The 202922-nt window shown below is 71.6% G+C and carries 183 protein-coding genes, 1 tRNA gene and 6 pseudogenes; 98 read left to right on the forward strand and 92 right to left on the reverse strand.

Annotated elements, in window-relative coordinates; translation table 11 throughout:
• The first annotated feature begins 60 nt into the window (after positions 1-60).
• The 8 genes from MQP27_RS27500 to MQP27_RS27540 all read left to right on the forward strand — a co-directional run bounded on the left by MQP27_RS27500 (position 61) and on the right by MQP27_RS27540 (position 9765).
• On the forward strand, positions 61-3768 hold the full coding sequence (locus tag MQP27_RS27500) for an nSTAND1 domain-containing NTPase (RefSeq protein ID WP_242768593.1): 3708 nt from the start codon (positions 61-63) through the stop codon (positions 3766-3768).
• Between the two features lie 51 nt (positions 3769-3819).
• A complete protein-coding gene (locus MQP27_RS27505) occupies positions 3820-4668 on the forward strand; it encodes a helix-turn-helix domain-containing protein (protein WP_242768594.1) in 849 nt (282 codons plus the stop codon).
• Positions 4628-4825, forward strand: a complete 198-nt coding sequence (locus MQP27_RS27510) for a DUF397 domain-containing protein (RefSeq protein ID WP_242768595.1) — start codon at positions 4628-4630, stop codon at positions 4823-4825. Before MQP27_RS27505 ends, MQP27_RS27510 begins: the two co-directional genes overlap by 41 nt.
• A gap of 434 nt (positions 4826-5259) precedes the next feature.
• Positions 5260-6603 (forward strand): helix-turn-helix domain-containing protein, encoded by a 1344-nt coding sequence (locus MQP27_RS27520; RefSeq protein WP_242768596.1) that lies wholly within the window; start codon positions 5260-5262, stop codon positions 6601-6603.
• A gap of 132 nt (positions 6604-6735) precedes the next feature.
• On the forward strand, positions 6736-7740 hold the full coding sequence (locus MQP27_RS27525; protein ID WP_242768597.1) for a permease: 1005 nt from the start codon (positions 6736-6738) through the stop codon (positions 7738-7740).
• Positions 7737-8471 carry a TIGR03943 family putative permease subunit gene (locus tag MQP27_RS27530; RefSeq protein ID WP_242768778.1) on the forward strand — a complete coding sequence of 245 codons (735 nt, stop codon included), beginning with the start codon at positions 7737-7739 and terminating at the stop codon, positions 8469-8471. Before MQP27_RS27525 ends, MQP27_RS27530 begins: the two co-directional genes overlap by 4 nt.
• A 137-nt stretch (positions 8472-8608) precedes the next feature.
• Positions 8609-9427 (forward strand): GAF and ANTAR domain-containing protein, encoded by an 819-nt coding sequence (locus tag MQP27_RS27535; protein WP_242768598.1) that lies wholly within the window; start codon positions 8609-8611, stop codon positions 9425-9427.
• Positions 9428-9474: 47 nt separating this feature from the next.
• Complete coding sequence (locus MQP27_RS27540; RefSeq protein WP_242768599.1) at positions 9475-9765, forward strand: ribosomal protein L7/L12; 291 nt, start codon at positions 9475-9477, stop codon at positions 9763-9765.
• A 17-nt stretch (positions 9766-9782) separates the two neighbouring features.
• On the opposite strand, the gene MQP27_RS27545 is transcribed toward MQP27_RS27540, so the two are convergent.
• Positions 9783-10571, reverse strand: coding sequence for a hypothetical protein (locus tag MQP27_RS27545; RefSeq protein WP_242768600.1), 789 nt, complete (start codon positions 10569-10571; stop codon positions 9783-9785).
• 308 nt (positions 10572-10879) lie between these two features.
• On the opposite strand from MQP27_RS27545, the gene thrS reads away from it, so the two are divergent.
• From thrS to MQP27_RS27565, 4 genes are all read left to right on the forward strand, one after another.
• Positions 10880-12163 carry a threonine--tRNA ligase gene (gene thrS, locus MQP27_RS27550; RefSeq protein WP_242768601.1) on the forward strand — a complete coding sequence of 428 codons (1284 nt, stop codon included), beginning with the start codon at positions 10880-10882 and terminating at the stop codon, positions 12161-12163.
• Positions 12164-12549: 386 nt separating this feature from the next.
• The gene (locus MQP27_RS27555) at positions 12550-13521 is read left to right on the forward strand and encodes a nucleoside hydrolase (RefSeq protein WP_242768602.1); all 972 of its coding nucleotides are present in this window, start codon (positions 12550-12552) and stop codon (positions 13519-13521) included.
• 111 nt (positions 13522-13632) lie between these two features.
• Positions 13633-14631: an ArsR/SmtB family transcription factor gene (locus MQP27_RS27560; protein WP_242768603.1), complete on the forward strand. Its 999-nt coding sequence runs from the start codon at positions 13633-13635 to the stop codon at positions 14629-14631.
• A 91-nt stretch (positions 14632-14722) separates the two neighbouring features.
• Entirely contained in the window at positions 14723-15103 is a 381-nt protein-coding gene (locus MQP27_RS27565; protein ID WP_242768604.1) for a hypothetical protein, read from the forward strand.
• A 70-nt stretch (positions 15104-15173) separates the two neighbouring features.
• Here MQP27_RS27565 and MQP27_RS27570 read toward each other — a convergent pair whose 3' ends face one another.
• Together MQP27_RS27570 and MQP27_RS27575 are read right to left on the reverse strand one after the other, a co-directional pair.
• Positions 15174-16094 (reverse strand): LAETG motif-containing sortase-dependent surface protein, encoded by a 921-nt coding sequence (locus tag MQP27_RS27570; RefSeq protein WP_242768605.1) that lies wholly within the window; start codon positions 16092-16094, stop codon positions 15174-15176.
• A 276-nt stretch (positions 16095-16370) separates the two neighbouring features.
• Entirely contained in the window at positions 16371-17105 is a 735-nt protein-coding gene (locus MQP27_RS27575) for a DUF4142 domain-containing protein (RefSeq protein ID WP_242768779.1), read from the reverse strand.
• Positions 17106-17395: 290 nt separating this feature from the next.
• Here MQP27_RS27575 and MQP27_RS27580 point away from each other — a divergent pair, with 290 nt between their 5' ends.
• A complete protein-coding gene (locus MQP27_RS27580) occupies positions 17396-18082 on the forward strand; it encodes a DUF6445 family protein (protein ID WP_242768606.1) in 687 nt (228 codons plus the stop codon).
• A 40-nt stretch (positions 18083-18122) separates the two neighbouring features.
• On the opposite strand, the gene MQP27_RS27585 is transcribed toward MQP27_RS27580, so the two are convergent.
• On the reverse strand, positions 18123-18491 hold the full coding sequence (locus MQP27_RS27585) for a DUF6479 family protein (RefSeq protein WP_242768607.1): 369 nt from the start codon (positions 18489-18491) through the stop codon (positions 18123-18125).
• A gap of 169 nt (positions 18492-18660) precedes the next feature.
• On the opposite strand from MQP27_RS27585, the gene MQP27_RS51435 reads away from it, so the two are divergent.
• The gene (locus tag MQP27_RS51435; protein ID WP_242768608.1) at positions 18661-18897 is read left to right on the forward strand and encodes a GrpB family protein; all 237 of its coding nucleotides are present in this window, start codon (positions 18661-18663) and stop codon (positions 18895-18897) included.
• A 4-nt stretch (positions 18898-18901) separates the two neighbouring features.
• Here the strand turns inward: MQP27_RS51435 and MQP27_RS27595 are convergent, their stop codons facing one another.
• The gene (locus tag MQP27_RS27595) at positions 18902-19300 is read right to left on the reverse strand and encodes a luciferase domain-containing protein (RefSeq protein WP_242768609.1); all 399 of its coding nucleotides are present in this window, start codon (positions 19298-19300) and stop codon (positions 18902-18904) included.
• A 377-nt stretch (positions 19301-19677) separates the two neighbouring features.
• Between MQP27_RS27595 and pstC the strand changes: the two genes are divergently transcribed.
• The 8 genes from pstC to pstB all read left to right on the forward strand — a co-directional run bounded on the left by pstC (position 19678) and on the right by pstB (position 30478).
• The gene (gene pstC, locus MQP27_RS27600) at positions 19678-20652 is read left to right on the forward strand and encodes a phosphate ABC transporter permease subunit PstC (RefSeq protein ID WP_242768610.1); all 975 of its coding nucleotides are present in this window, start codon (positions 19678-19680) and stop codon (positions 20650-20652) included.
• A 1-nt stretch (position 20653) separates the two neighbouring features.
• Complete coding sequence (locus MQP27_RS27605; RefSeq protein ID WP_242768611.1) at positions 20654-20914, forward strand: hypothetical protein; 261 nt, start codon at positions 20654-20656, stop codon at positions 20912-20914.
• Position 20915: 1 nt separating this feature from the next.
• Complete coding sequence (gene pstA / locus MQP27_RS27610) at positions 20916-22193, forward strand: phosphate ABC transporter permease PstA (RefSeq protein ID WP_242768612.1); 1278 nt, start codon at positions 20916-20918, stop codon at positions 22191-22193.
• Complete coding sequence (pstS, locus tag MQP27_RS27615; protein ID WP_242768613.1) at positions 22193-23851, forward strand: phosphate ABC transporter substrate-binding protein PstS; 1659 nt, start codon at positions 22193-22195, stop codon at positions 23849-23851. Before pstA ends, pstS begins: the two co-directional genes overlap by 1 nt.
• Positions 23848-26478 (forward strand): hypothetical protein, encoded by a 2631-nt coding sequence (locus MQP27_RS27620; protein ID WP_242768614.1) that lies wholly within the window; start codon positions 23848-23850, stop codon positions 26476-26478. Before pstS ends, MQP27_RS27620 begins: the two co-directional genes overlap by 4 nt.
• Positions 26479-26591: 113 nt before the next feature.
• Positions 26592-28589 (forward strand): Ig-like domain repeat protein, encoded by a 1998-nt coding sequence (locus tag MQP27_RS27625; RefSeq protein WP_242768615.1) that lies wholly within the window; start codon positions 26592-26594, stop codon positions 28587-28589.
• Between the two features lie 81 nt (positions 28590-28670).
• Complete coding sequence (locus MQP27_RS27630; protein WP_242768616.1) at positions 28671-29561, forward strand: sortase; 891 nt, start codon at positions 28671-28673, stop codon at positions 29559-29561.
• Positions 29562-29674: 113 nt separating this feature from the next.
• Positions 29675-30478 carry a phosphate ABC transporter ATP-binding protein PstB gene (gene pstB, locus MQP27_RS27635; protein WP_242768780.1) on the forward strand — a complete coding sequence of 268 codons (804 nt, stop codon included), beginning with the start codon at positions 29675-29677 and terminating at the stop codon, positions 30476-30478.
• Positions 30479-30487: 9 nt separating this feature from the next.
• Here the strand turns inward: pstB and MQP27_RS27640 are convergent.
• The 5 genes and pseudogenes from MQP27_RS27640 to MQP27_RS27660 form a co-directional block, all read right to left on the reverse strand.
• A pseudogene (locus MQP27_RS27640) lies at positions 30488-31262 on the reverse strand (serine/threonine-protein kinase).
• 372 nt (positions 31263-31634) lie between these two features.
• Positions 31635-32813, reverse strand: a pseudogene (locus MQP27_RS27645) (helix-turn-helix domain-containing protein); the annotation flags it as partial.
• Between the two features lie 135 nt (positions 32814-32948).
• Complete coding sequence (locus tag MQP27_RS27650) at positions 32949-34217, reverse strand: MFS transporter (RefSeq protein WP_308289998.1); 1269 nt, start codon at positions 34215-34217, stop codon at positions 32949-32951.
• Positions 34218-34536: 319 nt separating this feature from the next.
• Entirely contained in the window at positions 34537-35745 is a 1209-nt protein-coding gene (locus MQP27_RS27655) for a cytochrome P450 family protein (protein WP_242768781.1), read from the reverse strand.
• Positions 35746-35836: 91 nt separating this feature from the next.
• Positions 35837-36724 carry a patatin-like phospholipase family protein gene (locus MQP27_RS27660; RefSeq protein ID WP_308289999.1) on the reverse strand — a complete coding sequence of 296 codons (888 nt, stop codon included), beginning with the start codon at positions 36722-36724 and terminating at the stop codon, positions 35837-35839.
• 114 nt (positions 36725-36838) lie between these two features.
• Here MQP27_RS27660 and MQP27_RS27665 point away from each other — a divergent pair, with 114 nt between their 5' ends.
• Both MQP27_RS27665 and MQP27_RS27670 read left to right on the forward strand, forming a co-directional pair.
• Positions 36839-37516, forward strand: a complete 678-nt coding sequence (locus MQP27_RS27665; protein ID WP_242768618.1) for a TetR/AcrR family transcriptional regulator — start codon at positions 36839-36841, stop codon at positions 37514-37516.
• Between the two features lie 73 nt (positions 37517-37589).
• On the forward strand, positions 37590-38270 hold the full coding sequence (locus MQP27_RS27670) for a DUF4328 domain-containing protein (RefSeq protein WP_242768619.1): 681 nt from the start codon (positions 37590-37592) through the stop codon (positions 38268-38270).
• A 9-nt stretch (positions 38271-38279) separates the two neighbouring features.
• Here the strand turns inward: MQP27_RS27670 and MQP27_RS27675 are convergent, their stop codons facing one another.
• The gene (locus MQP27_RS27675; RefSeq protein WP_242768620.1) at positions 38280-39185 is read right to left on the reverse strand and encodes an SCO2400 family protein; all 906 of its coding nucleotides are present in this window, start codon (positions 39183-39185) and stop codon (positions 38280-38282) included.
• Positions 39186-39329: 144 nt separating this feature from the next.
• Positions 39330-40412 carry a chitinase gene (locus MQP27_RS27680; RefSeq protein WP_308290000.1) on the reverse strand — a complete coding sequence of 361 codons (1083 nt, stop codon included), beginning with the start codon at positions 40410-40412 and terminating at the stop codon, positions 39330-39332.
• Positions 40413-40657: 245 nt separating this feature from the next.
• Here MQP27_RS27680 and MQP27_RS27685 point away from each other — a divergent pair, with 245 nt between their 5' ends.
• Entirely contained in the window at positions 40658-41794 is a 1137-nt protein-coding gene (locus MQP27_RS27685; protein ID WP_372511326.1) for a sugar ABC transporter substrate-binding protein, read from the forward strand.
• A 3-nt stretch (positions 41795-41797) separates the two neighbouring features.
• Here the strand turns inward: MQP27_RS27685 and MQP27_RS27690 are convergent, their stop codons facing one another.
• Both MQP27_RS27690 and MQP27_RS27695 read right to left on the reverse strand, forming a co-directional pair.
• Positions 41798-42589 (reverse strand): SAM-dependent methyltransferase, encoded by a 792-nt coding sequence (locus tag MQP27_RS27690; RefSeq protein ID WP_242768621.1) that lies wholly within the window; start codon positions 42587-42589, stop codon positions 41798-41800.
• An 81-nt stretch (positions 42590-42670) separates the two neighbouring features.
• A complete protein-coding gene (locus MQP27_RS27695; protein WP_242768622.1) occupies positions 42671-43990 on the reverse strand; it encodes a hypothetical protein in 1320 nt (439 codons plus the stop codon).
• 114 nt (positions 43991-44104) lie between these two features.
• Here MQP27_RS27695 and MQP27_RS27700 point away from each other — a divergent pair, with 114 nt between their 5' ends.
• Complete coding sequence (locus MQP27_RS27700; protein ID WP_242768623.1) at positions 44105-45346, forward strand: molybdopterin-dependent oxidoreductase; 1242 nt, start codon at positions 44105-44107, stop codon at positions 45344-45346.
• Between the two features lie 319 nt (positions 45347-45665).
• Here the strand turns inward: MQP27_RS27700 and MQP27_RS27705 are convergent, their stop codons facing one another.
• The 3 genes from MQP27_RS27705 to MQP27_RS27715 all read right to left on the reverse strand — a co-directional run bounded on the left by MQP27_RS27705 (position 45666) and on the right by MQP27_RS27715 (position 48051).
• Positions 45666-46355 carry a class I SAM-dependent methyltransferase gene (locus tag MQP27_RS27705; protein ID WP_278196655.1) on the reverse strand — a complete coding sequence of 230 codons (690 nt, stop codon included), beginning with the start codon at positions 46353-46355 and terminating at the stop codon, positions 45666-45668.
• A 302-nt stretch (positions 46356-46657) separates the two neighbouring features.
• Positions 46658-47266: a TIGR04282 family arsenosugar biosynthesis glycosyltransferase gene (locus MQP27_RS27710; protein ID WP_242768785.1), complete on the reverse strand. Its 609-nt coding sequence runs from the start codon at positions 47264-47266 to the stop codon at positions 46658-46660.
• 98 nt (positions 47267-47364) lie between these two features.
• On the reverse strand, positions 47365-48051 hold the full coding sequence (locus tag MQP27_RS27715) for a glycosyltransferase family 2 protein (RefSeq protein WP_242768624.1): 687 nt from the start codon (positions 48049-48051) through the stop codon (positions 47365-47367).
• A 195-nt stretch (positions 48052-48246) separates the two neighbouring features.
• On the opposite strand from MQP27_RS27715, the gene MQP27_RS27720 reads away from it, so the two are divergent.
• The 3 genes from MQP27_RS27720 to MQP27_RS27730 all read left to right on the forward strand — a co-directional run bounded on the left by MQP27_RS27720 (position 48247) and on the right by MQP27_RS27730 (position 50789).
• A complete protein-coding gene (locus tag MQP27_RS27720; protein WP_242768625.1) occupies positions 48247-48969 on the forward strand; it encodes a response regulator transcription factor in 723 nt (240 codons plus the stop codon).
• Positions 48970-48971: 2 nt separating this feature from the next.
• The gene (locus MQP27_RS27725; protein ID WP_242768626.1) at positions 48972-50102 is read left to right on the forward strand and encodes a sensor histidine kinase; all 1131 of its coding nucleotides are present in this window, start codon (positions 48972-48974) and stop codon (positions 50100-50102) included.
• A 138-nt stretch (positions 50103-50240) separates the two neighbouring features.
• Positions 50241-50789, forward strand: a complete 549-nt coding sequence (locus tag MQP27_RS27730; protein ID WP_242768627.1) for a GNAT family N-acetyltransferase — start codon at positions 50241-50243, stop codon at positions 50787-50789.
• A gap of 262 nt (positions 50790-51051) precedes the next feature.
• Here the strand turns inward: MQP27_RS27730 and MQP27_RS27735 are convergent, their stop codons facing one another.
• From MQP27_RS27735 to MQP27_RS27755, 5 genes are all read right to left on the reverse strand, one after another.
• Positions 51052-52056, reverse strand: a complete 1005-nt coding sequence (locus tag MQP27_RS27735) for an NAD-dependent epimerase/dehydratase family protein (protein ID WP_242768628.1) — start codon at positions 52054-52056, stop codon at positions 51052-51054.
• Positions 52057-52141: 85 nt separating this feature from the next.
• A complete protein-coding gene (locus MQP27_RS27740) occupies positions 52142-52987 on the reverse strand; it encodes a helix-turn-helix domain-containing protein (RefSeq protein WP_242768629.1) in 846 nt (281 codons plus the stop codon).
• 10 nt (positions 52988-52997) lie between these two features.
• A complete protein-coding gene (locus MQP27_RS27745) occupies positions 52998-54029 on the reverse strand; it encodes an SDR family oxidoreductase (protein WP_242768630.1) in 1032 nt (343 codons plus the stop codon).
• 69 nt (positions 54030-54098) lie between these two features.
• Complete coding sequence (locus MQP27_RS27750) at positions 54099-54488, reverse strand: hypothetical protein (protein WP_242768631.1); 390 nt, start codon at positions 54486-54488, stop codon at positions 54099-54101.
• A gap of 46 nt (positions 54489-54534) precedes the next feature.
• Positions 54535-55413 (reverse strand): alpha/beta hydrolase, encoded by an 879-nt coding sequence (locus tag MQP27_RS27755; RefSeq protein WP_242768632.1) that lies wholly within the window; start codon positions 55411-55413, stop codon positions 54535-54537.
• Between the two features lie 108 nt (positions 55414-55521).
• On the opposite strand from MQP27_RS27755, the gene MQP27_RS27760 reads away from it, so the two are divergent.
• The 3 genes from MQP27_RS27760 to MQP27_RS27770 all read left to right on the forward strand — a co-directional run bounded on the left by MQP27_RS27760 (position 55522) and on the right by MQP27_RS27770 (position 59865).
• Positions 55522-57486, forward strand: coding sequence for an AfsR/SARP family transcriptional regulator (locus MQP27_RS27760; protein ID WP_242768633.1), 1965 nt, complete (start codon positions 55522-55524; stop codon positions 57484-57486).
• 133 nt (positions 57487-57619) lie between these two features.
• Complete coding sequence (gene sigJ / locus MQP27_RS27765; RefSeq protein ID WP_242768634.1) at positions 57620-58567, forward strand: RNA polymerase sigma factor SigJ; 948 nt, start codon at positions 57620-57622, stop codon at positions 58565-58567.
• 101 nt (positions 58568-58668) lie between these two features.
• Positions 58669-59865 carry an NAD(P)/FAD-dependent oxidoreductase gene (locus tag MQP27_RS27770; protein WP_242768635.1) on the forward strand — a complete coding sequence of 399 codons (1197 nt, stop codon included), beginning with the start codon at positions 58669-58671 and terminating at the stop codon, positions 59863-59865.
• A 57-nt stretch (positions 59866-59922) separates the two neighbouring features.
• Here the strand turns inward: MQP27_RS27770 and MQP27_RS27775 are convergent, their stop codons facing one another.
• Positions 59923-61275 (reverse strand): S53 family peptidase, encoded by a 1353-nt coding sequence (locus MQP27_RS27775; protein WP_242768636.1) that lies wholly within the window; start codon positions 61273-61275, stop codon positions 59923-59925.
• Positions 61276-61468: 193 nt separating this feature from the next.
• Here MQP27_RS27775 and MQP27_RS27780 point away from each other — a divergent pair, with 193 nt between their 5' ends.
• Both MQP27_RS27780 and MQP27_RS27785 read left to right on the forward strand, forming a co-directional pair.
• The gene (locus MQP27_RS27780) at positions 61469-62119 is read left to right on the forward strand and encodes a hypothetical protein (protein ID WP_242768637.1); all 651 of its coding nucleotides are present in this window, start codon (positions 61469-61471) and stop codon (positions 62117-62119) included.
• Positions 62120-62152: 33 nt separating this feature from the next.
• A complete protein-coding gene (locus MQP27_RS27785) occupies positions 62153-62761 on the forward strand; it encodes a hypothetical protein (protein WP_242768638.1) in 609 nt (202 codons plus the stop codon).
• A 7-nt stretch (positions 62762-62768) separates the two neighbouring features.
• On the opposite strand, the gene MQP27_RS27790 is transcribed toward MQP27_RS27785, so the two are convergent.
• The 3 genes from MQP27_RS27790 to MQP27_RS27800 form a co-directional block, all read right to left on the reverse strand.
• The gene (locus MQP27_RS27790) at positions 62769-64055 is read right to left on the reverse strand and encodes a helix-turn-helix domain-containing protein (RefSeq protein ID WP_242768639.1); all 1287 of its coding nucleotides are present in this window, start codon (positions 64053-64055) and stop codon (positions 62769-62771) included.
• A 97-nt stretch (positions 64056-64152) separates the two neighbouring features.
• On the reverse strand, positions 64153-64923 hold the full coding sequence (locus tag MQP27_RS27795) for a polysaccharide deacetylase family protein (protein ID WP_242768640.1): 771 nt from the start codon (positions 64921-64923) through the stop codon (positions 64153-64155).
• A gap of 173 nt (positions 64924-65096) precedes the next feature.
• The gene (locus MQP27_RS27800) at positions 65097-66392 is read right to left on the reverse strand and encodes an MFS transporter (protein WP_242768786.1); all 1296 of its coding nucleotides are present in this window, start codon (positions 66390-66392) and stop codon (positions 65097-65099) included.
• A gap of 212 nt (positions 66393-66604) precedes the next feature.
• On the opposite strand from MQP27_RS27800, the gene MQP27_RS27805 reads away from it, so the two are divergent.
• The 6 genes from MQP27_RS27805 to MQP27_RS27830 all read left to right on the forward strand — a co-directional run bounded on the left by MQP27_RS27805 (position 66605) and on the right by MQP27_RS27830 (position 77723).
• On the forward strand, positions 66605-67270 hold the full coding sequence (locus MQP27_RS27805) for a response regulator transcription factor (protein WP_242768641.1): 666 nt from the start codon (positions 66605-66607) through the stop codon (positions 67268-67270).
• Between the two features lie 9 nt (positions 67271-67279).
• Positions 67280-68686, forward strand: coding sequence for a sensor histidine kinase (locus MQP27_RS27810; protein ID WP_242768642.1), 1407 nt, complete (start codon positions 67280-67282; stop codon positions 68684-68686).
• A complete protein-coding gene (locus MQP27_RS27815) occupies positions 68683-69699 on the forward strand; it encodes a TAXI family TRAP transporter solute-binding subunit (protein WP_242768643.1) in 1017 nt (338 codons plus the stop codon). Before MQP27_RS27810 ends, MQP27_RS27815 begins: the two co-directional genes overlap by 4 nt.
• A gap of 659 nt (positions 69700-70358) precedes the next feature.
• A complete protein-coding gene (locus tag MQP27_RS27820) occupies positions 70359-70856 on the forward strand; it encodes a hypothetical protein (protein WP_242768787.1) in 498 nt (165 codons plus the stop codon).
• Positions 70857-70946: 90 nt separating this feature from the next.
• Entirely contained in the window at positions 70947-72959 is a 2013-nt protein-coding gene (locus MQP27_RS27825; protein WP_242768644.1) for an SPFH domain-containing protein, read from the forward strand.
• Positions 72960-73040: 81 nt separating this feature from the next.
• Positions 73041-77723, forward strand: a complete 4683-nt coding sequence (locus tag MQP27_RS27830; protein ID WP_242768645.1) for a DNA repair ATPase — start codon at positions 73041-73043, stop codon at positions 77721-77723.
• Here the strand turns inward: MQP27_RS27830 and MQP27_RS27835 are convergent.
• Positions 77699-78745 (reverse strand): PucR family transcriptional regulator, encoded by a 1047-nt coding sequence (locus MQP27_RS27835; protein WP_242768646.1) that lies wholly within the window; start codon positions 78743-78745, stop codon positions 77699-77701. The genes MQP27_RS27830 and MQP27_RS27835 overlap by 25 nt on opposite strands.
• 134 nt (positions 78746-78879) lie before the next feature.
• Positions 78880-81009, reverse strand: coding sequence for a serine/threonine-protein kinase (locus MQP27_RS27840; RefSeq protein ID WP_242768647.1), 2130 nt, complete (start codon positions 81007-81009; stop codon positions 78880-78882).
• Between the two features lie 153 nt (positions 81010-81162).
• On the opposite strand from MQP27_RS27840, the gene MQP27_RS27845 reads away from it, so the two are divergent.
• Together MQP27_RS27845 and MQP27_RS27850 are read left to right on the forward strand one after the other, a co-directional pair.
• Positions 81163-81801, forward strand: coding sequence for an RNA polymerase sigma factor (locus tag MQP27_RS27845; RefSeq protein WP_242768648.1), 639 nt, complete (start codon positions 81163-81165; stop codon positions 81799-81801).
• Entirely contained in the window at positions 81798-82697 is a 900-nt protein-coding gene (locus MQP27_RS27850; RefSeq protein ID WP_242768649.1) for a CU044_5270 family protein, read from the forward strand. Before MQP27_RS27845 ends, MQP27_RS27850 begins: the two co-directional genes overlap by 4 nt.
• A gap of 23 nt (positions 82698-82720) precedes the next feature.
• On the opposite strand, the gene MQP27_RS27855 is transcribed toward MQP27_RS27850, so the two are convergent.
• Positions 82721-83380, reverse strand: coding sequence for a response regulator transcription factor (locus MQP27_RS27855; RefSeq protein WP_242768650.1), 660 nt, complete (start codon positions 83378-83380; stop codon positions 82721-82723).
• 1 nt (position 83381) lies between these two features.
• Positions 83382-84671, reverse strand: coding sequence for a sensor histidine kinase (locus MQP27_RS27860; protein WP_242768651.1), 1290 nt, complete (start codon positions 84669-84671; stop codon positions 83382-83384).
• Between the two features lie 172 nt (positions 84672-84843).
• Here MQP27_RS27860 and MQP27_RS27865 point away from each other — a divergent pair, with 172 nt between their 5' ends.
• The 5 genes from MQP27_RS27865 (at position 84844) to MQP27_RS51055 (ending at position 89386) form a co-directional block, all read left to right on the forward strand.
• On the forward strand, positions 84844-85044 hold the full coding sequence (locus MQP27_RS27865; RefSeq protein ID WP_242768652.1) for a hypothetical protein: 201 nt from the start codon (positions 84844-84846) through the stop codon (positions 85042-85044).
• Complete coding sequence (locus MQP27_RS27870) at positions 85041-85760, forward strand: ABC transporter ATP-binding protein (RefSeq protein WP_242768653.1); 720 nt, start codon at positions 85041-85043, stop codon at positions 85758-85760. Before MQP27_RS27865 ends, MQP27_RS27870 begins: the two co-directional genes overlap by 4 nt.
• Before the next feature lie 3 nt (positions 85761-85763).
• Entirely contained in the window at positions 85764-88289 is a 2526-nt protein-coding gene (locus MQP27_RS27875; RefSeq protein ID WP_242768654.1) for an FtsX-like permease family protein, read from the forward strand.
• 189 nt (positions 88290-88478) lie between these two features.
• Positions 88479-89234, forward strand: coding sequence for a DUF4232 domain-containing protein (locus MQP27_RS27880; RefSeq protein ID WP_242768655.1), 756 nt, complete (start codon positions 88479-88481; stop codon positions 89232-89234).
• Between the two features lie 17 nt (positions 89235-89251).
• Positions 89252-89386 carry a hypothetical protein gene (locus MQP27_RS51055; RefSeq protein ID WP_278196580.1) on the forward strand — a complete coding sequence of 45 codons (135 nt, stop codon included), beginning with the start codon at positions 89252-89254 and terminating at the stop codon, positions 89384-89386.
• A gap of 14 nt (positions 89387-89400) precedes the next feature.
• Here MQP27_RS51055 and MQP27_RS27885 read toward each other — a convergent pair whose 3' ends face one another.
• The 6 genes from MQP27_RS27885 to eno form a co-directional block, all read right to left on the reverse strand.
• On the reverse strand, positions 89401-89751 hold the full coding sequence (locus tag MQP27_RS27885; protein WP_242768656.1) for an STAS domain-containing protein: 351 nt from the start codon (positions 89749-89751) through the stop codon (positions 89401-89403).
• Positions 89752-89755: 4 nt separating this feature from the next.
• Positions 89756-90079 (reverse strand): SCO5918 family protein, encoded by a 324-nt coding sequence (locus MQP27_RS27890; RefSeq protein WP_242768657.1) that lies wholly within the window; start codon positions 90077-90079, stop codon positions 89756-89758.
• Between the two features lie 93 nt (positions 90080-90172).
• On the reverse strand, positions 90173-91675 hold the full coding sequence (locus MQP27_RS27895; protein WP_242768658.1) for a DEAD/DEAH box helicase: 1503 nt from the start codon (positions 91673-91675) through the stop codon (positions 90173-90175).
• Between the two features lie 186 nt (positions 91676-91861).
• A complete protein-coding gene (locus tag MQP27_RS27900; protein ID WP_161148376.1) occupies positions 91862-92065 on the reverse strand; it encodes a cold-shock protein in 204 nt (67 codons plus the stop codon).
• Between the two features lie 187 nt (positions 92066-92252).
• Entirely contained in the window at positions 92253-92597 is a 345-nt protein-coding gene (locus MQP27_RS27905) for a hypothetical protein (protein ID WP_242768659.1), read from the reverse strand.
• A 72-nt stretch (positions 92598-92669) separates the two neighbouring features.
• Positions 92670-93953, reverse strand: a complete 1284-nt coding sequence (eno, locus tag MQP27_RS27910) for a phosphopyruvate hydratase (RefSeq protein ID WP_242768660.1) — start codon at positions 93951-93953, stop codon at positions 92670-92672.
• 69 nt (positions 93954-94022) lie between these two features.
• On the opposite strand from eno, the gene MQP27_RS27915 reads away from it, so the two are divergent.
• A complete protein-coding gene (locus MQP27_RS27915; protein WP_242768661.1) occupies positions 94023-94889 on the forward strand; it encodes a winged helix-turn-helix transcriptional regulator in 867 nt (288 codons plus the stop codon).
• 10 nt (positions 94890-94899) lie between these two features.
• On the opposite strand, the gene MQP27_RS27920 is transcribed toward MQP27_RS27915, so the two are convergent.
• From MQP27_RS27920 to MQP27_RS27940, 5 genes are all read right to left on the reverse strand, one after another.
• A complete protein-coding gene (locus MQP27_RS27920) occupies positions 94900-95559 on the reverse strand; it encodes an MSMEG_1061 family FMN-dependent PPOX-type flavoprotein (RefSeq protein WP_242768662.1) in 660 nt (219 codons plus the stop codon).
• Positions 95560-95578: 19 nt separating this feature from the next.
• Entirely contained in the window at positions 95579-96976 is a 1398-nt protein-coding gene (locus tag MQP27_RS27925; protein ID WP_242768663.1) for a HupE/UreJ family protein, read from the reverse strand.
• Complete coding sequence (locus tag MQP27_RS27930; RefSeq protein ID WP_242768664.1) at positions 96976-98076, reverse strand: DUF3500 domain-containing protein; 1101 nt, start codon at positions 98074-98076, stop codon at positions 96976-96978. The genes MQP27_RS27925 and MQP27_RS27930 overlap by 1 nt, the downstream gene beginning before the upstream one ends.
• Positions 98077-98203: 127 nt before the next feature.
• Complete coding sequence (locus MQP27_RS27935) at positions 98204-98791, reverse strand: TetR/AcrR family transcriptional regulator (protein ID WP_242768665.1); 588 nt, start codon at positions 98789-98791, stop codon at positions 98204-98206.
• A 56-nt stretch (positions 98792-98847) separates the two neighbouring features.
• Positions 98848-100347: an MFS transporter gene (locus MQP27_RS27940; protein ID WP_242768666.1), complete on the reverse strand. Its 1500-nt coding sequence runs from the start codon at positions 100345-100347 to the stop codon at positions 98848-98850.
• Between the two features lie 177 nt (positions 100348-100524).
• Here MQP27_RS27940 and MQP27_RS27945 point away from each other — a divergent pair, with 177 nt between their 5' ends.
• Positions 100525-101403, forward strand: coding sequence for an alpha/beta fold hydrolase (locus tag MQP27_RS27945; protein WP_242768667.1), 879 nt, complete (start codon positions 100525-100527; stop codon positions 101401-101403).
• A 198-nt stretch (positions 101404-101601) separates the two neighbouring features.
• Positions 101602-102324: a DUF4232 domain-containing protein gene (locus MQP27_RS27950; RefSeq protein WP_242768668.1), complete on the forward strand. Its 723-nt coding sequence runs from the start codon at positions 101602-101604 to the stop codon at positions 102322-102324.
• 13 nt (positions 102325-102337) lie between these two features.
• Here the strand turns inward: MQP27_RS27950 and MQP27_RS27955 are convergent, their stop codons facing one another.
• A complete protein-coding gene (locus MQP27_RS27955) occupies positions 102338-103951 on the reverse strand; it encodes a glycoside hydrolase family 27 protein (protein WP_242768669.1) in 1614 nt (537 codons plus the stop codon).
• A 250-nt stretch (positions 103952-104201) separates the two neighbouring features.
• On the opposite strand from MQP27_RS27955, the gene MQP27_RS27960 reads away from it, so the two are divergent.
• The 5 genes from MQP27_RS27960 (at position 104202) to MQP27_RS27980 (ending at position 111595) form a co-directional block, all read left to right on the forward strand.
• Positions 104202-104879, forward strand: a complete 678-nt coding sequence (locus MQP27_RS27960; protein WP_242768670.1) for an RNA polymerase sigma factor — start codon at positions 104202-104204, stop codon at positions 104877-104879.
• Positions 104876-105976: a CU044_5270 family protein gene (locus MQP27_RS27965; RefSeq protein WP_242768671.1), complete on the forward strand. Its 1101-nt coding sequence runs from the start codon at positions 104876-104878 to the stop codon at positions 105974-105976. Before MQP27_RS27960 ends, MQP27_RS27965 begins: the two co-directional genes overlap by 4 nt.
• 151 nt (positions 105977-106127) lie before the next feature.
• Positions 106128-107045 (forward strand): ABC transporter ATP-binding protein, encoded by a 918-nt coding sequence (locus MQP27_RS27970; protein ID WP_242768788.1) that lies wholly within the window; start codon positions 106128-106130, stop codon positions 107043-107045.
• Positions 107042-108031 carry an ABC-2 membrane transporter-related protein gene (locus MQP27_RS27975; protein ID WP_242768672.1) on the forward strand — a complete coding sequence of 330 codons (990 nt, stop codon included), beginning with the start codon at positions 107042-107044 and terminating at the stop codon, positions 108029-108031. The genes MQP27_RS27970 and MQP27_RS27975 overlap by 4 nt, the downstream gene beginning before the upstream one ends.
• Before the next feature lie 177 nt (positions 108032-108208).
• Positions 108209-111595 carry a S8 family peptidase gene (locus tag MQP27_RS27980; RefSeq protein WP_242768673.1) on the forward strand — a complete coding sequence of 1129 codons (3387 nt, stop codon included), beginning with the start codon at positions 108209-108211 and terminating at the stop codon, positions 111593-111595.
• A gap of 72 nt (positions 111596-111667) precedes the next feature.
• Here MQP27_RS27980 and MQP27_RS27985 read toward each other — a convergent pair whose 3' ends face one another.
• From MQP27_RS27985 to MQP27_RS27995, 3 genes are all read right to left on the reverse strand, one after another.
• Positions 111668-112240 (reverse strand): ester cyclase, encoded by a 573-nt coding sequence (locus tag MQP27_RS27985; RefSeq protein ID WP_242768674.1) that lies wholly within the window; start codon positions 112238-112240, stop codon positions 111668-111670.
• 30 nt (positions 112241-112270) lie between these two features.
• Complete coding sequence (locus MQP27_RS27990) at positions 112271-113755, reverse strand: alpha/beta fold hydrolase (RefSeq protein ID WP_242768675.1); 1485 nt, start codon at positions 113753-113755, stop codon at positions 112271-112273.
• Positions 113756-113846: 91 nt separating this feature from the next.
• Entirely contained in the window at positions 113847-114878 is a 1032-nt protein-coding gene (locus tag MQP27_RS27995) for a medium chain dehydrogenase/reductase family protein (RefSeq protein WP_242768676.1), read from the reverse strand.
• Positions 114879-114994: 116 nt separating this feature from the next.
• Between MQP27_RS27995 and MQP27_RS28000 the strand changes: the two genes are divergently transcribed.
• The 3 genes from MQP27_RS28000 (at position 114995) to MQP27_RS28010 (ending at position 117167) form a co-directional block, all read left to right on the forward strand.
• Positions 114995-115702, forward strand: coding sequence for a TetR/AcrR family transcriptional regulator (locus MQP27_RS28000; protein ID WP_242768677.1), 708 nt, complete (start codon positions 114995-114997; stop codon positions 115700-115702).
• An 836-nt stretch (positions 115703-116538) separates the two neighbouring features.
• Positions 116539-116760 carry a type II toxin-antitoxin system VapB family antitoxin gene (locus tag MQP27_RS28005; protein ID WP_242768678.1) on the forward strand — a complete coding sequence of 74 codons (222 nt, stop codon included), beginning with the start codon at positions 116539-116541 and terminating at the stop codon, positions 116758-116760.
• Positions 116757-117167: a PIN domain-containing protein gene (locus MQP27_RS28010; RefSeq protein ID WP_242768679.1), complete on the forward strand. Its 411-nt coding sequence runs from the start codon at positions 116757-116759 to the stop codon at positions 117165-117167. Before MQP27_RS28005 ends, MQP27_RS28010 begins: the two co-directional genes overlap by 4 nt.
• A 429-nt stretch (positions 117168-117596) precedes the next feature.
• Here MQP27_RS28010 and MQP27_RS28015 read toward each other — a convergent pair whose 3' ends face one another.
• Positions 117597-119117 carry a TerD family protein gene (locus MQP27_RS28015; RefSeq protein WP_242768680.1) on the reverse strand — a complete coding sequence of 507 codons (1521 nt, stop codon included), beginning with the start codon at positions 119115-119117 and terminating at the stop codon, positions 117597-117599.
• Between the two features lie 458 nt (positions 119118-119575).
• Here MQP27_RS28015 and MQP27_RS28020 point away from each other — a divergent pair, with 458 nt between their 5' ends.
• Both MQP27_RS28020 and MQP27_RS28025 read left to right on the forward strand, forming a co-directional pair.
• A complete protein-coding gene (locus tag MQP27_RS28020) occupies positions 119576-119842 on the forward strand; it encodes a ribbon-helix-helix domain-containing protein (RefSeq protein WP_242768681.1) in 267 nt (88 codons plus the stop codon).
• Positions 119839-120282 carry a PIN domain-containing protein gene (locus MQP27_RS28025; protein WP_242768682.1) on the forward strand — a complete coding sequence of 148 codons (444 nt, stop codon included), beginning with the start codon at positions 119839-119841 and terminating at the stop codon, positions 120280-120282. The genes MQP27_RS28020 and MQP27_RS28025 overlap by 4 nt, the downstream gene beginning before the upstream one ends.
• 122 nt (positions 120283-120404) lie before the next feature.
• Here MQP27_RS28025 and MQP27_RS51730 read toward each other — a convergent pair.
• Positions 120405-120482: pseudogene (locus MQP27_RS51730) on the reverse strand (PIN domain nuclease); the annotation flags it as partial.
• 50 nt (positions 120483-120532) lie between these two features.
• Complete coding sequence (locus MQP27_RS28030; RefSeq protein WP_242768789.1) at positions 120533-120649, reverse strand: type II toxin-antitoxin system VapB family antitoxin; 117 nt, start codon at positions 120647-120649, stop codon at positions 120533-120535.
• A gap of 126 nt (positions 120650-120775) precedes the next feature.
• On the opposite strand from MQP27_RS28030, the gene MQP27_RS28035 reads away from it, so the two are divergent.
• Positions 120776-123847, forward strand: a complete 3072-nt coding sequence (locus tag MQP27_RS28035) for an FG-GAP-like repeat-containing protein (protein WP_242768683.1) — start codon at positions 120776-120778, stop codon at positions 123845-123847.
• A 129-nt stretch (positions 123848-123976) separates the two neighbouring features.
• On the opposite strand, the gene MQP27_RS28040 is transcribed toward MQP27_RS28035, so the two are convergent.
• Together MQP27_RS28040 and MQP27_RS28045 are read right to left on the reverse strand one after the other, a co-directional pair.
• The gene (locus tag MQP27_RS28040; protein ID WP_242768684.1) at positions 123977-124717 is read right to left on the reverse strand and encodes an alpha/beta fold hydrolase; all 741 of its coding nucleotides are present in this window, start codon (positions 124715-124717) and stop codon (positions 123977-123979) included.
• Positions 124714-125409 carry a GntR family transcriptional regulator gene (locus MQP27_RS28045; RefSeq protein ID WP_242768685.1) on the reverse strand — a complete coding sequence of 232 codons (696 nt, stop codon included), beginning with the start codon at positions 125407-125409 and terminating at the stop codon, positions 124714-124716. The genes MQP27_RS28040 and MQP27_RS28045 overlap by 4 nt, the downstream gene beginning before the upstream one ends.
• A 363-nt stretch (positions 125410-125772) precedes the next feature.
• On the opposite strand from MQP27_RS28045, the gene MQP27_RS28050 reads away from it, so the two are divergent.
• The 4 genes from MQP27_RS28050 (at position 125773) to MQP27_RS28065 (ending at position 129923) form a co-directional block, all read left to right on the forward strand.
• Positions 125773-127221, forward strand: a complete 1449-nt coding sequence (locus MQP27_RS28050; protein WP_242768686.1) for an MFS transporter — start codon at positions 125773-125775, stop codon at positions 127219-127221.
• 70 nt (positions 127222-127291) lie between these two features.
• Positions 127292-128197: an ABC transporter substrate-binding protein gene (locus MQP27_RS28055; RefSeq protein ID WP_242768687.1), complete on the forward strand. Its 906-nt coding sequence runs from the start codon at positions 127292-127294 to the stop codon at positions 128195-128197.
• Complete coding sequence (locus MQP27_RS28060) at positions 128194-129189, forward strand: ornithine cyclodeaminase family protein (RefSeq protein ID WP_242768688.1); 996 nt, start codon at positions 128194-128196, stop codon at positions 129187-129189. Before MQP27_RS28055 ends, MQP27_RS28060 begins: the two co-directional genes overlap by 4 nt.
• Positions 129186-129923 (forward strand): aspartate/glutamate racemase family protein, encoded by a 738-nt coding sequence (locus tag MQP27_RS28065; protein WP_308290002.1) that lies wholly within the window; start codon positions 129186-129188, stop codon positions 129921-129923. Before MQP27_RS28060 ends, MQP27_RS28065 begins: the two co-directional genes overlap by 4 nt.
• Before the next feature lie 703 nt (positions 129924-130626).
• On the opposite strand, the gene MQP27_RS28070 is transcribed toward MQP27_RS28065, so the two are convergent.
• Positions 130627-131862 (reverse strand): metal-dependent hydrolase family protein, encoded by a 1236-nt coding sequence (locus tag MQP27_RS28070; protein WP_242768689.1) that lies wholly within the window; start codon positions 131860-131862, stop codon positions 130627-130629.
• The gene (locus tag MQP27_RS51060) at positions 131859-131993 is read right to left on the reverse strand and encodes a hypothetical protein (protein WP_278196581.1); all 135 of its coding nucleotides are present in this window, start codon (positions 131991-131993) and stop codon (positions 131859-131861) included. Before MQP27_RS51060 ends, MQP27_RS28070 begins: the two co-directional genes overlap by 4 nt.
• A 110-nt stretch (positions 131994-132103) precedes the next feature.
• Here MQP27_RS51060 and MQP27_RS28075 point away from each other — a divergent pair, with 110 nt between their 5' ends.
• A complete protein-coding gene (locus MQP27_RS28075) occupies positions 132104-132406 on the forward strand; it encodes a putative quinol monooxygenase (protein ID WP_242768690.1) in 303 nt (100 codons plus the stop codon).
• A gap of 31 nt (positions 132407-132437) precedes the next feature.
• Entirely contained in the window at positions 132438-133268 is an 831-nt protein-coding gene (locus MQP27_RS51440; protein WP_242768691.1) for a MurR/RpiR family transcriptional regulator, read from the forward strand.
• Positions 133269-133298: 30 nt separating this feature from the next.
• On the opposite strand, the gene MQP27_RS28085 is transcribed toward MQP27_RS51440, so the two are convergent.
• Entirely contained in the window at positions 133299-134339 is a 1041-nt protein-coding gene (locus MQP27_RS28085; RefSeq protein WP_242768692.1) for an Lrp/AsnC family transcriptional regulator, read from the reverse strand.
• 215 nt (positions 134340-134554) lie between these two features.
• On the opposite strand from MQP27_RS28085, the gene MQP27_RS28090 reads away from it, so the two are divergent.
• Both MQP27_RS28090 and MQP27_RS28095 read left to right on the forward strand, forming a co-directional pair.
• A complete protein-coding gene (locus tag MQP27_RS28090; protein WP_242768693.1) occupies positions 134555-135625 on the forward strand; it encodes a YhgE/Pip domain-containing protein in 1071 nt (356 codons plus the stop codon).
• A gap of 205 nt (positions 135626-135830) precedes the next feature.
• Positions 135831-136529 (forward strand): annotated as a pseudogene (locus MQP27_RS28095) (hypothetical protein); the annotation flags it as partial.
• Positions 136530-136599: 70 nt separating this feature from the next.
• On the opposite strand, the gene MQP27_RS28100 reads toward MQP27_RS28095, so the two are convergent.
• Entirely contained in the window at positions 136600-137235 is a 636-nt protein-coding gene (locus MQP27_RS28100) for a TetR/AcrR family transcriptional regulator (RefSeq protein ID WP_242768694.1), read from the reverse strand.
• 236 nt (positions 137236-137471) lie between these two features.
• Between MQP27_RS28100 and MQP27_RS28105 the strand changes: the two genes are divergently transcribed.
• Both MQP27_RS28105 and MQP27_RS28110 read left to right on the forward strand, forming a co-directional pair.
• Positions 137472-138125 carry a nuclear transport factor 2 family protein gene (locus MQP27_RS28105; RefSeq protein WP_242768695.1) on the forward strand — a complete coding sequence of 218 codons (654 nt, stop codon included), beginning with the start codon at positions 137472-137474 and terminating at the stop codon, positions 138123-138125.
• A 41-nt stretch (positions 138126-138166) separates the two neighbouring features.
• A complete protein-coding gene (locus tag MQP27_RS28110) occupies positions 138167-138520 on the forward strand; it encodes a hypothetical protein (protein ID WP_372511330.1) in 354 nt (117 codons plus the stop codon).
• An 88-nt stretch (positions 138521-138608) separates the two neighbouring features.
• On the opposite strand, the gene MQP27_RS28115 is transcribed toward MQP27_RS28110, so the two are convergent.
• Positions 138609-138679 (reverse strand) — tRNA-Gly (locus MQP27_RS28115).
• Between the two features lie 263 nt (positions 138680-138942).
• On the opposite strand from MQP27_RS28115, the gene MQP27_RS28120 reads away from it, so the two are divergent.
• The 3 genes from MQP27_RS28120 (at position 138943) to MQP27_RS28130 (ending at position 140295) form a co-directional block, all read left to right on the forward strand.
• Entirely contained in the window at positions 138943-139110 is a 168-nt protein-coding gene (locus MQP27_RS28120; RefSeq protein WP_242768696.1) for a hypothetical protein, read from the forward strand.
• Between the two features lie 94 nt (positions 139111-139204).
• Complete coding sequence (gene dcd / locus MQP27_RS28125) at positions 139205-139780, forward strand: dCTP deaminase (protein ID WP_242768697.1); 576 nt, start codon at positions 139205-139207, stop codon at positions 139778-139780.
• 5 nt (positions 139781-139785) lie between these two features.
• Positions 139786-140295, forward strand: a complete 510-nt coding sequence (locus tag MQP27_RS28130; RefSeq protein WP_242768698.1) for a phosphoribosyltransferase — start codon at positions 139786-139788, stop codon at positions 140293-140295.
• Positions 140296-140341: 46 nt separating this feature from the next.
• On the opposite strand, the gene MQP27_RS28135 is transcribed toward MQP27_RS28130, so the two are convergent.
• From MQP27_RS28135 to MQP27_RS28160, 6 genes and pseudogenes are all read right to left on the reverse strand, one after another.
• Positions 140342-141319, reverse strand: a complete 978-nt coding sequence (locus MQP27_RS28135; protein WP_242768699.1) for a Yip1 family protein — start codon at positions 141317-141319, stop codon at positions 140342-140344.
• A gap of 76 nt (positions 141320-141395) precedes the next feature.
• A complete protein-coding gene (locus MQP27_RS28140) occupies positions 141396-142829 on the reverse strand; it encodes an FG-GAP-like repeat-containing protein (RefSeq protein ID WP_242768700.1) in 1434 nt (477 codons plus the stop codon).
• 84 nt (positions 142830-142913) lie between these two features.
• Positions 142914-144254 (reverse strand): VCBS repeat-containing protein, encoded by a 1341-nt coding sequence (locus MQP27_RS28145; RefSeq protein WP_242768701.1) that lies wholly within the window; start codon positions 144252-144254, stop codon positions 142914-142916.
• An 89-nt stretch (positions 144255-144343) separates the two neighbouring features.
• Positions 144344-145804 (reverse strand): FG-GAP-like repeat-containing protein, encoded by a 1461-nt coding sequence (locus MQP27_RS28150; RefSeq protein ID WP_242768702.1) that lies wholly within the window; start codon positions 145802-145804, stop codon positions 144344-144346.
• A gap of 40 nt (positions 145805-145844) precedes the next feature.
• A complete protein-coding gene (locus MQP27_RS28155) occupies positions 145845-147254 on the reverse strand; it encodes an FG-GAP and VCBS repeat-containing protein (RefSeq protein ID WP_242768703.1) in 1410 nt (469 codons plus the stop codon).
• A 128-nt stretch (positions 147255-147382) separates the two neighbouring features.
• Positions 147383-148675: pseudogene (locus MQP27_RS28160) on the reverse strand (FG-GAP repeat domain-containing protein).
• Between the two features lie 111 nt (positions 148676-148786).
• On the opposite strand from MQP27_RS28160, the gene MQP27_RS28165 reads away from it, so the two are divergent.
• On the forward strand, positions 148787-149212 hold the full coding sequence (locus MQP27_RS28165; RefSeq protein ID WP_242768704.1) for a VOC family protein: 426 nt from the start codon (positions 148787-148789) through the stop codon (positions 149210-149212).
• Positions 149213-149246: 34 nt separating this feature from the next.
• On the opposite strand, the gene MQP27_RS28170 is transcribed toward MQP27_RS28165, so the two are convergent.
• The 16 genes from MQP27_RS28170 to MQP27_RS28245 form a co-directional block, all read right to left on the reverse strand.
• On the reverse strand, positions 149247-149501 hold the full coding sequence (locus MQP27_RS28170) for a hypothetical protein (protein ID WP_242768705.1): 255 nt from the start codon (positions 149499-149501) through the stop codon (positions 149247-149249).
• Positions 149502-149591: 90 nt separating this feature from the next.
• Positions 149592-150443 (reverse strand): peptidoglycan-binding protein, encoded by an 852-nt coding sequence (locus tag MQP27_RS28175; protein ID WP_242768706.1) that lies wholly within the window; start codon positions 150441-150443, stop codon positions 149592-149594.
• Complete coding sequence (locus tag MQP27_RS28180) at positions 150440-150634, reverse strand: hypothetical protein (RefSeq protein WP_242768707.1); 195 nt, start codon at positions 150632-150634, stop codon at positions 150440-150442. Before MQP27_RS28180 ends, MQP27_RS28175 begins: the two co-directional genes overlap by 4 nt.
• Complete coding sequence (locus tag MQP27_RS28185) at positions 150627-153029, reverse strand: hypothetical protein (protein ID WP_242768708.1); 2403 nt, start codon at positions 153027-153029, stop codon at positions 150627-150629. The genes MQP27_RS28180 and MQP27_RS28185 overlap by 8 nt, the downstream gene beginning before the upstream one ends.
• Positions 153016-153849, reverse strand: a complete 834-nt coding sequence (locus MQP27_RS28190) for a hypothetical protein (RefSeq protein ID WP_242768709.1) — start codon at positions 153847-153849, stop codon at positions 153016-153018. Before MQP27_RS28190 ends, MQP27_RS28185 begins: the two co-directional genes overlap by 14 nt.
• Positions 153850-153945: 96 nt before the next feature.
• Positions 153946-155004: a hypothetical protein gene (locus tag MQP27_RS28195; protein ID WP_242768710.1), complete on the reverse strand. Its 1059-nt coding sequence runs from the start codon at positions 155002-155004 to the stop codon at positions 153946-153948.
• 78 nt (positions 155005-155082) lie between these two features.
• A complete protein-coding gene (locus MQP27_RS28200; protein ID WP_242768711.1) occupies positions 155083-155670 on the reverse strand; it encodes an efflux RND transporter periplasmic adaptor subunit in 588 nt (195 codons plus the stop codon).
• A 113-nt stretch (positions 155671-155783) separates the two neighbouring features.
• Positions 155784-156212 (reverse strand): DUF3592 domain-containing protein, encoded by a 429-nt coding sequence (locus tag MQP27_RS28205; protein ID WP_242768712.1) that lies wholly within the window; start codon positions 156210-156212, stop codon positions 155784-155786.
• Between the two features lie 94 nt (positions 156213-156306).
• On the reverse strand, positions 156307-156636 hold the full coding sequence (locus MQP27_RS28210; protein WP_242768713.1) for a hypothetical protein: 330 nt from the start codon (positions 156634-156636) through the stop codon (positions 156307-156309).
• A 109-nt stretch (positions 156637-156745) separates the two neighbouring features.
• The gene (locus tag MQP27_RS28215) at positions 156746-157396 is read right to left on the reverse strand and encodes a hypothetical protein (protein ID WP_242768714.1); all 651 of its coding nucleotides are present in this window, start codon (positions 157394-157396) and stop codon (positions 156746-156748) included.
• Between the two features lie 70 nt (positions 157397-157466).
• The gene (locus MQP27_RS28220) at positions 157467-157796 is read right to left on the reverse strand and encodes a DUF5361 domain-containing protein (protein ID WP_242768715.1); all 330 of its coding nucleotides are present in this window, start codon (positions 157794-157796) and stop codon (positions 157467-157469) included.
• Between the two features lie 65 nt (positions 157797-157861).
• The gene (locus tag MQP27_RS28225; RefSeq protein ID WP_242768716.1) at positions 157862-158152 is read right to left on the reverse strand and encodes a hypothetical protein; all 291 of its coding nucleotides are present in this window, start codon (positions 158150-158152) and stop codon (positions 157862-157864) included.
• Positions 158153-158261: 109 nt separating this feature from the next.
• Entirely contained in the window at positions 158262-158837 is a 576-nt protein-coding gene (locus tag MQP27_RS28230) for a phage tail tube protein (RefSeq protein WP_242768717.1), read from the reverse strand.
• Positions 158838-158971: 134 nt separating this feature from the next.
• Complete coding sequence (locus MQP27_RS28235) at positions 158972-159379, reverse strand: phage tail termination protein (protein ID WP_242768718.1); 408 nt, start codon at positions 159377-159379, stop codon at positions 158972-158974.
• A gap of 135 nt (positions 159380-159514) precedes the next feature.
• Complete coding sequence (locus MQP27_RS28240; RefSeq protein ID WP_242768719.1) at positions 159515-159712, reverse strand: MerR family transcriptional regulator; 198 nt, start codon at positions 159710-159712, stop codon at positions 159515-159517.
• A complete protein-coding gene (locus tag MQP27_RS28245; RefSeq protein WP_242768720.1) occupies positions 159709-160299 on the reverse strand; it encodes a hypothetical protein in 591 nt (196 codons plus the stop codon). The genes MQP27_RS28240 and MQP27_RS28245 overlap by 4 nt, the downstream gene beginning before the upstream one ends.
• Positions 160300-160542: 243 nt before the next feature.
• Between MQP27_RS28245 and MQP27_RS28250 the strand changes: the two genes are divergently transcribed.
• Positions 160543-161004 carry a helix-turn-helix domain-containing protein gene (locus MQP27_RS28250; RefSeq protein WP_242768721.1) on the forward strand — a complete coding sequence of 154 codons (462 nt, stop codon included), beginning with the start codon at positions 160543-160545 and terminating at the stop codon, positions 161002-161004.
• Between the two features lie 68 nt (positions 161005-161072).
• On the forward strand, positions 161073-161399 hold the full coding sequence (locus MQP27_RS28255; protein ID WP_242768722.1) for an antibiotic biosynthesis monooxygenase family protein: 327 nt from the start codon (positions 161073-161075) through the stop codon (positions 161397-161399).
• Positions 161400-161480: 81 nt separating this feature from the next.
• Here MQP27_RS28255 and MQP27_RS28260 read toward each other — a convergent pair whose 3' ends face one another.
• Positions 161481-163763 carry a (Fe-S)-binding protein gene (locus MQP27_RS28260; protein WP_242768723.1) on the reverse strand — a complete coding sequence of 761 codons (2283 nt, stop codon included), beginning with the start codon at positions 163761-163763 and terminating at the stop codon, positions 161481-161483.
• 192 nt (positions 163764-163955) lie between these two features.
• Between MQP27_RS28260 and MQP27_RS28265 the strand changes: the two genes are divergently transcribed.
• The 5 genes from MQP27_RS28265 to MQP27_RS28285 all read left to right on the forward strand — a co-directional run bounded on the left by MQP27_RS28265 (position 163956) and on the right by MQP27_RS28285 (position 169248).
• Positions 163956-164975 (forward strand): MraY family glycosyltransferase, encoded by a 1020-nt coding sequence (locus tag MQP27_RS28265; protein ID WP_242768724.1) that lies wholly within the window; start codon positions 163956-163958, stop codon positions 164973-164975.
• Positions 164976-165069: 94 nt separating this feature from the next.
• A complete protein-coding gene (gene dnaK / locus MQP27_RS28270; RefSeq protein WP_242768725.1) occupies positions 165070-166914 on the forward strand; it encodes a molecular chaperone DnaK in 1845 nt (614 codons plus the stop codon).
• Complete coding sequence (gene grpE, locus MQP27_RS28275; RefSeq protein WP_242768726.1) at positions 166911-167576, forward strand: nucleotide exchange factor GrpE; 666 nt, start codon at positions 166911-166913, stop codon at positions 167574-167576. Before dnaK ends, grpE begins: the two co-directional genes overlap by 4 nt.
• A gap of 36 nt (positions 167577-167612) precedes the next feature.
• Positions 167613-168788 (forward strand): molecular chaperone DnaJ, encoded by a 1176-nt coding sequence (gene dnaJ / locus MQP27_RS28280; protein ID WP_242768727.1) that lies wholly within the window; start codon positions 167613-167615, stop codon positions 168786-168788.
• Between the two features lie 7 nt (positions 168789-168795).
• The gene (locus MQP27_RS28285) at positions 168796-169248 is read left to right on the forward strand and encodes a heat shock protein transcriptional repressor HspR (RefSeq protein WP_242768728.1); all 453 of its coding nucleotides are present in this window, start codon (positions 168796-168798) and stop codon (positions 169246-169248) included.
• Positions 169249-169327: 79 nt separating this feature from the next.
• Here the strand turns inward: MQP27_RS28285 and MQP27_RS28290 are convergent, their stop codons facing one another.
• Positions 169328-171043 (reverse strand): PA14 domain-containing protein, encoded by a 1716-nt coding sequence (locus MQP27_RS28290; RefSeq protein WP_242768729.1) that lies wholly within the window; start codon positions 171041-171043, stop codon positions 169328-169330.
• 308 nt (positions 171044-171351) lie between these two features.
• On the opposite strand from MQP27_RS28290, the gene MQP27_RS28295 reads away from it, so the two are divergent.
• Entirely contained in the window at positions 171352-172464 is a 1113-nt protein-coding gene (locus MQP27_RS28295) for a sugar ABC transporter substrate-binding protein (protein WP_242768730.1), read from the forward strand.
• Between the two features lie 13 nt (positions 172465-172477).
• On the opposite strand, the gene MQP27_RS28300 is transcribed toward MQP27_RS28295, so the two are convergent.
• The 5 genes from MQP27_RS28300 to MQP27_RS28320 form a co-directional block, all read right to left on the reverse strand.
• The gene (locus tag MQP27_RS28300; RefSeq protein WP_242768731.1) at positions 172478-174541 is read right to left on the reverse strand and encodes a caspase, EACC1-associated type; all 2064 of its coding nucleotides are present in this window, start codon (positions 174539-174541) and stop codon (positions 172478-172480) included.
• Positions 174542-174543: 2 nt separating this feature from the next.
• A complete protein-coding gene (locus MQP27_RS28305; protein ID WP_372511331.1) occupies positions 174544-174936 on the reverse strand; it encodes an effector-associated constant component EACC1 in 393 nt (130 codons plus the stop codon).
• 86 nt (positions 174937-175022) lie between these two features.
• Positions 175023-175865 (reverse strand): transglutaminase family protein, encoded by an 843-nt coding sequence (locus MQP27_RS28310; RefSeq protein WP_242768732.1) that lies wholly within the window; start codon positions 175863-175865, stop codon positions 175023-175025.
• A 2-nt stretch (positions 175866-175867) separates the two neighbouring features.
• Positions 175868-176800 (reverse strand): alpha-E domain-containing protein, encoded by a 933-nt coding sequence (locus MQP27_RS28315; protein ID WP_242768733.1) that lies wholly within the window; start codon positions 176798-176800, stop codon positions 175868-175870.
• Positions 176797-178341: a circularly permuted type 2 ATP-grasp protein gene (locus MQP27_RS28320; RefSeq protein ID WP_242768734.1), complete on the reverse strand. Its 1545-nt coding sequence runs from the start codon at positions 178339-178341 to the stop codon at positions 176797-176799. The genes MQP27_RS28315 and MQP27_RS28320 overlap by 4 nt, the downstream gene beginning before the upstream one ends.
• A 385-nt stretch (positions 178342-178726) precedes the next feature.
• On the opposite strand from MQP27_RS28320, the gene MQP27_RS28325 reads away from it, so the two are divergent.
• Positions 178727-179767, forward strand: a complete 1041-nt coding sequence (locus MQP27_RS28325) for a helix-turn-helix transcriptional regulator (RefSeq protein WP_242768735.1) — start codon at positions 178727-178729, stop codon at positions 179765-179767.
• On the opposite strand, the gene MQP27_RS28330 is transcribed toward MQP27_RS28325, so the two are convergent.
• From MQP27_RS28330 to MQP27_RS28340, 3 genes are read right to left on the reverse strand one after another with little or no spacing between them, the layout of a single operon-like run.
• On the reverse strand, positions 179730-180719 hold the full coding sequence (locus MQP27_RS28330) for a helix-turn-helix transcriptional regulator (protein ID WP_242768736.1): 990 nt from the start codon (positions 180717-180719) through the stop codon (positions 179730-179732). The two genes, MQP27_RS28325 and MQP27_RS28330, sit on opposite strands and share 38 nt — an antisense overlap.
• A gap of 19 nt (positions 180720-180738) precedes the next feature.
• Positions 180739-181722 (reverse strand): helix-turn-helix transcriptional regulator, encoded by a 984-nt coding sequence (locus tag MQP27_RS28335; RefSeq protein ID WP_242768737.1) that lies wholly within the window; start codon positions 181720-181722, stop codon positions 180739-180741.
• A 19-nt stretch (positions 181723-181741) separates the two neighbouring features.
• Positions 181742-182749, reverse strand: coding sequence for a helix-turn-helix domain-containing protein (locus MQP27_RS28340; protein WP_242768738.1), 1008 nt, complete (start codon positions 182747-182749; stop codon positions 181742-181744).
• 335 nt (positions 182750-183084) lie between these two features.
• On the opposite strand from MQP27_RS28340, the gene MQP27_RS28350 reads away from it, so the two are divergent.
• Positions 183085-183381, forward strand: a complete 297-nt coding sequence (locus MQP27_RS28350) for a Rieske (2Fe-2S) protein (protein ID WP_242768793.1) — start codon at positions 183085-183087, stop codon at positions 183379-183381.
• A gap of 148 nt (positions 183382-183529) precedes the next feature.
• Here the strand turns inward: MQP27_RS28350 and MQP27_RS28355 are convergent, their stop codons facing one another.
• Positions 183530-183943, reverse strand: coding sequence for a pyridoxamine 5'-phosphate oxidase family protein (locus tag MQP27_RS28355; protein ID WP_242768739.1), 414 nt, complete (start codon positions 183941-183943; stop codon positions 183530-183532).
• Positions 183944-184091: 148 nt separating this feature from the next.
• Here MQP27_RS28355 and clpB point away from each other — a divergent pair, with 148 nt between their 5' ends.
• Together clpB and MQP27_RS28365 are read left to right on the forward strand one after the other, a co-directional pair.
• The gene (gene clpB, locus MQP27_RS28360; protein ID WP_242768740.1) at positions 184092-186689 is read left to right on the forward strand and encodes an ATP-dependent chaperone ClpB; all 2598 of its coding nucleotides are present in this window, start codon (positions 184092-184094) and stop codon (positions 186687-186689) included.
• A gap of 92 nt (positions 186690-186781) precedes the next feature.
• A complete protein-coding gene (locus MQP27_RS28365; RefSeq protein WP_242768741.1) occupies positions 186782-187312 on the forward strand; it encodes a type III secretion system chaperone family protein in 531 nt (176 codons plus the stop codon).
• Positions 187313-187325: 13 nt separating this feature from the next.
• Here MQP27_RS28365 and MQP27_RS28370 read toward each other — a convergent pair whose 3' ends face one another.
• The 3 genes from MQP27_RS28370 to MQP27_RS28380 all read right to left on the reverse strand — a co-directional run bounded on the left by MQP27_RS28370 (position 187326) and on the right by MQP27_RS28380 (position 190939).
• Positions 187326-188519: a putative hexosyltransferase gene (locus MQP27_RS28370; RefSeq protein WP_372511332.1), complete on the reverse strand. Its 1194-nt coding sequence runs from the start codon at positions 188517-188519 to the stop codon at positions 187326-187328.
• Between the two features lie 118 nt (positions 188520-188637).
• The gene (locus tag MQP27_RS28375; RefSeq protein WP_242768742.1) at positions 188638-189825 is read right to left on the reverse strand and encodes a pyridoxal phosphate-dependent aminotransferase; all 1188 of its coding nucleotides are present in this window, start codon (positions 189823-189825) and stop codon (positions 188638-188640) included.
• 391 nt (positions 189826-190216) lie between these two features.
• On the reverse strand, positions 190217-190939 hold the full coding sequence (locus tag MQP27_RS28380) for a hypothetical protein (protein ID WP_242768743.1): 723 nt from the start codon (positions 190937-190939) through the stop codon (positions 190217-190219).
• A 234-nt stretch (positions 190940-191173) separates the two neighbouring features.
• Between MQP27_RS28380 and MQP27_RS28385 the strand changes: the two are divergent.
• The 4 genes and pseudogenes from MQP27_RS28385 to MQP27_RS28400 all read left to right on the forward strand — a co-directional run.
• A pseudogene (locus MQP27_RS28385) lies at positions 191174-191359 on the forward strand (tyrosine-type recombinase/integrase); the annotation flags it as partial.
• A 206-nt stretch (positions 191360-191565) separates the two neighbouring features.
• Positions 191566-191877, forward strand: a complete 312-nt coding sequence (locus MQP27_RS28390) for a hypothetical protein (RefSeq protein ID WP_242768744.1) — start codon at positions 191566-191568, stop codon at positions 191875-191877.
• A gap of 377 nt (positions 191878-192254) precedes the next feature.
• On the forward strand, positions 192255-192803 hold the full coding sequence (locus MQP27_RS28395) for a DUF2617 family protein (protein ID WP_242768745.1): 549 nt from the start codon (positions 192255-192257) through the stop codon (positions 192801-192803).
• Between the two features lie 114 nt (positions 192804-192917).
• Positions 192918-194561, forward strand: coding sequence for a polyamine aminopropyltransferase (locus MQP27_RS28400; RefSeq protein WP_242768746.1), 1644 nt, complete (start codon positions 192918-192920; stop codon positions 194559-194561).
• Between the two features lie 73 nt (positions 194562-194634).
• Here MQP27_RS28400 and MQP27_RS28405 read toward each other — a convergent pair whose 3' ends face one another.
• Complete coding sequence (locus MQP27_RS28405; protein ID WP_242768747.1) at positions 194635-195207, reverse strand: peptidoglycan-binding domain-containing protein; 573 nt, start codon at positions 195205-195207, stop codon at positions 194635-194637.
• Between the two features lie 212 nt (positions 195208-195419).
• Here MQP27_RS28405 and MQP27_RS28410 point away from each other — a divergent pair, with 212 nt between their 5' ends.
• The 7 genes from MQP27_RS28410 to MQP27_RS28440 all read left to right on the forward strand — a co-directional run bounded on the left by MQP27_RS28410 (position 195420) and on the right by MQP27_RS28440 (position 202700).
• On the forward strand, positions 195420-196577 hold the full coding sequence (locus MQP27_RS28410; protein ID WP_242768748.1) for a sensor histidine kinase: 1158 nt from the start codon (positions 195420-195422) through the stop codon (positions 196575-196577).
• Entirely contained in the window at positions 196574-197278 is a 705-nt protein-coding gene (locus MQP27_RS28415) for a response regulator transcription factor (protein ID WP_242768749.1), read from the forward strand. The genes MQP27_RS28410 and MQP27_RS28415 overlap by 4 nt, the downstream gene beginning before the upstream one ends.
• Positions 197279-197437: 159 nt before the next feature.
• Positions 197438-198610: an SRPBCC domain-containing protein gene (locus MQP27_RS28420; RefSeq protein WP_242768750.1), complete on the forward strand. Its 1173-nt coding sequence runs from the start codon at positions 197438-197440 to the stop codon at positions 198608-198610.
• 54 nt (positions 198611-198664) lie between these two features.
• A complete protein-coding gene (locus tag MQP27_RS28425) occupies positions 198665-199453 on the forward strand; it encodes an aldose epimerase family protein (RefSeq protein ID WP_242768751.1) in 789 nt (262 codons plus the stop codon).
• 10 nt (positions 199454-199463) lie between these two features.
• The gene (gene pyrE, locus MQP27_RS28430; RefSeq protein ID WP_242768752.1) at positions 199464-200018 is read left to right on the forward strand and encodes an orotate phosphoribosyltransferase; all 555 of its coding nucleotides are present in this window, start codon (positions 199464-199466) and stop codon (positions 200016-200018) included.
• 129 nt (positions 200019-200147) lie between these two features.
• Entirely contained in the window at positions 200148-201170 is a 1023-nt protein-coding gene (gene fbaA / locus MQP27_RS28435) for a class II fructose-bisphosphate aldolase (RefSeq protein ID WP_242768753.1), read from the forward strand.
• A 63-nt stretch (positions 201171-201233) separates the two neighbouring features.
• Entirely contained in the window at positions 201234-202700 is a 1467-nt protein-coding gene (locus tag MQP27_RS28440) for an MFS transporter (protein ID WP_242768754.1), read from the forward strand.
• Positions 202701-202922 lie beyond the last annotated feature (222 nt).

The raw sequence follows: 202922 nt of genomic DNA on the forward strand, positions 1-202922 counted from the left end.
TGGCGTCAGACGCATACGAACGTCGTGAAAGCCACCACTGGGACGGAGGTGGGCGTGCCCGTGGGCCGACCCGAAAGACCTGTTGACCCCGAGGCCGGACCCGTCCAGCGCCTCGCCCATCAGCTGCGCGAGCTGCGCAGGGACGCCGGCGCGCCCTCGTACCGCACGATGGCGAAGACCGCCGGCTTCTCCGCGACCACGCTCTCCCAGGCCGCCGCCGGTGAGCGCTTGCCGTCCCTCGACGTGGTCCGCGGGTACGCGCGCGCGTGCGGCGCGGATCCCGAGGAGTGGGTGCCGCGCTGGAAGGAGGCGGAGGCCGAGGCGAGCGGCGCGGCCCGGCCCGACGAGGACACACCCGCGCCCTACCGGGGCCTCGCCCGCTTCGAGCCCGCCGACCGTGAGCTGTTCTTCGGCCGCGACGAACTGGTCGCCCAGTTGCGGGACCTGGTCTGCGACCACCGATTCGCGGTGCTGTTCGGCGCCTCCGGCAGCGGCAAGTCCTCCCTGCTGCGGGCCGGTCTCATCCCCGGCCTCCAGCACGAGATCGCCGCCCGGGGCCGCCCGGCGGTGCTGCGGGTGCTCACCCCGGGCGACCGGCCCGCGAGCACGTACGGGCATCTGCTCGCGCCTGCCGAGGGCGAGCCGGAGGCCTGGGTGGTGGTCGACCAGTTCGAGGAGGCCTTCACGCTGTGCCGGGACCGCGCCGAGCGGGCCCGCTTCATCGACCTGCTGCTCGCCGCCCGCGCCCCGGACAGCAGGCTGCGCGTGCTCATCGCCGTACGCGCCGACTTCTACGCCCGCTGCGGCGAGCACCGGGGCCTCGCCGACGCCCTGCGCGGCGCGGGCCTGCTGGTCGGTCCGATGAACGCCGACGAACTGCGCGAGGCGGTGATCAGACCCGCGCAGGCCGTCGGCCACCTGGTCGAGCGCGAGCTGACCGCGACGATCGTCGAGGAGGTCCTCGACCAGCCCGGCGCGCTGCCGATGCTCTCGCACGCCCTGCTGGAGACCTGGCGCCGGCGCAAGGGCCGGATGCTGACACTGGCCGCGTACGAGGCGGCGGGCGGGGTGCGCGGCGCGATCGCGGCCACGGCGGAGGAGGTGTACGGGCAGCTGACCGAGGCCCGGCGGCGGGCCGCCCGGCAGCTGCTGCTGCGCATGGTCCAGCCCGGCCGCGGCACTCCCGACACCCGCCGCCCCCTCACCCGCGCCGAACTGGCGGAGTGGGCCGACCCCGACGTACCGCCCGCCGTGGAGCGGCTGGCCGCGGCCCGGCTGCTGACCGTCGACGAGGAGGGCGTCCACCTCGCCCACGAGGCCCTGATCAGCTGCTGGCCCCGGCTGCACGGCTGGATCGAGCAGGACCGCGAACGGCTGCGCCACCACCGCGCGCTGACCGAGGCCGCCCGCACCTGGCTGGAGCACGACCGCGACCCCGGCGCCCTGTACCGGGGCACCCGCCTGGCCCGCGCCGAGGAGCTCTTCCCCGACCACACCACCGACACCGCGCTCACCGCGACCGAGCGGTCCTTCCTCACCGCCGCCGTCGAGGTCCGCGAGGCCGAGCGCCGGGCCGCCGCCCGCGCCGCCCGCCGCCACCGTGTCCTCACCGCCTCCCTCTCCGCCGTCCTCGCCGTCGCCCTGCTCACCGGCTTCGCCGTCTGGCGCGAGTACGACGACAACCAGACCCAGCGCACCCAGAACGCGGCCCGCCGGGTCGCCGACGTCGCCGACGCCCTCCGTACGACCGACCCGCGCACCGCGCTCCTGCTCGGCGCCGCCGCCTGGCGCGTCGCCCAGCTCCCGGAAACCCGCCGCGCCCTGCTCGGCTCCCTCGCCCAGTCCGAGACGGACACCTACACCGACCCCGTTCCCGGCGACGAGGCCCGGCGCCGGCTCGCCGACACCGGTCGCGTCCTGCTCGGCGCCGACGGCCGCGACTGGCGCACCTGGAACGTCACCACCCACCGCCCGATCGCCTCCGGCAAGGTGCCCCGGGGCACGGTCACCGACGCCGGCCCGGACGCGCGCGTGCTCGCCGTGACCCAGGGCGACGGCATACGGCTGTGGAACACCGCCACCGGCCACTGGACCGGCGGGAACGCCCCGCTGCACGACGTCGGCGACCTCCGCTTCAGCGGCGACGGCCGCGCCGTCCTCGCCACCGAGGGCGCCGACGTGCGGCTGCGCTCGGTCGCCGACGGCCGGGTGCTGTTCGACACGAAGGCTCCGGGCGCGGGCATCATCGAGGTGAGCCGGGACGGAAGGCTCGCGGCCCTCTGCCCCTCCGGCGGGACCCCACAACTGTGGGACACGTCCGCCGACCGCGCCCTGCCCGGCGCCTGGCAGCGCGACCGCGTCTGCGACGGGGACACCGCGTTCCTCGCGCTAGGCGCCCGCCGCCTGGCCGCCGCCACCGGCACCGGAGTCCGCGTCTGGGACACCACCACGGGCCACAAGCTCGCCGACCTCTACGACCCCGGCGTCCTCTACGCCTCCGTCAGCCCGGACGGCGCCTTCATCGCGACCGCCGACCGCTCCGAAGTCCGGGTCTGGCGGCTCGCCTCCTCCGGCGCCCCCGTCTTCCGGCACGAACTCAACAACCAGAACCTGTACGGCGGTCTCGTCTGGGACCGCGACGGCCGCACCCTGCGCTACCTGGAGGGCGGCACGGTCCACACCCTCGACCTCGGGCCGGCCGTGACCCGCTCCTGGCGCGCGACCCCGCTCGCCGAGGTACGCCTCAGCCCCGACGGCCGCACCTACGCCACCGCCGAACGCACCGGCGACCACTACACCTTCCGCCTCCGCTCCACCGCCGACGGCCGCGTCCTGCACACCTTCCCCCCGCTCCCGGTCCCCGTCTCCGCCGACCCGACCCTGCCCGTCGTCCCCGCGGACACCCTGCCGCTCGCCGTGTTCAGCTCGGACGGCACGCGTTTCGCGTACGGCGTCTCGGCGCCCGGCCGGGAGGTGCGGGAGCAGCCGGTCGCGCTCTGGGACCTGCGGCACCGGCGCGCCCTGCCGCCGCTGGACCTGCCGGGCGGCGCGCTGATCGACGTGGGCCTGGGCAGGGACGGCCGCAGCCTGTACGCGGTCCGCTCGGCCTACGTCGGTTCGTTGAGCGACGAGGTGTGGGACGTGACCCGCCGCCACCGAACGGCTGTGCTGACCGGCGTATCCGGCACCCACTTCGCCGTCAGCCCCGACGCCGGGCTGCTGGTCGGCGAGGGCCGGGTCGCACGGCTGCCCTCGGGGCGAGCAGCCGGTCACGATCTGGTCCAGGGCGACCAGATCGGCGCGCTGGGCTTCACGGCCGACGGCTCCCTGCTGGCGGCGGGCGACCAGACGGGCCGGGTCGCGCTGTGGGACGGAGCCCTGAAACACCGCGAGGGCATCCTGCGCAACACCTTCCCGAGCCCGCTCGGCACGACCCCCGAGGGCGTGACGGCCCTCGCCTTCAGCCCCGACGGCCGCACCCTCGCCGTCGGCGGCAACGCGGGCAGCCTCCAGCTCTGGGACGTCGCCACCCAACAGCCCCTCGGCAGCCCCCTGACCACCCCGGGCGAACAGCTCGACTCCCTCGCCTTCGGCACGGACGGCAAGACGCTGTACGCGTCCGGCGTGAACGTCCCGCTCCAGCGGTACGACGTCGATCCGGCGCGGGCGGTGGAGAAGGTGTGCGCGCGGGCGGGCGGCTCGGGGCTGACGCGGGCGCAGTGGCGGACGTATGTGCCGGAGGCGGGGTATCGGAGGGTGTGCGGCTGACTTCCATGATTCACGCCACCTGAGCGGAGTCGCTCGGTTACTCTCGGCTACATGGCCAACATTCGCGAACTCGACCCGAGCGCCTCCCCGTTGGACTACTTCGGATACGAACTGCGCAGGAAACGCGAGGAAGCGGGGCTGAGACTGAACGACCTCGGTTCCGCCATCTTCTGCACGGGGTCCCTGATCGGCCAGATCGAGACGGCGAAGAAGGTGCCGACCCGGGAGTTCGCCGAGCGGGTCGACGCGGCGCTGATGACGGACGGCGGCTTCTCGCGGCTGGTGGGGCTGGTGTTGAGGAGCCAGTTGCCGAGCTGGTTCCAGCCGTACGCGGAGTTGGAGGCGAAGGCGACGTACATCTCCACGTACCAGGCGCAGGTCGTGTACGGGCTGCTTCAGACGGAGGCGTATGCACGCGCCCTGCTGGCAACCGGCGTCACGGACAAGCTCGATGAGATGGTCGCCGCGCGGATGGAGCGCCAGCGCATCCTGGCGCGTGAACAACCGCCGCTGACCTGGATCGTCCTCGACGAGGCGGCCATCCGTCGGCCCATCGGGGGCCACGAGGTCATGCGGGAGCAACTCGCCCACCTGGCGGGCTTCCTCGATCACAAGTGGGTACGCATCCAGGTGCTCCCGTTCGCCGTCGGTCAACACGCCAGCCTGGCAGGCTCGTTCAACACCCTGCGCTTCGACGACCACCCGGATCTGGTGTACACCGAGGACCTGATCTCGGGGCACATGACTGCCAACCCGGACACCGTCCGGGAAGCTGCCCTTCGTTACGCTCACTTGCAGGCCTCCGCCCTCTCCGTGGAGGATTCGGCGGCACTGATCACCCGCGTGATGGAGGAGCACTATGGGCATACACCTGGACCTGACGAACGCGCGGTGGCGTAAGTCCTCCTACAGCGGCAACACCGGCGGTGATTGCGTCGAGGTCGCCCACCTCGAACCCGGCATCGCCGTCCGCGACTCCAAGAACCCCGCCCACGGCACCCTCGCCCTCTCGCCGGAGGCGTTCGCGGTGTTCGTCGGCTACGTCTCGGCCCGGTAGCGCGTCACGCCGGGCGATGGGGCCTGGGAGGCCTGGGCGATCGAGGTCAGCGGTGTGCCCGGCACGGGGCATGTCGAGCCGGACATGGTGATTGCCCCGAAGGGCTCTTTCGACGATCAGGAGGAGTGGCACGACCCGACAGGTGTCCTGCTCGTCGCCGAGGTCACCCTCAGCCCCCGTGGCCGGCCTGCTGCACCTGGCCGGGCGGTGGTGTCGCGTCCGCTGCCCTTGCCGGGCCGGCGTTCGCGGCCAGAACCAGGGCCGCCACTGCGATGATGGCTGCGCCGAGACCTCGGGCGTAACGCTCGGAGATGTGTCGGAGCACGGCAACCTCTCAACAGCGTTTCAACAGAGATGTATTAAGCGCACTTAAGACGCCGCTTAACCTAGAGGTCCGTGAGGGGCAACGGCAAGAGGGCCAGGGGGAGTTGGCGATGTCGGACCGTGATGATCCGGTGACGATCGGGAGAAGGGTCCAGCAGCTGCGCGGGGAACGCGGGTTGACCCAGCGGCAGCTGGCCGAGCCCGCCTACACGCCCGCCTACATCTCCACCCTCGAGGCCGGCCGGGTCCGCCCCTCCGAAGAGGCCCTGCGGCACATCGCCGAGCGGCTCGGGGTCGAGTACGAGGAGCTGGTCACCGGACGTCCGGCCCGCCTCGCCACCGACCTGCGGCTCGGGCTGACCGGCGCGCAGCGCACGCTCGCCGCCGGGGAGGCCGAACGCGCCGCCGAGCAGTACGCCGCACTGCTCGCCGAGGCCGAGCTGCACGAACTCGCCGACGTCGAGGCCGCCGCGCTGCTCGGGCTCGGCGAGTGCGCCATCGACACCGGTGAACTGGGCGCCGCCCGCACGTACTTCGAGCGCTCCGAGCAGACCCTCGCCGACGCCCCGCTGCCCGCCCGCGTCCCGGCCCTGCGCGGCCGTGCCGTCTCCCACTACCTCGCCGGTGAACTCCGTTACGCCGTCTACCTGTTGGAGTCCGCCCTCGATGAGCTCAATCGTGGGGGGCTGCACGACCCGGACGCCCTGCTGCTCCTGTACGCCAGCATCATCGGGCCCTACATGGACATGGGCGCGCACGCCCGCGCCGCCCAGGCCGCCGAGTTCGCCCTCGCCCTCGCGCCGCAGTCCGCCGACCCCGCCCTGGTCGCCCGTATGCACCGCTCGGTCGCCCGCACGCTGCTCGCCGAGGGCCGGATCGCCGAGGCCGACGCCTCCCTCGCCAAGGCCGCCGAGCTGTACCGGTCGCTGCAACTGCGCACCGAGCTCGCCAACTGCCACTGGATGCGCGGGTACGTGTGCGCGCAGAACGGCGAACTGGAGCGCGCCGAGGACGAGTTGAGGCTGGCGCTGAAGATGCTCGCCGAGGGGCGCGCGGCACTGTACGGCAGCCAGGCCGCGGTCGAGCTCGCCGACGTGCTGCACCGGCGCGGCAAGTCCGGGGAGGCTGCGGAGCTGCTCCGCGACACGCTCAGCGACCTCAGCCCGGAACGCGGCGCCCTGCACTCCGCCGCCGCCCACCGCCTCCTGGGCATCATCGCCGAGGACGCCCGCGACACGGAGACGGCCGAGGAGCACTACGTCCGCGCGCTGAGCCTCCTGGAACGCGCGGGCGCGGCAGGTGACCTGGCCGACCTGTGCCGCCTCCTGGGCGACCTGCTGCGCCGCACGGGCAGGGTGGAGGCCGCACTGGACGCCTACCGGACCGGCCTCGGCCACCGGACAGCCCCGGGCACCACCACCCTGGGCCCGGCCCCGGCCCAGCCACCGCTGTGAGGTCCCGGGCGCGGGGGTGCCCCAGGGGGTGAGCCTGTTCGCACAGGCTCCTCTGTGGTCATTCCCGGGCCCCGCACAGCCGCCGCCGGTTAGCCTTCGCCGGTACGTGGACAGGACGACCGGGACGGGCTCGTGGAAGATCGACGGACGGTGGCCGACGGGCTGCGGCTCCTGGTGCGTGCGCTCGTCTACTCCGTTCTCGGCGGCTCCGCGCTGATCGCCATCGCGACCGTCGTCTCCGTCCTCGGGCCGATGCTCGCGCTCGACCTCTACACCCCGCCGGTCGCCGCCTGGTGGACCGTGTTCACCGCGATCGCCGTGCAGGGGGTTCCCTTCCTGCTGCTGGGTACGGTCGTGTCCGCGGCCATCGGCGCCTTCGTACCGGAACGCGTCTTCAGCCGCCTCCTCCCCCGCAACCCCGCCCTCGCCGTCCCCGTCGCCGGCGCCGCCGGTGTCGTGCTCCCCGGCTGCGAGTGCGCCTCCGTGCCCGTCGCCGGGAGCCTGATGCGGCGCGGGGTCGCCCCGGCCGCCGCCCTCGCCTTCCTCCTCTCCGCGCCCGCCGTCAACCCGGTCGTGCTGGTGGCCACGTCCATCGCCTTCCCCGGCCGGCCCAGCATGGTCCTCGGCCGACTCGTCGCCTCCCTCGCGACCGCCGTCGTGATGGGCTGGCTGTGGGCGAGGTTCGGCCGGGACGACTGGCTGCGGCCCCCGCGGCGGCACGCCCCGGCCACCGCCTCCGGCCTGCGCGCCTTCGGCGCCGGGCTCCAGCACGACTTCCTGCACGCCGGCGGCTTCCTGGTGCTCGGCGCCGCCGCCGCGGCCACCTTCAACCTCGTCGTCCCCCGCTCCGTCCTGGACGTCTTCACCGGCTCCGCCTGGCTGTCGGTCCTGCTCCTGGCCGTCCTCGCGGTCGTCCTGTGCGTGTGCAGCGAGGCGGACGCCTTCGTCGCGGCCTCCCTCAGCGGCTTCCCGCCCACCGCCCGGCTGGCGTTCATGGTGGTGGGCCCGATGGTCGACCTGAAGCTGATCGCCCTCCAGACCGGCACCTTCGGCCGCGCCTTCGCCGTACGCTTCTCGACCGCGACGTGGGCGGTGGCCGTCACGAGCAGCGTGCTCGTCGGGTGGTGGCTGTGGTGAGGCGATACGGCTCCGCCCTGCTCCTCGTCCTCGTCGGCGCGGCCGTCCTGCGCATCTCGCTCCTCAGCGACCTGTACCTGCGATACGTGCAGGCGGGGCTGCGGCCGTATCTCGTCGTGTCCGGGGTGGTGCTGGTCGGACTCGGGGTGCTGGCAGCCGTCGTACGGAGGGATCGGGAGTCGTACGACGACGAGCACGCGGAGGGTCATGAGCACGCGCACCCCCACCACGGCCCCCGCGTCGCCTGGCTGCTCGCCCTCCCCGCGCTCGCCCTGCTGCTCTTCCCGCCGCCCGCCCTCGGTTCCTACAGCGCCGGGCGCGAGGCGGCGGAGGTGGCCGCGCAGGGGGTCGGGAGTTTTCCCGCGCTGCCGGCCGGGGATCCGGTGGAACTGACGCTCGCGCAGTTCAGCTCGCGGGCGATGTACGACAGCGGGCGGTCGCTGAAGGGCCGTACCGTCCGGATGACGGGGTTCGTCACGCACGGCGACGACGGGACCTGGTACCTCACCCGGCTGCTCGTCTCCTGCTGTGCCGCCGACGCCACCACCAGCAAGGTCGAGATCCGGGGCGCCGAGTCCCGGGACGCTCCGCCCGTCGACACCTGGGTGACCGTCACCGGCACCTGGCATCCGAAGGGGAAGCTCGGCACCGACGCGGCCTGGCCGCCCGTGCTCGATGCCGCCACCGTGCGGACGGTCCGGCAGCCGGCCGATCCCTACGAGCAGCGATAGGCCCGTCACCAGGCGTTTCGGCCCCTCTGGGAGGGGTAGTCGGGCAGCGCTCCCGAGCGGGCCGTATCGAGGCCCGACCCCTGCCTCGGAGAGTCCGTCCCGGGAGTCCACGGAGGTGTACCAGCGCGAAGGAGGCGGTGGCCGTGCGGCCCCACGACGAGCGCCACGGCTTCCCCGGCGACGAGCCCCGCTCCGGCGGCGACGGAACCGGCCCGAGCGGTGACGAGACCCGTGGTTCGCGCCCCGCGCCCGGCGTGGACCGGATACGCGCCGCCGAGGTCGTCGCCGAGGAGATGCGGGGCGCGCGGCCCGAGGAGATCCCGGCGCGGCTGTGCCGGCTGGCGGCGCGGCTGGTGCCGGTCAGCGGCGCGAGCGTGTCGCTGCGCAGCGACGGGACCGCCGTGCGGATCAGCGCGAGCGGCGAGGCCGCCGTGCATCTCGCGGAGGTCCAGTCGACCCTCGGCGACGGGCCCTGTCAGGCCGCCTGCGCGGCCGGTGAGCCCGTGCTCGCGAACGACCTGACGGCGGGCCGGGACGCGGGACGCTGGCCGGTCTTCGCACAGCAGGCCACGGCCGCTGGTGTACTGGCGGCGTACTCGGTGCCGCTCGGTCCCGGAGGGGACTGCTTCGGCACCTTCGACCTCTACCGCGACACCCCCGGCGAGCTCACTGAGGAAGAGCTGCGTGTTGTACTGCTGGTGGCCGGTGTCATGACGGTGGCTCTGATGGACATCCCCTGGGACGAGTACGGCGACGGAGAGGGCGAACGCTGGCTGGAGGGCCTGGCCGCGGATCACGAGGTCAACCAGGCGACCGGCGTGGTCATGGCGCAGCTGGGCGTCGACGCGGACGTGGCGCTGACCCGGCTGCGGGCGCGCGCGTTCGCCCGCGACCGGACGGTGGTGGAGCTGGCCCGGGATGTGGTCGCACGGCGTGAGAGGTTCGACCGGGACTGACGTACCGGCCTGGGGCCGGCCCTGGGACAGCCCCTAGGATTCCGGTCATGGACACGCTCGGTTACACCCTGGCCGCCGTCGCGCTGCTCATCGGGGTCGGCAGCATCGAGAACCGGATCTCCCGCGCGGACCAGCGGGTCGCGCGGGTCGAGCGCAAACTCGACCGGATCCTCGACCACTTGGGGCTGCGCGAGGACGAGCCGTGGAGCGCGGAGGTGGCGGACCTGGTGCGTGCCGGGAAGAAGATCGAGGCGATCAAGGTGTACCGGGAGGCCACCGGGGTGGGGCTCAAGGAGGCCAAGGACGCGGTGGAGGAACTCGGTCAGAGCCGCGGGTAGGCTCGGGCGACCCTGCCTCAGACCTGCACCCGCGCCTGCTTCCTGACCTCCGCCAGCCGCTGGACGCCCAGTTGCAGTGCCCCGTTCGTCGCGTCGGCCGACACGTCCCCCAGGCCGCCGTGGGTGAGGGCGATCGTGTCGTCGCCGATCCGGACCGCGGCCACGTCCAGCGTGAGCACCGTCTGCTCGCCGTCCGCGTTCTCGCCGCTCAGCACGGCCCGCAGGCCCTGGCGGGCGTCCCCGGCGTTCGGCAGCGCGGCCTCCGTGACGTGGACGTTCTGTACGGCGCCGTGCTCGGTGACCGCCGTGAACGTACCGCAGGTCCTCGGCAGCGTCTTCATCCACGCCAGCGTCCGGTCCACGTCCGCGACCGGGAGGTCGAGCACCTGGTAGCGCAGCTGCGCCTGGTCCATCGCGTCGTCGAGGCCGGTCACCGCGCGGGTGCCGGCGTCGCCGCCGAACAGGTCGTCGGCGTACAGGGCGTCCAGCAGCCGCTTGCAGTCCGGCGCCTCGGTGGTGGCCTTGAGCAGCCCGTCCCGCCAGGTCGCGGCGCCCTGGGTCGGCGCCCACGGCTCACCCAGGTCGGTCGCGGTGACCAGCGCGGCCTGGGCCTGCGCCTGGGTGAGCGAGCGGGGTGAGACCGCGGTGCTCGCCGAGGGCCTGGCGGTGGGGGAGACGGTCGGCAGCGGGGCGTGGGCCTGCGGCATGGTCGACAGACAGCCGCTCGTGCCGAGCAGTACGCCGGAGGTGAGGACGGTGAGGACGGACGCGGTGAGGAGACGGCGGGCGGCGGGGGTGCGGGGCATCGGGGCCTCCTCGGCGCGTACAAGATCGGCGGTGACTGACTCCACGGGACCACCAAGCACCGGGTCCCACCAGCGCGCCGGTCCGTCCGGGGTACGGGGGGCCCGCCTCGGAAAACCGCTCGCGCCGCCGTCGCGCGCCGGGCTACCGTCCTCGTATGCAGCGCGACCGGTCGTTCCCGACGACGACGCCGGAGAGAGTCCCGGCGCGCTGAGTCCTGTACTGGATGTCCTAAGCCCCGGGGCGAGTGCCCCGGGGCTTCTTCGTGGTCGCTCGCCCCTCCCGCCCTTTCGACGCGAGGAGAACCGCCATGCACGACCACCGACGTCTCGGCCGTGAACTGGAACTGTTCGACACCGATCCGCTGATGGGCGCGGGGCTGCCGTACTGGCTGCCCGACGGCGCGATCGTGCGGCACACCCTGGAGGAGTACGTCCGGGAGCTCGAGCGCGCCGCCGGATACCGGCACGTGTACTCGCCCGTGCTCGGCAAGCGCGAGCTGTACGAGATCTCCGGGCACTGGTCCCACTACGGCGACGACATGTTCCCGCCGATGGAGCTGGGCTCGGAGGAGGTCGTCCTGCGGCCCAGTCTGTGCCCGCATCACGCGCTGATCTACCGGTCCCGGTCGCACAGCTACCGCGAACTGCCGCTCCGCATCGCCGAGTTGGGCGGGATGTACCGCGCCGAGCTGTCCGGGGTGCTGGGCGGGCTGACCCGGGTGCGGTCCATCCAGCTCAACGACGCGCACATCTTCTGCACCCTGGACCAGGCCGTCGACGAGGCCCGCGACGCCCTCGCGCTCATCGCCCGCGCCTACGCCGACCTCGGCATCCGTGCGCACCGGTACCGGCTCTCGCTGCCCGGTGAGGGCGGCAAGTACGTCGCCGATCCGGGGCTGTGGCAGCGGGCGACCGGGTTGCTGAAGGAGGTGCTGGCCGAGGCGGGGGTGGAGTACGAGGAGGCGGCGGGGGAGGCGGCGTTCTACGGGCCGAAGATCGATGTGCAGATCGTGGACCCGGCCGGGCGTGAGGCCACCCTGTCCACCGTGCAGATCGACTTCCACCAGCCCGAGCGGTTCGACCTGCACTACATCGGCGCGGACGGGGCGAAGCACCGGCCGGTGATGGTGCACCGCAGCATCATCGGCAGCGTCGAGCGGGTGGTCGCGCATCTCGTCGAGGTGCACGGCGGCGCGTTTCCGGCCTGGCTCGCGCCGGTGCAGCTGGTGGTGCTGCCGGTGGCGGAGGAACAGCGGGAGCGGGCGGAGGAGTTGGTACGGCGGGCGGTGGCGCGAGGCGTACGGGCGGAACTCGCCGGTCCGGAGGAGGGCACCCTCGGGTCGCGGATCCGGGCGGCGCGGCTGGTGCCGTACCAGGCGGTGATCGGGGAGCGGGAGGCCGACGGGGGGCGGGCGGCGCTGCGGCTGCGGGGCGGGCGGCGGGTGGGGGTCGTCGGCGGGGAGGAGCTGCTGGAGGGGGTGCTGGAGGGGGTGCGCCGGGGCGTGCGTCGTGGGTCGGGGTCGGGGCGGTACGGCGAACCCGCCGCCGACGGTGTCACCGTCCGTTGGGAAGCGGGCGAGCCCGAGTCGTGACGTACGCGGCGGGTTGCGCCGCACCGCCCCGACCCACTCCCGTGCGTGTGCGCCTGCCGGCCGGTGGGGGCGGGGGGCCGGGGGGGCGGTCGGGTCGGGGTCGGGTGTTTGCGGCCGCGGGTCGCTGTAGAGCCCGGCCCCGGTACCGCGCGTGCGCGCGGGTGGGTTGGTGGGGGCCGCGCGGGTCGGGTCGGGTCCGGTCCGGTTGTCTTGCGGCTGCGGATCGCTGTGCCGCTCGGGCCCGCTCCCGTGCGTGCGCGTCGGGCGGGGTCCGTTGTTCTGGGGCTGGCCGGCGGAGGTGTTGGCTGTGATCTGGGGGCGGGTGTGGTCGTAGGGTCGGTGGCGTCCGGCCGCGTGGGGTGGTTCGGGGATGGGAGGGTGTTGGGATGTCCGGTTTGCCTGTTCCGGTGATCATCGACTGTGACACGGGGGTCGACGACGCGCTTGCGCTGTTGCTCGCCGTGCGGCATCCCGGGCTGGATCTGCGTGCCGTCACCTGTGTTGCCGGGAACACCGACGTCGACGGGGTCGTGCGCAACACGCTGACCGTGCTGGAGGTGGCCGGGGCCGGGGACGTTCCCGTCGGGCGGGGTGCCGAGCGGCCGTTGATCGAGCGGGCCCGGTCGGCTCGGCATGTGCACGGCGAGGACGGTATGGGGGATATCGGGGGATTGCCCGTGCCCAGGCGGGCTGCCGCCGATGTCGATGCCATTGCCTTGCTGCGGCGCGAGATTCTTGCCTCTCCGCGGCCCGTCACGCTCATTCCGACCGCGCCGCTCACCAACATCGCGCTGCTCCTTCGTACCCACCCCGAAGTCGTCCGCAACATCGAGCGGATCGTCTTCATGGGCGGCGCGGTCGCCACCGGGAACGCCACGCCCGTCGCCGAGTTCAACGTCTGGCACGACCCGGAGGCCGCCGCGGTGCTGCTCACCGCCGGAGTGCCGATCACCATGTACGGCCTGGATGTCTTTCAGCGGGTCGTCGTCCCCGGTGCGGACATAAGGCGCCTGCGCGCGAGTACGGACCCGGGCACCCGGCTCGCCGGTGAGCTCCTCGCGCACCGGCCCTCCGCTCCCGACCCCGACGGCGACGACCCCTCCGGCGGACTCGGCGACGCGGGCGCGGTCTGCGCGGTGATCGACCCGGAGGGGATCGGCACTCGGCTGCTGCCCGTCGAGGTCTCACTGGCGCCCGGGCCGACCCGCGGGCAGACCATCGTCGACCGGCGTGCGCGACCGGGCGAGGCCGAGATCCACGAAGGGGGCCGGCAACAGGCCATGGTGCACGTGGCGTTGGACGTCGACGTCGAGCGGTACGTGAAGCTGTACCTGGAGACCGTCGAGCGAACTGACTGAATTTCCCGAAAGGTGAAGTGCGGTGTCCGAATGCCGCCTTGTCCGGGTCCGTGTGGCTGGGCAACGCTCGTGGGGCACCGTCCGACACTCCACCGCTCGGAGAACCCCCCCATGCTGCGCGTGCACTTCACGGCGGAGGACATCGCGCGCGTGCGCGTGGCCGCCGTACCCGATCCGCTCTGGGAGATCGCCAACAGCTTCCAGTTGTTGGCCTCTTCCGACGACTCCCCCGTGTTCGGGCAGTGGCGCCGTCTCGTACGGCCGCTGCTCGGGCCGGCCGACGCCCTGCTCACCACGCTGCTGCCGCCCCGCGGCTACTCGCCCGACTTCCTCACCCCCGACCGGCACGGCACCCTCGACCTGGCGAGCGCGGTCGACACCGTGCTGGCCACGCCCCGCACCCGGCTGCGCGCCGACCTGACCCGGCTCGCGGGCTCCCCGCACCGCCGCCGGACCCTGCGGGACCTCCGGCCGCTCGCCGACGGCGACCCCGACGCGCTACGGCGGCTCGGTGCCGCCCTGCACGGATACCACCGGCGTGCCCTGGCGCCGTTCTGGCCGCGGATCCGGGCCCAGGTGGACGCCGACCGGCAGGACCGGGCCCGGGCGGCGCTCGCGGGTGGCGTCGACGGGCTGCTCGCGGGGTTCTCGCCCGCGCTGCGCTGGAGCCCGCCGGTGCTGGAGGCCGACTATCCCGTCGGGCGCGAGGTGCATCTGCGCGGGCGGGGGCTGGTCCTGCAGCCCTCGTTCTTCTGCGTGCGAAGACCCGTCATGCTCGCCGACCCGGCCGCAGACCGGGCGCCGGTCCTCGTGCATCCCATCGAGCACACCCTCGGCTGGGCCGGCGGGCCCGGCGACGGGCGGTCCGGGGCGGAGCTGGGGGCGCTGCTCGGGCGTACCCGGGCGGCGATCCTGGAGGACGTCGTGACCGGCCGCACCACCGGTGAACTGGCCGAGCGGGCCGGCATATCGGGGGCGGCGGCCAGTCAGCACACGGCGGTGCTGCGGCGGGCGGGGCTGCTGCTGAGCGTGCGGCGCAAGCGGTACGTCCTGCACACCATCACCCCCGCGGGCCTCGCCCTCCTCACCGGCGCACGAACCTCCGTTTAAGGCACGGCTTCAACTCGTGGCGCTCCCCTCGCCCGGACAGCAAGGCTGGGTCACGACCAAGTCGCCTTTCGACACAGGGGGTTGAACCAGAATGCGCGACAAGTTAAGGATCGCGAAGGCGGTGGGCGCGATCGTCTTCACCATCGGCGGTGTCCTCGGCGCCGCGTCGACGGCCCAGGCGGCCGGCCAGAGCGCCCAGTCCTACGCGGGCTGCGACGACGGCTATGTGTGCCTCTACGTGGGGGCGAGCTGGAACAACAACAGCCCGGAGCACACGTACTACACCTACGGCGTGCACAAGCTGTACGACGAGTACGGGACGCACCGCTGGTTCAACAACCAGACCGGCAGTGCCACGACGCGGCTGTGCGTCAACAGCGACGGCACGAACTGCACCGGCAAGCTCCTGCCGTACAACTACACGGACATCGACCTGACGCCGTACAACTCGATCAGGCTCGACCCGTCCTGACTGCCGGGAGGCGGACCGACGAGCGCCCCGGAGCGGGGGTCTCCGGGGCGCTCGTCCTCAGGGGGGTGGTTCAGGAGCGGGACGTGCGGCGGCGTCGCGTCGTCACGACGATGGCCGCGCCGGCCGCGAGCAGGGCGGCCGCGCCGCCCGCGATGATGCCGCTGTCGCTGCCGCCACCCGTCTCCGCGAGGTCACCGCCGCCGCCGTTCGGGGACGGCGAGGAGACCGGGGTCGCGGTCGACTCGGAGGCGGACGGGGTGGGGGACCCGGTCGACGGCGTCTCGGTGGTCGGCGGGGTCGTCTCCCCGGCCGGGGCCGACGGCGGCGTGGAGGCGGGCGGGGTGGAGGCCGGCGGGGTGGTCGGGGGCTGCGACTCGGTGGTCGTGCAGTCCTTCGTGCCGCCGTTCCAGGAAGCGATCAGCTTGTCCTTGATGACCGCGTGGTCGGGACCGGCGGGAAGGTCGCCGTGCTCGAAGCCGTCGTTCGCGTCGAGCTTGCCGTCGAACTTCGTGGCGCCCCGGTAGAGGTCGATCTGCGCGAAGCAGCCGGCGTCCGGCACGGCGATGTCGAGGGTGTCGGTCTTGCCGGGCTTCACGGTCACCGTGTCGAAGTCGTGGAAGACCTGCTGGCCGGAGGTGGCGAAGGTGGCGCCGTGGGCCAGGTAGGAGGCGAGCGAGGCGGTGCACGTGGTGGCGTCACCGGCGGTGCGGACCGTGACGTGGACCTTGCCGTCGTCCGTCGGCTTGAGGTTCAGGTCGTCGACCTTGACCGAGGGGTAGAAGTTCTTGCCGTCGAGGGAGAATTCGCAGCGGTCGGTCTCGGTCTTCGAACCGGCGCCCGTCCCGGGCTTGTAACTGCCACCGGACTCCCAGCCGTCGCCGCCCGGGCAGTCACCGGCCCAGGCGACGGAGGCGGTGGCGGCGCAGATCGCGAGCGACGCGGCGCCCGTTCCCAGCAGGCGTCGCACGATGACACGGCTCGCTATGGACATGCGGATCCCCATCTCGGCATGCAGGACCCGGGCACGGCGGCGCAGGGCAGCATGCGGCGGCCGGCCGTACCGGGATGATGGTCTGAGTAACACCGGTCCCACTGGTCACATGGGTCTCAGGTGCGATCACATCGTGGATCCCGCGGTCGAACGCTGTCAACCTGCGGTAACGCAGCGGTAGTTCAATGCTCCATCACAATTTCGCCACAGCAGGAACAGACGGCTCCGCATCCGGTCGCCGCCCGTCTCCCGCTGCTCGTTCCGCCTGCCGCCCGTTCACCCCACCGTCGGGCTCGGGCTCGCGCCCGTACCGGCCGAGGACTCGCCCGGCAGGACCGGCGGCTGGGTGGTGCTGTCCACCGGCGGCGTGAGCACGATCTGCGGCTGGCCGGCGACCGGGGGCGGCGGGGTGAGATCCTTGGCGGGCAGCTTCGGCGGGGTCGTCTCCTGGAAGAGGACCTGGTCGAAGTTGACCAGCCCGGTGTTCTCCATGACGGTGATGTGGTCCAGCACCGTTGCGTTGGCCTGGTCGGCCAGCGCCCGCACCACGGTGTTCTTGGTCGTCGAGCGGATCTTCGCGATCGTGTTGAAGATCGAACCGTGCGTCACCCGCAGGATGTTGGCGAAGTCCGTGTCGAACTGCTTGCCGGAGTCCGCGGAGAGGGTGTTGACGAAGCCGACCTGCTGGGGGCTGGCCACGTTGGGGATCGTGATGTTCAGCATCGTGCTGATCTTGCGGCAGCTGGCGTCCAGTGCGGCGTGCCCGTCGATCAGGTGCTTGCTGGCGGTGATGACCGCCTTGCTCTGCCCCTTCTTCAGGCCCAGCTGGCCGACGGGGTACTCCCACAGGCCCGCCGCGCGCACCTTGACCACGAAGTCGCGGTCCGCCTCGGTGAGCGGCCCCCACTGGGTCTGCGCGATGACTCTCGACCCCGAACTGGACACGGTGTTGACGCCGAGCATCGCGGGATAGGCGAGAGCCGCGAGAGTGATACTGAGGGCTCCGCCCACGAAGAGCGTTCCCGTCGCGTTCCGCGAAAAGCGCACCGTGCCTCCTGCCCGGTCGGGGATACCGCCCCTGGTCGTGCGGCGGTTGGTCGGACGAAGGGGAGTACGGATCACAACGGGCCACTGAACCTTTTGATTTGGTAAAGAACGGCGGATGTGAGGCACGCCATTCCGTCCCCGGGCGTCAGGAGGGGTTGTCGGCGGTGCTGCTGATGGTGCTCATGACAAGAGTTGACGGAATGTTGACCAGTTGACGGGTGAGCCGGGAGGAAACCCCGACCTAGATTCGGGCCATGCCCCCACAGCCCCAGCCCAGGGTCCCCGCGGCCCTTCCCGTCCTGCCCTACCGCAAGCCCACCAAGGGCCGCGACTACTGGGTGTTCGACGACGTCCTGCCGGACGTGGACGCCGTGCGGGAACGCTGTCTGGCCAAGGACGACTGGGTACGGGGCTACCCGTACACCTCGGAGACCTGGCCGGGCCTGCGCACCATGCCGGGCCTGGAGCCGGCCGAACTCGCCGTCGTGGAACGGCTGGTGAGGAAGGCGACCGGCGCGAAGGAGCTCTGGGTGCAGCAGGCGCCCGGCGGTGGCACCCTCAACCACAACTGCGTCCAGGTCGTCGGCGAGGGCGAGAGCGAGCCGCGCCCGCACACCGACTCGCGGGCACTGTGCCGGTACGCGGCCGTGCTCTACCTCAACCCCGGCGTCGGCAAGGACTGCGGCACCGCCTTCTACCGCCAGTCCCTGCCCGGCGGCCGGCTCGGCGGCAACGTGGTGCAGGCCCCGCACAACAACCTCGTCGAGGCCCTCGGCACCCGGTTCGTGCCCGGGGACCACTTCGAGGAGGACGTGCGCGTCCCGCACAAGTACAACCGCCTGCTCCTCTACAACGCCAACCTCGTGCACAGCGCGACCGCGTACACCGGCAGGACGCTGGAGGAGAAGCGGATGACCGCGGTCTTCTTCTGGATGGCCTGATTCCGGATGGCCTGACGTCAATGTGGATGGCCTGACGTCGCTACGAGTGTCCGAGTCCGCCGCTGCCGAAGCTGCCGCTGCTGCCCGGCAGCCAGCGCCTGCGGTGCTGGTCCCTTCCCGTCCTGCTGCCCGAGTGGTGGAGGTCGTAGGGCATGAGACGCTGCCCGTCCTGCGCCCGCGGGACCTCGTCCGGCTCCCGCATCTCGCGCGTCTCCCACACCGGACCGTCGGCGGGGAGATGGGGCTGCTCGTCCGGATTCGGCCGCGGCAGCTCGCGGTCGCGGACCCTCATGCCGAACTGCACGGCCCAGATCAGTGCACCGGCGATGATCAGGCCACCGACAAAGGCGGCGATCACGTTGAGTACCTCGCTCGACGTGGCCGCTACTACAAACGTCGCCGTACTCATGACTCGATTATCGACCCAAACGGGAAGAATGGGGAGATCGAGACCGTGCGGATGGCCGACTACGACGACCCGGACTGGCCCCGCCGGGCCGCCGAGACGGTCACCGCGCTGCGATCCGCGACCCCCGGGCTCTACGTCGGCCCGGAGCACATCGGCTCCACGGCACGTGGTGACGTACGACAGCCGGCCCACCAGGAATCAGCGGATTCTCCGCGACTACCTGCGCGCCCACCCCGAGGAGGCCGCCCGCTACGGGCAGGCCAAGCGGGCCCTGGCCGCGGCCGGGAGACCGGCCCGGGACTACGCGCGGACCAAGACGGCCATCGTCCAGGAACTCACCGACCGCGCCCGCGCCGCCCGCGCCCGCGCCGACCGCGGGCTGCCGTCGGAGCCGGTGTGGGCGTAGGGCTTCAGACGTCCGCGTCCCGCGGCAGCACCGTCACCCGGTGGAAGTTGCACAGCCTCGTCGACAGGTCCTGGGCCAGGGGGCGGGCCTGGTGGGCGGCGTGTGCCTTGAGGGCCACGCTGACCAGGCTGAGCAGGAGGTCGACGTCGGTGTCGCAGTCCAGGTGCACGGTGACCCAACGGGAGCCCGGGACCATACGGATCGCGGTCGACTCCGCGAAGTCGTAGTGCAGCCGCTGGATCGCGTGCGCGGTGAGGTGGAGGTCCACGTCCCGGTCGGAATGGAAGTGGACGATCTCGTCCCGGGCGTACCTGAGCGCACGGCCCGTGCCGCAACTGGTCGGACACGGCGTGAGATCGGGCCATGCCTCCAGTGCCGTCATGGCTTTCTGGGCCGGTGTCATGAACCCATAGTGCGGTGCTCACCACGCAGCCACCAGAGATTGGAGGATTCGTAACCCGTAGGAGACGGATCCGGACGTGCCGGGGACGCCTCCTGTGCGGACACCTCCACAGACGTCCCACTGAAATGACATGGACCGTTCATTCGTTGGCCATAGATCACGCCACGCAGCGACAGGAACCGGCCATTGACTCTCTCCGCGCGGCACCACCAGGGCACGCGTAGGGGGCGAATCGTTTCCTTTGGGGGGCGCACGTGCTGTCCGCTCAGAAGGATTCCGGCAGACCGGAATCCGACGGATCGGAGTCCGGTAGACCGGGGTTCGGCAGATCGGAGTCCGGCAGACCGGGGTCCGGTGGACCGGAGTCCGATCCGACCGTGCCGCACAGGCCGCAGTCGGCCTGCGGGCTCGGCGACCGGCTCTTCCGGCACCAGTTGACCGCGACCGGCGTCGTCGTGCTCGCCATCATGGCGGCCGTCGGGCTGTTCCTGCTGCTGCGTGCCGCGCAGGCGCTGCGCGCGGTGGGCGTCGTCAAGTTCCTCACCACGGCCGAATGGCAGCCGGACGTCCACAAGTTCGGCATCGCGGCCGTCCTCACCGGCACCCTGCTGGTGGCCGCCGTCGCGGTCGTCGTCTCCGTCCCGCTGGCGGTCGGCACGGCGCTGTTCATCTCGGACGTCGCCCCGCGCAAGCTGCGCCGCACCCTGGTCACGATGGTCGACCTGATGGCGGCCGTCCCCTCGGTGGTGTACGGCCTGTGGGGGCTCTTCTTCTTCCAGCAGCACGTCATCGGCCTGTCCCGCTGGCTGTCCGACTGGCTCGGCTGGATCCCCGTCTTCAAGGTGGACGGCACCCAGCCGGGCGAGCCGCTCGCCTCGGACAGCGTCTACACGGCGTCCACCTTCGTGGCCGGCCTGGTCGTCGCGCTGATGGTCGCGCCGATCCAGTGCTCGGTGATGCGCGAGGTGTTCGCACAGGCACCGGCCGGTGAGCGGGAGGGCGCGTACGCGCTCGGCGCGACCCGCTGGGGCATGATCCGCTCGGTCGTCCTGCCGTACGGCATGGGCGGGATCATCGGCGGCACGATGCTGGGGCTCGGCCGGGCGATGGGCGAGACGATCGCCGTCTACATGATCATCTCGCCGGTCTTCGTGATCCAGCCCCACATCCTGCAGACCGGCTCGAACTCGGTCTCCTCGCTCATCGCCCTGCACTACGGCGACGCGTCCACCTTCGGCATGTCGGCGCTGATGGCGGCGGGCCTGGCGCTGTTCCTGCTCACCCTGGCGGTCAACTTCACCGCCTCCTCCATCGTGGCCCGTTCCCGGTCCGGCGCGCAGAGCGAGGCATGAGATGACCGTCGTAGAAGAGACTCCTCCGGCGGAGGCCGCCGCGGTCGAGGCGGTACCCCTCGCCCCCGAGGTCCCCGACGTCCCGCGCCGCATCGGCGGGCTCACCCGCTCCGGTGTGCTGTCCCTCTTCGACGCCTCCACCTTCGGCATGTCGGCGCTGATGGCGGCGGGCCTGGCGCTGTTCCTGCTCACCCTGGCGGTCAACTTCACCGCCTCCTCCATCGTGGCCCGTTCCCGGTCCGGCGCGCAGAGCGAGGCATGAGATGACCGTCGTAGACGAGACTCCTCCGGCGGAGGCCGCCGCGGTCGAGGCGGTACCCCTCGCCCCCGAGGTCCCCGACGTCCCGCGCCGCATCGGCGGACTCACCCGCTCCGGTGTGCTGTCCCTCTTCGGCGCGGCAGCCTCCGGCCTGTGCACGGCGGTGCTGCTGTTCGGTGAACTCGCGCCATTCTCGGGCTCGTTGGGCTTCTTCGTCACCGCCTATGCCGCCTTCCTGCTCGTCTACGCCGTGCTGACCGGCCTGGAGGAGGACGGGCAGGCGGTACGGGACCGGGTGATGACGGTCGTGCTGTGGACGGCGGCGGGGCTGCTGTTCACCGCGCTCGCCCTGGTCGTCGGCTTCACCGCCTGGCGCGGCCGCGAGGCCCTGCCGCACGGCAACTTCTTCACCCAGGACATGCAGGCGGCGGGCCCCCTGGACCCGCTGACCAACGGCGGCATCGCGCACGCCATGCTCGGCACGCTCATCATGATCACCATCGCGCTGACGATCACGGTTCCGCTGGGCCTGGCCTGCGCGGTGTACCTGAACCAGATCCCGGGCCGCTTCTCCCGCTTCGTCCGCACGATCGTCGAGGCGATGACGGCGCTGCCCTCCATCGTCGCGGGCCTGATGGTGTACGCGGTCTGGATCCTCGGGCTCGGCATGCAGAAGTCGGGCCTGGCGGCCGGGTTCGCGATCAGCGTGATGATGCTCCCGATCGTGATCCGCGCGGCGGACGTCGTCCTGCGCCTGGTGCCGGGCAACCTCACCGAGGCGGCGGAGGCGCTGGGCGCGCCGCGCTGGCGGACGGTCTGGCACGTCGTCCTCCCGACGGCCCGCTCGGGCCTGGCGACGGCGGTCATCCTCGGCACGGCGCGAGGCATCGGCGAGACGTCCCCGGTCCTCCTGACGGCAGGCTTCACGGCGGCCCTGAACGCCAACCCGACGAACGGCCCGATGATCTCCCTCCCGCTCGCGGTCTTCAACTTCGTCCGCTCACCGGAGCCGACGATGATCGCGCGGGGTTTTGGGGCGGCGGCGGTGTTGATGGCCCTGGTGTTGGTGCTCTTCGCGATAGCGCGCGTCATCGGGGGACGCGGGCCGGGCCACCAGAGCAAACGGCAAGCACGCAGGGCGGCGAGGGCATCCCGACAGGACCTCGAAAGGTTCGACGAGCTCAACGCCGCAAGGGGCGCGGGGAACTGCGCGACCAGCCACGAAGCACCCGCACCCGACGACGAACCCGCATCCGCGCCCACACACGGAGACAGCCACTGATGTCCAGCCTTGTCACCAACGCCCTCAAGCGGCTGGGCATCCTGGCCGCACTCATAGGCATCCTCGCCGTCCCCACCACCGCAACCCCCGCCCAGGCCGACAGCTACACCCCCATCGCCGGCGCAGGCTCCACCTGGGCCGAGAACGCCGTCGACGAATGGCGCCGCGCCGTCAACCAGTACGGCATGCGCATCAGCTACGCCGGCACCGGTTCCTCCGACGGCCGCCGCCAATTCCTCAGCGGCACCGTCGACTTCGCCGTCTCCGACATCCCCTTCCAGACGCACCCCACCGACGGCAGCGCGGCCGAACGCCCGGCCGCCGGAAGCTACGCCTACATGCCGATCGTCGCCGGCGGCACCGTCTTCATGTACCACCTGACGGTCAACGGCAAGCGCGTCACCAACCTCCGCCTCTCCGGAGACGTCGTCACCAAGATCTTCACCGGCGTCATCAAGACCTGGGACGACGCGGCGATCAAGGCCGACAACCCCGGCATCCAGCTCCCGCACCGCACGATCGTCCCGGTCGTCCGCTCCGACGGCTCCGGCTCCACCGCCCAGTTCACGATGTGGATGGCCAACCAGCACAAGGCGCTGTGGAACGCCTACTGCGCCAAGGTCGGCCGCTCGGGCGCGTGCGGGCAGACGTCGTACTACCCGACCGTCTCGGGCATGATCGCCCAGTCCGGCGACCTCGGCGTCGCGGGTTACGTCGCCCAGAACTACGGCGAGGGCGCGATCGGTTACGTCAACTACTCCTACGCCCTCAACGCGCACTATCCGGTCGCCAAGGTCCTCAACCACGCGGGCTACTACACCGAGCCCACCCCGCAGAACGTGGCGGTCTCGCTCCTCAAGGCGAAGATCAACACCAACAAGAGCTCGGCGGACTACCTCACCCAGCAGCTCGACGGCGTCTACAACGACAGCGACCGGCGCAACTACCCGCTGTCCAGCTACTCGTACATGATCCTGCCGCTGAAGGAACAGGGCACCTTCACCAAGGCCAAGGGCAAGACGCTCGGCGCGTTCTCGTACTACTTCATGTGCCAGGGCCAGCAGCAGGCGCCCGACCTCGGCTACTCGCCGCTGCCGATCAACCTGGTGCAGGCCGGCTTCGACCAGATCCGCCGGATCCCGGGCGTGAAGACGCAGAACATCAACATCAAGGGCTGCAACAACCCGACCTTCACCGCCAGCGGCCGCAACCGGCTGGCGGAGACCGCGCCGTACCCGAAGGCCTGCGACAAGAAGGGCGCCGCGCCCTGCGCGACGGGCAGCGGCGGCGCCAAGTCCGGGAGCAGCGGCGGTAGTTCGGGCGGCAGCGGTACGGCGGGCGGGTCCTCCGGCGGTACCGCCGCGGGCGGCACGAGCGGCGGCAACACCGCGGCGGGCGGCGCGTCCGGTGGCTCCGGTCAGCCGTCCGTCGACCCGGACACCGGCCAGACCCTCTCCCCGGACGGCAGCGGCACCGCGGCCACGGCCGCGGGCGGCACCGTCGCGCTCGCCCAGCCGGTCGCGGTGGCCGGGCGCAGCGGCTGGACCAGCACCCAGACGCTGATGGTGCTGGCCGCCTTCCTGGTCCTCGGGCTGATCCTGCTGCCCTCGATCGTCTCGCGCCTCATCGGCCGTGCCTCGGAGCGGAGTTCGCGATGACCGGAGCCAGATTCGCCTTCGCCGGACGGGAGTTCGCGATGAATCGGGTACGACGTCTGCTGGTGCGGGCCGTCGCCGGAGCCACCGTCGGCGCGCTCGCCGGGTTCGCGGTGGCCCAGTCCGCGCCGCCCGCCACGGCGGCGAGCGGATCGGCCGTCACCGTCTCCGGGCGGGGCGAGTTCAAGGACATGAGGTTCACGGTCTCCCAGACCAGCCATCTCACCAGCCAGGCCGTCACGGTCTCCTGGACCGGCGGCGCCTCGACCAGCTTCGCGGGCACGCAGTTCAACACCGACTTCGTGCAGATCATGCAGTGCTGGGGCGACGACGACGGCACGGTCCCGTCCAACCCCGGCCCGCCGCGCACCCAGTGCCAGTACGGGGCCTCGCCCACGACCGACCGCTCCAGCTGGCCCGGCAACGACTACGACGACACCCGCAAGGTCTTCTACAGCGCCGACCCCACCAACTACGGCCAGGACAACCGCTACGGCGCCGCGAACCCCAACGCGCCCGGCGAGGTCCCCTTCAAGTCGGTCGACGGCACGACGATCACCACCAACACCCAGAACAACCAGTTCTTCAACCGCAACACCACCAACGAGGTCGACTTCGCCCGCACCGGCGCCGACGGCACCGGCAGCGAGTTCTTCGAGGTGCAGACCGCGAACGAGGCCCCGCACCTCGGCTGCGGCGCCCCGGTGAAGACCAACGGCGTGACCAAGCCGCGCAGTTGCTGGCTGGTGATCGTCCCGCAGGGCCACCTCGACCTCGACGGCAAGCCGTACACCGACACCAGCCAGGTCAACGCGGGCTCCCCGGTCTCCTCCACCAACTGGGCCAACCGGGTCGCCATCCCGCTGCACTTCAACTCCGTCGGCACCAACTGCGCGCTCGGCGCGAAGGAACGCCCCACCACCGGCAGCGAGCTGGCCGCCGACGCCATGACCAGCTGGCAGGCGGCCCTGTGCCCCACCGGCAAGGTGTACAGCTACACCGAGATGGGCGAGCCCGACGCCCGCGCCCGGCTGAGCAACGACGGCTCCTCCGGACTCACCTTCACCACCCGGGCACTGGGCGCCGACGCCAGCTCGGCCGCGCCCTCGGACACCACGACGTACGCGCCCGTGGCCCTGTCCGGAGCGGTCATCGGCTTCACCATCGAGCGCAGACCGAAGGCGGACGCGCCCGCCTCCATCGAGAAGCTCGCCGGCACGAAGGTCATGTCGGTCAAGCTGACCCCGCGCCTGGTCGCCAAGCTGCTCACCGAGTCGTACCGCAACTCCCCCTGGGGAGCGGTGATCAGCGGCGCCGCCGCCAAGGGCTACGGCTGGGCGAGGAACAACCCGGCGGGCCTGGCGAGCGATCCCGAATTCATCGCCCTGAACCCGGAGTTCGCGTACCTCTCGGTCTCGGAGACGCCGGCCACCGACACCGACCTGATGACCTCGCTCGGCCACACCGACAGCGCCCGAGCGCTGTGGCAGTGGATCACCTCGGACAAGGAGGCCCGGCAGTTCCTCGCCGGTGTCCCCGACGACGACGGCATGCGGGTCAACCCGTACTACAGCACCAACGCCGACCTGAACCCGACCGGCGCCGCGTTCGACCCGTCGAGCCTCGACGAGTACCCGAAGAGCGACCCCTGGTGCACGATCCCGCCCGGCAGCGGCGCCACGCTCAAGCAGTGCATGACCGACTTCCACCCGTACGTCGAGGACATGCACGCCGGTGCCCTGCACACCCGGCGCGCCGACACCCTGTGGAAGTCGAGCTGGGACGCGCTCGCGAGCCCGCCGGCCTTCAAGAGCCCCGGCCCGCAGAACGTCGGCTCCCGCTTCGTCATCACCGTCACGGACGCGGCCTCGGCGGCGCGCTACGGCCTCCAGACCGCCCAACTCCGCAACGCCGCCGGCAAGTTCGTCGCCCCGACCGCCGCGTCCCTGACCGCCGCCGCGAACAGCGCCACCGGCAAGGGCGCCGCCGAGATCACCCCGGCGGGCGCCAAGGCCAAGGGCGCCTACCCGCTGGCCCAGCTGGTCTACGCGGCCGTCCGCCCGGCCAAGCTCAAGACGGACGCCCGCAAGGACTACGCGGCGCTGTTGAAGTACGCGGCCGACTCCGGGCAGGTCAGCGGCGCCGACCCGGGCCGCTTGCCTGCCGGGTACGCCCCGCTCTCCGCCAAGCAGCGGGCGCGTACGGCCGCGGCTGCGACGGCGCTGCTCCACTACAAGGGGAGCTCGTCGAGCGGGAGTTCGGATTCGTCCGGTGGTTCGAACGGTGGCGACTCGGGCTCGGGCGGCGACGGCGGTACGGGCGGTACGGCGGCCGGCGGCGGTACGGGTGCCGGGGCCGGCGGCGGTGCCGGTGCCTCGCCGAGTGCGTCGGCCTCGTATGACGGGGGGAAGGCCCTGCAGACCACCGCCGCTGGCACCACGCCGGCCGACCCGGCGAATCCGCTGCGCTATGCCGTTCCGGTCGGTGCGGCGCTCGGGGCGGTTGCCGGGGCGGGGGCGCCCTTCGCGGGCGGACGACGTCTGCGGCTGCCACCGATGAGTTCCGTACGGACGGCACTACGTCGTCTGCCGGTCCGTCGTGGCTTGTCGCGCAGTTCCCCGCGCCCCTAGAGGGCGCTCCGCGCCCTCCCCAAAGACGGCCGCCCGCCCCGAAAGGCAGTCGGGGCGGACGGCCCGTACCACCCTGCCAGATTCACCCCTTCGCACAGTCACGGAGACTCTCCATGCGCACTACGCGCTACACGGCGACGCTGGTCGCCGCCGCCGTGGTGGCCGGCGGCCTGGCTCTGTCGAGCCCGGCGTACGCCGACCCCACCCCCGCCGGGACCTTCCGCCAGCTCGTCGGCGTGGGCTCCGACACCACCCAGGACGTGCTCAACGCGCTGGCCGGCGACACCGTCAACAGCATCAGCTACTCCGCCAGCGCCGTGAAGTCGGCGTCCGGTGCCGGTGTCGCCTCGTACGACGCGATCGAGCCCGGCACCGGCTCGACCACATCGAAGATCACCACCCGTACCGGCGGCCCCTCCTTCGCCCGCCCGAACGGCTCCGGCAACGGCCGTATCGCGCTGACCAAGTCGCTGACCGGCGAGGCCTACCCGGACTCCGCCGGTGTCGCCATCAAGGGCCAGGTCGACTTCGCCCGCTCCTCCGGCGGCCCGTCCGCCTCCGGCTCTGCGCTCACCTACATCCCGATGGCGCGCGACGCCGTCGGTGTCGCGGTGCGCGGCTCGGCGCTGGACACGCTGACCGTCAAGCAGCTGCACGACATCTACAACGGCAGCCTGACCACGGTGAACGGCCAGACCGTGCACCCGCGGATCCCGCAGTCCGGCTCGGGCACCCGCAAGTTCTTCCTCAACGCGATCGGCCTGCAGGACACCGAGCTCGCCGCGAGCGTCACGGTCGTCCAGGAGAACCAGGGCAACACCGCGCTCACCGAGGACGGCGCCCTCGTCCCGTTCTCGGTCGGCAGCTGGATCGCCCAGAACAACGGCGTCTCGCCCGACTACACCACGACCGCGGCCGCCGCCGGCGGTCACCTGGCCGCCGTCCAGCTGCCCGGCGACACCGGCGCCACCAGCCCGGTGACCACGGTCAACGGCAAGCTCTCGCCGGTCAACGCGTACTACGAGAACTCCACCTTCGGCCGCGACGTCTACAACGTCGTCCCGACCCGCGCGGTGGACCCGACGAGCATCTTCTTCGACAAGGACCTGTACGACGTCTTCGTCACGAGCGGCAGCCACACCGCCGCCCTGGCCTCCGACTCCGCCGAGAGCGTCATCGCCTCCTTCGGCTTCGTCAACGAGTCCTACAACGGCTCGGTCAACCTGGCCAAGCACGCCAAGCAGGGCGGCCTGGAGGGCACCGGCATCTCCACCGCCGTGCCGGCCGCGCCCGCCCTCAAGACCACCCTCGGCGACCAGAGCGTGAAGCTGAGCTGGACCGCCCCGGACGCCACCGCGCTGCCGGTGACCGACTACCGCGTCACGCTGTACGGCTCGGACGGCGCCGTCGTCGCCACCAAGGACGTGCCGGCCACCACGACCTCGGCGAGCTTCACGGGCCTGGCCATCGGCAACTACTCCGCCACGGTCACCGCCGACAACCTCAGCGGCACGGGTGCGGCGGCCAACTGGTCCGGCGCGGTCAAGTACAAGAGCACCACGACCGCGTCCGTCGCCACGACCGCGTACGGCAAGACCCCGAAGGTCGCCGTCACCGTCGCCGGCAGCCACGGCGTGAAGCCGACCGGCAAGGTCACGGTGAAGGAGGGCTCCACGGTCCTCGGCACCGGCACCCTGGACGCGAGCACCGGCAAGGTCACGGTCTCCCTGTCGAACCACCTCAAGGTGGCCACGCACACGCTGACGGTCTCCTACCCCGGCACCAGCAAGCTGCTGTCGTCCTCGGCGACCGCGACCCTCAAGGTCACCAAGGCGACCGCGTCCGTGAGCACCACGGCGCCCGCGACGGTCAGCCACACCGCCAAGGCCAAGGTCACCGTCAAGGTCACCGCGACCGGCACCACCCCCGGCGGCACGGTGAAGATCTACGAGGGCACCAAGGTCATCGCCACCGGCACGCTCAGCGGCGGCAAGGTCACCATCACCCTGCCGAAGCTGGCCAAGGGCAAGCACACCCTGCACGCCACGTACGCGGGCTCGTCGACGGTGAACGCCAAGACCGGCGCGAACTTCGTCATCAAGTCCACCTGATCCATCTCCCTCCGGGCTGCCGGGGAGGGCCCCTCCTCCCCGGCAGCCCCCTGCAAGCTCTCGCGAAGGAGGCGGGCCGCCGTGACGGTCGCCGTAACACTCACGCTGCCGCGCGTGCCGGGCGTCACCGTGGTCCGCCATCTCGCCCGGGGCGGCCTGCTGAGCCTGGCCGCCCTGCTGCTCGGCATCACCGCCCAGCTGCTGGTCGTCAGCGGCGTCCAGGAACACTCCGCGCAGCACGCCGCGTTCGACGAGCTGCGCGGCCGACTCGCCCTGGGAACCGCCCCGGTGGCACAGACCGACCAGGACGGGAAGCTGCTCGCGCCGGGCACCCCGGTCGCGATCGTCGACATCCCCAGGCTGGGGATGAGCCAGGTCGTGCTGGAGGGCACGGACTCCTCGGTGCTGACCGACGGGCCCGGTCACCGCCGGGACACCCCGATGCCGGGCCAGGCCGGCACCAGCGTGCTGATGGGCCGCGCCGCGGCCTACGGCGGGCCCTTCGGCAAGCTCGGCTCGCTCGCCGAGGGCGACAGGTTCACCGTGATCACCGGGCAGGGCAAGGCGACGTACCAGGTCATCGATGTCCGCCGGGCCGGCGACCAGGCGCCCGCGCCGATCGCCGCCGGCAAGGGACGGCTGGTCCTGGTGACCGCCACCGGCCCCCGTTTCATGCCGGCCGGCGTGCTGCGCGTCGACGCCGACCTGGTCTCCGCGCCCTTCCAGACCCCGGCGGCGGTCATCCGCTCCGGCACGCTCCCCGGCTCCGAGGAGCCCCTCGCCCGCCCGTCCGGGGTGCCCTGGCCGCTGGTGATGTGGCTCCAGGCGCTGCTGCTGGCCGCGGTGGCCGCGGTGTGGGCCTGGCACCGCTGGGGCCGCCACCAGACGTGGATCGTCTTCGCGCCGGTCGTCCTGGTGCTCGGCCTCCAGGTCGCCACGCGCATGACCGAACTCCTCCCCAACCTGCTGTGACCGCATCCCCCGAGGTGACCGACGTGACCGAACTGACCGACGCGAGCGGCCCCTTGGCCGACGCGAGCACCCTGCCGGCCGACGCGGCCGACGCCCTGACCGACACCGTCGTCCTGCCGCCGGCCGGCGCCGGTGCCGCCGCGCCCGCGACGCTCGAGGCGAGGGCGGTCTCGGCGTGGTTCGGCAGCCACCAGGTGCTCAGCCAGGTGTCGCTGACCATGCCCGCGGGCCGGGTGACCGCGCTGATCGGACCGTCCGGCTGCGGCAAGTCGACGTTCCTGCGCACGCTCAACCGCATGCACGAGCTGGTGCCGTCCGCCCAGTTCGGCGGCGAGGTGCTGTTCGAGGGCGAGGACATCTACGACCCGTCGTGGCGGCTGACGGACGCGCGCCGCCGTATCGGCATGGTCTTCCAGAAGCCCAACCCGTTCCCCGCGATGTCGATCTACGACAACGTGGTGGCGGGCCTGCGGCTGACCGGCACGCGGGCCGGCCGCCGGGAGAAGGACGAGCTGGTCGAGGAGTCGCTGTCCCGGGCCGGCCTGTGGAAGGAGGTCCGCGACCGCCTGCGCAAGCCGGGCGGCGCACTCTCCGGCGGCCAGCAGCAACGCCTCTGCATAGCAAGGGCGTTGGCGGTACGCCCCCGAGTCCTCCTCATGGACGAACCGTGCTCGGCCCTGGACCCCACGTCCACGCGCCGCGTGGAGGAGACTATCCACGAGCTGGCCGGCCAGGTCACGGTCGTCATCGTCACCCACAACATGCAGCAGGCCGCCCGCGTCTCCCAACAGTGCGCGTTCTTCCTCGCCGAACAGGGCACCCCCGGCGGAATCGTCGAGGCGGGCCCCACGAACACCATCTTCGACACCCCGAACGACCAACGCACGGCGGACTATGTGGCGGGGCGGTTCGGCTGACGGGGGGTCTCAGAGGCAGTGCAGCACCTTGCCCACCTCGAAGATGGTGGGCCGGTCGGCGGGGGCGTGGCTGAGCATCGCGTCGATCAACTCGCCCAGCTCACCAGGTGCCTTGACCGGTCGACGTCTGCCGTCGGCCACTGCTTCTCTCTGGACGGAGCGTGGAGCGTCGTCCGGGTACTCGACGGCCCGCCGGCCGGTGGCCGCTGCGCCCGATCTCCGGCGCTTCGTAGTGGACGAGGCAGCCGCGGAACGGAAAGTCGCACCCCTCAGGCATGTGTCAGCCCCGGGCGAGGGCAAGGGCTAGGTCGATGAGACGCGTCCGTTCCGGCCCGATGATGAAGTGGGCGGGTTGTACGTCATCGTGCGCCCAGCCCTTGGCGTGCAGTTCGGCCAACGCCTCGACGCACCCCAGAGCCACGCCGATGTCCGGTTCGATCGACGATCCCGGCCGACGACACGGCTCCCACAACCGGTACAGGTCCGGCCCTTCGTGCCACGGCTGGAAGTTCCAGGTTCCGTGTTCCCATTCGCCGTACGCGAGATCGGTCAGGCCGAGGCGCAGCAGCACGGCTCCTTCGCGCGCGGGTGCGAGGGCGGTCCAGGGCTGGGCGGCCCATTCGGCCGTTGCTTCGATCGGGTAGCCGACTTTTACGGCGTAGTGGCCGCGATGGCTCTCCACCTGCCAGACCATGGAGCCGCGGCGGTTGAGGACCAGGCGCTGGGACGTGGGCATGAGCGCGTCGAGCACCACGATCGGCAGTTCAGGGGGTGACCCGGGCAACGTCTGTTCTCCTTCCGGGCGAACGCGGCCGACGACGAGTCGAGGCCGGCCGCGTCGCTGCTGTCGTGTGTCAGTCCTGGTAGTCCTGACCGTACGGACGGCCGCAGTCCGAGTCGCACTGGGCGAGGTTCGTGCCGTCCACGATCCACAGGTCGTCGAAGACCATGAACCCGGCGGCCTTCATGGCTCGGGCCGCGGTGATGACCCTGAGCGGGTCCGCTACTCCGTGGCGAGCCCTCTGTGTTCGGTCCAGGCTCGACATGACTCGACCATGGCCTTGAGCCAGCCCTCATCGGGCTTTCGGTCCGCAGCGGCCAGGTACATCCGCAGGTTGGCGGAGGCGAAGGCATCGATCGCCTCCGGAGCCGCCTTGCGGCGCAGCTTCTCACGCGTGCTCGCCCGCTCGGCGTACACGATGCTGCGCAGGGTTGACCGGGCGATGGGGTGGTTCCTGACGAGCTGGGGGGCGATGACTTCGGCCTTCTCCAGTTCCTTCAGCGCCTTGTCGCAATTCCCGTCCCACAGCCAGGCGCGTGCCAAGTCCATGTGGTGGTGCCCCTGACGGGAGTTGGGAAGGGCCGCGACCAGTTCCTTGCCCGTGCGCCGGTTTATCGACAGGGCTTCGCGTTGCTCGTGCATCTCCAGGGCGACGCTGATCGCGTGGATCTGCACGTTGCCCGGCGAGAACGTCAGGCTGTGACGGTCGGAGACCGGAGGGCCGACGGACTCGGCCATCCGCTTGGCCGCGCTCCGCGCGTGCTTGATCCGATCCTTCGCTTCGGCCTTGCGACCGCCCCGTACGGCCGAGACAGCCGCGCGCAGTTGCAGTGACCCCCACGCCCGAACGGCCAGCGGCTCACCCCGCTCGTAATCCTGCTGCACGCTGCGGATCGCCTTGTCCGACAGGGCAATGGAGTCGTCCCAGTCCGCGGTGGCCCACATGTCCCAGACGCGCATCCAGTCGGCGACGGCGGGCATCACGGGGTCGCCGGACAGCTGTGCGGACCATGCGGCCCGTTCGCAGGCCATGGCGATCAGCTCGGGGTGTCCAAGGGCGTGTGCGGCGTGTGTGGGCGAACTTGCAGCACACCGCGTAGATCGCGAACGCCTCTTCCCGCTCGTGTCCCGTGGCGACTTCGGCCAGGGCGCGCGCTTCGCGGAACAGGTCGGGGAGAATCTGCATGATCGCCGCGTTCGCGGCAGCGTCTCGGAGGCGGTGTAGACGCGTGGTTTCCTGCCACAGCTGACCGGCCTGCCGGGGAGTCCCGTCGAAGACGGGAGCGAGGTCGTAACGGCGCAGCTCACGCATGATTGCTGCGGCGGAGACCTGCCACTGATTCTCGGCCGGGGAGCTGTTGTACGGCCGTCCGATCAGGTCGTCGGATGTACGTGTAGTTCCGAGGCGAGCAGGTTGAGCAGGCCGACGCGGTCCAGCTCGATGTGTCCGCGTTCCATTTTGGACACCCAGCCCTGTGTCTTGCCCAGGGCGGCGGCGAGGTCGGCTTGTGTCATGCCGAGGCGGAGTCGTGCGCGGCGTGCGCGACGGCCGATCTCTTTGGCGGGGCTTCTACCCTTGACTGTACAGAGGCCGCGTGCCGCGTGTGGAGTGCTGCAGACAGAGAAGCACGCGGCGACTGTGTGTCACAGGCTGACTTTGCCTTATGGCGGGGCTACGAGGCGACCACCTCAGATCGTGCGGCTCCGGCCAGCTCCGCCTGCTACCAGCGCGGACTCCGGCAGGCGCGGGGCCAGGACCAGCATGCCGGGAACCGTCACAAGGGCGAGCGCCGCGAGAATGGCCCATGGAGCGGCGCTCGACACGGCGAAGAGCAGCGAGAACAGCAGCGGGGCGACGACCGTGGCGATGGCGAAGGAGTACTGGAACACCGCCAAGTAACGTCCACGGAGGTCAGCAGGCGCGGCATCGGCCGACAGCGCGTTCGACACAGGCGAATGCACGAGCTGAGCCGCCGAGTAGCACAGCACGGCCACGACGAGGCACGGGACCCACAGAACGCGGGGCATCCAAAGCGGTCCAGCTGTGAGGCACGCCCACGAAGCCCAGAGAACTCCAGCCAGGCACAGCGACGTGTGCCGTGGTAGCGGCCGGATCAGGCGGACGACCGAGGTCTGAAGCACAGCCTGGACGACCGTGTTCATCGCCAGCAGCGGACCGACCGCCCAGGTCACAGAGGGCAACTGACGGTCAACGAACGGCGGGAAGGCGACACTCAGCATGACGTTACACAGTGCGAACGCCGTGTTCAGCGCCATGAGCGCCAAGTAAGGGCGGTCGGCCCACAGCGCGCGGTAACCGCGGTTGCCGCGGTCCTCCTTGCTCGGCTCTCCGCGGGATGCCTGAGCAGGCTGAGTCGTGCTCCGCGGCACTCCCCAACTCAGCAGCAGGCCGGCCGCCAGCAGCAGGCAGGCACACGCGCCGATCGTCCCTCGATACATCAGGCCCGACTTCACCGACAGGGTGACGCCCGCGACGATGGCACCGACTCCGTAACCTGCCGCACGCAGCGAGCCGATGATGCCGAACCACCGCTCACGGGAGTGCCCAACCGGATCACGGTCGGACAGATTGCTGACGAGGGTGAAGGCGGAGGACCAGAAGGCCCGCTGCCCTAGTGACGCTACGGTCGCTGCCAGAAGGACCGTGACGCCGTTGCGGGACGCGAGGTACTCCAGCAAGCCGGCCGCCTGGAGCAGCTGTGCCACCAGCACGATCGGTTTCGGCCCATGCCGGTCGACGAGGCCACCGATCCATAGTGGCAAGGGAAGCGACAGCAGGCCGGCCACGCTCAGCAGGGTCCCTACCTGCACCAGCGACGCGCCCGAACTTTCCGACAGATAGAGCAAGGACAACGGGACGAAGAGCCCGTTCACCACCGAGTCGATCACGAGCACAAGGAACACCGCGATTCCGGCCGTGTCCCGTCCAGCCCTCACCGGATGCGGGACGGGCGCGCTCTCCCACCGTCCCAGCCACCGCGACGTCCGCCTCTCCGACCGCGTCAACAATCCCCCTGACTACTTGTGTGGGACGACCGCAGGTGCTGGTCGGCACTGGCCACGCGTTGCTGCAGAGTCTCGTCGAGACTGTCGACCTCTCGCCAGGCCGCGTCGATGATCTCTTCGGCCTGGAGCTGTTGAACGTCGGTTGTAGTGCGGAAGGCAAATCGGAAATCGATGTGCGTGTGGTCCGGCTCACCCTTTGCGTGGTTGGCGGGGATGGGGTGAACGTCGATATGAACCGGCAGCTCACAACTCAGGTATCAGGGCTGAGCTCGTCCAACTTGTCGAAGGTGACCGGCAGTTCGGTCAGTCCTCGTAGCAGGGTGCTCGTCCGCCAGGTCAGCTGGGTCGGATCGGTGGCGAGAGTCATCTGGAGGTGCTGCTGTATGAGCAGGCTTAGCGCGATGGTTGCCTCCGTTCGGGCCAGGGGAGCGCCCAGGCAGTGGTGGAGGCCGTGGCCGAAGGCCAGGTGGGGCTGAGGGCGGCGCGTCACGTCGAAGCGGTCGGGGTCGGGGAAGTGGAGAGGGTCGCGGGAGGCCGCGGCCAGGGAGACCTGGACCGCGTCGCCGGCCGAGATGTGGGTGCCGACCAGGTCCAGGGGTTCGGCGGCGAAGCGGAACGCCGTTGCATGGACGGGGGTGTTGTGACGCAGGGATTCCTCCACCGCTGCAGGGACAAGGTCCGGGTCCCCTTGCAGGAGTACGAGTTGGTCCGGGTGGGCCAGGAGGGCGTGCACGGTCGCCGAGATGAGGTTGACCGTGCTCTCGTGGCCCGCGACCAGGAGCAGGAAGGCCATGCCGAGAAGTTCCTCGGCGGTGAGGCCGTGTGCCTTCTCCGAGGCCAGGTCGCTCAGCAAGGTGCCGTCCGGGGCGGCGGACTTCCGAGTCGTCAGGGCGGTGAGGTACTGGGCAAGGGCGGCAGACGCGGCAGCCGCACTCTCCGGCGTGGTGGGCATGACCAGTTCGTTCGACCAGGCATGGAACGCGGCGCGGTCCGCCACGGGGACGCCCAGGAGGTCGCAGATCACGGTGACGGGAAGAGGGAGGGCGTAGGCGGTCACCAGGTCGGCGGTTCCGAGGTGGGGCAGGGCGGCGAGCAGTTCTGTCGCCGTCGCCTCGATTCTCGGCCGTAGTGCGGCGACACGGCCGGGTGTGAAGTGCCGGGCCACCAGGCCGCGCAGGCGGGTGTGCAGGGGCGGGTCGCTCTGCAGCATGTTGCGGCCCGGGGCGTGGCCGCCGTCGGAACGCCAGGTCGAGGAGTGCCGGATGTCGTTCCGCAGCCGTGGATCGGTGAGCGCGGTGCGGGCCGCGTCCCGGGTCAGCACCAGCCAGCACTCCCCGCTACCGGGGACGAGGACACGGTGTACGGGGCCCTTGGCGCGCAAGGTCGCGTAGACGGGGTACGGGTCGGCCGCCAAGTCGTGCCCGGCGGGAGCCAGTTCCTGAAGGGTGGGCGCCGGCATGAGGTGCCTTTCGTGAATGGCGCTGGTCATGGCAGTGGCTGTCAGGGGGTGGAGGCGGAGAGGGTGTTGCGCCGCTTGGCGGCGGCCGGCCCTACGTCTGCCACACCTCGGCCACCGATTCCGCCAGCGCCGTCGCTTGGGCGTAGCCCGCGCGGGCGGCCCGTGGGACGCGGGAGTTCGCGGTCATGTTGCGGCCCATCGCGCGGCGGGCCGTGCGGTCGGGGGTCAGGAGGGATACGGCGGTTCCGTCGGCCGTGAGGACGGCAGCCTCGTGCGCCGCGCTCGGGTGTGGGCCGACCGCGGCCGGGATGGGGGCGACGGCCAGCACCCGGCCGTATCCGCGGGCCAGTCGGAGGTTGGCGGGGGACCGGCTGCCACCGTCGATCCAGTGGCGTCCCGCCAGTTCCACCGGCGGCCAGACCAGCGGGACGGCACAGCTCGCGGCGACGGCTTCGACCAACCCCACCTTCGCGTCCTTCTCCGCCACCTCCACCCTTCCGTCCGCGTCGAACGCCCCCACCTCTCCCGTACGGGCATCCACCGCTGCGATCCGCAGTGCCCGCTGCGGCCACTCCGTCGCCCCGCGCAGCAACTGCCGTATTGCGTCGAGCATTTCGGTCGCCGGTGCGGCGGTACGTGTGGTCAGGGCGGTGTGGCCCAGGCGTCGTATCGAGCGTTCGGGGTTCCGGGAGCCCAGGGCGGCCCAGAGGAAGCGGAGAGTCTGGAGGGCGGTGACGTCCAGGGTGATGCCGTCAGCGCCGGACAGCTGGCGCTCGTACAGCTCGCTCGGCGGCTGACCGCAGGCCAGCCGGGCGCCGAAGATTGCACCCGCGGAGGTGCCGATCGTCACGTCCGCGTGGTCGAGGTCGATGCCCGCGTCCGCGAGCCCGGCGAGCACGCCGGTCATCCATGCGCCGCCGACCGGGCCTCCGCCGCCGAGTACCAGCGCGGTCCCGTCCGTCGTCCTGCTCTCGCTCACGCCACAGCCTTCCGAGAGGAAGAAATGGGGAGTGCTCCCCATTTTGGTTCCCGACGATAACATCTGTACTGGGGAGTGGTCCCCGCTTTGGTCGGTGAGTGGCTCGGAGGTGTGATGGCGGGCGTGGATGCGGACAAGGACGAGGTCCCGCTTCGGCGGGACGCACGGCGCAACCGGGATCTCCTGGTCGGCGCCGCCCACGAGGTGTTCACCGAGCAGGGGCTGGAGGCGCCGCTCGACGTCATCGCTCGCCGCGCCGGTGTCGGCAACGCCACGCTGTACCGGCACTTCCCGACGCGCGCAGCGCTCGTCGACGCCGTCTTCCGCGACCAACTCGGCGAGACCATCGCCGCGGGGGAGCTGGCGCGGACCGCCCCCGACGCCTGGACCGGCCTGAACGCCTATCTCCGGGGCGTCTTCAGTGCGCTCGCCGCCGACCGCGGTACCAACGACCTCATGACCACCCGTATCCAGGGCGTCGAGGCACTGGACTCCGTGCACGCGCACAACCGGCGGACGATGGAGATCCTGCTGGAACGCGGGCAGGAGGAGGGCAAGGTCCGGGACGACGTCACCACGGAGGACGTTCTGTTCGCGCTGGCCGCACTAGGGCGTGCGGTGCCCGCTCTGACCGCGGCGACCACGTCGGACGCCTGGCTGCGGCCCCTCGCCCTTTTCCTCGACAGCCTGCGCCCCGCACCGGCTCCGCTCCCGGGCTCTCCCCTCGGTGCCGGCCAGCTGGCCGACGTGCTGCGGGAACTGGGTCCGCACCGGTCATCAAACGACGCGTGAAAAGGCCGTGAAAGGGGGTGGCGTGTGCATGTCGGTCTGGCGGGTTGCGCCCCTGGTCGGCGAGGATGCCCCGGTGAACGCGCACATAACACCCCCTGCCGCAGCTCCCCTCCCCGCTCCCGCCCTCCGCCCGGTCCGCAGTGCAGCCCTGTTCACCACCGGCGCCCTCGGGCTGGCCGGGGCCGCATGGGTGTTGCGGGCCGTCTGGGAGGTGCGGCTCTCCGTCGCGGGGGAGCCTGCCTCCGGGCCGCCTGATCAGGGTGGCGGGACCCATCGGGCGCTGAACTCTCTGGAGGACTCGTACCACTTCGTGAACACGGCCGGTGGCTTCGCCGCCCTGCTCTGCGCGGGTGCCTTCATCGGCTGGATGTGGCGGATCCGGGACAACGGGCGGGCGCTGTCCGGGGTCCGGCCGCGCTACTCGGGGATCTGGGTCTACCTCGGGTGGATCGTGCCCGTCGTCAATCTGTGGTTCCCGCGGGGGATCATCGCCGACGCCTACCTGGCCAGTACGCCTGGCGCGCCCGGTGCGCGGGTGCCGCGGTCGCTGAACGTGTGGTGGGGGCTGTGGCTGGTCACGATGGTCGGTGGAGTCGGGTTGATCTACACCGACTCCACCGACGAGATCATCGGGCGTGCCTACGACGACGTCTGGCAGCTGCTGACGGCGGACGCGGCCGTCGTGGGTGCCGCGGTGGCCGGCATCTTCATGGTGCGTGCCGTCACCGCCGTACAGGAGAAGGCGGCCGGTTGAGCCGGGGCGTCAGCTCACGCAGATCAGGTTGAGCACGCACAGGCCCGACGGGGACGTCGAGTCGGAGCTCGTGCCGGACGAACCGGTGGAGTCGGACGCGGACGTGCCCGAGGTGGAGGTCGACGTCGATGTCGAGCTGCCCGAGCCCGAGCCCGAGTTCGAGTTCGAGTTCGAAGTTGTGCTCGTGCTCGTGCTCGTACCCGTGCTGTCCGTCTGCGTTGACGACGGCGTCGAGGTCGATGTCGACGTCGATGTGGAGGTCGTGGCCGTGGACGACGTGTTCCGCTGGGCGGACGTCGTCGTCGGGGTCGACGCCTTGTAGGGCTGCGTCTTCGCCGACTCGGTGTGGGTTGCGCTCCCGGGGGCCGAACGGTGCTGGCCCGTGCCGGAGTTGGACGCCTCCGTCGTGTCGGGCTTGCGGTGCTTGCCGGTGCCCGGGGCGACCGACTCGCTCGTCCCGGTCGCCGGGAGTTCGTCCGTGCCCATGCTGGAGAGGTCCGTGGCCGTCGTCGCCTCGGCACGGTGGCCGCCTCCGCCGCGGTCCATCGACGCGACGGTCAGGCCGCCGCCGACCAGGGCGACGGCGGTCGCCACGACGGCGCGCCGCTGGTTCTTCTTCCACCGGGCCCGCTGCCGACGCCGGGCCGCGCGGCCGGTGGTCACGGGAGCGGGACCCCTGCCCTCGCCCTCGCCCTCGCCCTCGACGGCGCCGTCGGCGTCGCCCACGTGGTCGCCCTCGTAGGAGTAGTCGTAGGCGCCGGGGTTCGACGTCACCGCCGGCACCGGCCACGACGCCGTGGTGGCGGGGGCGGGAGCGCGTCCGGTCATCGGTGCGATGTCCGGGGCGTAGGCACCGCAACCGGGGCACACCAGGGCGCCGTTGAGGTGCCGGCGGCACGAGGAGCAGTAGTCCATCCGCTGTCTTCCTGACGGTTAGCTGACGGTTCGCACGTGAGAATCGAACGGGCGCCAACGCTAGCGGTGGCTTGGCAAGACTGTGTGAGGTCTGTGTGGGCCTCCTGCGTGGATTCTCTTCACACGGCGTGGCCCTGATCACAGTTACCGGGATGTCCAGGTTCGTGCCGTGAACCGCGCGAAGGTGTGGCTGAAGTACCACGTGTCCTGGGCGATCCCGGAGCAGTTGTTGGCCCCGGCGGTACCCACGCAGTTGCCGTTGTCGCGCTGGAGGGCCCAGAAGGAGAGGGTGTTGATGCCCCTGGCCTCGGCCCAGCGCTCGACCTTCACGGCGTCGGCGGTCGTGAACGTCTCCTCGGGGCCGAAGTCGTCGATGCCGGGCATCTCGGTGACGCCGATCATGCGCCACAGCTGCGCCGGGCTCTTCTTCGGGTGGAGGGCGGCGAGTTGGGCGTACAGGCCGTCGGCCGCGGTCTTGGTGTCGGCGGCCATGTCGTGCGTGGCGCCGTCCCAGTAGTCGAAGGTCATGATGTTGACGACGTCCACGCGCGCGTGGTTGTCGACGGCGTTCTGGAGGATGGCCACTCCGCTCGCGACGAGCCCCGTGGTGGTCGTGGGGAGCGTGTACGAGAACTGCACGTGCCGCCCGGTGTGTTCGGCCCAGCGCTGCACCTGCGCGACGGCCTTGTTGCGGCGGTCGATCGCGGCCGTGTTGCCGCTGGAGTCGGCCTCGATGTCGAGGTCGATACGGGAGATGCCGTACGTCGTCACCAGGCTCTCGTAGACCTTGGCGATGGCGTCGACGTCCGTGCAGCTGTCGGCGAGTTCGGTGCCGGTGGTGTCCGCGCCGTAGCCGCCGAAGGACGGGATGACGTCGCCGCCGCGGGCCTGGATGGCGGCGATGTCCGCGCCGAAGGAGGACTTGGCGATCGGGAGCGTGGTGTCGCCGTTCCAGTAGGCCGTGCAGGAACCGGGCTTGTCCGTCTGAAGGAAGGCCATCGTCAGGTACTTGTTGCCGGAGGCCGCGGCCAGTCGGTCCGGGCTTTCGCCGGTCCAGGTCTCGAAGTACGGGGCGGAGACATGGGCGGGGAGGGGGCGGGCCTGGTGGGCGGCCGTGTCCTGCGCGGCGAGGGCGCCACCGCCGCCGAGGGCGACGAGCCCCGCGGACAGGCCGGTGACGGTGACACAGGACAGCAGTGCGCGAAACAGCGGGCGAGGTCGTCTCATTGACGCTCCCAGGGAGGCGGAAGGGAGGGGGGTGGGGACGAACAGCGCCCATCTTTGGACTAGACCATTCAACTGTCAAGGTTCTTTACAGTTCTCTGACCGATCGGGGGCGGGCCCCGGATGGGGAGATTCCGTAGGAAAGCCAAGGGACGACAACCGAATGTCTTGACGTGGTCTCCACGAGCCCGTTGGCTTCCAACTCTCTTGGTGGCCCCGCTGTTTCCACGCCTGGAAGGCACCCGCACGTGATCGTTCGAACTCCCCGCAGATCCACCGCAGTTCGCGTCTCCCTCCCCCTCTTCGCCGGCGCCTCGGTGCTGCTGCTCACGGCCTGCGGCGTGGTGGACGGCGTCACGGGGAGCAGCGGGGCGTCGGCGCCGAACCACCGCAACGACATCAAGGTGGGGCTGCTCCTGCCGGACAAGGACACGGCGCGCTTCGAGCGGTTCGACTACCCCCTGATCAAGGCCCGGGTCGCCTCCCTCACCAGCGGCAAGGGCAAGGTCGTCTACGCCAACGCGGAGGCCAGCGCGGCCACCCAGAGCAAGCAGTTCGGGCAGCTGATCGACGACAAGGTGGACGTGATCCTCGTCGACGCGGTGGACGCCAAGGCCATCGCGCCGGACGTGAAGAAGGCCAAGGACGCCGGGATTCCGGTCATCGCCTACGACCGGCTCGCGCAGGGACCGATCGACGCGTACATCTCGCACGACAACGAACTCGTCGGCGAGGTGCAGGGCCGCGCCATCGTCGACGCGCTCGGCACCAAGGCCGCCACCAGCAAGATCGTCATGATGAACGGCTCGCCCGCCGACCCCAACACCGCCCTCTTCAAGGACGGCGCGCTCAGCGAGCTCAAGGGGCGGGTGATCATCGCCAAGTCCTACGACACCCAGGAGTGGCTGCCGTCGGTCGCCAAGGCCAACATGCAGAAGGCGATCCAGTCGATCGGGCTGGACAACATCGCCGCGGTGTACTCCGCCAACGACGGCATGGCGGGGGCCGTCATCGACGCCCTGGAGCAGGCCGGCGCGACCAAGCTGCCGCCGGTGACCGGGCAGGACGCCAACCTCGACGCGGTGCAGCGGATCGTGGCCGGCGAGCAGACCATGACGGTCTACAAGTCCTTCCTGCTGGAGGCGACCAACGCGGCGGACATGGCCGTGTACAAGGTGCAGGGCCGCGACATCGCCTTCGACGCGCTGACCCAGGACTCGGTCGACAGCCCCACGAAGAAGGACATCCCGGCGATGCTGGTGCCGGTGGTGGCGCTGACGAAGGAGAACATCAAGGACACCGTGGTCAAGGACGGGGTCTACAAGGTGAAGGACATCTGCACGGCGAAGTACGCCGCGGACTGCGCCGCGATCGGGCTGAAGTAACCCTCAGCCGTCCTTGCGCGCGACCCCGCCGTAGATCCCGATCGGCGGGGCATCCGGTGCCGGCGGCTGCTCCGGCCGCCAGTCCGTCACCTTCACCACCCCTGGCTCCACGAGGGTGAAGTCGCCGAAGAATCCGGTGACTTCGGCGTGGGTGCGCAGGTTCATCGTGGCCGTCGCCCGGTTGTAGACCTTCGCGGCGTCCGTGCGGCCGTCCTCGTGGACGTCTCCCGTGGCGTGGGAGAGGACCAGGTACGAGCCGGGCGGCAACGCGTCCCGCAGGGTGGTGACGATGCCGTACGGGTCGTCGGCCTCGGACAGGAAGTGCACCACCGCCACCAGCAGCAGCGCCACCGGCTCGGCGAAGTCGATCACCTCGCGTATGTCGGGGTGGTCAAGCACCGCCCGCGGGTCGCGCAGGTCGGCCAGGACCACGGAGGTCGCCGCGTCCGTGTCGTCCAGCAGGGCCATGGAGTGGGTGCTGACGATCGGGTCGTTGTCGACGTACGCGATCCGGGTGTCCGGGGCGATGGCGCGGGCCACCTGGTGGACGTTGGGCTCGGTCGGCAGGCCCGTGCCGATGTCGAGGATCTGCCGCACCCCGCCCTCCCCGACCACGTGCCGCACCGCGCGCTGCAGGAAGCGCCGGTTGGCGCGGACGCCGTCCCGCACCTCGGGGGCCACCGCGATGAACTGCTCGGCGGCCTCCCGGTCGACCTCGTAGTTGTCCTTGCCGCCGAGGAAGTAGTCGTACATCCGCGCCGGATGGGGCTTGCTCGTGTCGATCGGAAGGGTCATGGGCACTTTCTAACACGTCCGGACGGGGGCGAGACGTCCGTCAACTAAGCGACTTTGAAAGCCCGTTGGGCCTGGTCGCGGTCACCAACCCGTGTGCAGGAGATGGTTGAGCAGCAGTGCCAGGACCGCCTGGGCCGCCAGCCACATCCGCGGGCGGGTCAGGAAGGCGCACGACGGCAGCAGCCACATCGCGAACGGCAGCCAGATCCGCTCCGTCTCCGCCTTGCTCATGCCGGACAGGTCGGCGGCCAGGAGGGCGAGCAGGGCGGCGGTGACGAGGACGGCGAGGCGGGTGCCGTCGTCCCGGCGGACGAGGGTCACGGCGGTGCGGCGCAGGCCCGCCGCCGTCGCGAGGCCCGTGATCAGGACCGTGCAGGCGAGGTTGGCCCACACCCAGTAGCCGTACGGGCGGATCCCGCCCGCGCCCTGGTCGTAGCGGGTGACCAGCAGCCGGTAGGCCTCCCACCAGTCGAACCCGGCGAGCGTGAACGCCGTCGGCACGACGGCGAGACCCGCGACCAGCGGCACGAGGAGCAGGGGGCGCTCGCGGACCCGGCCCCGCCCCAGCAGCAGGACCGCCGCGCCGATGAGGGCGAAGAGCGTGAGGCCGTACGAGAGATAGCAGGTCAGGCCGAACAGCAGGCCCGAGCCCGCCGCCCACCACAGCGAGCGGCCGGTGACGGCCAGTGCGAGCAGGGCCACCGCCCAGGCGGCGACCGCCGCGAAGTAGGCGTCCGCGGACGTGCCCAGCCACACGGCGGCCGGGGTCAGCACCAGGAACGGCGCCGCCCGCCGCGCGAGCCCCTCCCCGGCGAAGGCCCGCACGGCGACCAGCACCGCCACGCCCGCCGTCGCGCCCACGACGATGCACCACATCCCGGCCCAGCCGCCGCCGCGCAGCCCGGCCCGGTCGAGCAGGACGAAGGTGAGGGTCGCCGCCGGGGGGTGGCCGGCGACATGGGCGGGCCAGTGGTCGGGGGAGCCGAGCAGGATGTGGTGGGTGAAGTCGCGCAGGGTGCCGGGGATGTCGTGGAAACGGTCGATGACCTGGAGGTATTCGTAACGGGTGGCGAGCCGGTTCGCGATGCCGAGGTGCCAGCCGTCGACCAGCGCGAGGGAGACGATCCAGGCGGTCGCCGTCGCCCAGACCGTCGCCAGCAGCGCCCGCCAGGGCAGCCGGGCGGCCAGGACCGGGCCGTACGCCACCACGGCCGCCGCCACCAGCAGCGCGGCGGGGGTGCCGGGGCCGAGGTGCGGGCCCCAGGTGGCGAACAGGGGCGGCCACGCGACGAAGAGGGTGTGCTCGGTGTCCTGGATGTGGCGGCCGACCAGGGCGGCGGTGGCGACGAGGAGTACGGCGGCGAGGACGGCGTACAGATCGCGGAGCAGGGCGCGGTTCACATGCGGCACGCTAGGCCGGACGGCGGGCGCCGGAGCCGTGCCGGGGCCGGACGTCAGCGTTTCGTCATGGGTCGCGCACCCTCTCTTGGGGTGATCCCGACCTACCGTCGGCCCATGGACGCCCCACACCTCCCCACCTCGCCGGGCTTCTGGCGCAGCCCGCTGCGCGGCCCCCGCTTCACCTCGGTCCTCGGCCTGGTCCTGCTGGTCGGGATCACCGTGCTGTTCGTGACCGGACTGCTCTCGTACGCCGCCTACAACCCGGGCCTGTCGCCGGTGAACGACAAGACCCCGGACAAGGGCATCCTCGGCTTCTACCTCTTCGCCTGGCCGACCCACCCGCACTGGCTGTACCGGCTCACCCAGGGCGTCCACGTCACGCTGGGCATCACCCTGATCCCCGTCCTGCTGGCCAAGCTGTGGTCGGTGATCCCGAGGCTGTTCGCCCTGCCGCCGGCCCGCTCGCTCGCCCACGCGCTGGAGCGGATCTCCTTGCTGCTGCTGGTCGGGGGCGGCCTGTTCGAGTTCGTGACGGGCGTCCTCAACGTCCAGCTGGACTACGTCTTCCCGGGCTCCTTCTACCCCCTGCACTTCTACGGCGCGTGGGTGTTCTTCGCCGCGTTCCTGGCGCACGCGGTGCTGAAGACACCGGCGGCGGTACGGAACGTGCGGCGCATGCGGGGCAGTGAACCGGCCGCCGTCGAGGGCGAGTTGGTGTCGCCGCGCCCGGCGCCCCCGACCGTCTCCCGGCGCGGGGCCCTGTGGTTCGTAGGCGGTGGCTCGGCGCTCCTGTTCACCACCACCGTCGGGCAGGACTTCGACGGACTGCGCCGCACGGCCCTGCTCGCCCCGCACGGCGGCGCCGTCCCCGTGAGCGGCCCGAACGGCTTCCAGATCAACAAGACCGCCGCGTACGCCGGTATCGACCCGGCAGAGACGAGCGCGGAGGCCTGGCGCCTGGTGGTGACGGGCCGCACCGGCACGGTCCGCCTCAGCCGCGCCCAGCTCGCCGAACTCCCCCTGCACAGCTCGGCGTTGCCCATCGCCTGCGTGGAGGGCTGGTCGACGTCCGACCAGTGGTGGCGGGGCGTACGGCTGCGCGACCTGGCGGCCCTCGTCGGCCACGAAGGGGATCCGCCGGACCTGTTCGTCGAGTCCCTCCAACGGCACGGCGCCTTCCGCCGCGCGGCCCTGCGCGCCAACCAGGTCGCCGACCCGCGCTCCCTGCTCGCCCTCTACGTCAACGGCGAGGACCTGTCCCCCGACCACGGCCACCCGGCCCGCGTCATCGTCCCGGCCGCACCCGGAGTGCTGAACACCAAGTGGGTGGCCCGCCTGACCTTCGGAGACCTGTGATGCGACGACGGTTCCGGATCCCGTTCGGCAGCCCGTTCCAACTCCTGCTGCTGGCCTGCTCGTTCGCCCTCGCCGCCTACGCCGGCGTGCGGCTCCTCGCCGACGACTGGTTCGGCGTGGCGCTGTGGCTGGTGGGCGCGGCCCTGCTGCACGACCTGGTCTTCCTGCCGCTGTACGCGGTGGCGGACCGGGCGGTGGTACGAGGGCTGGAGGCGGGCCGGCGCCGCGCATGGGCGATGTACGTGCGCGTGCCGGCCGCCCTCTCCGGCCTGCTCCTGCTGGTGTGGTTCCCGCTGATCAGCGGCACGGTCGACCGGCGCTACCGGTCGGCGACGGCACTCTCGCCGGACGGCTTCCTGGCCCGCTGGCTGCTGATCACGGCCGTACTCTTCGCGGCTTCGGCGCTGTTGCTGGCGCTGCGGGTGCGCAGGGCGACGAAGCGGCGGCCGTCGGCCGTCCACTGACCGGCCCGCGCCCACCCACGGGCGTGCCGCAGCAGGGCCGGGGTGCCGAGGCGGGCCCAGGGGAAGGGGGCGCCGGTCGCCTCGAAGGCGTCGGTGAGGTGGACGTGGGCGCGCTCGTCGATGTCCACGGGGGCGGTCTCGGCGATCAACAGGCCGCCGGGGGTGAGGAGTTGCCGTACCCGCTCCAGCAGCTCGCGGGGATCGCCGCCGATGCCGATGTTCCCGTCCATGAGCAGCACGGTGTCCCAGCGTCCCTCGCCGGGCAGCGCCTCGAACACGGAGCGCCGCAGCGCCTGCCCGCCGAGCCGCACGGTGTGCTCGACGGCGGCCTCGCTCACGTCGATCCCGAGGACGGTACGGCCCCGGGCGGCGAGCTCGGCGACCAGCCGCCCCGGCCCGCACCCGACGTCCAGCACGACACCCTCGCACCGGTCCAGCACGTCCCGGTCGACCCGATCGGCCCGCGCACACCACCGCTCCACGTCCAACGGCAGCAGCCACCCGTCGGCCCGCCGCAGAAAGAGGGGGCCGCGCCCGGAACGCAGGGCACTGGAGTAGGGGTCGGCGGTGGCCCAGGCGGGGGTGGGGGCTGGGGCTGGGGTGGGCGTGGGACGGGGCGAGGTGAGAGCCGGGCCCCGATCGGCGACGGGGCGGGAGGGGGAGACGGTGAGGAGGGGGGCGTGCGGGGATTGCGGGATGCTGCCGGGGGGTTGGGCGATGGTTCCGCCGGTTGGTGTGGTGATGGTTCCGCTGGTCGGTGTGGCGGCGTTCCCGCTCGGCGGGTGTGCTTGGTGCCGAGGCTGCGCTGTGGCTGTCGCGTCGACCGGTGTGCGGGTCGGCTGGATCCTCATCGCCGTGCCGCCGCCTCGTACCGCGCCAGCCGCCGCGCGAACCGGCCCTGCGGGGCCGACGCGGCCACCGCGTGGGCGTCGGCCGCGGTGTCCACGTCCCGGAGGCGGGGCAGGTCCCGTACCCGCAGGCCCGCGTCGACCAGCCGCCGCCGCTGCACGGCCCCTGTCACCGGCGTCGACATCGGCACGCCTCGGAGCAGCGCGGGGTCGGGGTCGGCGAGGCCCAGGGCCCAGAAGCCGCCGTCCTCCGCCGGGCCGAAGTACGCGTCGCAGTCCGCGAAGTCGACGGTGAGCAGGCCGGGCGTGACCTGCGGGGTGTCCATGCCGATCAGCAGCGCGGGCCCGGCACAGTGCGCGAAGGCGTCCGCGAGCCGTTCGTCGAGGCCGCCCGGACACTGCCGTACGACCTCGAAACCGGGCGGCAGCCAGGGGCCGGGAGTGCCGTCGAGCACGAGGACGCGACGGGTGGCGGGCGTCGCCGCGACGGCCGCCAGGCTGTCGGCGAGGGCGGCCTCGGCGAGCGAGGCCGCCTCCGCCGGGCTGAAGGGCGGGGTCAGCCGGGTCTTCACCCGGCCGGGGAGGGGCTCCTTCGCGATGACGAGCAGCGTGGCCGGCGCGCAGCCTCTCCGCGCTCCCGGTGCGTCGGCCGTGCGGTCCGTCCGGGCAGGTGGGTTCGACCCGCTGTCCGCTCCTCGGCGCGTGGTCACCGTACGCCCCTCCCGTCCGCCAGCACCCGGCTCATGTCCCGTACCGCCTGCCAGGTCCCGAGCCAGGTGCCCGTCACCTTCGATGTGCCGGTGCGGGGGAGGTACGGGACGTCGTGCTCGGTGATCCGCCAGCCCGCGTCGGCCGCGCGCACCACCATCTGCAGGGGATAGCCGCTGCGCCGGTCCGTGAGGCCGAGCGCGAGCAGGGGTTCGCGGCGGGCGGCGCGCAGGGGGCCGAGGTCGTGCAGGCGCAGCCCGGTGCGGCGGCGCAGCAGGCGGGCGAGCGCGAGGTTGCCCGCCCGGGCGTGCGCGGGCCACGCGCTCCGGGTGCGCGGGCGCCTGCGGCCGAGGACCAAGTCGGCTTCCCCGGAACGGACTTCACGTACGAACGGCACCAGGAGCGCCGGGTCGAGCGAGGCGTCGCAGTCGCAGAAGCAGACGATCTCGGCGGTGGCCGCGAGCAGCCCGGCGTGGCAGGCCGCGCCGAAGCCACGCCGGGGCTCCTCGACGACGGTCGCGCCGAGCGAGCGGGCGAGTTGCGCCGAGCCGTCGGCCGAACCGTTGTCGACGACCAGGGCCCGCCAGCCGGCCGGGATCCTGGCCAGGACCCAGGGCAGGGCCGCGGCCTCGTTGAGACAGGGGAGGACGACATCAACGTCCGCGTCGGTGGTCACGGCTTTCACCCTACGAACGCGAATCGGTCATAACGGACTTCTGCTCCTTACGAAACGCGGACGTCGGCCACCCGGGGACTCTCGCTTCCGTTCCCTGCGAAACGCGGACGTAGGGCCACTTCCGTTTCTTACGAATCGCGGACGTCGGACCGCCCGAGGCGCTTGTGCGCGGCGTCGGGGTCCACCCGGTGCGAGGCTGGGGGTATGCAGCAGTCGTACGAGCCCGAGCGGCCGGCACCCGCGCGGGTCCTGGTCGTGGATGACGACCCCACGGTCGCGGAGGTCGTCGCCGGTTACCTGGACCGCGCCGGATACGCCGTCGACCGGGCCGCCGACGGCCCCGCCGCCCTCACCCGCGCCGCCGCCCACCGCCCCGACCTGGTGGTCCTCGACCTGATGCTGCCCGGCATGGACGGCCTGGAGGTCTGCCGCCGGATGCGGGAGAGCGGCCCGGTGCCGGTCATCATGCTCACCGCCCGCGGCGACGAGGACGACCGCATCCTCGGCCTGGAGGTCGGCGCCGACGACTACGTGACCAAGCCCTTCAGCCCGCGCGAGCTGGTCCTGCGGGTGGAGTCGGTGCTGCGCCGGTCCCGCCCGACCACCGCCAGGCCCGCCTCCGCGCCCCTCGCCGCGGCGGGGCTGAGCGTCGACCCCGCGGCCCGCCGCGCCACCAAGAACGGCGCCGAACTCGCCCTCACCCTGCGGGAGTTCGACCTCCTCGCCTTCTTCCTGCGGCACCCGGGACGGGCGTACGGCCGCGAGGACCTGATGCGCGAGGTGTGGGGCTGGGACTTCGGCGACCTGTCCACGGTGACCGTGCACGTCCGCCGGCTGCGCGGCAAGGTCGAGGACGACCCGGCCCGACCGCGCCTGATCCAGACCGTGTGGGGCGTCGGCTACCGCTTCGAACCGGGAGGGGAGTGAGGATGAGGGACACCCTGCTCATCGCCCTCTTCGCGTTCCTCGGCGCGGCGGCGGCCGGGCTGCTCGGCGCCGGCACGCTGTGGGTGCTGCGCCGCCGCTCGCTCACCACCTCGCTGACCGTGGTGGCCGCGGTCGCGGTGACCGCGATGCTCGCGGGCACCCTCGCGGTGGCGCAGGCGATGTTCCTGTCCGGCCACGACCTGAGCGTGGTGACGACGGTCGTGGCGATGGCGGCGGTGGTCTCCCTGGCCACCGCCCTGCTGCTGGGCCGCTGGGTGGTCGCCCGCAGCCGCGAACTCGCCCGTGCCGCCCGCTCGTTCGGCGACGGCGGCGCCTTCACCGCCCCCGACGGGCCGACCACCGCCGAACTGGACGCGCTCAGCCGCGAGTTGGCGGCGACCAGTGCCAAGCTCGCCGAATCCCGGGACCGGGAGCGGGCGTTGGAGACCTCCCGCCGTGAGCTGGTCGCGTGGATCTCGCACGACCTGCGCACCCCGCTGGCCGGTCTGCGGGCCATGTCGGAGGCCCTGGAGGACGGGGTGGCGACCGACCCCGACCGCTATCTCCGCCAGATCCGTACCGAGGTCGAACGCCTCAACGCCATGGTCGGCGACCTCTTCGAGCTCTCCCGCATCCACGCCGGCACCCTCACGCTCACCCTCTCCCGCATGTCCCTCTACGACCTGATCGGCGACGCGCTGGCGGGAGCGGACGCCCTCGCCCGCGAGCACGGCGTACGGCTGGTCGGCGGCGAGGTGGAGCCGCTGCCGGTGGAGGTCGACGGCAAGGAGATGAGCCGGGTCCTCGGCAACCTCCTGGTCAACGCCATTCGCCGCACCCCGGCCGACGGCACGGTCGCGGTCGCCGCGGAGCGCTCCGCGGACGGTGTCGTGGTGTCGGTGACGGACGGCTGCGGCGGCATCCCCGACGAGGACCTCCCGCGCGTCTTCGACACGGGCTGGCGGGGCACGGACGCGCGTACACCGCCGGCCGGGGCGGGGCTGGGGCTGGCGATCGTACGGGGGATCGTGGAGGCGCACCGGGGGCGGGCGAGCGTACGGAACATCCCGGGCGGCTGCCGCTTCGAGGTGACGCTGCCGACGGCGGGCGCGACGGGTGCCACGGGCGCTTGAGGGCGCTCCTCGGCATGCATGCATGCCCGTGACCGAGCTCACGAACACGCCCTGGTCAGCGCACGGGACGTACGTCGGCCCGCCGGCCGGCTGTCAATTCGTTTGCCGTGGGCCGATCCGGTCGGATAGGAATCCCGCATGCTGAAGGGCGAGAAGGTCGGGCTCAGGGCCCGGCACGAGGACGACATACCGGTCCTGCGGGCCGAGCTCTACGACGACGTGGTCAACTCCTCGCGCGCCGAGGGCGGACCCTGGCGGCCGATCACGCCCGGCTCGAAGGACCCGCGGCTCGTGGTGGACGACACGAAGGAGGGGTCCGTCCAGTTCTCCGTGGTCGAGCTGGAGGGCGGCACGCTGATCGGCACCGCGACGCTCTGGGGCATCGACACCCACAACCGCTGCGCCCACATCGGACTGGGCCTGCTACGGACCGCCCGCGGCAAGGGTTACGGCACCGACGTGGTCGCGACCCTGTGCCACTACGGGTTCGTCGTACGCAGCCTCCACCGCCTGCAGATCGAAACACTGGCCGACAACCACGCGATGCTCCGCTCCGCCGAACACAACGGCTTCACCCGCGAGGGCGTCCTCCGCTCCTCGGCATGGGTGATGGGAGAGTTCCTCGACGAGGTACTCCTGGGGCTCCTGGCCGAGGAGTGGAAGCAGGGGGCGAAGAGCCAGGTGTGATCGGTCGGCACGTCGGCGACGCACGTGTCGGCTGCTGGGAAGGGTGGGGACGGGCGGCGGACGGGAAGCGTGAGGGACGGGCGGCCGACGGACGGACGCGGGTGGCCGAGGGCTGGTCGCGGTCAGCTGCACGGGCGCACACTCAGCTCGCTCCCCCAGCACGACTCCGCCCCGCTCCCGCCCAGCACGGCCCCGCCCCGCTCCCGCCCGACTCGGCCTCCGCTCACCTCAGCCCCGCCCCCTCACCCCCGCTCACCCCACCTCAGCCCCCACCCGGCTCCCCCGCCGCGAACTCCCGCATCCCCTCCTCGAAGGTCACCTCCGGCTTCCAGCCCAGCTCCGCCCGCAGCCGGGACGAGTCCGCTGTGATGTGGCGGACGTCGCCCAGGCGGTACTGGCCGGTGGTCACCGGGGCGGGGCCGCCGTACGCCGATGCCAGGGTTCGGGCCATCTCCCCGACCGTGTGCACCTCGCCGCTGCCGGTGTTGTAGACGGCCAGCGTGCCCGCCGTCGGGCCGGAGGCCTCCAGCGCGGTCGCGTTCGCCGTCGCCACGTCGCGTACGTGCACGAAGTCCCGTCGCTGCCGGCCGTCCTCGAAGACCCGCGGCGCCTCGCCCCGGGCGAGGGCCGAGAGGAAGAAGGAGGCCACCCCGGCGTAGGGGGTGTCGCGCGGCATCCGCGGCCCGTACACGTTGTGGTAGCGCAGCGACACCGCCGCCCCGCCCGTCGACCGGGCCCACGCCGCGGCCAGATGCTCCTGGGTCAGCTTGGTCGTGGCGTACACGTTCCGCGGATCCACGGCCGCCTCCTCACTCACCAGCCTCGGCGCCAACTCCCGCCCGCACAAAGGGCATCCGGGCTCGAACCGCCCCGCCTCCAGGTCGGCGACCTCCCGCGGCCCCGGCCGCACCACCCCGTCGCGCGGACACTCGTACCGCCCCTCGCCGTACACCACCATCGACCCGGCCAGCACCAGACGCCGTACCCCCGCCGCGGCCATCCCCGCCAGCAGCACCGCCGTCCCGAGGTCGTTGCGCGACACGTACTCCGCCGCGTCGGCGACCCCGTCGCCGAGCCCGACCATCGCCGCCTGATGGCATACGGCGTCCACGCCGACGAGCGCCCGGGCGACGGCCTCGGGGTTGCGCACGTCCGCGCCGGGATCCGCCCGGACGTCGTACACCACCGCCTCGTGCCCGCGCGCCCGCAGCGCGTCGACGACATGGGACCCGATGAACCCGGCACCGCCGGTGACCAGCACACGCATACCGCCACGCTAGGTCCGCGAGCGCGCCGGGCACGGTGACCCGCCGGGTACGTCATGACTCCGTAAGGCCCGGCGTCGCAGGGCGTCAGAGGCTGCTGAGGAGGGCCAGGCGCTCGGCGCTGGTGGAGTCCTGGTCGGCGTAGTAGACGACGATCAGCTGGCGGGCCTGCGGGCGGACCATCTTCTCGTAGCGCAGGTCCAGTTCGCCGACGAGCGGGTGGTTCAGCCGGGTGAGGCCGGTGTCGCGGCGGCGCACCTCGCGGCGGGCCCACAGCGTGCTGAACCGCTCGCTGGCGACGGTGAGTTCACCGATGGTCTCCAGCAGCTCCGGGTCCGCGTCGCCGAGGTCGATCATGGCGCGCAGACCGGAGACGGTCTTGGCGGTGAGGTCGTCCCACCGCGGGTAGAGGCCGCGCATCTCGGGTTCGAGGAAGGCGGCCCGCAGTGGGTTGTGGCCGATGGCGAAGAAGGGGCACAGGAGCACGGCCAGCCGGTTCGCGGCGACGACCCGTCCGCCGGGGCCCTGGGCGTACGCGGGGGTCTGCGGCCAGCTGTCCAGCAGTGGCTGGAGATCGCCCTGGTTCGTACGGGCGCGGCCGCGCGGTCTGCGGGCGGGCGGGGCGGGGTGCGCGAGGCGGTGCAGATAGGCGACGGCGTCCTCGTCGAGCTGGAGGGCGGCGGCCAGGGCGGCGAGGATCTGGTCGGAGGGGTTGAGGTTGCGGCCCTGTTCCAGCCGCAGGTAGTACTCCGGGCTGATGCCGGCGAGCTGGGCGACCTCCTCGCGCCGCAGCCCCGGGACCCGGCGCCGCTCGCCGGCGGGCAGCCCGGCCTGCCGCGGGGTGATCAGCCCGCGCCGGGCCCGCAGGAACCCGCCCAGGGTGTCGGCCGTTTCGTGCCCTGGGTTCATGTGCGCCTTGTTCTCGTGCGCCATGTCCTCGACGCTAACCGCTCAGCAGGCCGAGGCGGACCAGGCTCTCCGCGGTCGCCACCACGGCGTCCTCGTTGGAACGCGGGGACCAGTCGAGCTCCTTGCGGGCCTTGGCGTTGGAGGCGCGGCGCACCACGCCCAGCTGGGGAACCGTCTCCCGCAGCGCGGGCCGGACCGTGGCGGCCAGCAGGCGCAGCAGCCAGGCCGGGGCGGTGCCGGTGGGCGCCTCGGCGGCGACCTCGCCGAGCCGCTCGCGCAGGGCGAGGGCGATGTCGTGGAAGGAGAGCGGCTCGCCCGCGAGCGCCAGGTACCGCTGTCCGGCCGCCCCGGGCGCCGTCATGGCCCGGAGATGCAGGTCGGCCGCGTCCCGCACGTCCACCGTGTTGGTCCAGATCGGCGGCGCGGACCGCATCCCGCCGGTGAGCATCGCGTGGACGACACGGATCGACGCGGAGTAGTCCGGTCCCAGGACCGGCCCGAAGATGCCCACGGGGTTGACCACCGTCAGCTCCATCCCGCCGCCCTCGCCCTCGACGAAGTCCCAGGCGGCCCGCTCGGCGACCGCCTTGGACTTGACGTACGCGGACACCCCCGGCCCGTCGGTCCGCGTCCAGTCGTCCTCGGTGAAGGTCCGATCGGTGGGGCCGTGGCCGTAGCCCACCGCGGCGAAGGAGGAGGTGAGTACGGTACGGCGGACACCCGCGTCCCGGGCCGCCCGCAGGACTCGCAGGGTCCCGTCACGGGCCGGGACGATCACCTCGTCCTCGTGCTTCGGCCCGGCTCCGGGGAACGGCGAGGCGATGTGCAGGAGGTGGTCGGCTCCCGCCACCGCCCTGTCCCAGCCTCGGTCGGCGGTCAGATCCGCCTCCACGTAGGAGACGGTGTCGGTGCGCGGGGCGCCGGCCACGCCGAGCATCCGCTCGACGTCGGACCGCCGGGCCAGGGAGCGCACCGTGGTGGTGACGGTGTGCCCGGCGGCGAGGAGTTGCGCGATGGTGTGGGAAGCCAGGAACCCGGTTCCGCCGGTGACGAGTACATGTGCCATGCCTCGATGGTCGGCGGCCGGTTCGTGGTGTTCCAGATCCCGCGGACACCAGTACTCCGAGGGACAGTCTCAGCAGGGCTTACCGCCCTGTCGCCCTTCCGGTCTCACCGCGTCGAAGAGCGGCCAACCGTCCACTTCCGCAAGCCCTGTTGACGGAAACAGCCCGCGGGCCAGGGCCTCGTCGAGCAACGCCCTTGCGCTGCCGGGCTCGTGGAGGTTCAGGTACTCCCGGTCCGACAGGCGTACCGCCGCGCCCTCGTCGAAGTAGCCGTCGGCGATGGCGCGGCCGGGTGCCGGCCGGAACACCAGGCGCAGCCGGGCCCGGTGGTCGGGAGTCCAGAGCGTCAGCGTGCTGCCGCACCCGGGGTAGCCGCGGACGCGATCGTGCCGGTGGCCGAAGCACCAGCCGTACACCGCCTCGCCCACCACCATGCGACGGACCCTGCGCCTGCTCCCCATGCCGGCACTCTAGGGCGCGCGCCGCGCCTGGCGCCCGCCCGGGCGGTCACCGTTTCATCAGGTTCAGGATCAGCGTGGTGATGTCCTCCGGTGCCTCCTCCGCCATGAAGTGGCCCGCCCGGGTGGTGAAGTGCTGGAGGTCGGGGGCCCACGGCCGCCAGATCGCCTCGGCGTCGAAGCCCAACTGGCCGCCCCAGTCCTGCTGGACGACCGTCACCGGCATGCTGAGCCGGTTGCCCGCGTCGAGGTCGGCCTGGTCGTGGGCGATGTCGACGGTCGCGGTGGCGCGGTAGTCGGCGACGATCGACGGGACGGCTTCCCGGCATGCGCGAAGGTACTCGGCGCGCACGTCCGCCGGGATCGCCTCGGGGCTCGTGGACCAGGCGTCGAGGAAGTGCCCGAAGAACGCGTCGGCGCTGCCGGCGATCATCCGCTCGGGCAGGCCGGGCGGCTGGGCCATCAGATACAGGTGGAAGGCGACCGCGGCGCCGGCCCCGTGCAGGACGTTCCAGGTGTCCAGGGTGGGCACGATGTCCAGGATCCCCAGATGGCTGATCCGGTCCGGGTGGTCCAGGCCGGCCCGGAAGGCGACGTGCGCGCCGCGGTCGTGGCCGACCAGCGCGAACCGGTCGAAGCCGAGGGCGTCGGCCAGGCCGACGATGTCCGCGGCCATCGTCCGCTTCGAGTACGTGTCCTCGGTGAGCGCTTCCGGCTTGCCGCTGGCGCCGTAGCCGCGCAGGTCGGGGCAGACCACGGTGTGCCGCTCGGCCAGGGCGGGGGCCACCTGCCGCCACATCAGGTGGGTCTCGGGAAACCCGTGGAGCAGCACGACGGCCGGTCCGGATCCGCCGACCGCCGTGTTCAGCTCGATGCCGTCGGCCACACCGACCGACCTGGTCCGGAACCCCGGGATGGTGATGCTCATCGCTGTCGTCGTCTCCTTCTGCGTGCGGTGCGGGAACAGGAGGAGGATCGGAGATCCGGGTCAGCAGCGGATCAGCGGCCGCGGCCCGGAGCCGATGACAATGAGGGCATGGAGATCCTCGTCAAGGTGCTCGGGCCGGTCGAGGTCACGGATGCCGAAGGCCGCCCTGTCGCGGTCGGCAGCCGGCGCCGCCGCGAGCTTCTGGGGCGGCTGGTCGCGGCCGGCGGCCGGGCCGTCCCGCTTCCGGTGCTGATCGACGATCTCTGGGACGACCCCCCGCCCACCGCCGCCGGGACGGTCCGCACCTTCGTCGGCGAGCTTCGCCGCGCCCTCGAACCGGACCGTCTGCCGCGCACCCGGTCCCATGCCATCGAGACGGTCGGTACGGGCTACGCGCTGCGGATTCCCCGCACGCACATCGACGCCCACCGGTTCGAGGACACCCTCCGGACCGTGCGCGACCGGCCCAGTGGCGAGATCGCGGGTGCGCTGACCGAGGCGCTCTCCTGGTGGCGGGGCGAGCCGTACGCGGACCTCGACGCGGCGCCCTGGCTGACCCCCGAGCGCGCCCGCCTCGCCGAACTCCACCTCCAGGCAGCCGAGTTGCGCGCCGGTGCGGTGCTCGATCTCGGGCAGGGCGCGCCCCTGGTCCCGGAGCTGGAGGCGTTCGCGGCCGCGCACCCGTGGCGGGAGCATGTCTGGGTCCTGCTCTCCCACGCCCTCTACCAGGCCGGCCGCCAGGTCGACGCGCTGGCGGCGCTGCGGGCCGCGCGGGCCGGGCTGCTGGACCGGTTCGGACTGGAATCGGCGGACGGGCTCGACCGTCTCGAACGCGACATCCTCCGGCACGCCCCGCACCTGACGCCCGCGCCCCGGGAGGAGGCCCGGCTGCGCCTGCTCACGCGCACGGAGGCGACGGGGACGTACACCCGGCTGCGTTCGTCGAGCATCCTGGCCGGGACGGCCGCGGTCACCGGCGGCAGCAACCTCGTACTCGCCCAGGAGCAACGCGTCGCGGCCGTCACGGAAGCGGAACGGACCGGCGATCCGGGCCTGACGGCCCGCGTGATCGCGGCGTACGACGTCCCCACCGTCTGGACGCGCGCCGACGACCCCGAGCGCTCCGCGGCCCTGGTCGCGGCCACCCGGCGCACCCTGCGCCGACTGGGGCCGGACGCTCCGCCCGCGCTCCGCGCACGCCTGCTCGCCACCGTCGGGCTGGAGCACCGCGGAACCCGTGACCGCTGGGCGGCGGAGGCGGCGGCCGAGGCCGAGCGGCTCGCCCGGGAGCTGCACGACCCCAACGTGCTGGTCCTCGCGCTCAACGCCCGCTTCGTCCAGTCCTTCCAGCACCCCGGGCGCACCGGCGAACGCGATGTGATCGCCGGCGAGCTCATCGATCTCTCCACGCGGCACGATCTGCCGATGTTCGAGATCCTCGGCCATCTGATCAAGATCCAGGTCCACGCGGCCCGTGGCGCCGGCGAGGCCGCGCAACGCCACGTGGTGGCGGCCGAGCAGCTCGCCACCGTCCACGAGACTCCGCTGGTCCACGTCCTCACCGCCGCCTTCCGTGCCCTGCGGCTGGCGGAAGCGTCGCAGGACCCCGCCGAGGCCGCCCGCGCCTATCGCGGCGTGGCCGTCGAACTCGCGGGCGCCGGCATGCCCGGAGTGGAAGCCGGTTTCCTCCCGCTCGCGCTCCTCTCCCTGCGCCTCCGCCACCGGCGTCCCGCACCGACCAACCCCGGCCTCGACTGGGGCCCGTGCCGTCCCTGGGTCCGGCCCCTCCTCGACCTCGCCCGCGGCGATCCGGCGGCGGCCCGCCGAGCGGCCGCGGACCTGCCCACGCCCGCCGCCGACCACCTGTACGACGCGCTCTGGGCCGTCACCGCGCACACGGCGCTCCAGCTCCGCAACGAATCACTGGCCGCACGGGCGCACCGCGCGCTGTCCCCGCTGCGCGGCGAGATCGCGGGCGGCACCACCGGGATGATCACCTTCGGCGCCGTCGACGACATCCTGGCCGACCTCGATCGGTACCTCGACGGGCGACCCCTCGGGCAGCGCCGCTAAGGGGCGCGAGGCTGTATCGATATGCGGCTCCGCCGCGTGGGCGCGACCAGCCACGACGGCGCTACAGCCGACCCACGACCTGTCGCCGCACATCCAGCGGAGCGCATACGCGATGCCCGTTAGGATCGTCGGCATGGCTCTGACCATGAGCGACGTGGACCGGTTCGAGGCATCCAGGCCCCGTCTGGAGGCCATCGCCTATCGCCTGCTCGGTTCCGCGAGTGAGGCGGAGGACGCCGTGCAGGAGACCTTCCTGCGCTGGCAGGCCGCCGACGTCGGGCGGATCGAGGTGCCCGAGGCCTGGCTGACCAAGGCCCTCACCAACCTCTGCCTCAACCAGCTCACCTCGGCCCGCGCCCGGCGCGAGACCTACGTCGGCCATTGGCTCCCCGAGCCGCTGCTCGCGGGCGACCCGATGCTCGGCCCCGCCGACACCGCCGAGCAGCGCGAATCGGTGTCGTACGCCGTCATGGCCCTGCTGGAGCGGCTGACGCCCAACGAGCGGGCGGTGTACGTGCTGCGGGAGGCCTTCGCCTACTCGCACCGGGAGATCGCCGAGATCCTCGACCTCACCGAGGCCGCCAGCCAGCAGATCTTCCACCGGGCGGGCAGGCGCGTCGCGGAGGGCAAGGCGCGCACCGAGGTCGACGAGGCCACCGCGCGGCGGGTGATCGAGGAGTTCCTCGCCGCCGCGACCAGCGGCCGGACCGAGCCGCTGGTGCGGCTGCTCACCGAGGACGTCGTCGTGGTCGGCGACGGCGGCGGGAAGGTCCCGGCCCGCGCCAGGGCGGTCGAGGGCTCCCTCGCGGTCGCGAAGTTCCTGCGGGGGCTGTTCAAGCCGGGCAAGGCCAAGCAGGACCTCACCGGCGGCTCGGTCGAGCTGCACCTCGCGGACGCCAACGGCGGCCCCGCCCTGCTGGCGGTCGTCGACGGCCGGGTCTTCGGCGTCATGTGCCTGGAGATCACGGCCGAGGGCATCGCCTCGTTCCACAACCAGGTCAACCCCGACAAGCTCGAACGGGCGACCAGGCAGTGGACGGCGGCGGGTGACCATGGAGAACCCCTGGTCACGCTGTTCTGATGGCTGTGTGACCTGGTTCACATCGCGTTTCTGTCAGGAAACGGCGGGCTGCCCGGTTCAAGGGGCGACCCGCTGAAGAGCCCGATGACAGGAGCACGGACATGCAGCACCGCATCGTCGTCCTCGGCGCCGGATACGCCGGCGCCATCGCCGCAGGCCGTCTCGCCCGCCGGCTGCGCCGCGAGGACGTCGCCATCACCCTGGTCAACGCCGAGCCCGACTTCGTCGAGCGCGTCCGGATGCATCAGCTCGCCACCGGCCAGCAGCTCAGGCCCCGGCCCTTCGCCGAGATGTTCGCGGGGACGGGCGTGGAGTTCCGGCTCGCGAGGGTCACCGCCGTGGACGCCGACCGCCGGAACGTCACGGTCGTCGACGCGGACGGCACCGAGGACGTGCTGGAGTACGACACCCTCGTCTACGCCCTCGGCAGCGGCTGGCACGGCCAGGGCGTCCCCGGCGCCGCCGAGCACGCGCACCAGATCGCGAGCCGCCCCGGAGCGCTCCGGCTGCGTGAGCGGCTGGCCGGGCTGACGGCCGGGCAGGCCGTGGTCGTGGTCGGCGGCGGCCTCACCGGCCTGGAGGCCGCGACCGAGATCGCCGAGGCCCGCCCGGACCTCGACGTCGCCCTCGCCGCGCGCGGCGGACTCGGCGACTGGCTCTCCCCCAAGGGCCGCCGCCACCTGCGGAAGGTCTTCGCGAGGCTCGGGATCACCGTGCACGAGAACGCCGACGTCACGGCCGTGGAAGACGATCGTGTCGTCACCGCCGACGGAACCGCCATCCCCTCCGCGGCCACCGTGTGGACCACCGGCTTCGCCGTCCACCCGATCGCACAGGCCACCACCCTGGAGGTCACCGGCACCGGGCGGATCGTGGTCGACGGCACCATGCGCTCGGTCTCGCACCCCGACGTGTACGCCATCGGTGACGCGGCCATGGCGATGGGCCCCGGCGACAAGCCGCTGCGGATGTCCTGCGCCTCGGGCACCCCGATGGCCTGGCAGGCCGCCGATTCCATCGCGGCCCGGCTGACCGGCGGAAAGCTTCCGAACGCGCCCCTGCGCTACTTCAACCAGTGCATCTCGCTGGGCCGCGGGGAAGGCCTCATCCAGTACGTCACCGCCGACGACCGCGCGGTCAGCGCGGCGCTGACCGGCCGCTTCGCCGCCCGCTACAAGGAACTGGTCTGCAAGGGCGCGGCCTGGAGCGTCGCCAACCCGACCCTCGGGGTGCCGACCCGGCGCCGGGCCGTACGGCGGCAGGCGCCGGCGGAGTCCGCGGTCGAGGCGGCGGCCTGACACGCGAACGGGCGCCCTCGGGACGAGGGCGCCCGCTCCGGATCAGCTGTGCTGCCGTCAGCCGCGCGGCTGCTGCTTCGCGAGGGCGGGGACGAACTTCAGGGCGTCCAGGGTGCCGACGCCGGTGGCGAGGTCGTAACCCTTGACGGCCTTGTAGCCGGTCACGCCCTCGTAGGTGTTGTTCGTGCCGTCCTTGACGTCGACGATGCCGGTGCCCTTGGAGTGGTACGAGTACAGGTCGTACAGGGCCTGCTGGATGTTGCCCACCCGGTGGCCGCCCGCCTGGTCGGCGAGGGCGACGATGCCCGCGAAGAGCGGGGTGGCCTCGCTGGTGCCGCCGCTGACGTCCCAGCCGACGGCGGTCGGGTCGTAGCTGGAGTAGATCCAGGCGCCGCCGTTGACGGCCGCGGCCATCGAGATGTCGGGCGTGCCGCGCCGCGAACCGACCACGCTCTTCACGCCGTTCTGGAAGGACGGGCGGGTGAAGACGTGGGACTGGCCGCCGCCTCCGGAGCCGTAGTCGTTGTAGACGCTGTCCGGCTTGACGCGGTTGCCCTTGTCGTCGAGGTGCAGCTGGGTGCCGCCGACGGAGGTGACCAGCGGGTCCGAGGACGGCCAGGAGTTGACGCGCTTCTTGTAGTACGTCTTCCCGTCCGCCTGAAGGTCGGTCGCGCCGCCGTCACCGGAGGCCGCCAGCACGGTCACGTGCTTCTTGTCGGCGTCCTTGAAGGCGTACCGCAGGTTCTTGATGCTGGAGAAGTCGCCCTTGTCGAAGCCGGGGAAGGTGTTCTCCGTGGCGCCGAAGCTCTGGCTGATGACGTCGCCGACGCCCCGGTCGATCAGGTACTTCTCGGCGTCCATCATCTCCGGCAGACCGGTGGTGCCCTCGGTCTCCGACACCGCCGTCTCCACCACGACGATCTTCGCCGCCGGCGCCACCGCGTGCGCCATCTCGACGTCCAGGGTGGTCTCGCCGGCCCAGCCGGTCATGTCCTCGTTCTTGGGGTCGAAGGCGGGCACATGGCCCCACTTGACGACCTTCACCTTGGTGCTGGGCAGGCCGAACTGCTTGCTGTAGACGTCGAGGTCGTGCTGCACGGTCGGGGAGCCGTACGAGTCGACGATGACGATGGTGCGGCCCTTGCCCGTGACGCCCTTCTTGTACAGGGCGTTCAGGTCGTACGCGGTGCGGTACTGGAGCGGGTTGTAGCAGTTGATCTGCCACTTGGCCTGGCACTGCTCGCTGCTGAGCGGGCTGCTCACGCCATGGACCAGGGTGTGCCCGGCGACGGCCGGTACCGCCAGGGTGTGCGGTACGGCGGCGGGCGCGGCGTTCGCGAGTGCGGTCACCGCGAGGGCGGCGACGGCCGTGGCAGCCGCGACGCCCCGCCCGGTACGGGCTATGTGCATGGATCCCCCTGTGGTTCGGAGTGGTCCTGCGCATCCCATCGAACGGGTCATGTCCAGATCAAGACCGTTGAATGGACGATGCCGAACCCTTTACTCCGCGATTGATCGCGCCCATGGCACGAGTTCCCGATCAACTCCTCGCCCGCCAGTCTCGTTTCGACCCAACCGCCCCGAACGCGCAGAGGAGACAAGGGTGAAGAGCAGGAACAGGTGGATCGGGCTGCTGACGACGGCACTGGCTCCGCTGGTGGTGATCGCGGCGCCGGGCTCAGCCTCCGCGGCGAGCGGCCTGGAGTGCCTGGGCAACTCGGACGGATCGCAGAGCGACATCGCCGGCAACTGGTCGACCAAGCACCAGACACAGTCGGTCTCCGTGCAGCAGGCGCGCAACACCTGGCAGGACTGGGTCTGGCGCGGCCCCACGTTCCAGTGCCCTTGGAACGTCCCGAGCTGCTCCTACGCCTGGCAGCAGTCGAAGACGACCGGCTGGAAGTGGTCGGCCGGCCTCAAGGTCAAGCTCCCCGGCGCCCTCAACAAGGCCCTGAGCGAACTCGCCGAGCTCACCCCGTCGTACGAGCGCAACGGCTCCACCACCACCTCGTACACGTTCACGACCAATCTGCGGCCGGGGCAGTTCGCCCAGCCGATCCAGGTCGTGGAGCGCCGCTGGACGCAGGGCGTCTACCAGGGCATCTACCACTCCACCGGCAAGTCCTGCCTGCCGAGCCCGACCAGCCCGAACAGCAGGGCGTGGCAGTACACCTGGTCGCCGAACGAGCGCTGGGGCAGCTGGACGACGAATCTGCGGGTCAGCGACTACGGCACCTACCATGTCTGGTCCTGAGCGGCGGGGCGGGAAGCAACAGGGCCTGATCCCATGACGGTTCGTCGTTTCCTCCGTGCTGCCGCCCTCGGCACGAGCACGGTGCTGGCGCTCGGCCCGCTGGCCGCCTGCGACGGCACCGGCCACTCCGCGGCCCCGGCCGCGGGTGGCAGCACCCCGCCCGCCGCCGGTTCGGTGCGGACGCTGCCGCCGTCCGAGCTGTGCACGGTACTGACCCGGGGCGTCGCCGAGCGGCTGGTCCCCGGCGCCCGGCTCACCACCCGGGTCGGCCCCGACAAGGGCAGCGCCCCGGACGTCTGCGGCTACGCCGCCGCCGACGGCACGGCCTCGCTGTCCCTCACCCCGGCCTCACGCGCGTACCCGGCCGAACTGGCCGCCGCCCACGACCTGCGCGCGCACCCGGGCCCGGCCGGCATGCGCGACGTGCGGGTCGAGAGCGTCGGCGGTCTGGGCCGGCGGGCCTTCCGGGAGAGCGCGTATCAGGTCCGGGCGGGCGAGCACCTCACGTTCGTGGTGTGGAACGCGGGGACCCGGACCTGGGTGCTGACCTCGGCGACCACGGCGAAGGGGGCCGCCGCGGCGTACGACGGGCTGGTCGAGGTGGCCCGGTCCATCACGGCGAAGCTGCCCGTCCGCCGGTGAGCCGGGCTCAGTCCTCCACCTTGCTCCACTCGCTGCCGCCCAGCGGGTAGACGTAGTGGGTACGGCCCTTCGCGGTGCAGGTGCGGAACGGCGTGCCGGCGTTGTCGACGTGGACCGTGCCGTGGCGGTTGCCGCTGGACCACTCCAGGCTGAGGTCCCAGCGGACGTCGCTCGCGTCGGTGTGGGCGACGACGTAGAAGACCTCGGGGTCGGACTCGCTGACCTTGTACGGGAAGTCGCGCTGCCCGCCCTTCACGGTCACCGTGGGGCTGCCCCGGTCGAGGTCGACATCGAACGACTTGGTCTCCACGGGGCCACCGCAGCCGTCGCCCATGTGGTAGTCGTTCCAGGCGAGCGGCGCGCCCTTGCTGACGATGCGTACGTGCAGTGCTTCGAGTACGACGGTGTCGGCGCCGGTGCCCTGGACGGTGAGCGCGACCTCCTGCTGGCCCGCGGAGACGGCCCCGTAGGCGGCGGCCCAGCGCGGGGCGTCCGGTTCGGTGGCCGGCGGGCCGACCTGCCCGGGTTCGCTGTCGACCAGGAACTCCTGGCTGCACGGCTGGTCATAGACGTACGGCCGGACGCCGACGGTGAGTGGTACGGCGGCGCTGTCACCGGCGGGGGCGGTGTTCTGCCCGCCGCCCTTCGAGGTGCCGGACGCGGTGGCGGAGGCCGACTCGGACGCGGACGGCTCGGTGCCCTTCTTGCTCGCGGACGGGTCGGCGGACTGCCGCACGGTACCGGTGGCGCCGGCCGTCGTCTCCGACGAACCGCCCGCCCGCTGCTTCGCCTTGCCGTCCTCGCCGCCGAACGGCGCCCCGAGCGCGAACACGGTGGCGCCCAGCACGGCGGCGACGGCCACGGAGGCGATGAGGAGGGTACGGCGCCGGTTCGGGCGGGGCGGGGAGGCGGGTGCCGGCGTGCTCGCGCTCGGGAGGTCCACGACGACCTGGGTGTCGTCGGCGACCGGGGCTTCGATCTCGTCAACGGCCGGTGCGGGCAGGTCGGCCGGGTCGTCGGCCTCCGCCCTGCGTCCGCGCGCCGCGTCCGCCAGGATCCAGCGCCGGTGCAGTTCCACCAGCTCGTGCGGGGTCGCCCGGCAGACCCGCGCGAGGCGTTCGACCGGTGCGTACTCCACCGGCACGGCGGTGCCGTTGCAGTAGCGGTGCAGCGTCGACGTACTCATGTGCAGACGTTTCGCGAGCGCGCCGTAGCTCAGCCCCGAGCGGTCCTTGAGCTCGCGCAACAGCTGCGCGAACGCCTCGGACTCGTCAGCCCCTGTTGCTCCAGACACCCGGTCCCCTCAACCTCTGCGTCTCACCCACAAGCTCCGGCCATCCAATCACCACAGCCACCCGAACACGGAAGGGGCGCGGCGCCGGACGGGGACCTCAGCGGACCGGGAAGCCGAACGAGTAGCCCTGGGTCTTGAGCCACGGGAGGATCTGGCGCAGGGCCTCGACGGTCTGGGAGCGGTCGCCGCCCGCGTCGTGGAAGAGGATCGTCGGGCCGTTGGGGAGCTCCTGCTCGACCGTGGTGACGATGGCGTCCGTGCCGGGGCGTTCGAAGTCCTTGGAGTCCACGTTCCAGCCCAGCGGTCGCATGCCGCGGGAGGCGGCCAGCTTGCGGCTGTAGGGGGTGAACGCGCCGCCGGGCGCCCGGTAGTACATGGGCCGTACGCCCCCGGACGCCTCGGTGATCATGCGCTCGGCGTCGAGTATCTCCTTGGACTGGTAGGCCTCGGACTTCTTGTCCATGGTGGTGTCGTGCGACACCGAGTGGTCGCACAGCCGGTGCCCGGCCGCGACCACCTGCTTCACCAGGTCCGGGTGGGCCTGGGCCTGCGTCCCCACCATGCAGAAGGTCGCCTTCACCCCGTACTGCCGCAGCACGTCGAGGACCTGGGGCGTCCAGGTCGGGTCGGGCCCGTCGTCGATGGTGATGTTGACGCCGCGCGCGCCCTTGTCCGAGGCGTGCGCGATGGTCACGTCGACCGGCTTGACGGCGGCCGGGGAGGCCGAAGCGGCGGACTTCGGCGAGGAGTTGCCCACGGCACCGGCCTGCGCGGTCCACACCGAGGCACCGGTGGCCAGCATGGTCACCCCGAGCGCCGCCCCGAGCACCTTGCCGTACCAGCCCCGCCCGCCGCCGTGCCGCGCCATGTCCGCCCCGCCTTCCCCTGATTCACCACTGTTCCGTCGCTCACCTCGCGACCAACTGGCATGACGAGGAAAGCCGGCCGGGGGATCCGTCCGTTACCGATCACGGACAATTCCGGGGGAGTTCGCGGACAACTCGGGGCGCGTGAGGTGCGCGTACGCGCCGTCCGGGCGTCTCAGCGGGCCACCGACTCCGGCACCTCGCCCGCCTTCCGCGGCTGGAAGAACACCGCGTCCCGCGTCTCGCGCATGGTGACGTACACGATCAGGGAGACCGCCGAGCAGGCCGTGACGTACCAGTAGAAGCCGGACTCCATGCCCGCGTCCTTGAACCACAGCGCCACGTACTCGGCGGTACCGCCGAACAGGGCGTTGGCGATCGCGTAGGGCAGCGCGACGCCGAGGGCGCGCACATGGGCGGGGAACATCTCGGCCTTCACCACGCCGCTGATCGAGGTGTAGCCGGTGATGATCACCAGGCCGGTCAGCATGAGCGCGAAGGCCCCGCCCGCCGTCGTGACGTGGCCCAGGGCCGTCATGAGCGGCACGGTGCCCAGGACCGCGCCGACGGCGAAGGCGATCAGCAGCGGGCGCCGGCCCACCCGGTCGGAGAGCGCGCCGGCCAGCGGCTGGATCAGCATCATGACCGCGATGGCGGCGAAGCTGACGAGCGCCGCGTCGGTCTTGCTGAGGCCCGCCGTGTTGGAGAGGTACTTGGTCATGTACGTCGAGTACGTGTAGTCGCACAGCGTGCCGCCCATGCTGAACGCGATGATCAGCAGGAACTCCCGCTTGTATTCGAGCAGTCCGCGAAGGGTGCCGCGCCGGTCCGGCGCCGGGCCGTCCGCGCCGGTCCCGTCCAGCTCCTCGTACGCCTCCGTCTCCAGCAGGTTGCGGCGCAGCCAGAAGATGCCCGCCGCGCCGACCGCCCCGACGACGAACGGGACGCGCCAGCCCCAGGAGGAGAGCGTCGCCTCGGACATGGTGTGCTGCAGGGCGATCTGGAGGGCGAGGCCGACGAGCTGGCCGAGCTTCATCGACACCATCTGGAAGCTGGAGAAGAAGCCGCGCCGGCCGGGCGCCGAGGCCTCGGTCAGATAGGTGGCGCTGGCCGCGTACTCGCCGCCGACCGACAGGCCCTGAAGCAGCCGCGCGACCAGCAGGACCGCGGCGCCGAAGTAGCCGACCTGGTCGTACGTCGGCGCGATCGCGATGAGTATGGCGCTCAGGGACATCAGCGTCACGGTGGTGGTGAGCGCCGACTTGCGGCCCTTGCGGTCGCCGATCCGGCCGAGCAGCCAGCCGCCGACCGGGCGCATGAAGAAGCCGACGGCGAAGATGCCCGCGGTGCGCAGCAGCTGCGCGGTGGAGTTCCCCTCGGGGAAGAACGCCGAGGCGAAGTAGACGGAGAAGGTGGAATAGACGAACCAGTCGTACCACTCGATCATGTTGCCGACCGAGCCGCCGATCATCGCCTTCCACGGGCTGCGGGGGGCGGGGGCGGGGAGTGTGGGTGTCGTGGCCACAGCGAGTCCTTCCTCTGGGTCGCTGTAGCGTCGGCGGCCGCGTCCGGCGGGCCGAGACCCCCGGACGCAGAACTAACCCTTCCTTAACATGCCGCTACGACAGCCTCCCGCGAGATTGTTCACAGAATCGTTCACAGAATCGGCGGGATACTGGGGCGATGCGCATTCTGCTCGCCGAGGACGACGACGGGGTGGCCGCCGCGCTCGTCGAGGTGCTGTACGACCACGGTCACCTCACCCGGCGCGTGCGGCACGGCCGGGACGTGCTCACCTACCACCGCAGCGCCGACCTGCTCCTTCTCGACCTCGGCCTGCCCGACACCGACGGCCTGGACGTGCTGCGCGCACTGCGGGCGGTCAGCGGTGTGTCCGTGGTGATCCTCACCGCGCGCGGCGACGAGCGCTCGGTCGTCCGGGGGCTGCGGCTCGGGGCGGACGACTACCTGGTCAAGCCGGTACGGCTGGCCGAGCTGCTGGCCCGTATCGACGCCGTCACCCGGCGGGCCGCCGCGGCGGCCCCGGAGGCCCGCGCGGCGCGGGCGGTACGGGTCGGTGACGTGGAGGTGGACCTCGACGCGCACCGGGTCCGGGTCGGCGGGGCGGAGGTCGAGCTGACCGCCAAGGAGTTCGCCGTCCTCGCCGTACTGGCGGGCCGGGCGGGTACGGCGGTCAGCCGGCAGCAACTCCTCGACGAGGTGTGGGGCGACGCCTTCCACGCCGTCTCCCGCTCCCTGGACGTCCATCTCACCCAGCTGCGGGCCAAGTTGGACAGGCCCGGACTGCTCACGACGATCCGCGGCTTCGGCTACCGCTTCGGCGAGTGAGGGGACGGCATGCGGACCCGGGTACAGGCCGCGCTGCTGGCGTTCGCCGTGTTCGCGGTGGCCGCGTTCGCCGTACCGCTGCTGCTGTTCACCGCGTCCGACCGCACCCAGCAGCTGGTGCTCGCGCGCAGCGCCGACCTGGACCGTTTCGCCGCCCTCATGGACCAGGCCGCGGCGACCGGCGACACCTCGTCGATCAGGGCCGAGGCGCGCCGCTACACCCAGCTGTACGGGGAGGCCCTCGTCGTCACGGACACGCGCCGCGCCCCCGTCGTCCAGACCGGCGGCATGCGGGCCGCCGACCCGGCCGTCGCCCGGCTGGTCGAGGCGGCCCTGCGCAACGCCACCACCGAGCCCGGTGGCACGCTGCACGCCTGGTCGCGCGGGTACGCGATGTTCGCCGAGCCCGCGGGCACGGGGACCCAGGTGTCGGGGGCGGTGGTGCTGCGGGCCTCGGTGCGGGCGGCGGCGTACGACATCACCTGGCGCTGGGCGGCCGTCCTCGCGGGCACCACGCTGGTGGCGCTGGCCTGCACGGTCCTCGCGCGGGCCGCCACCCGCTGGGTGGTGAGCCCGCTGAGCCGCCTCGACCGCGCGGTCGGCCGGCTCGCGGCGGGGCTCCCGCCGGAGCAGACCAGAACCGGCGGACCCCCCGAGCTGCGGCAACTGGCCGCCGGATTCAACCGCATGGCGCGTACGGTCACCGCGGCCCTGGAGCAGCAGCGGCGGCTCGTCGCCGACACCTCCCACCAGATGCGCAACCCGATGGCCGCGCTCCGGCTGCGGGTGGACGCCCTGCACGCCCATCTCCCGGCCTCCGCCGACCGCACGTACACCGGCGTGACCACCGAACTCGACCGGCTGGAGACCCTGCTGGACGACATGCTCGCGCTCGCCGCCGCGGAGCACCGGGCCGGCGAGCTGGCGGTGACCGACGGATCGGACGCCCACTGCGACGCGGCGGCGGTCGCCCGCGGTCGGCACGAACTGTGGGAACCGCTGGCCCGCGGCGCGGGCGCCCGGCTCACCACCCGGGCCGGCACCCCGGTCACCGCCGCCTGCACGGACCGCGAACTCGCCCAGATCACGGACATCCTGCTGGACAACGCCATCAAGTACGCGGGCCCGAACGCGGAGATCACCCTCACCTGCACCACCGAAGGCCCGCTCGCGGTCCTCACGGTGACGGACGACGGCCCCGGCCTGGACGCGGAGGAACTCCCGCAGGCCACGACGAGGTTCTGGCGCGCAGCCGGACGGACGGGGGCGACCGGTACGGGTCTCGGTCTGGCCATCGCGGAGCAGCTGGTGGCGGGCCGCGGAGGCCGGCTGGAACTGGAGGGGGTCCAGCCGCGGGGGCTCCGGGTCAGGGCGACGCTGCCCCGCGTCCACGCCGACGTGGACGGCGGGCGATGAGCCCGCGCGCGGCGGGGCGCCGCGCCCACGACCGCCGTACCGCCCTGCGTGCCGTGGCCGGTGCGGCGATCGGCGTCGGGCTCGGTGGGGCGCTCGTGGGGGACGCCTCGCGGCGGAGTGCCGGCACGCCGAGCGGTGTGCTGCGGCTGGCGACCGGTGAACCCCAGGGGCTGCACGCCGCGTTCGGGCATCTGCTGGCCGCTGAACTCGAAGCGGAGTACCCCCGCCTGCGCTGCCGTGTCCTCACCACCGCGGCCAGCGTCGCCAACATCGAGCTGCTGCGCGACCGCCGCGCCGACCTCGCGCTCGCCCTCACCGACACCACCCGGGCCGCCGCCGAGGGCACGGACCCCTTCCCGGCCCCGGTGCCGCTGCGGGCCATCGGCCGGGTCTACGAGACGTACCTCCAGTTCGCCGTGCGCTCCGACCTGCCCGTGCGTGCCGTGTCCGACCTCGCCGGTCACACGGTGTGGCTCGGCGCGGCCGGATCGGGCGGGGCCGTGCTCGGCGAGCGGATCCTGCGCGCGGCGGGGCTCACGCCGGGGGACGACGTCCGGGTACGGCACCTGCAGATGGACTCCGTGGCCCGCGCGGTGCGTTCGGGTTCCGTCGAGGCCGTGCTCGTCGTGGGCGGCGTGCCCATCCCCGTCCTCTCGGACCTCGACGACTCGCCCGGCCTGCGCTTCCTTCCGCTGGCCGGTCTGCTGCCCCGGCTCGGCGGCCGCGCCGGTCTGGCCGGTTCGGGTCTTTCAGAGGTACGGCTGCCGGCGGGCGCGTACCGGGCGGCGGGCGGTGTGGCCACGATCGGCGTGTCCAACCTGCTGCTGTGCCGCCCCGACCTGCCCGTCCACGTGGCCGACGCACTCACCCGCACACTGGTCCGCCGGGCCACCGCACTGGTCCCGGCCCACGCCGTCGGCACCCAGTTCCTGGACGTCGGCAGTCTGATCGGCACCGGCAGCATCGCCCTGCATCCCGGGGCGGTCGCGGCGTACCGCTCGCTGCACGGCTGAGATCCGGCGGTGTGAGCTGATCCAGGACATGAAAGGGCCGTCGAGACTTCCGGGATCATGCACTGCGCGGCCGTCGGCGCGGTGTCACCCTTGCGCGTGCGGCACACGGAGCGTGGCCGTTCGGGGGATCCGGGGGGCGGGCGAGCAGGGTGAGGGACTTTCTGGGGGCGGTCACGGCGTATCCGACCGTGGTCTTCACCTTCGCGCTCGTCGTGGTGGCCGCCTACTGGTTGCTGGTGCTCCTCGGGGGCGCCCACTTCCACGGGGCGCGCGGGGGACACCACGGCTCCGGGGGTGGGGGACACCATGGCTCCGGGGTCGGGGGACACCATGGCCCTGGGGTCGGGGGGCATGGTGGTTCCGGAGGCGGTGGGGTCCACCACGGCGCCGGAGTCGGCGGGGGAGGGCATGGTCACGTGGCCGGCGGGGGAGGCCACGGCCATGCGGCCGGCGGGGGAGGCCACGGCCATGCCGCCGGTGCCGTTCATCACGGCCATGGGCCTGGTGCGGGGCATCAGGGCCAACGTCACGGGGGCGGGTCCGGTGCGGCACAGCAGGGTCATGGGCCCGGTGTGGGGCATCAGGGCCACCAAGGCCACGGGCACGGGGCCGGTGCGGCACAGCAAGGCCACGGGTCCGGTGCTGGGCGTGGCGGGCACGTGCGCGGGCTCGGTGGGGGTCGGTACGGGCGCCTCGCCGTGCGGCGGGTGTTGGGGCTGGGCGGGGTGCCCGTCACCGTGGCGGTGTCGCTCGTCGTCGCCTTCGCCTGGTTCGGCGCGCTGGTCGGCCGAGTCGTGCTCGGCAGTGGGGATCACGGGGTCCTGCTGCCGGTCGCCCTGGCCGTCGGCTGGGCGGGAGCCCGCCTGCTGGCCTGGCCGCTGCGGCGGCTGACGCCCGCCCCCGCCCCGCCGCCCTCGCGCCGCGACTTCGTCGGCCTCGGCTGCGTGATCCGCACCGGCCGGGTCGGCCCCGACTTCGGCCAGGCCGAGGTCCACGCCGTCGACGGCTCCGCCGCGACGATCCAGGTACGCCAGAGCCACGACGACGTGGCCGGACCGGGCGGCGAACTGCGCGCCGGGGCGTCCGCACTCATCTACGACTACGACGCCGAGGGCGAGTTCTTCTGGGTCATGCCCGCCCCGCCGGCCACCGGGTGACCCCACCCCGCCCGTAGTCCCGTCCGTCTCAGGTCAGTCAGCCACGCACTCACTCACTCATCCACGGCAAGGTCTTCCAAGGGAACCGCCATGTCTGTCGTCACCATCGGAATCGGTGTGCTCGTCGCCGTCCTGCTGCTCATCGGCCTGGGCACGCTGCTGCTCTTCGGCCGCCTGTTCCGCAAGGTGGTCCAGGGCGAGGCCCTGATCGTCTCCCGGCCCAAGAGCGTCGACGTCACCTTCACCGGCGCCCTCGTCCTGCCCATGCTGCACCGCGCGGAGGTCATGGACATCTCGGTGAAGACCATCGAGATCTCCCGGACCGGCCGGGAGGGCATGATCTGCAAGGACAACATCCGCGCCGACATCCAGATCACCTTCTTCGTCCGGGTCAACAAGACCGTCGAGGACGTCGTCAAGGTCGCCCAGGCCATCGGCACCGAGCGGGCCAGCCACCAGGAGACCCTGCAGAACCTGTTCAGCGCGAAGTTCGCCGAGGCACTGCGGACGGTCGGCAAGCAGCTCGACTTCGCCGACCTCTACACCAAGCGCGAGGAGTTCAGGGACCGGATCGTCGCGGCCATCGGCACCGACCTCAACGGCTACCACCTGGAGGACGCGGCCATCGACCACCTGGAGCAGACCCCGCTGGCGCAGCTCGACGCGTCCAACATCCTCGACGCCCAGGGCATCCGGAAGATCACCGAGCTGACCGCGCTCGAGCACATCCGCACCAACGACTTCCAGCGCAACGAGGAGATGGAGATCACCCGCCAGGACGTGGACGCGCGGGAGGCCGTACTGGAGCTGGAACGGCGGCGCGCGGAGGCGGAGATCCGGCAGCGCAAGGGCATCGAGACCCTGCGCGCCCAGGAGGAGGCGGCCACCGCGCAGGTCCAGGAGGAGGAACGGCTCAAGGCGCACAGCGCGCTGCTGCGCACCGAGGAACTCCTCGGCGTGCAGCGGGAGAACCAGCAGCGGGAGATCGCGGTCGCCGAGAAGAACCGGGAGCGGGTCCTCGCGGTGGAGGGTGAACGCATCGAGAAGGACCGCCTCCTGGAGGTCGTCAACCGGGAACGGGAGGTCGAACTCGCCCGCGCCGAGAAGGAGAAGCAGGTCGAGGTCGAGCGCCGGGGCGTCGCCGACGTCGTACGCGAACGGGTCGCCGTCGAGCGCACGGTCGCGGAGCAGGAGGAGGAGATCAAGCGGGTCCGGGTCGTCCAGGAGGCCGAGCGCACTCGGCAGACGGTCATCATCGCTGCCGAGGCGGAGGCGCAGGAGCAGCTGGTCAAGGACATCAAGGCGGCAGAGGCCGCCGAGCAGGCCGCGCACCTGCGGGCGAAGGAACAGCTGGTGCTGGCCGAGGCCGGGCAGAAGAGCGCGGAGTTGGAGGCCGCCGCCAAGGTGCGCCGGGCGGAGGGCGAGCGCGCCATGGCCGGCGCGGCCGGTCTGGCCCAGGCCGAGGTGGCGGAGCGCCAGGCCCTCGCCGAGGCGGCCGGCGTACGGGCCCGGCTGGAGGGCGAGGCGGCCGGCCTGAAGGAGAAGGCGGACGCCATCGAGAAGGTCGGCCTGGCGGAGGCCGCGGTCGCCGAGAGCAAGGCGAACGCGGACGCGGCCGGCATCCGCGAACGACTCCTGGGCGAGGCGGCCGGCCTCAAGGAGAAGGCGGCGGCGATGGCCGCGCTGGACGAGGTGTCCCGCGCCCACGAGGAGTTCCGCCTCCGCCTGGCGGCCGACAAGGAGGTCAGGATGGCCGCGCTGGAGGTCCAGCGAACGGTGGCCGAGGCCCAGGCCTCGGTACTGGCCGCGGGCCTGGAGAGCGCGGACATCGACATCGTGGGCGGCGACAGCGTGTTCCTGGAACGCCTGGTGGGCGCGGTGTCCTTCGGCAAGTCCGTCGACGGCGCGGTCCAGGGCTCGGAGACGGTACAGGCGCTGGCCGCGGAGTGGCTGAGTGGGGAGAAGAGCTTCAGCGAGGACGCCACAGAGGTGCTGCGAGGCCTGGCGGCGGGCGGCCCCTGGAACCTGGCCCTGCTGATGAGGCTGCTGGGCAACCAGACGAACGGCGACCCGATAGAGCTTGCCAACGGCACTGTGAAGTAAGCGGGGCATGAGCGCCCCGATAGGGGCGCGGGGAACTGCGCGACCAGCCCCCACGGCGCCGCAGACAAAAGAGGAGCAACCATGGGCGTCGAAACCGGCACCTATCAAATCCTGCGAGCACGAGTCACGGACCGCGCAGCGGAACTCGGCCGCCGAGCAGCAGATCTCAACACCCGCCGACAGCAGACATTCGGCTCACGCCCACTGAAGCTCACCGGCTCCACAAAGCCCCGCACCCCCACCGAGGGCATCGCCCACGGAATCGTCGCAGTGAACGCCGACGTCCTCCTCCTGGGGACGTCGGCCCCCACCCCCCTGTCCCTGCACACCCTCGACGGCTCCCCCCTCGCCCCCGGCCACGTCCCCGGCCTCCTCGACGACGACCGCTTCCACCGCGACCTCGCCGAACTCCTCCGCTACTTCCGCGAAGCCCGCCTGACCGACCTGCTGCGCACCCCCGCGGGCCGCCTGCTCGCCGTCTTCCGAACCGGCGAGAACGACGGCGATCTACGCGTCTTGAGCTGGCAGTTGGCCCAGGACCGCGCCGAGTACCTCGGCAACCACGGCGAACGCGACCTCCCCCAACCGCCCACCACCGAGTTGGCATGGACGACGACCGGCCGCGAGCACCACACCGACGGCCGGATCCTGATCGAGGCCGGCGAGGGCAAGGTCTCGGTCGCCACCACCGGAGGCCACCTCACCGTCCACGCCGAACCCGGCAACCGCCCCCTCTTCCGGGAACCGGTCGACGAGCCACTCCAGAGCCTCGCGGACGCCACGGTCGCATACGCGTCGACCGGCCCCCTCCTGCTCCTCCGCATCCGCCCCTACAACGAACCCACCGACCGCCACCTGGTCGTCAACACCCGTACCGGATCGGCCCGCCGCCACGACTCCCTCGCCCGCGGCGCCCGCCTGCTCCCCGCCGAGCAGGGCCTGATCTTCCCCGGCGGCTACGAGCTCGCGGACGGCACCCACCGTGCCTTCCGCATCGACGGCGACGGCGAAACCGCCTCCGACGGCCTCCACTTCGACGCCGTGCTCCCCGCGCCCAACGGCGAGGACCTCCTCTACGTCCTGCGCCGCCCCGGCCGGGCCCAGGTCCTGCTGCTGCCCTGGAACACCGTCCGCCGCGAGGCCGGCGGAGCCCTGCACGCCGCCGCGCACACGCTGCTGCCCGACGGCACCCTCGTACTGCTGAAACCGGACCGGGAGCCGGTGCGCACGCATGAACTCCAGGTGTGGCAGACGCCGTTCCAGTCCGCCGAGTACGCCGCCGCGCAGCCCGTCGGCGACGGCCCGCTGGAGCGGATCGGCAACGCCGACCTGGTGCGCGGGATCGCGGAGTGCCTCGACGTGGTGCGTACGGCGGCCGCGGCCGTGCCCGAGAACCAGGCCACGGCCGCTCCGGAGCTGGTCCTCGACGTCTGTGCCAAGGCGGCGGACCGCCACTACTGGCTCGCCGACACCGGCCTGCTGGAGCCGCTGACCGAACTGCGGGAGGCCGCCGAGCAGTTGGCGGCCGAGCAGGGGAGGGTACGGCAGCTCGCCGCGCGTGCGGCGCGGGAGCTGGAGCGGGCCCGGGAGGAGGCCGCGGGGCTGCTGCGCCGGTCGCGTGGTGAACCGCCCGCCGACGCGGACGGCTGGACCGCGCTGCTCGCCGAGCTGCGCCGGGCCCAGGGCCGTACCCGCACCCTGCGCGAACTGCCCCAGCTGGATCCGGCCGCGCTCGACCGCCTCGACGCGGACCTGGCCGGCGAGCTCACGGCGGCGACCGAGCGGGCCTTCGCGTTCTTCGCCGGCCCCGACGCCTTCGCCGCTCCGCTCGCCGCCGCGCTGCGCGCCGCCGAGGACGCCGCCTCGGTCGCCACCGCCGCCGAGGCCGAGCGGCTCGCCGACGGCCTCACCGAGCAGGCGGACGCCCTGGCCACCGTGACCGACCTGGTCACCGGCACGGTCACCGCCGATCCGGGCGCGACGACGGCCGTGCTGCTGGCCATCGGCGAGGTCCTCGCGGCGGTCAACCGCGCCCGCGCCGTGCTCGCGAACCGCCGCCGGGTCCTGCTGGACGCCGAGCACCGCGCCGCCCACGCCGCCGAGTCGGCGCTGCTCGCCCAGGCGACGACCGCCGCCCTGGGCGCCGCCGACTCCCCGGCCGCCTGCGACGACCAACTCGCCCGGCTGCTGCTGCGGTTGGACGCGCTGGAAGCCCGGTTCGCCGAGGCCGAGGACCTCGCCGCCGACCTGGCCCTGCGCCGGGAGGAGATCCAGCAGGCGTTCGCCGCCCGGCGCCAGACCCTGCTGGACGAGGCCGCCGCCCGCGCCGAGCGGGTCGCCGCGTCCGCGCTGCGGGCCCTGACGGCGCTGCGCCGCAGGCTCGCCGGGCTCGGCTCGGCGGCCGACATCCACGCGGCGCAGGCCGCCGACCCGATGGCGTTGCGGGTGCGCGCCGCCGCGGCGGAGCTGCGCGGCCTCGACGACCAGGTGCGTGCCCAGGAGCTGGAGGACGGTCTGCTCGACGCCGTCCGCACCGGCCTGCGCGAGCTGCGCGACCGCGCCGATCTGACCGAGGACGGCGGGGCCGCCGTACGGCTGGGGCGCCACCGGTTCGCCGTGCGGCGCGAGCCCGTGGAACTCACCCTCCAGCCGGACGGCGACGGGCTCGCCTTCGCCGTCACCGGCACCGGATACCGCAGGTCCGCGCATCTCCCCGAGCTGCTGACCGGGCGCGAGTTCTGGACGCAGCCCCTGGTCAGCGAGTCGCCCGCGCTCTACCGCGCCGAGTACCTGGCCGCCGCGCTGCTGCCCACGGCCACGGACGGGGAGCCGCTGCACGACCAGGTCCGCCGTGCCGCCGAGAGCGCCTACGACGAGGGCTACGAGCGGGGTGTCCACGACCACGACGCCACCGCCATCCTCGGCGCGCTGCTCCGGCTGCGGGCCGGCGCCGGGCTGCTGGAGTATCCGGCCGAAGTACGCGCCACCGCCCAGCTGTTCTGGGCACACGGCACGACCGAGGACCAGCGCTCCGCCTGGCACCGCCGAGCCCGCTCCCTGTCCCAGGCCCACACCCACTTCGGCTCCACGGGCACCGCACCCGCCTGGACCGAACTGACGAACGAACTCTCCGCCGCGATCAACGAGTTCAGTGCCGACCCGTCACTCGCCCCCCGCGCGGGCGAATATCTCGTGGCCGAACTCGCCGAGCCGCACGAGGGGTTCGCCGCCGGTGTCGCCGTACGCACTCTCCTCGACGGCTTTCGGTACACGGAGGCCGCCCCCGTCCTCGCCGCGGACCTGGATGCCCTCGGCGACGACCTGTCCGCGCGTCGCCAGCTCGCGGCTGCCTGGCTGGGGTCGTACGCTGCGGCGCACGCGGTGAGCGAGGGCGTGGCGGAGGCCGTGGCCCATCTGTGCGCTCCTGAGCTGGCGCGGTACGAGGTCACCGGGGCCGTCGCGGAGACCGTCGACGGGCTGCTCGGTGTCCATCCGCGTGTGCACGAGGGCCGGTTGACCGTGCGTATCGACGAACTTCCGTACCAGGCAAGGGCGTTCCGGGAAGAGCGCGCCCCAGCCTTCCGTGCCTTCCAGCGGCGGCGCGCCGACGTCCTGGCCGCCGAGCGGGCCCGGCTGCGCCTGGACGACCACCGGCCCCGGCCGCTCGCCGGCTTCGTCCGCAACCAGCTCATCGACCAGGTCTGTCTCCCCCTCGTCGGCGACAACCTGGCCAAGCAGCTCGGCACCCTCGACCCCACCGGCCCGGCCGACCGCAGCGGCCTGCTGCTGCTCCTGTCGCCGCCCGGCTACGGCAAGACGACCCTCCTGGAGTACGTCGCCGACCGGCTCGGCCTGCTCATGGTCCGCGTCGACGGCCCCGCGCTCGGCACCGGCACCACCTCCCTCGACCCCGACCGCGCCCCCGACGCGGCGGCCCGGCGAGAGGTCGAGAAGATCGTGTTCGCGCTGGAGGCCGGCAGCAACGTCCTGCTGTACCTGGACGACATCCAGCACGTCTGCGCCGAACTCCTCCAGAAGTTCATCCCGTTGTGCGACGCACAGCGCCGCGTCGAGGCCGTCAGCGACGGCGTCGCCCGCAGCTTCGACCTGCGCGGTCGCCGCTTCGCCGTCTGCCTCGCGGGCAACCCGTACACCGCGAACGGGCGGCGCTTCCGGATCCCCGACATGCTCGCCAACCGCGCCGACGTCTGGAACCTGGGCGAGGTGCTCGGCGGCCACGAGGACCTGTTCGCGCTCTCCTTCCTGGAGAACGCCCTCGCCGTCAACCCCGTCCTGGCCCCGCTCGCCGGCACCGACCCGGCCGACCTGCGCCTCCTGGTCGCCCTCGCCGACGGCGACCCGGGCGCCCAGGCCGACCAACTCACCCACCCCGTACGGGACTTGGACCGCGCGCTGGCCGCCCTCACCCGGCTGCGTGCCGTCCAGCGGACCGCGCTGGCCGTCAACCGCGCCTACATCGCCTCCGCCGCCCAGGAGGACGCCGACCGCCTCGAACCGCCGTTCCTGCTCCAGGGCTCGTACCGGACCATGGCGCAACTCGCCGCCCGGATCGACCCCGTGCAGAGCGACGCCGAAGTCGAGGCCCTGCTCGACGACCACTACCTCGCCGAGGCACGGACCCTCGGCAGCGCGGCCGAGGCCAACGTGCTGAGACTCGCCCGGATCCGGGGCCGGGCCACCCCTGAACAGGACGCCCGCTGGAGGGAGTTGTGCGCCCCCTACCGCACCGCGGGCTCCTCCTGATCCGGCCACCCCAGCAGCCGCGCCCCGAACACCGCCGTCTCCAGGGTGTAGCGCTGGAGCGCGTCGTCCGGGTCCAGGCCCGTCAGCCGTACGACGTGTGCGAGACGGTACGCCAACGCGCGCACGCTCAGCCCGAGTTGGCGGGCCGCCTCCGCCGCGACGTAGCGGGAGTCGGCGTAGGCGGTCAGCGTGTCCAGCAGGGGGCGGGCGCCGCCGCGTGCCGTCCGCAGCGGGCCCAGCACGGCGCGCACCAGCTCCTCCAGGGCCTCCCGGTCCCGCAGCAGCACCGGCAGGACCAGCAGGTCGGCCGCGTGCAACAGCGGTCCGGGCAGGCCCAGTTGGGCCGCCTGTTCCAAGGCCGTCCGGGCCTCCTCGTAGGAGTGCACGACCCCGCCGGGGCCGCTGTGCGGGCGGCCCACCACGACCCGCCGGCCCTGTGTCAGCTCGGCGAACGCCTTGACTGCCGCGTGCTCGCCGGGACCGGACGGCACGATGCACACCAGCCGCCCGTGCTTCACCGCGAGGAGGATCTCCTGCTCGCCGAACCGGCCGAGCAGCCGCCGCTCCAGCGCCCGTACCAGCGGGTCCTCCAGGTCGTAGCCGTCGCCCTCGGCGATCGCGACGACGTGCGCGCAGGCCAGGTTGATCCCGAAGCGCTCGGCGTGCTCGGCCAGCCGGCCCAGGTCGCTGCGGCTGCTGAGCAGGTCCGCGACGAACTCCCGCCGTCCGGCCTCCTCCTGGCGCAGCCGCTCCCGGTATGCCCGTCCGTGCCCGGCGGCCAGCGCGGACACCGCCGCCCGCAGCGCCGCCATCGACGCGGCGTCGACCGGCTGCCCCTCCCAGACGCGTCCGGTCACGGCGAGCCGCTCGTCGACCAGTTCGGCCAGCGGCCGTCCCGCCTCGGCGGCCCGGTCGCCGTACTCGCGCAGCGCCTCCAGCTCCTCGCGCCGCAGCCGCCGTCCGCTCCGCGCCACGTCCTCCAGCAGCCGCGCCCAGGCACCGTCGTCGGACGGACCGGCCATGCCCGGGACCGCTCCCACAGCAGTCAACTCCCGCTTCCTCCCCCGCACCCCACTACAGCGACGCGCTAGCGTACGCCGCGCAGTTCAGCGCCGGAACGGGAGGTCGCGCGGGCGGGCCCCGGTGCGCGGGCCGGTCACTGCCGTCCGGGGTCGTCCGGGCTCCGCGAGAAGACCGTGTCGCCTGCCATGGCCACGATCGCGTCCTTGACGAGCAGCACCTGCGGCGGGGAGTCCTGCGCCTGGTCCCCCGGGTTTGCCAGCGCGGAGGTCCGCCACACCACCGCTCCGGTGCGGCTGTCCAGCGCGAGCAGCCGGCCGAAGCGGTTGGCGAAGTAGACCCGCTTGTACGTCGTCGACACCACCGGCGCGGACAGGCTCTCCATGTCCGTCGTCCGCTGCCACAGCCGTCGGCCGCTGTGTGCCGACACCGCGGTGACGGTTCCGTCGGACCGGACGAAGTAGACGACCCCGTCCACGAGGGTGGCCGCGCCGGTCAGCGGGCGGGCCAGCGCGGTGCGTTCGACCTGGTTGGTCTCCAGGTTCACCCGCAGCAGGGCGTTGTACGGGCGTTGGTAGCCGCTGTCGTACACGTCCTTCGCGGTCTGCGGGGCGAGGAACAGGGGCTGCCCGTCGACGGTGCCGAGTGACAGCGCCTTCTTGGGCAGGGTGGCGGTCTCGGTGAGGCTGCCTGGGCCGAGCTTCATGAGGTCGATCGGGGCCTGGCCGGGCTCGCTGCCCGTCGAGCACAGGGCGTAGGGGCGGCCGCCCAGCGCCGACGGGGTGCAGATTTCGTCCAGTGCGGGCGCCTGCCACAATTCCTTGCCCGCGGGGCCGTACGCGACGAACGACGAGGAGTCGGGGGACAGGGTCAGCAGGCCGCCGTCGTACAGGACCGCGTCCTCGCTCGCGCTGATGTCGTGCTGCCAGCGCCGGTGCCCGGTGGCGGCGTCGAGGGCGACCACGCGCCTGCTCGTCTGGTCCGGTTCCTCGTAGACGTAGACCAGCCCGTCGCGGACGCCGATCGGCCGCACCTCGGTGGGGCGGGTGCCGGCCCGCCATGCGACGTGGCCCGAGGCCGCGTCGACCCGGGCGACCGTGATGCCCGTACCGCCGCAGAACAGGGCGGTGCTTCCCTGCGCGACGCATCCGGGGGTGTTGTATTCGAGGGGAATGCCCTTCATGTCGTAGCGCAGGGCCGTGCGCCACGGTCGCCAGCCGTCGGGCAGCGACGCGGTGCGGGCGGTCGCCGTGGGTTTCGAGGAGGAAGCGGGGGAGGGGGCCGACTCGACGGCCGCCACTCCTACGCCGACCAGCGTGACGGCGAGCGCCGCGCCGAGGCCGGTGAGCAGCAGCCGGGGCCGGCGTCGGCCCGCGGGGCCGGTCACCGAGGTGGTCGGCGCGGGGCGGGGGCGGGGTCTCGGGGACGTCCCGGTCTTCGCGGGCGCGACGGCGTCGGACTCCGGCAAGGCCTGGAACAGGCGGTGCAGGGCCGCGGGTTCCGGGCGGGCGGCCGGGTCCTTGTCCAGGCAGCGCCGGACGGCGTCCACGAGCTCCGCGGGCACCCCGTCGAGGTCCGGGGGCTCGTACATCACCTGGTAGCCGGTCATGTACGGGGTGTCCGCGTCGAAGGGGCTCGTCCCGACGGCCGCGAACACCAGCAGCGAGCCCAGCGAGAACACGTCCGAGGCCGGGGTGACGTCACGGGGCGAGGCCAGCTGTTCCGGCGACATGAAGGGCGGGGTGCCGATCATGTTCCCGGTCATGGTGAGGTGCTGGTGGTCGGCGGCGCGCGATATGCCGAAGTCGATGACGCGCGGCCCGTCCTCGGTCATCAGCACGTTGCCCGGTTTGAGGTCCCGGTGCACCAGGCCCGCCCGGTGGATGTCGCGCAGCGCCTCGGCGAGCCCCAGCCCGAGGGCGCGCAGTTGCCGCAGGCTCAACGGGCCGTCCTTCGCCACGACCTCGGCGAGACTGCGGCCCGGCACGTACAGGGTCGCCATCCACGGTCGTTCGGCGTCCGGGTCGGCGTCCAGGACCGGCGCGGTGAAGGCGCCGCTCACCTTGCGCGCGGCCGCGATCTCCTGCCGGAAGCGGGTGCGGAACTCCTCTTCCTGCGCGTACGGCCCGTGCACGAGCTTGACCGCGACCTGCCGGCCCGAGGCGGAGACGCCCAGGTAGACGACCCCCATGCCGCCCGATCCGAGCCGGCCGAGCAGGGTGTACCCGCCTATGGACTCCGGGTCTCCGGTACTCAGGGGCGTCATCGCGGATCCTCCTTCCCAGCGCCTGCCTGCGTCACGGGGATCAGGGTAGGTCGTCCACCTGAACCCGCCGGGCGCGCCCCAGCCGTGCACACGAGACCCACTAATGTGACCGTCGTCATAGGGACGAGGAGCGGCGGGCGGACAGGGTCAGTCGTGGAACTTTCCCTGCGTGAACGGATACGGGCCGGTGACCCGGAAGCCTTCGCCGAGCTGTTCGACGCGCATGCCCGGGCCGTGTACGGCCATGCCGCCCGGCTGACCGGGGACGCGGGAGCCGCGGAGGACGTGGTGTCCCTCACATTCCTGGAGGCCTGGCGGCTGCGGGAGAAGCTGCGGCCCGAGGGCGCGGCGGCGGACCCCGGGTTGCCCGAGGGCGAGGGCCTGCGGCCCTGGCTCTACGGCATCGCCACCAACGTCCTGCGCAACACCCGCCGGGCCGCCCGTCGGCACAGCGCCGCGCTCGCCCGGCTCCCCGAGCGCCCCGCCGACCGCGACACGGTGCCCGACTTCGCGGACGCGCTCGTCGGCCGCCTGGAGGACGCCGAACGGCTCGCCGCGGCCCGCACCGCGCTCGGCCGGCTCCCCGGCCCCGAACGCGAGGTGTTCGCCCTGTGCGTGTGGTCCGGCCTGAGTTACGAGGCCGCGGGCGAGGCGCTCGGCGTACCGGCGAGCACCGTACGGTCCCGGCTCGCCCGGGCGAGACAGCGGCTGCGGCGCCTGTCGGAGGCGGAGCTGGCGGCCCGCGGCGGCCGCCGCGACACGGTCGGGTCGACACAGGAGAGGAACCGATGAACCCCGAAGAGCGCGAAGAGCCGGCCCTGCTGCTGCCGAGTCCGGGCGAACCGGTCCTGACCGACGACCGCCACGACCTGCTGAAGACCCACCTGCTGCGGGAACTCACCGTCACGCGAAGGGCGACCCCGCGCCGCCGGTTCGCCCTGATCGCCGTACCCGTCGCCACCGCCGTCGTCGCGGCCGCGGTCGTCGTCGGTGTCGGCCGCACCGGGACCCCCGCCACCGACCCGCGGGCCGTCGACCTCCTCAACCGCATCGCGGCGGTCGCCGCCACCAGGAAGGCCGTGGCCGTCCGCGACGACCAGTACCTCTACGTCCGCACCCAGGGCTTCATGAAGTTCTCCGACAAGGACGTGCGGACCCTGCGGGAGTCCAGCTGGACTGCCGTGGACGGCAAGCGCCCGGGACTGCGCCGGATCACCGTGCTGAACGGCCCGCCGTTCCGCCCGCGCGACCCCTTCTCCTCGTACTCCAAGGGCACGCACGACATGCGGCTCAGCCCCGACCCGAACGTCACCACCTTCCGTGAGCTGGAGGCCCTGCCCACCGACCCGGACGCGCTACTGCGGAAGATCTACGACGACACGAAGGACGACAGGGGCCAGGCGCTGGAGCGGATCGGCGACATGCTCGCCGAGGCCGGTCTCCTGCCCGAGCTGGACGCCGCGCTCTACCGGGCCGCGGCGAAGGTCCCGGGCGTCTCGGTCGTCGCGAACGCCAAGGACTACGCGGGCCGTTCGGGCATCGGGCTGGCCTTCCGGGGCCGCGAGGAGCGGGAGGTGTGGGTGTTCGACAAGGAGTCCCTCGCCTATCTGGGCTCGGGCACGGAGGCGCTGCTCGACGTGGGCGTCGCCGACAAGGCGGGCGAGACCCCCGAGGCCCCGGACGACTGAACAGCCCGTACACGCGACGGTGTTCACGTCAGACGGCGCAGGTCCTCCAGATAGCGCAGGACCGCGGCCACCCGGCGGTCCACCTGGTCCGTCGGGGACAGGTCGAGCTTGGCGAAGATGCTGCGGATGTGCTTGTGGACGGCGCCCTCGGTGACCACGAGCCGTCCGGCGATCGCGGAGTTGCCCAACCCCTCGGCCATCAGGGCGAGTACGTCCCGTTCCCGCGGGCTGAGCCGGTCCAGCCGGGTGTCCTGGCGGGAGCGGGTGAACAGCTGCGCGACGACCTCCGGGTCGATGGCGGTGCCGCCGGACGCCACCCGGTGCAGGGCGTCCAGGAACTCCTCGACCCGGCCGACCCGTTCCTTGAGCAGATAGCCGAGACCGCCCACACCTCCGCCGAGCAGCTCGGTGGCGAAGCTCTGCTCGACGTACGCGGACAGGACCAGCACGGCCAGACCGGGCCGCCGGCGCCGGGCCTCGACCGCGGCGACGATCCCCTCGTCGGTGTGCGTCGGCGGCATCCGTACGTCGAGGATGGCGACGTCCGGCCCGTGCGCGTCGATGGCGGCCAGCGCCTCGTCGGGGGTGCCCGCCGTGGCCACCACGTCGAGGGACTCGGCGCGCAGCAGCAGGGCGAGCCCCTCGCGCAGCAGCGGGTCGTCCTCGGCTATCACGATGCGCATGTCACGCTCCACAGGGCAGGTCCACCTTCAAAGTCGTGGGGCCGCCGGGCGGGCTGGCCACGGCGAGGGTGCCGTCGAGTGCGGCGACGCGGCGGCGGATGCCGGTGAGGCCGGAGCCGCCGTCCTCGTCGGCCCCGCCGCGTCCGTCGTCCTCGACTTCGAGGAGCAGACGGCCGCCGCGGCTGCGGGCCGTGACGGTCGCCTGCCGTGCGCCGCTGTGCTTGGCGATGTTGGTGAGGGCCTCGGCGACCACGAAGTAGGCGGTCGCCTCGACGGACGCGGCGCAGCGTTCGGGCACGTCGACGTCGATACGGCACGGCACCGCGCTGTTCGCGGCGAGTCCGGAGAGCGCCCCGGCGAGTCCGCGGTCGGCGAGCACCGGCGGCAGGATACTCCGGGCGACCGTGCGCAGCTCAGCGAGGGCCTGTTCGGCGGCGGACTGGGCGCGCTCCAGGATCTCGTCGGCGCGGGCGGGGTCGCGGGCGACCATGCGGCGGGCGGCGCCGAGCAGCACGGTGACGGAGACGACCCGGTTCTGCGTGCCGTCGTGCAACGAGCGCTCGATGCGCCGCAGTTCGGTGGCGTGGGCGTCGAGGGCGGCGGCGCGGGTGGCGGTGAGTTCGGCGATACGGAGGGACAGATCCGTCTCCGGTCCGGCCGCGAGGAGTTCACGTCCCGGCCGGGCCTGCAGCCTGGCCATGCCCGGGCCGAGCCCGAGGACGATGAGGATCCAGCCGACGCCCAGCAGGGCCACGGCGAGCGCGTCCGGCCAGGAGTGCGCGGTGCCGACCCCCACCGAGGTGGCGGTCGTGTTCGTGGGCGCGAACTTCCAGTACAGCGGGAACGCGCTGTCGCGCACGGCCGAGACCGGGAGGATGACGCCGAGCAGGCCCAGCAGGAGTCCCAGGGTGGCGTGCCGGACCAGCCAGCGCAGTTCCCGCCGGGTGGTCGGGTCGACGAGGGCGGCCCGCAGCCGCGTCGGCGGGGGCTCGGGGGCGACGACCTCGGGCCCGCGGCGGCCGAGCCGGCGGCGTTCCCGGCCGGCCAGGGCGTGCAGCGCGCGCAGAAACGCGGGCGCCATGAGCAGTCCCACGCCGACCGCGCCGGTCACGGCGGTGACGGCGAGCCAGAGCAGCACGAGCAGGGCGAGGAACGCGGTGCCGAGCCCGGAGGCGAGCTCGCCCAGCGCGGCGCCGGCGGCACGCAGGGTCCGTACGACCGTCTCCTTGAGGCCCGTGTCCCGGCCGCCGTCCTCGGCGTTCCGCTGAAGGGCCGTCCGCTGAAGGGTCATGAGTCGCCCTCCCTTCGTCGCCAAGGACCTTATGCCGCACGCCGGTTGGCCGTCAGCTCCGGGCCCCGGAAGTACAGCCTGCTGTACCTCGAACCGGGCGGGCTGCGGGATCGGCCGGGAGGGGTGCTGATCCATAGCGTCGGTGACGACAGCCGACCTCGGGAGGAACCCCGTGCAGAACACCGACTCGCCCACTCTCACCCGCGGGGACGTAGCCCGCGCGCTGCTCTGGATCCTGGTGGTGATCAGCGCCGTCGCCAACATGGCGGCCTCCTACGGCCAGGCGGACACCTGGGTGCATCTGGCCTGCGGCGCGGTCACCGTGCTCTGCGGCGGCGCCCTCGTCGTGCGCAGCCTGCGGGGCCGGCGATGAGCCCGGCCATCGCCCTGGACCGGGTCGCCAAGGAGTACCCGGGAGGCGTGCGCGCCCTCGACGAGGTGTCGCTGACCGTGGAGCGCGGCACCTTCCTCGCCGTGATGGGCCCGTCCGGCTCCGGCAAGAGCACGCTGATGCACTGCGCGGCCGGGCTGGACTCCCCGACCTCGGGCAGCGTCCGTATCGACGGCCACGAGATCGCGGGCCTGAACGAGACCCGGCGCACCGAACTGCGCCGGGAACGCGTCGGGTTCGTGTTCCAGGCGTACAACCTGATCCCCTCGCTCAGCATCGAGGACAACATCACCCTGCCCCTGCGGTTGGCGGGCCGCACCCCGGACCACGACTGGCTGCGCACGCTGGTGGAACGCGTCGGCCTCGCCGACCGGCTCACCCACCGCCCGGCCGAGCTCTCCGGCGGACAGCAACAACGGGCCGCGGTGGTACGGGCGTTGGTGGCCAGGCCCGCCGTCGTGTTCGCCGACGAGCCGACCGGCGCGCTCGACCTGCGCAGCGCCCACGAGGTCCTCGACCTGCTGCGGGACCTCGTGAACGACCTCCGGCAGACGGTCGTGATGGTCACCCACGACCCGGCCGCCGCGGCCCGCGCCCACCACGTCCTGGTGATGGCCGACGGCCGGGTGGTCGAGGCCCTCAAGGCACCGACCGCGCCCGAACTGGCCGACCGTCTCGTCGCGTTGGGAGAGGTGTGAGCCATGCTGCGTCTCGCCACCCAGATGGTCCGGCACCGGATCAGCGCCCTGATCGCCGTGGCCTGCGCGGTCCTCGGCGGAGCCGCCCTGATCACCGGCACCGGCGTGCTCGCCGAGTCCGGTCTGCGCTCCCACCTGCCCGCCGGACGCCTCGCCGGGGCGGACGTCGTGGTCGCCGCCGACCAGGAGTACCACCCGCCCGGTGACCTGCCGATCGCGCTCCCGGAACGCCGCACGGTCCCGGCCCGGCTGGCCGCCGAACTGGCCGGCCTGCCCGGAGTCACCGCCGCGGTGGGCGACCTCTCCTTCCCCACCGCGCTGGTCGACGCCCACGGACGCGTCGTACCGTCCGGGGACCCGCGGACGGCGGGTCACGGCTGGTCCTCGACGAAACTGCTGGCCACCCCGCACATCGAGGGCCGCGCACCGGCCGGGTCCACCGAGATCGCCGTGGACCGCGCCACCGCCGAGGCGGCCGGCATCAAGGCCGGCGACCGGGTGCGCGTGGTCGCGAACGCCCGCCCCGCCACCGCCTACCGCGTCACGGCCGTCGTCGACGCGCCGGACGCGGGCGTCTACTTCGCCGACACGACGGCGGTACGGCTGTCCGATCGCGAGGGCCGCGTCGACCTGGTCGGCCTGCGGGCCGCGCCGGGAGCCGAGGGACGGGTCGCCGCCGAAGTCCGTACGAAGATGGAGGGATCCGGCCTTCGGACGGTCACCGGCGCCGGTCGCGGGGACCTCGTGTCACCGGGGGCGGGCGCGTCCCGGTCGCTGCTGATGCTGCTGGCCGGTTCCCTCGCCGGGGTCGTCCTGCTGATCACCGGGTTCGTGACGGCGAGCGCGCTGGCCGTGTCGATCGGCGGGCAGCGCCGCGACCTGGCGCTGATGCGGGCCGTCGGGGCAACGCCGAAGCAGATCAGGCGACTTGCCGCCGCGCAGTCGACCGTCGTGGCGGCCGTGGCCCTCGTGCCCGGGGTGGGGCTGGGCTACCTGCTCGCCGGGCAGTTCCGCGGGCTGCTCGTGGACCGGGGCGTCGTACCGCCCGAACTCCCCCTGACCGTCAGCCCGTTGCCCGCCCTCGCGACGGTCCTCCTCGTGGCCGCGGCCGTGCAGGTGTCGGCCCGGGGCTCGGCCTGGCGCACCTCGCGCATGCCCGCCACCGAGGCGGTCGCCGAGTCCCGCAGCGAGCCGCGCGACCCGTCGCGGACCAGGACCCGTATTGGCCTGCTGGTCATGGTCGCCGCGACCGCCATGTCGGTCCCGCCGCTCTTCTCCCGCACGGTCCTCGGCGCGACGGCCACCTCCCTCGCGGGCATCGTCGGGGCGATCGGCCTCGCGCTGTCCGGGCCGGCCCTGGTCCGGGCCGTCGGGGCTGCGGCGGCCCGGCGCACCCGGTCCGGCGCCTCCGCCCCTACCTGGCTGGCGATGGCCAACGTCCGCGCCTACGCGCTGCGCAACGCCGGGATCGTCAGCACGCTGGCCATGGCCGTCGTGTTCGTCCTGACGTACACCCTCACCCAGACCACCGTGCTGGCCGCCACCGCCGACGACACCCGCACCGGCACCCTCGCCCAGCAGCGGCTGAGCGCGCCCGGCCTCGGCGGACTGCCCGCCGGCACGCTCGCCGACGTCCGCGGGACGGCCGGGGTACGGGCCGCGGCACCGGTCGGCTCGACCACCGTGGTGTGGCCGTACCGGCAGTTCGGCGACACGGAGACCGATTCCGGCTCCGCGATGATCCTCACCCCGGACGCGGCCGACGTCCTCGACCTCGACGTGCGGGACGGGAGCCTGGACGGGCTCACCGGTGCCACCGTCGCGGTCAGCAGCGACGTCGCCCGCTCGCGGTCGGCCGAAGTGGGCCGGCGGGTGGGCCTCGTCCTCGGCGACGGCGCGAAAGTGCAGGCCACGGTGGTCGCCGTCTACGCCCGCGGTCTCGGCTTCGGCACGGTGGTGCTCTCCCACGACCTCGCGGCCGGGCACACCACGACGGGGCTCGACCAGAGCATCCTGGTCCGCACGGACGGCACGGCCGCGGCCCGGCAGGCCCTGACCGCCCTCGCCGCGGCCCACCCCGGTCTGGCGCTGGAGGACACGGCCCCCACGTCCGCCGACGGCCTGAAGGACGCCCCGCCCGAGGTGTGGATCAACCTGGCCACCATCGTGGTCCTGCTCGTCTATCTGCTGCTCAGCATCGCCAACAAGCTGGTCGCCGCCACCGCGCAGCGCCGGGTCGAACTCGGCGCCCTGCGGCTCAACGGGACCACACCACGGCAGGTCCGCGCGATGATGCGCCGCGAGGCGGCGGTGACCGCCGCGACCGCGCTCGCCCTGTCCGTCCTGCTCTCCGCGCCGCCCCTCGCCCTCCTGGGCCAGGGCTTCCTCGGCCGCCCGTGGCCCGCGGGACCCGTCTGGCTGCTGCCCGCCCTCGCGCTCACGGTCACCGTCACGGCCTTCGCCACCGTCGAGATCCCCACCCGGCAGGCACTGCGCACCCCGCCCGCGGACGCCGTCCGCGCGCACTGACGCCCGTTCCGCCGGGCCCCCGTATCCCATTCGGCCGTTCCAGGGTCCCGATGTTCTCCCTGCTCAGAGGGCGTCCCAGCGTTTCAGCGTCCCCAACACCCCGCCGGGCGTGGCGGCCGGGACGGATCACCTCACAAGCTTCGGTCATCCACTCAGCACCGCCACCCGAAACCCAAGGGGGACACCGACATGTCCACGTTCCGCACCTCCCGCGCCCGGCTCGTCGCCGCCGCCGCGACCACCGTCCTCGCGGCGCTCTCCCTGACCGCGTGCAACGACGGGACGGGCACCAACGACGAGGGCGCGGCGGCGAGCGTCTCCGCGGACTCGTCCGCCGACTCCGCCACCCCGGGTGCCGGCACGACGGCCACCCCGAAGTCCACGGGCGGCTCGACGGGGTCGAGCGGCAGCGGCTCGACGTCCGGCTCCACGTCCGGGTCCGCCTCCGGTACGAAGACCGGCACACAGTCCCCCGCCACCAAGGCTCCCGCCACGAAGGCCCCCTCCACCTCCGGCGGGACGGTCACCTGCGAGGGGTCCAACACCAAGACGGTCGCGGCCCCGCTGACCCGCCCGGTCAACCACCTGCTGCTCACGGTCACCAACACGGGCGACAAGACCTGCTTCCTCTACGGCTACCCGAGCGCCCGGTTCACCGACGCCCAGTCGGAGCCGCCGGTCATCGACGAGTCGCAGCCGCAGGCGGTCGTCACGCTGAAGCCGGGCCAGTCCGGATTCGCGACCGTCAGCCTGTCCGCCGCCGACGGCAGCGGCGGGAACGGCCGCACCGTGAAGTCCCTGACGGTCTACTTCTACGGCCGCTCGATGAGCGGCAGCGTCGGCGCGGCCGCCCACCCGCAGCTGCCCGCGAAGGGCCTCTACATCGACGACTCGGTCAAGGTCAGCTACTGGCAGCAGTCGATGGACGACGCCATCAACTGGTAAGGCGGGGGGAACCCATCATGCGCAGCAGGACTCGCAGGATCTCCCGCTTCGTCACCGCCTACATCGGCGCGGCCTTCCAGGTCGTCGTCCTGGGCACGACGGGCCAAGCGGCGGCGGAAGCGGGGGTCCTCCGCCGCGGCCACGGAGCCTGAAGGACTACCAGTTGTCAGGGGGCCTCCGGGGCGGCGGCCGTCCACGCGTCCTGGGCGCTGGCGTGGGCGGGGAAGCGGCCGAGCACATCTCCGCCCAGCAGGACGAGCTCGATCGCCGTACTGCTGTGGACGACCCTGACCCAGCCCTGCCGGGCCCGGCAGTCGTCCCACGCCGCGCACAGCGGCTCCAGGATGCTTCCGTCCGCGAAGGTCACCTCACGGAGGTCGACGATGAGGAAGACGCGCCCGTGTCCGGTGCGGGCCTCCTCCAGCGCGTGCGCCAAGGGCGCCACGGTGGTCGGGTCCAGCTCACCGCGGGCGTGCACCATCCGGCACTCGTCGAACAGCTCGGGCGCCCGCGGCACGGCGTCACGCGTCCCGGGGGCCGGTGTGCCCGAACAGTTCCGCGGCGGCGTCGAGGGCGCTGCGGGCACCCGGGGCCGGGCGCGGTACGGCCTCGGTGCCGCTGTGGCAGGTGAATCCCAGGCGGGCCATGGCCCGGGTGACCTCGCCGCCGGTGAAGTCGCGGCGGTCCTGCCGGGTGATGACCGCACCGACCTGCATCACGGGATAACGGCGCCGTCCGATGGTCACGGAGTCACCGGTGACCGGCTCGGGCGTGACCCCGGCCATCAAGGCCAGCACTCCGTCCTTGGTCAGTTCGAACGGGTACCGGGCGATGACACAGCGCATGATGCCTCACAGGGAGAAGTCGCGGGGAGAAGTCGCAGGAAGAACCACGGGGAGAAGCCACAGGGAGAGGGGGCCGGGAGGAGCGGCGGCACGTCACGCGGCGCGGCGGTTCCCAGAGGACCGGCCGCGCGCGGTGCGTCCCCGGTGGCCTCGGGCCGATGCCGATGCCGATGCCGACTTCGACTTCGGTGAGGAGGACGCGGTCCGGCGGTGCGGTTCCGCGGTGGGCGGCGCGGCGATGACGACCGGGACACCCGACGGGGCCTTGGCCCCGGTGATCCGGCTCAGCTCGGCCTCGCCGGACCGCACCGCGGTGATCGTCGGTCTGATCCCGGCCGCGGCCATCAGCCGGGCCACGTCACGCCGCTGCCCCGGGGTCACCAGGGTCACGACGCTGCCCGACGCGCCGGCGCGTGCCGTACGGCCGCCGCGGTGCAGATAGTCCTTGTGGTCACCCGGCGGATCCACGTTGACGACCAGGTCGAGGTCGTCGACGTGGATGCCGCGCGCCGCGACGTTCGTCGCCACCAGCACCGTGACCTGGCCGTCCTTGAACTGGGACAGGGTCCGTGTGCGCTGCGGCTGGGACCTGCCGCCGTGCAGGGCGGCGGCGCGGACACCGCTGCCGAGGAGGTGCCTGGTCAGCCGGTCCACCGCGTGCTTGGTGTCCAGGAACATGATCACCCGGCCGTCCCGCGCCGCGATCTCGGTGGTCGTGTTGTGCTTGTCGGCCTCGTGCACGTGCAGGACGTGGTGCTCCATCGTGGTGACGGCACCCGCCGACGGGTCGACGGAGTGGACCACCGGGTCGCTCAGGTAGCGGCGGACCAGCAGGTCGACGTTGCGGTCCAGGGTGGCCGAGAAGAGCATCCGCTGGCCGCCGGGGCGCACCTGGTCGAGCAGCGCGGTGACCTGCGGCATGAACCCCATGTCGGTCATCTGGTCCGCCTCGTCGAGCACGGTGACGGCGACGTCGCCCAGCGCGCAGTCGCCCCGGTCGATGAGGTCCTTGAGCCGCCCCGGCGTGGCGACGACGACCTCCGCCCCGTCCCGCAGCGCACGCGCCTGCCTGCCGATCGACATCCCGCCGACGACGGTGGCCAGCCGCAGCCGTACGGCGCGGGCGTACGGGGTGAGCGCGTCGGTGACCTGCTGGGCGAGCTCGCGGGTGGGCACCAGGACGAGGGCCAGCGGCCGCCGCGGCTCGGCGCGCCGGCCCGCCGTACGGGCCAGCAGGGGGAGGCCGAAGGCGAGGGTCTTGCCGGAACCGGTACGGCCACGGCCGAGTACGTCACGGCCGGCCAGGGAGTTCGGGAGGGTGGCCGCCTGGATGGGGAAGGGCACGGTCACGCCTTCATGGCCGAGGACGGCGAGCAGCGGCGCCGGCATGGCGAGTTCGCCGAACGACTCGACGGCGGGCAGCGCGGGCTCGACGGTCCTCGGCGGTGCGAACTCGGCGTGGGCAGCGGCGGGTTGACCCGGGCGCCCGTCGGGGCGCCGCCGGGATCCGGCGCGGGGGTGGGCGGTACGTGCGGTACTGGGCGTACGTGCGGTGCGCGAACCGCGCGAGCCGCGTGACGGACGTTCTCGGTTCATACGGAACCTTCCTCGATGCGGGCGCGTATCAAGGAATTCCCGCTGCACGATGAACGGCGCAGAGAATCGCGAGAACGAGCCGAAGACGCCAGGGGAGAATCCCCCCGGAAATGCGGCGAGCTGGGGCCCACACCCCAAGGTGCGGGCCCCAGCTGCAAAATCCGCGTCAGAGCCGATGCCGGACGGTCAGGCCGGGACGATGTTCTCGGCGGTGGGGCCCTTCTGGCCCTGGGCCACGTCGAACGACACCTTCTGGCCTTCCTGCAGCTCGCGGAAGCCCTGGGTGGCGATGTTCGAGTAGTGGGCGAAGACGTCGGCGCCGCCGCCGTCCTGCGCGATGAAGCCGAAGCCCTTTTCGGCGTTGAACCACTTCACAGTGCCGGTGGCCATGTCATTTCTCCTTCGGAAACGGTGCTCGGAGTTCACCCTGTGTGGACTCCGTGTCGCCGCGATGATCAACCCGTCGGAAAATGAACCCTTTTGGCGAACCACAACTGCAACCTGATTCGACAGTAGCACGGTGCCCCGGATCACGGGCCGGGAATAATTACGCACGTTTTCCTATTTACGCGCGCGCCTATGCGCGCAGCAGCCGCCCGGTCAGCTCCCGGTACTCCCGCAGCGCGAACCGTAGCTCGGCGGACTGGGTCTCGGGGTCGAGGCCGGCCCAGCCCTCGCGGAGGAGCCGTCGCCGCTCGGCCAGGGCGTTCACGAGCTGGTCCGTCGCCTCGTCGAACGCCCCCTCGGCCTCCTCCAGCGATTCGCGCGGGCTGTCCGCGAAGGTGTTGACGGCATGTCCGAGGCGGCGCGCGATCTCGTCCCGTCCGTCCGAGGGGAGCAGCGGCTCGGGGCCCGTGGCAGGGCGCCCGGCACGCCCCGAGGGCCGGTCCGCGGGCTGCTGGGCGCGTGTCTGGTCGTACATCGTCGTGTGTACCGCTTCCCTGGGGGTGGGTGCACCAGTCAACGTCCGCCGACCACACCTGTCAACGCGACGTCAGCGGCGCAGCCCCAGTGCCGTGCCGCCCGCGTACCGAGCCTGAGTGCCCAACTCCTCCTCGATGCGGACGAGTTGGTTGTACTTGGCGGTGCGGTCGGCGCGCGACAGCGACCCCGTCTTGATCTGTCCGCACCCCGTCGCGACGGCGAGGTCCGCGATCGTCGTGTCCTCGGTCTCGCCGGAGCGGTGGGACATCACGACCGTGTACCCGGCGCGGTGCGCGGTGCCCACCGTGGCCAGCGTCTCCGTCAGCGTCCCGATCTGGTTGACCTTCACCAGGATCGAGTTGGCGATCCCGTCCCGGATCCCCGCCCGCAGCAGCGTCTCGTTGGTGCAGAAGACGTCGTCCCCGGTGAGCTGGCAGCGGTCGCCGAGCCGCGCGGTCAGCTCGCGCCAGCCCGTGTGGTCGTCCTCGGCCATCGGGTCCTCGATGGAGGCGACGGGGTAGCGGTCGACGAGCGTGGCCAGGTAGTCGGTGTGCTCGGCGGGGGTGCGGCGGACGCCCTCGCCCGTGTAGTCGTACACCCCGTCACGGAAGAACTCCGACGTCGCCGGGTCCATGACGAGCGTGATGTCGGTGCCGGGCTTGTACCCGGTCTGCTCGACGGCCCGTACGACGAAGTCCAGCGCCTCGTCGGCCGTACGCAGGTCGGGCGCGAAGCCGCCCTCGTCGCCGACGTTCACGCTGTGGCCGGCGGCGAGCAGGTTCCGGCGCAGGGTGTGGAAGACCTCGGAGCCCATACGGACGGCCTCGGCGAAGGTCGCCGCGCCGACCGGCGCGATCATGAACTCCTGGAAGTCCAGCGGGTTGTCGGCGTGGGCACCGCCGTTGACGATGTTCATCATCGGCACCGGCAGGACGCGGGCGTCGACCCCGCCGACGTAGCGGTACAGCGGGAGGCGGTGGGCGGCCGCGGCGGCCTTCGCGGTGGCCAGCGAGACGCCGAGCAGGGCGTTCGCGCCGAGGCGGGACTTGGTGTCCGTGCCGTCCAGCTCGATCATCGTGCGGTCGACGGTCGCCTGGTCCTCGGCGTCGAGCCCGGTCACCGCGTCCGCGATGCTCTCGTTCACGGCGTCCACGGCCCGCCGGACTCCCTTGCCGTGGAAGCGGGCCGGGTCGCCGTCCCGCAGCTCCACCGCCTCGCGGGCCCCGGTCGAGGCCCCGGACGGCACGGCCGCGCGCCCGAGCGACCCGTCCTTCAGTACGACGTCCACCTCGACGGTCGGATTCCCCCGGCTGTCGATGATCTCCCGTGCGACGACCCGGCTGATGGCGGTCACGGTGCAACTCCCAACGTAAGTTCCACGAGGAAACAAAGTGAGTCCTGAAAGAGAACCTACTATGGGCGCATGAGAAGGCACAACGCCGACGAGACGTGCGGCATCGCCCAGACCGCGGTCGTCCTGGGGGACTGGTGGAACGTGCTGGTGCTGCGCGAGGTCGCCCGAGGACATGTCCGCTTCGACGCGCTGGCTGCCGAGATCGGCCTGTCCCGAAACGTCCTGACCGAACGGCTCGGCCGGCTCGTCGCCCGCGGGGTGCTGCGCCGCAGCCTGTACCAGAGGCGTCCGGTGCGTTACGAGTACCTGCTCACCGACGCCGGAACGGCGCTGCTGCCCCTGCTCGTCGCCATGCAGGACTGGGGCGACCGCTGGATGCTGGGCGACGGCAGCCTCACCGCGACCGCCGAGGCGGACGGCGCCGAACACGCGCGGGTGCACGCCCTGGTCGGCACCCGCCTGCCCGACGGCCTCGAACTGCCCGGCGCGCAGGGGCAGTACGCGCCGGTCGCCGCACCGGAGGCCGCCGCGACGGTGCTGTTCACCTACCCCGGCACCGGCATCGAATGGGGCCCGATCCCCGGAGCCGCGGGCTGCACGCTGGAGCACCGGCTCTTCTCGGACGCCTGGCCGGAATTCCGCCGGGCGGGCGTGGCCGTACGCGGCATCAGCACCCAACTCACCCACGAACAGGAGGAGTTCGCCCGAGCCGAGAACATCCCGTACCCGCTCCTGTCCGACGCCGCCCACCAACTGGCCGCCGCGCTACGGCTGCCGACCTTCCGGGGCGCCGGACGGCTGCGGCACAAACGCCTGATCCTGGTCGCCGACGCCGAACGGACCGTACGCCACGCGCTGTTCCCCGTGGACGACATCCCGCACGCGGTCGCGGAGAGCCTGCGACTGGGCGCGGAGTGCGCCGGGACCAAGGGGTGAGCCGCGCGTGTCACTCGTACCGGTACTTCAACGACTCCTCTTCCGTCCGCTCGATGTCCGCGATCGTCAGCTCCGGCATCCGCAGCTGGGCCAGCGTCACCTCGGCGGAGGTCGGCTGGGCGTCGGCCGGCAGCCACTGCTCCGGCTTCCACGCCCCGCTGCGCAGCAGCGACTTGGGGCAGTGCGGGTAGACCTCCTCGATCCCCACCACCAGCGCACTGGCCGGCGGCTTGCCCACGGGGGTCAGCTGGGACAGCAGCTCCGGGCGGGTGGAGACGCAGGCCCGGCCGTTCACCCTGAGCGTCGTGGTGCGCCCCGGGATGACGAACAGCAGTCCGGCGCGCCCGGTGGCGAGGACGTTCTGCAGGGTGTCCAGCCGCTTGTTGCCGGTCGCGTCCGGTATCGCCACGGTCCGCGAGTCGAGGACGGCGACGAACCCGGCGGGACCGCCGCGCGGGGACACGTCACAGTTGCCCTCGGCGTCCACGCTGGCGACCAGGACGAGCGCGGAGCAGCCGATCAACTTCCGGGTCTGCTCGGTGAGTTCGGTCATCTGCTTGCGTACGGCCGTGTCGTTGGGAAGCGCGTAGACCTGACGCAGCGCCTCCTGGTCCCGCACGGCGTCGAGACGGAGCGAGTCGAAGGCACTGCCGGCAAGGGTTGACGTCATGGCATCGACCTTATGCGCGTCACGGCTGGTCCTGAACGGCCGGGCGAGCGTAGGGGTGTCGACGAGTTGCCCCGGAGCCCTCGCCGCGAGGATGGGTGATCATCCAGAGCGTGGCGAGCAGCGCGGTGACGGCGAGGGCGAGGAGCAGCTGCGAGGTGTGCGTTCCGGCGCTGTCCGCCGTGCGGGCGACGGGGTTGGGCAACCCCAGGCGGTCCAGCAGCCAGCCGAGGGCCAGACCGGCGGTCAGCAGCGCACCGGCCGTGCGCACGGCGGAGTGCCTGCGCAACCGGACGAGGCAGATCAGACTCGGCAGGGCCAGCAGGACGAGGACGAGCTGCATGCACTCGATGCCGAGGTTGAACCCCGCCAGGCTCAGGGTCAGTTGGGTGGTGGAGAGTTTCATCTCGGCGAGGGTGAGGGAGAAGGCCAGGCCGTGTCCGAGCCCGAAGACGCCGGCGATGACGGCCTCGCGTCCCGGGAAGAGCGGGCGGACGGCGTGGACGGCCCCGACGAGAATGCTGAAGGCGATGAACGCCTCGACCGGCTGGGCCGGGATGTCGAGGCGGCCGAAGGCGCTCACGGCCAGCGCCAGGGAGTGGCCGAGCGTGAACGCGAGCGTGGTGCGGGCGATCCGGCCGAGGGCGGTGCGGGTGCCCACGGTTCCGCGCCAGCGGTTCCCGGCCGCCCGGAGCGGCGCGGGCAGCAGCAGGATGAGCAGGAACAGCAGATGGTCGGTGCCCTCGAGGATGTGCTCGGCGCCGAGCCGGAACATGGCGTAGGTGCCGCTCCAGACACTGCCGCCGGCCAGGTCGACGGTGAGGGGCGCGATGGTCATGCTGCGGGTGTCGATGCCGATGACGCCGACCTGAGCCGCGCCGCTCCGCCCGTCGCCGGCCACCTTGCCGGCGGCCCAGTCCTGACGGACGGAGACCAGGACGGTGTGGGTGACGACCTGGTGGACGATGGCGTCGTAGTCGAGGACGAACCGCCGTACGTCCCCGCCGGGAGGCGGGGTCAGGGTGGCCCGGACGGTCAGCTCGCGGTAGACGCCGGTGGAGGTCTGCTCCGCCCGGCTCAGCGCCGTCGCGCCGATCGTGACGGCCCACGCCTTGCCGTCGCGGGTGGTGGGGTGGAGGTGGGCGGCGAGGTAGCGCCGGACGGCGGGGGCCCGTGCCGACAGCTGCCCGGCCGTGGTGGTGTCGTCCAGGGCGATGCCGCTGGCCCGGGAGAAGTCGCCGAGCGGCAGGTCCAGTTCGGCGGTCACCGACGCCTCGTGCACGTCGAGCAGGAGCACCGAGTGCGGCATCGGATGCGCGGCGGCAGGCGGCGCCGCCAGAAGCAGCGCCGCCAGGACCGCCACCGCCGACCCGACCGCCATGCGCAGCGCCGATGACAGCGAGAGCGGCGAGCGGTTCATCAGAAGGAGAACTCTCCGCCGTAGTCGCGCGTGTGGTCGCGGTAGACGGTGTGGTAGTGCACGCCGCTGTAGACGACGCCGTTCTGGCAGACGAACTCGATCCAGACGCCGGGCCCGTCGATGCGCACGTAGTCACCCTGGCTGCTCAGGGCGCTGCTGCCCGAGTACGAGATGTAGGTGCCGGACAGTTCCGACTGGTAGGTGGACAGCAGCGAGGCGGAGGTCGTGTCGTCCGCGACCTTGACCCACGGGGTGATGGCCGCGAGGACGAGCGCCTGCTGGGTGCTGGAGAGTCCGCTGACCGCGAGGCCCTGCTTGGTCGTCGGGAACTGGCCGTCCTTGCCCGGGCCAAGCAGCACGTCGCTGTACGACGTCGAGAGCTTCGCCTGGGCGAGCTGGCTGCTGCTGAGGCCGCCGAGCATGGCGAGCATCGCGTTGCGCATCCCGCTGAGCGGTGCGTACGTGGTGCCGCCCGAGGTCCAGCTGGTCGGCTCCACGCCGACGAAGTAGGGGGTCGTGCCCTCGACCGCGCCGTTCTTGTAGGTGAGGTTCACGGCCAGGTGGTGGCCGCCGAAGTGCAGTTGCCAGGTGCCGCTGGTGCTCGGGGTGCCGAGGAACGCCAGGTAGTAGTTGCCGCTGCCGTAGCCGGAGGCGCTCTGCCCGAGGACGTCGTCGGCGGCCAGGATCTTGGAGACCTGGTCGTACCCGGTTCCGCTGCCCGTCCCGGTGGCCGCCTGCACCACCGCCTTGGCGGCGGCGAGTTGGGTGCTGCTGAGCGTGCTGAACTGGATGCCGACGCGGCAGGTGGAGCCGCACGGGAGGTTCGACCAGGCGGTCGCGTTGGCCTTCGTGAAGCTGAGCAGCACCTTCGACTTCTGGCTCGTGGACAGGGTGTTCAGGAATGTGTTGGCCGCGGTGACCACGTCCGACACGGTCGCGTCCGACACGGTCGCCGACGCGCCGGCCGAGGCGCTCTGGGGGGTCGCGGCGTTCGCGTGGACGTAGGCCCCTCCGACGAGGAAGGCGGTGGCCGCCGTAACGGCCACGCCCGTCCTCTTCCAGCTCTGCGCCAGTCTGCTGCGCGTGCTGTTTTCTGGCACCTTGACGGTCCCTTCGGTAGACGTTTGCCATGCACATGACAAACGAGTGTGTGGTTGTCCGAACGCGGCGGAGCACCGAAAACGGTGGTGCACACGGCCCCCGAAAACAATCGGGGCAACCTGTGAATCACCCAGGAATCGAGCCCGGGGCAACGCCTGCCGCGTCGAGCAGGGTGGTCACGGTGGGGATGACGAGCCCGCCCTGTGTGTCGGCCTTGATCCCCGCACGGGCGCTGGCGCCGTCGAAGACCAGGATCAGCTGCCGGGCCAGCAGGTCCGGGTCGCTCGCCCCGCCCTGCTCGGCCTCGGCGCGGAAGAAGGCCGCGAGGTTCTCCTTGACCCGACGGGCCACCCGGCTCGCGGGGTGCTCGGGGTCCTTGAGTTCGATCTGTACGACGAGGTACCGGCAGCCCTGGAAGTCGGGCGCACCCGCCTGCGCCTCCGCCTTCTCGAAGACGTGCAGGATCCGCTCGCGCGGCGGACGGTTGTCGTCCGCCGCGGGAAGGAGTGCCGTCACGTAGGCGGAGGCGCGTTCCTCCAGGCTCGCCGCCAGCAGCTCGCCCTTGCTCTCGAACAGCTTGTACATGGAGCGCTTGGACACGCCCGCCGCCTTGCACAGCGCGTCGACGCCGATGTTGACGCCGTCTCGGTAGGTCAGCGTGGCCGCTGCCTCCAGCAGCCGCTCTCGGGAGCTCGGCATTGCTTCGGTGGTCATACGGCGAGGTTAACTCGATTCCGCCCGCCAGGAAACCGATCGGTTTTATGGCCGGCTCAGTGGGCGATCACGGGCTCGCCCTCCGACGGCGCCAGAGCCGCGTTCGGCATCAGGAACGCCGTGAGCACCGCGCCGACCACGAAGATCCCGGCGCCCCACGCCAGGGTGGCCGTGTAGCTCTCGACCCCGGCCCGCGCCATGGTCAGCGCGCCGGGCTTGTGCGCGGACAGGTAGTCGGTGGCGGCCGATGAGGCGACGGTGGTCAGCAGTGCCGTACTGATCGAGCCGCCCACCTGCTGGCTGGTGTTGATCAGCGCCGAGGCGACGCCCGCGTCCTCGTGGTGCACGCCCGCGGTCGCGCCCTGGAACGCGGTGGTCATCACCGCGCCGATGCCGAGGCCCAGCAGGATCATGCCCGGCATGATGTCGGCGGCGTACGTGCTGTCCAGCGTGAGCCGGGTCAGCAGGGCCATGCCGGACGCGGAGACCAGGAAGCCGGCGCTGATCACGGTCTTCGGGCCGACCCTGGGCAGCAGCAGTGCGGGCACCGTGGTCGACGCGGCGACGATGCTGCCGACCATCGGCAGGAAGGACAGACCGGCCTCGATCGGGGAGTAGCCGATGCTCGCCTCCAGGTAGTAGGTCAGGAACAGGAAGATCGAGAACATCCCCATGCCCAGGACGAACACGGCCAGGAACGAACCGCCCCGGGTCCGGTCCAGCACGACGCGCGGCGGCAGCAGCGGATGCGCGACCCTGAGCTCCAGCCAGGCGAACACCCCGAGCAGTACGACGCCGCTGATCATGGAGCCGAGGGCGACCGGGTCGGTCCAGCTGGTGGACTCGACGTGCGCGAATCCGTAGACGACGCCGAACAGCGCGGCGCTCACCACGACCGTGCCGGGAACGTCGATCCTGGGCCGCTCGGCGTGCGCGGGCTTGGCGAGCAACAGCAACGCACCGGCCAGCGCGACGGCCGCGAAGACGACGTTCACGTACATCACCCAGCGCCATGACGCCCATTCGGTCAGCATGCCGCCGAGCAGCAGTCCGACCGCGGCGCCCGCACCGGACAGCGCGCTGAAGATGCCGAACGCCTTCGGGCGCTCGGCCGGGTCGGTGAAGGTCACGCTGAGCAGGGACAGCGCCGCGGGTGCGAGGAGCGCCGCGAACAGGCCCTGGGCCACGCGGGCCGCGACGAGTATCTCGAAGCTGCCGGCCGCGCCGCCGACGACGGACGCGCCCGCGAAACCGATCAGCCCGGTCACGAAGGTCGTACGCCGGCCGAACAGGTCACCGAGCCGGCCGCCGAGCAGCAGCAGGCTGCCGAACGCCAAGGCGTACCCCGTGATGACCCACTGCCGGCTGCCGTCGCTGAACCCGAGGTCGTGCTGCGCCTCGGGCAGCGCGATGTTCACGACGGTCGCGTCCAGCGTGACCATCAGCTGCGCCACGCCCAGCACGACGAGCACCCACCAGCGCACGGCATGTGAGCCGCGGCGGCCCGGGTCTGTTTTTCCGGGGACGGGCGCCCCGCGGTCGTAGGTGGTACTCACTTTTCCCCTTGGTCGCTGGTCATGGGCCGACCGTCGGTCGGAAACCGATCGGTTTCCCCACAGGAAAACAGATCGGTTTCCTCGGTGCAAGCGAGTGGCGTGCCGGGCTTGCGCATGGAAACCGATCGGTTTACCTTGGTGGAAACTGATCGGTTTCTCTTCTCTGGAGTCGGCGAGATGCCCAGCCAGGAATCACGTCCCACGATTCACATCCCGGGGACCACCAGCCACACCATCGCCGCGCGCCCGGAATCCGGTGGTCGCGAGGGAACGCTGCGCTACCTCAAGGCGGGCACCGGAGCTCCCCTGGTCCTGCTGCACACCGTGCGCACCCAGGCCGAGCACTTCCATCACCTGATCCCGCTGATCGCGGACCACTACACCGTGTACGCCCTCGACCTGCCGGGGATGGGCTACTCCGAGATCGTGCCCGGGGCGTCGTACGACGAGCCGGCCATGCGCGCGGGCGTCGAGCGGCTCCTGACCGAGCTCGACCTGCGCGACGTGACGTTGGTGGGTGAGTCCATGGGAGCGGTGCTCGCCCTGACCGCCGCGGCCGACCTTCCGGAGCGGGTGCGGCGCGTCGTCGCGGTGAACGCCTACGACTTCCGCGGCGGCATCGCCCGCTCCGGCCTCCTCGCCCGCGTGGTGGTCAGTGGAGTCCTCGCCCCGGGGGTCGGCCCGGTGATCGCCGGGGTGGAGCCCAGGCCCGCCCTCCGCCGGATCCTTCAGGGCGGGCTCGGCGACAAGAGCGCGTTGCGGGAGGACTACGTGGACGAGCTCCTCCAGGTGGGCGGGCGCCCCGGCTACCCGGCCGTCGCCCGGGCCGTCTACCAGGCCCTCCCCAGCCTCATCGCCGCTCGCTCGCGCTACCCCGAGGTCAAGGCGCCCGTCCACCTCGTCTACGGCGAGAAGGACTGGTCCCGCCCCTCGGACCGGCAGGCCGACAAGAGGCTGCTGCCGGCTGCCGACTTCACACAGGTCCCGGAGGCGGGCCACTTCATCGCTCTGGAGCGACCCGACGTGCTGGCCGACCTGTTGAACGCGGCGGCCTGACCCCCCCGGACCGTCCCGGAACGGCATTCCAGGGAAGGGTCGTTCCCGCAGGTCAAACGGCGTTTTTCCGTTCCACCGTCCCATCTCCGTTGAAGATCGTTGCCTGCGCGGCGGCGGCCCCTGCACGCTCTTGTTCCAGCAGCGGATCCGGGGCCTCCGGATTCCGTGGAACAGATCTGTGAACGGGGAAGAACACCCATGCGCAAGCACCGCATCCGTACCGCCACCCTGGCCGCCACGACCCTCCTGGCCGCCCTGTCCCTCACCGCGTGCAACGGCCTGGACGACAACGCGTCCCCCGCCTCCACGTCCGGATCCTCCAGCGCGTCGGCCGAGAACACCTCCGGCACCAAGGACACCGGCACGAACGGCGCCGGCACCGGCGGCACGCAGGGGAAGGGAACGGCCACCGGTGGCTCGTCGTCCGGCTCCACCACCGGGTCCTCCACCACCAAGTCCTCCACCACCGGGTCCTCCTCCTCCGGCGGCAGCGGCGACAAGAGCGGCTACGGACAGAGCTGCGGCACCAACGACCTCACCTGGAGCTCCCGCTCCGAGACCCAGGCCGGCGGCTACATCCTCGTCATGGTCAAGGCCAAGCCCGGCATCACCTGCGTCCTGCCCGGCAGCCTGCCCGTCGTCGCCTTCGGTTCGGACGGCACCCAGGCGAGCAACGCCGAACAGGTCGTCGGCCAGGAACTGACCCTCAGCGGCTCCACCACCGCGTACGCCGGCGTGAACCCCAAGACCACCAACAACGACGACGGCAAGGAGCTGACCAGCATCATCGTCAGTGTCACCGACAACGACCCCCACCCGGTCTCCCTGAAGACCGGCACCATCACCGTCGACAAGCCCATCGTCACCAACTGGCACACCTCGGCCGCCGACGCCGTTCCCGGCGACGGCACCGACAGCTGACTGCTCCCGCGCTTCAGCCCAGGCGCCACTGCTGGTTCGCGCCGCCGTTGCAGGTCCACAGTTCGAGCGCGGTGCCGTTGACGTTGCCGGAGGCCTGGTCGCCGCCGGTGACGTCGAGGCAGAGGCCCGACTGGGTGCCGGTGACGGTGCCGTCGGGGTTGAGGCTCCACTTCTGGTTGGCGCCGCCGTTGCAGGTGTAGAGCTGCACCTTGGTGCCGGCGGCGGTGCCGTTGTCGTAGGCGTCCAGGCACTGGGTGCCGCCGTAGAGCCGGAGTTCACCGGCGGCCGTGATGGTCACGGCCTGGTTGGCGCCCGAGCCGCAGTCCCAGATCTCGATCTTCGTGCCGGGGGCGGTCTGGTTGTCGTAGGCGTCCAGGCAGCGGTTGGAGGAGGCGCCGACCAGCCGGTGGGTGGTTCCGACGCTGGTGCCGCTGCCCGCGGAGACCCGGTACATCACCGAGCCGTGGCCGGGCACGCGGGCCGAGATGCTTCCGGTGGTGCTGCTGACCACGTGGGACCAGAGGTTGTCCAGCCGGTACGAGGACGCCGCGGGGAGGCCGGCCGCGGTGGCGGAGGTGGTGACGGTGGCGGCGGAGGAGTTCTCGTTGAAGAGCACCACCGACACGTCACCGTTCGCCAGCGGTTTGGCCAGTACGTGCAGGCCGCCGGAGGAGGACACCTCGGTGCCCTGCCTGCCCAGGGAGTCCTGGTCCACGGCGATGACGTCCTTGTTGCCGTAGAGGGAGAGGGTGGCGGCGGAGGCCTTGCGCAGGTCGGTGCCGGCGATCAGCGGTGCGGCCATCTCCGACCAGAGGCTGAAGTGCGTACGGTCCTCGGTGAACGACATGCCGTTGCCGACTTCGAGCATGTCGGGGTCGTTCCAGGCGCCGGGCTTGGCGTAGGCGGCGAGTTTGACGTTGGCCTTGTAGATCGACACCACGGTGGAGAAGTTGACGTTGATGTCGTCTGTGGTGCGCCAGCTGTTGCCGACCCCCGCACCCCAGGTCCACACGTCGGCCAGGCCCCAGTTGCACAGGCTGTAGACGATCGGGCGGCCGGTGTTCGCCAGGGCGTCCCGCATCGCGGTGTAGCGCTGCTGGTCGGGCACGTTCTGGTGGTTGCAGTTGTCGTACTTGAGGTAGTCCACGCCCCACGCGGCGAAGCTGTTCGCGTCCGTCTGCTCGTGGCCGAGGCTTCCGGGGTAGCCCGCGCAGGTGGCGGTGCCGGCGCTCTCGTAGATGCCGAGCTTGAGCCCCTTGCCGTGGACGTAGGCGGCGGTGCCGCTGATGCCGTCGGGGAACTTGGCCGGATCCGGGACCAGTTGGCCCGCCGCGTTGCGGGCCGAACTCATCCAGCAGTCGTCGATGTTGACGTACTGGTACCCGGCGTCCTTCAGACCGGAGCTGACCAGGTAGTCGGCGGTCTGCTCGACCAGTTGCTCCGTGACGTTGCAGCCGAAGGAGTTCCAGTCGTTCCAGCCCATCGGGGGCGTCCTGGCCAGGCCGTTGTCGAGGGCCCGCGCGGGTGGCGCGGCGCGCAGCACCAGCAGAACCGGGACGAGGGCCAGCAGGAGCACCAGTGTGAGGGGGGCGCTCAGGCGTCTCGTGAGGGGTGCCGGGACGATCATGTCGATGCCTCCTGCTTCGCCGTGTGGGGCCGTACGAACTCAAGGACTCGGCAGCGTCGTCGCGTTGCCGGTGTGGCGCCGATGGAATCGTGAGCATCGGGAAGGTCCCACTGACCGACCCCGGCGGTCAATGGTCTGGACCAAACTGTCGTAAAGAAGCGCTTCCGCGGGGGCGCACCGAGGTCGGTGTGACGCAGGTCACGGGAAGTCGGTGTGGGGTGCCGGACAGCTCAGTGAGGTGAGCACTCATATGCGAACCCGGGTACGGGCCGGGGAATCGAGCGCGTTCGCCGAGCTCTTCGACAGCTACGCGCGCGCGGTCTACAACCATGCCTTCCGGCTGACCGCCGACTGGTCGGTGGCCGAGGACGTGATGGCGGCGACCTTCCTGGAGGCGTGGAAGCTTCGCGACCGGGTCGATCCGGAGGGCGGCTCCCTGCGGCCCTGGCTGCTGGGCATCGCCACCAACACGGCCCGCAACCAGTACCGGAGCAACCGGCGCTACCGGGCCGCGGCGAACGCCGCCGCGGCGGCCGAGCTGTCGGTGGCCGACCACGCCGACGAGGTGGCCGACCGGGTCGACGACCGGCGGCGCCTCGCGCAGGCCCTGACCGCCCTGGCCGCGCTGCGCAGACCGGAGCGCGAGGTCATCACGCTCTGCCTGGTCGAGGGCCTGGACTACGAGGCCGCGGCCCAGGCCCTGGGGATCGCGGTCGGAACGGTGGCGTCCCGGCTCTCCCGGGCCCGTAAGAAGCTGCGCGCGCTGGCCGAGGCCGCTTCGGCGCGCCCTGTCGCCGAAGCGGCCCGGCCGTCAGCCGACGGGCCGGGAAAGAAAGTTCGCGGAAATCGGGAAGGCGGTCGTCCCGCCCGACAGACAAGAGACGACCGCAACAACGCGACACGGCCCGCACAGGAAGGAAACCGATGAACGCGAACACGCCCCGGCAGAACCCGGCAGAGCGGGACGAGAGCGCAGAGCTCCTGTCCCGGACGGCGCGTGACCTGCCGTCGGGCCGTCATGAGTTCCACAGGGAGCGCCTGATGGCCCAGATCCACGACATGCAGCGGGAAGAGCGCACGGCGACGGCAGCCCCCGCGAAGGTACGGCGGTTCCGGCTGCCGCGCCCGGCGATCGCACTGCCCGCCCTGGCGGCCGCCCTGGCCGGCATCGTCGTCGCCGGGGTCACGGTGTCCGGCGGGAGCGGTGGGGGCAAGGGCGGCGGCGTCGCCACCGGACCGGCCCTGACCACACAGCTCGGCGCCGCCACCACCAAGGGCGTCCCCCAGCTGCTCGACCAGATCTCGCTGGCGGCGGCCGACGTGTCCCAGCCGGCCGTCAAGCCCGGCCAGTACATCTACATCGAGTCCAAGACGGCCGACACCTTCGTGAAGACGGTCGACGACAAGAGCAGCCTGGCCAGCCACGCGCTGCACAACCGCCAGGTGTGGATGTCCCCGGACGGCGCCAAGGGCTGGCTGATCGACCCCGCCGTCAACGACAGCCCCGAGGGCGAGACCCTGAGCCTGCCCGACGAGAAGGGAAACCCGTACAAGGCGTCCCTGAACGCTCCGTCGTACGACTACCTCGCCAAGCTCACCACCGACCCCGACGCACTCCTGGCCAAGATCTACAAGGAGACGAAGGGGCACGGCAACTCTCCGGACCAGGAGGCGTTCACCACGATCGGGGACCTGGTCGGCGAGAGCTACCCGCCGGCGGACCTCTACCCGGCTCTGTTCAAGGCGGCCGAGAAGATCCCGGGCGTCGTCGTCGTGAACGACGCCGTGGACGCGGTCGGCCGGCACGGCGTGGCGGTGGCCCGGCTCGACGAGACCAGCGGCGCGCGCGATGAATGGATCTTCGACAAGGAGACCCATGTCTTCCTCGGCGAGCGCACCGTCCAGGTACGGAAGGTGACCAGCGAAGGGGTCGTGATCAAGCCCGGCACGGTGCTCTACACCAGCGCGATCACCAACCGGACCGTCGTCGACGCCATGAAGCAGACCCCGTCGCAGGCCGGCTGACACGCCCGCGGCCGTCGGAAACACGATGCGTGAGGAATGAGGAACCGAGGTGAGCACTGTGAACAGAGGCCGGAGCGATGACGTGACGACCTTTCTCGGCACGGGTCCGACGGCCGGCCACGGCAGGCCCCGTGGCGGGGCGCCGGCCGCGATCGAGGCGTACGGCGTGGGAAAGAAGTACCGGCGGGGATGGGCCCTGAAGGACTGTTCCTTCCGGCTGCCCGCCGGCCGGATCTGCGGTCTGGTGGGCCCCAACGGCGCGGGAAAGACGACCCTGATGGGGATGGCGGCCGACCTCCTCGCCCCGACCACCGGCAGCGTACGGGTGTTCGGCACGGCCCCCGGCTCCCCGGAGGCCCAGCGCCGCACCGCGTTCCTCGCCCAGGAGAAGCCGCTCTACCGGCGCTTCACCGTGGCCGAGACGCTGCGTCTGGGGCGGGAGCTGAACCCCGGCTGGGACCAGCGGGCCGCCGAGAACATCGTCCGGGCGGGCAATGTGCCCTTCGAGGCGAGGATCGGCACCCTGTCCGGCGGGCAGCGCACCCGCGTCGCCTTCGCCGTCGCCTTCGGCAAGCGCCCCGACCTGCTGATACTCGACGAACCGATGTCCGACCTCGACCCGCTGGTGCGCCATGAACTGATGGGCGCCCTGATGGCCGAGGCCGCCGCGCACGGCACCACCGTGCTGATGTCGACCCACATGCTCGCGGAGCTGGAGAACGTCTGCGACCATCTGGTCGTCATCGCCGACGGCGGCCTGCGGCTGGCCGGCGGGGTGGACGAACTGCGCTCCGCCCACGTCCGGTTGACCGGCACCTTCCAGGCGACCGGCCCCGCCGGTGCGGACGCCGCACTCGCGCGTCACACCGTCGTGGACTCCCGCGCGGACGGGTACCGGATCACCGCGCTGGTACGCCCGGCCGGACCGGTCGACGGTGTCTGGCAGGCCGAGACTCCCACCCTGGAGGAACTCCTGCTCGCCTATCTGCGCTCCCCGCAGGTGCCACCCCTGATCACCAACGAATCCCAGGTCGGCGACCGGAACCTCGCGAAGGCGGTGGCGGCATGACCACCATGACGAGTGCCCGTACCTCCTCGGCCGCCACCGGCCGCGGCCCGCGCCTCACCGGCCTCAACTGGCTGGTCTGGCGCCAGCACCGGGCCGCCTTCTGGACCCTCGTCGGCGGTACGGTCCTCGCCGCCGGCTGGATGGTCCACCAGCGCACGGGGATGATGGACACCCTCCACGCCCTCGGGTGGCCGCACCCGAAGTCGGGCGGCTGGGAGACGAGTGTCGGCAGCACGCTGACGTTGACCGGATACGGCCTCGGTTTCCTCCCCATCCTGATCGGTGTCTTCGTCGGCGCCCCGCTCATGGCCGGCGACCTGGAGAACGGCACCGCCAAACTGGTCACCTCGCAGTCCGTGAGCCGCATCCGGTGGATCGCCACCAAGCTCGGCGTCACCGTCCTGGTGGTCCTCGTGGGCACGGTCGTGCTCTCCCAGCTGTTCGGCTGGTGGTGGTCACCGGTGAAGGACACGAGCGTCATCGGGTGGAGCGAGCGAGCCGTCTTCGACAACACCGGGCCGGTGCCGACCGCGCTCACCCTGTTCACCCTGGTCGGCGGCGTCGCGATCGGCATGGTGCTGCGCCGCACCCTGCTCTCCATGGTCGTCACCTTCGGCTTCGCGGTCGCCGTGCAGCTCGTCTGGTCGTACTTCCGGCTGCAACTCGGCAACCCCCTCAGCCTCACCACCCGCTCGGACGTCCTGACGTCCAGCGCCCCGGCCGTGCCCGGCAACGGCACCCTGCTGGACGAGTCGTTCACCACGGCTTCCGGGAAGCTCTACGGCTGGGGCACCTGCGTCGGCGAGTCGACGGAGAAGGCGCAGCAGGCCTGTCTCCACCAGAAGGGCATCGTGGGCTGGCACGTCGAGTACCTCCCCTTCTCCCAGATGTCCTCCATGCAGTGGTTCGGCGCATCCGTCCTGCTGGCTCTGACCGTCGCGGTCATCGCGTTCATCTTCGTCTGGGGCCGTAAGCCCGTCATCTGACGTATCGCCAGGACACCCGCGTCCAGAGCGCCCGCCTTCAGGACACCCACCCTCAGAACACCCACCCCCGGCCGCACACCGCCCCGCGGTCGCCGAGCCGTGCCTTCGTGCTGCCCGCTGCCCGCTGCCCGCGTGCCGGGCCGCCGACTCCCTCACGCCCACCGGGAAGGACCCGAGTTGAAGCCGACCAGGAAGCACAGAAGACAGTTGACGGGCGGTGCCGTCGCGGCCGCCCTGCTCGTCACCGCGGCGGCCACCGGCGGTACGGCCCAGGCGGCGCCGAAGCCCCGGGCGGCGAGCCGGACCACGAACAACACCCCCGCACCGACCGGGACTTCGAGAACCGTCACCCTGATCACCGGCGACCGGGTCACCCTGGACGCCGCCGGCAAGGTCACCCGTGTCACGCCCGCCAAGGGCCGCGAGCAGACCACGTTCCGCATCCAGCAGGCCAGAGGACACACCTACGTCGTACCGCAGGACGCCTCGGCACTGATCGCGAGCGGCAAGGCCGACCGGCGGCTGTTCGACGTCACGGAGCTGACGTCCCTGCACTACGACGACGCCAGGCGGTCCGACCTGCCGGTGATCGTGCAGTACGCCAAGGGCAAGTCCCTGGCCGGCAGCACGTTCTCGGCCTCCGGCGCCCAGGTGCGCCGCGACCTGCCGAGCATCAACGGCGATGCGCTGCGGGCTCCCAAGGCGCGGGGCGCCGCGCTCTGGCAGACCCTCACCGGCAGTGGCGCGCAGACGCGTTCGCTCGCCGCGACCAGTTCCGCGAAGGTCGCGAGGATCTGGCTGGACGGCAAGGTCAAGGCCAGCCTCGACAAGAGCGTGCCGCAGATCGGCGCGCCGACCGCCTGGGCCGCCGGGTACGACGGCAAGGGCGTCAAGGTCGCTGTGCTCGACACCGGCATCGACGCCACCCACCCGGACCTGAAGGACCGTATCGACGCGGAGAAGAACTTCTCCGGGTCGGGAGCGGCCGACGACGTCGTCGACCGCGCGGGCCACGGCACCCACGTCGCCTCGACCATCGCGGGCTCCGGGGCGAAGTCCGGCGGGAAGTACAAGGGGGTCGCCCCCGGCGCGCGGCTGCTGGTGGGCAAGGTGCTCGGCGACGACGGCATGGGGGACGACTCCGGCATCATCGCCGGGATGCAGTGGGCGGTCGCCCAGGGCGCCAAGGTGGTCAACCTCAGCCTGGGCGGGGAGGACACCCCGGGCACCGACCCCATCGAGCAGGCGGTCGACGACCTGTCCGCCGCCTCCGGCACCCTCTTCGTCATCGCCGCCGGCAACGAGGGCCCCCAAGCGGGCACCGTCGGCTCGCCGGGCAGCGCCGCGGCCGCTCTGACCGTGGGTGCGGTGGACCGGCAGGACGCCATCGCCGACTTCTCCAGCCGCGGCCCGACGGCCGACGGCGCCCTCAAGCCGGACATCACCGCGCCTGGTGTGGGCATCGTCGCCGCGAAGGCGGCGAAGGGCTACATGGGTGATCCGGCCGCCGACGGCTATGTCTCGATGAGCGGTACGTCGATGGCGACCCCGCATGTCGCCGGAGCCGCCGCGATCCTCGCCGAGGAGCACCCCGACTGGACCGGCCGGCAGATCAAGGCCGCGCTCACCGCCTCCGCCAAGCCGACCGCCGGTGCCTCCTCGTACGCCCAGGGAACCGGCCGCGTCGACCTCACCAAAGCCATCAAGCAGCAGGTCACCAGCGGCCCGACCGCGGTGAGCTTCGGCGTCCAGCAGTGGCCGCACGCCGACGACAAGCCCGTCACCAAGCAGGTCACCTACCACAACGCCGGTGACCGGCCGGTCACCCTCGACCTGGGCGTCGACGCCGTCGGCCCGGACGGAAAGCCCGCCCCCGACGGCATGTTCACGGTGTCCCAGCACCGGCTCACCGTCCCGGCCGGCGGCGAGGCGACCGCCACCGTCACCGCCGACACCCGCGCCGGCACGGCCGACGGCGAGTTCGGCGGCTCGCTGACCGCGACCTCCGCCGACGGCGCCACGAGCGTACGCACCGCCCTCGGCGTGACCCGCGAGATCGAGTCGTACAACCTGACCGTCAAGTACGTCGGCCTCGACGGCAAGCCCGCCACCAGCGCCGACAGCACTGTGTACGGCTGGGACGCCGAGGTCTTCAACGACTTCGCCGCCGGGTCCGACGGCACGGCCACCGTCCGGCTGCCGAAGGGCCGCTACACCCTGGACGGCCGGATACGCGACGACGCGGACTCCACCGCCGACGCGGTGCTCTTCCAGCCCAAGGTCGCGCTGACCAAGGACACCACCCTGGTCATGGACGCCCGCAAGACCAAGCCGGTCCGTATCTCCGTGCCCGACGCCGCCGCGAAGAACACCGAAGCCGTGGCCAACCTCGGTGTCCATCTCGACGGCAAGAGCTATCTCTCCAGCTACCTCCCCGACGACTTCGGCACCATCCGCTTCGGGCAACTCGGCGCCAAGGTGCCCGCCTCCGAGGCATACGTGCAGTACAGCGGAACCTGGACGCACAAGGCCGTGAACTACAGGCTGGCCTGGAACCGCACCGGCGACCTGTCGGGCTTCACCGCGAAGGTGCGGCAGAACCAGCTCGCCAAGGTCAAGGTCCAGGTCGGCCCGCTCGCCAAAGGCGACACCTACAGCGTCATCGCGGCCCCGCTCCAGCCCGGCTCGGGAGACTGGTTCGACTTCACCCCGACCGAGGGCAGGCTGCCGCTGACCGGCACCGACTACGTCCTCCCCAACGGCATCAAGTGGCACTACGCAGCCTCCGAGTACGGCCTCGCGGGCGCCGACGGCGACCCCGTCTGGCGTGCCGACCAGTCCGCCGCACCGAGGGCCTTCACCGCAGGCCAGGACCACATCGTGCGCTTCAACACCGCCGTCCTCGGTCCGGCCCTGCCCTCCGGCACCCTCACCCCGGGCGACACCCGGCCCGGCGCGGCGCGCCTCGGCGACACCTTCCAGGCGTACCTGCCGCTCTTCTCGGACGGCGCCGGCAACGTGGGCGACTCCGCCTACACCAAGGCCCGTAGCTCCCTCTACGCGGACGGCACCAAGATCTTCGCCACCGCTACCCCGCTGGAAGGAGACACGTACACCCTCCCGGCCGGAGCGGCCACGTACCGGCTCAGCACCGACGTCTCCCGCTCCTCGGCGGTCTTCCCGACGAGCACCCGCGTCGCGGCCGAGTGGACCTTCCGCTCGGCGCACGTCACCGGGAGCACCGAGAAGCAACTGCCGCTGTCGGTCGTCCGCTTCACGCCGAACCTGTCGCTGTCCGGCACGACCAAGGCCGGTACGACCTTCGCGGTGCCCTTCACCGTCCAGGGCGCGGGCAAGGCCGGTCACCTCCGGGGGCTCGCCTTCCAGGTGTCGTACGACAACGGAAAGACCTGGAAGAAGGCCCCGGTCGACCCCAACGGCAAACAGCTCGACCTCCGGCACCCGGCCAAGCCCGGCACGGTGTCGCTGCGCGCCACCCTGACGGACGCGAACGGCAACACCCTGAAGCAGACCGTCTGGCAGGCGTACCGCACGGTGAAGTGACCAGAGGTCAGCACTCACCGCTGCCGCTCTCCCCGAGTGCTGGGGAGGGCGGCAGCGGCTTTGGTGTGTGAGTCAGACGACCTGGAGCTGCTTGAGCAGTTCCAGGGTGTCCGAATTGAGCCAGTACTCCACGAACTTGCCGTCTCGTATGCGCAGTGTGTCGGTGCCGGTGAAGGTGACGGCCGTCCCCGGCTCGGCCCTGGCCCCGGGGAAGCCGCCGGCGTAGGTGCCGGTGGCGGTCCAGCGCACGGAAGCGTAGTGGCCGTCGATCAGGGGCTCGACCTGCGCGGAGAAGCGCAGGTCGGGGAAGGCCGCGCGGGTCTGGCCGATCCAGGCGACCAGCCCGTCGACGCCTCTGACGGAGCTGCCGTCACCGCCGTCGAGGAGGGCGGCGTGGACCCGGAAGCCGGGAGAGATGATGCCGGGCGCCTGGGCGAAGTCGCCGTTCCAGACCTGGATCCAGGCGTCGAGCATCGCCTGCGTGTCCTTCGTGTTCATCGTGGGTTCCTGGTGGGTGTGCGTGGTGACCGCGTGCGCGGCTGCGGATGTCGGCGCCGTGTGGGCGGCGGCCGTGGTGGCGGTGACGGCCAGCGCGGCCAGTGCCGTGGGGACGATCAGGCGGAGCCTGCGGCGGGCGGTGGTCATGGCGGTACCTCGTGTTTCCGGTGGGGGGAGTCAGTCGGTGCAGGTGGTGCCGGGTGCCGGCAGGACGCGGGTGGTCAGGTACTTGTTCGTGGCGTCGCGCACGCACTGGGAGAGCAGGAACATGCTGTAGTCGTCGCCTTCGCGGCTGAGGACGACGCTGCCGGGCAGCTGGGCCGCCATGGCGTAGCCCGCGCTGTGGGGAGCGAGGGCCTGGTGGGTGGACTGCTCGATGAGCGCGGGCGGCGCGCCGTACACCGTGGCCCCGGCGGCGACGGGCTCGGCCGGAACGGGCCAGCCGAGGCAGCCGACGAGCGCGGTGTATGAGCGGACGGCGCCCCCGAGGTGCGGGGAGACCCGCGCCAACTTCCTCTGCAGCCGGGCCAGTTGGTGATACGTGGTCACCGGCCGCGCGTTGTCCAAGCAGGCGGGGACCTGGACCTGTACGGGGTTGAGGGTGTCGTCGGGGTCGTAGGTGAAGTCCGTCGCGTCACCGGCCTCGGCCTTGGCGACGGCCTGCGCGAAGAGCGGCCAGGTGACGCTCGCGAGGGTCAGGTAGTCCTGGGTGGCGCCGCGGATGTCCTCGCCGGTCAGCGGCCGCCCGCCGCCGGTGACCGGGATGGGGGCACGGTCGGCACGGGCGACGAGGGCGTCGTACTCGGCCGCGACGTCCTTGCCGTGCAGGGCGCAGTCCGTCGACGCGGCGCACCAGGCGGTGAAGCGGTCGAACGCCTCCTCGGCGGTGGCCGCCTCCCGGACGATCCGCTTGGTCGGCGACGTGGTGTCGTCCAGGGCGGTGTCGAGGACCATCGTGCGCAGTCGGCCGGGGTAGAGCTTGGCGTAGGTGCGCCCGAGCAGCGTGCTGTAGTGGATGCCGTACCAGTTCAGCTGCTTCTCGCCCAGCCCGGCCCGCACCGCTTCGAAGTCCCGGGCGGTGGAGGTCAGGTCGACGTGGGCGACCAGGGGGCCGTTGCGCCGCAGGCAGTCCGCGGCGAAGGCGCGGTTGTGGGCCACGAGCTTGTCGAACGCCGCCCGGGTGCCGGGGAAGTGGCTGACGCCGGCCGGCTTGAGGGGTTCCGCGCAGGTGATCGGCGTACTGTGTCCCACCCCGCGCGGGTCCACCGCGACCAGGTCGAACTTCTGGCTCATGGCTCCGGCGAACGCCGGGAAGCCGATCCGCATCGCCAGCCGCAGCTGTTCGACCGACGATCCGCCGGCTCCGTCGTTGAGCAGCAACGTGCCCTGACGGTGGGCCTGGTCGTCGGCGGGGCGGCGGACCAGGGCCAGCGTGAGGCTGCCGGCGTGCGGGCGGGCGTAGTCCACCGGGACCCGCAGCGTGCCGCACTGCATGCCCTGGAATTCGGCGTCGGTGCAGGCACTCCAGCTGATCCGGTCGATGGGGCTCTTCTCGTAGCCCTGGGCGGGGGCGGCGATCGCCGGTGCGGCGAGCGTCGCCGTCACCGCCAGGGCGCCGAAGCCGGCGAGGGTCCGGCGGACGTACTTCGCGATTCTGGACATGAAGGCTCTCCGGGGTGTCGTTGGCGCCGAGGTCGGCGTGGAAAAAGGCAGGTCGGGGGCGGTGCGATCGCCGACTGCCGCGCGCAGTGCGCTACGGCTGGAGTACGACCTTCCCGGCGACGGTGCCGGACTCCGCGAGCCGCAGCGCCTCCGCGGCACGGACGAGCGGCAGCTGGGCGGCGATCTGAGCGGTGATCTCGCCACGCCCGAGCGCCGCGAACACCTCGGTGAGGTCGGAGTGCAGCCGGGCCCGGAAGCGACTGCGGCTGAAGGCGCGGCCGGCCCAGACGTTGAAGAAGTAGGCGCGGCGGCGGTTCGGCAACGCGTTCCAGAGCCACACCCGGCCGAGCAGCTTGAGCACGGGCCACTGCTTGGAGCCGCTGTCGTCCCGGGTGGAGGCGCTGCCGTAGCAGACCAGCGTTCCGCCGGGTGCGAGGAGGTGCCAGGAGTCGACGGCGCTGCGACCGCCGACGTGATCGAAGACGGCGTCCACACCGCCCGGGGCGAGCTCACGGACACGGGCCGGAACGTCCTCGGTGCGATAGTCGACGGGGGTCACTCCCCGTTCCCGCAGGGCGTCGTGGTGGCGCGCGGAGGCGGTGCCGATCACCTTCACCCCCGCGGCGTGGGCGAGTTGGACGAGGACCGAGCCGACGCCCCCGTTGGCGCCGTGCACCAGGACGGTCTGCCCCGCGCGCACCCGGGCCTTGCGGTGCAGCATCTGCCAGGCGGTGATGCCGTTGACCACCACGGTCTCCGCCTCGGCCGCGCCGATCCCGTCGGGGACCGGCACCGCGTCGGCGGCGTCGACGATCACGTGGCTGGCCCAGCCGCCGACCTTGACCAGCGCGGCCACCCGGGTGCCGACCAGGGCCGGACGGACCCCGTCTCCGGTCTGCGCGACGGTGCCGACCAGGTCGTAGCCGGGGACGAACGGGAACGGCGGCTGGTCGTAGTAGCGACCTCGGCGCATCTGCTGCTCGGCGAAGGAGACGCCGGTCGCCTCCAGGCGGATCAGGACCTGACCCGGACCGGGGGTGGGGACGGCTCCCTGCCGTATCTGCAGCCCTTCGGGCTCCACCGTGCCCGGCAGTACGACTTCGACCAGTGTTTCGGCGCTCACGACACCCTCCAGAGGCTCTCACGCACGTAAGTGTCTAACTCGTTCGTTAGAAGTTATAACTGCCGCAGCCGTGAGGGTCAAGTGCTTTCGCGATAGGGTCTAACGGAAGTGACTCGATGAACGAAGGGATGGGGCGCATGGCGACCAAGGGCGAGGGGGCGACGCCGCGGGAGCGATACCGGACCCAGTTGCGTACGGAGATCAAGGAGCGCGCCTGGGAGCAGATCGCCGCGTCGGGGGCATCAGGGCTGTCCCTGAACGCCATTGCCAGACAGATGGGCATGAGCGGACCCGCGCTCTACCGGTACTTCGCCAGCCGAGACGACCTGATCACCGAACTGGTCCGGGACGCCTACCGCAGCCTCGCCGACACCATGCGCGACGCCGCCGCGTCCGGAGCGGACCTGGCCGGGCTCGGGCACGCGCTGCGCACCTGGGCGCTGGACGACCCCCAGCGCTACTTCCTCGTCTACGGCACACCGGTCCCCGGCTACCACGCCCCCGACGACATCACCACGATCGCGTCCGAGATCATGGCCGGCCTCCTCGACGCCGCCCAGCCCGCCGGTGATCCCGCCGACGCCTCCGCCGACGCCGCTGCGGCCGACCCCGACGAGGCCCGCCTCGAAGCCCACCTCGCCGAGCACGGGCAGTGGGCGGCCGACCACCCCGCGGCCCCACCCGCCCTACGCCGCGCCCTGTCCTTCTGGACCCGCCTCCACGGCATCCTGTCCCTGGAACTGGCAGGCCACTTCACCGGCATGGGCCTCGACCCGGCGCTGCTCTACGACACCGAACTGCAACAGCTCACACGACGCCGTTGACAGCCGACCCGTCAAGGCGGGCCTCATCACCTACGCGACAAAAAGAACCCCCGGGCCTCCGGCCGGCCTGGGGGTTCCACATGGAGCGGGTGACGAGAACCGAACTCGCGCTCTCAGCTTGGGAAGGGACGGCGCTTGAGGAGCCGGATAGCGTCTGACCTGGCCATGCGTGCTCTGGAGCGGCAACCGGGAGCCAATGTCGCACCGTAGTTGACCGTGGTTCACCGGTCTTATGGACACGCTGTGGGCACGGCGCTCGCCGACGGGTGCGCACATGGATAGCTGACCCCTTCATGTGCTGCCCGGGCGGGCATCTTTTCCCGGGACCTCGGGGTCTTCTTGCGTACCCCGGCCGCGTGCCGGCGGGCCTGGCAGGTGGTGGAAACCACGGACGCTCTTCTTGCCGTTGACGACCCTGTCCTGCCGAACGGTCGTAGGCCGGCCGACCACGTCTGACGATCGCGGAAGAACCTCGTTTCGGGAGCGCCTGCCCGGGCGGCTTCCCCGGCCGAGGTCCAGCAGGCCCGCTGACGGCAGACCTCAGGCTGTACCGGCGAGCCCGCGGCGGCTTGGGCCACGAAAACAGGGAGCAGAGAGGTGTCATCCAAGGTGACGATTTGACGAACCGGCGCGCCCGTCTTGAAGACAGTGCCCGTCGACGTCCATGACCGACACGTACGACGGACTCGGTCAGCCGGGCGGTGAGCACACTCACAGTCGGCAGACGGTAGCGGCCGGGCACACGCTGCACGTGTGCCCCTGGCTCGCCTGGACCCAAGGATGTTGGCGACATATTCTTCTATGTACATCACCAACATTGCGAAGGAGGCGGCTGCATGTCTGTGACCCAGATCGATATCGACGATGACGCCCTGGAACGGGCCATGGCTCTGTCCAAGGTCAGGACCAAGAAGGAAGCGGTCAATCTCGCGTTGAACTTCTACGCCGAGCAGCAGGAGCGTGCCGCGCGCATCAGTCGCCACTTCGAACGTGCGCGTGAGTGGGGCGCTGTCGAGGACGCCGAGCGCCTGCACGAGGCGGAGAAGAGCAGTCGGTGATCTACCTGCTCGACACCTCCGGCCTGGTTCGACTGCTCCGGAACCCGAAACTGCAGTCGGCCTGGTACGACGCGATCAACGCCGGTGCCATCGCGTCCTGCTACGTGCAGCGAACCGAGTTCCTCCACGGTGCCCGGAACGGCCGCGAGTACGACGAGATCGTGGAGATGTTCACTGACCTGTACCCCGACGTGTCGGTGCCGAAGAACGCAGGGCGCTGGATCGGCGCGGTGCAGCAGCGCATGGCCCGGGCCGGGCAGCACCGCAGCGCATCGGCGGTCGACCTGGTCATCGCCGCGACCGCGGCCCACCACGGCCTCGCCGTCCTCCACGACGACGCCGACTACCGTGCCATGGCCCGGCACGCATCCGACCTGAGCGAGCACAACATCCACGACATCGCCTGAGGGGGTGCTGTACCGCGGCGGGATCGTTGAAGTCCTGTCCACCGGGCACGAGTTGGGTAACCAACAGGGCTGTGATGTCCGCACACGCCATCCGTCAGGTACCGTCCGCGGTCAGATCCGGTGAGGCTGCCATGACCGCCGAGAACCGTGCCCTCCACGTGCCCAATCTTCGTGCGCCCGTCGGCCTGTTCCTGCGGGGCTCCATGGGCTCTGACCAGCGCAGATACCTGGCCATCGAAGGGGTCGGGCGGGCCGGATTACACCGCTGCTGTCCGTGGTTTTCCGTCCTTGCGGGCACGCTATGGGCACGGCTCCGGAGCAATTGGTCTGGGGGACGGGCGTCGGACCTTGGGAGGGTTACGCGTCCAGGTGCCCCGGGCCCCGGACATGTGTGGTTGCGGATGCGTAGGCGGGGTGGGCTTCCGGCTGTCATTCGACGTCGACCCCGTAGGCGCGGGCGAGGCCGTCGAGGCCGTCCGCCCATCCCTGCCCCAGGGCCCGCAGCTTCCACGCGGGTAGGCCGTCGACGGTGTGCCGATAGAGCTCGGCGACGACCATGGCTCGGATATCCGGGTTCGCGGAGGGCTGGAAAGCCCATGCCGACCCGGTCACGCAGTCCATGTGCAAGGCAGCGTGGGTGAGCGAGCCGCAGTTCAGGCCCGTGTCGACGTCCATGTTGACGGCGATGGCGACGCGACGCACTCGTTCGGGCAGGGCAGCCAGGTGAAGGGTGGCGCGTTCGACGGTGTACGGACCCTCTTGCCGCTTGCCCAGAAGCCGTGCGGCACCATCGGCAGAGAAGGGCTGGTTGTAGAAGACGAAGTCCTCGTCAGCCGCCACCCGGCCGTCCTCACCGGTCAGGAAGAGGGTGAGGTCCGCGTCCGCGCCGGCGAAGCTGAAGGCGACGCGCAGCCCCTGCCAGGCGACCTCGGGCAGGACGAGGGTCTGGCCGGGGATGAGCGAGACAGGCAGCGCGGGCGGTGTGACGGGCACAGGAGGCGGTCCTGCCGACGTCTCCTGCTTCCATTCGGCGAACGGCTTGATCCGGTAGGGATCGGTAAGTGGGGCCCGGTCGTCGGGCGGGGTGCCGACGCCGAGGGTGACGTCGATGTCGGCGAGGGAGAGTTCGCCGGTGCCGGATTCGTCCTGAGCGTGGTCGAGCAGGTCCTGGAGGCCGGGCACGCGGCTGGTTTCCAGCGGCTTGATCGCGCTGGACAGGTGGCCCGATGCGGTGGTGGTGACGGAGCAGGCGACGTCCTGTCCGATGTCCTGGAAGCGCAGGGCGTCCTCGGGTTCCCGCCAGGGCGTGGACCCGATCGCCTGGCGCGTCCAGCGACCGTAGGCCACGAAGCCGAGGCGCTGGGTGTCGGGCAAGCGGGTCAGCACGGCGAGGTCGATGGCCGTGATGCCGGGTGCGGTGGCAAAGCCCTCCTTCAGCGTGGCGACGATGTTGGAACCCATGGACGTCAGCCACCACAGGACGCGGTCCCGTTTGGTGAGGTTCTTCAGCGTCGGGTGTCCGGCGGGTGTGAGCCCAGGTGCCTGAGCGGGCATGGAGTCGAGGTCCTGTTGCCGCATGACGACGGACAGCACTGAGCCGTCCACGCCTACGGCACAGCCGGCGGCCGGGTTGTCCGAGAAGGCGGTGTTCACCGCTTCGCAGACGGTGTCCTCGTCATTGGCGAGCAGGGCTTGCCACCAGTGTTCGGCCTCGTCCGTCAAGTGACGGCGGATGTCTCGCAGTCGCGCTGTCTCGGCGGCCAGGTAGGCGGGCGCGTCCTGCTCCGCCCGTTGCCTGGCCGCAGCCCTCTCCGCGCGGGCCAGCCGCCCCACGCCCTGAAGATGGAATGTCCGGGCTTCGGCGAGCGCCCAGGACAGGCTCAGTTGGGGGGCGTCCGGGATGACGGGCAGATGCGCCGCGGGGAAGGACTCCAGGTGAACGCTGGTCATTTGCCGCCTCAGCTCCCGCAACTGAGCGATGGCGGCATCGCGCTCCGCCTCCTGCTGAGCCCGCTCCGCCTGGCGGCGCGCCCGGTCCAGTTGCGCGATTGACGGGGCGACCGTACGAGATCGTGTCGTACGCCGCGTACTGGTGCGTCGTCGATTGCCGCTGAGGGAACTCGACGCGTAGAAGGGGCCGAGTCCGGTCGACATCCTGGCGCCGCCGCTGCCCACGCTGAGCCTCGCCGCACGTGGCCCGATCGAGGTGCGCACTCCACGAGTGGAGACCCGCACACTCATCCCAGGTACACCGACACGGAAACCGAACCCCATGACATACCCCTCTCCCCGGGATCAGTCTGGCACCGGACGGGGCCCATGAGGTCGGCTCAGCTGGTCCGGGGCAGCTGGGACATGGAGAAAGCGCGCCGGATACATCAATCCGGTACATGGACTACTCTTGGTACATGTCCATGAAACGCACCAACGTCTACGCCGACCCCGAGGACCTGGCCATCATCAAGGAGGCCGCCAAGCGCCGAGGTATAAGCGAGGCCGAGATCATTCGCCAGGGCATTCACCTTGCGGCCATGGCGAACCGGGTCTGGGACGAGCCGCTGTTCTCGCGCACCTTCGAGGGGCCGGGACGCACGCTGTCCAAGCCGGAGGTCCGGGACGCGGTCACCGAGGCTGTCCGGCGTGAGACCGGCTCGGGTTCCGGACCGGCCGCGTGATCATTGTCATCGCCGATACGTCCGGCCTTCTGGCAGCCCTGGACTCGGCTCATCCGGAACACCGGGCGGTGAACGAGGCGATCATGGCGGCGGGCCTGCTGGTCATGTCCCCGCTCCTACTGGCCGAACTGGATCACGTGGCGACGCGTGAGCTCGGCAGGGAAGCCGCCCTCTGCGCGGCCGACGACCTGCGGCGCTGGATGAGCCGGGGGCGTGTCGTCATGCCGGAGATCACCGAGGACCACCTTGGCGCCGCCCAGTCCGTCCGTGTCCGCTACCGCGCGCTGGACCTCGACCTCGCCGACGCGGTGAACGTGGCGCTCGCGGCCGACTACGACACAGACGCGATTCTCACCCTCGACCGACGAGACTTCCGGGCCGTACGTCCGTTGGGCCGCTACAAGGCGTTCCGGGTACTCCCTGACGACCTCCCGCTCTGACGCAGGGCCCTCGGCGGCCAAGTGCCCGCCCCCGCACGAGGCTTGTGCACCGCCCACGACGAAGCACGTGCAGGACGGGTGTCCGCCGTCGCTGCGTGCCCAAGCTCGGAGTACAGGGGCAACTCGAAGTCGCGGTCGCGGTGCAGCAGAGTGAGCCCCTGCAACTCGGCCGTGGCAGCCACCACCAGATCGGCGTCGCCGCGCAGGAGGCGGGCGAGCGCGCTGGTGTCGATCAGGAACTGCGCGGCTTTCACCAGCGGGTAAGTGCCAGAGCGCGCCGCCGGTTTTCGAGCACCTCGCGCAGGGCGGTGTTGACCGTTTCCTTCTTGGTGCTGGTGCCTCCTGATTCGCTTGGGCCTGCTGTTATTCTCGTGCCGCTGTGCGTGGGGGGCGGCTCGGGGGGCTGGACATTTTCGCAGCATCGTCGACGTGCGTCTGATCGGCCGTCGCCGTTCCGTCACGCCTTTTCTGCTGAGAGGCCCAGGAGGCGACGATGGCCCGTCGTACCACCCCCCGCACCACCGCCCGAGCCATCGCCGCGTTGGCGGTCCTCGCCGTCACCGCCGGTCCCGGCCCGCTCGCCGTCAGCGCCGATGCGGAAGACGGTGTCGCGAGCACCGCCCTCGCGACGGAGAAGGTCTTCCAGGCGGACCGCTACATACCGCGCGGCGACCGGATACACAGCGCAGGAACCAGCGGCTATCTGCATGTCCAGGAGGGCCGTTCCGGCTATCTGTGGACGTCGTACGACACCGGTACGACGACCGAGCTGGGCAGCCTGGCCCGACTCGAACTCCCCGCGTACCTGGGATCCTCGTCCGATGTCGTGACCGACGTGGTCTCGCCCACGCAGAAAGTGGTCCTCAGGGATCTCTCCGCCGGTACCACCACGGACATCGCCCTCACTCATGGCACATACCGGGCCACCTTCGGCACACATGTGCTGACCCAGGCCCAGGACGCCGACGGCAACCGCGTGCTGTGGCTCTACGGCGGCGGGGCACCCGCCGACGGCACCCTCGTCGAGGGATGGCCGAGCGGAATCACGGCCAACTTCAGCGTGCTGGGCGGCGACAGCGGTACGGCCGTCATCGGCTACGGGCTGGGAACCGGCGAGCGGCACCTGGCGCTCGTGGATCTCGCCACAGCGAAAGTCATCGGCGATGTGGCCGTCGCCGTCGCCCCGACAGGGGTCGCTCTGAGCGCCGGCCAACTGGTCTGGTGGTCCGACCTCAAGACCGCTCATGTCCTGGACCGGGCCGACCTTTCCGCCGCCGAGACGACCGTGACGTTGCCCGGCACGGAGGGCACCCCGTCCGTGGGTATCGCCGGGCGCTGGCTGGTGGTGGCCCGTTCCGTTCCGTCGAGCCCGAGTGACTGGGTCGACAAGTCCGGCGAGCGACTGATGGCCGTCCCGCTCACCGGCGGTGACCCGATCACCCTGCTTCGGCACGCGAACAGTTCCCTCGTCACGGCACCGGACGGCAGCCTGCTGGCCGTCGGCGGCACCGACGCCGGGCACTGGGCGGTACGCAGGGTCACCGATACGGGGGCCGGCACCCCGACCATGACGGAGTTGACCGCCGTACCGTCGGTGGCCGCGAAGATCGACCGACTGTCGCTGCAGAACGGCACCCTGGCCACCGACGAGGCCGACAGCAGCTTCCTGGGCGCCTATTACACCCGGCGGATCGCCGACGACGGGACGCCGAGCGCGCCGACCTGGCAGACCTGGAACGGCCGCGGAGCTGGCCCCTACGCCACCGGCGACGGAAAAGTGGTGACGTTCACCGCCGACTCCGACCCCCAGGGCTCGTACGTCGAGTCCCTCGACAACCAGTGGGGCTTCTTCCTGCCCTCGGCTTCCGGGACCGTCCTCGACATCACCGGCCGCTACGCGGTCGTCAACGGTTCCTCCCCGGCCAAGCAGTACGTCGGCGACCTCGGCGTCTACTCCGACCTGCAGCCCATCCTCACCCGCTCCGTCACGGCCGCCTCCGTCTGGGGCACCAAGCTGTGGACGCCGGGCTCCGGCAACGGCGTCGTCACCGCCAGGGATCTGAAGACCGGCACGACCACCGACACCGTCAGCACCGGCGCCCCGTGCGTTCCCAAGGAGCTCCAGACGGTGGGCCGTTGGATCTACTGGTCCTGCGGTCCGACCGCGACGGCCGGCGTGTACGACCGTACGTCGAAGAAGAGCATCACCGTCCCGTCCGGCGAGGCCCTGCTCGGCGACGGCTATGTCGTACGGCACGACACCTCGGCCGGGGCGCTTCTGCTCACCGCCTTCGCAGACGGCACCGCGACCACCCGCAAGATCGGCGACCTCGCGGCGGGCACGTCCAGCCTGCGCGGGGTGACGTGGACCGTGGACAAGTTCGGTGGACCCGTGGCCTACGTCGATGCGGACCGGCGGATCCACCTCGTCGGCAGTGGAGTCGCCACCCAGCAACTCTCCGCCGTCGAGACGGAGGCGACCGACAACACGTCGGAGAGCAGCGCGGCGAGCAGCCCGTGGTGGCAGTGGCGCGGACTGCTCTCCAAGCCCGCCGCATCCTGGACGGCCACGCTCACCAGCAAGACCACCGGCGCCGTGGTCCGTACGCTCTCCGGCGGCGAGGTTGCGGGCAACCTGACCGCGCGCTGGGACACGCGCGACAGCAAGGGCGCGCTCGTCCCCAACGGCTCGTACACCTTCAAGCTGACGGCGCTGCCCACCGACGGTTCGGGGGCGGCACTGACGGTGTCCCGGACGGTGCAGGTGTCCGTCGGAGCCGCCGTACGCCATGACTTCACCAACGGCGGTACCTGGGCGCCCGACGGGACCGGCGACGCCCTGACCCTCAGCTCGTCCGGCGTCATCAGCTACCGGCCGGGCAACGGGACGGGAGCCTTCGGCAAGGCCATGCCCGCATCGGGCTGGCCCTCCTCCGTGACGCTGGTCCCCTTCGGCGACCTGAACGGCGACCGCCGCAACGACGTCCTCGTCCGGTTCAGCAGCGGCGAGCTGCGGGTGTACCGGACCATGCGCGGGCAGGCCTTCCTCACGAGCACCCCGCACGCCTCGCTCGGCAAGGGCTGGAACCAGTACGACATCCTGACCTCGCCGGGTGACGTGTCCGGTGACGGCCGCCCGGATCTGATGGCCCGCAACTCCTCCACGGGAGCCGTCTACCTCTACAAGGGGACGAGTTCCGGGAAGCTGTCGTCCCGTGTGAAGCTCTACGACAACTGGAAGACGTACAAGAAGATCGTGGGCGTCGGCGACCTCAACGGCGACGGCATCGGCGACCTCCTCGCCCAGGACAAGTCCAACAACCTGTACCGCTACACCGGCACAGGCAAGGGCACCTTCAAGGCGCGCGCAAAGCTGTTCTCGGCGTGGGGCGGCTCGTACAACGCGATCGTGGGTGTCGGGGACATCACCGGCGACGGCAAAGCGGACATCATCTCCCGTGACACCTCCGGCAACCTGTGGCGCAACAACGGAAACGGCAAGGGATCGTTCGGCCCACGCGTGAAGATCGCCACGGGATGGCAGGCGTACAAGGGCGTGTTCTGAGCCCGCCCGCAGATGCACTGCAATACGAAACGGCGCAGCGGGCTCCTCGGTGCTGTCCCCTCGGGTGAACGCGTGCCAGACGAGGTCCAGTTGGAGCTGTTGAGTACTCGGCGAACGCCGACGGGTATGTCACGCGCCGCCCGGTCGTTGCGGATGTGTTCCACCTGCTCGCCGTGCACGCGGGGATGCGTTCGAGGCTGACTGGTCCTCCAACTGCTTCACCCATGTCGTGTTGGAGGCACGGATGCCGTGCAGCAGCATCACCACCCGTTTCCCTGACGTGCCGATCTCCGGGACGGCCGCGGGATCGGGGGCCTTGTCCGGACGCGCCGGCTCGGCGTGGGTGGCGTCGCGAATGAACTCCTGTCTGCCGGTGGGGAATTCCTCGATGTCCTTGCTGTCGTCGGCGGTCACGAGATCATCATTGGTGCCCAGGAACTGGGTGACGAGCGGCGGATGATCCTGCCTGTTGATCTCCCGGATCCAGGAGATCCGCAGCTTGGTGACGAAGTCGGAGCTGCACAGCAGGTCGTGCACCGGCAGCCACCACCTGCGGGCGAACGAGACCTCGATGCCGCGGTTGAGGCTGGCGAACAGCACGATACGGGACACCTTTTCCGCCCAGCGCTGAGCGTGGCGACCCCCGCGGTCGACGGCGAGTCCGAGCAGCCACCGCTCATGGATCGCCGCACATACCTCCACCGAGTGCCGCTCCGCGGAACCGGGCCGATCCCAGGGCGCGGTCCTGCCCGAGATGGACAGAATGACGACGATCAGACGCCGTGCGGGCTGTACGGCTTTGACCAGCGCGGATACTTGCTTCATGGGGAGGCCGTGTGGGTCGGATCGCACCGTCGCTCCGGCTTTCATGGGCCGCCGAAGGGGCCGCTGCCGGGCGGCAGGATGTCCTTGAGGGATTCGAGGGAAGGGCGGCGTCCGCGTTCTACGTGGACGAATGCCAGGGAGGCCGCGAGTTCGGTGTCTCCGGCGCAGATGGCCTCGTGCAGTTCGCGGTGTTCGGTGCACAGCACGCCGGGGTCGCGGTCGGAGGTGAGCCGGAACAGCCAGCGCACCCGGGCGCTGATCGGCGCCATCATCGAGATCAGCAGCCGGCTTCCGGACAGGTTCACGATCGCTTCGTGGAAGGCGGCGTTGGCGGTGGCGATCTCGGTCATCCGACCCTGGGCAGTGGCCAGTTCGGCGCGGGCGAAGGCGGGCGAGAGCAGCGCCGACGCATGGGCGTGGGCCTGTCGGCTGGCCAGGCGGGCGGCGAGGACTTCGAGGCTCGTGCGGATGCTGAACAGTTCGTCGATGTCGCGCAGGGTCAGCTGGGTGACCACGGACCCCCGGCGGGGCAGGGTCGTGATCAGCCCCTCTGCTTCGAGTTGGGGAAGGGCCTCGCGGACCGGGATCCTGGAGACCTGCAGGCGCTCGGACAGTTCGCGTTCCAGCAGCCGTGTACCAGGCGGCAGTTCGCCTTCGATGATGCCGTCCCGCAGGTACTCGTACACCTTGGTGACCAGTGAACGGCCGTCCGGTCCGTCGGAGTCGATTGACGTCATGGCATACAAGATAGCGCCGACCTGTCTTGAGTGACGTCTCCCGGCGGGGTGGCGAGCGCTCGGGGAAAGTTGCGAATCGTGGCGTCTGATCTGGTCATTTACCGTGACGAAATCTTTCGGCGTTCTCCCTTACGTCGAGTTAACACGCGAACCCTGTAGCCCTGGATCCGGCCTTTGGTATACCAGAAGCGTCGGTGGTCGACGGCGACACACCCACACCGGCACAGAGCGCGAAGACGCACGCCCGCCCCCACCGTGCTGTTCCCGCGCCTGTCACCTCTCACGTCTCACGGTCTGCGACCGACACCCCCCGCTGCTCGCTGAAGGACCTCAACCGCGACAACGACTCCTGGCAGGTTCCGTATGAGTGCGTCCCCCGTATCCGCGTCCGCCCCGTCCCCGACACGTCCCGCCACCAACACCCTCGCCCGGGCCCTGGACGAGGCCGGCTTCACCCGGGCCCAGTTCTGGGCCCTGGTGATCATCCTGGCCGGCATGTTCTTCGACACCCTGGAGCAGAACTCCGTGGGGGCGATGGGCAGCCTCATCAAGTCGTCCCTGCACATCGGCGACAACGAACTGACCGCGATCAACACCGCCACCGTCATCGGCGGGCTCATCGGCCGCTTCGCCAGCGGCTGGATCGCCGACCGCTACGGCCGCCGCGCGTCCCTGAGCGTCAACCTCCTCGTCTACACCCTGGGCGGGCTGCTCAGCGCCGTCGCCTTCGACTACGGCACCCTGCTGGCCAGTCGGCTGATCGTCGGCATCGGCCTGGGCGGCGAGTTCACGATCGGCATCGCGATGCTGTGCGAGATGGTCGCGACCCGCCACCGCGGAACGCTCGTCGCCACTCTCAACATCGGCTCGGGCGGGGTCGGCAACTTCCTCTCCTACGGCCTGTTCCTCCTGCTCCTCGGCCCCGTCGCCCCCGCGCTCGGCGGCGACGACCTGGTCTGGCGCTGGACGTTCGTCCTGCTCGCCCTGCCGGCCCTGGTCGTCGTGGCCTACCGCCGACGTCTGCCGGAGACACCGCGCTTCCTGCTGTCCCAGGGCCGCGTCGACGACGCCAACCATTCCCTGGCGCGACTGAGCGGGGACTCGCTCGACCCGCGGCGCGTCGGATCCGTTCCGCCCGTTCTGAGCGCGGCGGACATCCCTGCCCGCAGGCTCAAGACGTCACCGGCCGCCGTCTTCCACCGCTCGGTGCTGTCCCGGACGATCACCATCGGCGCCGCCTCCTGGATGGCGTTCGGGGCGCAGGTCACCCTCAACTTCCTGATGCCGACCCTGCTGACCGAGCGCGGCTACTCCCTGTCCGACAGCCTCCTCTACACGATGATCATGAACGTCGGCTCGCTGCTCGGGGCCTGCGCCTCGGCGCTGCTGGCCGGGCGTTGCGGCCGGCGGTGGGTGGTCGGCGCGGCCGGCAGCCTCGGCTGTCTCACTGCCGTCGCGTTCGCGCTTCTCGCCCAGGAGACCGCGGCCATCCTCGTCATCGGCGCGCTCTTCCAGTTCTTCACGATGATCACGAACACCACGCTGGCCGTGTGGTCGCCGGAGCTGTATCCGACCGCGATCCGGGCCAGCGGAACCTCCATCGTCAACGGCATCGGCAACATCGCCGGAGCGGTCATGCCGTTCGCCGCCATCGCCCTGTTCGACCGGTTCGACCTCGCCGGGGTCTTCGGGATGGTCGCGGTGATGTACGCCGCGCTCGTCATCGCCTCCCGGTTCGCCCCCGAGACCCGGGGCCGCACGTTGGAGGAGGTCAACGAGACCTCCGCACCGGCCACACCCGCCGACGCCTGACGTCCGACCCGCGGCACCCGCACCGCCGTACCCGATCACCCGCACAGCAACGCAAACCGGAGAGGCCACCATGCAGTCCCTCAACGTCTCCGCCACCGCCAACGGCCTGAACTACCTGCCCGAATACCTCGCCGACCGGGAAGGCATCTTCCGTGACGCCGGTCTCGATGTCTCCGCCGTCGCCCGCGATCCGTGGACCGGTGTCCTCGACGACCTCGGCTCCGGGCGGGCCGACCTCGCCCTGGGCGGCCTGTGGGTGCCGGCCATGTACGCCGGCAGCGACCGCAAGCTGAGCGTCGTATGCCAGCTCAACCACCAGTTCCCGATGGCGATCGCCCTCCGTAGCACCGTCGCCGCCGTCGGCTTCACCCTCGCCGACCTGCGCGGCAGGACCGTCCTGGCGCCCGGAGCCGGCGGCAGCGCCCCCTACGAGTTCACCGCCGGACTGCTGCGCGAGGCGGGCGTCGACCCCGCTGACATCCGCTTCGTGCGCGATCTGTCCACCGCGATGCTCGTGGAACTGTTCACCGCGGGCCTCGGCGACGCCATCATCGCCGACCTGGTCACCGCCACCGAACTCGAAGCCGCCGGAGCCGCCACGATCGTCTTCCGCCACCTCGATGACGGCGGCATCATGCCCAACAGCGTCTACTACTGCCGCACCGACCGCGTCGAGGAACTGCGCGAGCGCGTCACCGCCTTCGTGGCCTCGATCGATGCCGCGATGCGACTAGTGCCCACCGCCGACCCGCACAGCGTCGACGCCGTCCTCAAGCACCGGTGGCCGGACAAGGATCAGGGCATCCTGCGCTTGGTATACCAGCAGCTGGCCGACAGCGCCGTGTGGCAGACCGTCGCCGTCGACGAGAGCGCCAGCGACCGTTGGATGCGCATCCTGGAGGACGGCGGCCTGGTCAACACCGCGCCCACCTACGCCCAGCTCGCCGACGACACCTTCATGGCGGACTACCGATGACGGTGTTCCTCGACAGCACGGACCTCGACGGTCTTGTCGGCCGCGCCGAACTCATCGACGCCGTACGGGCCGCCTTCCTCGACCTCGCCCGCGGACTGGCCGAACAGCCCGCCCCCCAGTCGCTCCCCGGAGCGGGCGACACCCAGTTCCTGCCGATGACCGCCACCTCCCACCGGCTGGGCCTCTCGGTGGTCAAGGTCATGTCGGACGCCCCCGCCAACCGGGCCGCCGGACAGCCCGCCCAACGCTCCACCGTCCTGGTCCTGGACGCCCGTACCGGCGAACGCCTCGCCATCCTCGACGGCGAGATCGGCACCCGAATGCGCACCGCCGCGGCCAGCGCGGTGGCCACCGACGCCCTCGCCCGGTCCGACGCACGCGTGCTGGGCCTGGTCGGTGCGGGCCGACTCGCCGTCGAACACGTCCACGCCCTGCGGGAAGTCCGCGGCATCGACACCGTGCACGTCTGGTCCCGCACCGCCGCCACCGTGCGCGCCTTCCGCCACGCCGTGGACGGGCTCCTCGACGTGATCGAAGCACCCGGCCCCCGACAGGTGACCGAGGCGGCCGACATCCTCTGCACTCTCACCCCCGCCCGGCACCCCGTCGTGTCCGGACAGTGGTTCCGGCCCGGCCTGCACGTCAACGCCGTCGGGGCCCCGCCGCGCCCCGACCACCGGGAGATCGACGCAACCGGCATGGCCCGCGCCACCGTCGTCGTCGACAGCACCGCCACCCAGCTCGCCAAGTCCGGCGAGGCCCTGCTGTCCATCGAGGAGGGCGCCACGCTCCCGCAGACCTTCGGCCGCGAACTCGGCGCCGTACTCGCCGGAACGACACCGGGCCGCCAACTCCCCTCCGACATCACCCTGTTCAACTCCGTCGGCATCGCCCTGGAAGACCTCGCCTACGCGGCCGTGGCCATCGCCCGCACCCGGATCCCCGACCGCTTCAGCACCGAGCGGCGGCTCCCCGCGGAGGTGGCACCGTGACCACGATCGCCGTCGTCAACTGCAACACCAGCACCACGATGACCGAGACCATCGCCGCCGGAGCCCGCGCCGCCGTCCGGCCCGGCACACGCATCCTGCCGCTCACACCCCACTGGGGCGTCCCTTCCGCGGAGGGCTGGTACGACAGCTTCCTCAGCGCCGCCTCGGTCCTGGACCTCCTCCAGCACCTGGACCAACCGGTGGACGGCGTCGTCATGGCCGGATTCGGCGAACACGGACGCGAAGGAGCCCGCGAACTCCTGAACGTCCCCGTCATCGACATCACCGAAGCCGCCGCACTGTTCGCACTCCTCCTGGGACGCCGCTTCGCCGTCGTCACGACACTGGCCCGCACCCAGGGCCAGATCGAGGACAGCCTGCGCACCGCCGGCCTCCTCCAACGATGCGCCGGCATCTACGCCACCGGCCTTGGCGTCCTCGACCTCGAACACGACCCCATCACCACCGAGCAGGCGTTCATCGACTCCGCCCGCCAGGCCATCGCCGCCGGCGCGGAAGTCGTCTGCCTCGGCTGCGCCGGCATGTCAGGACTCGACACCCGCATGTCACAGCGCCTGGGCATCCCGGTCGTCGACGGCGTCAGCAGCGCGGTCTCACTCGCCGAATCCCTCATCCAACGCCACCTCACCACCAGCAAGATCGGAACGTACGCCGCTCCCCTCCCCAAACCCCGCCGCGCCCCGGCGACCCACATCACCGAACACCACAGGTGAACCCCTCGCGGGCCCAATCGATCGGGAGCGCAACGCCCACCACCCGTGACCACCTGATGAGAAATCGGCCACGCTCTGTCCCCTCCGAGGGGACGGACAAGCTGAGGGCTCACAGACGTGACCGATGCGGCTCGCACAAGGAAACAGCAGGTCGGCGACGTCCCTCGGAGGCCGAAACATGAGCCCGGCGCGGCCACCGACAGAAAAGCCCCAGGCCGCTGACCTGGGGCTTCAATAAGAGCGGGTGACGAGAATCGAACTCGCGCTCTCAGCTTGGGAAGCGACGACGCTTTCGAAGTCGGAGCGCCTCTGACCTGGCCGTATGCACTCTGGCGCAATGGTCGGGAGTGCGAGGTCGCACCGTTGTCGACCGTGGTTGACCGCTCTTAAGGGCACGCTATGGGCACAGGACTGCGGAACGACAGTCGGAGGGCCGCCTCGACGGGCTCTCGGCCCGACTCGGCTCGATCACTCGGCCGACCCGGGCGGCGCTTCGCCCGTGCACACTCCTCCGCCGAGGCCGCTCCCTCGCCGACCTCCTCTGCCAGGGAGGCGCGAGGAGCCCCTCCTCGCGGGTCAAGGGGCGTCCAGCCTGGGAAGCGGGTGCTGAGCCGAACGGTCGCTGTCGCAGGGGCACAGTTCCTTACTGGCAGGCCGTGGAGGGCCTGCCAGAACGGGCGGAGCCCGGTCGCGTGCCCCTGGTTCAGATGATGGTCCCGGCCTTGACGACGTGGCGCAGGTTCTGTTCGGGGCGGGTGAGGATGCTGATGTCGTCCAGGGGGTTGCCGTCGACGACGAGCAGGTCGGCGTGGGCGCCCACGGTGAGTGTGCCGATCTCGCCCTCCATGCGCAGCAGCCGGGCGGCGGTGGTGGTCGCGGAGCGGAGGATGTCGGCCGGGGGCTGGACCTCGGCGCGCAGGGTGAACTCCTTGAGCTGGGCGGGGTGCAGCGGGCCGAGCAGGTCGCTGCCGTAGACGAGGTTGACACCTGCCTTGTGGGCGCGTTCGAGGGCGCTCAGGCCGGCCTCGTGGACGTCGGCGACCTTTCGGTAGGACTGTTCGGCCATGCCGGCCTGCCTGCCCAGCCGCGCCATCTGGTCGTAGGCGACCAGCGTCGGAACCAGGAAAGCGTCGTGTTCGAGCAGCAGGCTGATGGTCTCGTCGTCGAGGAGGTTGCCGTGTTCGACGCAGCGGACGCCTGCCCGCAGGGCGCGGTTGACGCCGCGGGGGTGGTAGCCGTGCACAGTGACGTAGCGGTTGTGGTTCTCGGCCTCGGTGACGGCGGCACGGATCTCCTCGTCGGTGTACTGGACGGCCGAGACCTCGTCGTGGGGTGAGGCGACGCCCCCGCTGATCAGCATCTTCAGGTGGGCGGCGCCCTTGCGAAACTCGTCGCGGGCGGCGGCGCGCACCGCCTCCACGCCGTCGGCGACGCGGGCGAAGGCGGGGCGGGACTGGCAACAGGGCAGGGTGTCGTCACTGAGCGGGCGGACGTCTCCGTGGCCGCCGGTCTGGGACAGGGCCTTGCCGCCGAACACCAGCCGCGGTCCGACGGCGAGGCCCTCGTCGATCGCCCGGGCCATGCCGTGGTCGGCGCCGCCGACGTCGCGCACGGTCGTGAACCCGCGCCGCAGCATGCGCTCCGCTTCCCGCAACGCGCGGACGGTGGCGTATCCGGCCGTCCAGTTGGCCGCCTCCCTCGCGTCGAAGGTGGTCAGCAGGATGTGGACATGGGCGTCGACGAGGCCGGGCAGAACGGTGGCGCCTGCGGCGTCCAGGACCCGTACGTCCTCGGGGACGGCGGGCGGGCGTCCGGTGCCGTGGCCGGCGATGCGGCCGTCGGCGACCTCCAGCCATGAGGCGTCGGTCAGTTCGCCGCTCTCGGGGTGCAGCAGACGGGCGTTGGTGATCAGCAGGCGGGCGGCGGCGTGGGCGGTCATGCGGGGGTCCCTTCCAGTTGTTCCGGGCTGCTGCCGGAGGCTTTCTCGCCGAGGGCGGTGACCAGCACGAGAAGGACATTGGTGGAGCCGACGCCGTCGTACAGGCAACCGATGGGGATGGGGGCGGACATGACCCCCGGACGGCCGATCGCGGCGGCCGAGCGGGTCCAGCGGCGGTCGGCGACGCCGTACAGGTGTGCAACGTTAAGTGCATATGAAGTATTCGTGCAATAGTTGGTGCATGACGTTCACCGCACTGTCCCTCCGCCCCGCGCCCGGGCGCCGGGACGAACTGATCGCGTACTACCGCTCGGCCGGCATCCTCGAAGCGTCCGGCGCAATCGCCTCGCAGGTCCTGGTCCCCGAGGACGACCCGGACACCGTCGTCGTCACCGCCCTGTGGGCCGACGACGACGCCCGTGCCGCCTGGCAGAATTCGCCCCGGCGCCTGGAATTCGCCCGCGGCATGGCACCCTTCTTCGACTCGGCCGACGCCGCGAGCACCCGCGTATTCCGCGTCGCCCACCATCACGTCACGCGGTGAACCCGCCCGGCCTGCAAGGAGAACCGGCGCAGTGACCATCGAGGCATGGCTCACCGACCGAACCGCTGGGACGCTCGGCCCGCAGGCCGGGCGCGTCATCCATGTCCTGGCCCGTGCACCCCAGTTCGCCAGCTACTCCTCGGCCCGCGAGGTCGCCGAACGCGCCGGGGTCAACGTCTCCACCGTGGTCCGCACCGCCCAGCAACTCGGCTTCGACGGCTGGCCCCAGCTGCGCGAAGAGCTGCGGGCCCGCTTCCTCACCTCGGTCTCCTCGGGAGACCTCACCCCCGGCCCGGCAGCCGACCCCGCGGCGCAGACCCTGCGCCAGGACGCCCACAACATCAACGCGCTCGCCGCCCCCGAGACGCTGGACGCCATCCGCGCCACCGCGCGGGCCGTCAAGGCCGCCCGGCGCACCCTCGTCATCAGCTCCGGCAGCGGCGCGGGCCCCGCTCACATCCTCAGCTACCTGGGGACCATTGCCGGCCACGACATCCAGCTCGCCCTCGGCTCCCCCACCACCCAGGCCGTCCAGGTGGCCCGCCTGGAAGAGGGCGACTGCCTCATCGCCGTCAACGTCTGGCGCCTGACCCGGACCCTGCGCGCCCTCACCCGCCTCGCCCACCAGCGCGGCGCCACCGTCATCGTCCTCACCGACCTGCGCTCCTCGCCTCTCGCCGAGGACGCCGACCATCTGATCGTCACTCCCGTCGAAGGCATCCACGGAGGCCCGTCCCTGACCGCCATGGTGGCCACCGTCCAAGCCGTCCTCAGCGAACTGAGCGATGATGACGCCATCCGCTCATCAGGCCACATCCAGCAGATGTGGGAGGAACTCGACCTGATGGACGACCAGCCCTGAACGGCCGGTCCGCCGTGCCCGCCCCACCGATCACGGCGGCGGCAGCGCGAAGGGCACGCGGCCCGCGGACCGGCCCTGAAGGTCGAGCAGCCGGTCCATGCGCTTGGCGGAGTTGAGTACGACGGTCCGGTCCCGCACCTCCAGCTCCGGGAAGCGGTCGGCGAGCAGCGCCTCGAACGGGTCGACGGCGGCGAGTCCGTGGAGCCACACCATGACGAGCAGGTTGTGCGGGCCGCTCACGGAGACACACGTGCGCACCTGCTTCACACGGGCCAGGGCGTTGCCGGTCGCCTCGCGCCGGGAGTGGGGGACCGAGGCGCGGTAGATCATCGCGGTCGGCAGACCGGCGAGGGGGCGGGCCAGGTCGCAGCGGAGGGTGATCTCGCCCTCGCGCAGCATGCGCTGGAGCCGTCGGCGGGCGGTGTGCTCGCTCATGCCCGTCACGGCGGCCAGTTCGGTGTAGCCGAGTCTGCCGTCGTCGCCCAGCGCGGACAGCAGGGCCTGGTCCTCGGGTGCCGGGCGGTCGTGCATGTCGGTGGTGAATACGGCCCGGGTCGGCGCCCGCGGTTCGGACAGGGTGGCGCGGTCGGCGGGTTCCAGCGCCCGGATCCGCCAGTCGCTGCCCTCCCCGTACTGGGTGATGGCCAGCCGGGTGCGGAGACCGCGGACCCCGTTCAGCCCGCCGATCGTCTCGTGCACCGAACGGCCGAGCGCGGGCAGATCGGCGGCCACCACCCCGAGGAACAGATCGAAGTCGCCGGCGGTCTCGTCGACGTTGAACACCCAGGGCAGCCGGGCGGCGGCGGCGCTGACGGACGCCAGGGATCCCGGTCGGCACCGCACCTCCACATAGGCGACCGTGGCGGTCTTCGCGGCGTCGTGAGCAGTGATCCAGGCCAGTCCGGATTCACGCAGGCGCTCCCAGCGCCGGGCCGCGGTGGTCGCGTCCACGCCCAGCGCGCGGCCGATCCGTGACCAGGGCGCACGGGGTGAGGTCTGGAGCGCGTCCAGGAGAGCCAGATCCAGCTCGGAGAAGCCGTGATGGGCGTCCTGGGTGTCGGAATCCGGCACCGACGGCTTCGTCGTGAGGCTTTCCTGTGATTTCCCGGGTCTCTCGCTCACAAGCAGGAGCGTAGTGGCAATGCCGACGACCGGGGTCTGTCGTCCACCTGGTCCGCAAGGGGACTTCCGTACCGGCCCCGGGCCTTCCTGTACGGCCGGCTCCCGCCGCCTCCGGTCCCGCTCCCTGGGACATACCGCACCATCGAGCAACGAAAGACCCGACCGTGACTTCCTCCCCTGCGAACCCCGCCCAGGACCCGCCTTCCGCCCCCGCACCACGGGGCTTCACCGCCGAACTCCGCGATGCCCTCAGCCTGCGCGGCATCCTGCTGATCGTCGGTGTCTTCGCCCTCCAGCTGGGCTTCGTCCTGTCCTACATCGGCGCCTTCCACGCGCCCAAGCCCCACCACATTCCCGTCGCGGTCGTCGCTCCCGCAGAGGTGTCGGGCGAGGTCGTCAAACAGCTCAACGCCCTGGAGAACGACCCCCTCGACGCCCGCGCCGCAGCCACCGAGAAGCAGGCCCGCGCCCTCATCCTCGACCGCACCGTCGACGCGGCGATCCTCATCGACCCGAAGGGCACCACCGACACCCTGCTGGTGGCCTCGGCAGGCGGTCCCGCCGTCTCCTCCACGGGCCAGCAGATCGCCCAGACCATCGAGACGGACCGCCACCGCCAGGTGACGATCACCGACATCCGCCCGCCCGCCGACAGCGACGGACGCGGCATGTCCTCCTTCTACCTCGTCATGGGCTGGATGGTCGGTGGCTACATGGCCGCCACGATCCTCGGCATGGCCGGCGGTGCCCGCCCGGCCAACCTCCACCGGACCGTCATCCGACTGGGTTCCCTCGCCCTCTACGCGATCGCCTCGGGTCTGGGCGGGGCGATCATCGCCGATCCCCTCCTGGGCGCTCTGCAGGGGCACTTCGCCCAGTTGTGGGCGCTGGGCGCGCTGATCGTCTTCGCCTCGGCCGCCACCACCGTCGCCTTCCAGGTGCTGTGGGGCGTCATCGGCGTCGGGGTGACCGTCCTCCTCTTCGTCGTGCTGGGCAACCCCAGTGCCGGGGGCGCCTATCCCTCCGTCCTGCTGCCGCCGTTCTGGGCGGCGATCGGCCAGTGGCTCCCGCCGGGCGCCGGCACCACCGCCGTACGCAACACGGTCTACTTCTCCGCCAACGCCATCGCCCAGCCCCTGTGGGTGCTCGCCGGCTACGCGGTTCTGGGCACCGCGGTGGCTGTTGCCGCATCCGCCCTGCACCTGCGTCGCCGTCAGCGACTCGAGGACGCATGACCGGCCTCCGGCCCGGCAGTCAGGCGGATGGGTAGGACGCGAGCCGTGCTGCGCCGCCGCCCACTCGGACCGTACGGCGAGCACCCCGGCGCGCACGTCGGCCGACCGGGGCGTCGGTGGCCGGCACCTCGTACCTCATCGCCGTACCGGCAACTGTCCTCAGCATCACACTCACCCCCCGCGCGGTCCCCTTCGAGAACGTCCGTTATCCGACTCCACAACACCCCGGGGCAGCTACTTCGAGGCCGTCGACGACCGCCGCTACAAGCCGACGCCCCATGCGAGCGGGGCATGGGCGGCGGACGAGCAGCACTTCAGCCCGCTGGCCGGGCTCGTGGTTCATGCCTCGACCGGTACCGGGCAGCGGGCCCGGACAACGGTCTCCCGCTGTCCCGGATCGGCTGATCGGCTACGACATCCTGGGCCGCCTCGCCCTCGACGAGTGCGAGATCGAGGTGGAGGCCATCCGTCCGGGCGGACCACCGAGTTGCTCGAAGCGGTCGCCCGGATCTCCGGTCTTCCTGTGCTGTGGGCCCGTGCCTGCCCCATGGCCGGCGACCGACATCTGGCCCGGCGGCTACATCAACTCCGTCGAGCTCCGCCCGGTCGCACCGCCCCGTCCCTCGCCCTCGTCGACACCGCCAACGGCATCGCCGTCCGCCAGCCACCCACGGCGTGGCTGTTCCCGACGTCGACCTGACCAGCCACCTCTACCGACAGCCGCGCGGCACCTGGACGGGGCGCCGACGGCCCGGTCGGCCATGCCTCACAGATCCATCCTCTGCCGGGGCCGCACGAGCGGATGGCGCGGGAACAAAGCGATGTCGTCGAGTACGGAGGCGCAAGCGATGTCGCAGACTCGGCCGAGGGTCGTACTTCGGTCGGCCCCCCGCCGTGTGCGTGAGCAGGTGGTGGCGGTTACTGGGTTCCGGACCGGCTGATTGCCTTGGCACACAGGGCGTTCAAGGGGCTGGTCAGCGGTCGGCGGCGTCCCCTCGGAACGCTCCGGCCACGACGGGGACCAGTTGCCGTTCGATCTGTTCGGCAGGCATGGCGGCCAGCTCGGCACCGATGGGCGCCAGCGCGAGCCAGTTCAGCAGACCGGCTGCACATCGCGTACGGAAGATCAGTTCCTGTTCGCCGACTTCGGGAAGGTTCGCCGTCAGTACCCGGAGGGCCTCCCGGCGGTTCTGGTCGAACTTGCCGTTCAGCCGCTCCCAGCCCTGGGGTGGGTCGATGCCGACGCGCGCCACAGTCCGCATCATGGCCAGGTCCTGGCCACCGGCCGCCAGTGCGCGGATCATCGGCCGGGCGAAGGCTGTCGCCACCTCCTGGAGTGTCGGGGTGGAGCCGAGCGAGCCGAGTGCCAGGATCTGCGCGTCCAGATACCGTTCCAAGGCGTGCTCTATCGCCGAGTCGCACAATGCCTTCAGCGACCCGAAGTGGTAGCTCACCGCGGCGACGTTGGCTCCGGCCCGATCTGTGATCTCGCGGACCGTGACGCCCTCCTGGCCTCGTTGCGCGAGCAGCTCCAGGGCGGCCGCCTCCAGGCTGTCCCGCGTGCGCTGACCGGCCTCCCGGCGCAGGTCCGTCTTCTCCGCCCGAATCATGGCATGTATTAAAGCATATGATTGAATTCACTGTCAATGACTGCCACTACCCGGGCCGTCGCCCCGTATCACGTGGCGGGTGTCTCCTGACTGACGGCCAAGGAATTTAAACAGCTGCTTGACAGTCTGCATCGGCGTTCATAAAGTCAAGCGAGCGTTTGATTTACTAAGGGCGTTCGAGGTCGTCGTGACGGCGACGGATCTCGGTCCTGAGAACCAACCTGGAGGAATACGACATGAAGCTGATCAGCCGGAAGTCGATCACCGCCACGGCCGCGATAGCCGTCCTGGGCGGTCTCTCCATCGCCGCCGCGCCGACACAGGCCGCGACCCCGACCCACAGCAGTGCGACGGGCCACACCGGCGCAGCGGTCCACACGACCCTCACCGACCGCGAGCTCGCGAAGCTGCCGCTGACGAACCGCCACCTGACCAAGCACGAGAGGGCCAACCTCGCAGTCGTCCTGCGCGACTACTACGTGGCGGAGGGCAAGACCCTGGACGCCGATGCGTTCGAGGACAGCTTCGCCAAGGACGGCGTCTTCAACGACATGGTCCCCGGCGTGGCCTACCGGGGCGAGGCGCTCGGTGATGTCCCGCGCTACATGGTCGGCCTCTTTCCCGACGTTCACCGGGAGCTCAAGCGCATCACCGTGAACGACGACGTGGTCAGCATCGAGCTGTCGATCCAGGGCACGTTCGAGGGACCGCTGCAGTCGCCGGCGGGCACCGTCAAGCCGAACGGCGCGAGGGTCGACGTACCGACCGCCGACTTCTGGTACCTGCACGACGGCAAGGTCGAGAAGTTCGACTGCTTCGTCGGGTACTCGACCATGTACGCCCAGATGGGCGTGAACTTCGACTGGGCCTCGGCGGTCGACAAGCACTGAGTCGGATCCTGACTCCGGGGTCTCAAGGGGAGGCTGATCCGTTGGTCTCTGCTCGTGCCGGGCCGCCCCACCCCCGTCAACACCAAGCTGTCCCAGCAGTGCAGAGGGACCGCGAGGTCCACGAGTGGCTGTCGGCGCTGAAATGGACCCTCTCCCGTCTTGGGGCCGAGCCGGTCACTCAAGGCGTTGCGCAGGCCGGTGCCGTGCTGCTGCGCTCGGCGGGGCTGCACGGCCACAAGCACGCCATCGACGCAATGCTGTGCGCGACTGCGCTTCAGCATCCGGGCCGGGTGACGATCCTTACCTCCGACATGAACGACATCGGGCGTCGCCACCGATCGGTACAGGCGCGCCGGTGCTGTCGAGGGCTTCCAAGTGGCGCTTTGCGTATGTGACTTCAGGTCACAGGACTAGGGCAAGCCACCCACAAATTGGACTAGACAACAAACAAGCCCCAGGTCACTGACCTGGGGCTTCAGAAAGAGCGGGTGACGAGAATCGAACTCGCGCTCTCAGCTTGGGAAGCTGATGTTCTACCATTAAACTACACCCGCGTAGACGCCGGTCGGGACCGGCGTCGGAACGCATCGTCACCTTACCTCATACCGGGCCCCCGGCGCTGAAGCCGTGGGGTCCGAATGCGTTTGTGGGGGCCGATGGGGCTGCGGGGGCCGGGAGTTGGGGCGTACGGTGGAGGGGTGGGAGAGGGTCCGGGTGAGGTCGGAGTGCCGCCTGGAGAGTCGTTCCTTTGATCCCGTAATGTGGCATTTGTCGTCCGCTGGAGAGCAGCCGGACGGGGCTCTTGGGGAAGGGACTCATGGACTTGATGGAGCGCACCGTCGTCCGTTGTGCCGATGGGCACGTGTTCAGCACCGCTTCGTTCCCGATGCAGCAGGCCGAGCGGCTCGGCCCCGGCCGGCTGGTGCGGTGTCCACGCTGTGCCCGGCTGCGCAGTGTCGTGCCGGTCGGCCTTGAGAAGCAGTAGCGGGCGGTAGCGGTCGTACAAAACGGCCGTACGTAGCAAGGCGCGCGGAACGGGCGATTGTCGTCCCTCCGCGCGCCTTGCGTATCCTCGGGGCGTGCTTCTCTCAGACAAGGACATCCGGGCCGAGATCGACGCCGGGCGGGTACGGATCGATCCCTTCGACGAAACCATGGTGCAGCCGTCGAGCGTCGACGTCCGGCTGGACCGGTACTTCCGGGTGTTCGAGAACCACCGGTACCCGCACATCGACCCCAGCGTCGAGCAGGCCGATCTCACGCGGCTCGTGGAGCCGGAGGGCGACGAGCCCTTCATCCTCCACCCGGGTGAGTTCGTGCTGGCGTCCACGTACGAGGTCATCACGCTCCCCGATGATCTGGCCTCGCGTCTCGAAGGCAAGTCCTCCCTCGGGCGGCTCGGGCTCGTCACCCACTCCACGGCCGGGTTCATCGACCCCGGCTTCAGCGGTCACGTGACCCTGGAGCTCTCCAACCTCGCCACCCTCCCCATCAAGCTGTGGCCCGGCATGAAGATCGGGCAGCTGTGCATGTTCCGGCTCTCCTCGCCCGCCGAGTTCCCGTACGGCAGCGAGCGCTACGGCTCCCGCTACCAGGGGCAGCGCGGCCCCACCGCCTCCCGGTCCTTCCTCAACTTCCACCGGACGCAGGTGTGACGGCCATGAGCGGCGTCCGCGAGAACCTCACGTACGAGGCCTTCGGCACGGCCGTGCGCGAGCTCGCGCAGACCATCGCCGACGACGGCTTCGAGCCGGACATCGTGCTCAGCATCGCCCGCGGCGGCGTCTTCGTGGCCGGCGGGCTCGCCTACGCCCTCGACTGCAAGAACATCCACCTCGTGAACGTGGAGTTCTACACGGGGGTGGGCACGACTCTCGAGATGCCCGTCATGCTCGCGCCCGTCCCGAACGTCATCGACTTCTCCGACAAGAAGGTGCTCATCACCGACGACGTCGCCGACACGGGCAAGACCCTCAAACTCGTCCGCGACTTCTGCCTCGACACCGTCGCCGAGGTGCGCTCGGCCGTCATCTACGAGAAGTCGCACTCGCTGGTGAAGTGCGAGTACGTGTGGAAGCGAACCGATGAGTGGATCAACTTCCCGTGGAGCGTGCTTCCGCCCGTGAGCAGGTCGGGGGAAGCGGTCAAGGTGAACAAGGAAGCGCTCTGAGCCGTCCGTCACCAGTGACGGACGGCCCCGAAGACTGCTGGAACGGCTAGAACGTGCCCAGCTTCACGATCGACAGCAGCGCGATCAGCTGGAGCGCCGACGCGCCCAGCGCCTTCGGCCAGGGCAGGTCGTGGGACTTGGAGACCATCAGGGTCAGCAGCGCGCCCGCCGCCACCCACGTCGCCCAGCCCAGCAGCTGGACGAAGGTCGCGTCGCCGCCGAAGAACATCGCGAAGACCAGGCGGGGGGCGTCCGTGAGGGACATGATCAGCATGGAGAGGCCGACCGTGGGCTGCCAGGCCCCGTCGCCGCCCAGCTGGCGGGCCAGGGTGTGGGTGACCACGCCGAGGATGAAGGACGAGACCACCATGGCCACGGCCGTCGTCAGGACGATCGGCACCGCGTTCGACAGTGTGGCGTTGATCGCGTCCGAGCGGGCGCCGTCGAAGCCGAAGACCGCGAGCAGGCCGTAGAGGAAGGTGACGAGGAGGGCGGGGCCCCACATCGTGTAGTCCCGCATCTGCAGGAACGTCTGGCTGGGGGACAGCACGATGCCCCGGAGCAGGTCCTTCCAGTGCAGGCGCGGGCCGATCGGGCCGGACGGCGGCTGCGCCGAGCCCGCGCGGTACGTACCGCCCTGGCTGTACGGGTCCTCGCCGACCGAGAACGCCTGCGTGTGGCCCGGGTTGTTCGCCGCGTACGGGTCCGGCCCGCCCTGCGGGGCGTAGCCGCCGCCGTCGCCGAAGTACTCCGGCTCCCCGTAGGGCGGCTCCCCGTAGGCGTTGCCGTTCCCGCCGCCGTACTGCTGCGGCCCGGGCTGCGGCGCCGGCGGGTAGCCGTACGACGGGCCCTGCGGCGTCTGCTGTCCGTACGGGGGGTGTTGCGGTCGCGTTTGCGGAGCGCCGTTGTTCCGGCCGCCGCGTCCGATCCTGAATCCAGCCACGCCTTCGAACGTACCTGGTCCCGGAGAGTGACGTGCCGGGCCCGGCGGTTCGGGCCCGCCTTTGCTGCCGAGCTGTGACATCCCCTAGGGGCCCCTCGGCGGGATCTGCGGGGTTCTCTCAGGGGCCCCGGGGGTTGTCAGCGGTCGTCGGCGGTTGTCAGCCGGTGATGGGCGAGCCCAGTTCCGGCTGGGGGTGGGTGCCCAGGCCCACCGAGCCCGCGCCGTAGCTCACCAGGCCCTTGGTGGTCAGCCGGGTCGAGGTGCCCCGGAGGAACAGCAGGGTGCCGTCGCCGGCGTTCTCGCCCGGGGCGCCGACGGCGAGGTCGGCCCTGCCGTCGCGGTTGGTGTCGACCAGGCGGACCGCGGTGCCGAACTCGTCGGCGGTCTCGGCCGTGCCCGGCACGCCCGCGGTGTTCTGGCTGTAGCTGTACGACGTCGCGGGCGACAGCCCCTTCGAACTCGCCGGGACGATGGTCACCGTACCGGCGTCGGTCGCGCTGCCGATCCCCTCGTGCTGGGCGCCGACGGCGAGGTCGGCGCGGCCGTCGCCGTTGATGTCGCCGAGCGCCACCGAGTCGCCGAACCAGTCGCCGGCCTCGCCCGCGCCGGGCACGCCGGGCGTGTTCTGGCTGATGGTGACGGGGGCGCGGGAGGTGTCCGGGCCCTTCGCGGAGCCGTAGGTCAGGGTGACGCTGCCGCCGAGCCGGGAGTTGGTCTGGTCGGCGCGCACGTCTCCGTACAGGCCGGTGACGATGTCGTCGTAACCGTCGCCGTCGACGTCGCCGACCGCGGCGGAGTCACCCTGGGCGGCCTCGCCGGCGTAGGTCCGCGCGGAGCCGCCCGGGGACAGGTAGACCAGCTGCCGGTCGGTCTTGGGGCTGGTGTCGCCGCCGACCACGAGGTCGTCCGTGCCGTCGCCGTTGATGTCGCCGGCGGTCAGGCTGCGGATGCCCGTGCCCTGGGTCAGGATGCCCGGGGTGAAGCCGGTGCGGCCGGACAGGGTGGCGCCCTTGCCGGTGCCGCCGAGGTAGACGGAGATGCCGTTGTAGTTGGCCGCGCCGACGGCGAGGTCGGTGCGGCCGTCGCCGTTGAAGTCGCCTGCGGCGAGCGTCCGGCCGAAGTACTTCGGCTTGTCCGCGGTCGGCGGGGTGAGCGAAGTACCGCCGGACAGGCCGGACTTGGAGCCCCACAGGACGGTGACCGCGCCGGCGAGGGAGCCGGTGGTCGTGGACTCGTTCGGGGTGCCGACGGCGAGGTCCGCGTAGCCGTCGCTGTTGAAGTCGCCCGTCGCGGTGGTGGCGCCGAAGTTGTCGGCGGACTCGGAGGTGCCGGGGATCCCGCTCGTACTCTGCGAGATCACCTTGGAGCCCGCCGCCTTCGGCCCGCTCGCGGAGCCGTAGGCGATGAGCACGGCGCCGGCGTGGTCGGCGGAGCCGGCCGCGGCCAGCGGGGCCGAGACGGCCAGGTCGCGGTAGCCGTCGCCGTTGAAGTCGCCGGGCAGGTGCGAGGGGGCGGCGGAGGCCGTGGTCACGGGCAGGGCGGTGAGCAGGCCGGTGGTGAGAGTGGCGGCCAGGAGAGCGTGTCTGCGCAAGGTGGAGGCTCCGGGAGGGGGAGGGGAGGGGAAGGCGGGGCCGGGTCGACGACGTGCACCCGGCCGGGTACGGCACCAGGGATGTCAGTCCGCGAAGTTCGCGCCGAAGTACGGCGCACCCGTCGTCGAGACGCCCGAGGAGTTCGGGGAGATGGTGCGGGAGCCGGTGGTGGTGATCTTCGTGCCGTTGGAGGGCAGGTAGGTCACCGCGCCGTCGGCGCCGTTCTCGAGCGAGCCCACGAGCAGGTCGGCCCTGCCGTCGCCGGTGACGTCGTCGAGCTTGACGTCGGCGCCGAACATGTCACCCTTCTCGTCCGAACCGGGCACACCCGCTGTGCTCTGCGCGAAGGTCTGGGTGCCGGAGGCGGTGCTGAGGCCGCCCGAGCCGCCGTAGAGGATCGTGACGGCGCCGGTGTCCGCCGCGCCGCCGATGTTCTCGCCGGCGACGCCGACGACCAGGTCGAGGTACTTGTCGCCGTTGATGTCGCCGAGGTCGAGTTCGAAGCCGAAGTCGTCGCCCGTCTCGGAGGTGCCGGGGACGTTGCCGGTGTCCTGGGTGATGCCGGTGACCTGGGCGGGACCGCTCGCCGAGCCGTAGGTCATGTCGCCGTAGCCGTCGGCGTCGATGTCGCCGATCGCGGTGATCACACCGGGCTTCAGGGTCCTGGCGGCGGACGTGCTGAGGCCGCTCGCGGTGCCGGGGACGAAGTAGTTGCGGTTCCAGCCGTTGGCGGTGGACGTCTCGTAGCCGTCGACCACGAGGTCGGAGCGGCCGTCGCCGTTGACGTCGCCGGCGGTCAGGTTGACCGGGCCGAGGCCACCCGTGCCGATGACCGGTGGCTTGACGGTGTAGCGGCCGCCGGCGGTGCCGGAGGTGGAGAAGCCGTCCTTGAAGACGTGGACGGTGGCCGTGGTGCCGCTGACGGCCAGATCGGCCCTGCCGTCGCCGTCGAAGTCGCCGGCGGCGAGGCTGCGGCCCCAGAAGTCGTGCGAGGTGGGCGCCGGATCGGGCACGGACGCGCCCTTGCCGGTGAGCCCGGAGGCCGAGCCCCACAGGATGGTCACCGTGCCGCCGTCGACGTCGCTTCCGACGTCCTCGCCCGCGGAGCCGACGGCGAGGTCGTCGTAGCCGTCGCCGTTGAAGTCGGCGTACGCCAGGTCGTTGGCGAAGTGGTCGCCGCTCTCGGCGGTGCCCGGGACGCCGGCGCTGTTCTGGCTGATCGTGCTGCGCTTGGCGGAGGACACGCCGGTGGCGTTGCCGTAGAGCACGACGAGCAGGCCGGCGCCCTTCTTGCCATTCACGTACGCGGTCGAGGCCGAGAAGGCCGCGTCACCGGTCCCGTCGCCGTTGAAGTCGGCCTGCTGGACGTGCGTGGAGTCCGCGGCCGTGGCCGTCGCGAGGACGAGTCGCAGGGGCGTATGCATGCGAGGTAGACCTTTGTCGATGCGTAGGGGTTGTACGTGCGTTCGAGAAATTTTCGATACGGCCGTGACGGGCGGGGCAGCGGAGCCGCTCAGCCCGCCAAGTCCGTGCCGAAGGCTCCTCCCTGGGCTGTCGAGAGGCCGAGCGACGTCGGGGCGAAGGTCTTGGACGTCGTTGTGGAGTAGAGCGTGGTGGCCGCTCCGGGCAGGAACCAGGCCGCGCCCGCCGGGTCGTTCTCCTGCGCGCCGATCGCGGTGAGGTCGGCGCGGCCGTCGTGGTTCACGTCGGAGGCCAGCAGCGTGGAGCCGAAGCTGTCGCCGGCCTCGCTCACGCCCGGGACACCGGTGCTGTCCTGCGTCAGGAACACCGCGCCGGTCGTGGTCAGGCCCGACGCCGAGCCGCGCAGCAGGGTGACGGCGCCCGCGGAGGAGAGGTAGTGGCTGTCGTCGCCGAAGGTCTCGCCCGGCGCGCCGACCGCGAGGTCCGCGTACCCGTTCTTGTCGAAGTCCCCGATCGCCAGCGCCTGGCCGAACCGGTCGCCGGTCTCCGAGGAGTCGGGCACGCCCGCCGTGTTCTGGGTGTACGACACCCGGCGGCTCGCGCTCGGGCCGGAACCGATGCCGTAGATGACGTGGATCCTGCCGCCGGTGACGGCGGACGGCTCGCTGTCCGGGTCCTCGGGGTTGCCGAGGACGATGTCGCCGCGACCGTCCTTGTCCAGGTCGCCGATGGCCGCCGTCGCCGCGGGGCGCAGGGTGCCCGCCCTGCTCAGGCCGCTCGCGGTGCCCTTGTAGTAGACGGCGGTGGCGAGGTCGTCGCTGTCGGGCTTCCGGCCGGTGACCACGAGGTCGGCCTTGGTGTCGCCGCTGACCCGGCCCGCGGTCAGGACGGGGCGGTCGATGCCGGGGGAGTACGTCGACACGGCCCCCGTGGAGCCGGACCTGGTGAACGGGCCGCGGATCAGCCGCACCCGGTAGGAGGACGGGTTCGCCGAGTCGCTCTGCGCGGAGATCGCCAGGTCGGGTCTGCCGTCGCCGGTGAAGTCGGCGGCCGCGATGCTCAGGCCGAAGTAACTCCCGTACAGCGTCTGGGGGTTCTTCACCGTCGTACCGCCGGAAAGGCCGGCGGCCGAGCCCCATACGACGACGACCGTGCCCGCGTCCTCGGCGGCGCCCGACTTCTCGTGCTGGGCGCCGACGATCAGGTCGCTGTAGCCGTCGCGGTCGAGGTCGGCGGCGGCGACCTGGTCGCCGAACTCGTCGTCCGTCTCGGCGGAGCCGGGGATGCCGGCCGTGTTCTGGCTGATCACCTTGTGCTTGGCGGGGTCGAGGCCGCTCTTGGTGCCGTAGACGACCGCGACCTGACCGGCCCACTTCTTCCCGCTCACGGTGGCGGCCGGGGCGGCGATCGCCACGTCCCGGTAGCCGTCGCCGTTGAAGTCACCGGACAGGCCGGAAGGCGCGGCGGAGGCGGTGGTGGCCAGGGGCAGGGGAGCGAGGCCCGCGATCGTCAGGGCGGCGAGGGCCGTGGTGGTGCGCAGGGAGTGCTTCACGTTCCGGGGCTCCAAAGGGAGGTCTGCGTACGGGAGTTGGTCAGTCGGCGAGCGCGGCGCCGAAGAAGGTCCGCGTGCCCAGGCCCAGTTGCTTGACGGTGAGCGTGCTCGAACCGGCGCCGGTGGGGCCTGAGGACGTGCCGGGGAAGAAGTGCAGGCGGCCGATCTCCGGGGCGGCGGCGACGAGTTCGGCGCGGCCGTCGCGGTTGTAGTCGCGCAGCAGGACCGAGGCGCCGAACCAGCTGTCGCTCTCGTCCGCCGGGCGCTCGACGCCGGAGGTGGTGTAGTCGTACTGGCGGGAGTTCGTGCCGGTCAGGCCGGAGGCGCCGCCGCGCAGGACGGTGACGGCACCCGCCCGCCAGAACTCACTGCCGAGGGTCTCCAGTGGCACGCCCACCGCGAGGTCCGGATAGCCGTCGCCGTTGGTGTCGCCGGCCGAGACGTCGTAGCCGAAGTAGTCGCCGGACTCGCGGACGCCGGGCACACCGGCCGTGTCCTGGCTGAGCGACTTGACGGTCGTGCCGAAACCGGTGGACGTGCCCTTGAGGAGGTGGACCGCGCCGCCCTTGCCGGAGCGGGAGACGCCGACGGCCAGGTCGCCGTAGCCGTTCTTGTCGAAGTCGGCGATCACGGCGCTGGAGCCGGTGATCTCGGTGGAGGCGGGCAGGCCGTACTTCTTCGGCGGCCGCACCGGGCCGCTGCCGCTGCCGCGGTAGAACCAGACGCGGTGGCTGCGGGTGGCCGCGTCGTAGCCGACGACCGCGAAGTCCGCGGTGGAGTCCTTGGTGACCTTGCCGGAGACGACCAGTTCGGGGGAGATGTCCTCGCCGTCGACCGGGTCGAGGTTGGTGGCGGTGCCGCGCGAGCCGGACTTGGTGAACGGGCCGCGCATGAACCAGACGTAGTTGTCCCCGACCGCTACGACATCGGGCTTGCCGTCCGCGTCGAAGTCGCCGACCGCGATGTCCTTGGCGAACACGTCGTCGCCGCCCATGGTGTACGAACTGCCCTTGGTCAGCCCCGACTTGGAGCCCCACAGGACGCTGAACATGCCGTGCCGGGAGCCCGAGTCCTCACCCGGCGAGGTGACGACGACGTCCGCGTACCCGTCCTTGTTCAGGTCGGCCGTGGTGACCTTCGCGCCGAAGTGGTCGCCCGCCTCCGCCGAGCCCTCCACGCCCGGGCTGTTCTGCGTGTAGACCTTGCGCGTGGCGGAGTCCAGCCCGGACGCCGTGCCCCACATCACCACGACCGCACCCGCCTCCGCCCTGCCGCCCACCGCGGCGGTGCGGTCGCCGAGGACAAGGTCGCGGTAGCCGTCGCCGTTGAAGTCGTCCGCGTACTTGGCCGCCGCCGCGGAGGCCGGAGCGGCCAGGGCGAGCGGGGTAAGAGTGGCGGAGAGAAGAGCGGCGGCCAGCAGGCCGGCGCCCGTGCCGGTACGGATGGTCACGTGGGCTCCAAGGGTCGGGACGGCCCCGGAACACGGGGGACCGCGATGAGGAGACCCGCGGCAAGGCGCCTGGGTTGTACGGGAGTTCGGGTGGTTTCTGAGGCTGCTGTGTCTCAGTTGCCCGTGTCTCAGTCGTCCGTCAGGAACTCCGAGCTGGAGAAGGTGACCGCCGGCTTCCGTGACACCAAGGTCTTCCTCGCGCCCGGGTACACGGCCACGGTGTCCTTCGTCTCGCCCAGGTACGTCCGCACCGCCAGGTCCGCCCGCCCGTCCCCGTCGAAGTCGCCCACCGACAGCACCCTCGTCGTACCCCGGGCCTTCGGGTCGAGGATCACCACGTCCGACGCCGACAGTCCGGTCGTACGGCCTCGGAACACCCGTAGCCGGGAGCCGCTGGAGACGAGTTCGCTCAGGCCGTCGCCGTCGAAGTCGGCCGCGTCGAGCATGGAGCCGGCGGAGGCGAGGGTGGCGCGGGTGGGGGTCGGGAGGTCGTAGCGCAGGGACGTTTCCCCCATGCCACCGACCGCCGCGTCCAGCGCCGCGCCCCTGCCGAAGCGGCCGAGGGCGACGTCGATGCCGGACGGGAGCGTGGTGCCGGTGCGGGTGGGGCCGTCCGGGCCGCCGAGGACGACGGACGCCTTGCCCGTGCCCTCCGCAGCGCGGACCACCAGGTCGTCGTAGCCGTCGCGGTTCACGTCGGCGGCCGGGCCGGTGGGCAGTTCGCCGGGCGAGGGGAGGGGGTCGGTGGCCGCGCGAGGGGCGCCTTTACGGCTGAACGGGCCGCGCAGGTAGGTGAGTCGGCCGGCGGACGCGTGCAGGACGAGGTCGTTCGCGCCGTCGCCGTCGAAGTCGCCGCAGACGGGCTGGTCGGGCCAGTCGTCGCCGAAGCGGGCGCGGGCCGGGACGGTGAGGTGGACGGCGCGGGTCAGGCCGGTGGCGGAGCCGAAGAGGATCTAGAGCGGGACCGGCGGCTGCCCTTGGCCGTCGTAGGGCGGGTCGGTGGAGACCACGAGGTCGGTGAAGCCGTCCCGGTCGAGGTCGCAGCTCGCCTCCGCGTCGAAGAGGGCGGGGAGTTGGCCCTTCGTGCGGGCCGCGTACCTGGCGGGGCTCAGCAACTGCCGTGCCCCGGGGGCGAGTCCGTGTGCGCTGCCGTAGACGACGCCGATGCCCGCGTCGTCGGTGTGGGCGTGCGCCTTCACCAGGTCGTCGAGGACCAGGTCGCGGTGGCCGTCGCCGTTGAAGTCGTCGGCGACCTTGCTGCCCTTGCCGAGGGGTACGGGGAGCTTGGCGGGGGCGTCCGCGATCCGTACGGGGGTGTGCCCGGGGGCGGCGTCGGGGTGGGTGCCGGGACCGCAGGCGGCGAGGAGCAGGGCGCCGCACAGGGCAGCCGTCGTACCCGTCCCGCTTCTTCGCAAGCGCACCGTTCACCTCGTCAGCACCTTCGACAACGACCGGCCCATGATGCCCGCGCCGACGGGTCGGCGGCACCCTTCGGGTGGGCCGTTGTCAGTGGGGCGCGGCACAGTGGAGGTATGGATCCGGACGGACGGAAGTTCCTGGGCCGGGGACGCGTGGCGACCCGGCTGCCCGCGCAGGACCTGGAGCGGGCGCGGCGGTTCTACTCGGAGGTGCTCGGGCTGGAGCCGGTGGACGAGCGGCCGGGCGGGCTGCTGTACCGGTGCGGGGGAGCGGACTTCGCGCTCTACCGGTCGACCGGGGTCTCGCCCGGCACCTTCACGCAGATGGGGTGGGAGGTGGAGGACCTGGAGTCGGTCGTGGCGGACCTGCGGCGGCGCGGGGTGGTCTTCGAGGAGGTGGATGTGCCCGGCTTCCGTACGGAGGGCGGGATCGCCGAGATAGCGGGGAACTACCCGAGCAAGGGGTACAGCGGCGAGCGCGCGGCCTGGTTCCACGACAGCGAGGGGAACCTGCTGGGGATCGGCGAGCCCGTGTCCTGAGCGCGGCGCCGGGCACCGCGCTCAGGACCACGGCTCATCGGCCCACCGTCTCCCACAGGGCGACCCCGAGCGCCGTGCACGAGGTCACCGCGGCGAGGGACGGCAGCGGCCAGCGGGCGCGTTCGAGGGCTTCGAGGCGGTCCTCGTGCTCGCCGAGGGTCTTGTCGGTCTGGTCGGCGCGCTGGAGCAGCAGGGCCAGGTCACCGCGGGTGGTGGCGAAGCCGACGTCGACGGAGCGACGCAGCCGCTCCAGCTCCAGGGCGACCCCTTCGGCCTCCCGGATGGTCATGGCGGCGGCTCCTCTCTACGGGTCGGGTCTTTCATGCCAGCTCCTTTCGTTTCCTTTCCCAGGACTCCCACGACGGTTTCCTCACGTGTGTCACACCCGCGGCACCCGCAGCCTCGCCCAGCTCGTGGCGCCCGGGACGCCGTCCGCGTCCGCGCCGCCGTAGCCGAGCTTGTGCTGCCAGGCCGCGTACGAGCGGCGGTCGGCGGCCGTCCAGGTGGGGCCGGGGCCGACCTCGTAGCGGCCGCAGCCCTCCGCGACCAGGCGGCGGCCCATCGCCGTGATGACGGCGCTGCGGCGGCCGGTGGTGAAGAAGGCGGCGCCCGGGAAGGGCTCGTACGCGCTCGCCGGACCGCCGTTGCCGAGCCGTCCGGCGACACGCGCCCGCATCGACGGCATCGAGAAGTCCGGGTCGACCTTGCGGGTCGTCCACTCCTTGTGGCCGATCACCCGGCCCGAACTCCAGCCGTGCGCACGGCAGACGGCCGCCGCGACCTTCTCCACGGCCGTCAACTGGGCCTCGGGGTAGGGGTCCTTGCCGTTGCCCAGGTTCTCGATCTCGAAGCCGTAGAAGTGGGCGTTGCCGTCGACCGCGTCCGCACCCGGCCGGGACGGCAGGGCCCTCGCGTCGCGTACGGCGTCGTAGACGGCCCGCGAGCCGGCGCCCGCGTGGTTGGTGCGGCCGTAGCCGACGAGGTGGACCGTGCCGTCCTTGGCGATGACGGCGACGCACAGCGGGCCGGGCAGGTCGGGGCGGCCGGTGCGGCACAGGGTGACGCTGTTCGTGCCGGCCGTGTGGTGCAGCATCACGCCGGCCACCGGGCCCCAGGCGCCGACGGCGTTGCGGTTGTGGGTGGACCAGTCGCCGTGCTCGACGACCGTGACACCCGCCGCGCGCAGTGCGGCGCGGAAGGCGGTGGCGGACAGGGGTGCGGACGCGGTCATACGGCACCTCCGTCCACCGCTTCGGCCCACTCGACGCCGGTCTCCTCCGGCCCCGCGGCCGCCGGCTCCTCCCCGGCGGTCCCGTCCGTGACGGTGACCGTCACCGGGGTGACGACCACGACCTCCGTGGCCGTGTCGGACGTCGTGCCGGCCGCCGTGCCGGGACTCGTCTCGGACGTCGTCTCAGACATGTGCCCCCTCCTCGATCTCGCCCCAGGTCAGGCCCGACGCGGTCAGGGCCGCCAGCGTCGGGAAGGCGGCGGTGACCGAGGCGTACGTCGCACGGGTCACGGGCGCCGGGTCGCTCGGCGGGTCCGGCGTGAGCCCGGAGTCGGCGGGCAGGGCGCCGGGGTCCATGCCGCGCAGGGTCAGGGTCTGCTGGACACCGCCCTCTGCGGTGGCGGCGGTGCGGATGCCGACGACCCAGGCGAGGGTGTCGAGTTCCGCGCCGGTGGTGTCCACGACCCGTACCGCGTCGCCGAGTTGGATGCGGGGGTCGTAGAGGACGTCCACGTCGCCGATGACCGGCACCGGCAGGACGCCCGCCGCGCGCATGGCCCGCGCGAGCCCGGCCGCCGAGTCGGCGTCCTGCACCCAGTCCGTCGCGTCGGCGGTGTACTCCTGGCGGCCGTAGAACCTCTCGCTGGCCACGCCGTCCGGGTCGTTCGCCGGGTCGTCGAGCAGGGCGATGGCGTCGCGGTCCACCGGATCGGCGCCGGGCTTGAGCGTCTGGAGGTAGAACGACGGCTTGCCGGCCGTGGTGACCGTGTACAGGGTCTGGCTGCTGCGGTTGCCGTACCGGACGACCAGGTAGCCGTCCTCGCGCCGGACGAGCATGTCCACCATGCCCTTGACGGCGGTGCCGCCCGAAGGGCTGGTGCCGAAGCGGACGTTGGTGCCGGGCGTGGCGCCGGTGTCGTCGTCGGTGCCGGGCGGGCTGATGTCGTACTCCTCGTCGGACATCAGGTACTTGACGGTGGTGGTCTTCCCCGGCTGGAGCACCCGGATCACGTCGTCCTGGAGGGTGGTCCCGGAGATGGCGCCGATGCCCGTCCAGTCCTTGTAGGGCTGGGTGCAGTAGTTGCGGCAGGCGTCGATCTCCTCCGTCGCGGTCAGGGAGGCGATCTCCCGGACGCTGGTCAGGGTGAGGTCGGGGGCGGCGGGCCGCTCGGCGAACCGGGTGTGGTTGCGCCAGCGGAAGACGCCCCGCTCGTCGAGCTCGGCGGTGGACATGCTTGCCTTGGCGATCTGCGAGATCACCTCCCACTGGGAGCCGGAGACCCGGGGCAGCGTGGTCGACGGCAGGATCACGTCGTCGAGTTCGACGCCCTTGGTCCAGGTCTGCGCGAACTCGGCGGCCGTCGGCATCGCGGCCAGCCCGCCGGTGACCTGGAGGCACTCGGCCGGCAGGTCGGTGTAGAGGGTGACCTGGCTCAGCTCGGAGGCCGGCTGCAGTGCCGAGGGATCGGTGAACGTGCCCGCACCGCCGACGAGTTGGGTGCCGTCGGGCGCGGTGAGCCGCGGCTGCACCGTCGGGTACACGCTGCTGGAGCCGCCGCTCAGGTCGAGGAACGCGCCGATGTGCCAGACGCCCCGCTGGACGAGCGCGGGCCAGGTCCACTGGAAGGTCCAGCCGGCCGAGTTGTCCATGGAGGCGATCCGCAGCCACTGCTCGGCGAAGTTCACGTCCAGCTTGAGATAGCCGGTGTTGGAGCCGTTCCGGTTCAGCTCCAGCTGGACGATCACCCGGTCGCCGGCGCCGATCCCGTCGTCGCCGGACGTGCTGTCGTACCGCACGGAGTTGTTCACCCACACCTCGGCGAACATCCGGCTGCCGGGCACGGTCACCCGACTCCTCGGGAACCAACTCGCCTTCACCTGCGGCTGCTTGGGCACCAGTGCCAGCTCGTGCGGGGCGCCCTCGCGGGCGAAGGTGTACGTCGTCGGGTCGGGCAGGATCTCCGGCTGGCCGTACGGCGTGGCGAACCCGCCGTGCAGCGTGGCGTACACCAGGGTCAGCGGCCTGCCCTCGGCGAAGTCCGGGTAGCGGGGCGGCGGACAGGCGTACAGGCCGCCCTGGCGCAGCAGTTCGGAGACGCACCAGGTCGCCGAGGCGACCGGGCGCTGCCAGTAGAAACCGGCGTACGGCTTCGGCAGCACGGCGGGACCGCGCAGCCGTTCGGCGCCGTCGAGGGCGGTGACCTGGAGCGAGTCGGTACCGGAGGCGGCGGAGCGGGAGCGGACGGTGCCGCGGAACGCGGGCAGCGTGGCCGTCGTACCCGGGCCGCCCTCGTGCACGACCGACTGTCCCGGCCGGGCGAGGTCGCCGGTTGTGCGGTCGGCCCACGGCGAGTACAGCTGGGGCGCCGACTGCCCGCCGGTACCGGAGAGTTGGACCTGGAGCTGGGCCGCGGACGAACCCGAGAACGCGCGCATCGCGGCGGGCAGGTCGGTCGCGTACGACCGCTCCAGCTGCCAGGACTGCACCTGCGCGGAGACGTCCTCGCCGCCGAGCCGGGTGGTGTGCCGGACGGTCCGCTCACCCGCGGTGAGTGCCGCCGCGGTGGCGTCGTCAGCCTGCTGCACCGGACACCTCCACCAGGTCGAGGCTCATGCTGCGGTACGGCAGCGGGCGGCCCGGGGTGTCGCTGTAGCCGGTGACGGACATCGGGGGCAGCCCGTCGCCGGGGACGCCGTCGGCGGCCGTACCGCCGTAGGTGAAGCAGGCGCCGGCGAGGGAGTAGGTGCCGGCCGTGCCCGGCTTCGCGGTGGGGGTGGCGTAGGCGGCGCCGGCCGGGACGGTGCCGGAGACGAGGGAGCCGGCGGCGCTCGTGGTGCCGAGGTACGTCCCGTCGGCCTTCTTGAAGTCGATGCCGACGCTCTCCGTGGCGAGGGCGGCGATGGCGGTCGGCGCCTGGAAGGAGACCGAAAGGCCGGGTGAGACGGGGAAGTTGCCGCCGGTTCCGGTGCAACGCCAGGCGACGACACTGCTGTTGTCGGCGGCGGTGAAGGTGAACGTGCCGGGGGCGGTCGTACTCTCGGCGACCGTGCCGGTCGTGGTCCTGAACCACTGGGCGAGCCCGGTGAGGTCCGTCGCGCCGGGGGTGCCGAGGCCGGCGGCCTGGGCGGGGGAGAGGACGTTCCCGGCGGCCGGGTCGACGACGTACACCGGGCCCGGCCCGTCGACGCGGCGGGCGATGCGGTCGAGGACGCGGGCGTGCGCCGGGGCGAGCAGGTCCCAGGACAGCTTGAGGCGTCGTACCGGGGACTGGTTACGGGTGACGGTGACCCGGCCGCCGAGCGACTTGAACTCCGTGACGCCCAGGTCGGCGCTGCGGTCGTAGGACTTGGCGGCCTGATCGATCTCGGTCATGGCACCGGGCGGGCCGATCCAGAGGTTTCCCATGGGGGCTCCTGAGGGGGCTGGGTGGTGGCTGAGGGCATGCGGGCATGAAAAAAGCCGACGGGTGCAAACCGTCGACCGAGGGGTGGAGGCGTTGAACTACCGGCGGGCGAGCTGCCGTTGGCCCAGGAACACGGCCCGTGCGATCTCCTGTGAGTCGACCTGTACGACGACCGGGCGGTCGGCGAGCTTCTCGACCGCCGCCGTGAGCGTGCGCAGTCCGCCGCCGTGGCCGAGCATCCGCTCCAGCCTGGACAGCGGGATGACGGCCTCGTTCTCGCCGGCCTCGCCGAGCAGGGCGAGGGTGCCGCCCGGGCGGGCTGTGACGACGCCGCCGGTGGCGAGGTGCGGGACGGGGACGTGCAGCCGCGGGAAGCCGAAGGAACGGCCGCCGAACTTCGGTACCCAGTCGGGGATGCTGATGTGGATGCCGGCCAGGGCGCCGAGCAGGCCGTTGAGGGCGGTGGCGAGGCCGGTCATCGGCGCGAGCATGGCGTTGCCGAGCCCCCGCAGCAGCGGGCCGGCGTTCCGCACCAGCCCGCCGACCGCCGACCCGATGTGCTTCATGGCGTACGAGACGCCCTTCTGCAGCAGGGCGGTGATCTTGTCCATGTTGACGAACTGCGCGATGAGAGGCGTGAGAAGCGTCATCACCAGGCCGAACGGGTTCGCGGCCATGGCGAGGTTGAGCCCCTTCTGTGCGAGCGACGCCCCCTTGAGCCCCTTCCCGAGCCCGCCCATGGACTTGCCGCCCACGTCGGCGTTCTTCGCGGCCTTCCCTACCGACTTCTCCACGGCGTCGGCCTGCTGCTTGACCCCCTTCAGCTCGCTGTGGGCGCCCTTGGCGGCGGACTTGAGCCGGTCGAAGGAGGACTTGAGCCTGTCGGTACCGGTACGGGCCTTGCCCAGACCGGTGTCGCTCTGGGTCGCGTTGGTCCTCAGCCTGCCGAGGGAGGTGTTCAGCTGGTCGGTGCCGGTCCTGACCCTGGCCAGGGCCGGAGTGACCTGCCCGGCCGTCGACTTGACCCGGCTCACGGCTGAGTCGGCGCTGCCGGCGGCCTGCCGCAGGGCGCCGACACCGCCGGCCGCCTGCCCCAGAGCCGTACGGAATCTGCCCAGGCCGGCGCTGGCCTGGTTCAGTGAGTTCGCGAGAGCCACGATGCGTCGTCTCCTTGTCTCGTTTCCTTGTCTCGTTTCCTTGTTTCCCTGTTTCCCTGGGTGTTGAGGCGAGGGTGTTCAGAGGGCGCGTTCGAGCAGCCGGACCCGTTCTTCGAGCCTGGCGAGGTTCGCTCCGGCGCGGGAGGCGCTGTCGGCGGCCCTGCGGGCGCTGCCGTTGGCGCTGCGCAGCAGGTTGTCGGCGCGCTCGGCGTCCTTCTTCGCCTTCTCGGCGACCTCCTGTGCCTGACGGGAGGCGGACTTGGCGCGATCAACTTGGTGTTTCAGGTTCTGCTCGAACTCCGCGACGCGGCTCTTCTCCTCTTCTCGCGCCAGCCGCGCGGCCTCTTCTTCCCGACGTTCCCTCTCCTCCTTCGCCTCGGCCTTCCGGGCGTCGCTCCTGCCGTGGACCAGGTACTGGAGCGACAGCTTCGGGAAGAGCTGCTTGCCCGCGAAGGACAGGCCCTTCTCGTCGTACTTGAGAAGAGACGTGTCGACCTTCAGGAACTGGCCGCCCATGGTGACGAGTTGTGCCTGGATGTCCTTCGTCCACTCGGCTTTGAGCGCGGGCAGCTGGGACGAGAGGAAGGACGTCGTCGTCTGCTGGGCCTGTTGCGCGGCCAGGGACCGCACCTGACTCGGGTCGTAGGGAACGGGTTGTGAACCCATGGAACCTCCTTGAAGGGACGATCGCGAAGGGACGTTCGTGCAGGGCGATGGCGCGAAAAACCCCTGACCGGATCTCGGACAGGGGCGGTAGGAGACGCCTGGATGCCTGCCGGCTAAGCGAGAGCGGCCAGACCGGCGACGGCGAGGAAGACGAACAGTCCCGCGACGAGGAGCAGAGCCGGCGCCGTGATCATCACGATGTGGCGGTGGTGCACCAGGGACGCGCCGAGGAGGTTCTTCAGTTCCGCCGTCGCCGGTGACTCGGGGTCGTACACGACCTTGACGGTGGCTCCGGGCGTTTCGGAGACGCTGCGCATCGGAACCGATTCGGCGCCGTGCTTCGTGCCGTCGGGGAGGGTGTAGGAGAAGCGCACGGTGCCTTCGTCGTCGTTCCAGGACAGCGAGGTGCACAGTCCGTCCGTCTCGACGCCGGATGCCAGCAGGCGCCGGGCCGCCCGGTACTTGCGGCGGGACCGGACGAGGGTGGCGCCGAGAACCGCGAGTACCGCGGCCAGGACGACCAGGTAGACGACGGTGCCCATCGCTCGCTCCCCCATCCCCGTCGCGCGCCGGCGATCGCGGGGTCTCATGATGCCGTAGGTGATCGCGGCTGTCGACGCTCGGACTCCGCACCGGTCACGAGGGTTCGTCGGCGGGATGCGGGCGGGCCTCGGGCGGGTTGGAGGGGTGCTGCTGCGGGAACGGCAGCACCTTCGCACCGTCGCCCGAACCGGGCCCCGGTCCTCCCTCCGCCCGGCGCCGCTCCTCGTGCTCGCCCCGGTCCCGCCACCCCTGCCCGTACGCCCGCAGCTCCCGCTTCTCGATCTCGGACCGCGAAGTGACCACGAGGTCGGGTGGTACGGGGCGCCCCCGCAGTCGCTCGCCCAGCGCTCGTCGTACTTCCGCTGTGGCCTCCGCGTACTCGCTACCGCCCCACACCGTGTCCGTGCCCTCGTCCTTGGTCACCCGGTCCCCATCCCTGTCGCATCCGCCCCACGCGTCTTCGAACGTATGAGCGATTACTGTTCGGGATAATACTCGCCCGGACGGTGATCACCAGGCGATAACACGACTCTCAGGCCACCTCGTAGGTCCCGCCGATCCGGATGACGTTGCCGCTCGCGTACGCCGTCCCCAGCACCCCGCCGCTGCCGAGCTGCGTGGCCGCGGGACTGGACGCCGAGGCCGGGCCCCACATGGTGAACGAGGTGGCCCCGGTGGCCGAGTTCGGCTGGCAGGAGACCAGCGCCCGGCCCCCGCTGACGGCCGCGATCCCCTGGAACTGCGGCAGCCCGCCCAGCGCACCGGAGGTGACGGGAAGACCGAAGGAGTAGTTGCCGCTGCCGTACGCCGTCGACGCCCCGAACTGCACCAGCGTGGTGAAGTGGCAGACCTTGCCGACGACCGCGTACCTGCCGGTCAGCGTGCCGTCGCCGATCGCCGGATTCGTCGTGGTGGCGGTCCAGGTGGGGGTGTACGTGTTCCAGGCGCCGAGCGCGATCCACGCCGAGCCGGTGTAGTAACTGAGCGTGCCGGGCGTCGTCAGCCAGGCGACCATGCCGGCGGCCGGGGTGGTGACCGCCGAGTCCCGGGCGGCGGCGTTGGCGTACCGCAGGACGGTGCGGGCGTCGACGCCCTCGGCGAGGGACTGGAGGTGGAGGGGGAGGTTGGCGGTGTCGGTGGGCTGGGGGTAGGGGAGGTTGTTGAGGGGTGTGTAGAGGGTCATGGGAATTCGCTCCTACGAGGGCTTCGGGCCCGTGAACCGGCCGTGACCGTGAACCATTCGTGGCCGTGAACTACGAGAAGAACTGGGCCAGTTCGGCGTGGGTGGGGTTGTGCACCCCGGACTCCGAGGGCTGCGGGTCGGGGTGGGTAGCACCAGGCCGCGGCACCGGCTTCGGGTACTCCAGCGGCTCCGTGTCCTCGTCCCGGTTGACCGTCGCGAACATCCAGTTGGCCTCGGCGAGTCGGTCGACCGCGGCGGCGAGGAGGTGGTCGGTGACCGACCAGTCCGCCGCCTCGCCGTGCAGCTCGCGCAGCGTCGCGCTGTCCGGCGGCAGATGCCGGACCAGCACCGCGAGCCGGCGCGCGGAGAGCCGGCCGCGGTGCCAGTCGAGCAGGTCCACGCCGTAGTGGCGGAGCAGGTCCGCCTCCAGAGCCTCGGCGTGCTCGTCGACGAACTCGCCGAGGCTCAGCCTTCCCCCAGGCCGAGCCCGGTCTCCTTGCCGTACGCCTCCATGATCGCGGCGATGTCCTGCATGGTGACCTCGTGCCGGTCGAAGCGCGCGAACTGGTCCGCGCCGAGCAGCACGGCCAGCAGACCGTCAACGTCGTTGTCGTCGAGCTCGCGCAGGGCGCGGGCGGTCTTGCGGGTCAGCTCGGTGGGGAGCGTGAAGGTGTCGCCGTCGATGGTGAACGACCAGCTGCGGCCGAGCGCCTCCAGTCGCTGGGCGCGGGCGGCGCCGACGTCGAAACCTGCCATGGTTCAACTCCGTTCAGGGAATGTGATGTTGGGGCGGATGGGATGGTGCGAGCGGGCCGGGGCGCGGGGAGGGTGCGCCCCGGCCCACTCGCCGGGGGGAGGGGGAGGGTCAGGCCGCGCTGTACGCCGGGTCCTTCATCAGGAAGCTGGCCAGCGGCTTGGTGTCGTCTGCCGACAGGGCCGTGAAGGTGACGCCGAGCTTGATGGAGCCGGTGCGGGTCAGCGACAGCTCCTCGGAGTCGGTGACCTGGCCGCGCGGGACGACGAAGCGGTACGTGATGGCGCTGCCGTCGCTGAACTCGATGCCGAGCGCCTTCTCGTTGAACTTCGGGGCGGAGGCGAGGTCGTACTTGTAGATGCCGGAGCCGGTCGCGGTCTCGGCGACGGCGTCGCCGCCCATGAAGAACGGCAGGGTGTCCTCGTTCAGCTGCAGCAGCTGGAACTTCACAGTCAGGTCGCGGTCGGAGTAGATGAACCGGGCCGGGGAGACCGACTGCCAGGTCTCGACCGGGTCCAGCTTGTCCTTCTTGGCGATCTTGATGCCGTCCTGCGAGGTGTAGCCGAGGTCCTTCCAGGCCGCGGCCCACGCGGCGGTGGTGTCGGCCGGCGCGGCAGTGCCGACCGGGGCGACCAGGATGCGGCCGGTGCCGGCGACGCGGATCTCGCCTGAGTTGTTGCCTGCCATGCGTAACTCCTCTGGGAGAAGGGTGTGTTGAGAGGTGCCGGTGCCACCCGGACATGCCGAGGGCCCTGCCCTCGCGCCGCCGGTCGGCGGGGAGGGGCAGGGGCCCGAACGGGATGAGCGGGGCGGCGGCCGGTTCAGGTGGCGTGGATGTTCAGCCGGACCGTGGAGTAGTAGCGGTTGGCCGCCGACCGGTTCCAGTCCGGCAGCCACCGCGGCCCGTCGGCCTCGACGACGTCGGTGACGCTCGCCGTGCCGTAGAGCGTGCCGCGCAGCGCGAGGAGCGCGGCGCGGACCTTCAGGGCCAGGGTGTGGGCGGTGGTCTTGTCGGGGCCGTAGACCTCGATGTCCACCAGGGGTGTGTCGAGATGCTGGTCGTCGATCCAGGCCCCGCCGGAGCGGGAGACCAGGACGACCTGCTGGGTGCCGTCGAAGCCGGCCGGCGGGACGTTGTCCACGGTGGCGGCGGCGAGTTCGGCGCGGTCGGTCAGGAAGTCGACGACGAGTCGCTCGACGTCGGGGAAGGTGACCGTCGGATCGGCCACGGGGTGGCCTCCCTTCGCGGTGCTTCGTGTGGAGCGGCGGCGGGTACAGCTCCGCCGCTGCACCAACTGTGACATGTTGCGAGCGAGAGCGCAACAAGAGGACAAGAGTTCTTGTCGGCCTGCGCCCCGGTCACGTCAGTCACGGCGCCCGGACCGCCCCCGCGCGGCCCGCTCCGCGGCGAACACGTCCTCCAACCGGAAGAGATGCGTACGCCCTTGCCGGCCGGCGGCGGTCAACCGCCCCAGCTGAACCCACTTCCGTACGGTCGCGGGGGCGACCCCCGCCTCCTTCGCGGCCGTCGCCCCGGTCACCAGGGTGGGCTCGGCACTCATCGGCCGACCTCCTCCCCTTCGTCCCAACTGTGCCTGTACGCGGGGTCGCTGGAGCACCGGCACGCCGGATCGCCGCACCGGCACCCGGGGTTGACGCAGAGCACGGTCCCCGCGGCCGGCAGGGCGCGCAGGGAGACCGAGTCGCACCACGGGCAACGGCCGTCCAGGCGCACCATCGCCTCGGCGGTCCCGAGCGTGCGCCCGAGGCGCCGGGCCATACGACGGCATTCGTCGAGGACGTGACGGGCCAGGACCGGGTGGTCGGCCACCTGGTCCAGCAGTAAGGCGATCCGCGCGAGCCGCTCGGGCACGCCGACCCGCGGCGCACGGCCGAGCCCGAGCTTGTCCCGTACGGCCTCTTCGAGTTCGACCACGCCGTCCGTGATGTCCCGTACGGCGTCGGAGACATGGAGGCGCACGGGGGCGGAACCCGTGCCGCCGCGGCTGCCCCGGGTACGGGACGCGAGCACGCCCGGACTGCTGCTCCCCGGCGCCAACTCGGCAAGAAGCTCGGGGAATTGACGTATCAGAATGTCGATCCAGTGGGCGGCGCGGGTGGTGTCCCGGGCGGTGAGTTCGGACGGCATGGCGAAGTGCTCCCAACGTGCGTGAGGCGGGTTTTCGGTGGCCGCCGACCGCTGACAGCCGGCCGCGGCTGCTTGTTGCGCGTGCGCGCCTAGCTTGGCATGTTGCGAAGGCGCACGCAATTGGCATATGCGGGCCGGGATTCCCCGAATCGGTTCTGATGCGCGCGCGCACCCACGTATTTTCGCGTGCGCACGCGCGCTAAAGTGGGCGCGTCAGCGAGGGATGAAGAGGGGCACCCACTCATGAAGAGCGACGCCGAGCACATCGAGGAATTCGCCGCCTGGGTCGAGGACGTGATGCGGGCGCGCGGTTACGACATCGACAGCCCGCGCGGCGGTGGCAGGACCAAGCTGGCCGAGGACGCCGGCGTGCACCGCGCGGCCGTGACGCGGCTGCTGCAACGGCAGAGCATGCCCGACCTGGACACGATGAGGGGCCTCGCGCGCGCCCTGCGCGTCCCCGTCCGGGACGTCCTGATCCGCTCCGGCAGGCTGACGGAGGAGGACCTGCCACAGTCCCCGGCACCCCCGACGCCCGCCTCACCGTCCCCCGACGCCCCCCTCTCCGCGGAACAGGCGGCCACGGCCCTGGGCATCCCGGAACACCTGCGCTCGGCGTTCGTCCAGATCACGGAGCAACTGCGACTGGGTTCGGCGGGGGCGCCGACGCCGGAGGGCGGGGCGGACGGGCAGGCGGGGCGCTGACCGTCAACCGGGCCGCCACCCACCCGACCGGTCGTCGCCGCGCCGCCGACGTGAGTCAGGATGGGCCCATGAGCGTAGTGAAGATCAACGTGCTGACCGTGCCCGCCGAGCAGCGGGAGGTCCTGGAGAAGCGGTTCGCCTCGCGGGCCGGTGCCGTGGAGGGGGCCGACGGGTTCGAGTGGTTCGAGCTGCTGCGGCCGGTCGAGGGCACCGACCAGTACCTCGTGTACACGCGCTGGCGTGACGAGGAGTCCTTCCAGGCATGGATGGAGGGCTCGATGAAGTCCGCGCACCAAGGCGGCGGCGAAGGCGCCGAGCGCCCGAAGCCGGCGGCCAGCGGCTCGACCCTGTGGTCGTTCGACGTGGTGCAGTCGGCGGCGCCGAAGAACGCCTGACCGTCCGACCCTCCGACCGCGGGTACGACAACGCCCCCTGCCCGTGCGGGTCAGGGGGCGCCGTCATGGCCGTACGAACCGCTACTTCACCGGCTCCGGCTCCGGCGTGCTCTCCGTCTCCTCGTCGCCCGCCGGGTCGACCGGTGTCTTGACGGACTCCAGGAGGAGCTGGGCGACGTCCACCACCTGGATGGATTCCTTCGCCTTGCCATCGTTCTTCTTGCCGTTGACCGAGTCCGTGAGCATGACCAGGCAGAAGGGGCAGGCCGTCGAGACGATGTCGGGGTTGAGCGAAAGAGCTTCATCGACGCGCTCGTTGTTGATGCGCTTGCCGATGCGCTCCTCCATCCACATGCGCGCGCCGCCCGCGCCGCAGCAGAAGCCGCGCTCCTTGTGGCGGTGCATCTCCTCGTTGCGCAGGCCGGGGACGTTCGCGATGATCTCGCGCGGCGGCGTGTAGATCTTGTTGTGGCGGCCCAGGTAGCAGGGGTCGTGGTACGTGATGATGCCCTCGACCGGGGTGACCGGGACCAGCTTGCCCTCGTCCACCAGGTGCTGGAGCAGCTGGGTGTGGTGGATGACCTCGTAGTCGCCGCCGAGCTGCGGGTACTCGTTGCCGATCGTGTTCAAGCAGTGGGGGCACGTCGCGACGATCTTCTTCGCCGACTTCGGCTTGGCGGACTCCGGGACCACCTTGCCGTCGTCGTCGAGCTCCTCGCCGAACGCCATGTTCAGCGCCATGACGTTCTCCATGCCGAGCTCCTGGAACAGGGGCTCGTTGCCCAGGCGCCGGGCGGAGTCGCCGGTGCACTTCTCGTCGCCGCCCATGATCGCGAACTTCACGCCCGCGATGTGGAGGAGTTCCGCGAAGGCCTTTGTCGTCTTTTTGGCGCGGTCTTCGAGGGAGCCCGCACAGCCGACCCAGTAGAGGTACTCGACCTCCGTCAGGTCCTCGATGTCCTGGCCGACGACCGGGACCTCGAACTCGACCTCCTTGAGCCACTCCAGGCGCTGCTTCTTGGCCAGGCCCCAGGGGTTGCCCTTCTTCTCCAGGTTCTTGAGCATCGTGCCCGCCTCGGAGGGGAAGGCCGACTCGATCATGACCTGGTAGCGGCGCATGTCGACGATGTGGTCGATGTGCTCGATGTCGACCGGGCACTGCTCGACGCAGGCGCCGCAGGTGGTGCAGGACCACAGGACGTCCGGGTCGATGACGCCGTTCTCCTCGGCGGTGCCGATCAGCGGGCGCTCGGCCTCGGCGAGAGCGGCGGCCGGCACGGAAGCCAGCTGCTCCTCGGACGCCTTCTCCTCGCCCTCCATCGTCTTGCCGCCGCCCGCCAGCAGGTACGGCGCCTTGGCGTGCGCGTGGTCGCGCAGGGACATGATCAGCAGCTTCGGGGAGAGCGGCTTGCCGGTGTTCCAGGCCGGGCACTGCGACTGGCAGCGGCCGCACTCGGTGCAGGTCGAGAAGTCGAGGAGGCCCTTCCAGGAGAACTGCTCCACCTGGGAGACGCCGAAGACGTCGTCGTCACCGGGGTCGGTGAAGTCGATCGGCTTGCCGCCGCTCGTCATCGGCTGGAGCGCGCCCAGGGCCGTACCGCCGTCCGCCTCGCGCTTGAACCAGATGTTCGGGAAGGCGAGGAAGCGGTGCCAGGCCACACCCATGTTGGTGTTGAGCGAGACGACGATCATCCAGATGAACGAGACGCTGATCTTGATCATCGCGACCAGGTAGACCAGGTTCTGCAGCGCCGTCACGCTCAGGCCCTTGAAGGCCAGGACCAGCGGGTACGAGGCGAAGTACGAGGCGTCGTAGCCGTCCACGTGGTGGATGGCGCCCTCCAGGCCGCGCAGCACGTAGATCGCGAGGCCGATGGTGAGGATGACGTACTCGACGAAGTAGGCCTGACCCGACTTGGAGCCCGCGAAGCGGGACTTGCGGCCCGGACGGGAGGGGAGGCTCAGCAGGCGGATCGTGATGAGTACGACGATGCCGAGCACCGTCATCACGCCGATGAACTCGGTGTACATCTCCAGCGGCAGCCACTCGCCGACGACCGGCAGCGTCCAGTCCGCCTGGAAGAGCTGGCCGAAGGCCTGCGCCAGGGTCGGCGGCAGTGTCAGGAAGCCGACGGCCACGAACCAGTGCGCGAAGCCGACGATGCCCCAGCGGTTCATCCGGGTGTGCCCGAGGAACTCCTTCACCAGCGTCACGCTGCGCTGGTAGGGGTTGTCGGTGCGGCTGCCGGCGGGGACCGGCTGGCCCAGCTTGAAATACCGGACGAACTGACCGATGGCGCGTGCGAGCAGCGCGACGCCGACCACGGTCAGAACCAGCGACACGATGATCGCGGCGAGTTGCATTGGGGGCTCCTCGGGCCTGCGAGGTTATTACTAAGCGGTAACTTATGCAGTCCGTCTGAGACTACCCTTATCTTCCATCGCACTGTAGCCAGGCGTGCAGTGATCTGGATCGCTGAGGGTTGCCTTAAGATCCGCAAAGATCTGAACGTGTTATTCGTACCAAATTGGTACATTCGCAACTAATTTAGAACCGTGCTCTACGGGATCGTCGCCGCCACCTCCGCCCTGCTCGTCGCAGCCGTACTCAGTGCCCTCGGCCGGGCGCCCGCTCTGCGCCTGGGTGTCGTCGACCGGCGGCGGCAGCGGCGCCTGCCGCTGTTCGGGGGTGTCGCGATCGTGCTCGCCACCTGTCTGGTCACGGTCGCCGGGGACCGGGTCGGGGTCGCGCGGCTCGGTGGCGGGGTCGGGCGGCTGCTCGTCGCGGGCGCGGCCGTCGCCGCGCTGGGGCTCGTCGCCGACGTGCGGCGGGTCAAGATGCGGGTGCTCGTCGTCGGTACGGGCGTCGCGGCCGCGTGCGTCGTGCCGTACGAGGAGACGGGGGTCGCCGGTGGCGTGCTCGCCGTCGCGTGGGTCGTGTTCGTCGCCCTCGCCTTCCGCGCGCTCGACCACGCCGACGCGCTCGCCGGGACCGTCGGGGTCGTCACCGCCTTCGGGGTCGGCGCCTGTGCCGCCGCCGAGGTGATGGACGGGCTCGCCGTGCTGCTGAGCGTGCTCGCCGCCGCGCTCACCGGGTTCCTCATGCACAACTGGCATCCCGCGCGCGTGGGGCTCGGTTCGTGCGGGTCGCTGTTCACGGGGTTCCTGCTCGCGTCGGCCGCCGTGTTCACGCGGGCCGGGTACGGGATCGCCTCCAGCGCGGGCGTGCTGTTCTCGCTCACCGCCGTCGCCAGTGCCGACGTGATCCTCGTGGTGCTCGTGCGGCGGCTCGGCGGGCGGCCCCTGTCGCGCCGTGGGCCCGATCACCTCGCGCACCGGTTGCGGCGGTCGGGGCTCACACCCGCCGGGGTGACCGTGCTGCTCGGGCTCGGGGCGTTTTCCGGGGTGCTCGTCGGGGTCCTCGTACACGTGGGGTGGATCGCGGGATCGGGGGCGCTGTGGGTCGGCGCCGGGGTCCTCGGGGTGGTGGGCGTACTGCTTCGGATCCCTGGTTCTTCCCCTAGGGGTCCGGCATCGCCGCAGGTCACGGGCCAGTTGCGTGTAAGGAACGGATAAGAGTTGAGTCGCTGCGACTCAGGTCTGTTGACCCATTCGCAGACGTCATGCACACTTGAGTCCGTTCCACTCAAGTCAGCTGGAGGAATCAACCATGGCACGTGCGGTCGGCATCGACCTGGGCACGACTAACTCCGTCGTCAGCGTTCTTGAAGGCGGCGAGCCCACCGTCATCACCAACGCCGAGGGTGCCCGGACCACGCCGTCCGTCGTCGCCTTCGCGAAGAACGGCGAAGTGCTGGTCGGCGAGGTGGCCAAGCGCCAGGCGGTCACCAACGTGGACCGGACCATCCGTTCCGTGAAGCGCCACATGGGCACCGACTGGAAGATGGAGCTCGACGGGAAGCCCTTCAACCCGCAGCAGATCTCCGCCTTCATCCTCCAGAAGCTCAAGCGGGACGCCGAGTCCTACCTGGGCGAGAAGGTGACCGACGCGGTCATCACCGTCCCGGCGTACTTCAACGACTCCGAGCGTCAGGCGACGAAGGAGGCCGGCGAGATCGCCGGTCTGAACGTCCTGCGTATCGTCAACGAGCCCACCGCGGCCGCGCTCGCGTACGGCCTCGACAAGGACGACCAGACGATCCTCGTCTTCGACCTCGGTGGCGGCACCTTCGACGTGTCCCTCCTGGAGATCGGCGACGGCGTCGTCGAGGTGAAGGCCACCAACGGTGACAACCACCTCGGTGGTGACGACTGGGACCAGCGCGTCGTCGACTACCTGGTGCAGCAGTTCAAGTCCGGTCACGGCGTGGACCTCGCCAAGGACAAGATGGCGCTGCAGCGTCTGCGCGAGGCCGCCGAGAAGGCCAAGATCGAGCTGTCCTCCTCGACGGAGACCTCGATCAACCTGCCCTACATCACCGCCTCCGCCGAGGGCCCGCTGCACCTGGACGAGAAGCTCACCCGGGCTCAGTTCCAGCAGCTGACCGCGGACCTCCTGGAGCGCTGCAAGACCCCGTTCTTCAACGTCATGAAGGACGCCGGCGTCAACATCAACGAGATCGACCACGTCGTCCTCGTCGGTGGCTCCACCCGTATGCCCGCCGTCGCCGAGCTCGTCAAGGAGCTGACCGGCGGCAAGGACGCCAACAAGGGCGTGAACCCGGACGAGGTCGTCGCCATCGGCGCGTCCCTCCAGGCCGGTGTCCTCAAGGGTGAGGTCAAGGACGTCCTGCTCCTCGACGTGACCCCGCTGTCCCTCGGCATCGAGACCAAGGGCGGCATCATGACCAAGCTGATCGAGCGCAACACCACGATCCCGACCAAGCGGTCCGAGATCTTCACCACGGCCGAGGACAACCAGCCGTCCGTGCAGATCCAGGTCTACCAGGGCGAGCGCGAGATCGCGGCGTACAACAAGAAGCTCGGGATGTTCGAGCTGACCGGTCTGCCCCCGGCGCCCCGCGGCGTCCCGCAGATCGAGGTGTCCTTCGACATCGACGCCAACGGCATCATGCACGTGACCGCCAAGGACCTGGGCACGGGCAAGGAGCAGAAGATGACCGTCACCGGCGGCTCCTCGCTGCCGAAGGACGAGGTCGACCGGATGCGCCAGGAGGCCGAGCAGTACGCGGACGAGGACCACCGCCGCCGCGAGGCCGCCGAGACCCGCAACCAGGGCGAGCAGCTCGTCTACCAGACGGAGAAGTTCCTCAAGGACAACGAGGACAAGGTCCCCGGCGAGATCAAGACCGAGGTCGAGGCCTCCGTCGAGGAGCTGAAGACCGCGCTCAAGGGCGAGGACACCGCCGAGATCCGCACCGCCACCGAGAAGGTCGCGGCCGTCTCGCAGAAGCTCGGCCAGGCCATGTACGCCGACGCCCAGGCCGCCCAGGCCGCGGGTGGCGCCGACGCCGGTGCCGAGGCCCCCAAGGCCGACGACGACGTGGTCGACGCCGAGATCGTGGACGACGAGCGCAAGGACGGTGCCGCGTGACGGAGGAGACCCCGGGCTTCGAGGAGAAGCCCGACGTCCCCTCCGGCGCCACCCCTGACGACGCCGAGCCGAAGGCCGCCTCCCCCTCGACCGGGGAGGGGGCGGCCCCGGCCGGGGACGCATCAGCACAGATCGCCGGCCTGACGGCCCAGCTGGACCAGGTGCGCAAGGCGCTCGACGAGCGCACCGCGGACCTCCAGCGGCTCCAGGCCGAGTTCCAGAACTACCGCCGCCGTGTGGAGCGGGACCGGATCACGGTCCGGGAGATCGCCATCGCGAACCTCCTGACCGAACTCCTGCCCGTGCTCGACGACATCGGCCGCGCCGGGGACCACGGCGAACTCGTCGGCGGATTCAAGTCCGTCGCGGAGTCGCTGGAGACCGTCGCGGCGAAGATGGGACTGCAGCAGTTCGGCAAGGAGGGCGAGCCCTTCGACCCGACGATCCACGAGGCCCTGATGCACAGTTACGCGCCGGACGTCACCGAGACGACGTGCGTGGCGATTCTGCAGCCCGGGTATCGCATCGGCGAGCGCACCATCCGCCCCGCGCGGGTGGCCGTCGCCGAGCCCCAGCCCGGGGCGCAGACGGTCAAGGCCGAAGGTGCCGAGGAGGCTCCGGCGGCCGGCGACGACAAGGACAACGGCTCTGAGGAGGGCTGAAGTCACCAGGACTGATCGGGAGGAGGGGCGTCGGGGATGAGCACCAAGGACTTCATCGAGAAGGACTACTACAAGGTCCTCGGCGTCCCCAAGGACGCCACCGAGGCCGAGATCAAGAAGGCGTACCGGAAGCTCGCCCGCGAGTTCCACCCGGACGCCAACAAGGGCAACGCCAAGGCCGAGGAGCGCTTCAAGGAGATCTCCGAGGCCAACGACGTGCTCGGCGACCCCAAGAAGCGCAAGGAGTACGACGAGGCGCGCGCCCTGTTCGGCAACGGCGGGTTCCGCCCGGGGCCGGGCGCGGGCGGCGGCAACTTCAACTTCGACCTGGGCGACCTCTTCGGAGGCGGCGCCCAGGGCGGGGGCTCCGGAGGCTTCGGCGGCGGACTCGGTGACGTCTTCGGGGGCCTGTTCAACCGCGGCAGCTCCGGCACGACCCGGGTGCAGCCCCGGCGCGGCCAGGACATCGACACCGAGGTCAGCCTCAGCTTCATCGAGGCGATCGAGGGGGCGACGGTCCCGCTGCGCATGTCCTCGCAGGCGCCCTGCAAGGCCTGCTCCGGCACCGGCGACGCCAACGGCAACCCGCGGGTGTGCCCGACGTGCGTCGGCACCGGCCAGGTGGCGCGGGGTTCCGGCGGCGGCTTCTCGCTCACGGACCCCTGCCCGGACTGCAAGGGCCGCGGCCTGATCGCGGAGAACCCCTGCGAGGTGTGCAAGGGCTCGGGACGCGCCAAGTCCTCGCGCACCATGCAGGTCCGCATCCCGGCGGGCGTCTCGGACGGGCAGCGCATCCGGCTGCGCGGCAAGGGCGCGCCGGGCGAGCGGGGCGGCCCGGCCGGCGACCTGTACGTCACCGTGCACGTCTCCGCGCACCCGGTGTTCGGCCGCAGGGACGACAACCTCACCGTCACTGTCCCGGTGACGTTCGCGGAGGCGGCCCTCGGCGGCGAGGTCAGGGTCCCCACCCTGGGCGGCCCGCCCGTCACCCTCAAGCTGCCGCCGGGCACGCCCAACGGCCGCACCATGCGTGCCCGCGGCAAGGGCGCGGTCCGCAAGGACGGCACCCGCGGGGACCTGCTGGTCACCGTCGAGGTGAGTGTCCCCAAGGACGTGACGGGGAAGGCTCGTGACGCGCTGGAGGCGTATCGCGAGGCGACCGCGGGAGAGGACCCGCGGGCGGAGCTGTTCCAGGCCGCGAAGGGAGCATGAACAAGCCATGGATGGGACCGGCCGTCGACGCAACCCGTACGAACTGACCGAGGAGACCCCGGTCTACGTCATCTCGGTGGCGGCCCAGCTCTCCGGCCTGCACCCGCAGACCCTCCGTCAGTACGACCGCCTCGGCCTGGTCTCCCCGGACCGCACGGCCGGGCGGGGCCGCCGGTACTCGGCCCGCGACATCGAACTGCTGCGCACCGTGCAGCAGTTGTCGCAGGACGAGGGCATCAACCTGGCCGGCATCAAGCGGATCATCGAGCTGGAGAACCAGGTCGCCGCGCTCCAGCAGCGCGTCGCCGAACTCCAGGCGGCGGTCGACGGCGCCGCGGCGGCCATGCAGCAGCGCGAGGCGGCGGTGCACGCGTCGTACCGCCGTGACCTGGTCCCGTACCAGGAGGTCCAGCAGACCAGCGCGCTGGTGGTGTGGCGACCGAAGAAGGCCAAGGACTAGACGGCCGCGCAGGCTGGGCGCCCCACAGGCGCACGAGAGAGGGGCCCGGAGGACGAACCTCCGGGCCCCTCTCGCGTGTTCAGGGCGCCAGGACCGCGTAGTCGCCGCCCGCCGCCGACTCGGTGCCGTCCGCGTACAGGGCGGTCACCCAGTAGTAGTGGGTGGTGCCCTTGGCCGCGGTGGTGTCCGTGTACGAGGTGGCCGCGGCGGTGTCCGTCAGCTTCTCGTACGTCTTGGCCGCCGGGTTCCAGCGGTAGACGCGGTAACCGGTGGCGTCCGCCACGGTGTTCCAGGACAGCGCCACGTCCGGGCCGGCCGGGGTCGCCGTCAGGTGGACCGGCGAGGTCTCGGGAGTGGCCACGCTCGGCGTCATGTCGAGCTCGGTGACGCTCACCGCCGGGACCCCGTCGTCGCTCCACTGGATGGCGGAGTTGCCGTCGTCGTCGACGGCGTCCATGAAGAAGCAGGACGTGTCGCCGTCGGGGAGCGTGACGTCGTCGTAGGAGGTCCTGGTGGGCGCGAGGTAGTCCGACGCGCTGCCGTAGCAGACCTGCCCGCCGTCCTCGCCGTCGACGAGCTCGCCCCAGTAGACCGTGTAGTACTTCAGGTCCGTGGCCGCGCTCTTGTCCCACGTCAGGTGGAAGCCGTACTCGGTCGGGGTGACGTCGAGGCCGGTGACCAGGGCCGGCGGGTCGTTGTCCCAGATCGTGCCGCGCTGGGACGCGGAGCGGGCGGACTCGTTGCCCGCCGCGTCGACCGCGGACACCCGGTAGTAGTAGACGACGCTCTCGGCGGCCGAGGTGTCCAGATACGACAGCCCGCTCGTACTGCCGACCGCGGAGTACGTGCCGTTCTCGCTCGCCGCCCGGAAGACGCGGTACGACACCGCGTCCGCGACCGCGTCCCAGCCGACCTCGAGACCGCCCGTGCCGCCGGCCGGGGTCACCTCGCCGGTCGCCTTGTTGATCACGGGCACGCCCGGCGCCACCCGGTCGGCGGTGGTCACCGCCTGGTCCGCCGTACCGGCCGACTCGTTGCCCGCCCGGTCGTAGGCGCGCACCTCGTAGTAGTACGTCTGCCCGGTCGCCGGCAGCGTCGAGTCGGTGTACGTCGTCGAGGCGGTCGTGGCGATCGGCGTACTCCCGAAGGACTCGCCCTTCAGCCGCCGGTAGACGCGATACCCGGCGAGGTCCATCTCCTTGTTCTTCGACCAGGTGAGCTTTGCCTTCCCGGTCGAGGAGTCGTACGACACCGAAGTGCCCGTCGGGACAAGGGGCTTGACCTTGTCGACGGCGGCGGAGGTGCGTGGGGCGTAGGTGACGGAGACGGCGGCGGAGCCGGTCCAGTTGGCGTAGTCGACGCGGACCGTGTGCTTGCCGGCGGGGATCGTGACGTCGGCGGACTTCTTGACGGTCGCCGAGACGTTCTTCCAGAGGTCGATCTTCCGGGCGCCGTCGACGTAGACGCGGATGCCGTCAAGCCCGGAGGCGGCGAGCCTGAAGGGGCCGCCGGAGCCGAAGTCGCGGGTGACGGTCCAGCGGACGCCGAAGTTGTCCTTCGGCAGGCCCGAAGCCGGCGCGCCCGTCTTCCAGTTCTGGTCGATCGCGCTGTCGCAGTCCGTCTTCTTCGGGGTGCCGGAGAAGGCGGTGTTCGCGAAGAACTGGCGTTTGAAGACGGGGGAGGCGCAGGTGGTCGCCGCCGAGGCGGGCGCGGCCGTCGCGGAGAGCAGACCGGCGGCGGTGGCGAGCACGACGGCGGAGGTGGCCGTGGCCGTCATACGTCTGGCTGGCTTCATTCGATCCTCTGGTCGGTTCGTGTACGGCTGTTGGAAGCCGTCGTGATCACGACTCGCGAGGAATCGGGTTGGTTGTACGGATCTTTGCCCGCCGATTGCCAGACGTTGCATGGAGAGTCCGTAAAGGGCGTTTGGAGGGGGTTGCGCCAACTCTTCACATGACAAGCGGAGCGTGGCGTTGCGCACTCGTTAAGTAGTTCCGCTTGACGCCCGGGGGCGCCTCCGCGTTGGCTTTTCAGTCATCCGGGTCGCAATGCTGCGCCCGTGTCCCGAAGGCACCAGAAGTGAGCAGCCCAGTGAGCAGTCCCATGCGTCGTCGTACCGCCATAGCCGTGGCCGCGTCCGCCACGATGTCCCTCGCGCTCGCCGGCTGCGGCGTGCTGAACGTGTCGGGGAACAGCAGCTCGGCGAGCCCCACCAAGGGCGACGACGTCACCATCGGGCTGCTGCTGCCGGAGAAGGCCAACACCCGTTACGAGGACTTCGACTACCCGATCATCAAGGAACAGGTGTCGTCCCTCACCAAGAAGCAGGGCAAGGTCGACTACGCCAACGCCGACCAGGACGCCGACAAGCAGGCGCAGCAGATGCAGCAGATGATCGACGACAAGGTCGACATCATCCTGCTGGACGCGGTCGACTCGCACGCCATCGCGACCGAGGTGAAGAAGGCCAAGGACGCGGGCATCCCGGTCATCGCCTACGACCGGCTGGCCGAGGGCCCGATCGACGCGTACGTCTCCTTCGACAACGAGCTGGTCGGCGAGGTGCAGGGCCGCTCCCTGCTGGAGGCGCTCGGCTCGGACGCCGACACCTCCGACAAGATCGTCATGATGAACGGCTCGCCGACCGACCCGAACGCCAAGCAGTTCAAGGCGGGCGCGCTGTCGGAGCTGAACGGCAAGGTGACGATCGCGGACTCCTTCGACACCAAGGACTGGAAGCCGGAGAACGCCCAGGCCAACATGACCGAGGCGATCGACAAGATCGGCAAGGGCAACATCGCCGCGGTCTACTCCGCCAACGACGGCATGGCGGGCGGCATCGTCAAGGCCCTGGAGAACGCGGGCGTGACCAAGCTGCCGCCGATCACCGGGCAGGACGCGGAACTCGCCGCCGTGCAGCGGATCGTCACGGGCGAGCAGTACATGAGCGTCTACAAGTCCTACCCGCAGGAGGCGGAGGCGGCCGCGCAGATGGCGGTGGCCAAGGTCCAGGGCCACGACATCCAGTTCGACGCCCTGACCCAGGACTCGGTGGACAGCCCGACCAACAAGGACATCCCGGCCCAGCTGGTCACGGTGACGGCCCTGACGAAGAAGAACATCAAGTCGACGGTCGTCGCGGACGGCATCTACAAGATCTCGGACATCTGCACGAGCGAGTACAAGACGGATTGCGACGCGATCGGGCTGAAGTAGCCGTCGTCCGGGGTCAGTCGGCGGCCTCGACGGCGTAGAGGCGGCCGTTGTCGCTGCCGACGTACACCACCCCGTCGGCGACGACGGGGGAGGACCGCACCGGCCCGCCGGTGGCGAACCGCCACCGCTCCAGTCCGGTGGCGGCATCCAGCGCGTACACGTTGCCGTCTTCGCAGCCGAAGCAGACCGTCCGGCCCGCGACCGTGGGCGAAGTGCACACGGGGCTGCCGGTCGCGAACCGCCACTTCTGCTCTCCGGCGGCGGCGTCGAGGGCGAACAGACGGCCGTCCCTGTTGCCGACGTACACCGTGCCGTCCACGGCCGTCGGCGCGCGGTCGACGGGGCCACCGGTGTCGAAGCGCCAGGCCGTGGCTCCGTGGGCGATGTCCAGGGCGTGCAACTGGCCGCGGGCGTCGCCGATGTGGATACGGCCGTCGTACAGGGCGAGGGGGCCGGACACGGGTTCGCCCATCTTCGCGTACCAGCCCCTGCGGGGTGAGTCCGTGAGGAAGCTGAACACGTGGTTGCGGCGGTTGCCGACAATGATCGTCGTACCGGCCCTGGCCAGCCAGGCGTACCTCGTCATGCCGCCCGTGGATCTCCGCCCGCTGGGCTTGCCGTCCTCGGCGTCGTGCGTGGCCACGCCGGCGCCGTCTCCCACGTACACCTCGCCGTCGGCCACCACCACGTTCGGAGTCGTCCGGCCGACGAGCTTCTTCTCCCAGCGGACGCGTCCGGTGCGGGCGTCGATCGCGCACAGGTGCCGCTCCGCGGTGAGGTAGACGGTGTCGCCCACCACTTCGAGCACGGACTGGATGCCGCCGACCTGGAGCATGACGTGCCACTTCTGCTGCCCGTCGGTGTCGACCGCGTACACGGAGCCGCTGTCGTCGGCGACGTACACGAGTCCGTTCGCCACGGCCGGCGTGGACCGGATCGCACCGGAGGTCCGGAAGCTCCAGCGTTCGGTGCCGGCGAGGGGCGGGGCCGCGACGGAGAGCACGGGTGCCGGAGCCGGAGCCGGCGGCGGCGGCGCGGAGACCGGCGTCGGCTCCGGCATCGGCGTCGGCTCCGGTACTGGCGTCGGCTCCGGCACCGGCACCGGCGTCGGCTCCGGTACCGGCGGGGGCGCCGGCACCCGTGCCCGCCCCGCCAGCCGCTCCGCGGCCGCCGCCGACACGCTCCGGCTGTCGTCCTCCGTCAGGCGCCGCAGCTCCTCCTCCGCCCGGCGGCGCACCGTCGCGTTGCCCGTGTCGTACAGGTGCGCCAGCAGGGCCACCGCGCCCCGGCGGTCCGTGGCCAGGGGGCTGTCCAGGGCGTGCCGGAGGTGCTCGGGCAGGGTCCAGTTGACGTTGTGGGCGATGACGGTGCGGCCCTGGACCTCCTCCAGCTTCTTCGGCCGCTGCTGCGGCATCTCGGCGACGACCCTGTCGTGGACGTAGGTGTACAGCTCGTCGAGAGTGATGTCGCCGTCCCCGTCCAGGTCGGCGGAGCCGTCGCGCAACCCCTGCACCAGGTGCCGGGTGAAGACCGACTGGGCCGCGCTGCCGTGCACCTGGTCGCCCTCGAAGGAGTACTGCATGGCGTCCGAGGCGGTCAGCACCGTACGGCCGCGGCCCCCGAACCGGTCCAGCGTGTGCACGTCGCCGTCGGCCTTCGCGAGCCGGGCGCCCGCGCCGCTGTAGCAGCAGTCGAGGACCAGCACCTGCCGGCGCGACATGCACGCGTCCATCGCCTGATGGATCCGCTCGGCGGACAGCGCGGTGAACATGAGGTTGGTGCGGCGGGTGTCGGTCGTCGCCAGGTGCAGCCGGCCCTCGTCGTCCTTGAGGCCGTGACCGGTGAAGTACAGCAGCACGAGGTCGTCGTGGCGGCGGTCGTGCAGCAGGTCGCCGAGGGCCGCGCCGACCCGGTGGTGCGGTTCGTTGACCAGCGTCGTGACCTCGAACCCGGCGATCTCCGGGTCCCGCAGGACCTCGGCCAGCGCCTCGGCGTCGTGCGCGGGAGCGGTCAACTGCCGCAGCCCGTCGTCCTGGTACGCGTACGTGGCGACCAGCAGGGCCAGTCGGCGTCCCACCGCTACTCCCCGCCGTCCGGCCCGTGCCGCCGCACGAACGCCTCGATCAGCGCGCGGCGTTCGTCGGGCGTCGCCCGCTCCAGTTCCACCGTGTCGCCGTCGATCGTGACCGAGACGCGGTGCCGGGCGGACTGCCGGCCGAGCCAGTCCTGGAGCGTGCCGACCAGCGCGACCAGTACCCCGCCAGGCGCGCTCAGGGCCAGCACCACCGCGCCCACGGTGACCGGGTCGACCGCCTTGGAGCCCGGCGGCGGGGCGCCGTCGGGCACGACACGCAGCGCGTCGACGTCGAGCCCGCGCAGCTCGGCCCGCAGCCGGAGCGCCAGTTCCTCGGTCTCCTGCGCGTCCGCCTCGGCGTCCGGCGTCAGACCCAGCACAACGTCCAAGGTTTCCACTCCCCCGGCCGTGGATTCGCCTGCCCCACAGCGTAGTTACCAGTGTGGTGAGTGGGGATGGTACCGGGGGAGGGTGACGGCCGGGCTCAGGCGACCCGCGTGAACACCACCGACACCTCCGGCGGTCCGCCCGCCACGCCTCGGTAGATGCCCTTGTGCGGGGTCACGTCGTCGTAGTCGCGGCCCCGGGCCACCACCACGTGGGACTCGTCGGCGCGGGTGCGGTTGGTGGGGTCGTAGCCGCACCAGTCGCCCGCCCAGTACTCGATCCACGCGTGGCTCTGGCCGGCCACCGGCCGGTGCAGGTCGGCCTCGCGCTCGGGGTGCAGATAGCCGGAGACATAGCGGGTGGGCAGGCCCACGCCCCGCAGCAGGGCGATCGTCAGGTGGGTGATGTCCTGGCAGACGCCTGCGCCCTGCTCCCAGGCCTCCACCGGGGAGGTGTTCACGCTGGTCGCGCCCGGCAGGTACGACACCCGGTCGGCGACCAGCGCGGAGACCGCGAGCGCCGTGTCGTGCGGGTCGAGGCCGGCCGCGGCCTTCCGCGCCTTCTTGACCAGCTTCGCGGGGACGGTCGTACGGCCCGTGGGGCCCGCGAACTCCAGCAGGCGGGAGTTCGCGACACGTTCGGCCACCTCCGCCCACCCCGGCGCCTGCGGCAGCGGGCCCGGCGGGGCGGTCTCGACCAGGCTGGACGCCGTGATGGTCAGATGGCCGTGCGGGTCCATCAGGTCGAAGCCGGTGACCTGGGTGCCCCAGTAGTCCCAGTACGACCAGGTGGGCGTGGTGGGGTTGACGGTGACGCGGGCGTCCAGCGTCGTCTGGCCCGGGAGCGTCAGCGGGGTCATGCGGACCTCGTTGTGCGAGGAGGCCGCGGGCTGGGCGTAGGCGACCCGGGTGGTGTGCTTGATACGGAGGCGGCGGGTCATGCTCACGCTCCTTCCTGGGCCCACTCCACGGGCCCCTGGTACGGGAAGAACCGCTCCGCCACGGCGTCGGCGGACGCCATGCAGGCCTGCTGCAGGTCCTTCAGGAGGGTGGGCAGCTGGTCCTCCAGGGCGTGCGTGTCCAGGTATTCGAGGCGGGTGCGCAGGCGGCCGATCGGGCGGCGGGCCGGGTCCTGGCGGGGGCGGCCGAGCGCGGTGAGGCACTCCTCGGCCGTGGTCAGCGCGTGCAGCGCGGAGCGCGGGAAGTCCCGGTCCAGGAGCAGGAACTCGGCCACCCTCGGGGTGTCGCCGAAGCCGCCGTACACGCGCGCGTACGCCTCGTCGGCGCCCGACGCGCTCAGCAGCGTCGTCCAGTCCGGCGCGTGCGCCGCGTCCAGGACTCGCACCGACAGCAGTCGTACGGTCATGTCCACCCGTTCCAGGCTCCGGCCGAGCACCACGAACCGCCAGCTGTCGTCCCGGCTCATCGTCGAGTCGGCGAGACCGAAGAACAGCGCGGCCCGGCTCCGTACCAGCTCCAGGTACGCGTACGGGCCCGTGCGCCGGGCCGCCAGCCGCTGGTCGGCGAGCGCGTGCCACGTCGAGTTGAGGCACTCCCACATCTCCGAGGAGACCGCCTCACGCGCGCTCCTGGCGTTCAGCCGGGCCGCGCCCAGCGCGCCCTCGATCGAGCCCGTCGAACGGGCGTCGAAGGCCAGCTGGTCCAGCACCTGCTGCATGTCGCAGGGGCCGTCGCCCGCGTCCATGCCGAGGATCGCGTACAGCGACCGGCAGGCCGCGTCCTCGTCGCGCCAGGGGTCCTCCAGCATGCGGTGCAGATAGGCGTCGAGGATGCGCCCGGTGGCGTCGGCCCGCTCGACGTAACGGCCGGTCCAGGTCAGGGCTTCGGCGATACGGGAGAGGATCACGTCGTTCATTGCTGCTGCGCCCCTTCCTGTACGACGGCACGGGTGCCGTCGGGTCCGAGCCGGCGCGGGGCGACGGCGGGCGGCGCGGTGTCCGGCTCGGGCGCGGGCTGCTCGGCCGGGCCCTCCGCGAGCACCCAGGTGTCCTTGGAGCCGCCACCCTGGCTGGAGTTGACGATCAGGTTGCCCTCCTGCAACGCCACTCGCGTCAGGCCGCCGGGCAGCACCCAGATGTCGTCGCCGTCGTTCACGGCGAACGGTCTGAGGTCGATGTGGCGCGGTGCCATGCGCTCGCCGGCGAGGGTGGGGGAGGTGGACAGGGCCACCGGGCGCTGGGCGATGAAGCCGCGCGGGTCGGCGATCACCGCTTTGCGAGTGCGTTCGAGGGTGTCCGCGTCGGCCTTCGGCCCGATGACGATGCCCTGGCCGCCGGCGCCGTCCACCGGCTTGATCACCAGCTTGTCGATCTGGTCGAGGACGGCGTCCAACTGCCCGGGCTCATCGGGCCGGTAGGACTCCACATTCGGCAGAATCGGTTCCTCGGAGAGGTAGTAGCGGATCAGGTCCGGGACGTACGTGTAGAGCAGCTTGTCGTCGGCTATCCCGTTGCCCACGGCGTTCGCGAGTGTGACGTTGCCGGCCATGGCGGCGCCCATGATGCCGGGGCAGCCGATCACCGAGTCGGGGCGGAAGTGGAGCGGGTCGAGGAAGTCGTCGTCCAGGCGCCGGTATACGACATGGACGGGCACCTCTCCGCGCGTCGTACGCATCCACACCCGGTTGTTCCGGCACACCAGGTCGTGCCCCTCGACCAGCTGCACGCCCATCAGCCGGGCGAGCAGGGCGTGTTCGAAGTAGGCGGCGTTGCTGGGCCCGGGGGTCAGCACCACGACCCGTGGATCGGCGGTCCCGTCGGGCGCGGCGGCCCGCAGCGCGGCGAGCAGCCGCTGGGTGTACCCGTCGACCGGCAGCACGTGCTGCTCGGCGAAGAGCGAGGGGAAGATGCGGGTCATCGCGCGCCGGTTCTCGATGACGTACGAGACCCCGCTGGGGACCCGCACGTTGTCCTCCAGCACCCGGAAGTCCCCGGCCTCGTCCCGCACGAGGTCGATGCCGGCGACGTGGATGCGTACCCCGCCGGGTGGCTCCACGCCGTGCGCGGCCCGGTGGAAGTGCGGGGAGTTGAGCAGCAGCCGCCAGGGCACGACACCGTCCTCGAAGGCCCGGCAGTGCCCGTAGGCGTCGGCGAGATAGGCCTCCAGGGCCCGCACCCGCTGACCGACGCCCCGTTGTATGAGATCCCATTCGAGGGCGTCGAGGATCCTGGGCACGAGGTCCAGCGGCCAGGGCCGCTCCTCGCCCGCGAAGGCGTAGGTCACGCCCCGGTCGGTGAACGCCCGGGCCATCTGGTCGGCCCGGAACCTGAGTTCGCTCGGCTCGATCGGCTGAAGTGCCGCCAGCACCGGCTCATAGGCGGTCCTGACCTCACCCGGCCGCTCGAACATCTCGTCCCACGCGTCGGCCAACGCGTATGCGTCAAATATGTCCGCCATGAGGGGACGTTAGAGGCGGCGCGTAACGCAGTGATCACCACGGCATTTCCGGGAGCTTGCACGGAGCGCGGGCTTCCGGGGCCCCGGCCGGGCAGGGGGGTGCCCGACCGGGGCACTGCCGGGGAGCGGCACCCGGGGGGAAGCGGCCTCCACGATGCCTTCACAGCCCCGCCCGCACCACCGTCAGCTTGTTGCAAGTCGACGGGTGGAGGCCTGGAAAAACTCGGACACAACGGTGTTTTACGGCGGTCGCGCTGGAGGGAGCCGTGTTGCGGAGCCGGTTGTGTCCGCGCATAGTTGCGCTGCGGAAGCGCGAGCGAGAACCGCTGCGAACCCGTAGGAGCGCGCCTGCACAAGAGGCTGGAAACCGGGGGTGGGATGGGCGATGGCCGGGCACGGGACCCAGGAGCATCCACACGGTGCCGACCGACTGTGCGAGGCGGGGGACCGCGTGTACTCCCGGGCCGTACGCCGCGGCCGGGTGTCCCGCGTGGACGCCGACCAGGTGCCCTGTCTGCTTGAACTGGCCCTGCTGCACCCCGACCCCGACGACATGGACTGGCTGGTCCCGACCTCCCCGCAGGAGGTCATGACCCGGCTGCTGCGCGGGGTCTACGACGAGGTCAGCTCCAGCCAGCGGCGGGTGGGCTCGGCGGTCGCGGCCTTCGAGTGGTACGCCGGCCTCGGCCCGTCGGCCCAGCAGGCGGGCGGCGCGGAGGGCACCGCGCTCCGTGTCCTGGACGGCCTGTCGCGCATCCAGGCGGCGATGGACGAGGCGACGGACGCGTGCACGACGGAGGTCCTCACGGTCCAGCCGGGCGGCATCCGCCCCGAGCACGAGCTCACCGAGGGCCTGCACCGGGCGCTGGCGCTGCGCGGCCGGGGCGTCCGCATGCGCGACCTGTACACCCACGTGGCCCGCCACGGCCAGGGCCTCCTCAACTACCTTGAACTGATGGGCGGTTCGGTCGAGGCCCGCACCCTCGACGAGGTCATCGACCGGCTGATCCTCTTCGACCGCACGGTGGCCTTCATCCCGGCCAACGCGGACCGCACCCTCGCCCTCGAACTGCGCCACCCGGCCCTGGTGGAATACCTGGTCACGGTCTTCGAACGCCTCTGGCGCCTGGCGATCCCCCTCACGGCCCCCCTCCCCGACACGGGCATCGAGGGCATCTCCCACCGGGAACAGTCCATCGCGGCACTGCTGGCCGAGGGCCACCAGGACGCGGTGATCGCGGAACGCCTCGGCATAAGCGTCCGAACGTGCCGCGCCCACATCGCCCGTCTCTCGGAAACCCTCGGCGCGGCCAGCCGCACCCAACTCGGCGTCCGCATAGCCCAGGTGGGCCTGGACGCCCCCCGTCAGCCGGCCGACGCCACGCCCGTCACTCTTCCCGGTCAAGAATCCCCGACCGCGCGATGAGATACCCGAGCTGAGCCCGGCTCTCACTGCCCAGCGTCGCCGCGAGCTTGGCGATGTGGACCCGGGCGGTACGGATGTTCATGCCGAGCCGGTCGGCGATGACGGCGTCGGTGTGACCTTCGACGAGGAGGGCGGCGATGGCGTGCTGGCGGGGGGTGACGCCGTCGAGGGAGGGGCGGCGGACGGCTTCGGGGTACATGGGGGTGCCCAGTCTCCACAGGCGGTCGAAGGCGGTGGCGAGGAAGGTGACGAGAGCGGTGTTGCGCACTTCGAGGGCGAGGGTGCGCTCCGCGTTCGCCGGTACGAAGGCCACGGTCCGGTCGACGACGAGCAGCCGGTCGGTGACCTCGTCGAGGGTGCGCGCCTCGACGTCGCCGGTGAGCTGCTCGTAGCGGGCGAGGACCTGGGGCGAGTGGCGGAGGGTGTGCTGGTAGAGGGTGCGGATACGGCCCCCGCGGTCGAGCAGGGCCTGGTCGCGGGCGAGGGCGGCGGCGCGACGGTCCGGGGTCAGCTGATGGGTGTGCGTGGTGTGCGGCTGGATGGCGAGGAGCTCGTCGGCGGCGTCCGCCAGCGCCTGGTTGAGGGTCGCGTTGATCTGCTCCATGCCGCTGAGGACCCGGAGCGTCGGGGTGTCCGCGCTGCTGCCGTCCGGGCCACCGAGTCGCAGCAGCGGTTCGAAGGCCTCGGCCAGCCGCTCGCCGTGCCGCCGCTCGTCCGCGATGCGGTCCTCGGAGGCGCGCAGCAGGCGGCGCAGGGCGACGGCGGGGGCGACCGGCTCCAGCCGGTCGAGGTCCTCGACAGAGGGGTGCAGCAGCCCGAGCCCGACCAGGCACGGCGCCGCCTCCGCGTCCGCGCTGCTGACGTGCCCCTCGCGCAGCGCACGCCGGTACAGCTCCGTGCCCTCCGCGCACAGATCCTCCACACCGTGCTCCGGATGCCTGGCCGGGGTCACCGCACTTCCCTCCGTTCGCTCAGTGGTCCTGCTTGAGGATCCCCGACTGCCCGATGAGGTAGCCGAGTTGCGCCCGGCTGTCGCTGCCGAGGGTGGCGGCGAGCTTGGCGATGTGGACGCGGGCGGTACGGATGTTCATGCCGAGCCGGTCGGCTATGACGGCGTCGGTGTGGCCCTCGACGAGGAGGGCGGCGATGGCGCGCTGGCGGGGGGTGACGCCGTTGAGGGTGGGTTGGCGGACGGACTGGGGGTGCATGGGGGTGGCGAGGCGCCAGAGGCGGTCGAAGGCGGTGGCGAGGTAGCCGACCAGCGCGGGGTGGCGCACTTCGAGGGCGAGGGTGCGGTCCGCGTTCGCCGGGATGAAGGCCACCGTGCGGTCGAGGATCACCAGCCGTTCGGTGACCTCGTCCAGGGTGCGGGCCTCCACGTCGCCGCGCAGACGCTCATAGCGAGCCACGACGGTCGGGGCGTGACGGAGGGTGTGCTGGTAGAGGGTGCGGATACGGCCGCCGCGGTCCAGCAGCGCCTGATCGCGGACAAGGGGTTCGGTGTGGACCGACGCAGGTTTGCCGATGTGGCTGCTGTGCGGCTGGATGCACAGGGCCTCCTCGGTCGCCTCGGCCATCGCCGCGGCGAGCGCGGTGTTGATGGATGTCATGCCGGCCAGCAGCCGGATCGCCGGGTCCTCGGCCGGGGTGCTGCGCAGCCCGCCCAGGCGCAGCAGCGGTTCGAACGCCTCGGTCATCCGCTGCTCGCGGCGGCGTTCGTGGGCCACGCGTTCCCCGGAGGCACGCAGCAGCCGGTGCAGAGCCAGAGCCGGGTCCATCGGCTCCATCAGATCCGTGTCGTCGAGGACCGGGCTGAGGAAGCCGAGGTCGACCAGGCAGGGCGCCTCGGCGGTGTCCCGTGCGTGTATCCGGCCTTCGCGTAGGGCGCGCGCGTACAGCCCCAGGCCTGCCTCGCACAACTCCTCCGGGTCATGGCGGTGCGCCGCTGCCGTCACGGACGGATCCCCTCCCTCTTCAGCCCTTCTGCTTCAGGATCCCCGACTGCGCTATGAGAAAGCCGAGTTGGGCCCGGCTGCCGCTGCCGAGGGCCGTGGCCAGCTTGGCTATGTGGGCGCGGCAGGTGCGGACGTTCATGCCAAGGCGCCGGGCGATGGCCTCGTCGACGTGGCCCTCGACGAGGAGCTTGGCTATGGAGTGCTGGATCTCCGAGATGCCGTCGGAGGCCGTCTCGTAGGGGCCGGTGCTCAGGGGAACCGCCCGGTCCCACAGGAACTCGAAGAGTTTGATCAGGTAGCGGATGAGGCCGGGGTGCCGGAGCTCCAGGGCCACCTGCTGATCGTCGCGGGCGGGGATGAAAGCGACGCTCTCGTCGCAGATGATCAGCCGCTCGACCAGTTCGTCGATGGTTCGGTACTCCGCCTTGCCGTTCGACAGCTGGGCTGCATAGGCGAGTTTCTCCGGGCTGTGGCGGGCCGTGTGCTGGTACAGGGTACGGATCCGCACACCACGTTCGATCAGCAGCCGGTCGCGGTCCAGCCCTTGGATGAGACTGCGTTCCGGCCGGTTGCCGCTTGGCTGGATCGTGAGCATCTCGGACTGGCACTGGGCCGTGGCCAGGTTGAGCGCCGCGTTGATCCGCTCGCCGCCCTCCAGCACGGTGATCGAGTCCGTGGTTGTCATGACCTGCGCGCTGACGGCCATGAATGGCTCGAAGGCGTCGGAGAGCCGGATCGACAAGCGCCGCTGCTCGGTGATCTCGTGCTCGATCGGATTGAGCCGCTGGGCCAGGGCGACCGCCGGAGGGACGGGACGCAACCAGTTCTCGTCGTCCGGATCGGGGTGGAGCAGGGCGAACTCCATCAGACAGGGAGCAGATTCCACATCGGCACGGGCGATTCGTCCTGTGCGCAGGGCGTTCGTGTAAAGACGGCCGCCTTCCTCGCACATCTCGGTCACCGAATGAGGATGCGCCCCTTTAGTCCGATTCGATGTCAAATCTCCACCCCCCAGGGTCCTGAACATGCAGGAACATGATGCACCGATTGTGTGGCCATGACGTGCCCGAATGAGCCATCGTCGTATCCGACGGGGGAAGAGGGACCTTCAAGTGAGGACGAAGCCGACTATGGGTAAGAGAATGCTTCGCTCGGTGCTTGTCGCAGCCTTCTCCGCCGTTGTGGCCTTCGGAGCGCTGAGTGGTCACCCTGGCGAGAAGAGTGATACACGGGCGGACAGTGCTTGGCCGGCGGTGGCCGAGCGGGCGACGGTTGCCGACAGTGGTGCATCGACGGTCGGTACGACCACGGTGAGGAGCTGACGTGACAACGCCGCCCGACGACCGCTCCTTCCGCAGAGAAATGGCCACGGCCTACCGCTCCGGCTGGCACTTCATCGACCTGGTCACCGCGATCCCCCACTCCGGTGACTCGTTGATGGTGACCGTCTTCGGTGAGCCCGTCGTCGTGACGCGGGACGAGGACGAGGACGTCCGGGCGTACCGGTGTCTGCGGCGGCCTCGGGGGGCGCCGCAGCCCGTGCGGTGTGCCATTCGGTACGGAATGATCTTTGTGAACCTGGACCAGCGAGACCACCGGCTGGTGGAACCGGAAGCCCCCAACGTACGGACCATCTCAGCCACCCCCCGCAGTGCCTGACGCGAATCCCCCGTCGTAACAGTTCGCTCAGGTGCTTCCCCCCGCAGCGGCGTCACCGTGACCTGAACACGGTGACGCCGCTGCAGTTTTACGGGACATTTCCGGGTATCCACCCAATCGTCGGCCACCCCGCAGTGGCCGAAAACAGTCACCCGCGCCCCATGGCCCTCGTCAGTTCGATCTCGATCACGACGCGTGACGGGTTCGGCGAAGGAGTGCGCCCGTAGCGCTCGGCATAGCGCCGCTCGGCCTCCGCGACCTGGTCAGGACCGGTCCGTACGACCGCCCGCCCCTCCAGCGTCGCCCACCGCCGCCCGTCCACCTGGCACACGGCCACCCGCGCCCCCTCCGGCCCGGCCGCCAGCACATTGGCCACCTTCGTACTGGACTTGCTCGCGATCACCCGAGCCAGCCGGGCCCGCGGATCGTATGTGACCCCGACGGGCACCACGTGCGGGCTGCCGTCCGGGCGCGGGGTCGTCAGCGTGCACAGATGCCGCTCCCGCCAGAAGTCGAGGTACGCGGGGTCGGGAGCGCCGGGGTCCTGGGGGTACGCAGCCATGGAAGGGACGGTATCCCTTCGAACCTGGCACCCGTTTCGAACCCGGCACCCGTTCGCACCTTGAGTGGAATAGACTCAACTTTGTGTACGTTGCTCAAGTCACACCGTGACAGTGGATGAGGGCTGACGCCAGGAGGAGAACGGAAACGTGGACGCCGAGCTGACCAACCGGAGCCGGGACGCGATCAGGGCGGCCGAGCAGCGGGCCGTGACCGGAGGGCACCCGGACCTGACCCCCGCCCACCTGCTGCTGGCCCTGCTCCAGGGGCAGGACAACGAGAACATCGTCGATCTGCTCGCCGCCGTCGACGCCGACCAGGCCGTCGTGCGCGCCGGCGCGGAGAAGGTGCTCGGCTCCCTGCCCAGCGTGGCCGGCTCCACCGTCGCGCCCCCGCAGCCCAGCCGTGAGCTGCTCGCGGTCATCGCGGACGCCGGCGAGCGCGCCAAGGACCTCGGCGACGACTACCTCTCCACCGAGCACCTGCTGATCGGCATCGCCGCGAAGGGCGGCGCGGCCGGTGACGTACTGTCCGGGCAGGGGGCGAGTGCGAAGAAGCTGCAGGAGGCCTTCCAGAAGGCGAGGGGAGGACGCCGGGTGACCACAGCCGACCCGGAGGGCCAGTACAAGGCCCTGGAGAAGTTCGGCACCGACTTCACGGCCGCCGCGCGGGACGGGAAGCTCGACCCCGTCATCGGGCGCGACCAGGAGATCCGGCGGGTGGTGCAGGTGCTTTCCCGCCGTACCAAGAACAACCCGGTCCTCATCGGTGAGCCCGGCGTCGGCAAGACCGCCGTCGTCGAGGGGCTCGCCCAGCGGATCGTCAAGGGTGACGTGCCCGAGTCCCTCAAGGACAAGCGGCTCGTCGCGCTCGACCTGGGCGCGATGGTCGCGGGCGCGAAGTACCGGGGCGAGTTCGAGGAGCGGCTGAAGACCGTCCTCGCCGAGATCAAGGACTCCGACGGCCAGATCATCACCTTCATCGACGAGCTGCACACGGTGGTGGGGGCCGGCGCCGGCGGGGATTCCGCCATGGACGCCGGGAACATGTTGAAGCCCATGCTCGCGCGTGGCGAGTTGCGCATGGTCGGCGCGACCACCCTCGACGAGTACCGGGAGCGGATCGAGAAGGACCCCGCCCTGGAGCGCCGCTTCCAGCAGGTGCTGGTCGCCGAGCCGACCGTCGAGGACACCATCGCGATCCTGCGCGGGCTCAAGGGCCGGTACGAGGCCCACCACAAGGTGCAGATCGCCGACAGCGCGCTGGTCGCCTCGGCCACCCTCTCCGACCGCTACATCACGTCCCGCTTCCTCCCCGACAAGGCCATCGACCTGGTCGACGAGGCGGCCTCCCGCCTCCGCATGGAGATCGACTCGTCCCCGGTCGAGATCGACGAACTCCAGCGCTCCGTCGACCGGTTGAAGATGGAGGAGCTCGCCCTGGAGAAGGAGACCGACCCGGCCTCCCGCGAGCGCCTGGAGAAGCTGCGCCGCGACCTCGCCGACCGCGAGGAGGAGCTGCGGGGCCTGACCGCGCGCTGGGAGAAGGAGAAGCAGTCCCTCAACCGCGTCGGTGAACTCAAGGAGAAGCTCGACGAGTTGCGCGGCACCGCCGAACGAGCCCAGCGCGACGGCGACTTCGACACCGCCAGCAAGCTGCTGTACGGCGAGATCCCCGCGCTGGAGCGGGACTTGGAGGCCGCCTCCGAGGCCGAGGAGGAGGTGTCCAGGGACACCATGGTCAAGGACGAGGTCGGCTCCGACGACATCGCGGACGTCGTCGCCGCCTGGACTGGCATCCCGGCCGGCCGCCTCCTGGAGGGCGAGACCCAGAAACTCCTGCGCATGGAGGAGGAGTTGGGCAAGCGGCTGATCGGCCAGTCGGAGGCCGTGCAGGCGGTCTCGGACGCGGTCCGGCGCACCCGCGCGGGCATCGCCGACCCCGACCGCCCCACCGGCTCCTTCCTCTTCCTCGGCCCGACCGGCGTCGGCAAGACCGAACTCGCCAAGGCCCTCGCCGACTTCCTCTTCGACGACGAGCGGGCCATGGTCCGCATCGACATGTCGGAGTACGGCGAGAAGCACAGCGTGGCCCGCCTGGTCGGCGCGCCTCCCGGCTACGTCGGCTACGAGGAGGGCGGCCAGCTGACGGAGGCCGTGCGCAGGCGCCCGTACAGCGTGGTGCTTCTCGACGAGGTCGAGAAGGCGCACCCCGAGGTCTTCGACGTCCTTCTCCAGGTGCTGGACGACGGCCGGCTGACGGACGGTCAGGGACGCACCGTCGACTTCCGCAACACGATCCTGGTGCTGACGTCGAACCTCGGCAGTCAGTTCCTGGTCGATCCGTTGACCGGCGAGGAGGAGAAGAAGGAGCAGGTTCTGGAGGTCGTCCGGACGTCCTTCAAGCCGGAGTTCCTCAACCGCCTCGACGACCTGGTCGTCTTCTCGGCGCTGTCGAAGGACGAGCTGAGCCGTATCGCGCGCCTCCAGATCGACCGGCTCGCGAAGCGCCTCGCCGAACGCCGCCTCACCCTGGACGTCACCGACGCGGCCCTGGCCTGGCTCGCCGACGAGGGCAACGACCCCGCCTACGGCGCCCGCCCCCTGCGCCGCCTGGTCCAGACCGCCATCGGCGACCGCCTCGCCAAGGAGATCCTGGCCGGCGAGATCAAGGACGGCGACACGGTCCGGGTGGACACCTTCGGTGAGGGCCTGATCGTGGGGCCGGCCACGGGAAAGAGCCTGTAAGGGGCAAAGGCCTGTAACGGACGGTGCCGGGCTTGCCTCCCCCCTCCCCGGATGGGGGAGGATGGCGGCATCCGTACGAAGGGAAAATCACGGTGAGCATCGACCCGTCCTCGATTCCGAACTTCGGGGGCCAGCCCGAGCCGCAGCCCGGCGGACCGGCGGGCCCCGTCGTCCCGGATCAGGACCTCGTGAAGCAGCTCCTGGACCAGATGGAGCTCAAGTACGTCGTCGACGACGAGGGTGACCTCGCGGCGCCGTGGGAGCAGTTCCGTACGTACTTCATGTTCCGCGGCGAGGACGACCAGCAGGTCTTCTCGGTGCGGACGTTCTACGACCGGCCCCACAAGATCGACGAGAAGCCCGCGCTGCTCGAGTCGATCGACGACTGGAACCGTCGGACCCTGTGGCCCAAGGTCTACAGCCACACCCACGACGACGGCACCGTCCGCCTGATCGGCGAGGCGCAGATGCTGATCGGCACCGGCGTCAGCCTGGAGCACTTCGTCTCCTCGACGGTCAGCTGGGTGCGCGCCGCCATCGAGTTCGACAAGTGGCTCGTCGAGCAGCTCGGCCTCGAGCAGGAGGTCAACGAGGCGGACAAGCCCGAGGACGACGAGGAGTAGGCCCGAGGGCCGCTCAGAGAGGCGTATGGGCGAATACGACCAGATACGCCCCGTAGGCGAACGAGAGCCCGGCCAGGGCCGCGACCACCACGGTCGCGTGCCCGGGCCGGGCTCTGGCCGTTCGCACCAGCGCGCGGGCGAGCGGCAGCAGCAGCGGGAAGGCGGGCAGCAGGAACCGGGGCTTGGACTCGAAGAACCCGGAGCCGCCGAGCGCGACCAGCAGCAGTACGCCGCTGTGGACGACGAGCGGCAGCGGGGCGCGGTCGGCGAGGAGCAGGGCGTACAGGACGACGGCCGCCGCGACGATCACCATGGTCATGGGGGAGACGAAGCGGTCCTCGTGCAGGAGCATGTGGCGGATGAAGTGCACGGAGCCCCTGCCGAAGTCGAAGCGTGAGCCCCACTCGCGCTGCACTTCGAAATAGCCGCCGAGCAGGTCGCCCCTGCGGTGGCCGACCCACAGGACGTATCCGGCCCAGCCGGCCGGGGCGAGCGCGGCGCCCGTCCACAGCCTGTGGGTAACTTTCCCGCGCTGCCTCCAGACCTCGTACGCCGCCGTCGCGAGGACCGCCGCGGCGACCGCGAAGCCGTTGGGCCGGGCCGCGCCCGCCAGCGCGGCCAGGGCGCCCGCCCACACCCAGCGGCCGGTGAGCAGCGCGTACAGCGACCAGGCGGCGAAGGCGGTGAGGACCGGTTCCGTGTACGCCATCGACAGCACGACCGAGTGCGGGAGCAGGCCCCAGAGCAGGACCAGGGCGGTGCCGACGGCCCGGCCGTGCAGCCGGGCGCCGACCGCGTAGATCCCGCAGGCGGCCACCGCGGCCGCCGTCCACGACACGATCAGCCCCGAGGCGCCGGCGCTCAGCGGGCCCAGCACGGTCGCGGCGCGGACCAGGGCCGGGTAGAGCGGGAAGAACGCCAGGTCGCTGTAGACGACCGTGGGGTTGTGGTGCACGGTGCGGCCGTAGCCGTGGGCGGCGATGCCCAGGTACCACAGGGAGTCCCAGGACCGTCCGAGCAGCGCGAGCGGATGGCGGCCGGCCGCCCAGGAGACCGCCGCGAGCGCGGCGACGCCGAGCAGCCGGGCCGCGAGGAACAGCCCGAGGGCGGTGCCCATGGCCGCCGGGAGGGGCAGCTGGGCACGGTCCCGCGCGCCGGGGCCGGGCCCCGTGACGGAGGGGCGGAGGAGGGTACTGGCTTGGGTCACACCGGAACATTGCAGGGTGAAGCGGGCAAGTGCGAGCCTTGTGCGGCCGGGCGGGTACGGATTCGCGGCGCTCGGCGTGGCGGCGTGACTCAGGGGCCGGGATCGTCCGAGCCCTGGATCACGCGAGCGCCTTGAGCCTCTTCACCGCTTCCTCCAGCACCCCGGTCTGCTTGCAGAACGCGAACCGTACGAAGGGTGCCCCCGCCTCCCGGTGGTCGTAGAAGACCGCGTTCGGGATGGCGACGACGCCGGCGCGCTCGGGCAGGGCGCGGCAGAAGGCGAAGCCGTCGGTCTCGCCCAGGGGGCGGATGTCGGTGGTGATGAAGTAGGTGCCGGCGGGCTTGAAGACCTCGAAGCCGGCCTCGGCCAGGCCCGTCGCCAGCAGGTCGCGCTTGGCGAGCATGTCCGCGCGGAAGGCGGAGAAGTAGCTGTCGGGAAGCGCGAGGGCCTCGGCGACGGCGTACTGGAAGGGCCCGGAGGCGACGTACGTCAGGAACTGCTTCGCCGAGCGGACGGCGGTGGTCAGGGCGGGTGTCGCAGTCACCCAGCCGACCTTCCAGCCGGTGAAGGAGAAGCTCTTGCCGGCCGAGCCGATGGTGACCGTGCGCTCGCGCATGCCCGGGAAGGTGGCGAGGGGGAGGTGCTCGGCGTCGTCGAAGACGAGATGCTCGTACACCTCGTCGGTGACCACCAGCAGATCCCGCTCCACCGCCAGCTCGGCGATCGCGGTGAGCTCCTCGCGGGTGAGGACGGTTCCGGTGGGGTTGTGCGGGGTGTTGATGAGCAGCAGCCGCGTCCGATCGGTGACGGCGGCGCGCAGCTCGTCGAGGTCGAGCCGGAAGCTACCTTCGTGCGGCCGCAGGGTGACCGGCACCCGCTTGCCGCCCGCCATCGCGATGCAGGCCGCGTACGAGTCGTAGTACGGCTCGAAGGCGATCACCTCGTCGCCGGGTTCGAGGAGGGCGAGCAGGGACGCGGCGATGGCCTCCGTCGCGCCGGCCGTGACCAGGACCTCGGTGTCGGGGTCGTACGACAGCTCGTACCGCCGCTCCTGGTGCGCGGCGATCGCGGTACGCAGCTCCGGGATGCCCGGACCCGGCGGGTACTGGTTGCCACGCCCGTCACGCAGCGCCCGCACGGCCGCCTCCCGGACCTCCTCGGGCCCGTCGGTGTCGGGGAAACCCTGGCCCAGGTTGATGGACCCGGTCCGCAGGGCCAGAGCCGACATCTCCGCGAAGATCGTCGTCCCGAACTCGGCGAGCCGGCGATTGAGAAAGGGGCGCGTACTGGAGGTCATGCCGGCCATCCTGCGCCGAGGCTCTGGAGTTCCTCAACTCTGCTTTGGGGTTGAGCGGGTGCGGCGAGCCGGCGGGCACTTCCTCTGAGCTGGGGGAGGGCCTCGATCTTGCGCGACGCCCGCGCCCCGGATACAACCGTCTGGTGACAAGCAACTCCGGGCCAACGGCGCGGTGGACCAAGGACAAGGCCGGAGCCTACCTGTCGGCCGCAACCGGCTTCTTCTTCACTCTCGCGCTGGCTCGTGACCCGGCGGAGCGACTGACCCCGGATCATGCGCATACAGTCGCTTCGCTCGTCAGCTTCGTGGTTGCCGTCCTCGCGTACTGGCTCGGGTTGCGTGTGATGAAGAGGCTCCCCGGGCGGCTCCCACCGGGTTAGCGATGCTGCGCTTGGCACTCTCAGTGTTCGCGGCGGCCGCACTCCGCCGGGTAGAGGGTGGAGCCCGCGGAAATGGCGTCGAGCGAAGTTCCGCTGAGGTGGACGGCCACCGCTCCCGTTGGATCGGCGGTCAGGTCCTCGATACGCACCGTCGCAGCAGCGAGCGTCGAGGGCGATGTGTGTGTTTCGGCCTCGGCCGGCGTGCTGAAGGGTGAACCTTCCAGCACGGCGAGGGCGATGAGTTCCGTGCCGGACCGGCGCTCCGTCTCCTCGATGGCCAGCCGCCAGTGAAGTGCCGCATCTGCCAGGAGTTCCTTGCCGCTGGGTCCATGGGCGAGCAGGACGCTACGGCGGTGGCGGATGTGCCGCGCCATGGCGCAGCAGAGTGGGATGCCGGTGCCATAGGGAGTGTCCACGCGGTTGTGGCCGGCGGTCGGGTAACAGCCGAGTGCGTCGGACAGAAGTCCTACGGCCGCGTTCCTGATACGTGGCAGCCGGCCGTGTTCGACGAGATCCAGGAGGATCGGGGTGGCTGCATAGGCCGCGGGGAACACCATGGCGGCGTGGCTGCAGATGAAGCCGCCGCCGGCAAGGAGGGATGCCGCGTCGCCGGTCTCGTTGGCAGTCGTGGACAGCGTCAGCAGCCGTAGGGCATGAGCGACGTGCTCGGGATCGTCGTACTGATGCCAGGTCGGGTTCGGTATCGCCGACCAGTTCACAGCGTCGATGGCATCGAGGGTCACGTCTGCATCGTGCCGGACCACAACGCGCCACGACAGCCGGTGCCTGGTTGCCGATTCGTTGGCTTTCCGGCATTCCCCGTGGTCCCCCGCCGGATCTGGCACGCATCTGGCACGTCTCATCGGGCGGGTGCGCAGCAGCCACCCGTGTCGGGGATCAGTCGCGGTCCTTCGCTGCGCGCAGAGCGCCAGGCATGAGAGGCGACTGCGGAAGCTTGAGCCGGGGTCCGGGCGACGCACGCGCTCAGGCACTTCTACGCCTCCGCGCTGCTGGACGCGGGCGAGAACAGCAAGGCGGTCAGCGAGTACGCGGGGCACGCCGAACCGGCGCTGACGCTGCGGGTGTACGCCCATCTGGTGCCCGACCGCCGCGAGCGTGCCCGGCGGGCCATCGACACCGTGTTTGAGCGTGCCCCTGGGGAAGATCACGGCCCACAGACGGCCCAACAAGCCTCAGACGGCCCCGGATCTGCCATTCGGTGCAGGTCAGGGGCCTTTTCCAGGTCATGACCCTCAGAAGTTCCTCAACTCTGCTTTGGCCGGCGAGACGGCCGGGCATCCCCCGTTCACGCAAGGCGCGAGGTGCCCACGGGGGGTCGCCTCGGGGGACTCGGAAGGAGGGTGGCGTCATGGGACTGGTTCTCGGCATCATCCTGCTGGTCGCGTTTGTGGGGCTGCTGATGGCGGCCATCGTGGGGGCCGGTCGCCGGCAGGGGGCGCAGGGGTATCGGCGTTCGTACAGCCGTAGCGGCGGCAGCAACAGCGACAGCGGCAACAGCTGGTGGGCCGGTGACGGCGGCGGTTCGTCGTCCGGAGGGCACCACGGCGGGCACCACTCCGGCCACTCCTGCGGGGGCGGTCACTCGTGCGGGGGCGGCTCGTCCTGCGGAGGCGGGTCGTCCTGCGGTGGCGGCGGCGGATGCGGTGGAGGAGGCAGCTGACACGGGGCGGCAGCCTCCGGCGACAGGGGGAGCCGTATCCCCGTCCGTCACTTCCGTGGAGCTCCCGCCGGGTCCACGCCCCGGCGGGAGCTCGTGCGCTCCGGCGTACGCCATGGCCGCCCTGGCGTACGCCGTGGTTGAACAATTGAGCAGTGAAGCCCCCTGAGGGATGGAAACCCCACGAACTTGGGTAAAAACGCTGTGGCACTGCCACCGTTCATGATTCCCTCTAAATCACCGACGCGGCCCCTCGGACGTCCTGCGGACGACACCTTCCTGACTTCCCGACTGGGCCGACCGGGCCGTTCCCCCGGTGTCGACCGGGGTGTTCCGGACCCCACACCTCCCTTTTCTTTGCGTGCCAGCGGAGCCGACCCATGCTCACGACCCTGAAGACCTCGTACACCGACACGCGCGCGGCCGACCTCGCCTGGGCACTGGGGCGTGAGCCGCTTCCCGCACTGGCCACCCTCGACCTCGAACTGGCCGGGGCCAAGCTTCAGTTGAGACTCCTCGGCGCCTCCCACCAGGTACTTCTGGAGGAGGAGAGGGGCAGTTGCTCGGAGACGGTCGCGTGCATCCCGGGCAGCAGCACCCCGCTGCCGCTCGGCGTGGCCAAGCGCATCGGCGACTGGGAGTACGAGTTCGCGGCCCGTGTCGAGGTTCTCTCGCCGGGCTCCTTCGCGGGCCGGGCACAGGAGTTGCTGGCCCTGGTCTCCGACCACCCGAACGGACTGGCGGGCGTCTTCCCCGGCAGCCCGCACGCCTTCACCGCGCTGCTCGCCCAGCGCCACGAGGGCCAGGTGCACTGGCGCACCTGGCACGCCTATCCACAGGACGGGCAACTGGTGGCGACCCGGACGAGGGTGGGGGTACGGGTGCCGGTGTCCGTGCCGGTGCACGAGCTCAGTCCGTCGGGAGTCTGACGCGGACGCCGGACGGCCGGTTGAGCGTCTTCAAACGCGCCTCGGCCTGTTGACCGTCAGTTCCACACGTGTGGGTGACCAAGGGTGACGTCGCAGTGACGTAACGTCGCAGTCGTGATCGAGCCGCACGCCCCCGCCCCGCCCGGACCCCCACCCGCCTGGGCCGGTCCCGCGCGGCTTCCCGTGCGGCCGGCCACCGGGCGGTTCCTCGTCCTCGCGTGCGTCTTCGTCTGTGCGGCCTGCGGACTGGTGTACGAACTCGAACTCGTCGCACTCGCCTCGTACTTGATCGGCGACTCGGTCACCCAGGCCTCGGTCGTGCTGTCGGTCATGGTGTTCGCGATGGGCATCGGCTCGCTCGCCGCCAAGCGGCTGCGCCGGCTCGCCGCGGCCGGCTTCGGCGCGATCGAGGCGACACTCGCACTGGTCGGCGGCTGCAGCGCCATGGCCCTGTACGCCGTCTTCGCCTGGACCGGCGACTGGGGCGGCCTGTGGGGCAGCGGGCCGCGCTGGCTGCTGGTCGCCTTCTCGCTCACCATCGGCCTGCTGATCGGCGCCGAGGTGCCGCTGCTGATGGAGCTGATCCAGCGCATCCGCCGCCAGGACGCGGGCGGCGCGGTCGCCGACCTGTTCGCCGCGGACTACGTCGGCGCGCTCGTCGGCGGCCTCGCCTTCCCGTTCCTCCTGCTGCCCCTGCTCGGGCAGTTGACCGGCGCCCTGATCACCGGCACGGTCAACGCGATCGCCGGCGGCACCCTTGTCCTTGGCCTGTTCCGCCGCGACCTCACCCGCCGCGCCCGCTGGCTGCTGCTCATCGCCAACCTCACCGTCCTCGGCGTCCTCGCCTCCGCCGCCGTCCTGGTCGACGACTTCGAGCGCGCCGCCCGGCAGGCGGTCTACGGCCGGGACGTACGGGTGGCGCTGCAGACCGGCACCCAGGAGGTCGTCCTCACCGGCGGCACCCACGGCCGCCCCCTCGACCTCTTCCTCGACGGCCGCCTGAGGGTCAGCGGCCGCGACGAACTCCGCTACCACGAAGCCCTGGTCCACCCCGCGATGAACGGCCCGCACGCGCGCGTGCTGATCCTCGGCGGCGGCGACGGCCTCGCCGCCCGCGAGGTGCTGCGGCATCCCGGCGTACGGCGCGTCGAGGTCGTCGAACTCGACGCCGGGGTGGTCCGGCTGGCCCGCAGCGACCCGGCGCTGTCCCGGCTCAACGGCCATGTCTACGACGACCCGCGCGTGCGCGTGGCCACCGCGGACGCCTTCCGCTGGCTGCGCACGGCGCCGGCATCCTCGTACGACGTGGTGATCTCGGACCTGCCCGACCCGGGCATCACGGTGAGCACCAAGCTCTACTCCGAGGAGTTCTACGGCCTGGCCCGCCGGGTGCTCGCGCCGGGCGGGCGGCTGGTGGTGCACGCGGGGCCGTTCGCCGACCGGCGGCGCGTGTTCTGGACGGTCGACGCGACGCTGCGGGCCGCCGGGCTCTCCACCGAGCCCTACCGGGTGGGCGGCCGTGACGCCGGTTTCGCGGCCGGCCCGGACCGTACGACGGAGGCCTCCCGGGCGCCGCGCGACTGGGGGTTCGTGCTCGCCGCGGCCGACCACGCTCCGCGCCTGGGCCTGGACCCGCACGCACCGCCCCCGAGGACCCTGACCCCGGCGACCCTCGCGGCGGACGCCCGGGCCGCGGCCCGCACCCGCCTCACCGGCCTGCCGCCCTCGACGCTCGTCCATCCCCGGTACGCGAACTGACACGACGGCGGCCCGCCCCTTCCCCCGGACGGGACGGACCGCCGTACTTCCCCCGCTTCCCCCTCGCCGTGGCTCAGACGACGTTCAGCGTGCTGTACGAGGCGAGCTTCCAGCCGTGGCTGTTGTTGACCTTCAGGTAGTACTTGCCGCTGGTGCGCTTGAAGACGACCTGGTGCTTCCAGCCGTTGTAGGTGACGGTGGTGCTGGAGCTGTTCCAGAGCGCGGACTCCCCCGCCGCGTCGAGGGTCTTGGGGCCGGCCTTGCCGTCGACCGTCAGATGGGTGCCCAGTTCGCTGTTGAGCTTCTTCTGCCAGGACTTGACGGCGGCGGTGGTGTTGGGCCCGTACTTGCCGTCGATGTCGGCGTAGTCGAAGGTCGTGCCGTCCTTCTCCTTGGCGCCGTCCGCCCACAGCAGCACCTGCACCAGCGCGGTCGCGTTGCTCTTCGCGTGGCTGGTGGAGGAAAGCGTGCCCTCGTCCTTCCAGTCGTCGCTCGCGCTGCCCGTCCCCGCGATGTACCCCTGCGAAACGCTGGCGGAGGCCGGCTCGGCGAGCGTGATCGCCCCTCCGCCCAGCGCGGCGGCGACGAGCGCGACCGCGACGGCCTTACGGCGCCAGGTCCTGGAGCTCCTGGAGCTGCGTGACATGTGGTGTCCCCTCTCGACCGCGGGCCGGGGTCCCCCCGTTGGGCCCCGTGTTCCCCGCGGTTCGAAAAGCTACGGGCGGCGCACCCTCCGCCGAATCCGGCACCGGTTTGATCCCGGCGCCAACTCCCGCGGTAACCGCACGGTTCCTGCAACTTCCGCGGTACCGCCGGAGGTTGACGCCCCACCGCGCGCACCCGGGTTACGCTGCGGCGATGCGGATCCACCCCCTCGTCGTCGACGGCCTCATCACCGCGGCGCAGACGACCGTGGCCGTCCTGCTCGGCAGGGAGGCCGTGGCCCAGGGATGGACCGCACTCGACGCGCCCGCCTGGGTCCTCGTCGCCCTCGCCAACCTCCCCACCTTCCTGCGCAACCGCGCCCCGGTCACGGTCTGCCTCCTCGTCCACGCGGTCGCCGTCGTGTACGTGAGCCGCGGCGACTGGCCGGTGGTCAACTCCTTCGGCCCGATGCTCGCGTTCTACACCGTGGCCTCGCTGCGCCCGGCCCGCACCACCGCCGCCTGCGCCGCCCTGATGACCGCCGTGTGGATCTACGCCGGCCTGGTCACCGACGGCAGCTCGATGGCGTCCGTGGTCGCCCAGTCCGTCGCCTACCCGGTGGTCCTGTGGTGGTTCGGCCACACCGCACGGCGCACCGCCGACCTCACCCGGCAGCTCCGCGCCGAACAGGCCGAACGCGCCCGCCGCGAGGTCGCCGAGGAACGTGTCCGCATCGCCCGCGAGCTGCACGACGTCGTCGCCCACCACATGGCCGTCATCAACGTCCAGGCCGGCCTCGCCCGTTTCGTCTTCAGCTCCGACGCCCGCACCGCCCGCGAGGCCCTCGACACCATCGCCGGCAGCAGCGGCGAGGCCCTCGCCGAACTCCGGCGCATGCTCGGCCTGTTGCGCGCCGACGGCGTCCAGGGCGCGGCCGACGGCGCCCCCGCCCCCGGCCTCGACCAGCTCGCCGACATGGTCGAACGCGTCCGCGCGGGCGGCGTCCCCGTCGACCTCCGCATCACCGGCGAGCCCCGCCCGCTGCCGCCCGGCGTCCAGCTCTGCCTCTACCGCGTCGTCCAGGAGGCCCTCACCAACGTCCTCAAACACGCCCCGGGCGCCCACGCCACCGTCCAACTGGCCTACCGGGCAGGCGAGATGACCCTCTCCGTACACGATGACGGGAAGGGGGTGAATCCGGCCAGAAAGCAGGAGCGGGGCGGCCATGGCTTGATCGGGATGCGCGAGCGGGCCAAGCTCTACGGCGGGACGATCGTCGTCGGCCCGCGCAGCGAGGGGGGTTTCGGCGTGCATCTGACCCTGCCGACGTCCGTACCGGCCGCACGCCGGGGAGACGCCGTCGCGGAATGACCGACACCGACACCGGCAACGACCGACGGGCGATCAGGGTCCTCGTCGTCGACGACCAGTTCCTCGTACGCAGCGGACTGGTCGCCCTGCTGCGCGCCGCCCCCGGCATGGAGGTGGCGGGCGAGGCGGCGGACGGCGAAGAGGCCGTACGGCTGGCGGCGAAGACCCGCCCGGACGTGATCCTGATGGACATCCGGATGCCCGGCGCGTCCGGCATCGAGGCCACGGAACGCATCCTCGCCGCGGCCACCGACCCGCCGCCCCGCATCCTCGTCCTCACCACGTTCGACCTCGACGAGTACGTGTACGGCGCCCTGCGCGCCGGCGCCTCCGGCTTCCTCCTCAAGGACGCCGGCCCCGAACGCCTCCTCGCGGCAGTCACCGCGGTGCACGGCGGCGACGCGCTGTTCGCGCCGGTGGTGACCCGGCGTCTGGTGGAGGCGTTCACCCGGGTGACGGACGGCGCGGCCACGGACCGCGAGCCCCCGCCCGGCCTGGACGCCCTCACCACCCGCGAGGTGGAGGTCCTGAAACTGGTCGCCCGGGGCCTGACCAACGCGGAGGCGGCGGACCGGCTGTTCATCAGCGAGGCGACGGTGAAGACGCATCTGAACCGGACGATGACGAAGCTGGGGCTGACGAGCCGGGCGCAGGTGGTGGTCGTGGCGTATGAGACGGGGCTGGTTACGCCAGGGGGATAGTCAGCCCGTCTGGGGGTGCCCCCTCTGGGGGAGTTTGAGGACGAGGTCGTTCAGGCCGAAGCGGGGGTCTGGGGGCGGCAGCCCCCAGGACATACGACGCGCGCTCACTTTCGACCAACGGGGGTGCAGGAACCGGCCCCCTGGGTAGGCTCGGCCCACATGGAGCATGACGCGTTCGTTCCGGTTCCGTCCCGGCGGCTGAGGGAGGCCCTCGCCGACCCCGCACAGGTCGCTCGCGCGGTCCCCGGGCTTCAGCAGGACGCCGGCGCGGAACCCGTCGCCGGGCGGCTGAAACTGCGCGTCGGCAGTCACTCCGTCACCTACCGGGGGAGCGTGCGGCTGACCGCGCGCGAGGACGGTTCGTACGCGGCGGAGGGCGACGCCACGGAGACCCGCGGGACCGGCTCGGTCAAGCTCGCGCTGACCCTGCGCGTGACGGACGCCGAGGGCGGCTCGACGCTGACCTTCGAGGGAAGCGCCACGGCGGACGGCCGGCTCACGGAACTCCCACCCGAGTCGGTGTCGTCCGCGCTGACCCGCCTGCTGGACCGTTTCGCCGAGAAGCTGGGGGCGGGGGCGGGGGCCGAGGCGGCTGCGGAGACCGGGGAAGCGGGGGAGCCGGAGGAAGCCGGGGGAGCGGCGGAGGCCGAGCGGGCCGGGGGAGCGCCCGCGACTGAGCAGGCTGCGGGAGTGTCCGAGCCCGAGCAGGCTGCGGGAGCGGCGGAAGCTGCGCAGGCCGGGGAAGTGCCCGAAGCTGCGCAGGCCGCGGGCGTGTCCGAGCCCTCGAAGGCCGACGCAGCGTCCGAAGCCGAGTCGGGCGCGGGAGTTGGCGAGCCCGGGCAGGACGACGGGCCCGAGCCTGTGGTGGTGCAGGAGTTCGGGGACAAGGCGACCAGTGACTTCGATACGACGCCGGACGCGGACGACGAGCCGCCGGTGCCGGACGGCACTGTCGCCGACGTACCGGCAGACACCGCTGCCGCCCCGTCGGACGACGACCACGTCTCCGTCTTCGACACGGAGATCCCGCCGCCGTCGCTCGATCCGTCGGACGAGGACGAGGATCAGGAGACGCCGGTCGCCGCGGGGTCCGGAGCGGACGACTACACCGAACCCGCGGAGCCCCCTGCCGAGGCGGCGCACGCGCGTCGGACGATGATCGGACGCAGCGCGGAGGAGGTCGACCACGCACCGCCCCGCGGCCGTTACGCCCCGGTCCCCGCTCCGCAGACGGCCGCCCAGGGCTCGACACTGCGCTGGGTCGCACCGGCCGCGGCCCTCGTACTGGCTTCGGCGATCGTGGCGGGCCGGGTACTGCGACGCCGCCGGTGACGGGACCGGCCCGGACCGGTGATCGCACTCGGCGCCCCCCAGTAAGGTCGTCCCGTGAGTAACGAAGACATCACGCTGACCGCGGGTGACGCGGAGGTGACCGTGCTGCCGGGCAACGGCGGTCGGGTCGGTGGACTGCGCGTCGCGGGGACCGAACTGCTGCGCCAGGGCGAGCGGTTCGGGTGCTTCCCGATGGTCCCCTGGTGCGGCCGCATCCGCGACGGCCGCTTCCGGGACGGCGGCACCGTCCACCAGATGCCGCTCAACTCCCCGCCGCACGCCATCCACGGCACCGCCCGCGACGGCGCCTGGAAGACCGCCCGCGTCCGCGCCGACGAGGCGGTGATCACGTACGACCTGGTCGAGCCGTGGCCCTACCCCGGCCGCGTCACCCAGCAGTTCGCCCTCACCCCGGACTCCCTGACACTGACGATGTCCGTGGAGACGTACGACTCCTCCTTCCCCGCCCAGATCGGCTGGCACCCCTGGTTCAACCGGAACCTGGGAGGGGAGGACGTCCGCGTCGACTTCACACCGGAATGGCAGGAGGAGCGCGGGGACGATCATCTGCCCACCGGGCGCCGGATCGACCCCCGGCCCGGCCCCTGGGACGACTGCTTCGGGATGCCCGGCGGGGTCGACGTGACCCTGACCTGGCCGGGGCAGCTGGAGCTGAAGGTCACCAGCCGCGAGGAATGGGTCGTGGTGTACGACGAGCAGGAGGCCGCCGTCTGCGTGGAGCCGCAGACCGGGCCGCCGGACGGCCTGAACAGCCTGCCCCGGCTGGTCACGCCGCTGGAGCCGCTCGAAGCGACGGCCATGTGGACCTGGCAGCGCCTTTAAGCTGACTCGCATGAGTGACGTAGACGTACGCGGCGAGCTGCTGCGGCAGATCAAGGACAAGGCCGTGGTGCACGGCAAGGTGACCCTGTCGTCGGGTCTGGAGGCGGACTACTACGTCGACCTGCGGCGCATCACCCTCGACGGGGAGGCCGCTCCCCTGGTCGGGCAGGTGCTCCTGGACCTGACCGCCGACCTCGACTTCGACGCGGTGGGCGGGCTGACCATGGGCGCCGACCCGGTCGCCGCCTCGATCCTGCACGCGGCCGCCGCGCGCGGCAAGCGCGTCGACGCCTTCGTCGTGCGCAAGGAGGCCAAGGCGCACGGGCTTCAGCGGCGGGTGGAGGGCCCGGACATCGCCGGCCGGCGCGTGCTGGTCGTCGAGGACACGTCCACGACCGGCGGCTCCCCGCTGACCGCCGTCGAGGCGGTGCGCGAGGCCGGTGCCGAGGTCGTCGCCGTCGCGACGATCGTGGACCGCGCGACCGGTGCCGCGGAGAAGATCCAGGAGGGCGCGGGAGTGCCGTATCTCTTCGCCTACTCCAAGGACGATCTCGGTCTGGACTGAGTTATCCACAGGTTGGTGAGCATTCGGCCACGTCTGGAAAGATGGGGCCGACGACGACGTCATCCCCAAGGTCTAGGTCAGGGCCGTAGTACGCAGCACGCCAACCCGCACATACCAAGGAGCGGACAGATGCCCATCGCAACTCCCGAGGTCTACAACGAGATGCTGGACCGGGCGAAGGCAGGCAAGTTCGCCTACCCGGCGATCAACGTGACCTCGACCCAGACCCTGCACGCGGCCCTGCGCGGTTTCGCTGAGGCGGAGAGCGACGGCATCATCCAGATCTCCACGGGTGGCGCCGAGTTCCTGGGCGGTCAGTACAGCAAGGAGATGGTGACCGGCGCCGTCGCGCTCGCCGAGTTCGCGCACATCGTCGCCGCGAAGTACCCGGTCACGGTCGCCCTGCACACCGACCACTGCCCGAAGGACAAGCTCGACGGGTACGTGCGTCCGCTGCTCGCCGTCTCCGAGGAGCGCGTGAAGGCCGGCGGCAACCCGCTCTTCCAGTCGCACATGTGGGACGGCTCCGCCGAGACCCTGGCCGACAACCTCGCCATCGCCCAGGAGCTCCTGGAGCGCGCCCGCGCCGCGAAGATCATCCTTGAGGTCGAGATCACCCCGACCGGCGGCGAGGAGGACGGCGTCTCGCACGAGATCAACGACTCCCTCTACACGACGGTCGACGACGCGATCCGCACGGCGGAGGCGCTGGGCCTGGGCGAGAAGGGCCGCTACCTGCTGGCCGCCTCCTTCGGCAACGTGCACGGCGTGTACAAGCCGGGCAACGTGGTGCTCCGTCCCGAGCTGCTGAAGGAGCTGAACGAGGGCGTGGGCGCCAAGTTCGGCAAGCAGTCCCCGTTCGACTTCGTCTTCCACGGCGGCTCCGGCTCCACGGAGGAGGAGATCCGCACCGCGCTGGAGAACGGCGTGGTGAAGATGAACATCGACACGGACACCCAGTACGCCTTCACGCGCCCGGTCGCGGACCACATGTTCCGCAACTACGACGGCGTCCTGAAGGTCGACGGCGAGGTCGGCTCCAAGAAGACCTACGACCCGCGCACCTGGGGCAAGCTGGCCGAGGCGAGCATGGCCGCGCGCGTCGTCGAGGCCACGCAGAACCTGCGCTCGGCGGGTACGCGCATCAAGTAGCCGTTCCCCTGCGGAGAGCCCGGTGCCTGTCTACGGCGCCGGGCTCGCTGTATACCTGGGGTCATGCCCGACGTCCGGATCGCCTCACCGCAGGGCAAGTGGATCCTGCTCACCACCGTCCTCGGCTCCAGCATGGCGATGCTGGACTCGACCGTCGTCAACGTCGCCCTCCCGCGCATCGGCCGTGACCTGGACGCCCAGCTCGCCGCGCTGCAGTGGACCGTCAACGCGTACATGCTGACGCTGGCCGGGCTGATCCTGCTCGGCGGTTCGCTCGGGGACCACTACGGGCGGCGCAAGGTCTTCGTGATCGGGGTGGTGTGGTTCGCCTCGGCGTCCCTGCTGTGCGGGCTCGCCCCGAACGCGGGCGTGCTCATCGCCGCGCGAGCGTTGCAGGGGGTCGGCGGCGCGCTCCTCACCCCAGGCTCCCTGGCCCTCATCCAGGCCTCCTTCCACCCGGACGACCGCGGCCGGGCCGTCGGCCTCTGGTCCGGCTTCGGCGGGATCGGCGCGGCCGTCGGCCCGTTCCTGGGCGGCTGGCTGGTGGACGGCCCCGGCTGGCGCTGGGTGTTCCTGCTCAACGTGCCGCTCGCCCTGCTGTGCGCGCCCATCGCCGTCCGCCACGTCCCGGAATCGGCGGACGGTCGCAGCCACGGCCGCTTCGACGTCCTCGGCGCGGTCCTCGGCGCGCTCACGCTGGCGTTCCTGACGTACGCGCTGATCGAGGCCCACGAGGGGTCCATGGTCGTCGTGGTCAGCGCGGTCGCCGGCGTGGCGGCGGGTATCGCCTTCGTGTACGTCGAGAAGCGCAGCCCCGACCCGATGATGCCGCTGGACATCTTCGCGTCGCGCCAGTTCACGGCGGTCAACCTGGTGACCCTGTGCGTGTACGCGGCCTTCGGCGGGTTCTTCTTCCTGACCGCGCTGGAGCTCCAGGTCGCGGTCGGCTGGTCGGCGCTGGCCGCGGGTACGGCGCTGCTGCCGACGACCGCGATGATGCTGCTGTTCTCGGCCCGCTCGGGCGCCCTCGCCGACCGGATCGGCCCGCGCATCCCGCTCACGGTGGGCCCGCTCCTGTGCGCGGCCGGGATGCTGCTGATGCTGCGGGTGGGGCCGGGCGCCTCCTACCTGGCCGACGTCCTGCCCGCGCTGCTGGTCCTGGGGGCCGGCATGGTCACCCTGGTCGCGCCGCTGACGTCCACGGTGCTGGGCTCGGTGGACACGGCCCGGGCCGGCCTGGCCAGCGGCATCAACAACGCGGCGGCCCGTGCGGCGGGCCTGATCGCGGTGGCGGCGCTGCCGCTGCTGGCCGGCATGGGCCCGGAGGCCTACCGCTCGGCGACGGCCTTCGACGACGCCTTCCACAAGGCGATGCTCATCTGCGCGGGAGTCCTGGTGGCGGGCTCGGCGACGGCCTTCGCGACCGTACGCTCCCTGCCACCGGACTGCCGCCGCCCGGAGTGCCGCACTCACGGCTCGATCACGGCACCGCCGCTGGAGGGGGAGCGGGCGAGGAAGAGGATCGGCTGAGGGGAGGGTGGGGCACGGCTGGAGCGCGGCGGGGGGCGGCTGGGGGGGGCGGGTGCGGCACGGCTGGGGGAAGGCCTGCGGGGCGAGAGGTTTGCAGGGCGGGGAGGCTTGCGGGGCGGGGCGGGGCGGGGGGGGGGGGGGGGGGGGGGGGGGGGGGGGGGGGGGGGGGGGGGCCCCCCGCCCCTTCCCCCCCCCGCCGCTGCCCCCCTCCATCCAGCGCCC

The sequence above is a fragment of the Streptomyces cylindrosporus genome, assembly GCF_022698165.1.
Classification (GTDB): Bacteria; Actinomycetota; Actinomycetes; order Streptomycetales; family Streptomycetaceae; genus Streptomyces; species Streptomyces cylindrosporus.

Bases quoted from the DNA above. Each gene is read 5' to 3' on its own strand.
- MQP27_RS28215 (WP_242768714.1), bottom strand. From the start codon at position 157,396: ATGACCCTCTACACACCCCTCAACAACCTCCCCTACCCCCAGCCCACC.
- MQP27_RS27730 (WP_242768627.1), top strand. From the start codon at position 50,241: ATGCTGAAGGGCGAGAAGGTCGGGCTCAGGGCCCGGCACGAGGACGAC.
- MQP27_RS27815 (WP_242768643.1), top strand. From the start codon at position 68,683: ATGAGCCCGCGCGCGGCGGGGCGCCGCGCCCACGACCGCCGTACCGCC.
- MQP27_RS28325 (WP_242768735.1), top strand. From the start codon at position 178,727: ATGGCCGGGCACGGGACCCAGGAGCATCCACACGGTGCCGACCGACTG.
- MQP27_RS27620 (WP_242768614.1), top strand. From the start codon at position 23,848: ATGACCGGAGCCAGATTCGCCTTCGCCGGACGGGAGTTCGCGATGAAT.
- MQP27_RS28045 (WP_242768685.1), bottom strand. From the start codon at position 125,409: ATGACGTCAATCGACTCCGACGGACCGGACGGCCGTTCACTGGTCACC.
- MQP27_RS27625 (WP_242768615.1), top strand. From the start codon at position 26,592: ATGCGCACTACGCGCTACACGGCGACGCTGGTCGCCGCCGCCGTGGTG.
- MQP27_RS28175 (WP_242768706.1), bottom strand. From the start codon at position 150,443: ATGACCGCGTCCGCACCCCTGTCCGCCACCGCCTTCCGCGCCGCACTG.
- MQP27_RS27560 (WP_242768603.1), top strand. From the start codon at position 13,633: ATGCTGCGCGTGCACTTCACGGCGGAGGACATCGCGCGCGTGCGCGTG.
- MQP27_RS27800 (WP_242768786.1), bottom strand. From the start codon at position 66,392: ATGATCGGCGGCTCGGTCGGCAACATGATCGAGTGGTACGACTGGTTC.
- MQP27_RS28285 (WP_242768728.1), top strand. From the start codon at position 168,796: ATGGATGGGACCGGCCGTCGACGCAACCCGTACGAACTGACCGAGGAG.
- MQP27_RS28355 (WP_242768739.1), bottom strand. From the start codon at position 183,943: ATGGCTGCGTACCCCCAGGACCCCGGCGCTCCCGACCCCGCGTACCTC.
- MQP27_RS28205 (WP_242768712.1), bottom strand. From the start codon at position 156,212: ATGGGCACCGTCGTCTACCTGGTCGTCCTGGCCGCGGTACTCGCGGTT.
- MQP27_RS28390 (WP_242768744.1), top strand. From the start codon at position 191,566: ATGGGACTGGTTCTCGGCATCATCCTGCTGGTCGCGTTTGTGGGGCTG.
- MQP27_RS27900 (WP_161148376.1), bottom strand. From the start codon at position 92,065: ATGGCCACCGGCACTGTGAAGTGGTTCAACGCCGAAAAGGGCTTCGGC.
- MQP27_RS27520 (WP_242768596.1), top strand. From the start codon at position 5,260: ATGTCGGACCGTGATGATCCGGTGACGATCGGGAGAAGGGTCCAGCAG.
- MQP27_RS28105 (WP_242768695.1), top strand. From the start codon at position 137,472: ATGAAGCTGATCAGCCGGAAGTCGATCACCGCCACGGCCGCGATAGCC.
- MQP27_RS27850 (WP_242768649.1), top strand. From the start codon at position 81,798: ATGAACCCCGAAGAGCGCGAAGAGCCGGCCCTGCTGCTGCCGAGTCCG.
- MQP27_RS28310 (WP_242768732.1), bottom strand. From the start codon at position 175,865: ATGACCCGCCGCCTCCGTATCAAGCACACCACCCGGGTCGCCTACGCC.
- MQP27_RS27810 (WP_242768642.1), top strand. From the start codon at position 67,280: ATGCGGACCCGGGTACAGGCCGCGCTGCTGGCGTTCGCCGTGTTCGCG.
- MQP27_RS28135 (WP_242768699.1), bottom strand. From the start codon at position 141,319: ATGTCACAGCTCGGCAGCAAAGGCGGGCCCGAACCGCCGGGCCCGGCA.
- MQP27_RS28230 (WP_242768717.1), bottom strand. From the start codon at position 158,837: ATGGCAGGCAACAACTCAGGCGAGATCCGCGTCGCCGGCACCGGCCGC.
- MQP27_RS28165 (WP_242768704.1), top strand. From the start codon at position 148,787: ATGGATCCGGACGGACGGAAGTTCCTGGGCCGGGGACGCGTGGCGACC.
- MQP27_RS28260 (WP_242768723.1), bottom strand. From the start codon at position 163,763: ATGCAACTCGCCGCGATCATCGTGTCGCTGGTTCTGACCGTGGTCGGC.
- MQP27_RS27505 (WP_242768594.1), top strand. From the start codon at position 3,820: ATGGCCAACATTCGCGAACTCGACCCGAGCGCCTCCCCGTTGGACTAC.
- MQP27_RS28190 (WP_242768709.1), bottom strand. From the start codon at position 153,849: ATGGGAAACCTCTGGATCGGCCCGCCCGGTGCCATGACCGAGATCGAT.
- MQP27_RS28180 (WP_242768707.1), bottom strand. From the start codon at position 150,634: ATGTCTGAGACGACGTCCGAGACGAGTCCCGGCACGGCGGCCGGCACG.
- MQP27_RS27595 (WP_242768609.1), bottom strand. From the start codon at position 19,300: ATGACACCGGCCCAGAAAGCCATGACGGCACTGGAGGCATGGCCCGAT.
- MQP27_RS28340 (WP_242768738.1), bottom strand. From the start codon at position 182,749: ATGTTCAGGACCCTGGGGGGTGGAGATTTGACATCGAATCGGACTAAA.
- MQP27_RS28245 (WP_242768720.1), bottom strand. From the start codon at position 160,299: ATGCCGTCCGAACTCACCGCCCGGGACACCACCCGCGCCGCCCACTGG.
- MQP27_RS27580 (WP_242768606.1), top strand. From the start codon at position 17,396: ATGCCCCCACAGCCCCAGCCCAGGGTCCCCGCGGCCCTTCCCGTCCTG.
- MQP27_RS27755 (WP_242768632.1), bottom strand. From the start codon at position 55,413: ATGAGCATCACCATCCCGGGGTTCCGGACCAGGTCGGTCGGTGTGGCC.
- MQP27_RS28020 (WP_242768681.1), top strand. From the start codon at position 119,576: ATGTCCATGAAACGCACCAACGTCTACGCCGACCCCGAGGACCTGGCC.
- MQP27_RS27950 (WP_242768668.1), top strand. From the start codon at position 101,602: ATGCGCAAGCACCGCATCCGTACCGCCACCCTGGCCGCCACGACCCTC.
- MQP27_RS27750 (WP_242768631.1), bottom strand. From the start codon at position 54,488: ATGGGGAGCAGGCGCAGGGTCCGTCGCATGGTGGTGGGCGAGGCGGTG.
- MQP27_RS27760 (WP_242768633.1), top strand. From the start codon at position 55,522: ATGGAGATCCTCGTCAAGGTGCTCGGGCCGGTCGAGGTCACGGATGCC.
- MQP27_RS27945 (WP_242768667.1), top strand. From the start codon at position 100,525: ATGCCCAGCCAGGAATCACGTCCCACGATTCACATCCCGGGGACCACC.
- MQP27_RS27795 (WP_242768640.1), bottom strand. From the start codon at position 64,923: ATGGCGCGGCACGGCGGCGGGCGGGGCTGGTACGGCAAGGTGCTCGGG.
- MQP27_RS27915 (WP_242768661.1), top strand. From the start codon at position 94,023: ATGAGAAGGCACAACGCCGACGAGACGTGCGGCATCGCCCAGACCGCG.
- MQP27_RS28320 (WP_242768734.1), bottom strand. From the start codon at position 178,341: ATGGCGGACATATTTGACGCATACGCGTTGGCCGACGCGTGGGACGAG.
- MQP27_RS27985 (WP_242768674.1), bottom strand. From the start codon at position 112,240: ATGACCACCGCCCGCCGCAGGCTCCGCCTGATCGTCCCCACGGCACTG.
- MQP27_RS27825 (WP_242768644.1), top strand. From the start codon at position 70,947: ATGTCTGTCGTCACCATCGGAATCGGTGTGCTCGTCGCCGTCCTGCTG.
- MQP27_RS28170 (WP_242768705.1), bottom strand. From the start codon at position 149,501: ATGACCATCCGGGAGGCCGAAGGGGTCGCCCTGGAGCTGGAGCGGCTG.
- pyrE (WP_242768752.1), top strand. From the start codon at position 199,464: ATGAGTGACGTAGACGTACGCGGCGAGCTGCTGCGGCAGATCAAGGAC.
- MQP27_RS28255 (WP_242768722.1), top strand. From the start codon at position 161,073: ATGAGCGTAGTGAAGATCAACGTGCTGACCGTGCCCGCCGAGCAGCGG.
- dnaJ (WP_242768727.1), top strand. From the start codon at position 167,613: ATGAGCACCAAGGACTTCATCGAGAAGGACTACTACAAGGTCCTCGGC.
- MQP27_RS27540 (WP_242768599.1), top strand. From the start codon at position 9,475: ATGGACACGCTCGGTTACACCCTGGCCGCCGTCGCGCTGCTCATCGGG.
- MQP27_RS27570 (WP_242768605.1), bottom strand. From the start codon at position 16,094: ATGTCCATAGCGAGCCGTGTCATCGTGCGACGCCTGCTGGGAACGGGC.
- MQP27_RS27890 (WP_242768657.1), bottom strand. From the start codon at position 90,079: ATGCGCTGTGTCATCGCCCGGTACCCGTTCGAACTGACCAAGGACGGA.
- MQP27_RS28120 (WP_242768696.1), top strand. From the start codon at position 138,943: ATGGACTTGATGGAGCGCACCGTCGTCCGTTGTGCCGATGGGCACGTG.
- MQP27_RS27655 (WP_242768781.1), bottom strand. From the start codon at position 35,745: ATGCCGGCGCCCACCCTTCAGGAACTGGCTCCCGCCGGGCACGACTTG.
- MQP27_RS28060 (WP_242768688.1), top strand. From the start codon at position 128,194: ATGACGGTGTTCCTCGACAGCACGGACCTCGACGGTCTTGTCGGCCGC.
- MQP27_RS28055 (WP_242768687.1), top strand. From the start codon at position 127,292: ATGCAGTCCCTCAACGTCTCCGCCACCGCCAACGGCCTGAACTACCTG.
- MQP27_RS51060 (WP_278196581.1), bottom strand. From the start codon at position 131,993: ATGTCCGCCCCCATCCCCATCGGTTGCCTGTACGACGGCGTCGGCTCC.
- MQP27_RS27770 (WP_242768635.1), top strand. From the start codon at position 58,669: ATGCAGCACCGCATCGTCGTCCTCGGCGCCGGATACGCCGGCGCCATC.
- MQP27_RS27920 (WP_242768662.1), bottom strand. From the start codon at position 95,559: ATGACGTCAACCCTTGCCGGCAGTGCCTTCGACTCGCTCCGTCTCGAC.
- MQP27_RS27725 (WP_242768626.1), top strand. From the start codon at position 48,972: ATGAGGGACACCCTGCTCATCGCCCTCTTCGCGTTCCTCGGCGCGGCG.
- MQP27_RS27510 (WP_242768595.1), top strand. From the start codon at position 4,628: ATGGGCATACACCTGGACCTGACGAACGCGCGGTGGCGTAAGTCCTCC.
- MQP27_RS27785 (WP_242768638.1), top strand. From the start codon at position 62,153: ATGACGGTTCGTCGTTTCCTCCGTGCTGCCGCCCTCGGCACGAGCACG.
- fbaA (WP_242768753.1), top strand. From the start codon at position 200,148: ATGCCCATCGCAACTCCCGAGGTCTACAACGAGATGCTGGACCGGGCG.
- MQP27_RS27875 (WP_242768654.1), top strand. From the start codon at position 85,764: ATGCTGCGTCTCGCCACCCAGATGGTCCGGCACCGGATCAGCGCCCTG.
- MQP27_RS28395 (WP_242768745.1), top strand. From the start codon at position 192,255: ATGCTCACGACCCTGAAGACCTCGTACACCGACACGCGCGCGGCCGAC.
- MQP27_RS28005 (WP_242768678.1), top strand. From the start codon at position 116,539: ATGTCTGTGACCCAGATCGATATCGACGATGACGCCCTGGAACGGGCC.
- MQP27_RS28405 (WP_242768747.1), bottom strand. From the start codon at position 195,207: ATGTCACGCAGCTCCAGGAGCTCCAGGACCTGGCGCCGTAAGGCCGTC.
- MQP27_RS27835 (WP_242768646.1), bottom strand. From the start codon at position 78,745: ATGGCCGGTCCGTCCGACGACGGTGCCTGGGCGCGGCTGCTGGAGGAC.
- MQP27_RS28295 (WP_242768730.1), top strand. From the start codon at position 171,352: ATGCGTCGTCGTACCGCCATAGCCGTGGCCGCGTCCGCCACGATGTCC.
- MQP27_RS28050 (WP_242768686.1), top strand. From the start codon at position 125,773: ATGAGTGCGTCCCCCGTATCCGCGTCCGCCCCGTCCCCGACACGTCCC.
- MQP27_RS27700 (WP_242768623.1), top strand. From the start codon at position 44,105: ATGGACGCCCCACACCTCCCCACCTCGCCGGGCTTCTGGCGCAGCCCG.
- MQP27_RS27805 (WP_242768641.1), top strand. From the start codon at position 66,605: ATGCGCATTCTGCTCGCCGAGGACGACGACGGGGTGGCCGCCGCGCTC.
- MQP27_RS28075 (WP_242768690.1), top strand. From the start codon at position 132,104: ATGACGTTCACCGCACTGTCCCTCCGCCCCGCGCCCGGGCGCCGGGAC.
- dnaK (WP_242768725.1), top strand. From the start codon at position 165,070: ATGGCACGTGCGGTCGGCATCGACCTGGGCACGACTAACTCCGTCGTC.
- MQP27_RS28200 (WP_242768711.1), bottom strand. From the start codon at position 155,670: ATGGGTTCACAACCCGTTCCCTACGACCCGAGTCAGGTGCGGTCCCTG.
- MQP27_RS27935 (WP_242768665.1), bottom strand. From the start codon at position 98,791: ATGACCACCGAAGCAATGCCGAGCTCCCGAGAGCGGCTGCTGGAGGCA.
- MQP27_RS27830 (WP_242768645.1), top strand. From the start codon at position 73,041: ATGGGCGTCGAAACCGGCACCTATCAAATCCTGCGAGCACGAGTCACG.
- MQP27_RS28225 (WP_242768716.1), bottom strand. From the start codon at position 158,152: ATGGCAGGTTTCGACGTCGGCGCCGCCCGCGCCCAGCGACTGGAGGCG.
- MQP27_RS27775 (WP_242768636.1), bottom strand. From the start codon at position 61,275: ATGCACATAGCCCGTACCGGGCGGGGCGTCGCGGCTGCCACGGCCGTC.
- MQP27_RS28015 (WP_242768680.1), bottom strand. From the start codon at position 119,117: ATGACCAGCGTTCACCTGGAGTCCTTCCCCGCGGCGCATCTGCCCGTC.
- MQP27_RS27720 (WP_242768625.1), top strand. From the start codon at position 48,247: ATGCAGCAGTCGTACGAGCCCGAGCGGCCGGCACCCGCGCGGGTCCTG.
- MQP27_RS27680 (WP_308290000.1), bottom strand. From the start codon at position 40,412: ATGAGACGACCTCGCCCGCTGTTTCGCGCACTGCTGTCCTGTGTCACC.
- MQP27_RS27585 (WP_242768607.1), bottom strand. From the start codon at position 18,491: ATGAGTACGGCGACGTTTGTAGTAGCGGCCACGTCGAGCGAGGTACTC.
- MQP27_RS27690 (WP_242768621.1), bottom strand. From the start codon at position 42,589: ATGACCCTTCCGATCGACACGAGCAAGCCCCATCCGGCGCGGATGTAC.
- MQP27_RS28130 (WP_242768698.1), top strand. From the start codon at position 139,786: ATGAGCGGCGTCCGCGAGAACCTCACGTACGAGGCCTTCGGCACGGCC.
- MQP27_RS27870 (WP_242768653.1), top strand. From the start codon at position 85,041: ATGAGCCCGGCCATCGCCCTGGACCGGGTCGCCAAGGAGTACCCGGGA.
- sigJ (WP_242768634.1), top strand. From the start codon at position 57,620: ATGGCTCTGACCATGAGCGACGTGGACCGGTTCGAGGCATCCAGGCCC.
- MQP27_RS27965 (WP_242768671.1), top strand. From the start codon at position 104,876: ATGAACGCGAACACGCCCCGGCAGAACCCGGCAGAGCGGGACGAGAGC.
- MQP27_RS28000 (WP_242768677.1), top strand. From the start codon at position 114,995: ATGAACGAAGGGATGGGGCGCATGGCGACCAAGGGCGAGGGGGCGACG.
- MQP27_RS27565 (WP_242768604.1), top strand. From the start codon at position 14,723: ATGCGCGACAAGTTAAGGATCGCGAAGGCGGTGGGCGCGATCGTCTTC.
- MQP27_RS28040 (WP_242768684.1), bottom strand. From the start codon at position 124,717: ATGAAAGCCGGAGCGACGGTGCGATCCGACCCACACGGCCTCCCCATG.
- MQP27_RS28240 (WP_242768719.1), bottom strand. From the start codon at position 159,712: ATGAGTGCCGAGCCCACCCTGGTGACCGGGGCGACGGCCGCGAAGGAG.
- MQP27_RS27745 (WP_242768630.1), bottom strand. From the start codon at position 54,029: ATGGCACATGTACTCGTCACCGGCGGAACCGGGTTCCTGGCTTCCCAC.
- pstS (WP_242768613.1), top strand. From the start codon at position 22,193: ATGTCCAGCCTTGTCACCAACGCCCTCAAGCGGCTGGGCATCCTGGCC.
- MQP27_RS28290 (WP_242768729.1), bottom strand. From the start codon at position 171,043: ATGAAGCCAGCCAGACGTATGACGGCCACGGCCACCTCCGCCGTCGTG.
- thrS (WP_242768601.1), top strand. From the start codon at position 10,880: ATGCACGACCACCGACGTCTCGGCCGTGAACTGGAACTGTTCGACACC.
- MQP27_RS27860 (WP_242768651.1), bottom strand. From the start codon at position 84,671: ATGACCCTTCAGCGGACGGCCCTTCAGCGGAACGCCGAGGACGGCGGC.
- MQP27_RS27740 (WP_242768629.1), bottom strand. From the start codon at position 52,987: ATGGCGCACGAGAACAAGGCGCACATGAACCCAGGGCACGAAACGGCC.
- MQP27_RS28350 (WP_242768793.1), top strand. From the start codon at position 183,085: ATGGCCACGGCCTACCGCTCCGGCTGGCACTTCATCGACCTGGTCACC.
- MQP27_RS27605 (WP_242768611.1), top strand. From the start codon at position 20,654: ATGACCGTCGTAGAAGAGACTCCTCCGGCGGAGGCCGCCGCGGTCGAG.
- MQP27_RS27545 (WP_242768600.1), bottom strand. From the start codon at position 10,571: ATGCCCCGCACCCCCGCCGCCCGCCGTCTCCTCACCGCGTCCGTCCTC.
- MQP27_RS51055 (WP_278196580.1), top strand. From the start codon at position 89,252: ATGCGCAGCAGGACTCGCAGGATCTCCCGCTTCGTCACCGCCTACATC.
- MQP27_RS27880 (WP_242768655.1), top strand. From the start codon at position 88,479: ATGTCCACGTTCCGCACCTCCCGCGCCCGGCTCGTCGCCGCCGCCGCG.
- MQP27_RS28410 (WP_242768748.1), top strand. From the start codon at position 195,420: ATGCGGATCCACCCCCTCGTCGTCGACGGCCTCATCACCGCGGCGCAG.
- MQP27_RS27855 (WP_242768650.1), bottom strand. From the start codon at position 83,380: ATGCGCATCGTGATAGCCGAGGACGACCCGCTGCTGCGCGAGGGGCTC.
- MQP27_RS28375 (WP_242768742.1), bottom strand. From the start codon at position 189,825: ATGGCCGGCATGACCTCCAGTACGCGCCCCTTTCTCAATCGCCGGCTC.
- MQP27_RS28100 (WP_242768694.1), bottom strand. From the start codon at position 137,235: ATGATTCGGGCGGAGAAGACGGACCTGCGCCGGGAGGCCGGTCAGCGC.
- MQP27_RS27955 (WP_242768669.1), bottom strand. From the start codon at position 103,951: ATGATCGTCCCGGCACCCCTCACGAGACGCCTGAGCGCCCCCCTCACA.
- MQP27_RS27960 (WP_242768670.1), top strand. From the start codon at position 104,202: ATGCGAACCCGGGTACGGGCCGGGGAATCGAGCGCGTTCGCCGAGCTC.
- MQP27_RS27990 (WP_242768675.1), bottom strand. From the start codon at position 113,755: ATGTCCAGAATCGCGAAGTACGTCCGCCGGACCCTCGCCGGCTTCGGC.
- MQP27_RS28250 (WP_242768721.1), top strand. From the start codon at position 160,543: ATGAAGAGCGACGCCGAGCACATCGAGGAATTCGCCGCCTGGGTCGAG.
- MQP27_RS28145 (WP_242768701.1), bottom strand. From the start codon at position 144,254: ATGCATACGCCCCTGCGACTCGTCCTCGCGACGGCCACGGCCGCGGAC.
- MQP27_RS27925 (WP_242768663.1), bottom strand. From the start codon at position 96,976: ATGAACCGCTCGCCGCTCTCGCTGTCATCGGCGCTGCGCATGGCGGTC.
- MQP27_RS27665 (WP_242768618.1), top strand. From the start codon at position 36,839: ATGGCGGGCGTGGATGCGGACAAGGACGAGGTCCCGCTTCGGCGGGAC.
- MQP27_RS28035 (WP_242768683.1), top strand. From the start codon at position 120,776: ATGGCCCGTCGTACCACCCCCCGCACCACCGCCCGAGCCATCGCCGCG.
- MQP27_RS27735 (WP_242768628.1), bottom strand. From the start codon at position 52,056: ATGCGTGTGCTGGTCACCGGCGGTGCCGGGTTCATCGGGTCCCATGTC.
- MQP27_RS27675 (WP_242768620.1), bottom strand. From the start codon at position 39,185: ATGGACTACTGCTCCTCGTGCCGCCGGCACCTCAACGGCGCCCTGGTG.
- MQP27_RS28415 (WP_242768749.1), top strand. From the start codon at position 196,574: ATGACCGACACCGACACCGGCAACGACCGACGGGCGATCAGGGTCCTC.
- MQP27_RS28070 (WP_242768689.1), bottom strand. From the start codon at position 131,862: ATGACCGCCCACGCCGCCGCCCGCCTGCTGATCACCAACGCCCGTCTG.
- MQP27_RS28315 (WP_242768733.1), bottom strand. From the start codon at position 176,800: ATGAACGACGTGATCCTCTCCCGTATCGCCGAAGCCCTGACCTGGACC.
- MQP27_RS27840 (WP_242768647.1), bottom strand. From the start codon at position 81,009: ATGACGCCCCTGAGTACCGGAGACCCGGAGTCCATAGGCGGGTACACC.
- MQP27_RS27975 (WP_242768672.1), top strand. From the start codon at position 107,042: ATGACCACCATGACGAGTGCCCGTACCTCCTCGGCCGCCACCGGCCGC.
- MQP27_RS27895 (WP_242768658.1), bottom strand. From the start codon at position 91,675: ATGAACCGAGAACGTCCGTCACGCGGCTCGCGCGGTTCGCGCACCGCA.
- MQP27_RS28420 (WP_242768750.1), top strand. From the start codon at position 197,438: ATGGAGCATGACGCGTTCGTTCCGGTTCCGTCCCGGCGGCTGAGGGAG.
- MQP27_RS27905 (WP_242768659.1), bottom strand. From the start codon at position 92,597: ATGTACGACCAGACACGCGCCCAGCAGCCCGCGGACCGGCCCTCGGGG.
- MQP27_RS28440 (WP_242768754.1), top strand. From the start codon at position 201,234: ATGCCCGACGTCCGGATCGCCTCACCGCAGGGCAAGTGGATCCTGCTC.
- pstA (WP_242768612.1), top strand. From the start codon at position 20,916: ATGACCGTCGTAGACGAGACTCCTCCGGCGGAGGCCGCCGCGGTCGAG.
- MQP27_RS27555 (WP_242768602.1), top strand. From the start codon at position 12,550: ATGTCCGGTTTGCCTGTTCCGGTGATCATCGACTGTGACACGGGGGTC.